Raw genomic sequence first — 228,618 nt, 5'->3', positions numbered from 1 at the left:
AGTGATCCAGCCACAGATCGGCCTGGTCCTGGTCTACGCCGGCAGCTTCGACTACAGGCTGCGCCCCTACACGGGCGGAAGCTCCGCCCAGAGTTTCCTGCCCCGCTACGCGCAGCCTGACCGCTGGGAAAACAGGGTCTGATCCCTAGCCCTGCGCCAGCTGGTTCAGACCGTCCGCCACCTGGGTCAGCCGGCCGAGGACCGCTGTGGCTTGTGCCGGGGTGCGGCCAGCAAGTCCCGACGAGGGTGTGAGCCGGATGGTGCTGATCCCGTCAGGAGACAGACCCAGCTGCCGCCACGGGCGCCACACTGCGTCAACACAGTCGGCCGCCCGGGGCAGGGACTCCCCTGCCACGTTCAGCGCACCGATCCACAGCCGCTTGCCTGCTTCCGCGGCTCCCGCCAGCTGCTCCCACTGGCGGGAAGTCAACGCCCGCAGCGGGACAGCAATACCGTCCGCTCCCGCGGCCAGGATCTGTTCGAACGGCGCCTCGATCTCGTGAACGGAGATCACGATTTCCGCAGCGCCCGCCGCCCGTAAAGCGTCCAGCACCACACGCCAGGAGTCCCGTGCTTCCGAGGACGGGACTGCCCGCAGGGTGCGGTAGCCGCTGGAGGTCGGGATGGTGCCAGCCAGTACGGCCGCGATATCAGGCTCATCGATCTGGACCACCAGCCGGGCTCCGGGAACGGCCGCCGCCACCCGGGAGAGGTACCGGCCCACGCCGGCCGCAAGTGAGGCGGCAATGTCCCGACGGGCACCATAGTCGATCAGGGCGCGCTCGCCGTTATGCAGGTGAAGGCCGGCCGCCAGGCTGAGCGGACCTACCAGCTGCACTTTGATCTCTGCAGCCGGCCTGTCCTCCGTACCAGCCACATCGGCGAGGACGTTGATATCGGTAGCGAGGGCGGAGGCGGCCCGCCGGAAGTCCTTGCCAGGCCGGTCCACGAGGCGCCAACCGTAGGGCTGGACGTCGACGGCGAGTTCTTCCAGCAGCGTGGCTGTCCGTCCCAAGGCGTCTGAACCGACGCCCCGGTCCGGCAGTTCGGCAAGGAACGGCAGGTGCGGGCTGCCCAGCTCCCCGCGGATGATCTTGGCCGCTTCCACCGGGTCCTCCCCGGGCCAGGAGCCGAGGCCGGTGGCAGTTACCTCCCGCGGCGGTGCCGGAACCTCAGCGGGCCTGGAAGCGGCGCCGTGCCGTTGCTCCGTCACGCGAGAGCTGATGTCTGCGGATGCTGTCCGGAGGCGGCTTCGTGGTCTTCGGCGATCGCTTCATGATGCCGGATGACCTCACCGATGATGAAGTTCAGGAACTTTTCCGCGAACGCGGGGTCCAGGTGTGCGTCTTCGGCCAGCCTGCGGAGCCGGGCAATCTGTGCCGCTTCCCGGCCGGGGTCGCCGGCGGGGAGCCGGTGGGCGGCTTTGAGGAAACCCACCTTCTGGGTTGCCTTGAAGCGCTCGGCAAGGAGGTAGACCAGCGTGGCGTCGATGTTGTCGATGCTGGAACGGATGGACAGCAGTTCAGCCATCACCGATTTGTCCACCTGACCGGCCAAAGAGCTGGCTGAGGGATCGTAGTCATCGGAGTCGGGAGCGTGAAGGTTGTGCTGCGTCATGGTCCAAGTCTATGGGCAGCCGAAGGAATCAACCGGGTGTTAAGCGCCGGTGCCGGCATTATGCCGGCACCGGCGCCCAGAGAAAAGAAGCTGTCAGATACCCAACAACGCCCTGTTTTCTTCCCGCCGCCTCGCCTGTTCCTGCGGATCGGGTACCGGCAGGGAAGCGATGAGCCGCCGGGTGTAGTCGTGCTGCGGATTTCCCATCACCTGGCTGCCGATGCCCTGTTCCACCAGCCTGCCCTTGTACAGCACGCCTACCCACTGGGACAGGATGTCCACGACCGCCAGGTCGTGGCTGATGAACAGGCAGGCGAAACCGAACTCCTGCTGGATGTCCCTGAACAGTTCCAGGACCTTCGCCTGCACTGAGACGTCCAGGGCCGACGTCGGCTCGTCCGCTATCAGCAGGCGCGGATTCAAGCTCAGGGCCCGTGCCAGCGAGGCCCGCTGGCGCTGCCCGCCGGAGAGCTCGTGCGGGTAGCGTCCCGCGTACGATGCCGGCAGCTGGACTGACTCGAGCAGCTCACCAACGCGTTTGCGCGCCTGCGCCGGGCTCGGCCTGGTGTGGATCACCATGGGTTCGGCGATGCAGTCCCCGATGGTCAGTTGCGGGTTGAAGGAGGCGGCAGGGTCCTGGAACACAAAGCCGATGTCCTTCCGCAGCGGCTTGAAAGTCCGTTCGCGGAGGTTGAGCATTTCGTAGCCCAGCACTTTGAGGCTGCCGCCGGTGGTCCTGTTCAGCCCCGCGATGGCCCGGCCGATGGTGGTTTTCCCGGAGCCGGATTCCCCCACGAGCCCGAAAACCTCGCCCCGGGACAGGGTGAAACTCACATCGTCCACGGCCTTGAAGGCCGGAGTTCCCAGCCTGCCCGGGTATTCGATGGTCAGGTTGTTGGCTTCGACCAGGACTTCCTCCTCCTGGTGGGCCCGGCGGGTCAGGCCCTCGGAGGCTGAATTGTGCCCCAGGTGCGGCACCGCGGCGAGGAGCTTGCGCGTGTAGTCCTGACGCGGTTCAGCAAACAGCGTCCGGGCCGGCGCTTCCTCAACCACGTCACCCTGGTACATCACCACCACACGGTCGGCGAGGTCCGCCACCACCCCCATGTTGTGCGTGATGAGCACTATGGACGTGCCGTACTTGTCGCGGAGGTCCCGGAGCAGCTCCAGGATCTCGGCCTGGACCGTGACATCCAGGGCGGTGGTGGGTTCGTCCGCCACGATCAGGCCCGGATTCAGTGCCAATGCCGCCGCGATGACCACCCGCTGCTTCTGGCCGCCGGAGAACTGGTGGGGGTAGTAGTTGACGCGGTGTTCGGGATCGGGGATGCCCACTTTGCGCAGGGCTTCAATGGCGCGGGCCTTCGCGTCCTTGGCCGAAACCCTCCTTCCGCCGCCGCCGCTGCCAGCATGGGCCCTGATGCCTTCGGCGATCTGCCACCCCACGGTGAACACCGGATTCAGTGCGGTGGACGGCTCCTGGAACACCATGGCCACGTCGCGCCCGCGGATCTGGCGCAGCCGCGCCGCACTGACGCTAATCACGTTGGCCCCGTTGATCAGCACCGTGCCGGAGCTGATGGCGGTCTCGGGAAGGAGGCCCAGGATGGTTTTGGCGGTGACGGTTTTCCCGGAACCCGATTCCCCCACGATCGCCAGCACTTCGCCCTTCCCCACCTCGAGGCTGACGTCCTTGACCGCATGGACATCGCCGGCATCGGTGGCGAAGGTGACCTTAAGGTGGTCGATGTCGAGGACGGGATGGCCGGCGCCGGCCTGCTGGTCCGGGGACGGGTTGATGTTGACGCTCACGAATTCCTCACTTCTGCTTCGATGGCCGCCGTGCCCAGGGGAGCCGGGGTGCTGCCGCCGCCGGCCCGTTTGCGGCCGCGGAGCCGCGGATCGTTCAGGTCGTTGATGCTCTCGCCCACCAGGGTGAGCCCGAGGACCGTCCACACGATCGCCAGGCCCGGGAACAGTCCTGTCCACCAGATCCCCGAGGTGGTGTCCGCAAGGGCCTTGTTGAGGTCGAAGCCCCATTCGGCGGCCGAGCTCGGTTCGATGCCGAATCCGAGAAAGCCCAGTGCGGCGAGGGTGAGGATGGCCTCGGATGCGTTGAGCGTAAAGATCAGCGGCAACGTCCTGGTGGCGTTCCGGTAGATGTGCCGGGTGATGATGCGGAAGTCGGAGGCACCCACCACCTTTGCCGATTCCACAAAGGGTTCAGCTTTGAGCCGGATGGTTTCGGCCCGGATCACCCGAAAGTACTGCGGGATGAAGACCACGGTGATGGACACGGCCGCCGCCATGATGCCGCCCAGGAGGCTTGATTGCCCACCGCTGATGACAATGGCCATCACGATGGCCACGAGCAAAGAGGGAAACGCATAGATGGCGTCCGCAACCACCACAAGGACCCGGTCCAGCCAGCCGCCGAGGTAACCGCTCACCAGGCCGAGGATAACGCCGGCGAAGATGGACAGGACAACGGCCACCACAATGACCAGCAGGGCCGTCTGCGTCCCCCAGATCACGCGGGACAGAACGTCGTAGCCACCCACGGTGGTACCCAGCAGGTGTTTCCCGCCGGGCGGCTGCTGCGTGGGAAAGCTGCCGTCCGCATCAGAGAGCTGGGCGAAGCCATACGGCGCGATCAACGGGGCAAGGAGGGCAGTCAGCAGGAAAAGGCCGGTAAGGATCAGACCAATGACGAGCATCCCCCGCTGCAGGCCCACGCTTTTGTTGAAATGCGAGACGACCGGCAGGCGGCGCAAGAAGGGGGCGCGCGGATTGGCCACGGGCTCGGGAACGTCAGGAGTGCTCATGGTCAGTACCTCACGCGGGGATCGATCAGCGCGGCAATGATGTCCACGATGAAGTTGGTCATGGCAACGATGACCGCCAGGAGCACCACGATGCCCTGGACAGCCACGAAGTCCCGGGCAGTGAGATATGTGGCCAGCTGGAACCCCAGCCCCTTCCATTCGAAGGTCTTCTCCGTCAGCACCGCACCGCCGAGCATCACGGCGATCTGCAGGCCCATGACGGTGATGATGGGAATCAGCGCCGGCTTATAGGCGTGTTTGGTTACCAGCCGGAATTCACTCACACCGCGGGACCGGCCCGCCTCCACGTAGTCCCTGCCCAGTGTGCCGATGACGTTGGTCCGGACGAGGCGCAGGAAAATGCCTGCCGTCAGGAGCCCCAGGGCAACGGCGGGCAGGACGGCGTGGGCCATGACGTCGCCGAGGGCCGCCATGTTTCCGCTGCGGAGGGCATCCAGCCAGTAGATTCCGGTGGGCGCCTGCAGTGAGGTCAGTGCCAGTTCGCTGGACGTTTTCGCCCTTCCGGCAACGGGCAGCCAGCCGAGCCAGACGGAGAACGTCAGCTTGAGCAGCAGGCCGGCGAAGAACACGGGGGTGGCGTAGCAGAGGATGGCGAAGATCCGCAGGACGGCGTCAGGAAGGTGGTCCCGGCGGTGTGCTGCCAGCATGCCCAGGGGTATCCCCACGAGCAGCGCCACTATCAGGGCGTTGATGCTCAGTTCCAGGGTGGCCGAGCCGTAGGTGGTGAGCATTTCGGTCACCCTGCGGTTATCCGACAGCGTGGTGCCGAAGTTCCCGGTGGCCAGCTGGCCGAGGTATTCGAGGTACTGCACAAAGAGGGGCCGGTCATAGCCGGCGGCGTGGATCCGCTCCTGCAGCTGCTCCGGCGGGAGGCGGCCGCCCATGGCTGCCGTAATCGGATCCCCCGTGATCCGCATCAGGAAAAACACCATGGTGACCAGGATGAAAATCGTGGGAAAGATCAGGAGGAACCGGATAAGGATGTATTGGCCGAGCCCTCCGCCGGAGGATTTCTTTTTGGCCGGCAGCAACCCGTCCGCATCTGCGGGCGGTGTTTCAATCAAAGTGGTCATGGATTACCTAAAATTTTGGTGCCCCAGGCCAGCTGTCCCCCGATGCTGGCCGAAATCCGGCAACGAGGCGGGACGCGCGTGGCGTCCCGCCTCTGCTGCCGGCAGGGCCGGTTGATGTGGGGGCTACTTGGAGATAACACCCAAACGGGTCTTGAAGGACGCGTCCAAGGTTGTCTCCACACCCTTCACGTTTGCCCCGGCTACCAGGACCTGCGCGCCCTGCAGGAGCGGCAGCGTCGAGAGGTCCTTGGCCACGGCTTCCTGCGTCTCGCCCAGGATCTTCACGCGTTCGTCCTTATCCACTGTGGTCAGCTGCTTCTGGATCAGCGATGCCACGTTGGCATTGTCGTAGTGGTTCTTCAGGAAGTTGTTGGGCACGAAGAACGGGGTGAGGTAGTTGTCCGGATCGGAATAGTCCGGGAACCAGCCCAGCTGGTACACCGGGTAGGCGTCAGCGGTGCGGTCCTTGGAGTAGGTCACCCATTCGGTGGACTGCAGGTCCACGGTGAACAGCCCGGATTTCTCCAGCTGTTCCTTGATCATGGCGTATTCGTCGCCGGACGAGCTGCCATAGTGGTCGGGGTTGTACTGGAGCTTGAGGTTGACCGGAGCCGTCACACCGGCGTCGGCAAAGACCTTCTTGGCCTTGTCCAGGCTGGGCTTGCCGCCCTCGCCGTACAGGTCCTTCAGCGGCTGCTCCGCCCCCAGGAAGCCTTCAGGAACGACGGAGTAGGCGGGGAGGTACGTTCCCTTGTAGACCTGGGTGGCGATGGCATCGCGGTCAACAATGTTGGCCATGGCCTGGCGGACGGCCAGGGCCTTGGCGGGATCAGCCTCAGGCGTTTTGGCGCCAAAAGGCATGGTGTCGAAGTTGAAGACGATGTAGCGCAGCTCCCCGCCCGGGCCCTTGTGGACCTTGACCTTGGAGTCCTTCTCCAGGTCCGCCACGTCGGTGGCCGTCAGCGACCGGCCGGCAACATCGATGTTGCCCTGCTGGACATCAAGCTTCAGGTTGTTGGCGTCGGCGTAGTACTTGATGTTGGCACCGTTATTGGCCGGTTTGCCCAGCAGGCCCTGGTAGTCCGGGTTGGGCTTGAGGCTGACGAGTTCGTTCTTTTTGTAGCTTTCAATGCTGTAAGGCCCGGCGAACGGTTTGCCCTTGACGATGTCGTCGTCCGACATGACCTTGTCGGCAGGGAAAACTTCTTCGTCCACAATCGGGCCGCAGTTGGAGGCAAGGACTCCGGGGAAAACCTGGTCGTTGGCGGCCTTGAGGTTGAAGACCACGGTGGAATCGTCCGTTGCCTCCACCGACTCCAGGTTCGCGAACAGCGAGGAGGGACCATTGGGGTCGGCAATTTTGACCACGCGGTCGATCGAAAACTTCACGTCCGAGGACGTGAGGGCGTGGCCGTTGGCGAATTTCAGGCCGGGCTTGAGCTTGACGGTGTACTCGGTGGGGGCCGTGAAGGAAGCGGATTCCGCGATATCCGGTGATGCGTCCGCACTTCCGGGCTTTGCATTGAGCAGGAACGGGTAGATCTGGTTCATCACCAGGAAGGAACCGGCGTCGTAGGAACCGGCCGGATCGAGGGTGACCACTTTGTCAGTCGTTCCGAAGGTGATGGCGGCGCCCGCTGCGTCGCCGGTTGAGGTTCCGCCACCGCCTGAGGGGCCCGTGCAGGCCGTCAGTGCGAGCGCGGAAATGCCTGCCAGCGCGATAGCGCCGTGCAGTGCCTTGATGCTCTTCGTCATCTGTGAACTTTCTGTTCGATGAGTTCGCACCCGCCTGCCTCTGTTTGGATACCTGGGGAAAGGCGGGAACGCTGTGTGCTGATGCCTAGATTCAATCAGAGAGTCAACCCTCAGGGCGGACCATTTTGTGAGTTGAGACACAAAATTTACCTGATTGATCCGGAGCTCTCAGTTGCCGGCCGCACAACGAACAAAACCGCCCCGGCAGGACCGGGGCGGTGATGGAATTTCTGCTGGCTTAGAGGGCTGCGCGCTGCAGGGAGCGGGCGGCGTCGATGGTCGCCTGGCCCAGGACCCTGCTGCCCTGGTAGAGGACAACAGTCTGGCCTGGCGCGACGCCGCGCAGCGGGTTGGTCAAGGTCACCACCAGCTGGCCGGCGCCGTCCGGTCCGCTGGGTTCCATGCGGGCCGTCGCGGGAACGGGGTCACCATGCGCACGGACCTGCGCGTAGCAATCAAATTCCTCACCTGTGTCCACCTCGCCGATGGGCAGCCCGGCCCAGGACACCTTGATTCCGCGGATTTCATCAATCGCGAGCAGCGCCTCCGGTCCCACCACCACTTTGTTTTCCTTGGGCCGGATTTCCAGGACGAAGCGCGGCTTTCCGTCGGCGGCCGGCGTGCCAAGCTTCAGCCCGCGCCGCTGGCCCACGGTGAAGGCGTTGGCGCCGGGGTGCTCCCCCACTTTCGCGCCGGTTTCGTCCACGATGTCACCGGTGGCCATGTCGATTTTCTCGGCAAGCCAGCCGGCGGTGTCGCCGTCGGGGATGAAGCAGATGTCGTGGCTGTCGGGCTTGTTGGCCACAGAGAGGCCGCGCCGCTCGGCCTCTGCCCGCACCTCGGCCTTGGAGGGCGTGTCAGCCAGCGGGAACATGGAGTGCTTGAGCTGTTCGTGCGTCAGCACGCCCAGGACGTAGCTCTGGTCCTTCGCCCAGTCGGCGGCGCGGTGGAGTTCGCGGTTGCCGTCGGCGTCTTCGATGACCTTGGCGTAGTGTCCCGTGCAGACGGCGTCGAAGCCCAGCGCAATGGCCTTTTCCAGCAGCGCGGCGAACTTGATCCGTTCATTGCACCGCATGCAGGGGTTAGGTGTGCGGCCCGCGGCATATTCGTCGATGAAGTCCTGGACGACGTCTTCCTTGAAGCGCTCGGAGAAGTCCCACACGTAGTAAGGAATGCCCAGGACGTCGCAGGCGCGCCAGGCGTCGCGGGAGTCTTCGATGGTGCAGCAGCCGCGGCTTCCGGTGCGTAGCGTGCCGGGCATGCGGGACAGCGCGAGGTGGACGCCGACGACGTCGTGTCCCGCCTCGACGGCGCGGGCGGCGGCAACGGCGGAATCAACGCCGCCGCTCATGGCTGCAAGAACTCGCATGGCTGCTTTCTGTTGGGTGGTTCCGGCTTGTGGCCGGTGCTGGTGCCGTGCTGGCCGAAGGCGCTGCCGCGGATACGGTCAGTCTCCGTCGAAGCGATCTTCGCCTATCTATTCTACGCACCTGCCGCAAGGGCGGTCTCAGCGGCGGCCCAAGCCCTGCCGGGCTACCGTGCCGGCGGTCTGGATGGAGGATTCGTGTCCGGCCATGCCGGCCTGCCGGGCCCTGGCGTAAGCACCCGGAAGGGCGGCCAGCAAAGCGTCGACGTCCTCATCCTTCGAGGAATGGCCCAGGGTGAAGCGCTGGGCGCCGCGCGCTGTTTCCTCGTCCAGCCCCATGGCAAGCAGCACGTGGGAGGGCCGGGGCACCCCTGCGGTACAGGCCGACCCCGTGGAGGATTCCACTCCGGCAAGATCCAGCAGGAAGAGCAGGGAGTCCCCTTCACAGCCCGGGAAGGTGAAGTGTGCATTGCCGGGAAGGCGGCCGTTGCCGGGTGCCCCGCGCAGGACGGCTTCGGGCACCCGCTCCCGTACGCCGTCGATAAGCCGGTCGCGGAGGGTGGCGATCCGGGCCGACTCGGCACCAAGACTGGCAACTGCATTCTCCGCGGCGGCAGCAAAGGCGGCGATCGAGGCGGTGTCCAGGGTGCCCGAGCGGACGTCGCGCTCCTGCCCGCCACCGTGCTGGACCGGGGTGAGTTTCACCGACCTGCCCAGCAGCAGGGCGCCTACTCCCACGGGTCCGCCGATCTTGTGTCCGGAGATGGACATGGCATCCAGTCCGGATGCCTTGAAGTCCACCGGCACCGAACCGAAGGCCTGCACGGCGTCGGAGTGGACAGGAACGCCCGCCGCGTGCGCCAGTTCCACAACTCGGTGGATGGGCTGGATGGTCCCCACCTCGTTGTTGGCCCACATGACGGTGACCAGCGCGATGGAGTCCGGGTCACGGGCAAGTTCAGTTTCCAGGACTCCCAGGTCCACTGCACCGTCGCTGTCCACGGGGAGCCAGGTGACGTCGGCCCCTTCATGCCTTTCAAGCCACTCCACGGTGTCCATCACGGCATGGTGTTCGACGGCGGAACAAAGGATGCGCCGCCGCGCCGGCTTTTCGCCCGCCCGGGACCAGTACAGTCCCTTGACCGCGAGGTTGTCCGACTCGGTGCCGCCGGAGGTGAAGATCACTTCCGAGGGGTGCGCCCCTGCCGCTGCGGCGAGCGCCTCGCGGGCGTCTTCCACCGCCCGCCGGGCCCGCCGGCCCGAACCGTGCAGGGAAGAGGGGTTGCCGGTGCGGGCAAGTTCACGCGTCAGGACAGCCAGCGCCTCCGGGGAAAGAGGCGTGGTGGCAGCATGATCAAGATAAACGGGCACCCTGCAATTCTAGCCGCGATGCTCCTGCCGTTCAGGCGGACGGCAGGATCCTGGCGCAGCAGTGGCCCGGCAGGTCTGCAGGCACCACCCGGCCGCCGGACGCGTCCAGGCGGGCCGCCGCCCCCTGCAGAAACGCCCCGTTCATGGCGCACACCACCCCCGGATGTTTGTCCGACAGCCGATGGAACGGGCAGTTCGGCAGGAGGAAACCGCCGTCTCCGTCCGGTTGGGGCCGGTAGCCCGCCTGGACCAGGAAGTCGTGCAGTGTCTCCGCCGCCTCCGCCATGGCGTTCCCTACCCGCCACGACTCCGACTGCAGCGTGTCCTCGATGGGTTCCCCCGCGCTGGTGGAGTTTTCAATAGCGGCGGCCATCAGCTCCCCGGCGAGGTCGTAGTTCCGGTCCGGCACGGAGGCCCCAATTTCGCCGGCAACGGGACGGTACATCTTGGCGGGGCGGCCCGAGCCCGGACCGGCTTTCCCCGGCGGCTTGTGGAACTCGACCGCGAGCAGGCCGTCCTGCACCAGGCGGTCCAGGTGGAACGAGACCGTACTGCGGGGAAGTCCGGTGCGCTGCGCAACGTCGTCGCGTCCCACCGCCCCGGGCGACGATGCCACGAGCTCAAAGAGCTGGCGGCGCTTTTCATCGCCGAGGGAGGCGAGTGCTGTCATGCGGTTCGCCCAGGGAAGTCTGGCCATTACTCCACCAATCCAAAGTCAAGATGTATTGATTATAGACCTCTTGGATTTCTAAAATAGAAGAACCTACTTTTAGAAGGAGTCAGTTGTGAAAACCACATCAGCACTGCGCGCCAACACCACCACCATGGAACCGGCCAAGCAGGCCTTCCTGTTGTTGCGGACTGTTTTCACGGTCGCGCCCATCATCTTCGGGCTCGATAAGTTCGCAAACATCCTGGCGGACTGGACCATCTACCTTGCCCCGCAGGCAACGGCACTGGTGCCCTTGCCTGCCCAGACGTTGATGTACGTGGTGGGGGTGGTGGAAGTCCTCGCCGGCATCGCTGTTGCCGTCCGGCCCAGGTTCGGCTCGCTCCTCGTGGCAGCATGGCTCGCCGGCATCATCGTCAACCTCCTGCTGCTCGGAAGCTTCTTCGACGTTGCCCTCCGTGACTTCGGACTGCTCGTCGCTGCCCTCGCGCTGAACCGGCTCTCCCAGCGGACCGCCCGGCCGTCCGGGATCTAGGCCGAAGGAGGCAGGACCGGCAGGAACCGGACAGCGTCTGCCCTCGCCGCGGCCAGGGCAGACGCATCCGGGCACGAGACAGAAACGTAGACCGAGGATCCGGACCTGCCAAAGAGCCTTGCCATGACCGCAGTGGCCCGGGCCCCTGGCGCCGCCGCCTCTTCCAGGACCAGCACCTCCAGCGTGTGGCCAGGAGTGGACTCGTCACCACCCCACCGCAGCGTGGCCGGTTTCAGGTACTCGGGCAGGATGGTGGGATCCAGGTATTGGAAGAGCGCTACCGTTGACTCCCGGTCATCAGCGCGCGCCAGCACCGCCTGGTTGGTCCGGACTTTGGCGGCAACGAGGCACCCGTCCGCTTTGAGGTACTGGCTTTCGCCGGCCACATTGTCCTTGACCATCTTCCAGCCTGGAGCGTCCTTCAGCCCGTCCGAGATGCCCACGGGCACTCCCTCGGCGAGGATGCCACCGGACGCGAAAGGCAGGTCCTGAGCGGCCATAGCCTCGGCATCGTGGCCGGGAGTAATGGTGGGGGTGGCAAGTACCGGGGCAGTTTCCGCAGGTTGGGCTGCCGTCGGGTCCGGAACACCAACGCTGCAGCCGGCGGTCATCACGGAGGCGAGAACAGCTGCCGCCAGCGGCAACCGTAGCGGCCCGATCCTGCCGGCCGGTGCCGCCGTCGTCCGCTTTTCCATGTCCGCCCCCACTGTGTTCCCTGGCCTGCCGTTGCTGCCTGCTGCTTTGCGTGCCGCCGCGGCAGCAACCCTTCACGAGTCTAAACTCCGCCGGATCCCGCCGGTGCCGGGAACCCCAAGCCCAGGCACGGACGTTGTCAGATCAAGGGCCGATAAGCTGGCCCCACAGGGCTGCCCGCCGCGGACCGGCCGTTTCAACACGAAGGATGAGTGCTTGACCGAGAGCAGCTCCCACTACCAGGTGCTTCGCGTGGCAGTCACCGCCACCGAAAAGGAAATTAAGGTGGCCTACCGGCGGGCCGCCCGCCTGGCCCACCCCGATCATGGCGGGGATCCTGCCGCTTTCCGCCGCGTCACGAGCGCCTATGAAACCCTGATCGACCCGCAGCGCAGGAAAGCGTACGACCGCTCCTACGCCGCAGGTACAGCCAATGGAACCGACGGCGAGCCGCACTTTGATGCACCGCCGGCGGGCAGCAGGGCTTCGGCCACGGTGCACAAGAGCGCCGGCGCCCGGAACACGGCGGGCGACCCGCCGGTTTACGTCCCGCCCTACACGCCGGGAGCGGACGGCGGCGTGGCCCTGATTCCGTTGGCGCAGGCCAGCCAGCCGGTCCACGGGATGCCGCGGAAGCGCGGCATTTTCGGGGCCGAAGCACGGATCCAGCGGGAAATGCGCACGGTCCAGCTCCTGACCCGGCAGGTGCTGCCGGCCATTCCGGCGGCACGCCTGATCAATGGACTCCAGTCGCCCGCCGACAACAGCCACATCGACCATGCGGTACTGTCCGGATACCGCCTGGCGCTCATCGGCTCCATGCTGCTGCCCAAGGGTGCCTACGCCTGGGACGGCAGGACCCTTAACCACGGCGGGCGCTCGATTGCTCCGCCGCAGCTGGCGCACGTGGTACGTGCCATGCAGGACATCTTCCCCGAGCTGAACGTGACCGGCTGGACGGTGGTGCTGAGTCCGGGCGGGAACCTGCATGAACCGGTGATCGACAACCACCGCCGGTCCTCGGGGGCCCTGGAGAGCGTCCGGATCGTCAACGCGGCAGGATTGGTGCGGGGCGTCAAGGAGTTCCTGGCATCAGGACCGGCCCCCAACACGGTCAACGTCCCGGTGCTGGCCCGGCTGCTGCGCGGCATGCACTGACCCGCGTTGACTAGGATGGGATGGTGTTCCGCATCCTCTTCCATGAACCCGAAATCCCCGGCAATACCGGCAACGCCATCAGGCTGGCAGCCATTACCGGTGCCGAACTGCACCTGGTGGAGCCCCTCGGGTTCGATTTCTCGGACGCGAAGCTTCGCCGCGCCGGCCTGGATTACCACGACCTCGCCGTCGTCACCGTGCACCGCACAATCGAGGACGCCTGGCAGCATCTGCAGCCCGAGCGTGTTTATGCCTTCACCTCCGACGGAGCAGCCAGCTACACGGACATCGCCTACCAGCCCGGCGACGTCCTGATGTTCGGGCGCGAATCAGTGGGCCTGCCGCCGGAGATGAAGACGGACCCCCATGTCACCACAACGGTGCGGCTGCCCATGCTGCCGGCACTGCGCTCGCTGAATCTGGCCAATGCTGCCTCCATCGCCGTTTACGAGGCCTGGCGCCAGCAGGGTTTCGCGGGCGCAAAGCTCTAGCACCCCTGCAGGCCGGAGGGGCGCCGGCGTGTATTCCGGGTATTCCGGCCGGCGCCCCTCCCAAAGCCAGCGCAGCCAGGCTCCGCCGAAACTTTTTTCCGGCCTGGCCCATCCGCACCCCCAACTGTGCCGAATCCCTCCTGAGAACAGTCCATTAGCGATCAAGGAGCGGCAGGTGACACTTCTCCGGGCAGGTTCCAGGACCAGCCGGGGCATCCCCGGCAGCACTGCTGAGGATTCACCTCCGGGAGACTTATGCTTGGTAGTAATGGATACTCCCGATGCTCCCGCTGTCACAGACACGCCGGCTGAGCTCAGTCAACGGCTCGCAGTCCTCTTGGGACAAATTTCCCAGGGTGACCGGACGGCGTTTGCGGAGTTTTACCGGTTGACGTCCCGCCGGGTGTACGGCATGGCCCGCAGGGTCCTGATTGATGCTGAGCTTAGCGAGGACACCACCCAGGAGGTTTTCCTGCAGGTCTGGCAAAACGCGGCCAAGTTCGACCCCGCCGCCGGAAGCCCGCTCTCCTGGCTGATGACCATTTCCCACCGGCGCGCCGTGGACAGGGTCCGGTCAGCGCAGTCCGCCACAGACCGCGAAGCCCGCTACGGGGCCAGCACCCAGGACATCGACCACGACACCGTTTCGGACGAAGTGGGCAGCAGGCTTGAAGCCGAGGCGGTGGTCCGGTGCCTGGCTACCCTGACCGAAACGCAACAGGAATCGGTCCGCCTTGCCTACTACGGCGGGCTCACCTACCGGGAAGTTGCCGAACGGCTGAACGCTGCAGTACCCACCATCAAGTCCCGCATCCGCGACGGACTGATCCGCTTGAAGACCTGCCTGGGGGTGAGTTGAAATGACAGAAATGAACCAGGGACGGGCCGGCCGTTCCGGCGCCTTTGGCGATACCGTCTCCGCTGACCTCGCTTCCGGCCGCGCCATCGACCTGGCCGAGCTGTATGCCCTTGATGCAGTAACGGACGAGGAACGCCGCACCATCGAGGAGTACATTTCAGCGGCTCCGGCAGCGGAGCGGGCTTCCTTCCTGGAACGCGTACGCCAGTCCAGGGAAACGCTCACCCGGACATTCAGGGCGGAGGAGGAGCCGCCGGCCGACCTTTTCGACCGGATCATCGCCCAACTGCCGGCACAACTGCCGGTCCAACCGGAGTCCCCGGGGCCCGCGCAGGAGGTCTCCACCGATGAACTGGCCAAGGCACGGCAACGCCGGGAGGAGCGGCGGCGTCCTGCCGGCACCCGCCGCTGGCTGGCGGGCATTGCGGCCGCAGCAGCGATCGCCCTGGGCGGTGTCGGCGTCGGATCCTACATCGCCGACCAGAATGATCCCCTGAACCAGGTGGTCCGTGCCGATGACGTCCGCGAAGCCTCAGTCCCGGTGGCCGCAGGCGGCACGGCAACGGTCCTGGTCTCTGCGTCAAAGGACGCCCTGGTGGTCAAGATGAACGGTGTCCCTGCCCCGCCCGAAGGCAAGGTCTACCAGATGTGGCTGATCCCGAGGGACGGGTCGGCACCGGTTTCCCAAGGCCTGATGGACGCGGAGGCGTTGTCCAAGCCTGCGGTGGTGGAGGGCATCGCCTCTGCTGCGGCGCTCGGGATCACCGTTGAGCCCGTCGGCGGATCCACCTCGCCTACGCTGCCCACCGTCGCTGCCGCCCCGCTGGGCGCGTAGCAGCACGGCCCCGCTGAGCAAAGCAAACAGCTAACGCCCCGTGATCGTCCTGAAGGACGGTCACGGGGCGTTGTTGCAGTCCGGATCAGAAACCGGCGATAGTTCCCGGCCCGTTGACGGCTACTACGTGGAACGCCTCGGCACTGTGCCCTGCAGGCAAGCCGGCACGTTCGGCGTTGACATGCATGCCCCGGCGCACTGCTGCTTCCATGGCGTCGACGTCGGGATGCTGGCTGACGTGGACGTGGATCGCCTTCAGCTTGGCCTCCACCTGGGGCGTCACGTCAACAAAGTGGTTTTCCCGCTCATCAGGCCCTGCGTACAGCCACAACCAGGGGAGCTTGTACGCGGTCAGACCGGCTTCGGCGAGTTCGGGGTAGGCGAAGGGGTTTTCCAGCGCGGGGTAAACCGCCCGGGTCACGGCCTCCCCCACCGCCAGGTGGTCCGGATGGCTTTTCTGGATGCGCCGCCAGTTCCTTTCCGGATGCATGGCCAGTACGACGTCGGGACGCAGCTCGCGGATAAGCTTCACCACCCCGCGCATCACCTCATGCGAGGCCTCGAGGTAGCCGTCGCGCTGATGGAGGTAGTGGATGTCGGATACGCCCACCAGCTCCGCCGCGCGCCGCTGCTCGGCGTCGCGCATGGCGATGATGTTGGCTCGGTGGGCGGGATCGAAGCCGCCGGCGTCGCCGTCGGTCATGATGCAGTAGCTGACCTGGACGCCGGCCGCTGTCCACGCGGCAATAGTGCCGGCAGCGCCGAAGTCGATGTCGTCCGGGTGGGCCGCAAAACAGAGCACCCGTCCAATCCGGTCCGTGGCCGGATTGAACGGGCTCTGTGCCTGGCTGGCTGAGGCAGTCAATAATCAGCCTTTGCGCTTCTTGATCTCAGCCGTGGCCTGCGGGAGGACGTCGAAGAGGTCGCCGACGATGCCGAAGTCCGCAATCTCGAAGACGGGAGATTCGGCGTCCTTGTTCACGGCCACAATCACCTTTGCAGTCTGCATGCCGGCCTTCTGCTGGATGGCGCCGGAGATGCCTGCGGAAATGTAAAGCTGCGGGGACACGGTCTTGCCTGTCTGGCCCACCTGCGCATCGTGGCTGATCCAGCCGGCGTCGGTAGCTGCACGTGATGCGCCCACTGCCGCTCCGAGGGCGTCGGCGAGTTCCTCCACGGGGCCGAAGTCGCCGTCCAGGCCGCGGCCGCCGGCCACCACGATGCGGGCGTCGGTGAGGTCCGGGCGGCCGCTGGCAACCTTCTGCTCGCGGGCAGTGATCCGGGCAGCTGCTGCTGTGCTGCCGGCCGGTACCTCAACGGTGACGGTTTCCGGTGTGCCGGGCGCGGCAGCCGGCTCGGGGACCACGTTGTTGGCCTTGACCGTCAGCACCGAAACGGGGGTGCTGGCCTTGCAGGCTGTGTTGTAGGAACCGGCGAGGACAGACTTGTGTGCCGTGCCGTCCGCATCCACGCTGACGACGTCGGTGATGACGCCGGCGTTGAGGCGGATGCCGAGCCGGGCGGCGATTTCCTTGCCTTCCGGTGAGTTGTCCAGCAGGACAATGCTGGCCCCGGTCTGCTCTGCCGCGGCTGCGAGGTACGCGGCCTTGGGCGCCACAAGGTAATCGTTGAGGTCCTCGGCGGAGGGGCGCAGGACAGTGCTGACGCCGTATTCCGCGAATGTGGCCGAGACGTCGCTCTGCAGTTCGCCGTTGAGGGCCACGGCGCTCTCGCCGAGGGAACGGGCAAGGGTCAGCAGCTCAAGGCTGCTCTTCTTCAGCGCGTTGCCGGGGTTGTCAATAAATACAAGTACTTTTGCCATGTCGGTGATCCCTCTTAGAGCAGCTTCTGGGCGGCCAGGAAGTCAACCAGCTTGATGCCGGCGTCGCCTTCGTCGGTGATGATGGTGCCGGCGGTGCGGGGCGGCCGCTCCTCCGCATTGATGACGGTGGTCCAGGAGCCTGAGTGTCCCACCTGCGCGGAGTCCAGTCCGATGTCGGCGAGGGACAGGGTGGTGATGCTCTTGCGCTTGGCGGCGATGATGCCCTTGAAGTTGGGGTACCGGGGCTCGTTGATCTGGTCCGTCACGGACACCACTGCGGGCAGGGGGGCTTCGACCGTTTCAGAGGTTGTGTCCGCGTCCCGGCGTGCCACCAGCCGTCCGCCGTCCACGTCCAGCGAGGAGGCGAAGGTGACCTGGGGCAGGCCAAGGCGCTCGGCCAGCTGCGCGGGCACCAGGGAGGTTTCGCCGTCGGTGGAGGCCATGCCGGTGATGATCAGGTCCACGGGTCCGTCCTGGCCCAGGCGCCGGACAGCGGCAGCCAACGCAAGCGACGTGGCTGCGGCGTCGGATCCTGCCAGAGCTTCGTCCGTCAGGTGGACGCCCTCGGTGGCGCCCATCTGCAGGGACTTCTTCACGGCGTTGACGGCACCGGCAGGTCCCATGCTCAGCGCGATGACCTGGTTGCCTGCCTTGCTGCCGCCCCGCGCCTCGGCCAGCTGCAGTGCGGCCTCCAGCGCGTATTCGTCCAGCTCGGACAGGATGCTTTCGTCACGGTCCGTCGTGTAGCGCTCCCCGTTGAGGTGCCGGTCGAACTGGGCGTCCGGTACATGCTTGACCAGGACGATGATCTTCAATGTCTTCTCCACTGTATCGACAGCAGCCTTCCATGCTTGTGGACAGCCAGCCGGGTAGGGTCATGGCCGCGGGATGCCCGGCGTACGGGTAGCTCCTAGCTAACCACATCGACGCTGGGCTCCGCCCGCTTCCATTACGCCAGTGTCAGCACTTTTACGTCGCCGGCAGGAACGCTCGACGGCGGCGCCCCACCTGAAGCGGGGAACACCGCCGTCGAACCTTCCCTGCGCTGCTGCGGCCGCGGGGTGCCGATGCTAGCTTGCGGTGCCGAGCGTAACGTCGAAGGTTTGTTCGGCACCGTTGCGCTGGACCGTGATCTTGACCTTGGAACCGGCGGGCTGCTCCCGCACGGCGGCCGTCAGCTGCTCAGGCTCACCGATGGCAAGATCATTGAATTTCGTGATGACATCACCCACCTTGATCCCTGCCTTCCCTGCTGCGGAGCTCGCCTCCACGGTGGCTACTTCTGCCCCAACCGAGAATTCGGAGGCGGCGCTGGAAGCGGCCTTCTTCTTGACGCTGACGCCGAGTTGGCCGTGCGACGCCTTGCCGGTGTCGATGATTTCCTGGGCCACCCGCTTGGCGTGGTTGATGGGAATGCTGAACCCTACGCCGATGTTGCCGCTGGATGAGGACGATGACCCGGAACCGGCGGAGGCAATGGCCACATTGACGCCGATGATCTCACCGCTGCTGTTCACGAGGGCACCGCCGGAGTTGCCCGGGTTGATGGCGGCGTCCGTCTGGATGACGTTGATGGAAATCTCGCCCTGGCCGGTGGTCTGCTGGCTCTGGCCGCCGCCCGGCGGGGCGAACTGGAAGCCGCCTTCGTCGTCACCCTCCGCGTTGTCGCCCTCTTCAGGGGCGGCGGCGGAGGCCACGCTGATGGTCCTGTTGAGCGTGGAGACGATACCGTCCGTGACGGTGCCGGTAAGGCCCAGTGGCGATCCGATGGCAATCGCGGTGTCCCCTACGTTGAGCTTGCCGGAGTCACCAAGGGTGGCAGGGGTGAGGCCGGAAGTATTGTCCACCTTGATGACTGCGAGGTCGGACAACGGGTCCGTGCCCACCAGCTTGGCGCTCAGCACCTTTCCGTCGCTGGTACGGACTTCGAGGGACGCGTTGGCTGTCTGGCCGTCCAGCGTGACCACGTGGGTGTTGGTGAGGATGTGTCCCTGGTCGTCCAGGACGATGCCTGAACCGGTGCCGCCGGCGCCGCCGCTGGCAGCGCTGATGGTCACCACGCTGGGCGAGGCCTTCACGGCCGCTGCGGTGATGGCGTTGACATTGTCCTTGTTGTTGACGATGACGGTGCCCGGCTGGCTGTTGCTGCTGGTGGTGGCCGTGGAGCCTGCATTATCGAACAGTTCGCCGGAGCCAACGGTGGCTACTCCCCCGCCCACCAGGCCGGCGGCGAGGATGCTGGCCACCAGGGTACCGACGCCGAATGATGCTTTCCTGCGGGGAGCATCCTTGGGGTTTGGGGCCAGGCCCACAGGGGCGCCGGCCGCTGCGTGCTGGCTGTTGTGCTGGCCGTAGTAGCCGTAGTGGGCATGTGGTGCGGGCGCTCCGTCGTTCCCGTGGGACTGTCCGTACCCCGGCCCGCCTGCCCGGTCGCCGTCCTGCCCGCCCGGGGTGCCCTGCCCATAGAACGGCTGGCGCTGCGGATAGGGCTGGCGCTGCGGGTACACCGGACGTGTCCCGGGCAGTTCCTGGGTGGGGTTCGCCGGCTCAAGCCTTTCCGTGGGGTACTGGCGCGGGCCGGCTGCTCCGCTGGCCGCCGCGGCGTCCGAGGCTTCCGGGTCATCCGCACCGTGAACCTCAGGATTGTGCCCGGGCTGGGCGGACTGCTGCTGCCACGGATCCTGCCGGCCCGGACCGCGGTTCTCGGGAGCGGCGCCGGGGGTCTGGTTCTCAGTCATGGGACTTCCTTTCATCCTCGTCTGCATTAACTATGGACTCCCTCCCTGTACCTAGCTCGGATGTTTGCTGAGAGCTTGCTGAATCCCGTTGTTCCGCGGTTTTCCGGCGCCTTGCACCGTTTCGCTGGTGGCATATTCAGCTCAATGGACGGGCTGTGGGGTGCACCATAGAATCAAGATGATTGCCACAGCGACCTGCGGCTTTACACACTGCGTGGGGGCGCTGCTGCATTCTGAGACGACCGGTTCGTCCCGAATCGGTGTCAGGCGTGCTGAAGGGTTGCACATGCGGTCAAAGTTCAAACGTATTCTCGCCGTGATCGGCCTTACCGGGCTGCTGGCGGTACCCGCTGGCGCTGCCTGGGCCGAGGATCCGGTCACCCTGGATCCCACAACAAAGATCGTGGATTCCGCCGGTGTCCTGGGGTCACAAAAAGCCCAGGTGCAGGAAGCCATCAAGAAACTTGGCACCGACCATGCCATGGTGCTTCATGTCGTCACCGTCAAGAAGTTCGAAAACCCGGCCGATCGGGAGGCCTGGACGGACGAGGTCGCCCAAAAGGCCAATCTTGGTTCCAATGCCCTGATCCTCGCCGTTGCCACCGATACCCGGCAGTACATCCTGAACAAGGGCGGCAGCAAGATCACCAACGCCCAAGTCGAAAACATCAAGAGCAAAGCCATCGGTCCGCAGTTGGCGAATGACAACTACGCCCAGGCCGCCATCAATGCTGCAGGCGCTATCGGTGATGCTGCGGGCGGCGGCAGCGGCAACGTCCCCTCTGATGGAAGCGCCGGTGCTGCTGTTCTGGTGGGCACGGGTGTAGTGGCCGCAGGTGGCGCCGGCGCCTACCTGTACTTCCGTAACCGGAGGAAGAAGGCTGCCGAAGCCCAGTCATCCAGCGCCAGCTACGGCCCGCAGGGTGGCGAGGTGGACCCGCTGGCGTCCCTCAGCGTGGAAGAACTGCGCCGCAAGAGCGGTTCGCTGCTCATCGAAGCAGACGACGCCATAAAGTCCAGCGAACAGGAACTGATGTTCGCCCAGGCACAGTACGGTGATTCCGCCGTCGGCAATTTCACCAAGGCCTTGGATGAAGCCAAGGCCCACATGACTGAGTCGTTCAAGCTGCAGCAGCAGCTGGACGACCACATTCCGGATACCGAAGAGCAGCAGCGCTCCTGGCTGGGCGAGATCATCCGCCGCTCCGAGGCCGCGCTGGCCTCGCTCCAGGAGCAGAAGGCGGACTTCGATTCCCTGCGCGAACTGGAGAAAAACGCACCGCAGGCACTGGCGCGCGTCAATGCCGGCGCCCGTGAAGCGGACGCTAAGATCTCCAGCGCAGAGGCGTCCCTCACTGCCCTGCGCGCCAAGTATGCCGAGAGCGCCCTTGCCCAGGTCTCGGACAACATCCTGCAGGCCAAGGAGCGTCTCGCTTTCGTCCAGAACGCCTCAGTCACCGCTGAGCAGAAGCTGGGTGAGGGCGAAGGAAGCATGGCTGCAGTGGCTGTCCGGGCAGCGGAAGAGAGCCTGCACCAGACGAACGTGCTCCTGGACGCCATTTCCAAGGTCTCGTCGAGCCTTGACGAGGCCCGCAACGGCCTTGAGTCCGCGGTGGTGGACACCTCCCAGGACCTTGCCCAGGCGCGTGCCATGATCCAGTCCGGCGCCCATCCCGAGTTGGCGGGCCCGGTGGCCGGCGTGGAAGCGACGCTCGCCCAGGTCAAGTCAGACATCCAGGGCGGGAAGATCGATCCGATCGCAACCCTGCAGCGGGTGGAGACCGCCCACCAGTCCCTGGACCAGGCCCTGAGTGGAATCCGCGACCAGCAGGAGCAGTCACGGCGGGCGCAAGCGTCGCTGCAGCAGACCATCATGTCTGCGCAGGCCCAAATCAGCGCCACCTCCGACTACATCACCGCCCGGCGCGGCGGCGTGGGAACCGAGGCCCGTACCAGGTTGGCGGAGTCCCAGCGGAACCTTGACTACGCGCTGTCCATCGCACGCACCGATCCCGTCACCGCATTGACCTACGCGCAGCAGGCGCACGCCCTCGCTGCCCAGGCAGCCCAGCTGGCGCAAGCTGACGTTGACCACTTCGACGGCTACGCCAACCAGGGCTACGGCCGGGGCGGCATGTTCGGTGGAGGCGGCGGAGGCGGACTCGGTGGCGCCATTCTTGGCGGCATCCTGATCAACTCCATCCTCAACGGCGGTGGTGGCGGAGGTTGGGGCGGCGGCCACAGCGACGGCGGCGGCTGGGGTGGCGGCGACTTCGGCGGCGGCGGCGACATGGGTGGCGGCTGGGGCGGAGACTCCGGCGGCGGCGGAGACTTCTAGGACCCAGGCTCTGCCCGGCCGAACCTCGGCTCCAGAACCATACAAGCAACACACAACTGTTCACTGATTTCAGTGGTCATCACAGAGCAGGACGAAAGGTAGCACCATGGTTAAACAGTCCATTTTCGGCCGTATCGCGCAGCTGGCAAAGGCGAACATCAATACCTTGCTGGACAACGCTGAAGACCCGCAGAAAATGCTGGACCAGATGGTCCGGGACTACACCAACAACATCGCTGAGGCGGAGTCCGCCGTGGCGCAGACCATCGGCAACCTCCGGATGCTTGAGGACGACTACAACGAGGACGTCAAGAACTCCCGCGACTGGGGCAACAAGGCCCTGGCCGCATCCCGCAAGGCAGACGAGTACCGCGCCAACGGCAACGTGTCCGACGCCGAGAAGTTCGACAACCTGGCCAAGGTGGCACTGCAGCGCCAGATGTCGGCTGAGAACGAGGCCAAGGGCGCTGAGCCGGCCATCGCGTCCCAGCGTGAAGTGGTGGACAAGCTCAAGACCGGCCTGGACCAGATGAAGGGCAAGCTCAACCAGCTGACCAGCAAGCGCAACGAACTGGTGGCCCGCTCCAAGACCGCCGCGGCCCAGTCCCAGGTGCACGATGCCATCAAGAGCATCGACATCATGGACCCCACCAGCGAGGTGGGCCGCTTCGAAGAGAAGATCCGCCGCGAAGAAGCCCGGGTCCGCGGACAGCAGGAACTCACCGAGTCCAGCCTGGACGCGCAGTTCAACCAGCTGGAGGACCTCGGCGAGCAGGTGGAGATCGAGGCGCGCCTGGCGGCCCTGAAGTCCGGCGGCAGCGCAAAGCCGGCCATCGGCTCGGGCAACAGTGCAGGCGCTGAGTCCACCGTGAATGAAGCCGATTTCGACAAACTCTGACACCCTCGCAGAACGGCCCCGTCGAGGATACCGGGGACGCTGAGGACTGATGAAAGGCCGGGGCCGGCGCCCCGGCCTTTCTGTTGCCCGTATGTGTAGCGTGGAGTCATGGCATCCTCCCACCCCACGTCCCTCGTCTGGCTGCGCGATGACCTTCGCCTGGACGACAACCCGGCACTGTCCGAGGCGGCAGCCCTTGGCCTGCCCTTGACCGTGGTCTACGTCCTGGACGAAGAGTCCGTCGGCGTGCGGCCGCTGGGCGGAGCAACCCGGTGGTGGCTGCATCATTCCTTGACGGCTCTTGCCTCAGCCCTGGAAGCCGCCGGTTCCCGCCTGCTCCTTCGCCGCGGACCGGCGGCAGGTGTTATCCAGGGCCTTACGGTCGAGACCGGGGCGGCCCATCTGTTCTGGAACCGGCGTTACGGACAGCCGGAGCGGACGGTGGATGCCGAAGTCAAGGAGTGGGCCGGCAAGAACGGCGTCGAGGCTTCGAGCTTCCAGGCGAATCTTCTGTTCGAACCCTGGACGGTCCGCACCGGAGCCGGGGGCCCCTACAAGGTCTTTACGCCTTTCTGGCGCGCATGCCTTGCCGGCGCTGACGTCCGCGAGCCCCTGGAACCGCCCCGGAAGTTTCCGCCGCCCCCCGCCGCGAACGGAGGAGGCCTGCCGCGCGGCGACGAGCTGGACAGCTGGAACCTTCGGCCGCACTCCCCCGACTGGAGCCGAGGCCTGGCCGAAACGTGGGAACCGGGTGAGCAAGGCGCCAGGCACCGCCTCGATGACTTTCTGGACGGGCCGGCCGAGGACTACGGCACCGGCCGCAATGTGCCCGGGGTGGAGGGCACCAGCCGTCTCTCCCCGCACCTGCGCTTCGGCGAAATCAGTCCCTCCCGGGTGTGGCGGGAGATCCGGCGGCACTTCCCGCACAAGGTGCCGGCCGACGTCGGTATCTTCCGTTCCGAACTCGGCTGGCGGGAGTTCTGCTGGCACCTCCTTTACACCAATCCGGAGCTGGCCACCCGCAACTACCGCCCCGAGTTTGACCGGTTCCAGTGGCAGGCGCTGAACACCAATGAGCTGAAGGCCTGGCAGCAGGGCCGGACCGGGTACCCGTTCGTTGATGCCGGCATGCGGCAGCTGTGGCAGACGGGCTGGATGCATAACCGGGTGCGGATGGCGGCTGCGTCATTCCTGGTTAAGAATCTTTTGGCAGACTGGCGCATCGGCGAGGAGTGGTTCTGGGACACGCTGGTTGATGCGGACGCCGCCAGCAACCCGGCGAACTGGCAGTGGGTGGCGGGTTCCGGTGCGGACGCCTCCCCGTACTACCGGATCTTCAATCCCGTGACGCAGAGCAAGAAGTTCGATTCAGCCGGGCGCTACCTGCGGCAGTTCATTCCGGAACTCGCAGGCCTCGACGGCAAGGCCATCCATGAACCGTGGAAAGCCGGAGACGCGCCTGGCTACCCCGAGCCGCTGGTGGGGCTGCCGGAATCCCGGGAGCGGGCCCTGGAAGCGTACGCGAAACTCAAGGACTGACCTGGCGGATAGACCTGGGCGGACGTCCGGCGACCGCCTTAGCGGCTGACCTTGCCCATCAGGGACGCGATGGGGCGCAGGAAAATGGGGCGGGCCAGGAACCATGCCGCCACCATGACCACCACCGAGGCCAGGAAAACCCAGAAGCCGAACCAGCCGTCGCCGTCCTGGGCGCCGTACATGTGGTTGAGATTGCGCAGCGCCCCGGTGGCGAGCACCAGGAAGACGTGGACCACAATAAAGGCGACAAAGTAGATCATCACCGGGAAGTGCACTGCGCGGGCCCATTCAATGGGGAAAGCCTTGTTGAGGCCGGCCGCCTTCTTGGGCCACGCCGAGGACATGCGCAGGCCGGTGATGAAGGACAGCGGCGCGGCGATGAATACCGTCACGAAGTACGCCAGCAGCTGGAGCGCGTTGTAGTTGATCCAGCCATTCTCCGTGGGCCAGTCCAGCGACGCGTACTGGAGCGCCGCCGAGAGCGCGTTGGGGAACACGTCCCAGCTCGTGGGCACGATCCGCATCCACTGACCGGTGGCGAACAGCAGGACGGCAAACACCAGGCCGTTCAGGATCCACAGGGCATCCAGCGTGAGGTGGAACCACAGCTCAAGGCTGATCTTGGTGGGCGGGTTCTTTGTCTTGATGAAGCCCTTGTTGTTCCGGGTCCAGTGGCCGCTGGGACGCGTGGTGGTCCGCACCTGCCAGCCGGTCCGGATGATGAGCAGCAGGAAGAACGCGTTCAGGAAATGCTGCCAGGCCAGCCAGGCGGGAAAGCCTTCGGGCGCCCCTGCAGGAAGCTCCGAGTGCCCCGGGTAGTCGGTGACGAAGGAAGCGACGGCGGGCAGCCCCATCAGCCACTTGGCGACCAGCACCACCAGGACCAGCGCCACGAGGACGGCGGGCACACCCCAATAGAGACGGGACCGCTTGCCCGCAACAGTGCCGGGCTTCTTCGTGGGTGTGGACATCGAGCAACATTCCTCTCGAGAATGACGTGGTGCTCACGATCTGTGAGGCTCTGCGAAAGAGAATACTAGGAACTGCCGGCAATCAAGGAAAAAAGAAGACCCCGTCCGGCTTGTCTGCCGGTCGGGGTCTTCACATAAGTTGCGGGGACAGGATTTGAACCTGTGACCTCTGGGTTATGAGCCCAGCGAGCTACCGAACTGCTCCACCCCGCGTCGCAGAATCAACACTACCCTACTTTTGCGGCGGGTTTTGCCACGCGCCTTTTCTTGGGCCCCCATCCCGAAGCGCCATCGTCTTTGGCGAAGCTTAAAGCAAAAAGTCCGGACACTGTTTCCAGTGTCCGGACCTTTTCTCCAGTTGCGGGGACAGGATTTGAACCTGTGACCTCTGGGTTATGAGCCCAGCGAGCTACCGAACTGCTCCACCCCGCGTCGCAAGAACTACTCTACCGGGAGGTGAACAGCAGGCAAAATCGGGAGGGCGTGATCTCCGTCTCGCCGGCCCGGCACCCGCTCCGGATGAAGCGGGTGCCGGCTGCCGCCGTCGTGATCAATGACAGCCGATCAGCTGCTCGGCGAGGGCGACGGCGTTGCTTCCGGAGTTGCCGTGGACGCCGGCGCCGGGGTGGCCTCGGGGGCCGCCACCGGGATCTTCGCCTCTGCCTGGGTGGCCTTCTCCAGGGCCGCCGAGAGCCGCTTCTGCGCCTCGCCGTAGCCGGCGAAGTCGCCGGCAGCGAGTGCGGCCTGTCCGGCCTTGATGGCATTGTTGGCCTCGTCGAGGGCTGCCTTCAGCTCAGCCTTGGCGTCCGCTCCGGCCGGGGCGGCAGGTGCACCCGGATCAACAGGCGTCTGGCCGTTGTTGTCCGAGTCGCCGGCAGCTGCCCCGGAATCCCCTCCGAAGAGCTGCTTCAGCGCCTCGTCCAGGGTGGGGGCGAAGCCAACCTTGTCGCCGAACGCCACCAGGACGCGCTGCAACGTGGGGTAGGACGTCTCACCGGTGGACTTCAGGTAGACGGGCTGGACGTAGAGGATGCCGCCGCCGACAGGAAGCGTCAGCAGGTTGCCGTTCAACACGTCCGAGGCGCCCTGGCGCAGCAGGTTCAGGGCCTGGGACACCGTGGGATCCGAGTTGAACTTGTTCTGCGCCTGGCCGGGGCCGGGGACCTGGATCTCCGGCGGGATCTGCAGCAGCCGCAGCTTGCCATAACTGTCGGCCTTCACTCCGGCCTGGTTGCCGGCATCCGAGTCGGCGGCCAGGAACCCGTAGAGAACGTTCCGCGCGTTTCCGTTGACGATCTGCGGAATGTACGACGACGTCAGCTGGAAGGCAGGCTTGTCCTGGTCCGGCATCTGCAGCGACATGTAGAACGGCGGCTGCTTGACGTCGGTGTCCACGGTAGGATCCGCCGGTACGCTCCAGGCGTCATTGGTCTTGTAGAAGCTGGAGGGGTCAGTGACGTGGTACTGCCCCAGGAGCTGGCGCTGGACCTTGAACAGGTCCTCGGGGTAGCGGACGTGGCTCATCACATCGCCGGACATTTCAGAGTATGGCTTCAGCGATGTGGGGAAAACCTTCTGCCAGGACTTCAGCAGCGGGTCCTGGTCGTCCCACGCGTAGAGGGTGACCGAACCGTCGTACGCATCCACCGTGGCTTTGACCGAGTTCCGGATGTAGTTCACCGTGCTGTTGGGCAGGGCCACGGCTCGGCCCGAGGTGGTCTGGGTGTCCTCGGTGGCGTTGGACAGCTGTTCCTGCTGAGAGTACGGGTAGTACTGGCTGGTGGTGTAGCCGTCCACGATCCACTTCACGCGCCCGTCCACCACGGCCGGGTACGCGTTGCCGTCCACCGTCAGGTAGGGGGCCACCTTCTCCACGCGCTCACGGGGATTGCGGTCGTACAGGATCTGGGACTCCGGGTTGACGCCGTCCGAAAGCAGCAGGTCCGACGACTGGAACTTGATGGAGTACAGCACCCGGTTGAAGAAAGTCCCGACGTTGGGTCCGCCGTTGCCTTCGAAGGTGTACTGGGTCTCCCCCTCCCCTTCGCGGCCGGAAGGCCTGTCCTGCTCACGGGCAGGGGCACCCTCCGGGGCGCCGACGATGGAGTATTCCGGCGAGGACTCGCCAAAGTAGATCCGGGGCTGGTACTTCGAATCATCGCCCAGCACGCCCGTTGACGGGATGCCTGACTGCAGGAAGTCCGGCTTGCCGTCCACCGTGAACTTGTTGCCCTTGGCTGCCACCACACCATAGCCATGGGTGTACACCACGTGCTGGTTCAGCCAGCCCTGCTGGTTGGTGGCAACGTTGGTGGGGTTCAGCTCACGGACAGCGATCACGGTGTCCTGGATCTTGCCGTCCACTTCGTAGCGGTCCACGTTCAGGGCTTCCGGGAACTGGTAGTACGGCCGGTACTGCTCCAGCTGGGAGAACGCATCCGAGATCAGGTTCGGGTCCAGCAGGCGGATGTTTTCCGTGGTCTGCGCATCCGGGGCAAGCGCGCCGGTGCTCGCAGTGTTGGTTGCGTCATAGCGGCTCACCTGGATGGCATCGAGCCCGTAGGCCTTGCGCGTATTGTCGATGTTGCGCTGGATGAATTCCTTTTCCAGCGTCTCTTCCGAAGGGCGCACCTGGAACTGCTGGATCACCCAGGGGTAGACACCGCCGGCCAGGATTGACGTGATAACCAGCATGGCGGTGCCGATGACGGGCAGGCGCCACCGGCCGATGACTGCGGCCACAATGAAGAGGACGGCAACCAGCACGGCAGCCACCGCCAGGATGGCTTTGGTGGGGATAACGGCGTTGACGTCCGTGTAGAGCGCACCGGCCCAGCGGCCGCCGTTACCCTGCACAGCTGAGAAACGGTCCAGCCAGAAGTTGATGCCCAGGAGCACCAGGAAGGCAGCGCCCGCGACGGCAATGTGGATCTGCGCGGCACGGCTGGTGAACACGCCACGCTCCATCAGCCTGATGCTGCCGTACAGATAGTGGGTGAGGATTCCGGCGATTCCGGCGATAACCACCACGCTGATCAGGAACCCGGTGATAAAACCGAGGAACGGCAGGGTCATCAGGTAGAAGCTGATGTCCATGCGGAATTGCGGATCCTCCTGGCCGAACGGCTCCTGGTTGAAGAACAGCAGGACCTTCTGCCACTGGCTCGCCGCGGCGCTGCCGGCGAACAGGCCAAAGAGGACGGGCAGGCCCACCATCACCACGCGGCGGACAGGTTCCAGCTGCGCCTGGTAACGGTTGAGGTTGTCGCGGATTTCCGAATCCGGTGCATACACCGGGCGGGACTGGTACGCGATGCGGATGGCGAAGAAGACCGCAAGGAACATCACGGCGAATCCGGCCACGAAGATGCCGATCCTGGCCAGGTTCTCGGTGAGGAACACTTCGATGAAACCGAGCTGGCGGTACCAGAGGACATCGGTCCAGACGTTTGCGAAGAAGATGAAGCCCACAACCACTAGGGCAACAACAATCAGGGTGGGCGTCAGCGCGCCGCGTCTTGACGGGGGTCTACCTGTGGACATGGTGCTGGCGGGTCGGGACAAACTCGGTACCTCATAGCTGGTCGGTCAGATGATGCGTAGCGTGCGTGCGAGCGACGTCCTTACCGGTCAAACGCTGGTTCAGCCGTCATAATTGCCACGAGTGGCGGTAGAGCTTAGTTCCTGCCCAGTCTAGTTGTTTGTACACGCCGGGAGGCCGGATGTGTCCTGGCCGGACCCGGCGAGTTCGACGGCGTGCCTCGCCTCTGCGAGGTTCTCCACCTTGACCACCTGCAGCCCGTCCGGAATGTGTCCCACCACTTCCCCGCAGTTGGCAGCGGGCGCGAGGAAGAGTGTGGCTCCCCCCGCGTGGGCCCCCTGCATCTTCTGCCCGATCCCGCCGATGGGCCCCACGGTGCCGTCCGGGGAGATGGTTCCGGTCCCCGCAATGTGCTTGCCGCCGGTCAGGTCGCCCGGCGTGACGGTGTCGATGATGCCCAGCGAGAACATCAGGCCGGCGCTGGGCCCGCCCACTTTGTCCAGCGAGATCTTCACGTCAAAGGGAAAGGTAAACAGGTATTTGAGCATCACGCCGAGGATGAAGCGCCCTTCGCCGTTGTCCTTGGGCGTAATGTCCTGGCTGACCTCCTGGCCGTCCCGTTCCACGACTACAGTGGCGGGCGCGCCTTTTCCTGCCGCCAGTTCCTCCTGGATGACGGCCAAGGAGGTGATCTCCTTGCCGTTGATCGTTTTGAGGATGTCCCCCGGCTCGATTTTCCCGGCCGCGGCGGAACCCTCGGAGAGGCCTGCTGCCTGCAGCTGCTCCCCGAACGGGATGTCCAGCTCGTTGAGGGCCGACGCCACCGCGTTCTCCTGCGAGGTGGTCATGGCCACCGAACTCTGCTCTTCCGCCTCTTCCTTGGTGGTGCCGGTGGGATAGATCATCTCGACGGGATACACCGCCTTGGAACGGTCGAGCCAGGCGGAGAATGCGCCCAGGATGCTCACCGGACCGTTGGGGCCTCCGTCGACATAGACAGTGGTCAGATCAAGGTTGCCCGCTGCCGGATAGGTTTCCCGGCCCGTGACGCTGATGACGGGGCTTCCCTGGCTCTGGCCCAGAGTGTTAAAGGTGGGGCCGGGCGATTCAACAACATACGGCACCGGCAGGGTGCCCACCGCGATGCCCAGGCCCAGCGCGGCCACGCCTGCCACCATCATGGCCGAGACTTTCGGGTTCCGGGGCTCGGGCCCAGTCAGAACCTCTTCGGTTCCCCGGAACGGACCGGCCGGCGCAGCGGCGGGTGCGCTGCCGGCGTCGTACTTATCTTTTTCCGCTTGCCAGGGGCCGGGCTGGAGTTCCTCGGCGTGGTCCTCGGAGGGGTGGCCCCCACGGGTTGTAGTCACTGAACCAACACTACGCGGTGGCCGGCGGCTGCGGTTCTTTGCCTACAGCGAACGGCAACGCAGCGCGGCAGACAGCCGACCGGCACCGGGGTACCGTGAAGGTTGAGCACCAGTCACACCGACGATCGGCGGGATCATGACCTCCAACCCACTTAATCCGTCCAACGGCGACGATACGCCCAAGGACCCGTTGACAGAGATGCTGCAAAACCTCATGGGCGGCAAGGGGATGGAAAATTTCGACCCCGCCGAACTGGCCAAGGCAGCAGGCCTTCCCAACGACCCCAACCTGCTGGCCCAGATGTTCTCGCAGGTCCAGGCCATGATGAGCGCACCGTCCGAGGGGCCCGTGAACTGGCAGCTTGCCCACGAGAACGCCCGGCGGGTGGCAGCGTCAAGCGCCGACCCGTCAGTGACCTCGCAGCAGTCCCGTGAAGTGGACGAGGCCCTGCGGCTCGCTGAACTGTGGCTTGACCCCGTCACCGATCTTCCCGGCACCGGCCTGATCGGCCGGGCCTGGTCCCGCGCCGAGTGGGTGGAGGCCACGCTGGGTACCTGGAAGAGGCTGACCGAACCGGTGGCGAACAGCATTGCCAATGCGCTCTCGTCCGCCATGACGGAGCAGATGCCTGAAGAGATGAAGTCGATGATGGGCGGGGCATCGTCCATGCTCCAGAACATGGGCGGCGCCATCTTCGGCATGCAGCTGGGCCAGGCCATTGGTGCCCTCTCCCAGGACGTGGTCAGTTCCACCGACATCGGTGTGCCCCTTGCCGACCTTGAAATGGCACTGCTGCCCGTGAACATCGCGGCCTTCGGCGAAGGGCTGTCCCTGCCCGAAAACGACATCCGGCTCTTCCTCGCCGTCCGGGAAGCTGCCCACGCAAGGCTCTTCGTCCAGGTCCCGTGGCTCCGGGGCCACCTGTTGGGCGCCATCGAGGCCTACGCCCGCGGCATCCACATCGACACGTCCCGCATCGAAGAACTGGCCAGGGACCTGGACCCCAGCAATCCCGAGGGCATCCAGGAAGCCCTGTCGCAGGGTGTGTTCATGCCCCAGCGGACTCCTGCCCAGGACCAGGCGCTGGAAAAGCTGGAGACGGCGCTTGCCCTCGTGGAAGGCTGGGTGGACGAGCTTACGGCGGCCGCCACCGAGAAGCTGCTGCCCTCCGCCGGAGCGCTGCGGGAAACCGTACGGCGCCGCCGGGCTACCGGCGGGCCGGCAGAGCACGCCTTCGCCGCCCTGGTGGGGCTGGAACTGCGTCCCCGCCGCCTGCGGGAAGCCGCAACACTCTGGGCCACTTTGAAGGAGGAACGCGGCATCGAAGGCCGCGACGCGATCTGGCACCACCCCGACCTCCTGCCCACCGCCGAGGACCTGGACGATCCGAAGGGCTTCAGCGGACGCCGCAAGCTGGCCGAGGCCAGCGACAGTGAAGTGGATGACGCCCTGCAGAAGTTGCTGAGCGGCGGGTTTGACGAGTCCCCGTCGGCCGGGTCGGAAGAGTCCGGCGGCGCGGACGGCGAAGGCGGCAAGGACGGCCAGAATGGCCCGGACGGTGCGCCGAAAAGCTAAGCCGGCCTAGTCGGCGTCGCCGGGCCAGGTTTCATCCGGCCAGGGTGCCTGTCCCGGTGGGACGGCACCCTGGCCGTCCGGCGCTTTGCCGTCCTTGAGGCCGCGGGCCATGGCATAGGACACTCCTTCCAGGAAGGCCCTCGCCCGCGCCGTTTCGGGGTAGGCCTCCAGCAGCTTCCAGAACGCCGCGTTGTGCCCTGCCACCAGGAGGTGGGCCAGCTCATGGAGCAGCACGTAGTCGATGACCCACTGGGGCATGGGACGAAGCTTGTCCGACAGGCGGATGGTGCCTTCCGCCGGCGTGGCTGAACCCCAGCGTGAATTCTGGTTGCTGACCCAGCGAACCGACGCCGGCACGGCCCGGCCGCCGAGGTACCTTTCGGAAAGCTGCGCGGCATGGGCGGCCAGTGCGGCGTCAGAGGCGGGGCGCTTCCGGCCGGAAGCTGTACGCCGTTCCCCCTGCTTGTGCAGCTTCGCCAGCATCCGCTGGACCCATTCCTTTTCCTGGGCAGCCGTGAACCTCGCCGGGATGGCCACCACTGCCGTCCCGTTCTCCCAGAACGCGGCGACGGTCCGGGTGCGGCGGGCGGACCGCCGGACCTCGACGGGTGCGCCGTCCGCTGTGGTGATCACAGCGAGGTGCTTTCGACCAGGACCCGGAGGACGTCTTCGCCGTAGCGTTCCAGCTTGGACGGTCCCACGCCGGCAAGTGCGGCAAGTTCCTCCAGTGAGGAAGGCTTTGCTTCGGCAATCGCCGTGAGCGTGGCATCCGTGAACACCACAAAGGCGGGCACGTCAGCGGACAAGGCGGTATCCCGGCGCCACGTCCTGAGCGCCTCGAACGTCTGTTCCTCATAGCTGGGCGGGCAGGCGTTGCACCGGCCCACCTTGCGTTCGGCTCCCGTGCTCAGCATGCTCCCGCAAACCCTGCAGACCGCCGGGGCAGCAGCCTTGCGCCGCGGCGCCGGCCCCTTTCCGCGAATGGTTGAGCCTGCCACGGAATCCGGCCGCAGCCCGTCCAGGAACCTGGAGGGCTTGCGGTTGGCACGGCCGCCGGGAGTCCGTGCCGTGGACCAGGAGAGGGAAAGGTGTTCCCGGGCACGGGTGATTCCCACATACAGGAGCCGCCGCTCTTCGTCGACGGATTCCGGCGTGTCAGCAAAGGAGATGGGCATCAGCCCTTCGCTGAGGCCCACCAGGAACACCGCGTCCCATTCCAGGCCCTTGGCAGCGTGCAGGGACGCCAGGGTCACCCCCTGCACGGTGGGTGCGTGCTGCGCCAGGGAGCGCTCCTGGAGTTCATTCACGAAGTCGGCCAGGCCGAACTCCGGCCCCCGGGACTGGACCAGTTCGTCGGCCAGGGCCACGAGCGCCGCCAGGGATTCCCACCGTTCGCGCAGTGCCCCGCCGTTGTGGGGCGCTGACTCCGTGTAGCCGAGCGAGGCCACGATATCGCGGACCAGCTGGCCGAGTGGTTCCGGGGATTCCGCCGAGACGGCCCGGGTGGCGGCACGCAGCTGCAGGATGGCGTCGCGGACTTCCTTGCGGGCAAAGAACCGCTCTCCCCCGCGCAGTTGGTAGCCAATGCCGGCGGCGGCAAGGGCCTGTTCGTACGCTTCGGACTGTCCGTTGGTGCGGAAAAGGACTGCCACTTCGCTGGCGGGGGTGCCGGCGTCGAGCAATGCCTTGATCTTTTGCGCCACTGTGGCGGCTTCCGCCTCGTCGTCCGAACACTCGGTGAATTGCGGCACGGGGCCTGCGGGACGCTGGGCCACGAGCTGCAGCGGGGCCGCCCACGCGGCGTCAGCCACGGGGCCGCCGCTGCGCCTGCCGGCGAGGAGGTCGTTGGCGAGCTTCACTACCTGCGGGGTGGAGCGGTAGTCCCGGATCAGCTTCACCACATTGGCCTGCGGATAGCGGGCCTTGAATTCCAGCAGGTGCTTCGGGGAGGCGCCGGTGAACGAGTAGATGGTCTGGCTGGCATCGCCCACCACGCACAGCTCGTCCCGGCCGCCCAGCCAGAGCTCAAGGAGCCGCTGCTGCAGCGGGGAGACGTCCTGGTACTCGTCCACCACAAAATGCCGGTACTGCTCGCGGACGGTGGCAGCCACCTTTTCGTCCTCCTGCAGGATGCCCACGGTGATCAGCAGGACATCCTCGAAGTCGATGACGTTGCGGTCCGTTTTGACGTCCTCGTAGGACTGGAAGACCCTGGCGACGGCGGTGAGGTCGAACCCGCCGGGGGTGCCTCTGTCCTGCGCATTTTCGAGGTAATTGGCGGGCGTCAGCATGGATACTTTGGCCCATTCGATTTCGGAGGCAAGATCGCGGATTGACGCCCTGTCCGTGCTCAACCGCAGCCGCCGGGCAGCTTCGGCGAGCATCTGGGCCTTGTGGTCCAGCAGGTTGGGCAGTGTCCCGCCAACGGCCTGCGGCCAGAAGAACTGCAGCTGGCGCAGTGCCGCGGCGTGGAACGTCCGGGCCTGGACGTTGCCGGCCCCGAGGTCGCGCAGCCGGCTGCGCATTTCCGCCGCCGCACGTGCCGTGAAGGTTACGGCGAGCAGCCGCTGGGGTGTGTAGACCCCGGAGTGGACGCCGTAGGCGATGCGGTGGGTAATGGCACGGGTTTTGCCTGTGCCGGCGCCGGCAAGGACGCACAGCGGTCCGTTGAGGGTGCTGGCTACCTCACGCTGTTCGGCGTCCAGGCCGCCGAGGATACGGTCTTCCAGCGAGGCTGCGCTGTCAAAATTCTGTGTAGTCACTTTGCTGCTTTTTCGTCTCGACTACCGCGTGCTGGAGTCTGATGGGTAGATGTGGCTTCAGGCGCCTGCCCGGTCCTGAATACGGCCGCCGAACCAGTGCTCGATGAGGGAGCGGGCGATCGACAGCCGGCTGGAGATGGTGATTTCGCCGGCGAGCACGGCTTCCTGGAGTTCCTCCCGGCTGAACCAGCGCGCCCTGGTGACCTCCACGCCGTCGGGCGTTGCCTCGGCATCTTCGGTAACGGCGGTAAATCCAAGCATAAGGGAGGCCGGGAACGGCCACGACTGCGAGCCCAGGTACTGGCAGGCCTTAACCCGCACCCCGACTTCCTCGTAGATCTCCCGGACTACGGCTTGTTCCAGGGACTCCCCCGGTTCCACAAACCCGGCGAGCGTGGAGTAGTTCCTTGCATCACGTGCCCCGCCCCCGCCCAGGAGCAGGCGGCCGTCCGGGCCAACCACGGTGACGATGATGGCGGGATCGGTACGGGGGTAGTGCTCGGAGGAATCTGCCGGACAACGCCGTACCCATCCCCCGGCTTCGATGTCCGTGGGCGATCCGCAGCGCGGGCAGTGTGTATGGCTGGCGTGCCAGTTGGCGATGGCACTGGCTTCGACGAAGAGGGCCGTATGGGTGGGGGTGAGTCCGGCAGCAACCTCACGGAACCCCGCCCACAGGGCGTCCCGGGGAATTCCGGCTGTTCCGGGCTCCACTGCTTCCGGCAGGACGAACAGCAGCAATTCGGTTCCAGAGGGTAGGTCCGAAGCCGGCAGTGCGGAGCCCAGGTAGACCGTCAGCTCGGGAGCAGTTTCTGCCGCGGCAAGGTCCGCATACAGTTCGCGGGCGCTGCGCATGTACAGTCCGCCCTCGCGGACCAGGCCCTGCCGGCCGGCCAGCACCACGGCCAGGGTTTCGGTGTTGGCCAGGAGGTCCTCCACCATTCCGGGCCTGGCCCGTGCCACGGATCCCCTGTCCACCAGCGCGGGCGGCACCGGGAGGACCGTGTCCATGAGGTGGTTCGCCGGCAGCCGGGCAGGGCTGCCCTGGTGGACCGGTGTTGCAGACTCCGCGTGGCTCATGTGTCCACCGTACTGACTGGGACCGACAAATGGATATTTGGGATTCCCTTCCGGCGTCCCCGGCTGCCGGGCCTACCCTGATTTGGACTCTATCTGAAGACTCGCCGTCCTTGGACCGGTGTCTTGGACGGCGCGCAATCTACCGTGGAACAGTGAGAAGAAAACCGATTGAACTGGCAGCCGTTGCAACCGCGGCAGTCCCCGGACTGACCCCAACGGCCGTTAGCTCTGCCCCGGATGATCCCGCCGACTTCGACTCCGCCCTGCTGCTCGATTCCGAGGGCAAGCGCTGGCGCGTCCGGTCACCACGGCATGCGGAGGCCAGCGCCAGGCTGGAAACGGAATTTCTTGTGCTGCGGGCCTTCGCTCCCGGCATCCGTGCCGAGCTTCCGTTCCTGATGCCCACTGTGGCCGGGAGTGTGCGGCTGGGACCCCTGAGCACGTTTGTCTATTCGCACTTGGCGGGGAGCACCCGCAGCGTTGAGGAACTCACTGCCGGCCCGGATGTCCTGGCCCGCGAAATCGGCGTGGCCCTTGCCGCCATCCATGACCTTCCGCGTTCGCTGGTCAGCAATGCCGACCTGCCCAGTTACACCCCCAACGAGTTCCGGCAGCGCCGGCTCAATGAACTGGACCAGGCGGCCACCACCGGAAAGATCCCCCCTGCCCTGCTGCTGCGCTGGGAACATGCCCTGGAAGACGTATCGCTGTGGCGCTTCAACCCGAGCGTGGTGCATGGCGACCTGCACGAGGACAACCTCCTTGTGGAGGGCCAGCGCGTCACTGCCGTGACCGGCTGGACCGACTTGAGGATTGGCGATCCGGCTGATGATTTTGCCTGGCTTGTTGCCTCGAATGAGCAGGACTTTGTAGATGCGGTCCTGGGCGCCTACACGGCCAGCCGCCGGGACACTCCTGACACCCACCTGCTGCGGCGTGCAGCGCTGTCCGCCGAGTTCGCACTGGCCCAGTACCTGGTGAAGGGTATCGCCTCGGATGACAGCGGCATGATCGCCGAGGCAGAGGACATGCTGGCAACCCTTGCCCGGGACATCGAGGAGCACGGCGGGCAGCCCATCAGCGTGGAACCGCAGCCGGTGGTGGTTGCCCCCGCCACTGGCGGTACCGCGGCCGTTGCCCCGGCTTCCGGCACGGAGCCTGTGGTCAGGGCGGCCGACGCCGGGGCGGCGGGTTCGGTCCCGTCCGTTACGGTGGTGCCGCTGCCCGTCCCGGCCCCGGTCCAGCCGGCGGTCCAGGTCACCCCTATCCCGGTCGAACCCGCGGCGGCCGCCGGCGGGCCGGACGACACGTCCACCGCCGCCATCAGCATCATCGACGTCCCAAAGGACCAGGCCGTCACGAAGGACTAAGGGCAGCACCCACGATCTCCTCCAGCTCCCGGGCTGATCCGAGATCGTGCGGCCGCACCACCTCGTTGTCCGCGACGTAGAAAAACGCTGCCCGGACCTCCTCCAGGGGGACGTCCTTCAACCGCGCCCATGCCAGCCGGTAGACGGCAAGCTGCACGGCCTTTGTTGTCAGCGCGGCAGCGGAGGGCCGCCGTCCGGTTTTCCAGTCCACCAGGTCCCACCGGCCGTCGGCATCGCGAAAGACGGCGTCTATGCGTCCACGCACCACAACGTCACCCACGCGCGTCTCCACCGGCACTTCGACGAACGCCGGCGATCTGTCTGCCCAGGGGGACGCCTTGAAGGTCGCCACCATGGCGTCCAGGTCATAGGCGGCATCGATGTGGTCGTCCGAGCCGGGAGCTTCATCGAGGTCAAGCATGCCTGCGGCGCCGAAGTACTCTTCCACCCATGCATGGAACGCGGTTCCCTTCCGGGCCGACATGCCTGGTTCCCGGGGTACAGGCCTGCGGAGCCTGCCAAGCACTGCCGCGGCGTCCTCCCGCAGTTCCACCAGCGTGGACGCGGAAATGTGTCCCGGCAGGTGCACATCGCGGCCCGCGGACCTCCGCGAGCGGCGTTCCAGCAGCAGCGCCGCCTCACGCGCCCATCCCCGGGCCACCCCGCTGAGCTGCCTGCCCTCGGGTGTGTCACCGTCCCGGTGTGCCCCGGCGAGAGCTGCAGAAGGTTCCTGTCCATGGTTTTCCAGCTCGGCAAGGACCTTGGCTGCAGCGGCCTCCATGGCGCGGCGCCGCCCGGCAGCCAGGCGCAGGCGGTTCCCGGTGCGCGGATCCACCGGCCCCTCGAGGGGATCATAGGGCCAGTTGGCGACTTCGGATTCCAGGGTGAGCGGGCTCGACTCCGGAAGGGTGTCCTCGTCCTGCGACCCCGGATGGACCACGGCGGCGTGGGGCTTTCCGTCCGCTCCGTGTGCCAGCGGCTCAAGCTCCGCGAGGAACGGCGACATCTCCGCACGTCCCGCCCGGGATCCCACCCATGCTGCGCTCGAGACCCACAGCACATGCTTGGCCCTGGTGTACGCCACGTATGCGAGGCGGCGTTCTTCCGACTCCCCGTGGGCCTGGACTGCGGTTTTGAAGTCCTTCTCGGCATCCAGCCAGCCTTTTTGGTCCGGCTGGTCGAGGTCCCATTGCGGAAGGTCGGCCCGGTCCCCGCGGAGCGGCCAGGGCAGGGCCGCGGACCCGCTGCTCCAGCGGGAGTCCCTGTCGCTGGGAAAGGCCCCGGCGTTGAGCCCGGGAACAAAAACAACATCCCATTCCAGGCCTTTGGACGCGTGAACCGTGAGGAGCTGGACGGCTTCCCGGTTGACGTCGGAAGCCGGCGCTTCCAGGCCGTTTTCCTCGGCGGCCGCGGCCTCGAGCCAGGACAGGAAAGCCATGATATCCACCCGCTGGGACGTCCGCAGGAAACCTGCGGCCGCGTCCTGGAAGGCATCGAGGTTGCGGCGGGCCTGGTGGATGCTGATTCCCGGCCGTGCCGCCACCTCGATGTCCAGCAGCATGGCCCGCTCCACTTCACCCAGAAGGGTTGTGAGGTCATCACCGAGGTAGCTGCGGAGCTGCCGAAGCTCGGCTGACAGGCGGGCAAGCCTGCTGCGGGCCGCTGTGCTGAGTGACCGGCCGTTGGCGGACGTCCAGCCCTCCCGGGGCAGCCAGTCCAGGGCTTCCACCAGGCTGGCACCATCAGTCAGGTCTGCCTCGAGGACGGATTCGCTGTCCTCCTCCGGCTGCTCGTCAACGGACCCGTCACCGGGTCCCTGTGCGGCCTGTCCCCGCCGGCGTGCCAAGTGGCTTGACCAGTCACGCAGGGCCATCAGGTCTGCGGGGCCGATGCGCCAGCGTGCGCCGGCCAGGAGCCGCATCAGGGAATCGGAACGGCCGGGGTCTGCCAGGACCCGCAGGGTGGCCACGAGGTCAACGATCTCCGGGGTGTCCAGGAGTCCGCCGAGCCCCACGATTTCGTAAGGGATGCCCCGGGCCTCGAACTGGCGCCGGACAGTTTCCATCTGGGCGCGGCGCCGGCAAAGGACAGCGAGGGCCGGCGGTACAGGGGTTCCGTCCGGTTTTAGTTCAAAGTCGGTCACCCGGTACTTCAGGACGTCGTCGGCCAGCGCGGCTGCCTCGTCCACATCGGTGCCGAACCGTCCCAGGACCACAGTGCCGTCGACAGCGAACGGGCTGGGCTGCAATGGCGGAACATCCGCTGCCGCAGCCCCGGCCCCGCCGGCGGCGCTGCCTCCGCCTGCCGGCCCGCGGGCAGCGGCTGCGCGGCCCAAGGACTCGGACATCACGTTTGCTGCAGCCAGGATGGACCGCCCGTTCCGCCAGGCTGTGGTGAGGTAGGAGGTAGGTGCCGGAGCCCAGTTGCCGGTTGAGTCTGCGGGACCGGTGCGGACAGGGAACTCCCGGACGAAGTGGAAGAGCTGGCCGGCCGAGGCGCCGCGGAACCCGTAGATGGACTGGTTAGGGTCGCCCACCGCAGTCACTGCATGCCCGCCGCCGAAGAGCCGGGAGAAGAGCACCAGCTGCGCGTAGGACGTGTCCTGGAATTCGTCGAGCAGCACCACTTTGTACCGCTGCCGTTCCATCTGCGCCGCCAGGGGAACATCCTGCGCCACCTTGGCTGCGAGCGCTACCAGGTCTCCGAAGTCGAGGGCACCCCGTGCCCGCTTGGCCGCCGCATACCGGCCCACCATGTCCGCCACGCTGGCGCGGGTGCGCAGCATGCCGGCAAGCTCGGCCGCCGCCTGCGGTGGGTTCTTCTTTTTGCCCGCCATGTATGGCGCGGACTCGAATTCCGAAAGCCGGGCCATCAGCCAGGCTTCCACGTCCTCGGGTTCCTGGAGGTGCTCCGCGCATTCGCCGGCGAGTTGGATCACGGCCTTGACCAGGGTGGATTTTGCGGCACGGAAGTGGGCATATTCGCCGTCGTAGGCTTCCACCACTTCGCTGGCCAGCTGCCAGGCCTGGGCGCCGCCGAGGAGGACCACGTCCCGCTCCACGCCGAGCCGCAGGCCGTAGTCGGACACTATTCCGCTGGCGAAGGAGTGGTAGGTGGAGACCTTGGGCTCAAGGGAATCACTCGGGACCGGGTGCTCGGGGAACAGCTCGCGCCCGCCGTCCTGGCCGGCAAGCCGCTGCAGGGCAGCCAGCTTGGCCCGGATCCGCGACGCCAGTTCACCGGCCGCCTTCCGGGTGAACGTCACACCCAGGACTTCTTCCGGCCGTACCCAGCCGTTGGCCACGAGCCAGACCACACGGTCAGCCATGGTGGCAGTTTTACCCGACCCTGCTCCGGCAATGACCAGCCGCGGCGTGAGCGGCGAGCTGATGATGGCTGACTGCTCGGGAGTGGGGACGTTCTTCTCACCCAGCAGCTGGGAGAGCTCCTCCGGCGTGAACCGGGGTTCGGGCACCGTCTGCCCGTCAAGGCTTGGGTCCATGCTCATTCTGTGACCTGCCTTCCCCGCATACAGAGGGGACACACTTCCGGCAGCCGGCAGCCGTGGGCGCCGTGGCTCCCCTTCGAAGGGTCATGCCTCGCCTCGAATACGCTGCCGCCCATAACGGCGGCAGCCTCCCTCACCATGTCCATGGCCCAGTTCTCCTGCGGATCAAGTGGTTCCTGCTGCTGGATGCCGGGACTCTTGGCCCCCGTCCCCAGCTGGGCGAGGACTGCGCCGCCTGGGATATTGGCGGCACCGTCCTCCCCGTTGAATCCGCCTGCGAGGACTGCGGCCTGGTACGCGCCCAGCTGCGGATGCGCCGATAACTCGGCCTTACCCGGCTGGCGCTTACCTGTTTTGAGGTCGATGATGACCAGCCTGCCCTCGGAGTCGATTTCAAGACGGTCCACCTGCCCGCGGAGGACAGCGGCGCGGGCCGGCCCGTCATCAACTTCAACCTCCGGGAGGGCAACGTCGAAGTCCCGTTCCACACCCAGCAGGCTCCTGCCCTCACTCCGCATCACCAGCACATACTGGGCAAGCTTGCGCACCATCGCCTCAGCGCGCTGGTAGTCCAGCCGGCCCTCCCAGTTGTCCTTCATGCCCAGGGCAGGCCAGCGGCGGACCAGTTCGGCGACGTACTCTGCCCCGGACGCATCCGGAAGTTCCTGGGCGATGGCATGGACCAGCGTGCCCAGGCTCCTGGCGAAATCGGTGGCCGCCTCACCGCCGGCTGCCTGCACGAACCAGTCCAGCGGTGACTTGTGGACCGTCTCCACTTTCGACGGCGACACAAAGACCGTTCCGCCCGGCGGGACCACGGCTGCAGAGGATGTCAACGCCGGCAGCGCCCACCAGCTGTCCGGATGCGCCCCGGCCGCCGGCGGCTCCGCAGCCGCGAGCCCGGCGAGAACCGTCACAGCTTCCTGGGCCTCGGCCTCGTGCTTTCCGTCCAGCTGGGCGTACTGGCGGAGTTCGGCCACAAGCGCCCGCAGCGTCATGGGACGTTCCACCGGTGTGAAGGCTCTTCCCTCCTGGCCCGGATCCAGCGGTGCCACATAGTCCAGGAAGGACGAAGGCTGATCATCCTCCGAGGAGACGGCCGTGCAGATCAGGAGTTCGCGGGCCCGTGATACTGCGGTGGAGAAGCTGCGCAGTTCGTCGTAACGGATGTCCCGCAGCCGGCTGAGCGGATCCCGCCGCAGCGCATACCCGACTCCGTGCTCCACAGCATCGGCGTACAGGGTGCTGCCCAGAAGTTCGCCACGGAGCCTGGTGTTGGGCCACACCCCTTCCTGCAGACCCGCCACCAGGACCACCGGCCATTCCCGGCCGGCCGCACTTGCCGGCGTCATCAGCTCGACGGCGTCATCCACCTGGGCCCTGGCAGCCAGGGTGTCCATTGGCAGCTCCTGGTTCAACAGGTATTCCAGGAACTGCTCCGGCCCGGCACCCGGCACCTGGTCGACGTAGCGCTCCGCCGTGTGGAACAGTGCCATCATGGCGTCAAGGTCGCGGTCGGCCCGGGCTCCGTGCGGTCCGCCCGCAAGGGCTGTCTCTGTCCAGGCGGCAGCGAGCCCGGCGGCATTCCACAATGCCCACAGGACTGTTTCCGCGTTGGCGCCGGGTTCGGCGGCGGCCTTCCGCCCCGCCTGGATCATCCTTGCGGTACGGCGTGCGGCCCGGCCCTCCATGCCAAGTGTGGACAGGGCCCCGGGCTCCAGGAGAGCCTCCACGAGCAGGGTGTCGCTGCTGCGGCCCCCTCCCCCCAGAAGCTCTTCGCGCCGCAGCGATTGCCGCAGCCGGCGCAGCTCGATGGAGGTGGCGCCGCCCACCCGCGAGGTGAGCAGGGATACAGCCGTTTCCGGGGTCAGCAGGCCAGGATCAAGGGCAACGGCGAACGCGTCCAGCAGCGGACGCACTGCCACCTCATCCCGGACGGCAGACTCCGCCACGGGAACCCGCACAGGGATCCCCTGGCCGGACAGATACCGCTGCAGTTCGCTGACCTGTGCCCCGTTCCGCACTATCACTGCCATCTCGGACAGGTCCCGGCCGCGGTTGATGTGCTGGTCAAGGATCCGCTGGGCAACGTACCTGAGCTCGTGCACGGGGGACGGCACAAGGTGGGCTTCCACGGCTCCATGCGGCCGGCCCTCCACCGGGTCGAGCCGCCTGGCCAACTGTCCTCCGGCCCGCTGCGAGATCCGGGCGGCAACCCCCAGCCACGCTTCGGCCAGCTCCGGCGCGTGCCGGTGCGCGTACCGGAGGGGACGTTCGAGGACCGGCGCATCCGGCGAGAGCAGCCGCGGAAGTTCAGCCACCAGATCCGGCCGGGCGCCCCGGAACCCCTGGACCACGGTGTCCGGCGAGGAGGCCACATAGCAGTCCTTCCCGCGGGCGATGTCGGCGAGGAGCTCGAAGACGGCGGGGTTGGCTTCCTGGACGTCATCCACCACGATCAGCTGCAATCGCTCGCGTTCGGCGGCCAGGAAGTCAGGGGCGTCCTGGAAGACGTGGCGGGCGGCGGTGATAATGCCGGCAGGATCAAAAGCCTCAGGCATGCGCAGGTCAAGGACGTCGCGGTACTCCGCGTAGAGCGCGGCGGCAGCCGTCCAGTCCGGCCTGTCGCATTGCCTGCCCAGGTCAGCGAGGTCCGGGGCGGTCAGGCCGGATTCGATGACCCGGTCGAAGAGTTGGCGGACCTCGTGGCGGAAGCCGCGCGTCTCCAGGGCGCCGGCGAGATCGCCCGGCCAGGGCAGCTCCAGTTCCGGCAGGCTGTGGCCTTCGAGGAGTTCCTTGATGATGAGGTCCTGCTCCGGTCCGGAGAGAAGCCGGGGCGGCCGGGCAAGGGGCAGCACTCCTTCGGCTTTGGCACGGCGGATCACGTCAAAGGCGTAGGATGCCCACGTTCTGGCGGGGGTGGTGCTGAGGCTTCTGTCCAGCCGGGCCGTGAACCGGTCGCGCAGGGAATCGGCTGCGAGCCTGCTGGGGGCCAGGATCAGCATGCGTTCAGGATCCACGCCATCACGGAAGACCCTTGCGACGGCAGCTTCAATGAGGACAGTGGTTTTGCCCGTTCCCGGTGCCCCCGGCACCAGGACAGGCCCGGATCCGTGCGCGACGTCCACGGCTGCCTGTTGATCGGACGTCAGTAACGGGGCGTCAGCGCGGAGGTGACGCGGCGGCAGGAGCCGGAGCCCCGCGAAGCCTGGGGCACCCTGGTGCCCGGCGTCCCGAGGCAGGATGCCGTCGTCGTGCACGGCTCCGGGCAGGGCATCAAGGCCGGCGTCAGGCTCTGCCTGTTCGCGGTACTCGTCGCGTGGACCTGTAAAAGGAACTGTTACTGTCACGCCGACATTCCATCATCAGCCACCGACAATTGCCGGAGCCCGCGCTCAAGCTGGGCCGCAATTGCGTCGATGTGCTCAAAGTCTCCATCGGTCGGCGCCCACCGCGCGGCCGCGAGGTCCACGCGCCAGGAGCCCTCCCCTGTCCGCAGGTAGGCCTCATATGCGCCAAGGAGGGCCGTTCCCTCCTGCCGGTAGTGGCGGAGGGCTTCCGCAAGATGGCCTTCGGGAGCGTGTCCGCTGGCCTTGAGAATCCGCCACCATGGGACGCCGCTGCCGTAGTGGCTCATGACCGAGCCAACCTGCCTGGGCCCGCCCGAACCCAGGAGTTCGGCGACGTCGCCGTAGGAGACTGCGGACCCTGGCGGAACCAGCTTCACGATGGCCAGTACCGCCTCAACATACTCAATCCGCATTGATCCAATGTTAGCTGCAGTGGCGCTCCCGGGAATTGTCGGTGGCCCCCGTTAGCGTTGAAATATGAGTACCTGGAACACCCTTCCCCGCGCAGCCTTCGACCTCGAAACCACCGGCCGCAACTCGCGTGCGGCCCGGATCGTCACCGCATCGGTCACGGTGGTGGACCACAAGGGAGACGTCATCACCGAACACGAGTGGCTGGCGGACCCGGGGGTTGAAATTCCCACCGAAGCCAGCGATGTCCACGGCATCACCACCGAACAGGCCAGGCGTGACGGCAGGCCTGCCCACGAGGTGACGCAGGAGCTCGCGGCCGTACTGCAGGGACTGTTCGACGACGACGTACCCGTTATCGCCTTCAACGCCAGCTACGACTTCACAGTGCTCGCAGCCGAATCAGCGCGTTACGGGGTTCCGCAGCTGACCCGGTTTCCGGTCCTGGATCCCTACATCATGAACAAGCAGGTGGACCGCTACCGCAAGGGCAAGCGCACCCTCACGGCGTTGTGCGAGGAGTACGGTGTGGTCCTGGACAATGCCCACACTTCAGCCGCTGATGCACTGGCAACCCTCCGGGTCCTGGACGCCATGGCCGGCAAGTTTCCCAAACTCAGCATGCCGGCCAGCCAGCTGCACCAGCTGCAGGTGGACTGGGCCGGGAGCCAGGCGGCGGATTTCCAGGGCTACCTCCGCAAGACCAAGCCCACTGCCGTCATTGAAGGCGACTGGCCCGTGCTTCCACCCCAGGATGCCAGCACTGGCGGCTTCTAGGAGGGCCGTTTTCTCCGCGAGATATCAGTCACATCGCTTAATAAGTTTGCTGACTTTTGCCTTACCGAATTCGCTGCAGGCCTGCCCTGGCACTGCTCACGAGCGTCGATGCAGGGCTTCTGACGAATTTCCTTCTGTAAAGCAGCAAGAAGTGCGTCAGTTCTTCATCTAACGGGTACAAAACGCCGTAGTGAGACAATAAAGTTTTGCGGTCACCCCTGCCCTGGCCTTGCTTGACCAGCACCGGGCAGGTGCCAGGCGCCACCAGCGCAGCCTTGCGGCCCGGTTGACTTATGACTCAATGAAAGCGACAACCTGATGAAAATCAAAGCGATGAAGTGGCTGACAACCGCTCCCGTGGCAATCGCCCTGGCGGTTTCCCTGGCAGCGTGCGGTTCAGGATCTGCCGAGCCGAGCGGAACGCCCACGGATGCCCTCGCGGGCAGCGACCAGCAGACGCTGGACAAGTACACCACCGCCAGCGTCACCCCGATCGACCAGATCGACAAGACCAAGCTTGGCCTGAACACTGAAGGCAAGCTCGAGGTAGGCACCCTCTCGGATGCCCCGCCGAACATCTTCATTGACCCCTCGGGCAAGTTCACCGGCTACGACAACGAACTGCTGCGCGCCATCGCCGGCAAGCTCGGCCTCGAGGTCGAATTCGTTGCCACGGACTTCTCCGCCCTGCTCTCCCAGGTTTCCACCAAGCAGTTCGACGTCGGGTCCTCCTCCATCTCCACCACGGATGCCCGCCGCCAGAACGTCGGCTTCACCAACGGTTACGACTTCGGCTTTATGGCCGTCGTCGCCAAGACCGACAGCGGCATCAAGGGCTTTGCGGACCTGAAGGGCGATCTGCGCATCGGTGTGGTCCAGGGCACCGTCCAGGATGACTACGTCACCAACACCCTCAAGCTCGAGCCGATCCGTTTCCCGGACTACGCCACTGTTTACGCCAACGTGCGAAACGGCCAGGTTGATGCCTGGGTGGCCCCGTCGCAGCAGGCCACCGGCCAGGTCAAGGAAGGCGACGGCACCGCCATCGTCGAATCCGTCGTCAACACGCAGAACTTCACTGCCTACGCCGTGGCCAAAGACAACCAGCCGCTGATCGACGCGCTGAACTCCGGCCTGGACGCTGTCATCGCCGACGGAACCTGGACCAAACTGACCAAGGAATGGTACCCGGACCGCGAGATGCCGACCGACTGGAAGCCGGGCAGCAAGGCCGCCACGGTTCCCCAGAGCTGATTGAGCCGGGACGTTCATGGATCTCTTGGACCAGCTGGCTGACACCTTCTTCAACTGGGAGGAAATGGCCAAAGTCATTCCCGCCCTGCTTATGGTGGGTTTGCCCAACACCCTGATATTGGCCGTTGCCTCCGGCATCCTCGGCTCCCTGCTGGGACTCGGCCTGGCCATGATGGGGATCTCGCGCAACGCGGGAGCCCGTTGGGTGGCACGCATCTACACCGATATTTTCCGCGGCCTTCCGGCCATCCTGGTGATCCTGGTCATCGGCATCGGGCTCAGCCCTATCGCCCGGGAAATTACCGGATCGAGGAACCCCTACCCGCTGGGCATCCTTGCACTGACGCTGATCGCGGCCGCCTACATCGGTGAGATTTTCCGCTCCGGCATCCAGAGCGTGGAGAAGGGGCAGCTGGAGGCATCGCGGGCGTTGGGATTCAGCTACGGCAGTTCGATGCGCCTCGTGGTGGTGCCGCAGGGCATCCGGCGCGTGCTGCCCGCACTGGTGAACCAGTTCATCTCGCTGCTGAAGGATTCCTCGCTGGTGTTTATGCTCGGCCTCGCTGCTTCCGACCGGGAGATCTTCCGGATCGGCAACGACGCCATGGCGAACACGGGAAACCTCTCACCATTGGTGGCAGCCGGGGTGCTCTACCTGATCCTGACCGTCCCGCTCACCCACTTCGTGAACTTCATCGACCACCGGCTGCGTACCGGCAAGCCGGAAAAGAAGGAACCGGATGAGCTGGCAGCACCTATCGGCAAGGGGGCACAGGCATGACGGAATTCGCTTCCGGAACCCTGACCGGCAAGAACCTGCACCTCTCGTTCGGCCATAACCATGTTCTGCGCGGCATTGACCTGCACGTGGAGAAGGGCACCACGGCTTCGGTGATCGGCCCGTCCGGTTCCGGCAAGTCCACGCTCCTTCGGGTGATGAACCGGCTGATTGAGCCGGACCAGGGCGACATCCTCCTCGATGGCCGCTCAGTCCTGAAGGACAACCCGGACGAGCTCCGGCAGCGGATCGGCATGGTGTTCCAGCAGTTCAACCTGTTCCCGCACAAAACAGTGGTGGAGAACGTGTCCCTGGCGCTGCGCAAGCTGCGCAACCTGCCCAAGGACCAGGCCCGTGCCGAGGCCCTGGAGCAGTTGGACCTGGTGGGCCTGAGGCACAAGGCCGATGCCCGCCCGGCCAACCTCTCCGGCGGCCAGCAGCAGCGCGTTGCGATTGCCCGCGCACTGGCCATGAAGCCGGAAGTGATGTTCTTTGACGAGGCCACCTCCGCGCTGGACCCCGAACTGGTCAAGGGTGTCCTCGCGCTGATGACCGACCTCGCAAAGGGCGGCATGACCATGGTGGTGGTAACCCACGAAATGGGCTTCTCCCGCAACGTGTCGGACATAGTGACGTTTATGGATGCCGGTGTGGTGGTGGAGTCGGGTCCGCCCGAGAAGATCTTCAGCGCCCCGGAAACCGAGCGCCTGAAGGGCTTCCTCTCGGACGTCCTGTAACTCCTGGAGCATCAAAGGAAAATCCCCGGTTGCGGAATGCAACCGGGGATTTCCTTTTGTCCGCGCCTAGATGGCATGTACCGGCAGTTCCACGCTGCGGGATTGCCGTTAACTGCCACCTCGCGGAGTTTAAACGGACGACGGCGGGACGCGCCCTGGTCTCTAGCCTTGGGCGGCTGCGGCAGCCTTCGCGGCGGCGGGCAGGGCGTCGAAGATCCGGTTCATGGCCGCGTCATCGTGCGCGGCGGACAGGAACCAGGCTTCAAAGACGGACGGCGGCAGGTAGACGCCGGATTCCAGCATGGAGTGGAAGAACGGCGCGTACCGGAAGGCTTCCTGTGCCTGGGCGTCGGCGTAGTTGTGGACGCCGCGGGCCGAGGTGCCGAAAGCCACCGAGAACAGGTTCCCGGCGAACTGGATGGAGTGGTCCACTCCCGCGGCGTCCAAGGCATTGGACAGGGCCGAGGACAGTTCCAGCGAACGGACATCGATGAAGGAGTAGACGTCGCGGGTGGCATGGGTCAGGGTAGCGACGCCGGCAGCCATGGCTACCGGGTTTCCGGAAAGGGTGCCCGCCTGGTACACGGGGCCAATGGGGGCGAGGTAGTCCATCACGTCGGCACGCCCGCCAAGGGCCGCCGTCGGCATTCCTCCGCCGATGACCTTGCCGAAGGTGAGCAGGTCCGGTGTCCACGGCTCGGCCGCATCCGCCGCGCCGCCGGTGAGGCCCCAGTAGCCGGAGTAGCCGGTGCGGAAGCCGGTGAGGACCTCGTCCACAATCAGCAGCGCGCCGTGCTCCCGGGTGATGCGGGACAGGCCGAGGTTGAAGCCTTCCTCCGGCGTGACCACACCCATGTTGGCCGGTGCCGCTTCGGTGATGACGGCGGCGATGTTCGGGCCGTGGGTAGCGAAAGCTTCCTTGACGGCGGCGAGATCGTTGTACGGCAGCACCAGGGTTTCGGCGGCGGTGGCTTCGGTGACGCCTGCGGAACCCGGCAGGGCGAGCGTTGCCACGCCCGAGCCCGCGGCGGCGAGAAGGCCGTCCAGGTGGCCGTGGTAGCAGCCGGCGAACTTGATGATCAGGTTGCGGCCGGTGAAGCCGCGGGCCAGCCGGACAGCGGTCATGGTGGCTTCGGTGCCGGTGGAGACCATCCGGAGGCGTTCGACGGCGGGCACGCGTTCCTTGACGATTTCCGCCAGGTTCGCCTCGTCCGGGGTGGATGCGCCGAAGGAGAGGCCGCGGTCCACAGCGGCGTGGACGGCGTCCAGCACGGCGGGGTGTGCGTGGCCGAGCAGCGCCGGGCCCCAGGAACAGACCAGGTCCACGTATTCCTTGCCGTCAGCGTCCGTCAGGTACGGGCCCTTGGCTGAAACCATAAAGCGCGGCGTGCCGCCCACGGACCCGAAGGCGCGGACCGGCGAGTTCACCCCGCCCGGCATCAGCTGGCGGGCGCGGTCGAAGAGTGCCTCGTTGCGAGGATTGCTGGAAGTCATGGATCCTATTCTCTCAGTTAGCCGGCAGCTCAGGTGCCGAGCAGTTCCGCAACGCGGGGCGCCACGGCAGTACCCAGCAGCTCGATGGAGCGCATCATCGCGGAGTGCGGCAGCGGGCCGTTGCTGTACTTGAAGTCGAAGCGGTCCACGCCCAGGTTCTGCTTGAGCTGGACGATTTTTTGCGCCACGGTTTCCGGCGACCCGACATAGAGGGCGCCCTCCGGAGCGCACAGGGCCTCGAACTCGCCCCGCCCGGCTGGTCCCCAGCCGCGTTCTGCTCCGAGTTTGTTCCGCAGCTTCAGCCAGTGCGGGAAGAGTTCCTCGCGGGCCTGTTCGTCGGTGTCGGCCACGTGGCCCGGCGAGTGCGTGGCGACCTGCTGCATCGGGTGGCCGTACTTCGCCATGGCCTCCCGGTACAGGTCCACCAGCGGCCGGAAGCTGCGCGGCTGCCCACCGATGATCGCGAAGATGATGGGGTAGCCGTACTGCGCGCAGCGGAGCACGGATTCAGGCGTGCCGCCCACGCCGATCCAGGTGGGCAGCAGGTGGTGTTCCAGGGGCGGGTACACGCTCAGCCCGGCGAGGGCGGGCCTGGTGCGGCCCTCCCAGTGCACCGGCTTCTGCGCCCGCACCTTGTCGAACAGTTCGAGCTTCTCTTCGAACAGGACCTCGTAGTCGGCCAGGTCCAGTCCGAACAGCGGGAAGGATTCGATGAAGGAGCCCCGTCCCAGCATCACCTCGGCCCGCCCGTTGGAGAGGGCGTCCACGGTGGCAAATCGCTGGAATACCCGGATGGGATCATCGGAGCTCAGGACCGTGACGGCCGAACCGAGGCGGATCCGGGTGGTCCGGGCCGCGGCCGCAGCCAGGAAGACCTCGGGCGCGGACACCGCATAGTCCTTGCGGTGGTGCTCCCCCACCCCAAAGGCGTGAAGTCCGACGGCGTCCGCCAGTTCCGCCTGTTCCAGCAGCTGGCGCAGCACCCGGGCATGCGGCTGAGGGCTGCCGTCGGGGTTCTCGCCAACGTCGCCGAAGGTGTTCAACCCCAACAGGATCCGCTCAGGGCCCACCGGCGCTGTGGGGCTGGCCGGGACTTCGCTCATCAGGACTCCTTCAGCCAGCCGGCCAGTTCGGCGGCCCAGTAGGTCAGGACCATGTGGGCCCCCGCACGCCGGATGCCCAGCACCGATTCCGTGATGGCTGCACGGCGGTCGATCCAGCCGTTGGCGGCGGCAGCCTCGATCATCGCGTACTCCCCCGAAATCTGGTAGGCGGCCACCGGGACCGGGCTCATGGCGGCCACATCGGCAACGATGTCCAGGTAGCTCATGGCCGGCTTCACCATCACCACGTCCGCTCCCTCAGCGAGGTCCAGTTCCACCTCCCGGAGAGCTTCGGTCCGGTTGCCGGCGTCCATCTGGTAGGTCCGCCGGTCACCCTTGAGCTGCGAATCCACCGCTTCCCGGAACGGGCCGTAGAAGGCCGATGCGTACTTAGCGGCATAGGCAACAACCGAGGTGTTGGTGTGCCCGGCCCGGTCCAGTGCCTGCCGGATGGCGGCCACCTGGCCGTCCATCATGCCGGAGGGGCCAAGCATGTGGGCGCCGGCGTCGGCCTGTGCCACAGCCATCCGGGCGTAAATCTCAACAGTGCGGTCGTTGTCCACGTAACCGTCGGCGTCGAGCACCCCGCAGTGGCCGTGGTCCGTGAACTCGTCCAGGCACACGTCGCTCATGATCACCAGGTCGTTGCCGACCTCCGCCCGGACATCCCGGATGGCCTTGTTCAGGACTCCCTCAGGATCGAGGGAGGCGGTCCCCTCCGCGTCGCGGGTTTCGGGGATGCCGAACAGCATGATTCCGCCCAGGCCCAGCTCAACGGCTTCCGCCGCGGCCCTTTTCAGCGTGTCAGTGGTGTGCTGCACAACCCCGGGCATCGACGTGATGGGGTTGGGTTCGGCCAGGCCCTCACGGATGAAGGCGGGAAGGATCAGCTCGGCCGGCGCCAGCCGGGTTTCGGCGGTCAGCCGCCGCATGGCCGGAGTCGTGCGCAGGCGGCGGGGGCGTTGGCTCGGAAATGTCATGTTCGACGTCCTTCACGTTGTCTCTGGAATGTGTTCGTACCCGCCGGCGGCTGTCCGCAACGTGGCGTGCCTCGGCCCGTCAACCCGGGGCGAGCGCCGTTTCGACCGCGGCCACCAGACCCTGCGGCGTTGGCTCTGCGGCGATGGCCGCCACGGGAAGGCCAAGCGCGGCGGCCTGCTCCGCCGTCGACCGTCCAATCGCCACCAGCCGGCAGCCGTGGAGCGGCGAGAGCGCATGGATCCGCCGCACGGCACTGGGCGAGGCGGCCACTACCGCGTGGATGAGTCCGGCAGCGATGTCCGCGGCCGCCGCTTCCGGCGCCAGCAGGGAGTACGACGGCGGCACCTGGCCGGGTCCCGCGTCCTCCGCCGGGATGGCGAGCCTGCGCTCCGCTGCCGCCGGGTACTCGACGGTGCGGTAGGCGGTGACTGCCGTGACGAGGCAGCCTGCCGCCCTCAGCCCTTCGGCGAGGCGCGCCGGCGCGATGTCCGCCTGGGGCAGGAGGACCTTCCCGGCACCGGCCGGCCATACCTCCAGGAGCCCAGCTGCCGACTGTTCGTCCCGGGGCGTCAGTTCCACCGGCAGGCCGGCGGTTTCCAGCAGCCGCCGGGTCGCCGGTCCTACGGCTGCGATCCGGGTGCCGGCGGGGATCCACTGCCGCAGGCTGAGGCCGCGTTCGGCGGCCTTGGCCAGCAGGACATGCACTGTGGTGGCGCTGGTGACCACCAGCCAGTCGAAGGCTCCGGCGCCCAGGGCGTCGCAGGCCACGTCCAGCGAATGCTGGTCCGCGGCGCGTTCAAAGTCGATCAAGGGCAGCAGCACTGCCTGCGCGCCCGCCTCGTGGAGGGCCGCCACCAGCGGCAGCGATCGTTCCGGGCTCCGGGTGATCAGGACACGGACCCCGTCAAGCGGCTTGCCGGGCATGCTCAACAACCCCCGCGGGCTGGGTTCCGGTGGCGTGAAAGCAGTCCCATGGCGGGCTCAGGAAGCCTGCAGGTCTGCGATGTCGGCGGCACCGGCGGCCAGGAGGACCTCGGCGAGTTCGATGCCCAACAGAGTGGCGCCCACTTCCGTCAGGCCGTCGGTTGCCCGCTTGTCCCTGACCGACGCGGTGCCGTCCACCGCGCACACCACGGCTTCAAGGTGGAGCATGCTGCCCTTGCGGTAGGCGTACGCGCCTACCGGGGCGGCGCAGCCTGCTTCGAGGCGGGCGAGCAAGGCACGTTCGGCAGTGACAGCCAGCCGGGTGTCCGGGTCATCAAGGGCGGCCAGCGCCTGGGCCAGGACTTCCTTGGACCCTTCGCTGGAGCCCGGGCGCGGCGGAGCGTCCGCGGTGCGGCATTCGATGGCCAGCGAGCCCTGCCCTGCGGCGGGAAGCATCACGTCCGTTTCGAGGAACTCGCTGACGGCGTCCAGCCGGCCGATCCGTTCCAGCCCGGCCGCGGCCAGGACTACGGCGTCGAGGTCGCAGGACTTGCCCGGAACCACCTGGTCCGCGGTGTTGCCCGGCAGCCCGGGCACCCTGCCAAGCCGGGTGTCCACGTTGCCGCGGATGTCCTTGATGTCCAGGTCCGGGCGGGCGGCGCGGAGCTGGGCGGCGCGCCGGGGTGAACCGGTCCCGACAGTAGCTCCGGACGGGAGATCGGCGAGCTTGAGCCCGTCGCGGGCACACAGGACATCGCGGACGTCCACCCGCTTCGGAGTGGCCGCCAGGCTGAGCCCCACTGCGGCGCCGGTGGGCAGGTCCTTGAGCGAATGGATCGCCACGTCGCACTCGCTGCGCAGCAGCGCATCGCGCAGGGCGGCGACGAAAACGCCCGTGCCGCCCATCTGGGACAGGGAACCGGTGAGGACGTCGCCATCGGTCCTGATGTGGACAAGCTCCACGGGGAAGCCTCCGACGGCGGCGAGCTGGTCCGCCGTCTGCTGCGTCTGGGTGAGCGCGAGCTTGCTGGCGCGGGTTCCGATGCGGACCGTCACGGCTGCGGCGCTCCCCCGGCAGTATGGGACGCGGCCGCGGCCTGGCCTGCAGCTGTTTCGCCCGGGTAGGGATCGTGGCCCGTGCCCACGGTGGTGTCCGCTCCGGCGATGGTGGGCTTTTCCCCGCGGAAGTTCGCGCAGCATCCCGGCCGGCACACGTCGTACCAGGGACCAAGGGCGGTTACGGCGGGACGCTCGCTGATGTTGTTGGCCACGGTCCGCTCGGAAATCAGGTCCACGAGGCCGTTGACGAACTTGCGGTGCGTGCCGGGGGTGGGCACCCGGGTGGCGGCAAGGCCAAGGTTGGCGCAGGTTTCCAGCGCTTCGGTGTCCAGGTCCCAGACGACTTCCATGTGGTCGCTGACGAACCCGAGCGGCACAATAACAATGCCCTTGACGCCCTGGCCGGCCAGTTCCTCGATGGCGTCGTTGATGTCCGGCTCCAGCCACGGCACGTGCGGGGCTCCGGACCGGGACTGGTACACCAGGGACCAGGGGGCGGTCAGGCCCGTTTCCTCTTCGACGCGCTGCATCACTGCGGCGCCGGTGGCAAGGTGCTGGGCGACGTAGGCCGAACCCTCTTCGAATTCGCGCGGTTCACCCTCTGAGCGGCCCGCCGCTTCGGCGTCCCGCGTGGGGATGGAGTGGGTGGCAAACAGGATCTGGACCGGCGCGTCGGGGGTGCCTGCGGCGGCGAGCTCTTCGCGGACGGAAACCAGGCCGGCGGCGGTGCCTTCGATGAAGGGTTCCACGAAACCGGGGTGGTCGAAGTACTGGCGCACCTTGTCCACCTCGAGCCGGCCGTCCAGGCCGGTTTCGGTCAGCGCCATGCCGATGTCCTCGCGGTACTGGCGGCAACTGGAGTAACAGGAGTAGGCACTCGTGGTGACCATCAGGAGGCGGCGGTGGCCGGCGTCGTAAGCGTCCTGCAGGGTCTGCGGGATGTACGGTGCCCAGTTGCGGTTGCCCCACAGCACGGGCAGTTCGATGCCGCGTGCGGCCAGTTCAGCCTCGAGGGCCGCCTTGAGCTCACGGTTCTGCTGGTTGATGGGGCTGATGCCGCCATTGGCCCGGTAGTGGTGTGACACTTCCTCGAGCCGCTCGTCCGGGATGCCGCGGCCGCGGGTGACGTTGCGGAGGAACGGGATCACGTCCTCCTGGCCCTCGGGCCCGCCGAAGGAGGCAAGCAGGACGGCGTCGTAGTTCTTCGGCGCCATCCGTCCCGCCTCCGTGACGGGGTTTACGGCGGTAACTTCGGCCGGATCCCGGGCTTCGAGCGGGCTCATGCGAGCACCTCGGCAACCTCTGCGGCGGAAATGCGGCGGCCGGTGTAGAAGGGGATTTCCTCCCGGACGTGGTTGCGTGCCTCTGTGGCGCGCAGGTGGCGCATGAGGTCCACCAGGTCCACAAGCTCGGGCGCCTCCAGCCCCAGGATCCATTCCCAGTCGCCCAGGGCGAAGGAGGAAACGGTGTTGGAGATGACCTGCGGGAAGTCGCGGCCCAGCAGCCCGTGGTCGCGGAGCATCTTGCCGCGCTCGGCCTCGGGCAGGATGTACCACTCGTAGGAACGGACGAACGGGTAGACGCAGAGCCATTCCGCCGGTGCGACGCCCCGGGAGTACGCGGGTGTGTGGTTCTTGGCGAACTCGGCTTCGCGGTGGACGCCCATGGCGGACCAGACGATCTCGGTTCCGGCGAAGAGAGTGCTGCGGCGGATGTCCCGGATTGCCTGCTGAAGGGCTTCGGGCTTGGGACCGTGGAGCCACACCATCACATCCGCGTCTGCGCGCATTGCGGAGACGTCATAGCTGCCGCGGTGTGTCACGCCGCCCTGGGCCAGCCGTTCGAGCAGCGCTTCGAAGTCGCCGGCAGCGTCAGCGCTGCGGATCAGGGTTTCGGAGCGCTTAAAGACCGTCCAGAGGGTGAAGAACTGCTCGGCTGATTCTTCGGTTTTAGTGACAGATTCGGCAGAAGTGTGGCTCATGGTTACAAGTTTGCCCCTTCGTACCCGCCAAGTCGAAACCAGCGAGTTCTACAACGCGTAGAAGTGGTTAAAGTCACAGCAGCGTTCACTCTGAACCGGCCGCGGCTGGTCCTAGGGGTTCCGCAGCCGGAAAAAGACCAGTCCCGCCGCTCCGGCGACTCCCACGAGTCCCGAGCCGAGCCACACCAGGGCGCTCTTCGGCTCCGGCTGCGCATTCAGCTCTGCGCTGCTCCGCACGCTTTTGCCATGCGCTCCTGCACCATAGGAAGGGGCCCATTCCGAGTTGGCCTGCGGCACTGCATAAACCGGCAGATACGCGGCATTCCCCGCGGCCGCCGCACTGGGCGCAGTTCCTGCAGAGGTTTCAGTTCCGGACGTTTCCTGCCCGCCTGGCAGCTGCCCGGCATTGGATCCGGTCTGGCCGTTCAGAGCAGCCGCACCAGCAGGGGCTTCCTGCGTGCCTGGGACCTGCACGGCAGGGGCACCGGGAGTCGGGGTTCCGGCGGCCGGAGTTCCAGCCGCCGGGCTCGCCGCTTTGGCTGATGCCGGGACCGAAGCCTGGGCCGGGCTGGAGGACGCAGTAGCCGGAGACGTTCCCGGCGATGCCGGGCCCGAGCCCGCAGGGGACGTGGCAGGCCGGGTTGCCGGCGGCGTGGCGACTGGCGCATCAGCAGTCGGAACAGGCGAAGGCGTGGGGGTTGCCGGCCGGGAACCGGGCGACAGCGTGGCGGTGATTGCCGGCAGGAGGGCTGAAGGAACCGCAGATGCCGAAGCGGAAGGACTGACGGCGGGGCGGTCACCGGGTTTGCCGTTACCGCCGGCCTTGGGGTTCTTGTCGCGGTTCTGGCCGGGTGCATCCTCGCGTCCATGTTGGCCTGTCAGCGAGGCCACCACGGGCAGGGACTTGGTGTCCACAGCCGGGGTAGCGGAATCTCCGGGATCCGGTGTTCCTTCCTCGGCTTGGGACGCCGAGGCGCCTGTTGACAGAACCAGTACCGCTCCGATTGCCGCGGCTGCAGCGCCGCGCCGGATTCCCCCATGGATACCAGTCCGGGACATTGAAAACTCGGACTTGTGTTGGACCATAGTTATCGACCCTAACCATGCGGCGAGGCGAAACGAAAGCCGGCGGAAGCCCTCAAAGCCGGCCCGGAAAAGGTCCGTTCACGGGACACGCCGCGCTGACCAGTAACAACGTTCAGGCGCTGAGCTTGCGGATTTGTTTCAGTGTGTCGGACACCACGGCGGCGAGTCCGTTGCCGGCCACCCAGCCGCCCACCACGGCGAGGCCGCCGGCCGCACTGCAGGCTTCCCTGATGGCGGCCACCCGGGCACGGTGTCCCACGGCGGCAAACGGGAGGGATCCGGGCCACCGGACAACATCCCAGTCCACAACGTCCTGCCGGGTGATGGAAACGCCCAGCAGTGCCGAGGCATCGGCCAGTGACGCGGCGAGGAGTTGGTCAGCTGTATCAAGGGCTGTATCAAGGACGGCGGGCTCACTGCCCATACCGTCGACGCGCCCGTAGGAGAGCCGCAGGACGTGCCGCCCGGGACCCGCTGCTTCCGCGAGCCAGTCCCATTTGCCGGTCGCATGGGTGAGGGCCTTGGCCCTGATACCGGGAGTTTGCGGCGCCACGAGGATGCCCGTGCCGCGCGGGCGGCGGTCAAGGTCAGGTTTGTCCAGGCCCAGGGTGACAAGCTGTACGTCCGGCCCCGGAGCAGGCTTCTTGCCGGCGATCGCAGGGACCGCTGCTTCGAGCAGCCCGACGGCGGCCGGACCGTCCACCGCTACTGCCAGCAGGCCGGCGTCGTACGTTTCTGCGGCGGCGCCCACGCGCCATCCTTCAGGTGTCCTGGCCACCGAAACCGCGCGTGTGCCGGACAGGAGTGCGACGCCCCGGGCGCGGAGATCACTGACCAGCGCGCTGACCAGCGTATGCATGCCGCCTTCCAGGCCGGCGACGGCGGAGCCTGCCTTGGCGGGTCCGGCGCTGTTGCGCCGCTGGGCAGCTACGGCGGAGGCCAGCGAGCCGTGCCTGCGGAGTCCTTCGCGGAGTCCCGGTGCGACCATGTCGACGTCGAGCAGGGCCGGGTCAGCGGAGTGGACGCCTCCTACTACCGGCGCCACCAGCCGCTCAAGGACGCGGCCGCCCATCCTTGCCTTGACCAGCGCGGCCACGCTGACAACGTCCGCGGCGGCGCCGATGGAGGCGGGCAGGACCCTGTCCAGCGACGCCCGCAGGGAGCCAACCAGTCCCAGGGAGCGGCGCACTTCGGGATCCCAGGGGTTGGCCGGGATGCCCAGGACACCGGTTTTGGGAAGTTCGCGGGGGCCGTCCGGAAGCTGCACCCAGGCGCCGCCGGGCCGGGGTTGGACAATCTTTCCGGAGAGGCCCAACTCGCCGGCAAGGGCGGCGACGGCGTCGGACCGGGTGGCGAAGGACTCGGCTCCACTGTCCAGGGTGAGGCCGGCCACCACATGGCTGCCCACGCAACCACCCCACTCGTGCCCCGCTTCCAGGACGGTTACCCGGTGTCCGGCAGCGGCAAGTTCCCGGGCGGACAACAGCCCTGAAATCCCCCCGCCCACCACCAGGGCGTCCAGAGCCGCGGCGGAGTTGGCGTCCACGGTTTACTCCGGGGAGATGGAGTGGATGAGCTCTACAACCCGGGTCAGGACGGCGGGATCGGTTTCCGGGGGGACGCCGTGGCCGAGGTTCAGGACGTGGCCCGGTGCCGCTGAGCCGGCCTTGATGACAGCGCGGACGTGGGCCTCGAGGATCTCCCACGGGGCCGACAGCAGGGCGGGATCGATGTTGCCTTGCAGCGGGACGGAGCCGCCGAGCCGCCGGTTGGCTTCGTCCAGCGGAAGCCGGTAGTCAACCCCCACCACGTCAACGCCAACATCGCGCATGGCCACCAGGAGCTCGGAGGTGCCCGTGCCGAAGTGGATCAGCGGCGCACCAAGGTGCCGCACATGGTCAAGGGCGCGCGCGGAGGCAGGGGCCACGTACCTGGTGTAGTCGGCCAGGCCCAGGGAACCCGCCCAGGAATCGAAAAGCTGGCCGGCAGAGGCACCCGCCTCGAGCTGCGCACGAAGGAACATCCCGGAAGCGTCAGCGGCCCAGTTGGCCAGGGCGCTCCACGTCTCGGGGTCCGCGTGCATCATGGTCCGGGGGCCGAGGTGGTCCCGGGAGGGCTTGCCCTCCACCATGTAGGCCGCCAGAGTGAACGGTGCGCCGGCGAAACCGATCAGGGGTGTCTTGCCGAGTTCGGCCACCGTGAGGCGCACAGCCTCGCGGATCGGTTCCAGAGCCTCCCACGTCAGCTGCGGCAGGGCGGCGACGTCGGCCGCTGTCCGGACCGGCTTGTCCAGGACCGGTCCGACGCCGGGAACGATGTCCACGCCGACGCCAGCCAGCTTCAGGGGGATCACGATGTCCGAAAAGAAGATACCGGCATCCACGTCATGGCGGCGGACGGGCTGCAGCGTAATTTCCGAGGCCAGTTCCGGCTGGAGGCAGGAGTCCAGCATGGCGACGCCTTCGCGGACCTTCAGGTATTCCGGAAGGGAGCGCCCTGCCTGCCGCATGAACCAGACGGGGCGCCGGGACGGTTTGCCGCCCCGGTAGGCCGTGATCAGCGGCGAATCAGCGGTGCGGCCGTCCACGAGCGGATGGTCTGCAGCGAGGGCGCCGGCAGCGGACATGGCAGGGCTGGAAGTCATGCCTTCGATTGTGCCCAAAAATGGCAATAAAAGATAACGACAGGCTGTCACGCTGAGGCCCCTTGGGCGCGCAGTGTCAGGAATCACAGGTCCCTGCTGCCGCCCCGGGGCCGGACAGTTGTTCTACCGCGGAACGAAAAAGCTATGATTGACCTGCTGTGGTTCTTTTTTCATTGGTGGCAACACACGCCGACATCGATCTTGAGACCGTTGCTCAGTTGAGCAACGGTGCTTCGGAGATCGCCACATCCGCCCTCTCCGGATCGCCGGCAGTGACGGGTGCGGTTGTCCTTGCCACCTGCAACCGCTACGAAATCTACGGCGAGGCCCCCCATCCGGACGATGTTGAGGCTGCCCGCGCCGCCCTCGTCGCCCAGATCAGCGAAGCCAGCGGTCTGAGCGAGTCGCTCGTGTCCCGCTCCTTCAGCACCCGCACAGGCCCGGAAGTCACCCAGCACCTGTTTGCTGTCAGCGCCGGGCTGGACTCCGCCGTGGTCGGCGAACGTGAGATCGCGGGCCAGGTGCGCCGCGCCCTCATCACAGCCCAGCACGAAGGCACCGCCAGCTCGGGCCTTGTCCGGCTGTTCCAGGCCGCGTCAAAGACAGCCAAGGATGTGGGCGCACAGACTGCCCTCGGATCCAGGGGCCTGTCCATCGTCTCGGTGGCCCTCGACCTCGCCACCGATCTGTCCGAAAACCCTGACTGGACCACCAAGAAGGTGGTGGTCTTCGGGACCGGCGCCTACGCGGGCGCCACCATGGCGCTGCTGCGTGAACGGGGCTGCACGGACATCTCCGTTTTCTCCTCCTCCGGCCGTGCCGAAGGCTTCGTGGCAACCCGCGGCGGCACGGCCCTGGACGCCGAGTCTCTCCGGCCGGCCGTCGCTGCCGCAGACGTGATGATCGGCTGCAGCGGCTCAGACACCCGGGTGGAGGCCGACGAACTGGCCCTGGTCCGCGCGGACTCGCCCCAGCCGCTGATCGCCATCGACCTGGCGCTCACCCACGACTTTGACCCCGGCGTCGGAGAGCTGGACGGCGTTGAGCTGCTGACCCTGGAGTCCGTGCGCCTTGCCGCACCGCAGGAACAGGCCGAATCCCTGACACAGGCAAGCGGCATCGTCAGCGGCGCTGCGAAGGCCTTCGAGCAGGAGCGGGAGGCCCGGTCCGTGGACTCGGCGATTGTTGCCCTGCGCCGGCATACCATGAGCGTGCTGGACGCCGAGATGAAAAAGGTCCGGGCCCGGCACGGCTGCACCGCCGCCGCCGAGGAAGTGGAGTTCGCGCTCCGCCGCATGGTCAAGCAACTGCTGCACGTTCCCACCGTCCGCGCCCGCGAACTGGCGGCGAACGGCCAGCAGGACGAGTACGTGGCGGCCCTGGAGGCTCTCTACGGCATCACCGTGGAGCAACCGGCAGCCCGCGCTGTCCCCCAGGCCGAGTGCCCGGTGGACCGCAGCGACAGCGACCGCGAAACAGCCTGACCGCCCCCGGCAACGCTCTCTCACTTAACGCGTCTTTTCCCCCAACGCTCTCTCACTTAATGCGCCCTTTCCGGCAACCCTCTCTCACTTAACGCGCCCTTTCCGGCAACGCTCTCTCACTCAATGCGTCTTTTCCCCCAACGCTCGCTCGCTTTCTTCAAGAAAGTGAGAGAGCGTCCTTCAAAAAAGCCCGTTAAGTGAGAGAGCGTCCTTCAAAAAAGCGCGTTAAGTGAGAGAGCGTCCTTCGGAAACAGCGCTTTAAGTGAGAGAGCGTCCTTCAAAAAAGCGCTTTAAGTGAGAGAGCGTTGCTGGTTTGGATTAGTAGACCGGCTTGTCGGGTTCCACGTCGCGCACCCAGGCGAGGATTCCGCCGTCGAGATGGCTGACCCGCTGGTATCCTGCCCGCTGCGCCGCGGCCAGCACGTTTGATGAACGGGTGCCCGCCTTGCAAAGGAACACGATCTCTTTGTCCTGCGGAAGCTCACTCCATGCCTCACCGGCCAGGATCCGCCCCTGCGGAATCAGCCTGGCGCCGTCGATCCGGACAATGTCGTACTCCCCGGATTCCCGGACATCCACCAGCTCAAAGTCCTTCAGCCCGGCCTTCCGGGACGCGAGCATGGTGGCCAGCTGGGTTGGCGTGACGGTGTGTTCCGTGTCCGAGGGGGCCTCGGGGGTAATGCCGCAGAACGCGTCGTAGTCCGTGAGCTCCGTGATGGGCGCCGCCGCAGGGTCCTTGGAAACACGGATCTCCCGCCAGCTTCCCCCCAAGGCGTCAAACAGCGCCACACGGCCCAGCAGTGAACGTCCGACGCCGGTGATCAGCTTGACTGCCTCGGTCACCATCAGCGATCCCACGGCGGCGCAGAGCATGCCGAACACACCGCCCTCACCGCAGGAAGGCACAGAACCGGCGGGCGGCGCCTCAGGGTAGAGGTCGCGGTACGTAGGGCCATGCTTCTCCCAGAAGACGCTCACCTGGCCGTCGAAGCGGAAGATGGAGCCCCAGACGTAGGGCTTGCCCAGGATGGCTGCGGCGTCGTTCACCAGGTAGCGGGTGGCGAAATTGTCCGCGCCGTCCAGGATGAGGTCATAGCCGGCGAACAGCTCCAGGGCGTTGGACGCATCCAGCCGGATGTTGTGCAGCCGGACGTCCACTAAGGGGTTGAGCGCGGCAATGGCGTCCCGTGCCGATTCGATCTTCGGCCGGCCCACATCCGCGACGCCGTGGATGACCTGGCGCTGCAGGTTGCTGAGGTCAACGGCGTCGTCGTCGATGATGCCCAGCGTTCCCACGCCGGCGGCGGCGAGGTAAAGCAACGCAGGCGAACCCAGCCCGCCGGCGCCGATCACCAGCACCTTTGCATTTTTGAGCCGCCGCTGTCCCAGCGCGCCGATCTCGGGAATGATGAGGTGGCGCGAGTAGCGTTCCACTTCTGCGGCAGTGAGCTCACCTGCCGGTTCAACCAGCGGAGCCAGTGAAACTGCTGAAACATTTGCGGTGGATGTCGAAGCCATACTTCAATGTATGCCCCGGGATACCGCCCGGTCATATTACCCCGAAGTAGAGTGGGGGTAACTGCAAGCGAAAGAAGGACAACTGTGGTCCATGAAGCACGGGCCGGCCGCCCGTCCGCAGCCGAACCGCAAACCGCCCCGCGCCCCGCCGGGCAACGGTCCGCCCGGCTTCCCAGGGACGAGAGACGGGCACAACTCCTTTCCGCAGCGCAGGAAGTTTTTGTGGCTAACGGGTACCACGGCGCGGCCATGGACGAGATCGCAGAGACCGCCCACGTCAGCAAGCCCGTTCTTTACCAGCACTTCCCCTCAAAGCGGGAGCTGTACCTGGCCCTGCTGGAAAGCCACCTGGCCTCCCTCACCGAGCTGATGCTGGGGGCGCTGAACTCCACCACGGACAACGATGAGCGCGTGCAGGCCGTCATGCGCGCCTATTTCCAGTTCATCGCCAATGACGACCAGGCCCACCGGCTGGTCTTCGAGTCAGACCTCATCAATGATCCCGATGTCAGCTCACGCCTGGAGACATTCAACCGGACGTTTGCGGATGCCATTGCCCGAGTCATCGCAGAGGACACCAAACTCCCGCACCTGGAAGCGGAACTGCTGGGCCGCGGACTTGCCGGCATGGCCCAGGTGAGCGCGCGGTACTGGCTCGAAACGGACGGCAACCTGGACCTCGATGTGGCCAGCGATCTCATTTACCGTTTAGCTTGGCGCGGAATCTCTCGCTTCCCCAAAGAGTCCTAGACTACAAATAAGACATAACCCGAGAAACGTTAACTGGCTGGGAGGCCCCCTGTGGAAGTAAAGATCGGCGTTCAGAACGTTGGCCGCGAAATTGTGCTGGAGTCGAACGAGGACGCAGACTCCGTGGCCAAGGTCGTCGAGGAGGCCATCAGCAACGGCGGTGACCTGCGCCTGAAGGATGACAAGGGACGCCTGATCATTGTTCCCGGCAAGGCCCTGGCATACGTCGAAATCGGCGCCGAAGAACAGCGCCGCGTAGGTTTCGGCCAGTTCTAGCCGCTGCCGTCCGGACAGGGCGGTTATTTCCGAGGAGAGCCATGCTTTCGTTGACCATCGTGGTGCTGGTGACAGCAGCCGCAGGTTTCATCGTCTGGGCAAACGACAAACGCCATACCAAATACGGAGTTGGCGTCCCGGCCGGCGTCGCCGTGGGTGTGGGAGCGTTGAGCTGGGTCATCCTGATGGCCGCAGGTTTCGGGTACCGTCCGGGGCTGACCTGGATGCCGTGGATCCTGCCCATGGTCCTCGGCTCCGCGGCGGCGGTGGCGGCAGTCATCTACCTGGGCCGCACCCGTGCCAAGAAGGATCTGGAACGGCTCACCGCGGCTTTGAAGCTCTAACCAAGAGAACCATCGGACGTGACCACTACCCTCCCGGGGGCAGTGGTCACGTCCGGTTAAAGGGCGGCAGGGTGTTTGCCCGGCTCGGCAACGGCATGGACCGCGGCCGCGGCCTCACTCACTGCCTCTGCCGCCCCCACATCGCGGGCGGTGACCTCTCCCCCGGCGTCATGCGAGGTGTAGCGGAGGAACACCCTGTTGTACCGCCAGTCCAGGTCGGGGTGGTGGTTCTGTTCCTCGGCAAGGCGCCCGACGGCGGCAATCAGCTCCAACGCGGCAGCCGACGTCGGCATCTTGTACACCGTCACCAGGGCCCCCTTGCGGTAGCGCCAGTGGGGCAGGACGGCCAGGGCGTCCTCGAGCCGTTCGGGGGAAAGAACGTCCTTGCTGGACATGGCTGCTCCTCAGTTGCGGTGCGCATGCCCCGGCTGCCGCCGTGCGCCGGAGAGGCTACAGGAACTCGGCCCGGCCTTCCATGGCCGACGACGCCAGTGCATGTTCGCGGCGCGGTATCCTGCCGGCCGTCTTCGCCAGCCTACCGGCGATCACCGCGTGTTTGAAGGCCTCCCCCATCACCGCAGGATTCTGGGCACGGGTCACCGCAGTGGCCAGCAGGACGGCGTCGCAGCCCAGCTCCATGGCGAGGGCCGCGTCCGAGGCGGTCCCGATGCCTGCGTCCAGCACCACAGGAACCGAGGCCCGGGACACAATCAGTTCAATGTTGTGCGGATTCAGGATGCCCAGGCCGGTGCCGATGGGTGATCCGAGCGGCATCACGGCCGTGGCCCCGAGGTTTTCGAGCCGGAGGGCCAGGACAGGATCGTCGTTGGTGTAGGCGAACACCTTGAAGCCCCTGTTGACGAGCTGCTCGGTGGCGTCCACCAGTTCGACGGCGTCCGGCAGGAGGGTCTGTTCGTCGGCGATGACTTCCAGCTTCACCCAGTCCGTTTCCAGCGCCTCACGGGCCAGTTCTGCCGTCAGCACGGCGTCCCGGGCAGTGAAGCAGCCGGCGGTGTTGGGCAGCACCCGGATGCCATGGTCCAGCAGCAGCTGGAACAGCGTGCCTGTTTCCGCCGTCGAGTAGCGGCGCATGGCCACCGTGGTCAGGCTGGTGCCGGAAGCGAGGAGTGCTGCGCCGAGGCCGTCCAGGCTGGGTGCGCCGCCGGTGCCCATAATCAGCCGGGAGGACAGTTCCACGCCGTCGATGACCAGCGGGTCCTGGAGCGCGGAGGAGGACGCAGCGGTGATGGTTTCGCTCATGGGTCAGCCTCCCTGCACAGCCGTGACGAGTTCAACCTCGTCGCCGTCCGCGAGCGCGGTGGCAAACCACTGGCTCCGCGGCACTACCTGCGCGTTGTGTGCCACGGCCACGCCGAGCTTCTGCCCGTCGGTGGCCTGGCCGTCAGCCCCGAGGGGCCTTCCTGTGACCTGGCTGACGAGCTGCGCGATGGAAGCACCGTCCGGCACGGGGTGCCGGGTTCCGTTCAAGGTGATGTTCATGCTGTTTCCTTTGTGGGCGGTAGGTGGCTCAGGCGGCCGGTTGGGTAGGGGTGGTTGCGGCTGGGGCAGGAGTTTCGTTGAATCGGGCGGGGCTAAAGGGCGCCCAGCGGGGATCTTCGCGGCCGTCCAGGAGGTCCCGGCAGATGGCGGCGGCGGCCGGCGTCAGGTGGACGCCGTGCCTGAAGAACCCGGTAGCGATGATGAGCCCGGGAAGGTGTCCGCCGGACTGGCCCGCGCCTTCCGTTGCGGGCACCCGGCCCAGCAGCGGCGCATTGTCCGGCGTTCCGGGCCGGGCCCGGGCGGTGCATTCGAGCAGCTCGAGTTCGGCGACGGCGGGAAGCAGCACCTGCGCGTCGCGGAGCAGCTGGTAGACGCCACCGGCGGAAACGGCGCCGGGGGTAGAGGGCGCGTCTTCGCGCTGCGTTGCCCCGATCACCACCGTCCCGTCCCGGCGGGGAACGATATACACCGGGACCCCGCGCACCAGTCCGCGGACGGTGGAGGTCACCAGCGGTTGCAGATGCCGGGGCACGGCGAGCCGCAGGATGTCCCCGTAAACAGGCCGCAGCGGAAGCTGCAGGCCCTCCGGGAGGAACCCCAGTTCCGCCGCGTGCAGCCCGTTCGCCACTACGGTCTCTGCGGCCTGGACGGTTCCGCCGCCGGCCAACCGGACGCCGGCAACAGCGCCGTCCTGCCACAGCAGCGCTGCCGCTTTGTCCGGCACCGAGTAACCGTCGACGGCGCCGGCTACTCCTGCGTGATCCTGCCGGGACCCGCTGCGGGCACCTTCGCCCCTGGTTCTTCCCACGCCGTGGCCGGCGAGCGCGCGCCGCAGGCAGTCCACCAGCAGCCGCGGATCCACCTGGTGATCGGCCGGGGTGTCCAGCGCACAGGCGATGGCCGGGCTGAGCAGTGGCTCCCGCCGGCGGGCTTCGCGGACGGTGAGCGGTTCCACGGTGAGTCCGTTCGCCTGCTGCACCGCGCGCAGGTCCATCAGCGCGCGGCGGTCGGCGGCGTCGGCACCCACGGCGAGGGTCGGCGTCGTGATGTATCCAGGATCGGCACCGGATGCTGCGCGGAGGCCGGCCACAAAAGCGGGCCACCGGGCCGAGGCGTCCAGCATCAGCTCGAGGAGCTCTTCTTCCTGGTAGTGCAGTTCGCTGACGGGCGCGAGCATTCCGGCGGCGGCCCAGCTGGCGCCGGTACCCGGGGCGTCGTCGATGAGCACCACGGAGCGCCCCGAGCGTTGCGCCTCCCAGGCGATGCCGTGGCCGATCACTCCGCCGCCGATCACGGCGACGTCAGCCCGGATGATGCCCGAAGGTATGGACGGTTTATGCGGTGGGGCCGGGGTCGACGGTGCGCGCATGTGTCTCCTTCCCTACGCCGGTACTAGCCGGATCAGGTCAAGCGGTCGGCTCTGACGCCCTCTCAGCCCGGCGCTTTATGACAGCTGCCGCGGGCTCCCGCAGTACGAGGCAAGTGTAGAGGAACTAGGCTTGCCCCCATGAATGTGTCCCACACTCCTGCCGCCGGCACCGATGTCCTCAGCACCACCAAAATCAGCAATGGCCTCAACTCAGCGCACCTGTACCTCTGCACGGATGCCCGCAAGGACCGCGGCGATTTCGGGCAGTTCGTGGACGCCGCGTTTGCCGGTGGCGTGGACATCATCCAGCTCCGGGACAAGACCATCGAGGCCGCGGAGGAGCTGGAGCTCCTGGCTGTGCTGAAGGAAACCGCGGAGCGGCACGGCCGGCTGTGGGCCGTCAACGACAGGGCCGATATCGCCGTGCTGTCCGGCGCGCCGGTGTTCCATATCGGCCAGAAGGACCTCCCCCTGGCCACCGCGCGCACCCTGCTCAACGGCAATGCGGCCATCGGACTGTCCAGCCATGCACCAGAGCAGGTGGACGCCGCCCTCGCGGCTGCTGCCGGGCCCGCGGGGTTGGACTACTTCTGCGTGGGTCCGGTGTGGGCCACACCCACCAAACCGGGGCGGGCCGCGGTCGGACTTGAGCTGGTGAAGTACGCCGCCGCGGCTGCGGGCCCTGCGGGGCAGAAAGGACAGGCCGACGGCGGTGTCCCCTGGTTTGCCATTGGCGGCATCGACCACAGCAACGTGGAGCAGGTGGTGGAGGCGGGCGCCCGGCGCATTGTGGTGGTCCGGGCCATCACGGAGGCCGACGATCCTGCGGCCGCCGCCGCATCGCTCCTCGCGGCCTTGGATGCGCCCGGTTCCTGAGGCTGCCCCGGCCGCCGGCGGTCCGGCCCGCTGACGCTCGTAACCGTGCTTTTACCCCGCGCCCTTCCCGGCCCGGGTGCCTGCATTATCGCCGGAATTCGAGTTAGGCTGATTTTCGTGTCACACCATCGGCTGGCTCCCAACGTCCACGAGCACAATAACGCGCTCGAGGCGGCGCTCAGTGCGCTGCGGACCGAACTGGAGCTGCCCGGCGCCTACCCTGACGATGCCGTGGCTGATGCCAAAGCAGCCGTGGAATCCCTGCAGCTGCCTGCCTACGACCTGACCGCCGTCGAGTTCGTTACCATTGATCCCGCGTCCTCCACCGACCTGGACCAGGCACTGTTCATCGAGCGCGACGGCGACGGGTACCACGTGCTCTACGCCATCGCCGACGTGCCCGCATTTGTTAGCCCGGGCGGACCATTGGATGCGGAAACACGCCGTCGCGGGCAGACGTTCTACGCCCCCGACGGGCGGATCCCGCTGCATCCGGAAATCATCAGCGAGCAGGCCGGCAGCCTTCTTCCGGACCAGGACTGTTCCGCATTTGTCTGGGATTTCCGCCTGGACAACGCCGCCGAGGTCACCTCCGTCGCTGTCAGGCGGGCGCGTATCCGCAGCCGGGCCAAGCTCAGTTACAAGGGCACGCAGGCCGAACTCGACGCCGGAACGGCCCCGCCGGTGCTGCAGCTCCTCAAAGAGGTGGGGCTCAAGCGTGTGGAGCTGGAGCGGGCCCGCGGCGGCGCCAGCCTGAACATGCCAGACCAGGAGATCGTCCAACTGCCCGACGGCGGCTACCGGATCGCTGCCGCTCCCCAGCTTCCCGTGGAGGACTGGAACGCGCAGATCTCGCTGATGACCGGGATGGCAGCCGCCCGCCTCATGCTGACAGGGAAGGTAGGCATCCTGCGCACCATGCCCTCGCCCGATGAACGCTCCCTGAACCATTTCCGGCTGCAGACCGAAGCCCTGGGCAAGCCCTGGGACGGCGAAGTCAGCTACGGCGAGTACCTGCGGAGCCTGGACCCCACCGATCCCCGACAGCTGGCCATCATGCACTCCGCCGGCATGCTGTTCCGCGGTGCCTCCTACACGGCCTTTGATGGATCCGTGCCCGAAGATGCCATCCAGTCGGCCATCGGCGCAGCCTATGCGCACACCACTGCCCCCTTGCGCCGCCTGGTGGACCGCTTTGTCCTGGTGATCTGCGAGGCCTTGAGCAATGGCGGCAAGGTTCCCGGCTGGGCGCGCGAAGCCCTGCCAACGTTGCCCGACATCATGGCCGGGTCCGACCAGCTCGCGTCGCGGATGGAGAAAATGGCCCTGGACACCGTGGAGGCGGCCCTGCTGGTCAACCACGTGGGCCAGGAGTTCAACGCGATCGTCATTTCCGGGTCGAAGCCGCAAAAGGACAACGGTAAGAACGGGAACGGCAAGAACGGCAACGGCAACGGGAACGGCGGTACGGGCACCATCCAGATCGCGGACCCCGCGGTGACAGCCCGCTGCGCCGGCGAACTGGAGCCCGGAACCAAGGTCCGGGTGCGCTTGGTCTCGTCCAATATCGCAACGCGGGAAGTCCATTTCGAGCTGGTGCAATAGCAGCACCGGGGCGGTGTTGAAGGCCCAAAGCCGGTATTTCAGCTCCCTGCAGCTAGACTGAAGGAGTAGAAATGGATGCCCGGTCGTTGATTTCCTTGATTTGAAACCAACAAGCCCGCCCCTACGCGATCTTGAGATTTACCCGCTGGTCACCAGTGCCAGCATTTAGATAGCCCGCGATCGGCTTCCACTGGAATTGCTTGTGCGCCCGAGCGTGCTCCGGAACAGCCTCACGGCAGGCCCGTTGAGCAGGCAGCGCCATTGCCCAAATGAATAAGGAAACTCCCCAGTGAGTGAATTGCATACCCACCAGCTTCTGACCGACGAGTCCGGCACCGAAACCATCGAGCCGGAAGAGACCATCATCTCGGACGAGAAGCCGCACGAGATCGCGGAAAAATCCTTCGCGGACTACAACGTGCGCGCAGACATCGTCGAATCCCTGGCCGACGCCGGGATCACGCACCCCTTCCCCATCCAGGCCATGACCCTGCCCGTGGCCCTGTCCGGCCACGACATCATCGGCCAGGCCAAGACCGGTACCGGCAAGACCCTTGGTTTCGGCATCCCCGCCCTGCAGCGGGTGGTGGGCCAGGACGATCCCGGCTATGACAAGCTCGCGGTCCCCGGTGCGCCGCAGGCCCTGGTGATCGTTCCCACCCGCGAACTCGCAGTGCAGGTGGCCAATGACCTGCAGACCGCGTCCCGCAAGCGCAACGCACGTATTGCCACCATCTACGGCGGCCGCGCCTATGAGCCCCAGGTGGAAGCCCTGAAGCAGGGCGTGGAGGTTGTGGTGGGCACCCCGGGCCGCCTCATCGACCTCTTCAAGCAGAAGCACCTGAGCCTGAAGAACGTCAAGATCGTCATCCTGGACGAAGCGGACGAAATGCTGGACCTTGGCTTCCTGCCCGACGTCGAAACCCTCATTGCCGCAACGCCGGCCGTGCGCCAGACCCTGCTGTTCTCCGCCACCATGCCCGGCCCCGTCATCGCCATGGCCCGCCGCTACATGACGCAGCCCACCCACATCCGCGCCGCGGACCCGGAGGATGAAGGCCTGACCAAGCGCGACATCCGCCAGCTGATCTACCGCGCGCACAGCATGGACAAGATCGAGGTGGTGGCGCGCATCCTCCAGGCCAAGGGCCGCGGACGCACCATCATCTTCACCAAGACCAAGCGCACCGCCGCCAAGGTGGCCGAAGAACTGGTGGACCGCGGGTTCGCGGCTGCCGCCATCCACGGCGACCTGGGCCAGGGCGCCCGCGAGCAGGCGCTCCGGGCCTTCCGCAACAACAAGGTGGACGTCCTCGTAGCCACCGACGTGGCCGCCCGCGGCATCGACGTTGAGGACGTCACCCACGTCATCAACTACCAGTGCGTTGAAGACGAGAAAATCTACCTGCACCGCGTGGGCCGCACCGGCCGCGCCGGCAACAAGGGCACCGCGGTAACCTTCGTGGACTGGGATGACATGCCGCGCTGGGGCCTGATTAACAAGGCTTTGGGCCTGAGTGTGCCGGAACCGGTGGAAACATACTCGTCTTCGCCGCACCTGTACTCGGACCTCGACATCCCCGAGGGCACCAAGGGCCGCCTGCCGCGCGACAAGCGCACCCTGGCCGGGGTGGACGCCGAGGTCCTGGAGGACCTGGGCGAGACCGGCAAGAAAAACAGCCGCAGCGGCGGACGCGATGGCGGACGCACCCGCGAGCGCGACGGCCGGGACCGGGACAACCGTGTCCGTGAAGGCCGCGGCGGAAACCGCGAAGGCGGACGCACCGGCGGCGACACCGGCCGCTCCGGTGAGCGCCGCCGTCGTACCTCCGACGCAGCCGAAAGCCCTGCCGCTGCCGCCGATGCCCCCGCAGCCGAAACGGAACAGCCCTCCCGTACCCGGCGCCCGCGCACGCGGACCCGCCGCCGCAACGGCGAGGTAGTGGCCGGCGAGAAGGCCGCACAGCCCGGCAGCACCGAGGCCTAAACCCCTTCATGACTGACACTGTCTGGGCGCCGGACGGCAGCAGCCTGGTGGTTCACGCGGACAACGCGGAGTTCCTCCCCTCGCTGCCGGACGGCGCCTTCACACTGATTTATGTGGATCCGCCGTTCAACACCGGCCGGCCCCAGCAGCGCCAGCAGACCACCATGGTGGCCAACGCGGACGGCACCGGCGACCGCCTGGGCTTCAAAGGGCGCTCCTATGACACGATCAAGGGCGCGCTGCACCGCTACGACGACGCGTTCAGCGATTACTGGTCTTTCCTTGAGCCGCGGCTCGTTGAGGCGTGGCGCCTGCTGGCGGAGGACGGCACACTGTATCTGCACCTGGACTACCGCGAAGTGCACTATGCCAAGGTGATGCTGGATGCGATTTTTGGCCGCGAGTGCTTTTTGAACGAGATCATCTGGGCCTACGACTATGGTGCCCGGGCCAAAAACCGCTGGCCCACCAAGCACGACAACATCCTGGTCTACGTCAAGAACCCGGCGAAGTACCACTTCGACAGCGCCGAGGTGGACCGGGAACCCTACATGGCGCCCGGCCTGGTCACCCCCGCCAAGCGGGAACTGGGAAAGCTTCCCACTGACGTCTGGTGGCACACCATCGTCTCCCCCACCGGCAAGGAAAAAACCGGCTACCCCACCCAGAAGCCGGAGGGCCTGGTCCGCCGCGTGGTGGCAGCCTCAAGCCGGCCCGGAGACTGGTGCCTGGACTTCTTCGCAGGCTCGGGAACCCTGGGTGCCGTCTCGGCGAAGCTGGGCCGGAAGTTTGTGTGCGTGGACCAGAACCAACCCGCGATCGACATCATGGCCAAGCGCCTGGGTGCCCACGCCGAGTTCACGTCCTTCCCGCCCAAGTAACTGGATAGGGGGCGGGTCAGGGGCGGACGACCGCGGTCCCGGTCCCCAGTTCCTCGATCCGGGCCAGGACCTCCGGGGCGGTGACGTTCTCGCCGAGCAGGTTCGGTTTGCCCGTCCCGTGGTAGTCCGAGGAGCCGGTGATCAGGAGATCGTGCTTGGCGGCGAGCCGGCGGAGGAACCCGCGGCCCTCCTCCGGGTTGTCGCGGTGGTTGATCTCCAGTCCGGCCAGCCCGGCGTCGATCATCTCCTGGTACACACGCTCGCCCACAATCCGGCCGCGGGACGAAGCCACCGGGTGGGCAAACACCGGGACGCCGCCGGCGGCGCGGACCAGTTCGACGGCGGTAGCAGGGTCCGGCGCGTAATGCTGGATGAAGTAACGGGACCGTGACGTGAGGATGGAGGCGAACGCCTCCGAACGGTCCTCCACCACGCCGGCGGCCACCAGGGCGTCGGCGATGTGCGGACGGCCCAGGGTGGCGCCCGGCGCCACGTGGTGGATGACGTCATCCCAGGTGAGCGGGTAGTCCTCGGCGAGAAGGGTGACCATCCGCTCCGCACGGGTCAGCCGCGCATCCTTGGCTTTGGTGATCTCCTCCAGCAGCCCGGCGTGTTCGGGATCATGCAGGTAGCTCAGGAGATGCACACTGATCCCCTGGTCCGTCCGGCAGGACACCTCCATGCCGGGCACCAGGGCAACACCGTGTTCCACGGCAGCAGCTGACGCCTCTGCCCATCCGGCGGTGGAATCGTGGTCGGTCAACGCCACCACGTCCAGTCCGGCACGGGCAGCGGATGCCATCACGTCGGCCGGTTTTTCCGTGCCGTCGGAAACATTGGAGTGGGCATGCAGGTCAATCCTCACCTGTCCAGCCTAGTTGACCCCGGCTCCCCTGTTCATGCAGGTATTCGCACAAGCCTTCATGCTGGTGAGACGATGGTGCCGTGAACGATGCCGATAACACCCCCGATTCTGCTTCCCAGCCCCTGGACGAGCGCGTCAACAACCGCTCCCAGCGGCCCAGTTCCGACGCTTTCAAAGCCTTTATGGCCAGCAACTGGGCGCCGTCCAGCCAGGAACTCCCGGCCCGCGACGCCGTGGCCAGCTACGCCGCGACCCGGCGCAAGGCCATCTCCAGCCAGTTCAAAGGCGAACGCCTGGTCATCCCGGCAGGCCCCTTGAAGGTCCGCTCCAACGACTGCGACTACCGCTTCCGCCCTCACTCCGGCTTCGCGCACCTCACCGGCCTGGGCCTCGACCATGAGCCGGACGCCGTGCTGATCCTGGAGCCGGTTGAGGAAGGAAAGGGCGACGACGGCGCGAACCATCGTGCCACCCTGTACTTCCGGCCCCTGGCCGGGCGCGATACCGAACAGTTCTATGCCGATTCGAGGTCCGGCGAGTTCTGGATCGGGGCACGCCCCACGCTGGCCGAGTTCGAGGCCCGCCTGGGGCTGGCAACGGCGCACATCGACCAGCTCGAAACCGCCATCACCAAGAACGTGGGTGCCCCGGAGATCGGCGGCATCTCCATCCGCCTGGTACGCAAAGTGGACGAGAACATCGACGCCCTGGTGGACACCGCCCGGTACAACACCGCCAAGGACCCGGACAACCTGGACCTCGGCGTCCTCGATGCACTGGACGAAAAGCTCAGCGAAGCCCTCTCCGAACTTCGGCTGCTCAAGGACGAGTGGGAGATCGAGCAGATGCAGCTCGCCGTGGCTGCCACCGTGGAAGGCTTCGAAGAGGTGGTGAAGGCGCTCCCGCGTGCCCTGACGCATGCCCGCGGCGAACGGGTGGTGGAAGGTGCCTTCTTCGCCCGCGCCCGCGAAGTGGGCAATGAACTTGGCTACGACACCATCGCGGCCTCAGGCAACAACGCCACGGTCCTGCACTGGACCCGCAACACCGGCAGGATCAACGCCGGTGAGCTGCTGCTGCTGGACGCCGGGGTGGAAGCGGACTCGCTCTACACCGCCGACATCACCCGGACCCTGCCTGCTACCGGCGTGTTCAGCGATGTCCAGCGCAAGGTTTACGAGGCCGTCCTGGACGCTGCGGATGCCGGATTCGCTGCAGCGCAGCCCGGCACCAAATTCCGCGACATCCACACCGCTGCCACCACCGTCCTGGCTGAACGGCTCGCAGAGTGGGGCCTGCTGCCGGTCAGCGTGGAAGAGGCCATCAGCCCGGAGGGCCAGCAGCACCGCCGCTGGATGCCCCACGGCACCAGCCACCACCTTGGCCTGGACGTCCACGACTGCGCGCAGGCCAAGCGGGAGCTCTACCTGGACGGCATCCTCACCGAAGGCATGGTGTTCACCATCGAACCTGGTCTGTACTTCAAGGAAGAGGATCTCGCGATCCCGGCCGAGTACCGCGGCATCGGCGTGCGGATCGAGGATGACATCCTGATGACCGCAGAGGGCCCGGTCAACCTCAGTGCAGCGTTGCCGCGGAAGGCGGGCGACGTGGAGGACTGGATGGCCGGCATCTACCGCGACGCCGACCCGACACACTAGGAACGGGCACCACCAGGAACAGCAGAAAAACAAAAGCGGGCCGCCGGAGATCATCCGGCGGCCCGCTTTTTCGCTGCGGGAACGGCTACTGCCGCGGATCGCCCGACGGACGCTGCTCATCCACGCGGCGCTGCTCATCCACAGGACGCTGCTCATCAACGGGCCGCTGCTGGTCGTCCGGCTGCCCGCCGTCGGCGGGACCGGCGGCATGCTGGCCATGAAGGCGCTGCCCCCCGGAAGGCTGCACGGCAGCTTGCTGCGGAGCTGCCTGGGCAGCCTCGTCAGGGCCGTTCTGCGGCAGCCGCACGCCATACTGGGGCCTGCCGTCGGGCAGGTCGGGGTAGCGAACCGCCCGCGACGGCGCCGGGGAAGCCGGCTGCGGCTCCCCCTCATGCTGCTGCCCGGCGGGGGCGCCGTACACAGGGGCCTCCTGCGCGGGCGAACCAGGAGCCTGGCCGTAGGGATCCGTCCAGCCGGACGGACGGGCGGGACCCTGGCCTGGCTGCTGGAAGGGCTGGTTGTGGTAGTCCCGCTGCGTGTAGGGGCCGTTGCCGGCGGCAGCATCCGAGCGCGTCATGGGCAGCTGCTGCAGGAGCCGGCGGGCCTCGTGCGCGGCGTCAGGCGAGACGATGACGTCATAGCTGGTGGCCACCACCTGGCTGGTGGACGTGAAGTCGCGCTTTCCACGCTGCATGGCGTAGGTGACGATGCCGAAGAGCATAAAGAACGCCGCGCCCATCAGCACGGACGTCAGGATGGAGAAGTAGCCGGGCGACGGCGCGAAAAAGGAGAGCATCACGCCAACGAACAGGCCGAACCACATGCCGCTCAGCGCACCGGACAGTGCAACCCGGGGATAGCTCAGGCGTCCCGTTACCCGCTCCACCATCTTCAGTTCATTGCCCACGATGGATACCATCTGTACGGGGAACTGCTGGTCGGCGAGATAGTCCACCGCCTTCTGGGCGTCCAGGTAAGAGGTGTAGGAGCCAACCGTGTCGCCGGTGGGAACGGCCCTGGCTTCGTCCATGCCGTTGGGGCCACCTGCCTTGGGAGCACCAAATATGTTTGCCATAGTCCCATTCTTGCCCATCAGTATGTGTGCTGCCTGTAAATTCAGCTAAAAGAGAGCAGACTCGGTAGCCTGTAGGAGTGAGCACAACACCTACCCGCGTCTTCGTTGCGCGCCTGCTGGGACTCGACGTCTTCGACCCCCTGGGCGACCGGCTGGGCCGGCTGCGCGATGTTGTTGTGCTGTCCCGCGGAAGCCAGGGAGCCCCGCACGTGGTGGGCATCGTGGTGGAAGTTCCCGGGAAAAAGCGCGTCTTTGTACCCATGACGCGGATTACCTCCATCGACCAGACGCAGATCATCTGCACCGGCCTGGTCAACCTGCGCCGCTTCGAACAGCGCGGCGCCGAAACGCTGGTGGTGGCCGAGATGTTCGACCGCCGCGTGACGCTCCGGGACGGCAGCGGCGACGCCACCATCGAGGACATCGCCATGGACCAGAGCCGGTCCCGCGACTGGTTCGTCAGCAAGCTTTTTGTCCGGCGCGGCCATTCCCTCTCCCCGCTCAGCCGGCTGCGCCGCAACGAAACCCTGATCATCGACTGGGCCGACGCACTGCAGGGCCCGCGCACCGAGCCGCAGGCTGCCACCCAGTTCGTGGCAAACCACGAGGACCTCAAGCCCGCCGACTTCGCCGAAGCACTGCAGGAAATGAGCGACAAACGGCGTTTCGAAGTAGCGAGTGAGCTCCAGGACGAACGGCTGGCCGACGTCCTGCAGGAGCTTCCAGAGGACGACCAGGTGGAGATCCTCTCCGCGCTGGACGTCCAGCGTGCCGCCGACGTACTGGAGGAGATGGACCCCGACGACGCCGCCGACCTCCTTGGCGAGCTCCCCTCGGCCCAGGCCGAAGAGCTGCTCCAGCTGATGGAGCCCGAGGGCGCAGAGGACGTCCGGCGCCTCCTGGAATATGACGAGGACACCGCCGGCGGCCTGATGACGCCCGTGCCTGTGATCCTGCCGCCCGAAGCCACGGTTGCCGAGGCCCTGGCGCACGTACGGCGCGAGGAACTCTCCCCCGCCCTGGCCTCCTCCATCTTTATCGCCCGGCCGCCGCTGGAGACGCCCACCGGCCGGTTCCTGGGCGTGGTCCACATCCAGCAGCTCCTCCGCTTCCCGCCGTTCGAATCGCTGGGCAACCTGGTGGACAAGAACCTGGAGCCGCTGTCGGACCAGGCCCACATCAGCGAGGTGGCCCGGACCCTGGCCACCTACAACCTGAACTCCCTTCCGGTGGTCAATGACGCCGGCCGGCTTGTGGGGGCGGTGACTGTCGATGACGTTCTGGATCATCTGTTGCCGGATGACTGGCGCGCCCATGACGGCGAAGCCCCGATAAGAAGGCTTGGTGGCCGCATTGGCTGACAACGGCATTCCAAAGAACCCCGGCCAGCGCCCCGCCTCCAAGCCGGGGGCGGCGGGGAGCCTCGACACCCCGCTGAGCGGCCGCCAGCGGATCCTGCCCAAGTTCTCCCCGGACCCGGACGCGTTTGGCCATGCCACTGAAGGCTTTGCCCGGTTTATGGGTACGCCGCAGTTCCTGGTCTATATGACGGTGTTCGTTGTGATCTGGCTTGCCTGGAACACCTGGGCCCCGCTGGAGTGGCAGTTCGACTCACGCGACCTCGGCTTCACCTTGCTGACCCTGATGCTGTCCCTGCAGGCGTCCTACGCGGCGCCGCTGCTGCTGCTCGCACAAAACCGCCAGGACGACCGCGACCGTGTCTCGCTGCAGCAGGACCGCCAGCGCGCTGAACGCAACCTGTCCGATACCGAGTACCTGACGCGGGAGCTGGCGTCGCTGCGCATTGCCTTGCGCGAGGTGGCAACCCGGGACTATGTCCGCGCCGAACTGCGCTCACTGCTGGAAGACATGCTGGAAGCCCAGGAAGAGCTCCGCACCCATGATTCAACCGGCCAGGGCCAGCACGAGTCCCCGCGGGACAAGGTCCGGGAAAAGCTCAAGGAGCAGCGCGACCGGCAGCGGAACCCGCGCACCCAGCAGATTCCCCGGGTCAAACCCGGCCATTCAACCCAGGACCGTTAAGTGAGCACACCTCCCGCCAGCCCCTCCCCTGAGGCGGTCAACGCCGCCCTGGCAACCGTCATCGATCCCGAACTGCGCCGCCCCATCACCGAGCTGGGCATGGTGGAGTCAGTGGAGATGTCCGACGACGGCCGGGTCACCCTCGCGGTCCTGCTCACCATCGCCGGCTGCCCGCTGCGGGACACCATCACCGCGGACGCCACCAAGGCGCTGCTGGCAGTCCCCGGAGTGACCGCCGTCGACGTTGTCCTGAAGGTGATGACCCAGAAACAGCGCGACGCCCTCAAAGAGCTGCTCCGCGGCGCCGGAGGCCAGCGGGGTATCCCGTTCAACGAGCCGGACTCGCTGACAAAGGTCTACGCTGTGGCCAGCGGCAAGGGCGGCGTGGGAAAGTCCTCCGTAACCGTCAACCTGGCCTGCGCGTTGGCGGCGCAGGGTCTGCGGGTGGGAATCGTTGACGCAGACGTCTACGGTTTCTCGGTTCCGGCGCTGATGGGGATCACCCAGGCCCCCACCCGGGTGGACGACATGATCCTTCCGCCCGTGGCCTACGGCGTGAAGGTCATCTCCATCGGGATGTTCGTCAGCGGCAACCAGCCGGTGGCCTGGCGCGGGCCCATGCTGCACCGCGCCCTGGAGCAGTTCCTGACCGATGTGTACTTCGGCGACCTGGATGCCCTGTTCCTGGACCTGCCGCCCGGCACCGGCGACATCGCCATCTCCGTGGCCCAATTGCTGCCCAAGGCCGAGATCCTGGTGGTCACCACGCCGCAGGCAGCCGCGGCGGACGTCGCCGAGCGCGCAGGAGCCATCGCCACCCAGACGGGTCAGAAGGTCGCGGGCGTCATCGAGAACATGTCGTACCTGGAAATGCCCGACGGCGGCCGGATGGAGTTGTTCGGAAGCGGCGGCGGGACGGTGCTGGCGGAGAGGCTGACGGCGACCGTGGGCGAGGACGTTCCGCTGCTCGGGCAGATTCCGCTCGATATCAAGCTGCGGGAGGGCGGCGATACCGGGCTGCCGATTGTCCTGGGCCAGGCGGGTACACCCGCTGCCGAGGCGCTCTCAGGGATTGCCGGCCGGCTCGCCAGCAGGCCGCGGGGCCTGGCGGGAATGAAGCTGGGGCTGCAGCCGCGCTGACCCTGCCGGGTCTGCAGCTTGGAGGCCTACGTGGCTTCCGTGTCGTAAGGGGCGGCCTCGCCCGGCGGGAGTGACTGAACAACCCGCGCGGGCCGCTGCGGGGCAGCCGTTTCCGCCGCGGCGACGGCAGCGGCGCCGGAGACAGCAGCCACGGCTGCAGGCGCACCGGCGCTGACGGGCTTGGTGTCGTCGTCGAGCAGCGCTTCCTTGATGATGCGCCGGGGATCGTATTGGCGGGGATCGTACTTCTTCCAGTCGACATCATCGATGTCGATCCCCACTTCTTCCTTGATCTGTTCGCGCGCACCGGAGGCCATCCGGCGGACTTCCTTGACCAGGTTGGCCAGTTTCTGCGTGTATTCGGGCAGCCGCTGGGGGCCGATCACGAGGACGCCAATGATCAGCAGAAGAAAGAACTCCGGGCCGTTGATTCCAAACACTTTAGGAAGATTACCCTCTCCGGGCTGCCAGTGACGATTCCCGTCCGCGGGGGGTGGAAACTGCCGGCACTACTGGATAAAAAGGGCCACGATCTTGTTCAGTCCGCGCTGCAGCCGGGTGGCCACTGGCTCCCCGCCATGCGCCGGCGGCTCCTCCGCGGCTTCGGCGGAAACCCCTTCCGCAGCGTGCTCGCTGAGGCGCTCGAGAATGGGCATGGCATCATCCGCCTGGTCCGCCGGCAGGTTGGACTCGTAGGTGAAAGTCCGGCCCGGCGTGCGGTAGGTGGCCGACCAGGGCGAGGCCGCGAGGACCTGCAGCCGTTCTCCGCCTTCATCAGCTTCGAGGTCCGCTTCCGGCCCGGCAGTATGGCGTTCTGTGACGGTGGCGTAATACGTCCCGTCGGACAGCTTCAGCTCGACGGCGGGCCCGCCGTCGAGCACTATGGCCTTGGCAGACTCCACGTGGAACCCCATTGCCTCAAGTTCCGGGCATACCCAGCCATCGGACCGCAGCGCGGACAGCCGCTCGGCGTTCAGTGTCCTGCCGTCGGCCGGTGTCTGCGAGGAAACATGGGCAAGGCTGGCAGCCGCTGCGGAAGCGTCCGCCTGGGCAGGGTCGCCGGCCACGGCAAACGCACCGGCGGCGAGGACACCGGCCGCTGCAACGGTGCCGCCGGCGGACATCGCCAGGATGCGGACCGCTGCCCGGGGCGCCTGCCGGTGGGGTTCGGGAAGCGGCGGACGGGCCGCAAGATCCTGGGTCCTGGCCAGCAGGCGGGCGGTCAGGTCATCGCTGGCCGGCGGGATGGGGGCTTCCCGCAGCCGCTCGAGGTACTGGCGCTCCCGGCGCAGGGCGGAGGCGCAGTCGCGGCATGACGCAAGATGGCTGGCCGTGCGCTGATGCCCGCGGCCGAGCGGAAACTGGGGCCTCATGCGCCGTTCAGAGGATCCCGGCGATGCGCGGCAGCGACAGCTTGGGCCGGGACTGCTGCGGACGCGGGTCGCGGTGGGCCAGTTTTTCGCGGAGCATCGTGCGGCCGCGGTGGATCCGCGAGCGGACCGTACCGAGCTTGACGCCCAGCGCCTCGGCCACTTCGTCGTAGGACAATCCTTCAAGGTCGCACAGGACCACGGCGGCACGGAAGTCCGGCGGCAGTTCTTCGAGGGCCGCCTGGACGTCAAGGTCGAGGTTGTTCAGTTCAAAGCTCTGTTCCGGGCCGGGTTCGCGCCCGGGGATCCTCGACTCGGCATCCTCGGCGAGGGCATCAAAGCGGATACGGGTTTTCCGGCGCGCCTGGTCCAGGAAGAGGTTGGTGGTGATGCGGTGCAGCCAGCCGTCCAGTGTTCCGGGCTTGAAGTTTTCCAGCGACCGGAAGACGCGGACGAACACCTCCTGGGTGAGGTCTTCGGCGTCGAATTTGTTGCCGGTCAGGCGGTAGGCCAGCCGGTACACTTTCGCGGAGTGGTTGGTCACCACTTCTTCCCAAGTGGGACGGACCCACTCGGCCTCGGCATTATGTACTGCAGGGACAGGTGCCACAACTGGTGATGACATCGTCCACTCCCCTCGTGAAATGCTAACGCCCGGATACTGTTGACATCTCTGATTCGGCGCCGACCACCCTATGGATGAGCGGATAATAATCATTTCAAACTTGGCTGGGAATTTCCTGACTGCCGGAGAACTTCAGCCGTAGGCGCAACAGCCCGCCTTCCCGGTTGCCAGCACCGGACACAGTAGGCTGTAGAGGATACTCCCCCCTGCCGCCCAGAAAGCGAATATCCATGAGCGCCGACAAGTCCATCAGCTGGTCCTATGCAGAAGATCTGCCCGCTGAGGATGAGGTCATGCTTCGGGCCCGGGAGCGCTCCTTCGAACTCGGTGTGACTCCCATCGGGCCCGGCGTGGGAGCCGTCCTCACCGTACTGGCAGCGGCTTCCAAAGCCCAGACTGCCGTCGAGATCGGAACCGGAGCCGGGGTGTCCGGCGTCTGCCTGCTGCGGGGCCTCGGTCCGCAGGCTGTCCTCACCACCATCGATGTGGACGTTGAACACCTCAAGGCCGCCCGCGAAGCTTTCTCGGAGGCAGGCAGCCCGGCCAACCGGACGCGCACCATCTCCGGCCGTGCCGGCGACGTCCTGCCGCGGCTCACGGACGGCGCCTACGACCTTGTTTTTATTGATGCAGACAAGCCCGGACTTCCCGGCTACGTGGAGCAGGCCATCCGGCTCCTGAAGCCCGCAGGGCTGCTGGTCATCAACGACGCACTGGACAAGGACAAGGTAGCCAACCCTGCCGGGCGCGAGGCCACCACGGTGGTCCTGCGCCAGGTGGGTAAGAGCATCCGCGACGACGAGCGGCTGGCTTCAGCCATGCTTCCCACCGGCGACGGCCTGCTGGTAGCGGTCAAAAAATAAGACAGGATCCGCAGCCTTTTCGAGGCTGCGGATCCTGTTCCGCACGATTATTCGGTGACGCCGACCAGGCATTCCCGAAGGTTGGCCGCTTCGGCAGCATTCAGTTCGACCACCAGACGCCCGCCGCCTTCGAGCGGGACGCGCATGATCAGGCTGCGGCCCTCCTTGGTGACTTCCATTGGGCCGTCGCCGGTGCGTGGTTTCATAGCCGCCATGAGGAATTCCCCTCCATTTAGTCCCAGGACTGATCAGCCCGGGCGGGCTGTGTCCGCATGTAGATCAAGCCGCCATGACGGAGTGGATGGACACCGCCAGGGCCGCGCGTATTCTGAATGCTTATTGTCCTTGCTTACCTACCATTATCGCGGAATTACCCGCGCGTAGCTAATCGATGGACATTTCCGGCGGGGCACAATTTGCACTCTGACCTGCAATGAAGTCCAAAATTCCTAGGGCGGATAATCGCCACCGCCCGGCAATTGCGCCCAGGCCCACAGCCAGACGATCCAGACGATCTGCAGGAGCAGGAACATCACCACCACCGTGCCCCGGTAAGCCTTGGACCGGGACAGCAGCGCGGCCCCGAGCGCCAGCGGGAAAAGCGGCAGCAGCATCCGGAACGTACTGGTCTGCGGGTGGAGGAACATGACCAGGTACCCCATGTAGCAGGCGCACCACAGGCGAAGTTCGACGCCGAGACGGACCACCGCCGGCAGGTACAGCATCGCCGCGAAGAGTGCCACAAAAACGAACGGCGCCAGCATGCCCAGCACCGGGCCGAAGAGGTCCGCGCCCGTATCGAACCAGGGCTTGAAGGGCACCAGGTCCTCGCCCCGCCAGACGGTTTCGGTCTTGGTGTAGGCCTCGATATCCCCCGTGGCCGCCCATGCGGCGGCAGGCCAAGCCAGCGCGGAAGCGCCAGCCACTGCCGTCAGCGTGGTGAGTGCCATGAGGTCCGGCGTCGAATGTGGTTCCGGCCCACTCCGGCGCAGGCGCTGCACCAGGCGGAAAATCAGGAGGAAACCGAGCGTCGCGGCGAAGGGAACGCCCACCGGCCGCGAAAGGCACAGCAGCACCACCAGCGGCATGGCCCACAAGTACTGCCGGCGGATCACCAGCAGCAGCGCCGCCCCGAGCAGCAGCAATGACAGCGGCTCGCCATAAGGCACCTGGAGCACCGCGGACACGGGGAACGTGGCGAAGAACGCCACGCCCCACAGCGCGGTTCCGTGGGCAGCCTTCTCCCGGAACAACGTGTACACCACCAGGGCGGCGGCCAGGCCGGACAACATTGCGATGATGGTCAACGACGCGGCGGGAGTCCACCCGGTGAGGCCGCTCAGGCCGCCTGCAAGGGAAGGAAACAAGGGATAAAACGCCCAGGTATTCTCCTGCACGTTGCCTGCAGCATCCACCGGCAGGGTGCTGGGATAGCCGCCCTGGATCACCCTGGCATACCACCGGGCATCCCAGATGTTGATGAAGTTCCAGTAGTCAGGCTTTGGGGGAAACCAGGGGTTGGGTCCCTGGTGCAGAGCCGCGGCCATAAAGATGCCGGCGCTGACCAGCCTCGCCAGGACATAGATGGCAGACACCTGCAGCCACCATGGCCAGGCCCGGACAGCCGCGCTGAGGCGCAGCGCCACTGCCTGGACGGAGGCCGCGACGCCTGTTCCCCGCCGGGTGGCAGTACTCAAGCCTGCCCCTCCACCGGTACCGGTTTCTCCGCGCGCTGCTCACCCGCGCTGTATTCATCCGTACTGTTCTCAGCTGTTTCCGGCTCAGGTGTTCCGGGCGCATGGGCTTCCGGACCGGCTTCCCGATGCAGCGCTTCCTGCGCTCCGGGCTCGAGCGCGCGCTGTTCCAGGGCCGCCAGCCGGACCTTCAGCGCCTCCACTTCATGCCGGCTCGCGGCCAGCTGGTCGCGCAGCTCGTCAAGTACCTGGTCCACCTGGTCCATCCGGTAACCCCGCAGGCCCAGCGCAAAGCGGACGCTGTCCACGTCCTGCGGTGCAGCGTTGGCGGGCAGCAGGACCGGCGGCAGGTTCGCCGGCGGTTCCTCCACGCCGGCATCCAGCAGGGCCGGCAAGGGACGGCCGCTCCCCTTTCCGGTACGGGCCCCCACACTTGCCCACAGGACGGCGCCGATCAGCAGCACGGCAAGGAAGACCAGAAAAAAACTCACTATCCCATCGTGCCAGACGCGGCGCCCGTGGCTACTCCGGGCGCTGCTCGCCGTTCAGTGAAGGGGTAATGCCTACGCCCAGCACCCGGTTCACTGCTTCGGCCGGGTCATCCACCACCTGGATCAGGTCCAGGTCCTTGGCGGAAACCATGCCCTCGGCCACCAGCGTCCCCTTGATCCAGTCGATCATGGGACTCCAGAAGTCCACACCGAGCAGCACAATGGGGAACGAGGTCACTTTGCGGGTCTGCACCAGGACCATGGCTTCAAAAAGCTCGTCAAGGGTGCCAAGGCCGCCCGGCAGGACGATGAATCCCTGGGCGTACTTCACGAACATGGTCTTGCGAGCGAAGAAATACCTGAAGTTGATGCCCAGGTCCACCCACTGGTTCAAGCCTTGCTCAAACGGCAGTTCGATGCCCAGCCCTACGGACACGCCGTTGCCTTCAACGGTGCCGCGGTTGGCCGCTTCCATGGAACCGGGTCCGCCTCCGGTGATGACAGCAACCCCCGCTTCGGCCAGTTTCCGGCCCACCTCGACGCCCATCTCGTAATATTGGCTGCCCGGTTTTGTCCGTGCGGAACCGAAGACACTCACGGCCGGGCCCAGGTCCGCAAGCGCCCCGAAGCCCTCCACGAACTCGCTTTGGATCCTCATGACCCGCCACGGATCCGTGTGGACAAACTGGCCAGGCCCTTTGGTATCAAGCAGATGCTGGTCAGACATTTCCACGGCCGCCTGTTTACGGCGAAGCTCAAGGGGCCCCTTACGGCGCGGCTGGGTGTTTTTGGCCGGATCTGCACTGATGCTCATTCCCCTAGGCTAACCTGCCGGTGCGAGGTATCTCTTGAATCACGATCCGCAGGAACCTGGGGTGATTCCCGTCATAACCTGGCGTTGTTCGCTAGATTCTTCCTATGACTACTCATGTGCCCGGCGATGCCCTCGTCTCCCTGGACGCCGTAAACAAGCACTACGGCCAGCTGCACGTTTTGAAGGACATCAATCTTCAGGTCCGAAAGGGCGAGGTTGTTGTGGTCATCGGACCCTCGGGTTCCGGTAAGTCCACCCTGTGCCGCGCCATCAACCGTCTTGAAACCATTGAAGGCGGCACCATCAGCATCGACGGAAAGGTTCTTCCCGAGGAAGGCAAGGAACTCGCCCAGCTCCGTGCCGACGTCGGAATGGTCTTCCAGTCGTTCAATCTCTTCGCACACAAAACCATCCTCGAAAACGTCACCCTGGGCCCCATCAAGGTCAAGGGCGTCGCGAAGGCAACAGCGGACAAGGACGCCATGGCGCTGCTCGAACGCGTAGGCGTCGGACACCAGGCTCCGAAGCTGCCCGCCCAGCTCTCGGGTGGCCAGCAGCAGCGCGTTGCCATCGCCCGGGCCCTGGCGATGAAGCCCAAGGTCATGCTGTTCGACGAACCCACCTCGGCGCTGGACCCCGAAATGATCAACGAGGTCCTGGACGTGATGGTCCAGCTCGCCAAGGAGGGCATGACCATGATCGTGGTCACGCACGAGATGGGCTTCGCCCGGAAGGCTGCGGACCGCGTGGTCTTTATGGCAGACGGCCAGATCGTGGAGGACGCCACGCCCGAAGAGTTCTTCACCAATCCCAAGAGCGACCGTGCCAAGGATTTCCTCTCCAAGCTCCTCACCCACTGAAGCACCTCCGAACAAACACTCCCAGTTCGCACCCAGGCCGTGACCCACGGCCACCAATGAAAGGAATGTCATGAAGGCATTTTTGACCAGGCGGAAGTCATTCTTCGTGGCGGCTACCGCTGCCCTCGCGTTGTCCCTGAGCGCGTGCGGCGGTGGCGGCACCGGTACCACCAGCGACCCCACCGTGGCTGAAAAGCCCACCTTCGCGGCCGGCACCACAATGGAAAAGCTCGCCTCCGCGGGCACCATCAAGATCGGCACCAAGTACGACCAGCCACTCTTCGGCCAGGTTGGCCTGGACGGAAAGCCTGTCGGCTTCGACGTTGAAATCGGCAAGCTGATCGCCGCCAAGCTGGGCATCTCGGCGGACAAGATCGAATGGTCCGAGACCGTATCCGCCAACCGCGAACCGTTCATCGAGCAGGGCAAGGTTGACCTGGTCATCGCCACGTACACCATCAACGACAAGCGCAAGCAGGTTGTCAGCTTCGCCGGACCGTACTACGAGGCCGGCCAGGCACTGATGGTGAACAAGGACAACGACTCCATCAAGAAGCCCGAGGACGTCAAGGGCAAGAAGGTCTGCTCCGTCACGGGTTCCACCCCGGCTGCAACCATCGTGGACAAGTACGGCGCGGAGCTCGTTCCCGCCGCCACTTACTCCGCCTGCCTGGAACCGCTGCGCAACAAGCAGGTTGAAGCCGTCACCACGGACAACGTGATCCTCGCCGGCTTCGTGGACAAGGAACCGGACGCCTTCAAGCTCGCCTCGGAGGAGACCTTCACCAAGGAGCCCTACGGCATCGGCCTGAAGAAGGACGACACCGAGTTCCGCAACTGGATCAACGACCAGCTGGAGGCATTCGAGAAGGACGGCTCCTACAAGAAGGCATGGGAAGCGACCGCGGGTTCAGTCATCAAGACTGCCCCTGAGCTGCCCGAGATTAACCGTTACTAAGTAGCGACTGTGGTTGCCGGGGTGGCTTCGATGCCCCGGCAACCACAGCCTTCATACCCGTCCACGCCCACAGCCAAAGGATCCAATGGACGTCATTCTTGAAAACCTGCCCCTGTACTGGAACGGTTTTCTCCGCACGCTTTTCCTCTCCGTAGTTTCCGGGGTCATCGCGCTGGTGCTCGGGACCCTGCTCGCGGCAGCCAGGGTTTCCCCGGTAGCAGCGCTCCGCGGCTTCAGCACCGTTTACGTGGAAGTTCTCCGCAACACCCCGCTGACCATCGCCTTCTTCTTCGCAGCCATCGTCCTCCCCCGGCTCGGAGTGAAATTCGAGCAGTTCGAAATAGCCGCAATCATCGCCCTCAGCAGTTACACCGCAGCGTTCATCGCCGAAGCTGTCCGCTCAGGTGTCAACAGCGTCCCCGTTGGGCAGGCCGAGGCCGCCCGGAGCATAGGCATGAACTTCGGGCAGGTCCTGAACCTCATCATCCTTCCGCAGGCACTGCGGACGGTGATCCCGCCACTGATCAATATCCTCATCGCCCTGGTGAAGAACTCCTCCGTAGCCGGCGCCTTCTTTGTCCTTGAACTGTTCGGTTACGGCCGGCAGCTGGCCAACGCCAACGGTGACGCCGTAATCCCCGTCCTGCTCGGCGTTGCCTTCTTCTATCTGCTCCTCACCGTTCCCCTGGGCATCCTGGCCAGTACGGTGGAACGAAAGGTGGCGATTGCCCGATGAGCTCGGTACTTTATGACGTTCCCGGCCCCAAGGCCCGCCGGATCTCCCTGATCGGTTCTATTGTCGGTTCGCTGCTGATCCTGGGCCTGCTCGCCTGGATCATCATGACCTTCGCCCAGCAGGGCATCTTTGAGGGCCGCCGGTGGCAGATCTTCACCCGCGGCGACGTCTGGATGCTGCTGGGCAACGGCCTGGGCGCCACGCTCAGCGCCGCCGCGCTGGCCGCCGTGATCGCCTTCCCGCTGGGACTGGCGCTCTGCCTGCTGCGCATCTCGGATGTGGCGTTCATCCGCATTCCCACGCGGGTGGTGCTGGAATTCCTCCGCGGAATGCCCGTGGTCCTGATGATGCTGTTCGTCCTGCTGGGCTTCGGCACCTCGCCGTTCATCGCCGTCGTAACCGGCCTGGTGCTCTACAACTCGGCAGTGTTCGCGGAGATCATCCGGGCCGGCATCCAGTCTCTGCCCAAGGGCCAGCGCGAAGCGGGCCTGGCCATCGGCCTCACCAGCTTCAAGTCCCGGATGCTGATCGAACTGCCGCAGGCAATCCGGCGCATGATGCCCTCGCTGGTGGCGCAGATGGTGGTGCTCCTCAAGGACACCTCGCTGGGCTACATCGTGGCGTACGGCGAGCTCCTGCGCGCGGTGCAGGTGATGGCGGACTTCCTGGGAACACAGTTCCTGTTCCCCATCTTCTTTGTGGCCGCGGCAATCTACATCGCGATCAACATCCTCGTCTCCAGGATTGCGGTCTGGATCGAGCGCCGGGGTTCAAAGAAGGCAGCCGGCGGGGTGGCCAAGGCCGAACCCGAGAAAGCCGAAGCCCCGGTGCCCTGACCGGTCAAACAGCAAATGGCCCGGACCGCGTCCCCTTGGGGTGCAGCGGTCCGGGCCATTGTTGTTAAAGGCGTGGGCCGGCTTCGGCGTTCAGAGTGCCTGGGAGGTTAGCCTGCCAACCAGTCCTGCAGGGCCTGCAGGCACGTCCGGATGGCATCGGCATGCACGTGCTCGTTGTCTTTGTGCGCCAGCAGTGGGTCGCCGGGCCCGAAGTTCACCGCCGGGATCCCCAGCTCGCTGAAACGCGCGACGTCGGTCCAGCCGTATTTGGGCTTCGGCTCGGCTCCCACGGCGGCAACAAAGGAGGCGGCGGCCGGGTGCTGGAGCCCGGGACGCGCCCCGGCTGCGGCATCAGTGCGGACGACGTCAAAACCGTCAAGGAGTTCCCGCACCACCGCTTCGGCCTGGTCCGGCGTTTTGTCCGGCGCAAACCGGTAATTGATCTCCACCACGCACCGGTCCGGAATCACATTGCCCGCGGTGCCGCCGTTGATCCGGACCGCATTCAGGCTCTCACGGTAATCGAGGCCGTCCACGGTGACGGTCAGGGGTTGGTAGGCAGCCAGCCGGGCGAGGATCGGCGCCGCGGCGTGGATGGCGTTGCTGCCCATCCAGGCGCGTGCGGAGTGGGCGGCTTCTCCAACTGTTGACGCTTCGAACCTGCTGGTGCCGTTGCACCCGCCCTCCACCGTGCCGTCGGTGGGTTCGAGGAGGATGGCGAAGTCGCCGTCGAGCAGGTGGCCGTGGTTCCGGACCAGCCGGGCCAGGCCGCTCTTGACGGCTTCCACTTCCTCATGGTCGTAGAACACAAAGGTGACGTCGCGCTTTGGCGCGGTCCCGCCGTCGAACATTGTGGCAGCGAGGGCGAGCTGCACTGCGACGCCGCCCTTCATGTCGGTGGCGCCCCGGCCGTACAGGACGCCCTCCCCGGGGACACCGGACTCCCAGCTGGACGGAACAGTACCCAGGGATCCCTCGGCGAGGGGCAGCGGGACGGTGTCCAGGTGTCCCGCCAGGATGACCCGTTCGGGATTGCCCAGCTCGGTGCGGGCAATGATGGCGTCGCCGTCCCGCACGATGTTAAGTTCCGGGATGGTGCGCAGGGCCGCCTCGACGGCGTCGGCGAGATCCGTTTCATTGCCGGACACACTGTTGATGTCCATGATCGCGGCAGTCAGGAGCGCGACGTCCTGGCGGAGGTCAAGGGGAAGGGTGGAAGATTCCGGAGCGGTTTCGGCAGTCACGAAGCCAGTCTAGTTCGGAGCAGGTCCCCGCCCCTCGATAGACTGGGGCAATGACTGAGACTGCTTCCTCCGCTGTGCCCGAAACCCGGACTGCCCCCACTGAAGAACGTTCCGCCTATGGCTTTGGGGTGGCCACCATTGCCGTCGCCAATGGAGATGCCGCCGTGCTGGACGTCTGGTTCCCCGCACCCTCGCTGGGCATCGCTGCCGAACACCTGCGGGCAGTGGAAAACGCGGACGAAGCACTGACCCGGATCGCCGAAGCCGGCACCGACGAGGACCGCGGAACCGAGCAGAAGGTGGTCTTTGTACAGATCAACCTCGATGAGGCCCCGGCCGATACCGCTGACGCCTACCTGCGCCTGCACCTGCTCTCGCACCGCCTGGTCCGCCCGAACACCATCAACCTGGACGGTATCTTCGGCAAGCTGCCCAACGTCGTCTGGACCAACTTCGGCCCCACCGCCGTAGAAGGCTTCGAACTGACCCGCGCCCGGCTGCGGCGCCGCGGCGCCGTGACTGTCTACGGCATCGACAAGTTCCCGCGCATGGTGGACTACGTTGTGCCCACCGGTGTGAGGATTGCCGACGCCGACCGGGTCCGCCTGGGTGCGCACCTTGCCGAAGGCACCACTGTGATGCACGAGGGCTTCGTGAACTTCAACGCCGGAACCCTGGGCACGTCCATGGTCGAGGGCCGGATTTCCGCCGGTGTGGTCACCGGTGACGGCAGCGACGTGGGCGGCGGCGCCTCCATCATGGGCACCCTGTCCGGCGGAGGCAAGGAAAAGATCACCATCGGCGAGCGGGTCCTGCTAGGCGCCAACTCCGGCGTGGGCATCAGCATCGGCGACGATTCCGTGGTCGAGGCAGGCCTCTACGTGACGGCGGGAACCCGTGTGCGCGTGCCGGGCCCCAAGGACGAGGTGGGCGAGGACACCACCAAGATCGTCAAGGCCGCCGAACTCTCGGGTGTCCCCAACCTGCTGTTCCGCCGGAACTCCACCACGGGCGCCGTGGAGGTACTCCCCCGCGCCGGCCAGACCGTGGAACTGAACGACGCCCTGCACGCCAACTGATCCTGCATGGCACGAAGACGCGGCATGCGCCGCCTACTGGTGCTGTTGCTCACGCTCGCACTTTTGGCCGGCGGCGTCTACGCGGCGGTGTTTTTTGTGCAGCGCTCGGAAACCTTGGTTTCGGAGCGCTGCACCGCCGTCGTTAATGGCAGGACGGCTGAACTGGCTCCGGACCAGGCCGTCTACGCTTCCCTGATCACCGCCGTGGCGGTCCAGCGCGGGCTCCCGCCGAGGGCCGCAACCATAGCCTTGGCCACGGCCATGCAGGAGTCCAAGCTCCGCAACATTGAACATGGGGACCAGGCCGGGCCGGATTCGAGGGGGCTGTTCCAGCAGCGGCCCTCCCAGGGCTGGGGAACCGAAGAGCAAATCATGGACCCCTTCTACGCCACCAACGCCTTTTACGACGCGCTGGTCAAGATCCCCGGCTACGAGTCGATGGAGATCACCGATGCTGCCCAGCGGGTCCAGCGTTCAGCGTTTCCCACCGCCTACGCCCAGCACGAGCAGATGGGACGCTTTTTTGCCTCCGGGCTGACCGGCGAGACGCCCGAAGCCATCCAGTGCACCCTCCGCTCGGCAGGTGCCGCCGGCGACCCCGCCGCCGTTTCGGACCAGCTTGCCCAGGCTTATGGCCTCCCGGTCTCGGGCGTCGAAGGGCAGACACTGGTGGTGGAAGCCGAAGGAAGCCAGGCGTGGTCCGTGGCGCAATGGGCTGTAGCAAACGCCAAGATCCTCGACGTCACACGGGTGGAAGTGGCCGGGCGGACCTGGAACCGCGACGACCGGGACGGCTGGCAGCAATCGACGACCCCGGACGGCCAGGTGCGGATCACTGTAGCAGCGGCCGGCACGGGGGCCTGAGGGCCCTTCCTAGACCAGGATTTCCACGACAGGCTGGACGTAGCTGCGGAACAGCTCCGGCTGGCTCATCAGCTGGTGGCTCATAATGATCTTGTCCGGCTCGAGGTACCAGGCCCGCTGTTCATTCAACGGCAGTTCGATGATGGTCAACTTGAAGTCGCGGGCGTTGCGCCCCACCTCCATCAGCCGGTCATCCACCATGTCCTCCAGGAGCTGGTCCGCACCGTTGGCGGCCCGTTCAGCTTCGAGCTCGGCGTACTCGCTTCTGCGTTCCCGGGCCCAGGTGAGAGCCGAGCCGAAATGCGCCTGAAGCACCCGCTGCAGTGCGGGCGAATTGCCGAAGGCCTCGAACTCGGGCGGGGAAAGCTCCGGGGATGTCTGCGGGTGCGCCTTCAGCAGCTGTTCCCACCACGCCTCCCATTCGGTCTTCAGCACGCCCAGGCCGCCAACATCGGCGGTCAGATGGGAATGGTCGGCGTGACGGATCTTGGGAGCTGCATGGGACAGTGCGGGATGGCCCGCCCCGTCCAGTCCGGCGGCATCGCGGATATACAGGGCGATCATCATCGGTCCGGATGTGTCGGTGGTGATCTGCCACCCGGAACCGGTCTTCTGCTGCATCCGAGGTCCTTCCTGGCGCGCTCCTGCCGGGTCTGGTGATCCGGTGTTGCGCCCCCGGCTATCAGTCTATTCCCCCGCGTTGCCGACGTTAATGAAATTCACCGGGCCAACCCATCGAGGTGCCGCTCCAGGACATCCGTGCACATCCGGGCGGTCATCCATCCCGGCTGCAACAGGGCATGCATGCACAGGCCGTCAAGGGTGGCCAGAAGCCTCTCCGCCTCCACCACCAGCGACTCCTCGGATTCGTGGGCGGGAACCAAAGTGGTGACCACCCGGCCCATGACCGCGGCCACTTCGCGGTGGCTGCGGTCCGCCTCGGCGGCAAGGAACGGTTTGATCCTGGCAGCATTGCGGAAGGCCATCCACACGCAGGATTCCACCGCCCGTTGTTCATCCAGCGGCAGGAGTTCGCCCAGCAGTGTTAAAACGGCGGTGCGCCCTTGGGCACTTGCGGGCGGATGGTCCTGCAACCCTGGCAGCGCTTTCTCCAGCCTGCCCACGATGCTGTCAATTACCGTGGCGAACGAGAAAGCCAGCAGTTCCTCGCTGCCCGCAAAGTAGTGCCTCACTGAGCCGACGGCAAGCCCGGCCTCGTCTGCCACTTCCCGCAGCGACGCTCTTTCCAACCCGTCGACGGCGATGATCCGCCATACTGCTTCGACTACTTCCTGGCGCCGGGCTGCGGCATGAACGATTTTAGGCACTCCTCTTATTTAGCACGGCTGTGCCCAATAGCAGCCGGGCTCGCCGGTTTGCCCGTAAAGCACCGACATCCTGGCCGCAATGTGGCTTCTACCGGCGGGACCGGCAACAGTTGGGATAGCGTTGGGAGCATGAAAATTCTGGTTACAGGGGGCACCGGCTACATCGGTTCCCACACTGTTTTGTCCCTGCAGGAAGCCGGCCATGACGTGCTGGTCATCGACAACCTGGTCAACTCCAGCGAGGAGTCCCTCCGCCGGGTCGCAGAGCTCACCGGCAAAACAGCGCAGTTCCACCACGTGGACCTCGTGGACGAGGCCGCCGTCGAGAAGGTCTTCGCCGAGAACGACGTTGACGCCGTGATCCACTTCGCCGGGCTCAAGGCCGTGGGCGAATCCGTCCGGGAACCGCTGAACTACTACTACAACAACCTCGTGGGCACCCTGAACCTGATCCGCGCCATGGACCGGCATAACGTCCGCTCCATCGTATTCAGCTCCTCCGCCACCGTCTATGGCGAACACAATCCCATCCCGTACGTCGAGAAGATGGAAATCGGCGCCAACAACCCCTACGGCCGCACCAAGGAACAGATCGAGGACATCCTCTCCGACCTCGGCGCCGCCGATCCCCGCTGGCACATCGCCCTGCTGCGCTACTTCAACCCTGTCGGCGCCCACCCCTCCGGCCGGATCGGCGAAGACCCCCAGGGCATCCCCAACAACCTCGTCCCCTTCATCGCCCAGGTCGCCGTGGGCCGACGCGAGAAACTTATGGTCTTCGGCGGTGACTACGACACCCCGGACGGAACCTGCCTGCGCGACTACATCCACGTGGTGGACCTGGCCGAGGGCCACCTCGCCGCCTTGAACCACATCACGGACCGCACCGGGGTGTTCCGCTGGAACCTCGGCTCCGGCACCGGTTCGTCGGTCCTGGAAGTGTTGCGCAGCTTCGAAAAGGCCGTCGGCAAGCCCATCCCCTACGAGATCACCGCACGCCGGGCCGGTGACCTGCCCGCCTTCTGGGCCGACGCCACCTCAGCCCTCGCCGACCTCAGCTGGTCCACCACCAAAACCATCGACCAGATGTGCGAAGACCACTGGCGCTGGCAGAAAAACAACCCGAACGGCTACAACTCCTGAACAACAACGCGGGGTCACTAAATGCCCTTCGGGGCCCCTATATTGGGCGTTTAGTGACCCCGTGTTGCTCTCTTGGTCATTAACAACGAACGGCCACCCACCTCGATGAGGTGGACGGCCGCCGTCGTAATGGCTGGTATCAGCGGGCGGGGTAGTCGCGCTCCGGCTCGCCGATGTAGAGCTGGCGCGGGCGGCCGATCTTGGTGTTCGGGTCGCTGATCATCTCGCGCCACTGGGCAATCCAGCCCGGAAGGCGGCCGATGGCAAAGAGCACGGTGAACATCTTCTCCGGGAAGCCCATGGCCTTGTAGATGAGGCCGGTGTAGAAGTCGACGTTCGGGTAGAGCTTGCGCTGGATGAAGTAATCATCATTGAGCGCCTTCTCTTCCAGGCGCAGGGCGATGTCCAGCAGTTCGTCGTTGCCGCCGAGCTTGGTGAGGATCTCGTGGGCGGTGGCCTTGACGATCTTGGCACGCGGATCGTAGTTCTTGTAGACGCGGTGCCCGAAGCCCATGAGGCGGACGCCGTCTTCCTTGTTCTTGACCTTCTCCATGTAGTCCTCGGGCTTGGTGCCATCGGCCTGGATCTGGCGGAGCATCTTCAGCACGGCCTCGTTGGCGCCGCCGTGGGCCGGGCCGAACAGGGCGTTGATGCCTGCGGAGACGGAGGCGAAGAGGTTGGCGTTGGAAGAGCCCACGAGGCGCACGGTGGACGTGGAGCAGTTCTGCTCGTGGTCCGCGTGCAGGATCAGGAGCAGGTCCAGTGCCTTGGCCACGATCGGGTCCACCTCATACTGCTCAGCCGGAAGCCCGAAGCTGAGGCGCAGGAAGTTCTCGACGAGGTTGTGCGAGTTGTCCGGGTACAGCATGGGCTGGCCGATGGACTTCTTGTGGGCGTAGGCCGCGATAACCGGAAGCTTGGCCATGAGGCGGATGGTGGAAACTTCCACCTGCTCGGCGTTGAACGGGTCCAGCGAGTCTTGGTAGAACGTGGACAGCGCCGAAACGGCCGAGGACAGGACGGGCATGGGGTGCGCGTCACGCGGGAAGCCGCCGAAGAAGCCCTTGAGCTCCTCGTGCAGCAGGGTGTGCCGGCGGATCTTCTGGTCGAATTCGTCCAGCTCCGTGGGAGTGGGCAGGTTGCCGTAGATCAGCAGGTAGGACACCTCGAGGAAGCTGGAGTGCTGTGCCAGCTGTTCGATGGGGTATCCGCGGTAGCGCAGGATGCCAGCATCGCCGTCGATGTAGGTGATAGCCGAGGTTGTGGCTGCTGTGTTCATGAAGCCGGGGTCAAAGGTGACTGCGCCCGTCTGCTTCAGCAGTTTGGAAACGTCGTAGCCTTCGTTCCCTTCAACAACCTGGATGCGCGGCAGCTTGAGCTCGCCTCCTGCATGGAGCAGAGTCGCAGCATTGTTGGTCTCAGTCATGGAGTCCCCTTCATGAGGCGTCTGGGCCTCTGTCGAAAGCTTGATCCAACATCAGGTGAGCCGCGCACGAAGCCTGAGGAGACAGGTTCCAACACCCGGGCTGCCTTCTTGTAGAAAGCCACCATTGATAGTCACTTAAAAAGTACCCGCTCCTTGGCGGGTGCCACTAATCCGCGACGTTCCAAAGTGCCCTAAAATGCGCCGGATGTGTCCGGAGTCACACCATTGTTACGGCGCTGCGCCGGGCGCGGTGCCCGGACAATTACGGTGCCGAAGCCAGCCGGGCCACGGCGGCGTCGATCCTTTCGTCGCTTCCCGTGAGGGCAACCCGGACGTAGCCGTTGCCGGCCTCGCCGTAGAAGACGCCGGGACCCACCACGATGCCGCGCTCCGCGAGCCGGGCCACGGTGTCCCAGGTGCTCTCCCCCGCCGTCGACCAAAGGTAGAGGCCGGCGTCGGATTCCTTGATCTCGAGCCCGAAGTCCAGCAGCGCCGGAACCAGCCGTTCACGGCGGCCGCGGTACAGGTCCTTCTGGGCCTCCACATGCGCGTCATCGCCCAACGCCACACGCATGGCTTCCTGCACGGGGTAGGGAACGATCATGCCGGCGTGCTTGCGGCTGTTGACGAGGTTGGGCATCAGGTCCGGATCGCCGGCCACGAAGGCCGCACGGTAGCCTGCGAGGTTGGACTGTTTGCTTAGCGAGTACACGGCAAGGAGCCCCTGGTGGGACCCTCCGGCCACCCGCGGGTCCAGGATGCTGGGGACTGCCTGGCCGCCGCGCTGGACGTCCCAGTCACCCCAGCCCAGCTCGGCATAGCATTCGTCGGATGCCACCACGGCACCCAGCTGCCGGGCCTGCACCACGAGCGCTTTCAGGGATTCAACGCTGCGGACACTGCCCGTGGGATTTCCCGGGGAATTGACCCAGATGAGACGAACGCGGGAGCGGGTCGCGTCGTCGAGCTCGTCCAGGTTGTCGGTTGCCACGGAGGTGACACCCGCGAGGGTGGCGCCGATATCGTACGTGGGGTAGGCAACCCTGGGGCGTACGACGACGTCACCCGGCTTCAGTCCGAGCAGCAGCGGCAGCCAGGCCACGAGCTCCTTCGAACCGACGGTTGGCATGATGTTCCGGGGGTCCAGCCCCGCCACTCCGCGACGGCGTTCGAACCAGCCCGCGATGGCTTCCCGAAGGGCGGGCGTGCCGTGGACCGTGGGGTATCCGGGGGCATCCGCGGCAGCCTTCAGGGCGTCCTGGATCAGGGCCGGCGTGGGATCCACCGGAGTGCCAATGGACAGGTTGACGGCTCCCCCGGGATGCTCCGAGGCCTTCGCGAGATACGGCGCCATGGCCTCCCACGGGTAGTCGGGCAGGTCAAGGCCGAACGTATTCACTGCTGCGGTCACCGTTCCTGCCTGCGTCAGTGGTCTTGGTTCTGCGGGGGCAGTGCGGCGATCATCGGGTGGTCCTTGCCGGTGTTGCCGATCTTGGCGGCACCACCGGGTGACCCGAGGTCATCGAAGAACTCTACATTGGCCTTGTAGTAGTCGGCCCACTCGTCCGGGGTGTCGTCCTCGTAGTAAATGGCCTCCACCGGGCACACCGGCTCGCAGGCACCGCAGTCGACGCATTCGTCCGGATGGATGTACAGCGAACGCTCACCCTCATAGATGCAGTCGACGGGGCATTCTTCGATACATGCCTTGTCCTTGACATCTACACACGGCTGCGCGATTACGTACGTCACGTCCCTGGCCTCTCCACGTTGGGTCCGGCGTCCCGCCGGTTCTTGCGTCCGGCAGCATTGGCCGGACTCTTGACATCTGAGCCTATTATCTCCCAGCCCGTTACCGCGAACCTAGCCGGGCCCCTAGTATGAACTGGTGAGTCAGCCTTCCACGCCTGCCGGGTTTCTTACAACTGCCGCGCCCGGAACCCGGGTTGTGGTGCGGTACCGCATCGAGGACGGCCTCACTGATGCGCTGGGACACCTGCTGGCGTGCGACGCCGGTGCCTGCACCGTCCGCACGCGGCAGGCCGACGTCGTTATTCCGCTTGAGCGCGTTGTGGCAGCCAAGGAGGTTCCCCCGGCGCCCGAGCGGCGCAGGCCGGCGCGGTAAAGCCTGCTCCCACTGTGCAGGGGCAGGCCCACCAGGCAGGTTAAAAAGAAAAGCCGGGACGACGGCGGTAATTCCGCCTGCCGTCCCGGCAGTTCAGACTTTAGGCCTTGGCACGGGCGCGGTTGGCCTTGGCACGCTCGTTGGTGTCCAGGATGACCTTGCGGATGCGGATGGACTCCGGAGTCACCTCGACGCACTCGTCCTCGCGGGCGAACTCCAGCGACTCTTCAAGGGTGAGGTCGCGCGGCGGGGTCAGGTTCTCGAAGGTGTCCGAGGAAGCGGCACGCATGTTGGTGAGCTTCTTTTCCTTCGTGATGTTGACGTCCATGTCGTCGGCGCGGGAGTTCTCGCCAACGATCATGCCCTCATAGACCTCGGAGGTGGGCTTGACGAAGAAGGATCCACGTTCCTGCAGGTTGATCATGGCGAACGGGGTCACAACGCCGGCGCGGTCAGCAACCATGGAGCCGTTGGTGCGGTACTCGATGGGTCCGGCCCACGGCTCGTAGCCCTCGGAAATGGAGGCCGCGATGCCGGCACCGCGGGTATCCGTGAGGAACTTGGTGCGGAAGCCGATCAGGCCACGGGCCGGAACGATGAATTCCATCCGGCACCAGCCGGTTCCGTGGTTGGCCATGTTGGTCATACGGCCCTTGCGGGCGGCCATCAGCTGCGTCACGGCGCCGAGGTATTCCTCGGGGACGTCGATGGTCATGTGCTCCATCGGCTCGTGGATCTTGCCGTCGATGGTCTTGGTAACAACCTGGGGCTTGCCCACGGTCAGTTCGAAGCCTTCGCGGCGCATTTGCTCCACGAGGATAGCCAGGGCGAGCTCGCCGCGGCCCTGGACTTCCCAGGCGTCAGGACGCTCGGTGGGGAGCACCTTGATGGAGACGTTACCGATCAGTTCCTTGTCCAGGCGGTCCTTGACCTGGCGGGCGGTGACCTTGGCACCCTTGACCTTGCCGGCCAGCGGGGAGGTGTTGATACCGATGGTCATGGAGATCGCGGGATCGTCCACGGTGATCAGCGGCAGGGGCTGCGGGTTCTCAACGTCCGTGAGGGTTTCACCAATGGTGATGTCCTCGATACCTGCGACGGCGACAATCTCGCCCGGGCCGGCGGAGTCGGCCGGAACACGGTCGAGGGCCTTGGTGGCAAGGAGTTCGGTGATCTTTACGGTCTTGAGTTCACCATTGGCACGGGCCCAGGCAACCTGCTGGCCCTTGCGCAGGGTGCCGTTGTAGATGCGGAGCAGTGCAAGGCGGCCCAGGAACGGTGAGGCGTCCAGGTTGGTGACGTGCGCCTGCAGGACACCCTCGGGGTTGTAGGTCGGTGCCGGGATGTGCTCGATGATGGTCTTGAACAGGGGCTCAAGGTCCTCATTGTCAGGAGCAGAGCCGTTGGCCGGCTGTTCCAGGGAGGCGCGGCCAACCTTTGCTGCCGCGTAAACGACAGGCACTTCGAGGACCTTGTCCAGGTCCAGGTCCGGAACCTCGTCCGCGAGGTCGGAGGCAAGGCCCAGGAGCAGGTCCATGGACTCGTGCACGACTTCGTCAATGCGGGCGTCGGGGCGGTCGGTCTTGTTGACCAGGAGGATGACCGGCAGGTGCGCGGCAAGGGCCTTGCGGAGCACGAAACGGGTCTGGGGCAGCGGACCTTCAGACGAGTCCACCAGCAGAACGACGCCGTCAACCATGGACAGGCCGCGCTCCACCTCGCCGCCGAAGTCGGCGTGGCCGGGGGTGTCAATAACGTTGATGGTGATGGTCTCGCCGTTGGACGACGGACCGTTGTAGGCCACCGTGGTGTTCTTGGCGAGGATGGTGATGCCCTTTTCGCGCTCAAGGTCACCGGAGTCCATGACGCGGTCTTCGAGGTGGTTGTGCTCGGCAAAGGAGTTGGTCTGCTTGAGCATGGCGTCGACCAGGGTGGTCTTGCCGTGGTCAACGTGGGCCACAATCGCGACGTTGCGGAGGTCACTGCGTGATGCAGTGGCTACCGCGGTGTTGGTGGTGGTTTCAGACATGCGTAATGGCTCGATTCAGTGGTGAAAGTCAGCTGTTGTATCGCGACATTTCCAACTGGAACGCACGACGGATCATGCCCTTTGCACAGGGCTGCTTCCTCCATTCTAGCCGCAGTGGCATTAATAGGCCTAAATTCTCCAGCGGACCGAAGGGAGCCGGCCGTGATGCGGCCACGGCGCGGGCTAGAATTAGTGAGCAAAATCACTGGCCAATCCTGCATTGATGCCACATGATTGCTCTGACACTCCATGCAAGCTCTGAAAGACACCACATGCGAAAAGCCCTGGCCCGGACCCGCGTTGCCGCATCCGGAGCCGCCGCCGTCATTGCGGTGTCCAGCCTTCTTGCCCTGTCGGGTTGCGGGGTTCCGCCCCAATCTTCCGCCGTTCCCCACCTGCAGGCTGCGGCCGCTGCAGGACAACCGGGCGCTGCCGGCGCGAATCCTGGCACTGCCGCTGCGCGTGTCCTCAATCCAGCCAATGGGCGGCTTGAGGCAGTGGTTACAGATGTCAGCAGAACCGTCCTCCTGATTGGTGATTCGCAGTCAGAACCCTCGGACGGATGGCCCCGCCAGGGCCTCGAGGCTGCCGGGTACAAGGTGTACTACTGTGGGAGGGGCGGCACCGGCTTCGTGTCCGCCAACGGCAAGACCGGCAACTACATTGATGCCCTCCTCCGGGGTGACTGGCTCCTGCCCTCCGGAACCCCGGCGCTTATCGTTATCCAAGGCGGCGGCAACGACGCCGCAACCGGAGCTTCGGACACCCGGATCACCGGCAACGCCGAGCGCCTGATCGCCGAGCTCAAGGCCCGCTACCCGGGAACCCGGATGGCCATGATCGGCACCCTGGCCCGGGGCGAAGGCAATGGGGGCGGCCGGCGCACCGAGGTGGACGCCCTGCTGGGCAAGGTGGCAGCCGCGCACAACCTGCCCTTCGTTTCCGTGGGAGACTGGCTTACCCGGTATGGCCTGGCCAAGGATCTGGCGGACGCAGTACATATGAATCCCCATGGCCGCCGCACCCTGGGGAGTTTGCTGGAACGCCGCCTTAATGACCTCGGGCTGCAGCGGAAGCCGACGGCGGACCAGCCACCCGCCCTTGCCACCGGTGGCGGCAACGACTCCTTCCAGGACTGACACTTATTCAAGCGTTTGAAGCCGGAGCCAACAGGCTCCGGCTTCAAACATTTAGTGGGACAAGGGCGGCTAGGCCACTTCCGGCGGAAGCATAAGCTTGGCGCCCGGGATGGCGTTGAGCAGTGCCTTCGTGTAGTCCTGCCGGGGCGATTCGAAGACGTCGTCCGTGGAACCGGTCTCCACCAGGCGCCCCTTCTCCATCACGCAGACGTGGTCGGCGATCTGCCGGACCACCGCCAGGTCATGGGTGATAAAGAGGTAGGTCAGACCCAGGTTGGACTGGAGGTCTGCCAGCAGGTTCAGCACCTGCGCCTGCACCAGCACATCCAGGGCGGACACGGCTTCGTCGCAGATGATGACTTCCGGATCGAGGGCCAGCGCACGGGCGATGGCCACACGCTGCCGCTGCCCGCCGGAGAGCTCGTTCGGGTACCGCTGCATGGCGGACTGCGGCAGTGCCACCTGGTCCAGCAGTTCCCGGACCTTCTTCTCCCGGCTCTCTTTGTTGCCGATCCTGTGGACCCTCAGCGGTTCCTCGATGGTCCTGAAGATGTTGTACATCGGATCCAGCGAACCGTAGGGATCCTGGAAGATGGGCTGCACACGGCGACGGAACTTGAACAGATCCGACGGCTTCAAAAGGGAAGTGTCCACGCCGTCGAACAGGATCCTGCCTTCGGTGGGCTTCTCCAGCTGGAGCACCATCTTGGCCACGGTGGACTTGCCTGAACCCGACTCCCCCACGATCGCCGTCGTGGTTCCCCGTTTGACGTCGAAGCTGACACCATCAACCGCCGCGAAGTCCGATGCTTTGCCCAGGCCCTGACGGAGCTTGTACACCTTCCGCAGGTCCTGGATCTGAAGGACGTTGTCCGCCGCTGCAGGTTCGGCGGCAGGGGCCAGCAGATCCGCGGCCTCCACTCCTTGCTCCTTGGCGGCCTGGATCCTCCGGCTGGCCAGGGACGGCGCGGACTCCACAAGCCTCCTGGTGTAAGGGTGCCGGGGGTTCCGCAGCAGGTCCAGGGAAGGGCCTGCTTCCACAACCCGGCCCTGGTACATCACTACTACCTTGTCGGCCCGTTCCGCTGCCAGCCCCAGGTCATGGGTGATCAGCAGCACCGAAGTGCCCAGCTCGGTGGTCATGGTGTCCAGGTGGTCCAGGATCTGCCGCTGCACCGTGACGTCCAGGGCGGAGGTTGGCTCGTCCGCGATCAGCAGGCGGGGCTGGCAGGAGAGCCCGATAGCGATCAGGGCGCGCTGCCGCATACCGCCGGAAAACTCGTGCGGATACTGGTTGGCGCGCCGGTGGGCGTCCGGGAGGCCGGCCTCGGCGAGTACCTTGGCAACGTCATCCGGGCCGCTGGGCCGGCCGTTGGCACGCAGTGTTTCCCGTACCTGGTAACCGATCTTCCACACCGGGTTCAGGTTGGACATCGGGTCCTGCGGCACCATGCCGATGGTGTTGCCGCGAAGCTCGATCATGCGCTTTTCCGAGGCATGGGCGATGTCTTCGCCGTCCAGCAGGATCTGCCCGCCGGAAACCCTGCCGTTGCCGGGAAGGAGGCCGATGGCCGCCAGTGCGGTCGTGGACTTGCCCGAGCCCGACTCCCCCACGATCGCGACGGTCTCACCGGGCATGATGGTCAGGTGCGCATCACGGACCGCCTGGACTTCCCCGCCGCTGGTCTTGAAGGTAATGGCGAGGTCGCGGACCTCCAGCAGCGGCGTGATCCCCGTGGTGCCGGCCTCCGCGATGCGTATTTCTGGAGTTGTCATCTCGTCGTCTCTCATCGCTGGCGGCTCTTCGGATCAAGGGCGTCGCGCACCGCGTCGCCCAGCATGATGAAGCTGAGCACCGTGATGGACAGTGCCGCGGCCGGGAACAGCATGATTTCCGGCCTGGTTCGGATGGATGCCTGGGCCCCGGCAATGTCATTGCCCCAGGACATAATGCTCTGCGGCAGGCCGATGCCAAGGAAGGACAGCGTTGCCTCAGCGACAATGAAGACACCCAGTTCCAGGGTTGCCAGGACAATGATCGGCGCAAGCGCGTTCGGCAGCACATGCCGGACCAGCGCGCCGAATTTGGAAACGCCCAGTGCACGGGCAGCGGTGACGAAGTCTGAGTTGCGGACTTCGATGACGGCACCGCGGGTGATGCGGGCCATCTGCGGCCACGCGAGGAGCGAGATCACAAAGACCACGGTCCAGACGCTTTTGTTCTCGCGGAAAAACGGCAACTGGGTGATGACCAGCGCGCCGAGGATCAGCGGCAGGGCAAAGAAGATGTCGCCCAGGCGGGCCAGTACGGCGTCGATCCAGCCACCGTAGTAGCCGGCGAGGGCACCGAAGGTGACCCCGATGACCAGCACGCACAGCACCGAGAGGACACCCACGGACATGGACGCCTGGGTGCCGTGGATGACGCGGGAGTAGATGTCGCAGCCCTGGAACGTGAAGCCGAAGGGGTGCCCGGCCGTGGGGCCGCCCTCTGAATTCGCCAGTTCGCAGCCTTCATTGGGGGCAACGGAGGTGAACAGGCCGGGGAACAGTGCCACCACGGTCAGGGCCAGGATCAGCAGCGCCGAAATGATGAACAGCGGACGACGGCGGAGCTTGCGCCACGCGTCCGACCACAGGCTGAGAGGCGCCTGGTCAGTCTTGACGGCATCTGTTGCCAACAGCGGGGTTTCCTCGATGGGCGCCACGAAGTGGCTGTTATTACTGGTCATAGCGGATCCTCGGGTCAAGCCAGGCATACAGGAGATCAACAAGCAGGTTGGCTACCACGAACACCAGCACCAGCACGCTGACGATGGAGACAATGGTGGGTCCTTCGCTGCGAAGGACTGCCTGGTAGAGCTTGTTGCCCACGCCGGGAACGTTGAAGATGCCTTCGGTGACGATGGCGCCGCCCATAAGGCCACCCAGGTTGGCCCCGAGGTAGGTCACCACGGGGATCAGCGAGTTGCGCAGGATGTGGGCCAGAACCACCCGCGGCCGTGAGAGGCCCTTGGCGGTGGCGGTCCGGACGTAGTCGGCGTTCATGTTTTCGCTGACCGAAGTACGGGTCAGGCGGAGCACGTAGGCAAAGGACACGAGTCCCAAAACCACTGCCGGCAGCAGCAGGCTGCCCCAGTCGGCATTGGCGCCGACCGTCGGTTTTGCCCATCCCAGTTGCACGCCGAAGACGAGCTGGAACACGAAGCCGAGGACGAACGTGGGAACTGCGATGACCACCAGGGACGCCACGAGGACGGTGGAGTCGAACCAACCGCCGCGGCGGAGGCCGGCGAAAACGCCGAAGGCCACGCCGAACACGGCCTGGATGGCCAGCGCTTCAATCGCCAGCATGGCGGTCACAGGGAACACCCGGGCGAGGGCGGCAGCGATGGGCTGGCCGGTGAAGTCGTTGCCCAGGTTGAAGGTGAACAGGTTTTTCAGGAACAGCCCGTACTGGACCCAGAAGGGTTCGTCGAGGTGGTACTGGCTCCGCAGGGTGTCGATAACAGCCTGCGGAGGCTGGCGCTCACCGAACAGCGCGGCGATGGGGTCGCCGGGAAGGGCGAACACCATGTAATAGACCAAAAGGGTGGTGCCGAGGAAAACAGGGATCACCTGTAGGAGCCGGCGCAGAATGAAGCGGACCACGGGATCACCAGCCTTCCGGTTGGGAAGAATGCAGGTTCATTGGTGCCTTCCTGCCGTTGCAAGCCAATGGGGGCCCGGCCGTGACCGGACCCCCAAAGTGCCTGGCGGCAAGTTAGATCTGGGACTACTTGGCAGTGATGTTGTAGTAGAGAATGCCGCCGTTCCAGCCGGTTTCGGCCTTCACAACGTTATTGCTCCATACGATCGGGCGTGCCTGATCCCAGAGCGGCAGGACGGGCAGGTCCTCGAAGAGGACTTCCTGCGCTTCGTTGAACTTGGCGTTGGCTTCCTCGGTGGACTTCGAGGCCAGGCCTTCCTTGAGGAGCTTGTCGAACTCGGGGTTCGAGTACTTCTCGTAGTTTGCCGATGCCCCCGTGGCCAGGATGGGTCCCAGGAAGTTGTAGAGCGACGGGTAGTCGCCCTGCCAGCCGGCGCGGGTCAGGCCGGGCAGTTGCTGGGACTTGCGCAGGTTCAGTACTTCGGCGAACTTGGCGAACGGCTGGATTTCAGCCTGGATGCCGAGGTTGTTCTTGAAGCCGTTGGCAACAGCATCGATCCATTCCTTGTTGCCGCCGTCGGTGTTGGAGGCAATCTGGAGCGGCTTGGAGTTGTCGTAGGGCTGGATCTTCTCAGCCTGGGTCCACAGGTCCTTGGCCTTGGCGGCGTCAAACTTGAGGACTTCGCTGCCCTTGAGGCCTTCTTTGAAGCCGTCAATGACCGGCGGGACGAAGGCCTTGGCCGGGGTGCGGGTTCCGTTGAAGACCACCTTGGCGATCTCCTCGCGGTTGATCGCGTAGGAAAGCGCCTGGCGGCGGAGCTTGCCGGCTTCACCCTGGAAGTTCGGGTTGTAGTCCGGGATGTTCAGGGTGGAGTTGGTGGCAACGGGCTTGGTGGCGTTGCGGTCCGGGAAGTCCGAAACGTAGGTCTTCAGTGCGTTGGACGGAAGAACGTCCGTGATATCAAGGTTGTCGGACTGCAGGTCGGTGTAAGCCGGGCCCGGATCCGTGTAGAACTTGAAGGTCACGCCGCCGTTCTTGGACTCGCGGGGACCGCTGTAGTCAGGGTTCTTGACGAGGGCGATGGACTGGTCGTGTACCCAGGCGCCCTCTTTCTCGAACTTGTACGGGCCGTTGCCCACCGGGTTCTCGCCGAAGGACTTCGGGTCCGCCAGTGCGGCCGAGGGGAGCGGGAAGAACGCGGAGTAACCCAGGCGCAGCGACCAGTCAGCCTCGGGCTGGGCCAGCTTCACCGTGATGGTGGAGTCATCGGTGGCGACCAGGCCGGACATCGTTTCGGCGGTGGGCGCCGGGGTGGTGGTGGTCTTGCCGTCGGCCGACTTCTCGGTGGTTACTGCGGACACTTCCTCGTACCCTGCAATGGATTCGAAGAAGAAGCCGTTGTTCTGCAGGTTCTTCGAGTTGGCCGCGAAGTTCCAGGAATCAACAAACGTCTTGGCGGTGATCGCTTCGCCGTTGGTGAACTTGGCGCCCTGCTTGACCTTGATGGTCCAGTTCTGGGCGTCGGCAGATTCGATGGATTCCGCGAGTGCGTTGACGGGCTTGCCGTCGGCGTCGTAGGTCCGCAGGCCTTCGAAGAGGAGCTCGACCACACGGCCGCCATAAACTTCATTGGTGTTTGCCGGCAGCAACGGGTTTTGTGGTTCGTTGCTGTAAGCGGTGATGACCTTGTTCGGGTCGCCGGCAGATTCGCTGGCACCGTCATTGCTGCCGCCTCCAGCGCCGCAGCCGGTCAGGGCAAGCGCGGCGATTGCCACGATGCCCAGTGCTTTGGAAGTGCGCGTAAAACGCATTCCGCCTCCTATGAGTTGTGGGAGAAAACGAGGGGAATCTTTGTGCTTCCCCGCAGGCGAGACCCAGCGATGGACTGTGACGCAACCTACATATACGAGTAGCCTAACTGCACGAAGTCCAGATACTGGTACTCCGTTGCCAAACCGTGACCGGCCCACTCCGGGGACTTAGCCGGTCAACGGAAGTTGTGCAAGTCACATGCTACTCGCCGGTAGACTTATCGGCGAATCGAAGTGTGAGGCCCGCCACCGCAGCGCGTAAAGCGGTTGCCGCGTCTTTAGGCCAGGCGCCAGTCCCAGACGTTCCACCACACGCCGAGCGGTCCCGGACTTGGCTTCACGCCGGTGACACGGGCGCTGTACGCGGTGGTTCCGACGGTCTGGTAGAGGGGCAGACCGTAGGCGTTCTCCCACACCTGTTTGTCGATGTCAGCCAGGAGTTCGTCCTGTTTGGCCAGGTCTGTGGTGCCAGTGAGCTGTTCCATCACTTTGTCTGCATCGCCATCGGAGAATCCGTTGAAGTTGCTGCCCGCACCGGTGCGGAAAATCTGCGGAACACGGCTGACTCCCACGCCGGTGCCGATCCAGCCGAGTAAAGCTGCGTCATAGCCGCCGCCCCCCAGGGCCTTCGCCCAGTCGGCGTTCCCTTGCCCCGCGTCCACCACTTGGAACCCGGCCAGCGCTGCGGAGTCCCGGATCAGGGCAAAAGCCTTGGCCCGGTTGGGATTGTCGCGGTTGTACAGGATGCGGACGGTGGGAGTTTGGCCGTCCAGGAGCGTTTTCGCACCGTCGATGTCAACCTCTGAGTAATCCCCGGAGCCGTTGTTCTTCACGGTGTCCTCGTACTTGGGCTGTCCCGGGAGGAACACGTGCGAGTCCAGGGGCTTGGCGTCCGGCAGCAGGTCGCCTATAACGGCGTCAACAATGGCCTGCCGCGGCACTGCCTTGAGGAACGCCTTACGGACGTCCTCGTCCGCGAAGGGACCGGAAAAGCTCAGGTCCAGGTGGTCATAGCCGGATTGGCTGTAGCGGTCCACGGTATTGCCCTGCCCGGCCAATCCCGCCAGGAGGCTGTCCGTTTCGGTGGAGGGCTGGGGCGAAATGATGTCGGCCTGCCCGTTCCGAAGGGCATCCACAGCGGCAGGCACACCGCCGGTGAACCGGACGTTGATTTCATCCAGCCAGGGCTCCTGGCCCCAGGTGTAGTCCCGGTTGCGGACGAGCCTCATGGAGGATTCGGGGACGATGTCCCGGACGATATAGGGGCCGCTGGAGAGATAAACCGACGGGTCCGCGGGAAGTGATTTGGTGTCGAACCCGGAGTTCCAGAAGTCACCCACCTGCTTCAGGGCAGTGTTGACAGCGGGCTTCTCCACGTCGCCGCGGGGTGAGTCGTTGATCAGGTCGATGAGGTCTTCCTCATCATTCAAACCGCTTTTTGCCGCCACCACGTGGGCCGGCAGGCCGACGTCGAACGCCACCTCCCAGTCCGCGTACGGCACGGCGTACTCAAGGGTGATCGAGCGCCCGTCCTCCCCCAATTCAGGGAGGACGGTGCCTGCCAGGCCGCTGGTGTCAGAGGCAGTGGAGAAGTACGTGGTTCCTGTTCCGGCCCCTGGTTCGGCGTCGTTGAAATAGCCTGAACCGGCGGCCCAGCTCAACAGGAGGTCGCCGGCGTCGATCGCCTCGCCGTCGGACCATTTCACGCCTTCGTTGACCGTGTACTTCACTTTCAACGGATTGTCGGAGACCTTTTCGAACCGCCCGAACTTTTCGTTCCGCACCACTTTGGAGGCATCGTCAAGATAGTAGAAACCCGAATGGGTGATGGCGCCGATCTTAGAGTTGATGTCGGTGTTGCCGTCAGTGCTGTAGGGATTGAACGACGAGAATGCGTTGACTTCGGCGACGGTGACGCTCCCGCCGCGTTTGGCCTCCCCCACCACAACCGGCGTGGTGCCGCCACCGCCCGAGCAGCCCGAAAGCACCAGGGCAGCAGCTGCCGCCGCGGTGATGAACTGCATCAGACGCCTGACCGGCATGCCGCCTCCTTGTTTTGCTTTGCCCGGGCGGTCCAGCCGGAATCACCGGGAGCCCTTGTAGTCAGGATAAGGTCCCCGGCGAACCCACCAGAAGCTGAAGCGAACGTACCCTATATACGCGCCACCTGCGGTGGCGAAACACTCAAACGTTGAAGCGGAATTCCACCACGTCGCCGTCTGCCATGACGTATTCTTTGCCTTCGATCCTGACCTTGCCCCGCGATTTGGCCTCGGCCATGGACCCGGCTTCGATGAGGTCGTCGAAAGAGACCACTTCGGCCTTGATGAACCCGCGCTGGAAGTCGCTGTGGATGACACCGGCGGCCTGGGGTGCCGTGTCGCCGCGGTGGATGGTCCAGGCGCGTGCTTCCTTGGGACCGGCCGTGAGGTAGGTCTGCAGCCCCAACGTGTGGAAGCCAACCCGCGCCAGCTGATCCAGCCCGGATTCGTCCTGGCCGTTCATCTCCAGCATTTCGCGGGCTTCTTCCTCGTCCAGTTCCACGAGGTCGGCCTCCAGCTTGGCATCCAGGAAGATGCAGTCGGCCGGGGCCACGAGGGCCCGCAGCTCTTCCTGCTTCTCCGGGCTGCCGAGGATTCCTTCATCGGCATTGAAGACGTAGATGAAAGGCTTGGCCGTGAGCAGGCTGAGCTCTTTGAGGTGCTCCATCTCGAGCTTGTCGCTCTTGATGGACGAAAAGATGGTGTCGCCGCGCTCGAGCACTTTCTGCGCTGCCAGGATGGCGTTCAGCTCCGCTGCCTCGCGCTTTTTGATCTTGACTTCTTTTTCGATGCGCGGGATGGCTTTTTCAATGGTCTGCAGGTCCGCGAGGATCAGCTCGGTGTTAATGGTTTCCATGTCCGACCGGGGATCCACCTTCCCGTCAACGTGGATCACGTCGGGGTCGTCGAACACACGCACCACCTGGGCGATGGCTTCCGCTTCGCGGATGTTGGCCAGGAACTGGTTTCCCAGGCCTTCGCCCTCGCTGGCGCCCTTGACGATGCCTGCGATGTCCACAAAGGACACGGCCGCGGGCAGGACGCGCTGGGAACCGAAGAGTTCGCCGAGCTGCTGGAGCCGCGGATCCGGCAGGCTGACAACGCCCACATTGGGCTCGATGGTGGCGAACGGGTAGTTCGCTGCCAGCACCTGGTTGCGGGTCAGTGCGTTGAAGAGGGTTGATTTGCCGACGTTGGGCAGTCCGACGATGCCAATAGTAAGTGCCACGAGCATTGATTCTACCCGCAGCGGGCATCCTGCCGGTTCGCGGCGGCAGCGTGAAATGTCGCTTCCGCAAAATGTCACAGCCCCGTGCGACAGTGGGCACATGGATGCATTCGCGTTGATTCTGGCTTTGTTCATGCTGTTACTGGGCGCCCTCGCGGGCGCTGCGGCCACGTGGTTTGCGCTGCGGAAAAGCAGCCGTGCCGTGGAGGAGGACTTCGATGCCGTCTCGTCCCGGCTTTCGGAGGTCAGTGCACAGTTCGCAGCGGCCGACGCCGAACGGCGGCTTTTGGCGGCACAGAACCGGGAGCTCGGGGAATCACGGTCCCAGGACGGCAGCGTGCTGCGTGCCCTTGCGCCCGTGGCGGAGAAGCTGACTGCAGTGCAGCAGCAGGTGGCCCTGCTGGAACGCGACCGGCTGGAACAGTACGGCCAGCTCGCCCAGCAACTGCAGGAAGCCCGGCTTTCGGACGAGCAGCTGATCCGATCCACCCATGCCCTCGAATCTGCCCTGCGGTCCAACAGTGCCCGCGGCCAGTGGGGCGAGGTCCAGCTGCGGCGCGTGGTGGAGGCCTCCGGAATGCTGCGCCACGTGGACTTCATCGAACAGGTCCACAGCAGCGGCAGCGAGTCGTCGGTACGTCCCGACCTGGTAGTGCAGCTTCCCGGCGACAAGCAGCTGGTGGTCGACGCCAAGGTCCCGCTGTCCTCTTACCTCGAGGCCCAGGAACTGGGGACGCAGGACTCCCGGACAGGCCTGTCCGGAGCAGTTTCCGGCCCCGGGCACCGCTCGCAGCAAACGCTCCTGGCCGCGCACGCGAAGGCGTTGCGGGCCCACGTGGACGCGCTGGGCAATAAGAAGTATTGGGACATTCCGGGCAACTCGCCGGAGCTGGTGATCTGCTTTATCCCGGCCGAGTCCATCCTCGCGGCAGCACTGACGGCCGACGCCGAACTCCTGGACCATGCCCTGTCCCGGAACGTGGTCCTGGCCTCGCCCAGTACCCTGCTTGCTGTGCTGAAGTCCGTTGCCTTCACCTGGCGGCAGGACGTCCTGACGGACAGTGCCCGCGAACTGTTTGAGCTCGCCCGGCAGCTGTACGACCGGATGGGTACCCTGGGCGAGAACGTCAGCAAGCTGGGGTCCTCGCTAAAGACCTCCGTGGACCGCTACAACTCAATGGTGGGCACGCTGGAGGCCCGGATCCTGCCCACGGCACGCAAACTGAACACCCTTGAGGAATCCGGTTTGGCCACACCCCCCGTGGTGGAGGTGACGCCGCGGGCGCTGGCTGCCCCCGAACTGCAAAGCGAGGACGAGGCCGCCTAAAAACGCGCAGTAAAAGGAGCGGGCCCGGCAGCAACAGCTGCCAGGCCCGCTCCTTTTACATGTTCAGCTGCGGTGTCAGCTGCGCGACTTACGGCCGCCCAGGGCGCGGCTGACGTCGCCGGCGTCCTTGAGCGTGGCCCGGAGCTCCTTGGGCAGTGAGAAAAGGAGGTCCTCTTCGGCTGTGACCACTTCCTCCACCGAGCCGTAGCCGTAGTCGGCCAGGAGCCGCAGCACGTCCTGGACCAGCACCTCGGGAACCGAGGCACCGGAGGTAACGCCCACGGTTGCGACGCCCTCAAACCAGGATTCATCGACTTCATTGGCGAAATCGACCCGGTAGGAGGCCTTCGCCCCGTATTCGAGGGCCACCTCCACCAGCCGCACCGAGTTGGAGGAGTTAGCCGAGCCCACCACGATCACCAGGTCCGCCTGCGGCGAGATTTTCTTGATGGCCACCTGTCGGTTGGTGGTGGCATAGCAGATGTCGTCGCTGGGCGGATCCTGCAGCGTGGGGAACCGGTCCTTCAGCAGCCGGACAGTTTCCATGGTCTCGTCAACGCTGAGCGTTGTCTGTGAAAGCCAGATGACCTTCTCCGGGTCCCGCACTGTCACCTTGTCCACTTCGTGCGGACCATTGATGATCTGGATGTGTTCCGGAGCCTCGCCCGAGGTGCCTTCGACTTCCTCGTGGCCGTCGTGGCCGATCAGCAGGATGTCGAAATCGTCCTTGGCGAACCGGACAGCTTCCTTGTGCACCTTCGTAACCAGCGGGCAGGTGGCATCGATGGTGCGCAGGCCGCGGTCTTCGGCTGACTGGACTACGGCTGGCGATACTCCATGGGCTGAAAAAATCACCAGGGCGCCTTCAGGCACTTCGTCCGTTTCGTCGACGAAGATGGCACCCTTTTCCTCGAGCGAGCTCACCACATGGACGTTGTGCACAATCTGCTTGCGCACGTACACCGGCGGGCCGTAGTGTTCCAGGGCCTTCTCGACGGCGATGACGGCGCGGTCCACGCCGGCACAGTATCCACGAGGAGCAGCGAGCAGCACCTTCTTGGTTCCGGATACGGGAGCTGCAGCAGCTACTTCCTCAGGAGAGCGGCGCCTACGCGGAATGGTGGGCATCGAAAGGGAAACAGCTGAGGGGGTCATTACTCCATGCTACCGGTTTGCCCGCGCCCGCCTTTGCGGTATGAGCCCCGCCACAACCCCAACCAGCACCAGTACTCCGCCCGTAATTGCCGTGGCCACTGTCCAGCCCTGGAAGTCGGCGGAGGCAGCGGCAACGAACGCGTCCCTGAACATGTTGGCCACCTCGCTTCCGCTGTCCCTGGCCAGCACCGCGGCCGATGCCAGCTGCGAGCCCACCGCCCAGACGGCGGCCAGCACGAGGGCACCGGCCCCGGCACCCACGAGTACGGTCCAGCGCCGGCGGGCCGCCACCAGGGCCAGAAGCAAGGCCACCGCCGCTCCCCCGGCCAGCAGGTACCCGGCCGGTGCGTAGGTCCGCAAGCGTTCCGTCCATTCCTTCTGCTCCGGCTGCCCGACATTGATCAGGGTCTGGTCCGGAGGGTCTAGGGGGAGCCGGGTGGTGCGCGAGATTTCCTCAGCGCCCAGGGCCACCAGCGGCGCCACGTCCAGGGTCAGGGATGAGGCGGATGCCGTCTCACCGGCTTCTGCTTCCGGCGCCGCGAAACTGAGGCGGTGGCTTCTCCGCAGCGTCTCTTCCCAGGCCGCCGGATAACCTGGAAGACCGGTCATCGAACCGGCGGCGTCCTCCAGCGCCGGCCGCACCAGGTCCTCGAGGAAGCCGGGAACAGCACTGGTATCGATTGTTCCGACCGCCGCCGCGGCGAGGCCCTGCTGGAACCCGGAGTCCGTTCCCAGCGGGGCAGCCAACTCAACAAAACCCTGCTCCTGGACGATGTTGCGGTCCAGCCAGATGGCAGGGACTGCCACGGCGGCAAGCAGTATGGCCAGCAGGGTGGCGAGGGCGGAAACAAAAGTGCGCACAGCAGATCCTTCGGGTCGACGGCGGTCAACCCATCCTAGGCGGGCATGCTGGCCGGATACTGTCAGTCCCGGATGGTAGAGCTTATGGATATGGTTGAATGACCGCCGCACAACAGACGAAGGACCCCATGCCCTCAGCTCCAGCCCCGCAAGGGAGCCCGCATGTCTGAACAGGCTTCGCTTCCCGTGCCCGGCCAGCAACTGGCTGCGCCCACCACCCTTCCGGCGACTGCAGCGGAAACCAGCCCGGACAACCCGTGGCCCCTCCAGCTGCTGTCGCAGAAACTGAAGGCCCACATCGACCGCACGCCGTCAGCCTGGGTGGAAGGGCAGGTTATTGAACTGAACCGGCGCGGCAGCAACGCGTACCTCACCCTGCGCGATGTCGACGCCGAAGTATCCCTCCCCGCTTCCGTCTGGACCAAGGTGCTGGAGCGCCAAGACCTGCCCCTGGAACGCGGGTCCCGGGTAGTGGCCCTGCTGAAGCCTGAGTTCTGGCTGAAGACCGGACGGCTGAACATGCTGGTCCGGGACATCCGTCCGGTTGGCCTGGGTGACCTGCTGGCCAGGATCGAGCGGCTGCGCCAGGCGCTCTCCGCCGAGGGGCTCTTCGCCGACTCACGCAAGAAGCCGCTGCCCCTGCTGCCCCACCGCATCGGCCTCATCACCGGACGGGACTCCGACGCCAAAAAAGACATCCTCCGGAACGCCGCCCTGCGCTGGCCCGCCGTCGAGTTCGAAATCCGGGAAGTGGCCGTCCAGGGGAACACCGCCGTAGCCCAGGTGGTCCGCGCCCTGCGGGAGCTGGACGCCCGCCCGGAAGTGGACGTTATTGTCATCGCCCGCGGCGGGGGCGCACTCGAAGACCTCCTGCCGTTCAACAGCGAGGAACTGGTCCGCGCCGTAGCTGCCGCCGCCACTCCGGTGGTGAGCGCCATCGGCCACGAGGCGGACCGGCCACTGCTCGACGACGTCGCCGACCTTCGCGCGTCCACCCCCACTGACGCGGCCAAGCGGATCGTGCCGGAAGTCTCCGAAGAGCTGGCCGGTGTGCGGCAGGCCAGGGAGCAGCTGCGCCGGTGCATGGAGCGCCTGGTGGACAGGGAAGCCGACCGCCTGGCGTCCCTGCATTCACGGCCGGTACTGGCCGCCCCGGTAGGACTGGTGACTGTCCGTTCCGAAGAGATCGAACGGCTGCTCCGCCGGTCCTCCGCCGCGGTAAGTTCCACGGTGGTCCGTGCCGCAGACCAACTGGAGCACCTCAAAGCCCAGGTCCGCGCCCTCTCACCGCAGAAAACCCTTGACCGGGGATACGCCGTCGTCGAACTTGCCGATCCCCGCGCCGCGGCGCTCAACAGTGCAGGACACGCCGTGGTGCGCCGCCCTGCCGAAGCTCCGGCAGGAACATCCCTGTCCGTCCGCGTGGCCGAAGGCCGCTTCGGCGCAACGTCCACCGGAACGCTCGAACCCGCGGGAACACTTCACCAGCATCAACCCGAAACCGGAGAACCCAATGACTGAGCCAACGCCAGGAAACGACGTCGCAGCGCTGAGCTATGAGGAAGCACGCGAGCAGCTCATCGCTGTGGTGGGCAGGCTCGAAGCGGGAGGTGCGAGCCTGGAGGAATCCCTCGCACTGTGGGAGCGGGGCGAGGCGCTGGCCACGCGCTGCGAGGAATGGCTGGAAGGTGCACGGAAGCGACTGGCCGCGGCCCGTGACCAGCCCATGTAGAAACAGCGTGCCCGAAGCGCCACGCCTGTAAGCCTCAGGACCTAAGGATCAGCTCCCGCTCGGTGTTGACGTCGAACTCGGCCTTGGGCCACTCGAGGTCCAGGCCGGCAAGGGCGCCCAGCAGCAGCTGCTGCACGGCGATCCGCGCGTACCACTTCTTGTTGGCCGGGACCACGTGCCAGGGCGCATCCGGAGTGCTGGTTTCATCAATGGCCGCCTGGTACGCATTCATGTAGTCCTCCCAGAACGCGCGCTCGTCGAGGTCGCCCCGGTTGTATTTCCAGTGCTTCGCCGGGTTGTCGAGCCGGGCCAGCAGCCGGGCTTTTTGCTCCTCCCCGCTGATGTAGAGCATGACCTTCACCAGCTTGGTCCCCGAGTCCATGAGCCGGGTCTCGAACTCGTTGATGGCAACGTACCGGCGTTTGATCTCGTCAGGACTGGCCCAGCCGTGGACGCGGTGGATCAGCACGTCCTCATAGTGGGACCGGTCAAAAACTCCCACCATGCCGGCGGCCGGCACTTCCTTCTCGATCCGCCAGAGGAAATCGTAGGACTTCTCCTCGTCCGTGGGAGCCTTAAACGCCTTGAACTGGACGCCCTGGGGATCCATGGCCGCCATAACGTGCTTGACGATTCCGCCCTTGCCGGCGGTGTCCATGGCCTGGAGGATCAGCAGGATCCGCTTGCGGCCGCCGAACCGGGCTTCGGCGAACAGCTTTTCCTGCAGTTCGGCAAGCTCGTCATCCATGGTGGCGAGCAACGCCTTACCGTCCTCTTTGCCGCCGCTGTAGCCCGGCGTGGAGTCGGGATCCACGCCAGCAAGGGAGAACCCCTCCCCTGCCCGAAGGGTCTCTGAGGGGTGCTTGTCGAACTGGACTGCGCCGGCCATGGGGAATCCTTTCCGCGAAGGTTCACGGGTCCGAAGCGCCCGTGAACCACAGGCTAGTTCCCCTGGTACCTGCTTAGGAAGTCCCCCATCCGTCCCACTGCCTCTTCAATGTCCTTGACGTTGGGCAGCGTGACCATGCGGAAGTGGTCCGGACGCACCCAGTTGAAGGCGCGGCCGTGTGACACCAGGATCTTCTGTTCCCGAAGGAGGTCAAGGACAAACTTTTCGTCGTCCCTGATGTGGTAGACGTCCGGGTCCAGCCGGGGGAAGAGGTACAACGCTCCCCTGGCCTGCTGCGTGCTGACGCCCGGGATGGCGTTGAGCATGTCGTACGCCTTGTTGCGCTGCTCCAGCAACCGGCCGCCCGGCAGGATCAGGTCGTTGATGCTCTGGTAGCCGCCCAGCGCCGTCTGGATGGCGTGCTGGGCCGGGACATTGGCGCACAGGCGCATGTTGGCCAGCAGGCTGATGCCCTCGAGGTAGTCGGCCGCGTCCTTCTTGGGTCCGGAAATAGCCATCCAGCCCGCGCGGTAACCGCACACGCGGTACGCCTTGGACAGGCCGCTGAAGGTGAGGCACAGGACGTGGTCGCCGGTGAGCCCGGCCATGTTCACGTGGACAGCGTCTTCGTAGAGGATCTTTTCGTAGATCTCGTCGGCGAAGATCACCAGCCCGTGCTTCTCGGCAAGGGCCACGATCTTCCGCAGCGTCTCTTCCGGATAAACAGCGCCCGTGGGATTGTTCGGGTTGATGACCACGATCCCCTTGGTGCGCGGAGTGATCTTGGCTTCCATGTCCTCAAGGTCAGGCTGCCAGCCGGATTCCTCGTCGCAGAGATAGTGCACGGGCTTACCGCTGGCAAGCGCCACCGATGCGGTCCACAGCGGGTAGTCCGGGGTGGGAATGAGGACCTCGTCGCCGTCGTCGAGCAGGGCCATCAGGGACATGGTGATGAGTTCGCTGACGCCGTTGCCCAGGTAGATATCGTCCACGTGGATGTTCTGGATGCCGCGGGTCTGGTAGTACTGCGAGACGGCGGTGCGCGCGGAGAAGATGCCCCGTGAGTCGCTGTAGCCCTGGGCGTGCGGGAGGTGGCGGATCATGTCCACCAGGATGGCGTCCGGCGCCTCGAAGCCGAAGGGAGCGGGGTTGCCGATGTTCAGCTTGAGGATCCTATGGCCCTCGGCCTCCATCTGCTGGGCGGCCTGGAGAATCGGTCCACGGATGTCGTAAAGGACGTTGTGAAGCTTCGTGGACTGCTTGAATTCTGCCATTCATCAAATATGCCACAGTAAGGATGTACTTCCGGTGAGACCTCAGCCACACACGCCGGTGCCGCTTCGGGGCCGCGGATCTTCCCGGAAAGCAGTACGACGGCGGCTGCCGGACTTCGCAAGGCCGGCAGCCGCCGTCGTACTGGCACTGCGGGGTATTCCTACTTAACGATGCCCTTGTCCTTGAGCCAGGCCTCGGCCGCTTCCTTGGCGCCCTGTTTCTGGCTGCCGCTGACGGCCCGGTTGAGGTTGATCAGGTCATCGGTGGTGAGGATCCTGGACACCGAATTAAGGGCTTCCTTCGCCTTGTCCGTCATCTTGGCCTCGTTGTAGAGCGGGATGACCTGCTGGGCGATGAAGTTGTTCTTCGGGTCCTCCAGCACCACGAGGTCGTTGTCGGCGATGGAGGGAGTGGTGGTGTAGATATCCGCCACCTGCACCTGGTCCTCGAGCAGGGCCTTGAGCGTCACAGGACCGCCACCGTCGCTGAAGGGTTCGAGCTTCTTGGGCTCGCAGTTGTAGTTCTTTTTCAGGCCCGGCAGGCCGTAGGCGCGCTCGGCGAAGGTTGCCGGTGCGCCCACCACGATCTCGCTGCAGACCTTTGCCAGGTCCTCGATGGACTTCAGCTGGTACTTTTCCGCCGTGGCCTTGGTGACCACCATGGCGTCCTTGTCTTCGGCCTTGGCTGCGTCGAGTACGGCAAGGCCGTCGGGCAGCTTGTCCGGCAGGGCTTTGGCGATCTCGTCCGCCGCGATCTCGGTGGCTTCCTTGTCCACGTGCAGCAGCAGGTTGCCGGTGTAGTCCGGTACCACGTCCACCGAACCGTCCTGGACCGCCTTGAAGTACACCTCGCGCGAGCCGATGTTCGGCTTGGTGGTTGCGGTGACGCCCGCGGCGTTCAGCGCCCCGGCGTACAGTTCGGCGATGATCTGGCTTTCCGGGAAGTCGGCTGACCCGACCACCAGGGAGGTGGCTCCCCCGGATGCGGTGCCGCTGGTGGCGGGGGCGTTGCTCAGTGGATCGGACGATCCACCGCAGGCGGAGAGCACCACGGCAAGGCCCAGTCCAGCGGCCAGCCCGCCGAACGTGCGCCTGCCAAGGCCTTGGGGTCGGCTTTCTTTCATGATTTACCTCCTTGTGCCACAGCCTCCGCCGGGACGGGGTCTGTGCGATCGACCGCGGCCTGCTGGCCGCGGAGGGACTGCTTTGAGGGCCCTGGGGTCAGGAACATCCTCTGGACAACGGACAGGACAAGGTCGACGGCGATGGCCAGCACCGCGATGAGCAGCGAGCCTCCCAGCATCTGCGGGAAGTCGCTGAGGACGAGCCCGTCGAAGAGGTAGCGGCCCAGTCCGCCCAGGTTGATGTAGGCCACCACGGAGACGGTGGCAATCACCTGCAGCACGCCGGTGCGGAACCCGCCGAACATCACCGTCAGCGCATTGGGCAGTTCGGCCCGGAACAGGACCTGCAGCTCGGTCATTCCCACCGCGCGGGCGGCATCCACCACGTTGCGGTCCACGCTCGAGATCCCGGCGTAGGTGCCTGCCAGCAGGGGCGGCACGGTGAGGATCACCAGGGCCCAGACGGGCGGCATCAGCCCGATTCCGGCCAGCAGGACAAACAGCGTGAGCAGGCCAAGCGTGGGCAGGGCCCTCAAGGCACCGGCAATGGCCACCACTGCCACCCTGCCCCTGCCGGTGTGCCCCACGTACAGCCCCACCGGAATGGCGATGGCGGAAGCGATCAGCATCACCAGCCCCGTGTACTGGAGATGTTCGGCCAGCCGTGCGGGAATGCCGGCGCTGCCGGACCAGTGTGCGGGTTCGGCCAGCCAGGCGAAGGTGTCCGTGAAAACATTGCTCACGCGTTTCCGCCTCCGGTCTTTGGCTCGGCCAGCCGCAGGGCCGCGTCAGCTGCGTCTGCTGTGGTGTCGATACCCTGCGTACTACCCCGCCGGCCAGCCCGTTCCCACGGGGTAAGGATCCGCTCGAGCAGGACCAGGATGGCGTCCATTACCAGGGCAAGGACCAGGATGGCCACGATGCCCACCACCACTTCGGTCACAAAGTCCCGCTGCAAGCCGTCGGTGAAGAGCATGCCCAGGTTGCCCACACCCAGCAGTGCGGCCACGCTGACCAACGAGATGTTGCTGACCGATACCACCCGCAGCCCGGCGAACATCACGGGCAGGGACAGCGGCAGGTCCACCTGCAGGAACCGGACCAGTGGTTTGTAGCCCATGGCGACGGCGGCCTGGCTGACGTCCTTGTCCACCGAGTCGAAGGCGTCCAGGGCTGCGCGGACAAGAAGGGCCACCGCATAGACGGTCAGGGCCACCACCACATTGAGCGGATCCAGGATCCGGGTGCCGAGGATGGTGGGCAGGATGATAAAGAGGGCCAGCGAGGGAATGGTGTAGAGCAGCGAGGAGGCCGTGAGCACCACGGAGCGAAGCACCTGGTGGCGGCGGGCCAGCTGGGCCAGCGGGATGGAGATCACCAGCCCCAGGATCATGGGCACCAGTGCGAGTACCAGATGCTGGCCGGCCCGTTCCAGCACCATGCCGCTGTTTGCCAGGAACCAGTCCATCAGAGCGCAGCCTGCCGGACCTGGCGCGCCTCTTCGATGAGGGCGAGGACTTCACCGCCCCTGACGACGCCGAGCACCCGGCCGTCGGCGTCCACGGCAACGCCCAGGCCCGACGGCGAGGACAGGGCCGCGTCCAGTGCGCGGCGAAGGCTCTCCCCCGGCCGGAACAGTGATCCGCCGGGAATGATGCCGGTGCCGTTGCCGGGCCCGGTCCAACCCAGCGGCCGTCCTGCCTCATCCACCACCAGCTGCCAGCCGGCGCCCGGTTCGGACTCGAAGGAACCGCCGGCGGCCCGGACCAGTGTTGGCACCTGGTGGACGGTCACGCCGTCGGACGGTGTGAATCCCAGGTGGCGGAAGCCCCGGTCCCGCCCCACGAAGGAAGCCACAAAGTCGTTCGCCGGCGCCCGCAGGATCTCCTCCGCCGTGGCGTACTGTGCCAGTTTTCCGCCGGTGGCAAAGACGGCCACCTTGTCGCCCAGGACTGTGGCCTCATCGATGTCATGCGTGACAAAAACGATGGTCTTGGCCAGGTCCTTCTGCAGCCGCAGGAGCTCTTGCTGAAGTTCGTCGCGGACCACGGGGTCCACCGCACTGAACGGTTCATCCATCAGCAGAACCGGCGGATCAGCGGCCAGGGCCCGCGCCACGCCCACACGCTGCTGCTGGCCGCCGGAGAGCTGCGAGGGGTAGCGCTTGCCCAGGGCGCTGGCGAGGCCAACGACGTCGAGCAGTTCCTGCGCGCGTTTGCGTGCTTCGGACTTCGGGACTCCGTTGAGCCTGGGCACGGTGGCGATGTTGTCCAGCACCGAGCGGTGCGGCAGGAGGCCGGAGGACTGCATCACGTAGCCCATCGAGCGGCGCAGTTCGGGCGCCGGCACGGACGTGACGTCCTTGCCGTCCACGGTGATGACACCCGAGGTGGGTTCCACCATCCGGTTGATCATGCGCAGTGAGGTGGTTTTTCCGCAGCCGGAGGGCCCCACAAACACCGTGATGGACCCCTGGCTGATGGACATGGTGAGCCGGTCCACGGCCGGCTGCCCGCCCTGGTACTGCTTGGTGACGCTCTGAAACTCGATCATGGCCTGGTCCATGGCGCGGGCTTACCTGTTCTGTTGGACGGCTTCGAAAAGCAACGCAAATTTGTCACAGCACGCTGATAGTTACGGTAGCCCAAACCGGACCGGGCAACACCTGCAGCACACCCCATTTCCGGCAAAGGAATCCCTACTGTAATCATTCGGTGCCGACGCGGGGCTGGATGGGGCCGACATTGGATCACGCGATATTTATGCTGCCCGGCCGCCGTACCGCAGGATGCCAACCCGGCCTAAAGTGGGGAAGTGACCAACTTGGAAGTATCCCCGCAGCAGGAAGTCTGTCCGCCCGCGAGCCCGGAGGGGAATTCCGGCCCCTGCCTGCAGTTGTGGCCGGAACGCGAAGTGCCACTGGGCGGTGTGCGGGCCATGAACGTGCAGCGGACGCTGCCGCAGCGCGGACTGCCCACTATCGGGGCGTGGTGTTTCCTGGACAGCTTCGGTCCGGACCGCACGGCCATGTCAGTGCTTCCGCATCCGCATATCGGGCTCCAGACCGTGACCTGGCCGTTGGCCGGCACCATCCGCCACCGGGACAGCGTGGGAAGCGACGTGGTGGTCCGTCCCGGTGAACTGAACATCATGACGGCCGGGCACGGGGTGTCCCATTCCGAGTTCGCCGTGCTTCCGCCCGACGGCAGCCTGCCGCTGCAACGAGGGCTTCAGTTGTGGGTGGCCCTGCCGGATGGGCAACGGCACCGGCAGCCCGGTTTCGAGCAGCACCGAGACCTGCCCAGGCTGGCCGGCGACGGCTTTACCGCCACCGTGATGGTGGGGGAACTGGGCGGGGTGGTCTCGCCGGCAACGATGTACACGCCCATCGTGGGCGCGGACATCTCCTGCGGGGGCAGTGCAGTGCTCCCGCTGAATGAGCACTTTGAGCATGGCATCCTGGTGCTCGACGGCGGCCTGGCGGTGGACGGGCAGGACATCCCGCCGGGACCGCTGGGCTACCTGGGCATCGGCCGCCGGGAACTGGGGGTTGAGGCATTGCCGGGCACGCGGTTCCTCCTGATCGGCGGCGAGCCCCTCCAGGAGGAACTGCTGATGTGGTGGAACTTCGTGGGCCGCACGCACGAGGAAGTGGAGCAGGCCCGAAACGAGTGGGAAGCCCAGGCCGCCATGTCCAACGGCAAGGCCGCGGCGGCACGCTACGGGCTGGTCCCCGGGCACGGTCCTGACGCCGGTGCTGAGGCCGGCCGGATTCCGGCTCCGCCGTTGCCTGCCGTACGCCTCACTCCGCGAAAGCGGGCCGTGTAGGTCTTCAGGCCTGTTCAGCCAACAGCTGCAGCACGCCGAAGACCGGTTCCCGGTCCAGGACCCGGACGTCAGTCGCCCCGGCTTCCTCCAAATTCCGGCGGAAAGCATCCTGCAGGGGTGACACGTTCATGCCCAGCCCGCCGCCCAGGATCACCGGGCCGGGGATGCCCAGCTGCCGGAGCACCTGCAGGGCCAGCGCGGCGAGGTCCTTGCCTGCCTGTTCCAACAGTTCCTGGCTTTCTGCATGGCCCGCCGCTGCCGCTTCCACCACATGCCGGGCCTGCTGCGCCCAGAAGCGGCGGCCGGTCTGCGGGGAATGGAACAGCGCGATCAGCAGGTTCGGGTGGTCCACTTTGCAGGACTGCAGCAGGGCGGCGCTGAGCCGGTCAACCGGAAGTCCCTGGTTCATCCGCCGCAGGCTGTGCCGCACCGCTTCGCGCCCCAGCCAGTAGCCGCTGCCTTCGTCCCCCAGAAGATAACCCCAGCCGCCTGCACGGGCCTCGCTGCCGTCGGCAGTCCTGCCCCAGGCCGCTGAACCGGTACCGGCAATCACGGCCACGCCGGTGGTGGCATGGCCGGCAGCAAGCAGCAGCCGGGAATCGTGCACCACCGTGATCTGCGCGCCTGGCACATGAGGTTCAATCAGCGCAGCGAGGGCCGCCGCGTCCTCCTCCGTATCGATGCCGCCGGAGCCGGCGTAGACGTGGGACACCCCTGCGCCGCCGATCCGCGCAAACAGGCTGGCGAGGTTGCGCGCTGCCTCATCGCGGGTGACGTTCTGCACGTTCGAACTGCCCGCCGATTCATCCGCCACCGGGATTCCGTCCTCGAACCGGATGCCGTGCGTCTTGGTCCCGCCGATGTCCAGCCCGATGACCACGCCGGCAGGTGCATCCAGGGGCGGTGTCAGCGGGTCGGCGGGCAGGGCGGCGGGCTTCTCGGTGTTCGTCACGTCACAAGATTACTGGTCACGGGCGCCGTGCAGAGTCCGGCGCGGGCAGCCGGGACCGGCGTCGTACCAGCCCGGCCAGGAGTTCCGGCCCCTCGGCAACGACCATTTCGCGGAACAGCCGGACTGCATGGGGTTCCAGGCCGGGGTTGCGCTGCCGCCAGCTGAGGCCCACCTCGCGGAAGGCCAGGGCTGAATCAAGGGGCACCTCTACCCAGCCCAGGTCGCCTGTGTCCGCGCTGAGGTTCCGCCCGGGCGCGTCGTCACCTGGCGGCAGGATGCTGACCCCGAGTCCGGCCGAGACGAGTCCCCTGACCGTATGCGTGTCCTGGCTTTCGAAAGCGATCCGGGGCCGGTAACCCGCTTCCCGGAACAGCGCATTGGTGAGTGAGCGCATCCCGTAGCCGGGACCGAGCGCCACGAACTGTTCGGAACGGATATCGGCCACCGAGGCCAGCTTGCGGCCGGCGAGCGCGTGCGTGTGATGCACCACCAGGCGCAGGGGCTCCCGGTACAGCAGCGCGGACAACAGGTTCCGTCCCTCGGCGGCCACCGGCGCTGTCAGTGCCAGGTCGGATTCACCGGCGGCAAGCTGGGCCAGGCAGGTGTCGCGGGCTCCCTGGGTCAGTGTGAAGACTGCCCCGGGGTGACGGCTGCGGAAGGCGCTGATAAGCAGTGGAAGGGTGGACTCACCAAACGTGTGCTGGAAGGACACCGGGATCCTGCCGCGGACCACATCCGATTCGCTCCGGACCAGGTCCAGCCCGGCCTGGAACTCTGTCAGAGCCCGCTCGATGTAGGGCAAGAGGGAGCGGGCAGCGCGAGTGAGGCGCACTCCCCTGCCGTCCTTGACCAGGAGTTCCGTCCCGACGACGGCGCTGGCACGGGACAGTGCCCTGCTCACCGTGGACTGGGGTACTCCCAGGAGTTCAGCCGTTTCGGTCACGTGCTGTGTCCGCCCCAGCTCGGACAGCAGCGGCAGGAGCGGAAGAAGCTGCACCAGCTGCTTATGGTCAGGCTCCATGGGGCCTCCTGGCTCTGGTCCGGCGCCGGACGGACTGTTCCGTATTTGCTATGAGTATCACACAAAAGATGCATTGGAGGCTTCAGTCCAGCCGGCGCTACGCTTGCCGGATGCAGCGCAGTACCCCCTTCCCCGGCCCCCGGGCCTCCGACGCCGGCTGGCACGGGCACGCGAAGGGGTCCCGGGCGTACGGCCGGATTATCCTCGGCCTCGCCTTCGCCGGGGTGGCGACATTCGCCCAGCTGTATTCCACCCAGGCGGTCCTGCCCATCCTTGCCTCGGACCTGCAGGTCAGCGCAGCCGAGGCCGCGCTCACGATCTCGCTGGCCACCGTCGGGTTGGCCGTCACCGTGATCCCCTGGTCCTTCCTTGCGGACAGGATAGGACGGGTCAAGGCCATGGCCTGGGGCATCTCGGTGGCCACCGTTCTGGGCCTGCTGGTTCCCCTGTCCACCAGCTTTCCCCTGCTCCTGGGCCTGCGGCTCCTCGAAGGCATGGCCCTGGGCGGCATTCCGGCCATCGCCATCGCCTACCTGAACGAGGAGGTCACCAAGGCGCACGCCGCAGTCGCCGCCGGAAGCTACGTTGCCGGCACCACGCTGGGCGGCCTCGCCGGGCGGCTGGTGGCCGGCCCTGCGGGCGAACTGTGGGGATGGCGCGCCGCTGCCCTGGCCGTCTCCATCCTCGCGACCCTCGCCGCCGTCGCCTTCCTGGTGCTTGTTCCCCGTGCCCGCGGTTTTACGGCCGCCAAGGCTCCGGGACTGCGCGGCGCCGCCCGCACCCTCGGCGGACATGTCCGGAATATCCGCCTGCTCGCCCTGTACATCCAGGCTTTCCTGATGATGGGCGGCTTTGTGGCCGTCTACAACTACCTGGGGTTCCGGCTGACCGGCGAACCCTTCGGGCTGCCGGCCACCGTCATCAGCCTCATGTTCCTGGCCTATCTATCAGGAACCATCACGTCCCGCTGGGCCGCAGGGCTGACCATGCGCTTCGGGCGCCGGAATGTGCTGCTCGCCGGGCTTGCCCTCTCGACGGCGGGCCTCGCCCTCACGCTCACCCCGTCGCTGGCGCTGATCCTTGCGGGGCTGGTGGTTTTCACCGGCGGCTTCTTCGCGGCGCACAGCATCGGTGCCGGATGGACGGGCGCCATTGCCAGCACCGGGCGGGCCCAGGCCGCCTCACTCTACAACCTTGCCTACTACCTGGGGTCAAGCATCATCGGCTGGGCCGGCGGCCTGCTCTTCCAGTCCTGCGGCTGGAACGCCCTGGCGGCCGCCGTCATGGCCCTTGCCTGCCTCACCGCGGTGACTGTCGCCGTCGTCCATCCCCGGGAAGGCACCCCGCGCAAGGACACCGGAGCCTGAACGCCGCCGCGGGGCGTCTAGGATAAACGCAGGAACACTGTGAGGAGCCGCCGTGAGCACGAATGCCAGGAACGTCAGGCCGGGAGTGCACCTGGAGCCCCTGGATGCCATTGACGAGCGCCTGTTGGCGGCCCTGGTGGCGGACGCAAGGATCTCCAACAAGCAGCTCGCGGAACTGGTGGGCATAGCGCCCTCCACTGCCCTGATGCGGACCCGGGCCCTCTCGGAGCGGGGCATCGTGCAGGGCTATGAAGCGAAGCTCAACCTGTCCTCCATCGGCCGGTCCGTCCAGGCCCTGGTGGCCGTGCGCCTCCGGGCCCACGACCGGGACCAGATTGACCGTTTCACTTCCAGGGTTCCGCACCTGCCGGCGGTGCTGTCCACGTTCCATACCTCAGGCTCGGTGGACTACCTGCTGCACATCGCCGTCGCCACCACCGAGGACCTGCGCGACTGGGTCCTGGACAATCTCGCCACCGACCCCGTGGTGGGCCATACGGAAACCACGCTGGTCTTCGAACATATCCAGGGCAACCACGGGCCCCTGCCGGAATAGAACGGTTAGTTCCCGCTGCCCGCTGACAGGCTTGGTCTTTGTTTCGCAGCGCGACGTTTTACAGGGCGCGGTTTCGCAGTGCCTGGCGCAGCGTGAGCGCGGCCATGGTGAACGCCGCTGAGCCGCACAGCACCACAAAGCCCGCAACGGACTGCTCCAGGCCGAAGACACCCGAGGCCCAGCCGAGCCCCAGCACCGGGACGGCGCTGCCCAGGTAGGTGATGACGTACAGCGAACTGATGGTCTGGGCCTGCCGGGCGGGCTCCACACGGCCGGCCACATCGTTGAAAACGGTGCGGAATGCCAGTCCTTGTCCCACGCCTGCGGCAAGGCTTGCGGCCACCAGAAGCAGGGCGTTGTTCCATGCCCCTGCCGCGCCGAGCAGCAGTACAGAAGCGCCCAGGACGGCCAGTCCGCCCGGCACCACAAAGCGGCCGCGGACTGTCACCAGCTGCGTCAGCGCCGAAGCCGCCAGCGTCAGGCAGGCCAGGAGCCCGATCAGCGGGCGGCTGTCGGCTGAAAGGATCCGGGCGAAGTAGCCGGGAGCCAGGGAGAGGCAGAAGCCGAAGACGGCAAAGCTGAGGAAGCCGACGCCGGAGGCGACCCAGAAGGCACCCCTTGCCTCCCGTGTCACGGACGGACGGCGCGGTGCCAGCAGCTGCAGCGGCCTGGGTCCTGCCGGCGGCTGGATGGCCGGACGGGCCTGAAGCAGGTAGAGCGGGACCAGGAGCACGGCGAGGACTGCGGAATGGATGTAGTACGGGGCCGAGGTGGGTCCCGGAAGAAGCGACAGCAGCCCGCCGATAACCGGGCCCGCGGCCACTCCCCCGGCGGAGGCCAGCAGGGTGAAGCGCGAGGCCCATTCCGGGCGTGACGGAAGAAGCTCACGCAGGGCCGCGGCGCTGGCGCCGGTGGCGAGGGCAACGGCAGCGCCTTGGAGCGCGCGGGCGGCGCACAGCGCGGCCAGGGTGTGCGCTTCGGCGAACAGCCACCCGCCCGCGAGGCCGGCGACAACAGCCAGGATGAGGGCAGCCCTGCGGCCGATGTGGTCCGACCAGTGGCCGGCCAGCATGAGCACGGCCACCAATGCCAGGACGTAGCTGGTGAACGCGGCCGCAACATCGAGCGGGGAAAGGCCCAGCTGCACCTGCAGCAGCGGATACAGGGGCGTGGCCAGGTTGGCGCCCACCAGGAGCGTAAAAATGACCGCGCCGGCCAGCACCAGGCGTGCCGTCGTGGACGCGTTCCACCCTGTGGTGGTGGCTGGAGCCGGACGCATGCGGAGTTCGCTGAAGACCGTCATTGTGCCGCCTTTGCTGCTGCCGCGGCGGGTGGTCCTTGTGGGAGCCCGGCGCGGATGGATAGTGGATAGCTCCAGCGTGGAGCAAAGCTGCTCTATTGATCGGCGATGACTGTCACAATTGAGCAGGATTATCAAAATATGCTGGCGCGAGTGACGGAGAGTGATCATTTGAACAACCTGGACCCCACTGACCTGAGAATCCTCCTGGAGCTCATCCGGGACCCGAGGATCCAGATCGGCGAGCTGAGTGATTCCCTTGGGGTTGCCCGGAACACTGCCCAGTCGCGCGTCCGGCGCCTGCTCCGGGCAGGGGTGCTGCGGTCCGGGGGCCGGGAGGTGGACCTCGAGGCTGTGGGGTACGACGTGGTGGCCTTTGTGACCATCGAAGTGTCCCACCGCGAGCTGGACGGGGTGGTGGCCGCCCTGCGGTTGATTCCCCAGGTCCTGGAGGTGCACGAAATCTCGGGGCGGGGAGACGTGTGGTGCCGGGTGGTGGCCACAGACACCCACAACCTTCAGGCAGCCCTGCGGCAGGTGCTGAGGATCAAGGGCGTCATCCGGACGGAAACCGTGCTGGCTCTGCACACGCATATCCCCTACCGGACGGAACCGTTGATCAGCGGCCTGGCCAAGGCGTCCACGGCCGGCCACCACGTTCCCGCCAGGTCCCCGCGCGCCGGCGCTGACCGGGCGGACAGCTAGGATTTCGGGCATGACCATCATCGACAACGCCGTTTACGTCAACGGCGTCCGGCACGCCGAACCTGACAGCCTGGAACAGACCTTCGAGACGCTCGCGCACCACGGTGGAATGGCATGGATCGGCCTCTACCGGCCCACGGCCGAAGAGATGACAGCGGTTGCTACGGAATTTGGGTTGCATGCGCTGGCGGTGGAGGACGCCATTTCCGCCCATCAGCGTCCCAAACTCGAGCGCTACGAGAACGCCCTCTTTACGGTGCTTCGGCCGGCGCGGTACCTGGACGGCACCGAAACCGTCGAGTTTGGCGAACTGCATATCTTCACGGGCAAGAATTTCGTGGTTACGGTCCGGCACGCGGAGACGGCGGGGGTGGCGCGGGTACGGGAGCGGCTTGAAAGCAGGCCGGACCTGTTGCGGCACGGCCCCGAGGCCGTCCTGTATGCCTTGCTGGACCGGGTGGTGGACGACTACGGGCCGGTGGTGGCGGGGCTTGAGAACGACATTGATGAAATCGAAGACCAGCTGTTCAGCGGGGACAGCGCGGTGTCGCGGCGGATCTATGAACTGGCGCGTGAGGTGATCCAGTTCCAGCGCGCCATCCACCCGTTGCCGGACATGATGCACCAGCTCAAGCGGGGGTTCGAAAAATACGACGTGGAGACCGAACTGCGTCACAGCCTGCGCGACGTGGAGGACCATGTGGAACGGGTCATTTCACGGGCCGACTCTTTCCGGGACCTCTTGCAGAACGCCCTGACCCTGGACGGCACCCTCACCGCGAACCGGCAGAACGAGGCCAGCGCCGAACAGAACGAGCAGGTGAAGAAGATTTCGTCCTGGGCCGCCATCTTCTTTGCGCCGTCGTTTGTGGCCGGCGTGTACGGCATGAACTTTGACCACATGCCCGAGCTCCACTGGGACCTGGGCTACCCCATGGCGATCGTTCTGATGGCAGCCACGGCCGCGGCAATGTACGCCATTTTCAAGAAAAAGGGCTGGTTATAACGGAATACCCCACCTCCGGACGGGCGTTAGTCCGTGGGAGGCGGGGTATTCCAAGGTTGCCTTACAAGTTTGTCAGGTCAGGCTGTTTTCATTTATAGGTGACCACTGCACCCCCGGAAGCGGTCCAGTTGATGCGGCCGCCTTCGTAGTTCTGGGCCACGCCGGCACCGGAGACGTACTCACCTGAGGTCGGATAACCCAGGCGTCCCCTCTCGTAATCGGTTGCTGCCCACGCCTGCCGGATCGCCCCGAAGGAGTAATGCGCGCCGCTCGCCGGAGACCAGATAATGGCGCCCCCTTGATACATCTGGTAGACACCGCCCCTCACGAGTCCGCCGATTTCATTGGTAGTGGGATACCCAAGGCCGCCCCGCTCATAGCCGGTTCCCGCCCACACCTGCCGGATCGCTCCGAAGGAGTAATGCGCGCCGCTGGCCGGAGACCAGATAATGGCACCACCTTCATACATCTGGTAAACACCGCCCCTCACGAGTCCGCCGATTTCGTCCGTGGTGGGATACCCAAGGCCGCCCCGCTCATAGCCGGTTCCCGCCCACACCTGCCGGATGGCACCTACGGAGTAATGCGCGCCGCTGGCCGGAGACCAGATAATGGCACCCCCTTGGTAGGACTGGTACAGACCGCCCCTGACAAGTCCGCCGATGTGATCGGTGGTCGGGTACCCGAGGAGTCCCCGCTCGTAATCCGTCCTGGCCCAGGCCTGGCGGATGGGCTGCACGGAATAGTGGGCGCCGGTGGCGGGAGACCAAATGACGGCACCGCCTGTGTAGTTCCGGTAGCAGCCCCCGCTGAGCAGGCCGCAGACGATATCGCCCGTGGGAGTCCCCACGAGTGTGGGGTTGGCTGCCGCTACCGCGTTGATGGCAGCCGTGGCGCCAGCAGGGTTGGGGTCCGTCGGCGGCGGAGGGGTAGACCCACTAAGCGCCTGCCTGACAGTGACCAGGGGCAGGCCGCTGTTCTTGACCGCCGCCATGTGGGCGTCGAATACGGCTGTGTCTGTGTGGTAAACGTCGCCGTCGCCCCCAAGATTCGCTCCCACCTCGTGGTATACCAAGACAAGCCAGGTGTTGGAGTTTTTGGCGGTATTTATCCAGCCCTGCACATCGAGTGCAGTAGTGGTTTCAACAACGTTCTGCACCAGGATATTGTCAGTGTCCGGGGCGCTCGGGGAGTTGTACCCCTCGTCGGTGTTGCGCTGGGAGGCGTAGTACTTTTTAACTGCCGCCGTAGTGGTCGGGTTGTACGCACCGAAGGGGCTGGCGAAGTCCATTGCGGCGGTGGGGCCGAACATCTCCTTGAGTGTGGCCTGACTCTGCGCCAGCTCGCTGTCGAGCTGAGCAGGGGTGAGGGTGGTCAGGTCAAGGTGGCTGATGGTGTGGGACGCAATTTGATCGCCCCGGCTTGCAAAGGCCCGGATCTGGTCCTGGGTCATGTACGCCGGGGTGGCATCGATAGCCTGGGTATGGATGTACATCGTGGCCGGTATCCCATACTTATTCAGGATGGGCAGTGCATTGGTGTGCTGGCTGGCCCACCCGTCGTCAAGGGTCACGCTGATCATGGGGCCGTCGGCGGCATTAGCTGCCGGAACAGCGGCAAGCGCAGCACCGCCGAGTACCAACGTGAAGGCCACCGGAACCGCCGCCAGACGTTTGATTGGTACCGGTTCAATGCCGTTGCCGCGCCTTCCCCGGAACGGCGGTCCCTGGAAGGGTCCGGAAGCACCAGGCCTACGCCAGGAAGCGGCCCCCATAACTTTAAGTCTGCTCAAAATATTCATCTGCTCGTCGCCCCTGTCATCGTCGTTCAGTGCAGCGGACGGCGGCGCCCTTCCCCGCATGGGCACTAGTTCCCCCGGCGATATTCAGGCTCGATGGTCCGCGCTTGTACGGTAGGCCCCGCCCGAGCCGGCCGGAAACAGTAGCCGGTACTTGTCTTATCGCTTTGCCGCTACTTGCCGGCGGATACTTACTCAGGTGGGAACCGGTTCCGGGCATGGAAGAATGCGCTTCAGCGGGACTTATGCGCTTTTTGGAGACGCACGCTCGGCGTGGAAGGGGCAATGTGCCAGGCAGCTTTTTGACGTGAGTTACGGACCAGGCAGGCTCTTTGACGTGCGTCACGGAACGGCGCAGAGCCATTGTTTTTGTGGAGCTAAGGGGATTCGAACCCCTGACCTCTTCGATGCGAACGAAGCGCTCTACCAACTGAGCTATAACCCCGGGACGAGCCGCCCTGCAGCTGCTGTGCGGCGCCGGTGACCTTAGGCTACAAATTTTCCGCGCCCAATGCCAACTGGCACGCAAAAGGCGGCCGGAATACCCGGCCGCCTTCACAAAGCGTCAGGCGCGGCGGCGCTGCAGGACGTCGTCGAGATTGCTGAGCGCGCTCTGCGCCTTGGTGAGCTGCTGGGTCTCGGCGGCCGGTGCGGCGGGGACACCGGCGGCACCCTGCTTGAGGGACGGCTTGCCCGTTGCCTTGGGCGCCTCGGGCAGCTCAAGGGGTTCGGGTGCCGGACGTTCGGCTTTGGCCGCCTCAACATAGACCGGCTTGGGGACCTCCACGGGATCCCAGGTGGTGCTCGGCGCAGCCTGCATGGCACTGGTGTCGCCCGCGGCCACTGCCACGGCGAGCGCCGCCTCACGAAGCTCCACGGCCGTGAGGGGCTTGACCTTGGGCCTGCCTGCCTCCGCATCAAAAAGGGGGCTCTCGGGGCGCACCGGGGCAGCCTGGGGCTTCGGCGGGATCTGGGCCGGTGCGGGCCTGGTTGCGGGCGCGTCCATGGCGGAGCGGAAAGCGGCGTTGACCTTGGCCTTCCGGTCGCGGACAGCGAGCCTGCGGAGCAGGACTACGGAGGCCACGCTCAGACCGGCGCAGGCCAGCGGAAGCGCAGGACTCCCCAGCCCGAAGGCCAGCAGCACCGCAGAGACGAACGCGGTAAGCAGGGAAAGCAGTCCTGCCAGGGCAATCGCCGTGCGGCCGTACCGGATCTTGAAATGGCCCGTTGTGGCTGTGCTGCCTGCTGCCGTAGCGGATCCGGTGCTCTTCCTGGTGTCCATGGCTTTCTCCTGCTGGGCGGCTACCTTCAAGACCAGCCCCGCTCGCGGGTCCGGCACATCCTCGGCGGGTGTGTCTGCCAGGAAGTCGCCGGCGGTCTGGAACTGGTGCCGGCGGTTCCGGAGGACGTAGGGGGCAACCCATACAATCCAGAGCACAACGGCAACCACAAGGATCACTGAGCTGCTAAGGGGGAAGTCCACACACAAAACCGTATGAGCAACTCGACGGCTGCAGCCGCATTAGCCACGGTGTGTCGTGGCGCGGCTGGCAAATGATTGGATTTATGACGCCCGGGAACCCAGCCAGCGGTTAAGCAACCCCTCCGGAACCTCTTCGGAGGTCAGCGCAAACGAGCGGTGGTCAGCCCATTGTCCGTTGATGTGCAGGTAGCGGGGCCGGTAGCCCTCGTCCCGGAACCCAAGCTTCTCCACCACCCGAAGGCTGGGCCCGTTCTCAGGCCGGATGTTGATCTCCATCCGGTGCAGGCCAAGGTTCCTGAAGCAGTGATCGGTTACCAGTGCCACGGCAGTGGGGGCGATCCCGTGCCCCGCCCGCGTCTGGTCCACCCAGTACCCCAGCGTGGCCATCATGGCTGACCCCCAGACGATCGACGAAACCGTCAGCTGGCCTACGATCACGGGATTCCGTACTGCCGGGATCCTCTCGGTGATCACAAAAGGAAGCGCGGTGGCCTGGGCGGCCTGGGCGTTGAGGGAACGGACCATCTGACGGTAGTCGGGCAGTCCCCCGGCGGGGTCCGGGTTTGAGGCCTCCCAAGGGGCCAGCCATTCGCTGTTCCGGGCCCGCACTTCCGTCCACTCTTTTTTGTCCCGGTACCTGATGGGCCGCAGGACCAGATCGCCGCACTCCAGGGTGACGGGCCAGATGGGGCCGGCGCGCACTTGGGCTACTTGGAGAGGCCGGCGGTGAACCCCGGCAGCCATTCCCGGAGGCCGGGGCCAAGGTCCTCGCTGTCAATGGCCAGCTGGACACAGGCCTTCAGGTAGCTCAACTTGTCGCCGGTGTCGTAGCGGCGTCCCCGGAAGACCACACCGTAGACGCCACCGCCCTCGCCCTCTTCGGATGCGAGTTCCTGCAGGGCGTCGGTGAGCTGGATTTCGCCGCCGCGGCCCGGACCGGTCCGTTCCAGGACATCGAAAACGGCCGGGTGGAGCACGTACCGGCCGATGATGGCCAGGTTGGATGGAGCTTCCCCTGCCGCCGGCTTTTCCACCAGCCGGTTGATGCGGACGTAGCCCTCGCCGTCGATTTCCTCGATGTCGGCACAGCCATAGGCACTGATCTGCGACGGCTCCACTTCAATGAGGGCGACGACGGAGCCCCCGGTTTTGGCCTGCACGTCGATCATGGTGCTGAGCAGTTCGTCGCGGGCATCAATGAGGTCGTCCCCGAGGAGGACGGCGAAGGCTTCGTTGCCGACGTGCTGCCTGGCGCGCAGGACCGCGTGGCCCAGCCCGTTCGGGTCGCCCTGGCGGACGTAGTGGATGTCGCCGAGGTTGCTGGCCGCCTGGACGGATGCGAGTTTTTCCGCGTCCCCTTTGTCCTCGAGGGTGGACTCCAGTGACGGAACACGGTCGAAGTGGTCCTCCAGGGCGCGCTTGTTCCGGCCGGTGATCATCAGGACGTCATTGAGGCCCACGTGCACGGCTTCCTCCACCACATACTGGATGGCAGGTTTGTCCACGACGGGAAGCATTTCCTTGGGCATGGCCTTGGTGGCAGGCAGGAACCTTGTGCCGAGTCCGGCAGCGGGTATGACGGCTTTGCGAACTCTCGGGTTACTGGTAATCACCCGACTAATCTAACGTCAGCGTCAAGCAATCAGTAATTATTGAAGGGTTGCCGGCCGCACGGCCGGCATCGAAGCCGCCGCAGGGCGAGTGATGGAGGAGCAGACGTGCTGGAGGACGCCAAGGCTGTCAAGGACAAAATCCGCAGGGCGCACCGCCAACGGCGCGCCGCACTCACTCCGCAGCAGCTTGAGGCGGCAGGGGCTGCCCTGGCACGTCACGGCGCAGCCTGGGCCCACACACTGACCGCCGGGGCCCCGGCAACGGTGTGCGTGTACTTCGGCGTGGGCGTGGAACCTCCCACCCTCCCGCTGATCAAGGCACTCCACAACAACGGTCACCGCGTCCTGCTGCCGGTCTGCGAGCCGGGGCGGGAACTGGCATGGGTCTTTTGGGACCCTGAGGCAGGCTTCGAGCGGAGCCGGTTCGCTCCTATCCTCGAGCCGGCGGGTGAGCGGCACGGGCCGGACGTGGCCGGAACGGCTGCCGCTCTTTTTATCCCCGCCACAGCAGTGGATGTGAGGGGCAACAGGGTCGGCCAGGGCGGCGGCTACTACGACAAGTTCCTGGGCCACCTGGCCACGGCAGGGAAGAATATCCCGCTGGCCGCGGTTATCTACGACGAGGAATTGCTCCCCGCGGGGCAGATTCCCGAGGAGGACTTCGACCGTCCCGTTCCGGCCATCCTGGCCCCGTCAGGGTTCCGGGCCCTGGCGGACGCGTAAGTCCACCTCACCAGGTCCTGCGGGGATGATAGAATTAGCACTCAGGCCCTGCGACTGCTAACGGACGGACCCTCCGGCCGGGCAGCACGGGACCTCTCGTTTTGCCCAAGAGGAGGAGCACCAGTGCCAACGTATGCGTACGCCTGCAAGGATTGCGGCCATGCCTTCGACATCGTCCAGTCGTTTTCGGACAGCACTTTGACCTCGTGCCCCGAATGCCAGGGGACACTGCGCAAGAAGTTCAACAGCGTGGGTGTCGTCTTCAAGGGATCAGGCTTCTACCGCACCGATTCCCGCGACGCCAAGGGGAGCACGGTCTCGGCCACCACACCGGCCGCGTCTTCGACGCCGGCTCCGGCTGCTGCACCTGCCGCGTCCGCCCCGGCTGCCGCAGCCAGCTAAAGCCGCTCCGCAGTACCGCCCGACGCCGGCCGGCCGGCTTGTCCACATAGGGCGCCTTGCGCCTGTTGCGGGCATTCCGGCCGGCTTTAGCGTTGGAGCATGCCTTTAAACCTCCACCGTACCGGCAGGGTCGCGTCCCGCTATCCGCGCAGCACCCGCAGTCCCCGCGGCTCCGGCCGCCGGCCTGCCGCTCTCCGCCTTTCGGGCTGGCTCAGCCGGAACCGACGGCTGGCCATCGCCCTGCTGTTGTGCGTGGCGGCGGCAATCAGCGTGCATCAGCTCACTCCGGCACCGGTTCATACCGTCACGGGGCTTGCTGCCGCAAGGGACCTCGCCGCGGGCTCTGCGCTTGCGCCCGCAGACCTCGCGCGCGTGCAGGTTCCGCCGGACATGATGGCTGCCGGTTTCCTGGAGCAGGAAAGTGAATTGGCAGGCAAGCAGCTGGCGGCTCCGCTGCGCAAGGGCCAGCTGCTCACGGACGCCCAGCTTCTCGGTCCAGGGCTGCTGGCCGGAACACCCCCGGGTTCAGCCGCAGTGCCGCTTCGGATGGCGGACCCGTCATCCATCCAGCTCGTCTCCCCCGGGCAGCTTGTGAATGTGGTGCTGACGGCGGCGAACGGCTTTGACCAGCAGGCGCCGTCCGAGGTGCTGGCAACAGCAGTACCTGTACTGTGGACCGCCGCCAAGGGCGGCCAGAGCGGCCAATGGCTGGGCACTGCCGAGACGGACGGCCTCATTGTGGTGGCCGCAAGTGCGGAGCAGGCTGCGCGGCTGGCCGGAGCCTCAACGCAGGGAAAACTCTTTTTCGTGCTGGTGGGCCCGTAAACCGGGCGCCACTCTCCCGCCGGGGGCGCAGGGAAGTGGTTAGACGGTCCTGCTACGGAAGCCCGGCCAGGTGGCCCCTGCTCTCAGCCCCAGTGCGGCGGCTTCTGTTCCTTCAGCCAGGCGTCGTGGTCATCGTCCGCGTCGCCCCAGCGCCGGGGGTCGTCTTCGGCCGCCTTGGTGGGCAGGATGCCGGCGGTGCCGGCCTGGTCCCCGTCCTTCACCCGGCTGCGCAACCGGTCCTGGTCCTGGCCTTCTTCTTCAGCTGCAGGCCCGGCCGGGGCGGACGGCTCCTGCAAAGAGTCCTCGTTCTTGTCTTCGGTGGCCACGCGGACCCCCTCCTTGCTGTCCTGGTAATGTCCCTGCAGGTGGCCCTGGTCCACGCCGGATGTGTACCGGTCCGGGCTGTTGCTGCGCCGGGACCGCTGTTCGCCGGCATGGATGCCGTTGAGCGCCTGGTCCACGTCATCGTCCAGGAACCCGGTTGAGGTATCTGCCCGGCCCGGAAGGACAACCCGCTCCAGGCCGAGGTATCCGGCAATACGGTCCGCACAGGCGGACGGATCGGTGAACACCTCGATGGTCCAGAGCGGCATGTAGCGCCAGCCCAGCCGCTCCAACAGCTGCGGCCGCAGCCGGCTCCGTTCACGCACGCTCATGGTGCGGTACTGTTCGGTGCCGTCTGATTCGATGGCCACGGGCCACGGGAGGTCTGCGTCCTCCTGGCCCATGGTTCCCAGCGGATCGGCGGCAGCCACCACATCGATTGCGCCGTCGTACTGGTGCCATACCCGCGCACCGCGTGCCCGCAGCCTGTCTCCGAGGTCGGCCACCAATGGATCCGCGCCCAGGGCCTGCTCGCTGGCGGCAGCGCGCGATGCGGGAGTGCCGAGGTCGGTGTTGCCGGAGATCTCACGGTCCAGCAGCGAGTACAGGTCCACCGCGCCGTGCGTCAGCCGGGTGTGGTCCAGGTCCTCGGGCCGGAAGCACGTCAGCACGTGCATGGACCGGCGGGCACGGGTCATGGCGAGGGCGAACTTCTCCCGGCCGCCTTCTGCGGAGAGCGGACCGAAGTTGTGCAGCGCCCGCCCGTGCGGGGTGCGGCCGAAGCCCGGGGAGAAAATGACGTGGTCGCGCACCAGGCCCTGGGCGCGTTCCAGGTCCACCACCCGGAAGGACTCAGGACCGGCGCCGAAGAATCCCGCGAGCCCCGGATGGTTGGGCAACTGCAGCCGGATGGATTCGCCGATCCTGGCGGCATGGCGCAAGCTGGCGGTGACCACTGCCAGCGACGTCCGGGGGCGGGTCCGTGCGTGTTCAAAGACAAGCTGGACCACGCGGTTGACCTCGGCCACCACAGACTCCACGCCTTCATGGTCCGCGCTGGGAAGTCCGGTGCCATCGGGCAGGTACTCCACCAGGAGCGCCCGGTCCAGGCCGGTGGCGGACTGGCCCTCGGGCAGCCGGCGGAGCCCGCCGTCGTAAAAGTTCTTGCTGAGCTGCAGGACCAGGTCCTCGTCCACCGCGCGGTACACGAAGTTGAGCCGCCACACGGGAAGCACTGCGGACAGTGCCTTGAAGGCGCTCTCCACCCGCTGGTGGGCGGTCTCCCCCGCGGCCAGCCGCTCCACGCCCACGGTAAAAGTCCGCGGGCTGGCGATCATGGCGTCACCGAAGGCAATCACCTGGCGGGCCCGGGCTATGGACGGGAGTACGGCCTGGAGCGAGGTTGCCTCGGAATCAAGGATGACCACCGCATCAAAATGCTGCTCGGCGGGCAGGAGGCCGGTCATCAGGTAGGGGCTGACGGACCAGACGGGGACCAGGGTGCCGATCAAGTCCGGTGCCTGCGCCGTCAGTGCCGGCAGTGACACCCTGCCGTCCTTGAGCAGGCTCCGCAGCAGGTCCGCCTGGCGGGGGTGGGCGGCGATGGCGGACCGCCACCGTTCGGCCAGGTCCCAGCGGAGGCGGGCGGCGCCGCTGGCAATGTGGGCGTTGTCTGCCAACCGATATTCGGCTTCGAGCTGCCGCAGGGCGTCGCCGTCGGACATGGCCAGGTAGTCGTCGCCGCTGATCATGGCTTCGAGCGCCGACTGCCACCAGGCGAGGTCGAGCTCTGCAGCCACCGAATGGGCCGGCACTTCCCGCTCCGCGAGGTCGGCCAGGAGCTCGCCGAGCCCGTGCTCGCGCATGTTCTCGATCAGGAGGGTACGCTCCGGCAGGGTTTTGAGCGTATCGGTGTCCGCCACCAGCCGCTCCAGCCGCTCCATGAGTTCCTCGTACCGGGAACTGGACAATTCACCGCCGGCCGCGGTGTGCCGGAGCGCTTCGCCCAACTGGGCCAACTCACTGTCCAGGGCGCGGTACAGGGCGCTTATTTCGGCGAGCCCGGAGGGGACAGCAGGGTGCCGTTGCGTGGTGGCGTAGCCTGCCCACAGCGCGCGCTGCTCCTGCACCAGGACCAGGGAACTGTGGAGATCGGCAATGTGCACGCCCGGGCGGACGTATTCCTTGGCAACCCTGCGCAGGCGGGAACGCTGCATGGAGGTCATTTCGATGCCCCGCTCGCGGCGCCAAACTGACGGCGCGGTAGCGGAGATCAGGTCGGTGACGGGCCGGTCGAAGATGTCCGGGGTGAACTTGTCCAGGCTTCCGCGCACAGCCATCAGGAGCTCGAGCTGTTCGCCCCATTCGGCAAAGGATTCCCCGAGCCGGATTTCGGCGTGCTCGGCCACCGCGTTCATCCGTTCACGCAGCGCGGGCAGGCTCTTTTCAACGGACCGCACCAGGTCCTGCGCCTCTTCCGTTTCCTTGCGGGTGAGGAGCCGCGCGCCGTGCCAGGGGCTGGTGGTGGACGCCTTGCTGAAGCTTCCCAGCTCAGCCGCCCGGCGGAGCCTTTCGGCCAGCTCGTCGCGGTCCCGGATGTTGTCCAGCACGCTTCGCTTCAGCCGTACCGTGGTGGCGGGCGCCGGGTGGATCGATGTGAGCTCGGCCAGTGACTGCATGGCCTGGTAGGGCGAGCAGCCCCAGCGCTGGCGGACGTTGTGCAGTGACGCCACGTGGTCCATCAGGGCGTGCCGGTGCTCTGTCAGCGTGGTGTGCAGGTTCCCCAGCTGGGGCTCCAGGGATTTCTCGTTCCGGACGATCGCCCGGACCAGCTGTCCCTTGAGCTGCTGCGGGGTAACGTTCCCGGACAGCTGGAACAGGATGGATTCCAGGCCCAGGGTTTCCAGCTGGCCGGAGACCTCGTTGAGGCTGGCCCGCCGGTCGCCTACCACCAGGACGGTCTTTCCGGCGTCCACCAGGGCGCCGATGGTGTTGATGGCGGTCTGGGTCTGGCCCGTCCCGGGAGGGCTGCTGACCACCAGGGAATCGCCGGCACGGGCGGCGTCGATCACGTACTGCTGGTCCACGTCGGCATCAAGCAGGAGCATTTCGTCCTGCGGGTGCCGGCTGTCCAGCGGCGGGAACCGCGACGGATCCGGCTCCTCAACGTCCACCACCTCGCCGCCCGCCGCAGTGGCAAGGGCGGACACGATAGGGCTGGAATCGTTGATCCACGGATCGTCCAGGTTCCCGGAGAGGTCCGCGAACGTGGAGACGAGCAGGTTGTGCTGGGCCTCGGCCCCGTGGATGGGCCTGATCAGAGTGGCCAGCCGGTCCAGGACGGGCTGCGGATCGAACCGGGCGGTGCTGTACGCAAGCCGGGTGACGGCGTTGACGTCGAAGACGATGCCGTGGATGGTCTTCAGGTGCCGGACCAGCGCGGGGTTGATGTGCGCCTGCTCCGTGAGCTGCAGTTCGTAGTCGTCCTCGCCGGGACGCACGGTCAGGGAAATCGCGGTGAGCATCACCGGCGCGGAAATGCGCTGTGGTTTGCCGCCCACAGCGGACGTCCAGACCACAGTGCCTGCCGAGAGGTACCCGGCGTCGATGCCGCGGTCGTTGGCGAGCTCAAAGATCTTGGACCGGATGTTCCGGGAGGCGCGGGCCGCCACCACGTACTGCTGACGGTCGCGGATGAGGGTGGAGAGCCTGGTGCGGCGCCCCGCCATCAGCTGCGCCAGCCCCGACGGGTGCGCGTGGGTCAGGTCGATGGAACCTTCGGGCGTCTTGGTGAAGCGCAGCATCGTGTCCGCCCCGGTGACGGGTTTAAGCCCGGACAGCCATTTACGGAGCTCCTCGGAGCCTTCCGGGTGGCCTTGACCAACTGACACTTCTGCCTTCTTTTCTGCGCTTGCACGTGACGACCTGGACCAAACCGGCATAGATTCGAGAGTAGCCGCTCCGGCGCCGGACTGAGAGACCGCAACACTGGGGCAGGCTAAATTGCCAAGGATTTCGGGGAAGAAACAGCAGTGGCCGGCCTCTTCACCAGAGGCCGGCCACTTATGCTGCTACTCCCACTCGATGGTTCCCGGCGGCTTGCTGGTGACATCGAGCACCACGCGGTTGACGCCTTCCACCTCGTTGGTGATGCGGTTCGAGATCCTCGCGAGCAGTTCGTACGGCAGGCGTGACCAGTCCGCCGTCATGGCGTCCTCGGAGGAGACCGGACGGAGCACGATGGGGTGGCCGTACGTACGTCCGTCGCCCATGACACCAACGCTGCGGACGTCAGCCAGCAGGACCACCGGCATCTGCCATACTTCGTTGTCCAGTCCGGCTGCGGTGAGCTCGGCACGGGCAATCGCGTCGGCCTTGCGGAGCAGGTCCAGCCGCTCCTTGGTGACCTCGCCGACGATGCGGATACCGAGTCCGGGGCCCGGGAAGGGCTGCCGGCCGACGATCTCCTGCGGCAGGCCCAGCTGGGCGCCGACCGCGCGGACCTCATCCTTGAAGAGGGCGCGCAGCGGCTCCACAAGCTCGAACTGGAGGTCCTCCGGGAGGCCGCCCACGTTGTGGTGGCTCTTGATGTTCGCCGCGCCTTCGCCGCCGCCGGATTCGACGACGTCCGGGTACAGGGTGCCCTGGACGAGGAACTTGATCTTCTCGCCATGAGCGGCAGCCTCGGCGATGATGGCCCGTTCCGCTTCTTCGAAGGCCCGGATGAATTCGCGGCCGATGATCTTGCGCTTGGTTTCGGGATCGCTGACCCCAGCCAGGGCTGAAAGGAAGCGTTCCTGCTCGTTGGCCACGTAGAGGTTGACGCCGGTGGCGGCAACGAAGTCGCGCTCCACCTGCTCGGCTTCGCCTTCGCGCAGCAGCCCGTGGTCCACGAACACACAGGTCAGCTGGTCGCCGACGGCGCGCTGGACGAGGGCGGCGGCCACGGCGGAGTCGACCCCGCCGGAGAGGCCGCAGATGACCCGGGCATCGCCGATCTGCTGGCGGATGCGCTCCACCTGCTCCTCGAGGATGTTGCCGGTGGTCCAGTTGGGCTCGATCCTGGCGCCCTTGAACAGGAAGTTTTCAAGGACCTGCTGGCCGTAGGCAGAGTGCTTGACCTCGGGGTGCCACTGGACACCGAAGAGGCCCTTCTCCTCGTTGGCGAAGGCAGCCACTTCAGCACCCGCCGTCGTCGCCAGCACTTCAAAGCCGTCCGGCGCCTCGTGGACCGAGTCACCGTGGCTCATCCACGTCTTCTGGTGCTGGGGCATACCCTCGAGGACGGAACGTCCCTCGCCGAGGATGGTGGTCTCGGTGGAGCCGTACTCCCGCAGCCCGGTCTTGTCCACCTTGCCGCCCAGGGCGTTTGCCATGGCCTGGAAGCCGTAGCAGATGCCAAAGACGGGAACGCCGGCTTCGAACAGGTCCGCTCCGACGCTCGGGGCGCCGTCAGCGTAAACGCTGGACGGGCCGCCCGAAAGGATGATGGCGGCGGGGTTCTTGGCCAGGAGCTGCTCGGTTGTATACGTATGCGGAACCACTTCCGAATACACATTTGCTTCCCGGACGCGGCGGGCAATCAGCTGCGCGTACTGGGCACCGTAGTCAACAACCAGCACCGGCTTCTGGGAAGTCTGGGATGCAGTGGGAGTAGTCACCGTACTAGCCTACTTGGCGCCGTTGCACCGGCGCACCTTGAGAAGCCGCGCTGTGACGCAGCGAACTCCCCCGCCGGCAACCAACCGGCTGTGCCGGCCGGAAGGTCAGTACCGCTGGGGTGCCTGCGGGTTGGCCGCGAGCTCGGCCTCCACCTCGGCGTGGAACTTCTTCTCAACAATGAAGGACAGGAACGGGATAACGCCGCCCAGTGCCAGCAGGATCAGTTTCAGGAACGGCCAGCGCATCAGCGACCACAGCCGGAAGTTGGAGATCAGGTACACCACGTACATCCAGCCGTGGACAATCAGGACGGTCACGGACAGGTTGACGCCGCCCAGCACGCCCTGGGGTTCCGCGTCAGCGAACCCGAAGCCGAAGGGCTGTCCCGTCACAGCGTTGGTGCCGCCGGCGAAGAGGTACTGCCCGAACCCGTACCTGGCGATCAGTTCGGCGCAGAGCAGCAGCAGCATGGTGCCCGTGACGTAGGCCAGCACCTTGTAGAACTTCAGGGCGGACCGGATCTGCGCCTCTGTGCCGCCGAAGCGGCGCTTCCTGCCGGCCGCCTTGCCGCTGGCGCCTGTTGTGTTGCCGGTGTTGATGCCGCTGGCAGAGGCGGGGTTGGCCGGTTTCGGATCAATCATGGCTGTACCTTTTGCTGGTTCTGTTCAGGTTGCTGGTGCTGGTTGGGCTCAACGGGCGGATATCCGTCCTCGTCGTAGAGGGCATCTTCGAGGTCCCGGTGGTAGTCGTCCTTGACCAGCCGCCACCAGATGAAGAGGGCGAATCCGGCGAAGACAACCCATTCAAGGGAGTAGAAGAGGTTGAGCCAGTTGATTTTCTGCGCGGGCGGCTGGGGCCCGATCTCGAGGGGAAGGAGGTCTCCCCGCACGGCTGCAGCGCTGGCGTCCACGCCGTTGGCCACCTCGGCGGTCGCAGCCACGAAGCCGGGATAGCTGCTCACTTCCCAGTAGTTGATCAACTCCGCCACGGACACCGCCGTCGCCTGCCCGGGAGCGGCCGCCGTTCCGGCGACAGGTGCCTCGGACGGCAGGAGCCGCCCGGTGAGTTCAACAGTGCCCGACGGCGGCGTCCCGGCGTCGGCGGGATCAGCCACCCATCCCCGGGCCACCGGGATCCAGGTCTGGGGCGAAGCGGCCACGCCGCTGAGGGTGGGGGCGCCGGAGACGGCGAAGGCGGAAACCACCCAGTAGCCGGTCTTGCCGTCATGCAGCCTGCCGGGCACCAGAACCTGTTTGGCGGGGTCGTAGGTGCCCTGCGCACTGACCATCTGGTCGGCGTCGGTCCCGTGGAAAAAGTCCCCCGGCTCCAGCGTCCCGGTCAGGGGCTGTACCTGCTCGGTGGCCGGGTTGACCGGCGCTTCCGGCTGGGTGGAGCGTCCGAACTGCCATTGGCTGAGCAGCACGAAGACCCCGGAGATGACGATCGCAAACACAAAGCCTGCGATCCATCGGGGTTTGAGGGCTGTTTTCCACACGTCTTAACCGTACTTCGTCCCGCTGTAGAACAACTAAACGCCCAAGGCTGGCCGCTCCTGGGCACCGGCCGCGCCGGCACCAGGGAAGGTGCAGCGGCACGGCCGTCAATGGTCGAAAAACACCAGGCTGGAGTTGATGAGCTCAGAGATGACTTCGGCGTCGTAGGCACGCCGGAGCGATTCGCGGAAGGACTCCTTGGACAGCGAACGGGCCAAGGTGGCCAGGACTTCCAGATGGTCGCTGAACGAGCTTGCGGGGGTGGCGATGAGCAGGATCACCGTGGCCGGACCGTCGGCGGCACCGAAGTCCAGGGCGTGGCCGTACTTGGTTATGCCGACGGCAATCGAAGTGCGGGACACGTATTCACTGCGCGCATGGGGCAGGCCGATGCCGCCCGGAAGCCCGGTGGCCAGCTGGTGTTCCCGGGCGTTCACGTGCTCCAGGAACCCGGGCAGGTCCGAGACCCGGCCGGCGGCGAAGAGCCGTTCCGCGAGCTGGGTGGCGGCGTCCGCCTTGTCCTTTGCCTCCAGCTCCAGGATCACCATGTCGGGGGTGGTGAGTTCGGCATCGTACCGGTCAAGTGGTTCCGCCAAGGCGTATCCCTTCAGTGAGGAGCTGGTGCCGCGGGCCCTCAGCGCAAGGGCACGATGTCTTCCACGCCCAGGCGGGCGGCGTCCGCGGATTCGTCGTCCGGCTGTTGCTGGCTCAGGCGTTCCGCCTCCACCCGTGCAATGTAGTGCCTGATCTCGTTTTCGCGCTGGGCATCGCTCCAGCCAAGGACGTCACCCATCAGTTTAGCGACTACCGGAACGGCTGACACACCGCGGTCCCACGCCTCAATTGAAATCCGGGTCCGCCGGGTCAGGACGTCATTGACGTGGCGGGCGCCCTCATGCGTGGCGGCGTAGACCGCCTCCGCCTTCAGGTAGTCGTCCGCGCCGGGGATCGGTTCGGCGAGGGCGGGGTTTTCCTTGATGATGGCCAGCACCTCGGGGGTCATGGAACCGTAGCGGTTGAGCAGGTGTTCGATCCGCGCCACGTGCACGCCGGATTCCTCCGCGGTCCGGTTCCGCCGGTTCCAGGCCGCCTTGAAGCCGCTTGCGCCCAGCAGCGGGATGGTTTCCGTGCAGCTCGGCGGGACCCGCTCGTCCATGGTCCGGGTGGCCTCGTCCACTGCGTCCTTGGCCATAACGCGGTACGTGGTCCATTTGCCGCCTGCCACCACCACCAGTCCGGGAACAGGGTGCGCCACCACATGCTCGCGGGAGAGCTTGGCAGTGGAGTCGTTTTCCCCGGCGAGCAGCGGGCGCAGGCCGGCGTAGACCCCTTCAACGTCTTCCCTGGTGAGCGGCCGCTTGAGGACCTTGTTGACGTGCTCGAGGATGTAGTCGATGTCCTTGCTGGATGCCGCGGGATGGGCTTTGTCCAGGTGCCAGTCCGTGTCCGTGGTGCCGATGATCCAGTGCCGGCCCCAGGGGATAACGAACAGCACGGACTTCTCCGTGCGCAGGATCAGGCCCACGGTGGACTGGAACCGGTCGCGGGGCACCACCAGGTGGATTCCCTTGGAGGCACGGACCTTCAGCTGTCCGCGCTCTGTCACCATGGCCTGGGTTTCGTCGGTCCAGACGCCGGTGGCGTTGATGACCTGCTTGGCGCGGATGTTGAACGTCGTCCCGTCCTCGTGGTTGACCACCTTGGCGCCCACCACCCGTTCGCCTTCGCGCAGGAAGTCCACCACGGCCATCTGGTTCACTGCATGGGCGCCGTAGTAGGCGGCCGTCCGAACCAGGTTGGCCACGTACTTGGCGTCGTCCACCTGGCCGTCATAGTACCGGATGGACCCCACAAAGGCGTCGTCCTTCAGGCTCGGCGCCGCGCGCAGGGTTCCCCGTTTGGTGAGGTGCTTGTGGAACGGCACTCCCCTGCTGTGGCCGCTGGAGACGGACATGGCGTCGTACAGGGCAATTCCGGCGCCGACATAGGGCCGTTCAAGGAAGGGTCTGGTCAGCGGATACAGGAAGGGAACGGGCCTGGCCAGGTGCGGCGCAAGTTCGGACAGCAGCAGCCCGCGCTCCTGCAGCGCCTCTTTGACGAGCGCGAAGTCGAGCATTTCCAGGTAGCGCAGTCCGCCGTGGATGAGCTTGGAGGACCGTGAGGAGGTACCCGCCGCCCAGTCGCTGGCCTCGACGATGCCCACGTCCAGTCCGCGGGTGACGGCATCCAGGGCGGCTCCAGTACCCACGATGCCGCCGCCGACAATCAGGATGTCCAGCTCCCGGCCGGGGTCCGCGGTTGCCCGCAGCCGCTCGATGGCCGCCTCCCTGGCTGCCGGGCCCAGGGCTCCGCCGTTGTCAGGAAAACTCTTCATTGAACGCCTCCAGTGCCGCTAGTCCCGGTCGTGGAACCACACTACTTCGTTGCGGCACGCTTGGGCAGGGCAGCGAGGACCGGGCTGCCCTGCGCGTCAGTTTCCTGAGTAGGGGGAAACGACGACGTCGACGCGCTGGAATTCCTTCAGGTCCGAGTAGCCGGTGGTCGCCATGGAGCGGCGCAACGCACCGATGAGGTTGGCCGTTCCGTTGGTGTGGTGGCCCGGTCCGAAGAGGACCTCTTCCAGGGGCCCAACGGTGCCGACGTTGACGCGGTCGCCGCGCGGCAGTTCCAGGTGGTGTGCCTCCTGGCCCCAGTGCCAGCCCTTGCCCGGCGCCTCTTCCGCACGGGCCAGCGCGCTGCCCAGCATCACGGCGTCGGCGCCCATGGCAATCGCCTTGACGATATCGCCGGAGGTGCCCATGCCGCCGTCGGCAATCACGTGGACGTAACGGCCGCCGGACTCATCCATGTAGTCGCGGCGGGCCGCGGCGACGTCGGAAATGGCTGATGCCATGGGCGAGTGGATGCCCAGCGCACGGCGGGTGGTGGTGGTGGCGCCGCCGCCGAAGCCCACCAGGACACCGGCCGCGCCGGTGCGCATGAGGTGCAGGGCAGGGGTGTAGCCGGCCGCGCCGCCCACGATGACGGGGACGTCCAGCTCGTAGATGAACTGCTTGAGGTTCAGCGGTTCGTGGTCTTTGGACACGTGCTCGGCGGAAACGGTGGTGCCGCGGATCACAAAAATGTCGACGCCGGCGGCCACCACTGTCTTGTAGTGCTCCTGGGTGCGCTGCGGGGTGAGCGAACCGGCCACTGTGACGCCGGCGGCGCGCATCTCTGCCAGCCGGGAGGTAATCAGGTCAGGCTGGATGGGCGCCTTGTACAGCTCCTGCATCCGGCCGGTCACGGCGGGGCTGTTGACCTCGTCCTGGAGCGCGCCGATCTCCTCGAGGATGGGCTGCGGGTCCTCGTACCGGGTCCAGAGCCCTTCGAGGTCCAGCACACCCAGGCCGCCGAGCTTGCCCAGGGCAATGGCTGTGGCCGGGGACATCGCCGAGTCCATGGGCGCCGCGATGACCGGCATGTCGAACTGGTAGGCGTCGATCTGCCATGAGACGGAGACGTCCTTGGGGTCGCGCGTACGACGGTTAGGGACAATTGCAATGTCATCCAGGGAGTAGGCACGACGCCCACGCTTGCCACGGCCGATCTCGATCTCGTAAGTCACTGCTCTAGGTTATCCCAGCCGGACTGGTGTCCCTGGCTAGAGTGGCGGGATGGGCGCGCGCTGGATCTTCGATGGCCACATTGCCGGCATTGGCACCGGGTCGGGCCTGCGGGCAGTGGCGGGAATCTGGGACTCCTCTCCGTTTGGTCCGTTTGCCGACGTGATGGTGCAGGAGCCTTCCGGGCACCGGCTGCTGCTCGCGCCCACGGAGGACGTGGCCGACTTCATCTCCAGCACCTACAGCTTTGACGAAGTCCGGGTGGTTGATGTGTCCGCCCGGCTAGAACACCGGGTTTTGACGGTCGACGCCAGTCCGCTGGCTATCCGCGCACGCCTCGGCAGGCGGACTCTCCTTGGCAGGACCTTGCGGGCAGTCCCCCGCCCCCTTGCCGTCCATCCCCGCTGGCTGGGGACGATCAGCCCGATAGCAGGTTTGCTTAGCGGAGGCTCCCGGACAGCCGGCACTGCGGGAAGCGGCCGGCGGGAGTTTTACGGGGTGAGCGACCTCCACGCCATTGCGTCCGCCGTCGTCCGCTGGAACGGCACTGACGCGGGGGCGCTGGCGCCGATTGCACCGGCAGTAACCTTCGGCTTCAGCAGCGTCCCGCCGCGGCCCAGCCTGGCCCGGGTCCGCACCACCGTAGAGGAGGCTAAACCCCCTCGGCGCCAGGGCCCACGCCTTCGGCCTCCTCAACACTGAGCTGGGATTCGAACATCCGGAAGTAGCGGCCGCGCAGGGACACCAGCTCCTTGTGCGTGCCCTGTTCCACGATCCGGCCGTCCTCCAGCATGTACACAATGTCCGCCTTCTCGATGGTGGCCAGGCGGTGGCTGATGGCGATGATGGTGCTGCTCCGGTCCGCGAAGAGGCGCGTGAAGATGCGGTGCTCGGCCAGGGCATCGATGGCGGACGTCGGCTCGTCCATCACCATAAAGGACGCGTCCCGGTAAAAGTTCCGGGCCATCGCCAGCCGCTGCCACTGGCCGCCGGACAATCCGCTGCCCTTGCGGCCCCGGGGGTCCTCCATCCAGTTGCTGACGTGGTTGTCCAGCCCGTTGGGGAGCTTGTTGATGAAGTCCAATGCCTCGGCGTCCGCTGCGGCCCTGCGGATGCGGACCTCGTCGCGGGGCGAGTCGACGTCCCCGAAGTAGATGTTTTCGGCGGCGGTGGCGAACTCGTACTTAAGGAACTCCTGGCTCAGCACGGCCAGGTGCCGGTGCCAGGATGTGACGTCGACGGCGGCCAGGTCCACGCCGTCGAGCATTACCTGACCGGAGTCCGGGCGGTAGAGGCCGGCGAGGATGCGGATCAGGGTGGACTTCCCGGCGCCGTTCTCGCCCACAATAGCGATGTGCTGGCCTTCCCGGATGGTCATGCTGATGCCGCGGATCACCTCAATGTCGCTGCCGGTATAGGTGAAGCGGATGTCCTTCAGCTCAACGGTTTTCGGCGCTTCCAGCAGCGGCGGGGCGTGCTCCGAGTGCACCGGCAGGGCCATGAACAGTTCGTAGTCCTTGAGGTTGGCCAGGTCCTCGTCAATGGAACTGAGGGAGGAGACCAGGTTGTTGGCCGTGGACAGTGCCCGGCTGACGATCTGCTGCACGTAAAGGAATTGGCCCACCGGTTGCGCACGGGTGATGATCTGCCCCACTACCCAGATCAGCGAGACAACTTCGGCGCCGTACTGGAGGGCGTCCGCGGCAAGCTGCTTGGGGATGTAGCGGCGCTGGAAATCAAGACGGCGGCGCTCGTCGGCGTCGCGCAGCCGGGAGCGGAGGTCCATCAGGAAGGCAACGATGCCGTAGAGACGCATCTCGGCGATGTGCTGCGGCCGGAGCAGGTTCTGTTCGATCATCCGGCGCTGCCGCCGGGAGTCCACCTGCGTGTTCCAGTGCGCGATCTGCTCCCGGGACAGCTTGAACTGCAGGTACACGCTGGGCACAATCGCCACAAGGACAATCACGGCAATCCACCAGCTGACCAGCAGCAGGGCTCCCACGGCCAGGACCACGGAGACGAGCTGCGTGAAGATGGCGGCGATCCGGTCCAGCACGCGGGCGTAGGAATCGGAGAACCGCTTGGCGCGGTCGTACAGGTCAACGGTTTCTTTGTCGTCGTAGCGCCAGAATTCGAGGGCGAGGAACCGCTCGTACATCTGGTCACCCACGATGGCGCCCACCTTGAAGCTCATCAGCTGCTGGATGTAGCGGTCCACGCTGCTGAACGCACCCCAGAACAGGCCCAGGGCGGCGGTGATGATGACGTAGACAATTGCCAGCTGCCCGGCGCCGGCGTCACCGGCATAGGCCGCTGCCAGGGCCGTGGTGGTGAGCGCGGCGAAGTACGTGGTCACCAGGGGCAGCACGGCCGAGATCAACGAGCCGAGCACCTTCATGATGACGGCGCCCGGGGAGGCGCGGAAACTGACCCGCAGGACCTGGGCTACCGCCCTGGCGTAGGGGCGGAGGGCCAGGCGCCGCGAGGGTTCCCGTTTGGGACTTAGTTCGGCCGGATGGCCTGATGGAGGCATGGAATCAGCCTAGTGCCGCTCCCGGGGAGGGCGGTGTCAGTACTCCTCGCCATACTCGTACTCGGGGAAGTCGAAGCAGGCACTGTAGCCGGACACCCTGAGGGTCTCGGGTGCATCCCGGAAGGACACCATCAGGTGCGTGCCGTCACTGTGCAACAGGTCGACTCTCCGCTTTCCACCGGCGGTTTTGCCGTCATCCACCGTCCAGCCGTCCTTGGCGGAAATCGACTCCACTACCTCGTCCATGAACGAATCACGGTCGACATCCGGGGCAAGCTCAGCCTCAGCGTCGCCGGTCCACTTCCGTTGCTCCCCGGAACAAGGCATCAGCGGCGAGGTGTCGTGGGCGAACGTCGACAGCACCTTGCCCTGGGGCAGCAAACCAATAATCTCCTGCTCAGTGGACATGACTTTGTCCTTGGCTGATTCCAGGCTGATGTCCATGTTCTTTCCATTTCCGGCCTGCCCGCAGGAGGCCACCATTGCCAGCAGTACTGTTGCTCCGGCAAGTCGCCAGGCGGAAGCGTGCCCGGACCTACCGGCCACTGATTTCCTCTTCGATGTCATCAAGGGCTTTCTCGTTTTCGGGAACGGTCCTGGCAATCAGGGAGTGATTGTCGATGTTATACATCTCAGCGGGCCTGAGACCGCCGGGCGGAGCATAGAAGTGCTTTTCGAAAGCGGGTTCCTTCATGGGGTAGTTCTCCCCCACCAGCCCGCTGGCCTCGGCCGTGAGCAGGATATCGGGGTAGGTGTAGCTGGTGTAGTCGGTTCCGGGGTTGGGCGTCCAGCCTGGCGGCATCGCGGCGCCCGAGAGCGCGATCACCTTGCTGTAGGACGCCCCTTCCAATTCGGAACCCGTCACGTTCCGCAATCCCCAGCTGTGGCCCATGCCCACGGTCTGGGCCTGGGATGGCAACTCGAGGGCCACCGCCTCCTGGAAGGCCGCAAGGACCGGCGCCGACGCTGCCACGAATTCATCACTCTTGGCTTCCACCAGGAACGCCTCCACTGGATCGCCGTCGGGGAACTCGGAGCCCTTGTAGACGAAGGCCGCCGTACCTCCGGACGTGTCGGCCTGGACCAGGCGGCCGGGTATCGCCTGTGGGCCGTTCCCGTCGTAAAAAGAAGCCTCGTTGGTCAAGGTACCGGGGACATAGGTGATGACCGTCGTCGTGTTTTCGTCATAGGTACCCTTGAGCTCCACGATCGAGTTTGCGCCGGGTTCATAGGCCGCCAGCTTCACCTTGCCGTCGACCACCTTCTGGAGGTAGCCAATACCCTCCTGGCGTTTGCGCCAGGACTCAAGCTCGGCGGCAAAGCGTCCTGGATAGCCAGAATCGAGGATCCAGGGATTCAGTTTGGGTTCAGGATCGTTGTTCCGCAGCCAGTCGATCCGTTCCTGGGCGTTGTGCCGGTTGGCCTCGATACGCGCAACGAACGGGATCCCGTTGGTGTTTCCTGCCAGTTGCGGGTGGTTCCGCATAAACGCCTCCTGCTGGCCGCCGGACAGCCCGAGCCACCAGGTTCTTACCTCGGCCGCGGATTTGCCCTCCAGGTCCTCCGGCCGCGGGTCCGGCAACCGCTCGACGCCGGAGAGGAACGAGATTGCGGAAGCACCACCTGCCACACTTGCCAACTGCTGTTCATCGGCCTGCCGCAGCAGGTCCTCCGCGGCCCTATGCAGGAGCGTAACGACCGCCCCGAGTGACCGGCTGTGGCCGGTACGCCATTCCTGGCGGAAGGCCTCAGCGTCCGGTCCCGGCCAGGGCGTGCCCGCCACGCCTGCGTTCAGGGCCAGGCGTTGCCCCTCCAGCTTCCGGCCGGCCGCACGCATCGTGGATGCGAGCTGGCGCAGCTGCTCAACATCGGCTCCGTGAAATCCGCCGCTCAACCGTCCCCCAATTGCCGGATGTATCTCCATCGAATGTACTTTATGGCTGAAAAAGAAGGGATGGGCAGTAGTGCCCATCCCTTCTAAACGATCAGCGGGATCCGTAGTTTGGCGCCTCGACGGTCATCTGGATGTCGTGCGGGTGCGATTCCTTCAGCCCGGCCGGGGTGATCCGGACGAACTTGCCGCGCGCCTTCAGCTCGGCGACGGTGGGCGCACCGGTGTAGAACATGGTCTGGCGCAGGCCGCCCACCAGCTGGTAGGCCACCGAAGCCAGCGGGCCGCGGTAGGCCACCCGGCCTTCGATGCCTTCGGGAATGAGCTTGTCATCGCCGGAAACGTCGGCCTGGAAGTAGCGGTCCTTGGAGTAGGACGTGTTCTTGCCCCGGGACTGCATGGCGCCCAGGGAGCCCATGCCGCGGTAGGACTTGAACTGCTTGCCGTTGACGAAGATCAGCTCGCCCGGTGACTCGTCGCATCCTGCCAGCAGGGATCCGAGCATCACGGTGTCGGCGCCGGCCACCAGGGCCTTGCCGATGTCGCCCGAGTACTGCAGGCCGCCGTCGGCAATGAGGGGAACGCCGGCCGGGATGGCTGCCTTGGCGGATTCGTAAATAGCGGTGATCTGCGGCACGCCCACACCGGCCACCACGCGGGTGGTGCAGATGGAGCCCGGTCCCACGCCCACCTTAATGCCGTCAGCGCCGGCGTCGATCAGGGCCTGGGCACCTTCACGTGTGGCGGCCTGGCCGCCGATGACGTCCACATGCGCTGCCACGGGATCGGACTTGAGGCGGCGGATCATGTCCAGCACGCCCTGGGAATGGCCGTTGGCCGTGTCCACGAACAGGGCGTCGACGCCGGCATCAACCAATGCCATGGCCCGCTCCCAGCCGTCCCCGAAGAAGCCGATGGCGGCACCCACACGCAGGCGGCCTTCGTCGTCCTTGGTGGCCAGCGGGTACTGCTCCGCCTTGGTGAAGTCCTTGGTGGTGATCAGGCCCTTCAGCCGGCCCTGCTCATCCACCAGGGGCAGCTTTTCGATCTTGTTGGTGGCCAGCTTGTGCGAGGCCTCTTCACGGCTGATGCCCACGTGCCCGGTGACGAGGGGCATCTTGGTCATGACGTCGCTGACTAGCCGCAGCGGGAAGTCGGACTCCGGCACAAAGCGGGTGTCGCGGTTGGTGACGATGCCCAGCAGGCGGTTGTCCTCGTCAACAACGGGCAGGCCGGACACGCGGTACTGGGCGCACAGGTCGTCGAGTTCGCGCAGCGTTGCCTCGGGCCGGATGGTCAGCGGGTTGGTGATCATGCCCGACTCGCTGCGCTTGACCCGGTCCACCTGGTCCGCCTGGTCAGCGATGGACAGGTTGCGGTGCACCACGCCCAGGCCGCCCTGGCGCGCCATGGCGATAGCCATCCGGGACTCGGTCACAGTGTCCATGGCCGCGGACAGCAGCGGCGTCTGCACGGTGATCCGCTTGGAAATCCGGGAGGACGTGTCCGCTTCGGAGGGGATGACCTCCGTGTGGCCCGGAAGGAGCAGGACGTCGTCGTAGGTCAGGCCGATGAAGCCAAAGGGGTTGTGTTCGGGCTCGGTCATGAGTGCGCCTCTTACCTTGGTTGCGTGCGGGTAGGGGTTGCAGCCGATGACCAGCCCGTCATTACGGGACTGGCCTGTGCAGGAAGTTGTGCAGACCACCGCGCGAAGCGGCGGTCCGGAGGTCAGAAAGTGTTGAGTAAATATTAGAACCTTGGCGCCGATCCCCCTATTCCATGCCGCAAATGTGAGCAACCGCACCTCCGCACCCGCTCCCTGACCTCCCGTGACCGGCCAGGGGACCCTGCGGGCGTGGGCGCCCGCCGCAGCCAGCCAGGGACTTAGTTCCAGCCTGTGGCGGCGAGGAGGCGCTGCTCGAACATGGGGATCATGGTCTGCACGTAGGTGCGGGTGAGGTGGTTGTCATCCTTATAGACGTACACATTTCCCACCACGCCGGGGCAAATGCCGCGGGCGCAGATGAAGTCGCTCAGGTCCATCAGGTGGAGCCCCTCGACTTTGCCCCGGTAGGCCTCCAGTGGAGACGGGTCTGCCAGCGACTCCTCCACAGGGACGCTGCACTCATGGGCGTCTGCACCGTTGCGCTGGACGCACTCGGGCATGTTGAAAGTGAATCGCGGATTGTCCCGGATCCCTACGATCTCGATGCCCGCGTCCGCGAACGGCCGGACCCCGTCCAGGTAGCCCGGCACCTCGGTCTCGAACGGCGCTTCCTCATGCGTCAGCGATGCCACGGTGAACACTGCGTCCGGCCGGTGTTCCAGGACGTAGGCGGCGCTGGCCTGGTTGTAGGCGTTGCACTCCGCGTTCCGGGTCTCCGATTCGGTGCCGAAGCGGCAGGCCGGCATCAGCAGAGTCACCAGTTCCCACCCGCGCTCGGCCGCGATGGGCGCGAGTGCACCCAGGTACTGCTGCGAGTGCGAGTCCCCAAGGACCACAATGCGCTTGGTGACCTCCCCTTCGGGCACTGCCTGCCGGCAGCCTTCAAGGATGGGGTTGCTGGTCGCGTTGGCACCGACGCACGGGTCCTGGATGCCGGCCCAGTCATTGTCCAACGCGGCGGGGCCCGGAATGATCCTGGCGTCAGGGGCGGGTACGGCAGCGTTCCCGGGACTGAGCGCCGCGGCCCCGGGCGTGAGCTCCCGCGGCTGTGCCGCCGTCGCGCTTTCCTCAGCGGTGAGCGTGGTCTGCCAAATGGCCACCGGGCCTGCCAGCAGCGCACCGCAGGCAACAATGACGACGGCGGTGCGCCAGGCCCGCAGTTTGGGCCAGTGCCAGTCCCGCAGCGGCTTTTCCACGAAGCGGGTGGTGAGGACGGCCAGGACCACGGAGGCCCCGACGATGGCCAGGCCCTGGATCAGGTTGGGGGCCTCCACGCCGGTAGCGGCGAGCGCCAGGACAAGGACGGGCCAGTGCCACAGGTACAAGGCGTAGGAGTTGTCGCCCAGTGCCACCAGCGGCCTGCTGCTGAGGATCCTGTCCACGCCGAAGCGGCTGCCGGTTTGCCCGGCGGTGATGGTGGCGGCACCGGCCAGCGTGGGCCACAGCGCGATGAATCCGGGGAAGGAGCGGTCCACGGTCAGCAGCAGGCCGCACGAGACCATGGCAGCCAGCCCGGCCCAGCCCAGCACTACCCTCAGCGCCCGCGCCGGTTTGAGGTAGGGCAGCGCGAGGGCCAGCAGGGACCCCAGGGCGAACTCCCAAAGACGGGCCCGGGTGTCGAAGTAGGCGTAGGCCTGGTTGGTGGCGGTCTGCTCCACCGAGTAGGCAAGGGACCAGGCGAAGATGCCGCCGAAGACCACTGCCAGCAGGCCGCGGTAGGTCACGCCGGCACAGGCAGGAACCCGGCGCAGGAGCACCAGCAGCCCCGCGGCGCCGGCGAAGACCAGCGGCCAGAGGATGAACACCTGGCCCTGGATGGAGAGCGACCAGAAGTGCTGGAGGGGGCTGGCCCCGGCGTGGTCCTGGGCGTAGTAGTCAACTGCGGTGTCGGCGAGCAGCCAGTTCTGGCTGTACAGCAGCGACGCCCAGGCCTGGTCCAGCACCTGCGGCCAGCGGCTTTGCGGCAGGATCAGCCATGTGCCGGCGAGGACTCCCAGGATCACCACGACGGCGGCGGGCAGCAGACGCTTGAACAGGTGCAGCCAGTGCGCCAGGAGTCCGAAGGGGCGCCCCGCTTCGGCTTTCCGGACGAACGAGAGTGTGAGCAGGAAGGCGGAGATCAGCAGGAAAATGTCCACGCCGCCGGATACCCGCCCCAACCACACATGGTAGGCAACCACCATCAGCACGGCGAGCGCCCGGAGCCCCTGCACCTCGGGCCGGAAGGTTGGTTTCCGGCCTTTGGTGGTGGCTCCGGGCAGCGGTTTGGCTGCAGTCTCTGTTCTCGCTACCGACACAAATAGACCTCACTGGCGCATAGGCAAAACATCAATTCTACCCAATTGGGGTATTTTCCCTGCCAGGTACCGCGCGTCGCGGCCCGCCCCGGGCAGTGTTGCCGACGCCGCAGCGTACAAAAACTCCTGCCCCAGGAAGAACAATCCCGGGGTATCAAGTGCCACGCCGCGGTGCTGTGGCGGCAGCGCTCCGCCGTCGAGCAGTTCCGGATCGATCCAGCTGAAGTCTTCCCGGAATCCGGTGCACCAGATCACGTTGTTGGCGTCCACCAGGGTTCCGTCGGCCAGGACGGGCTTGCCGTCCTCCACGCCGGTGACCCGGGGCGCCAGTGACACGCCGGCCGCGGCCAGGTCCTTGGTCTTGGTCCTGATGAGGGGCGCTGCGTGTGCTTTGAAGGCGGGCGCCGCTTTGCGTCCCACCGGTGTGCCGAGGTTGAGGACGTGCAGGCCCAGGAAGCGCACCACCGGCAGCACGAAGCGGGCGGCGGTCCTGCCGTGCTTCACGGGCAGTTCCCCGCCCGGTTTCCCTGCCACGGTGGTGGGATGCGTCCGGCTGACTTCGAGGGCGATCTCCGCGCCGGAGTTGCCCAGCCCCACCACCAGGACCGGGCCGTCCTGCAGTTGGCCGGGATTCCGGTATTCCGCCGAGTGGAGCTGGGTGGTGGAGGGGGCCAGCTGCGCTGCAAAGCCCGGAATTCTGGGAGCGTGGCTGACGCCGGTGGCAACGACGGCGTTGCGTGCCTCCCAGCGGCGACCGTCGCTGGAGGCCGCGACGAAGTGGCCGCCTTCCCGCCACAGGCGTTCCACCCGGGTGCTGTGCAGCACAGGAAGGGCGTTCCGTTCGGCGTAGCCCTCCAGGTATCCGGCCACCTCATCCTTGGTGGGGAAGGACAGTGCGTCTGCCGGGAACGGCTCGCCGGGCAGACCGTCGTACTTCGCGGGAGTGAACAGGCGGAGGGAGTCCCAGCGCTGGCGCCAGGCGTCGCCGGTGCGCGGGTTCGCGTCCAGGATGAGGAAGTTCCGCTGTTGCTTCTTCAGGTGATGGCCCAAGGTGAGGCCTGCCTGGCCGCCGCCGATGATGATCGTGTCCAGCATGCCGGTCACGTTGTTGTTGTTCATGGCTTTGCTCCTGCTTCATTGAGGGGGATGCCTGCTGTTGAACGTTCCTGGTGTCCTGCTGCCCGGGTGCCCCTGCCGTCAGTGCCCGTTTCCCGGTAGCGCAGCCACCATGCCAGCATCAGCGCGGACGCCATGACGTAGGCCAGGTGGAGGACCCAGATGGGCCCGGCCGGGAGGTTGAAAACGTAGACGCAGTGCACGGCGTTGGCTACGTTGCTCAGGACCAGGTTCCCCAGGCTGTAGGAAGCGAGGTCCCGCGTGCGTGCGGCTTTCACCAGCATTGGCAGCATTCCTGCGGCAAACAGCACCGTGGAAAGTGTGCCGGCGAGGACTGGAAGGTTCATGCTTTGAGGCTATGGGCGGAGGCCGGCGGCGCGCGTCGGACAAATCCTGCAAGTTTCCGGCCGGGTCCGGATGGGTAATTCTGTGTAGGGCCGGTCAGCCGGCGAGCCCGTGCTCGAAGGCGTACCTGGTGGCTGCAGCCCTGGAGGAGAGGCCCAGCTTCAGGAAGATGTTGCTGATGTGCCTGGCAACGGTTTTCTCGCTCAGGAAGAGGCTCGCGGCAATGGCCCGGTTGCCCTGGCCCGAGGCCACGAGCCGAAGCACCTCCGCTTCCCGGGGGGTCAGCGGCCCTGTGGTCCCGCCGTCGTTCTTTGGCATGAGTGACGCCGCCCAGGCAGCGGCCGGAGCCGCCCCCAGCTCCAGGAATTCGGCGTGGGCCGCTTCGAACTCCATCCGGGCTGACGTTTCATCGCCCAGGTCCCGGCACGCCCGCCCGATCAATACCCGGCAGCGCGCCGCCTCGTAGGGCACCTCAAGTTCAAGCCAGAGATGCCAGGCCTGCCGGAGGGATTGCGACGCGGCGCCGGGCTCCCCTTCCTCGAGCAGGACGGCCCCGTCAGCCTGGTGTGAGACAGCCCGCACCAGGGGCAAGGGGCACTCCTGTGCGAAGCCGGCCAGTTCCTCGGCTCCCTGCCGCGCCGCGGGCAGGTCAGGCACAGCCAGTTCGATGTCCACCAGCGCGGGCAGCAGATGCCGGCGGGTAGCAGTATCAGCCAGCCCTGCGGCCCGGCGGATCATCGTTTGGGCCTGCTGCGCATCACCACGAGCCAGGCACACGAGGGCAAGTCCGGGCTGTGGCTCGTAGCCGCTGCGCGCCGCCCGGGCAAAAGATGCTTCTGCCAGTTCCAGTTTCCCAGTGAGCCGCTCTACTTCGCCCTGCTGGTAATGGCCCCCGTACATCGCCTGGGGATCACCCCGGCCGGACCGCTCCTGGGCCGCGGCGGCTGCCTCGAGCGCTTCCGCCCACGCGCCGTGCAGCCGGAAGAGCTCGGCCCTGTGGGCCTGGCATTGTCCGCTGAAGGCCACCATGTCGGGGCGGTCCCGGCACCAGCGGTCGAGGGCGGCCGTCCATTGCAGGGCCCGCTCCAGGTCGAAGGCAATGTGGCAGTTTCCGATCACGGCGCAGTAGGCAATTCCTGACGGCACCGCTGAGAGTTCCCCCGCCGTGACAGCTACCATCACTTCATCGAAGATCCGCAGGCCCTCCTCGGGGCGGCCCAGTTCCAGGGTGGCCTGGCCGGTGCCGAGCAGCGCGAGCGCGGACAGGTCCCGGTCCTGGAACCGTTGGCCGATCTCCGCAGCCTCGGAAAACAGCTTGAGCGCTCCCGCGGGGTCGCCGCCGTACAGCATCCCCAGGCACTGCGGAATGAGCAGGAAACCCTGCACCGCGACAGGTTCGCCAAGTTCATCCACCAGCCTCCGGCCGCGGGCCAGCCACCCTCCGGCGCGGGCCCCCTCCCCCAGGTGCGTCAAGTGCATCGCCATCCAGGCAGCGCAACGGGCAGCACCGGGGATATCACCCATCACCAGATATTCCTCGTGGGCGCGGGTGAGCGATTCAAGGCCAGTGGCAGCGTTACCGGTCAGGATCTCCGCCGTGGCCAGCCGTTCGAGGTCCGCAGCCGGCAGGCCCCCGCGCTGGTCGGCATCCCGGAAATTCTCGAAAGCATCGGTCCAGCGGTGCTCGCGGAAGGCTGACCGGCCCTGGTCCAGGCCCGTTTCTGCTGTCACGTGGCCTCCTTTCGGGTACCACCCCGCCGTCGCGCATTCAGGCGTCCCGCACGGAAGCGCCGGACGGACTTAAGCGCCACGGTACGCCCGCGCCGCAGCTGAGACAACAGCCCGCCCGGCTAGGAGCGGAGCAGCCCGCGGAGCGTTTGGATAGTGTCCGCCTCCGCCGCTGTTTTGTCGTCGCGGTAGCGCTTGACGCGCGCGAAGCGAAGCGCGATTCCGCCCGGATAGCGCGGGGACTGCTGCACCCCGTCGATCGCGATCTCGACGACCGTGACAGGCTCTACCCAGACGGTCCCGGCGGTGTGGCGCACCTCGAGCTCCTGGAACCGCTTCGTCTGCCATTGCAGCAGCGCGTCCGTGAGGCCCTTGAAGGTCTTGCCCACCATCACATAACCGCCGGGTTCGCCGAACTCGCCGGCGGGGTCCAGCGCGCCCAGATGCAGGTTGGAAAGCAAACCGGTGCGCCGTCCCGACCCCCACTCACAGGCGAGCACCACCAAGTCGTAGGTGAGCACCGGCTTCACCTTGATCCAGTTGGAACCACGCCTGCCGGCCGCGTAGGCCGACCCCACCGCCTTCACCATCACACCCTCGTGGCCAGCCGCGAGCGCATCACGGGAGACCTGCCCGGCAACAGCGGCATCGGCGGTGATCTCGCCCGGGATCCGGTGCCCGGGGGCGATGCGTTCGAGCAGTCCAATGCGCGTGGACAGCGGCTCGTCCAGCAGGTCGCGCCCGTCAAGGTGCAGCACGTCGAAGAACCACGGGTGCAACAGGGTGGTGCGCGCCGCATCGGCCCCGAAACGGGACATGGTCTCCTGGAATGGCCGCGGCCCGCCGTCCTCGTCCAGGGCGAGGGTCTCGCCGTCGAGGATCACGTCGCGCACCGGCAGGCCGCGCACCACCTGCACTACCTCGGGCAGGCGGTGGGTCACGTCGGCGAGGGTGCGGGTGAAGATGCGGACATCGTCCCCGACGCGGTGCACCTGGATGCGGGCGCCGTCGAGCTTGTATTCCACGGAGGCTTCGCCCGTGACCTCCAGCGCCGCGTCCACGCTGGCCGCGGTGGCGGCGAGCATGGGCTGTACGGGACGGCCCACAACGAGGCCGACGGCGTCGAGTTGCTCCGCGGTGCCGGTGAGCGCCAGCTGGGCGGTCCCGCCAAGGTCGCCGGAGAGCATGGCCGCGCGGCGTACCGCGCCGGCAGGCCGGTCGGCAGCTTTGGCCACCGCGTCGGTGAGTACGCCCTCCAGCGCACCGGTCCGCAGTTCTCCCAGCAGCACGCCGGCGATAAATGCCTGCTCACGCTCTGTGGCCGCCGCGGTCAACGCGCGAAGGGTGGCGGCACGTTCAGCGGCGGAACCGGCGCCGGCAGCGGCGAGCAGCCGGTCCAGCGCAGCGTCCACGTCGGCCACCGTGAGGCTCGGCTCAGCAGCGGGCTCCCCCATCGCCGCGGACATGCCGCGCCACCCGATCCCCACCCGGCCCTGGCGCGGCCGGGCCACCAGCAAGCCCACCGCCGTCGCTATGTCCGCGGGGTCCAGCCGGCGCAGCAGGTCCGCCAGGGCCGCCACCTTGGCCAGCCGGGAGCGGGTGGATGCGACGGCATCCGTGGTCTTCACAAGCTCGTCGAGCAGCATGGGATCAGTCTGCCACGGGCGCTGGACAGGGCCCGGACCCTGCTCCAGACTGGACGCGTGGGAATCATCGTCGCGAACTTGTTCCTTACCCTTGACGGCGTCTACCAGGCGCCCGGCGGCCGGGAAGAGGACACTGAGGGCAACTTCGCCTTCGGCGGCTGGCAGGCGCCGGTGTCCGATGACGAGGCCGGAGCCGCCATCGGCGAGGAGATCGCCAAGATTGACGCCCTGCTCCTGGGCCGGAAGACCTACGACATCTTCGCCGCCTACTGGCCCCACCAGTCCGATGAAATCGGTGGCACGCTCAACCGCGTGCCGAAGTTCGTTGTGTCCAAGAGCCTGACCGCTCCGGGCTGGGCGGGCACTACGGTGCTGCCGGACGCCACGGCTGCAGGAAGGCTTCGCGACGAGTACGGCGAGGTGCACATGTTCGGCAGCGGCGTCCTCATCCGTTCCCTGCTGGCGGCTGACGTTCTCGACCGCCTCCACATCTGGCTCTATCCGGTGACCTTGGGGCAGGGAAAACGCCTCTTCGATGCCGGAACCATCCCCGCTTCCTTCCGCCTCGCCGAGCCGGCACGAAGCTTCCCGAAAGGGGCGGTGTCACTGGTGTACGAGCGCGCGGGCGACGTTGAGACCCGGGAGATGGGCTAGCGCCTTGGCCAAGGTCATCGCGGCCATCACCACCTCGGTGGACGGTTTTATTACCGGCCCCGACGACGGGCCGGCTTACGGCCTGGGCAAGGGCGGGGAGCGGCTGCACTACTGGGTGATGGGCGGCCCCTGGACCTACGACGGCGGACACGACTTCGCGATGCAGGGCCCCGGGCACAAAAAACCGGCCCAGCTGATGCTGGACCGGTTTCTTGTGACTGCTGGACAGGGCAACGCTAGTGGCTGTGGCCTGCGTGCTCGTCTTCCTCGGCAGGCTTCTCTGCAACAAGGGTCTCGGTGGTGAGAACCAGGGCAGCGATGGAAGCTGCGTTGCGGAGGGCTGCGCGGGTGACCTTGACGGGGTCAATCACGCCGGCGGCGATCAGGTCCTCGTACTCGCCCGACTTGGCGTTGAAGCCGTTGTTGATGTCGAGGTCTGCAACCTTGGCGGTGATGACGTAGCCGTCGAAGCCGGCGTTCTGGGCGATCCAGCGCAGCGGCTGGACCAGGGCGCGGCGGACAATGCCCACAGCAGCGGCGGCGTCGCCTTCCAGTGCCTTGACGGCAGGGTCCTCATCCAGTGCCTTGAGGGCGTGGATCAGGGCAGAGCCGCCGCCGGCCACGATGCCTTCTTCGAGGGCAGCGCGGGTGGAGGACACAGCGTCCTCGATGCGGTGCTTCTTTTCCTTCAGCTCAACCTCGGTGGCTGCGCCGACCTTGATCACGCCGATGCCGCCGGCCAGCTTGGCCAGGCGTTCCTGGAGCTTTTCCTTGTCCCAGTCGGAGTCGGTGCGGGTCAGCTCGGCACGCAGCTGTGCCACGCGGGCTGCCACATCCTCGGCCGTACCGGCGCCGTCAACGATGGTGGTGTTGTCCTTGGTGACCGTGATGCGGCGGGCGGTACCCAGCACCTCGAGGCCAACGGTGTCCAGGCTCAGGCCCAGCTCCGGGGACACAACCTGCGCGCCGGTGAGGGTGGCGATGTCCTGCAGCATGGCCTTGCGGCGGTCGCCGAAGCCCGGAGCCTTGACGGCAACCACGTTCAGGGTGCCGCGGATGCGGTTGACGATCAGCGTGGACAGGGCCTCGCCGTCAACGTCTTCGGCAATGATGAACAGCGGCTTGCCGGCCTGAAGGGCCTTCTCCAGCAGCGGCAGGAATTCCTGCAGCGAGGAGATCTTGCCCTGGTTGATCAGGATGAGGGCGTCCTCGAGGACTGCTTCCTGGCGGTCCGCATCCGTGATGAAGTACGGGGACAGGTAGCCCTTGTCGAACTGCATGCCCTCGGTGAGGACCAGTTCGGTCTGGGTGGTGGAGGATTCCTCGATGGTGATCACACCATCCTTGCCAACCTTGCCGAAGGCCTCGGCCAGGAGCTCGCCAACCTCGTCGCTCTGGGCGGAGATGGCTGCAACGCTGGCCACCTGGGTGCCTTCAACGGGGCGGGCGTTCTCCAGCAGGCGGGCGGCCACGGCTTCCACGGAAACCTCGATGCCGCGCTTGATCTGGCCGGGGGCGGCGCCTGCCGCTACGTTGCGCAGGCCTTCCTTGACCAGGGCCTGGGCCAGGACCGTTGCGGTGGTGGTGCCGTCGCCGGCAACATCGTTGGTCTTGGTGGCAACTTCCTTGGCCAGCTGGGCACCAAGGTTCTCGTACGGGTCGTCCAGCTCAACTTCGCGGGCGATGGTGACGCCGTCATTCGTGATGGTGGGCGCGCCCCACTTCTTGTCCAGGACAACGTTGCGGCCGCGCGGGCCCAGCGTTACCTTGACGGTGTTGGCGAGCTTATCGATGCCGGCTTCAAGAGACCGGCGTGCAGCGTCGTTAAACGCAAGCTGCTTTGCCATGGTTCAGTCCTTTCAAGACAGAACCCCGCACAGCTGACCAGCAGAAGGCATGACCAGCGGCGCGGGGATCCGAAAGAGTTACTTTACGACGATCGCCAGGACGTCGCGGGCGGACAGCACGAGGTATTCGGTGCCGCTGTGCTTGACTTCGGTTCCGCCGTACTTGGAGTAGATAACAACGTCGCCTTCGGCAACGTCGAGCGGGACGCGGTTGCCGTTGTCGTCAAAGCGGCCGGGGCCTACTGCAACAACTTCGCCTTCCTGGGGCTTCTCCTGCGCGGAGTCCGGGATAACCAGGCCGGAAGCCGTGGTCTGCTCGGCTTCGAGCGGGCGGACAACAATACGATCCTCAAGAGGCTTAATAGAGACCGACACTCGGACCTCTCCTTTTCGTCAGCAAATTCGTGGACTGGAAAGCTTTCCCGACCTGGCTGGCAAACCGTCGTCGCGGTGCCGGCAGCAGCCTGGCTGGCAGCTCTTCATGTATTAGCACCCTCCTAGGGAGAGTGCTAATGAAGACTCTATGTAAGGGTTAGCACTCGGTCAAGGCGAGTGCCAGAGTTTTCGTCATCTGCGAACCCCGGCTGTGTACATTTGACCGGTGCGTGCTGCTGTATATCTGATCCTTGCCACCCTCTTCTGGGCCGGAAACTTCGTTGTGGGCCATGCCGCCATGGAGACCATGCAGCCGCTGCAGCTGACCTACTGGCGTTGGGCCCTGGCAGCGGTGCCGCTGCTGGTCCTCGCGCAGTTGGTGGAACGTCCGGACTGGCGGAGCATCCTTCGCCGCTGGCCCGTCCTGCTGCTCCTGAGTTGCCTGGGAATGAGTGCCTACACGCTGCTGCTCTACAGCGCGCTGGGCCACACCTCGGCCTTGAACGCGTCGCTGGTGACGGCAGCCAACCCCGCATTGATCGTGGTGCTGGCCGTGGTCCTGCTGCGGGACAGGCCCCGGCCGCTTGGCTGGGCGGGAATCGGGCTGGGCCTGGCCGGGGTCCTGCTGGTCCTTACCGGCGGCGACTTCCACCGGCTGCTGACCTTTTCCATCAACACAGGTGAACTGCTGATCCTCGCCGCCATTACCGTGTGGGGCCTCTACACCATCATCGGGCGGAGGGTGGATGTCCCGGCGATCACGTCCACGGCAGTCCAGGTGGCGATGGCCGCCGTCGTTCTGACCCCTGTTGCCCTCATCACCGGGGCCGGCCTGCCGGCGACCACTGCGGAGGGCTGGTCCCTGGCGTTCATCGCCTTGTTTCCGTCGCTGGGTTCCTACCTGCTGTGGAACCTTGCCCTGAAGCGCACCACGGCAGCCAATGCGGGCAACTACCTGAACCTGATCGCCGTGTTCACCGCGATCATCACTGTTGCCATGGGCCAGCCCATCACCCTGCCGCAGATCCTCGGCGGCGTCCTGGTGATTTCGGGAGTCCTGCTGACGAGTGCCGGCGGGCCTCAGCGTCCGAGGTCGTCGAAGTCGACGTCCTCCCCGCCGTCGCCCTCGCCCGATCCGGAGTTCCGGGCACGGTAAAGCACCACTCCTGCCCCTGCCGTCACCAGGAGCGCGGCAACCAGCACGGCGATGCTTCCGGCGCGGGCGCCGTCGTACAGTCCGCGGATGTCCTGCGCTTCCTGTGTGTCATCCGCGATGTTGTTGCCGCCCACGGAGTAGACGGTGGCATTGAAGGTATCCAGGAAGAAGATCACCACCAGGAGTCCGATGCACACCACGGCCACCAGGGCCCCGGTGATCAGCGCCGTCCGGGCGAATCTGGCGGGGCCCCTGTCCTTGGCTGGTTCTTCGGACTGCCGGGGGCCTGCGCTCTCTTCCATGGTTTCAACACTATCCCGCATCCCCCGCCGGCCTCCTCCACTAGGCTGGAACGCATGCCTCACGCTCCCCAGGACCACATAGCGCCCCTGCTCACTCCCGAAGGCTGGGACCTGCTGGCGTCCCTGGGCCCCTACCGGGAGGACACCTCCTTCGAGCTCAACTCGGCGCTGCGCAAGGCCGGGCACTCCCCCGACCTCGTCTCAGCTGTCCTGACCCAGTCCAGGCTCCGCACCAGAGCCGAAGCGAAGTTCGGCGAGTTTGCGCGCCGGATGCTGTTCACCCAAGCCGGCCTGGAGCAGGCCACGCGACTCAGTGTCGCCGCACGCCACGCCCAGCGGTTCGCCGAGGCAGGGATCAGCCACGTGGCGGACCTGGGCTGCGGCCTCGCCGCCGACTCCCTGGCCCTGGCGTCGCTGGACATCAACGTCACGGCAGTGGAAATGGACGAGACGACGGCGGCCTGCGCCACAGTGAACCTGATCCCCTTCCCCAATGCCACCGTGGTCCACGCCGACGCCACGTCCGTTCCGCTCGACGGGATCGACGGCGTCTGGCTGGATCCCGCCCGCCGGGTCACCTCCACCTCCGGTACCAAACGCATCTGGGACCCCGAGGCGTTTTCGCCGCCGTTGTCCTTTGCTGAATCCCTGGCCGCGTCAGGCAAGGCGGTGGGGGTCAAGATGGGCCCGGGCATGCCGCACGACTCCGTACCCGCGGACTGTGAGGCCCAATGGGTTTCCGTGGCCGGCGACGTGACCGAGGTGGCACTGTGGTTCAACGCCGTCCGCCGGCCCGGAATCCGCAGGGCCGCCCTGGTCCTGGGCGCCGCCGGTGCGGCCGAACTGACCAGCGGCGAGGACTTCGCTGCCGGTCCTGCCGCTCCTGTTGGTCCCGCAGAGGGCTACCTGTATGAGCCTGACGGTGCGGTAATCCGCGCAGGGCTGGTGGCCGACGTCGCACTTCAACTGGGCGGGCACCTGGTGGACGAGCACATCGCCTACATCTGCGCCCCGCAACTCGTGGACACACCCTTCGCGCGGGCCTATAAGGTCCTCGAAGTGATGCCTTACAACGTCAAGGCGCTCAAGGCGTGGGTGAAGGCGGAGGGGATCGGTGTGCTGGACATCAAGAAGCGCGGCACTGCGGTCACCCCTGAGGAACTGCGCAAGCAGCTGCTTCCCGGTGGAAAGGCGGGCGGGAAAAAGGCCGGCAGCAAAACGGCCACCCTGGTCCTGACCCGCATCGGGGAGGACCGGGTGGCCATTGTGGTGGAGCCTGTATAGGGCAGCAAGGCCCGCCGCTACTGGGCGCGCATGAACTCCTCGGCCGCGCGGACCTGTTCGGGAGTGGGCCGGACGCCGGTGTAGAGCACAAACTGTTCCAGCGCCTGGATGGTGGCCACCTCCGCTCCGGTGATCACCGGCTTTCCGGCAGCGCGTCCGGCCTTGATCAGCGGGGTTTCGGCGGGCAGGGCCACCACGTCGAACACTACGCGGGCGGCGTCGATGGTTTCCTGCGGGAAGGCGAGGGTGTCCACGTCAGGTCCGCCGGCCATTCCCAGGGGTGTCACGTTGATGATCAGGTCTGCCGTCCCGCCGTCGAGCTCCGGCCGCCATTTGAAGCCGTACTGTTCGGCGAGGGCCCGGCCGGTGGTTTCGTTCCGGGCGAGGACCGTGACGTCGGTGAACCCTGCGTCCCGCAGCGCGGCCACGGTGGCCTTGGCCATGCCGCCCGCGCCCTGGACGAGCACTGAGTAGCTGGTGGGGACCTCGTTAGAGGCCAGCAGCTGTTCGATCGCGGTGTAGTCGGTGTTGTAGGCCTTGAGGTGCCCGTCCGTGTTCACAATGGTGTTGACGGAATCGATGGCCTTGGCCGACGGGTCCATTTCGTCAACGAGGGCGATCACGTCCTCCTTGTACGGCATGGAGACGGCGCACCCCCGGATGCCCAGCCCGCGCACCCCGGCAATGGCCTGCTCCAGGTTGGTGGGGGCGAACGCCTTGTAGATCCAGTTCAAGTCCAGCTGCTCATAGAGGTGATTATGGAACCGGGTCCCGTTGTTGCTGGGCCGGGCCGAGAGCGAGATGCAGAGGGTCATGTCTTTATTCAGAATGGGCACCTGACCATTAAACGCGTTCTTACGGGCAGCCGGTGCCTGCCGGGAAGCTTCCGACGGCGGCAGGCAGCTTCCCGGGGGCGGCAGCTTTCCCGGCGAGGACGGCAGCAAGGGCGTCGAACGCTGCCTGGCTGCGGCCATAGAGGGCCATCTTGACCGGCGCGGCAGCGTCCTGCAGCGGCCACGGCGCGTCGAGGGCGACAGCGATGTCCCCTCCGGCAGGACGTCCGCCATAACCGATCAGGCTCACTACGGGCCCGGACCCGACAGCCAAGCCAGCACCGGCAGCAGCAGCCGCGAACCGTTCCCTGTCCGCCGGGCTGCCCCCTGCCACCTGCACAGCACCGGGAACCAACGCGCCGGAGCATTGGCCGGTAAGCACTGTCACCGCTGCCGCCGAAACTTTGGCAGACAGCGGAGTTCCACTCCCGGCCGGCAGGCCCGCTGACGCACCTGTCGCGGACACCGTCCGGGCATGCCACGTCATCATTGTTGCCACCCGCAGGGCTGCTTCATCGAGCCGGGCGGCGGGGAGGGCACCGGAGGCCACGGCACCAACAATTGCAGCGTGCGCCTGCTGGACATCCGCAGGCATCAGCAGGAGGTCAGCGCCCCCGGCCAGGGCCTTCACGGCGGCTGACCCTGCCGGGTACTGCTTGCTCACTGCTCCCATGTTCAGCGCATCAGTCACGGCCACGCCCTTGAAACCAAGCCCCCGCAGTGCAGCATACGTTGGGGCGGAGAGCGACGCCGGCACCCCGGGTTCCAGGGCAGGCACGGCGATGTGGCCGGTCATCACCATGGGCGCCTCCGCCGCGATGGCGGCCTGGAAGGGCTTCCAGTCCCGCTCCTGGAGTTCGGCCACGGTGGCCGGCTGCGAGGGAAGGTTCAGGTGCGAATCAGCCATGACAGATCCGTGCCCGGGGAAATGCTTGATGGTGGGCAGGACACCGGCGGCCAGCATGCCCTGGGAAAAGGCCACACTCAGGCCGGCGGTTGTGCCCGGATCGCCGGACATGGAGCGGGCGCCGATAGTGGGGTCCTTCGGGCCGATGGTCACGTCGGCGTCTGGCGCGAAATCCGTGTTGAAGCCCAGCGGCACCAGCTCGCCGGCCAGTCCCTGTCCCGCTTCCCGCGCAAGGGGGCCGCTGCCGGCAGCGCCGTAGCTCATGGGAGCGGGCCATTCCGTCAGCGGGGCGCCCAAGCGGGCCACGATCCCGCCTTCCTGGTCCACGCCGATGATACCGGGCCACGGCCTGCCGTCCGCCCTCGTGGCTTGGGCCAGCCGCTGGTTGATCGCGGTCATGGCGGCGAGGTCCACCTTTCCCTGCGGGTCCAGGGGGACGTTGTCGCCCATGATGATGGACCCGGCCAGGTGAAGGCGTTCGACGGCGGCGGCATGCACCGTGGCGTCCGTCCCGGTAAAGAAGGGAAGCAGGACCTGGCCGGCCTTCTGTTCGGGCGACATCGCGGCAACTGCCGCGGCAGCGGCGTCCTGGTCCCGCTGTTGGGGGCCCCACCCCAAGGGCCTCGCGGCGGGGTCCGCCGTGGCAGTAGGTGACGGGGGCGCCGTGCGGGGTGCCGGCGTCGTGCGCGGTGTAACGGAAGGGGCCGCCGACCTGGACGGCGGCGCTGAAGACGGTGCCGGCGAAGCGGCGGGTGGCGGGGCGGCCGTACAGGAGGCGAGCGCCACCGCAGTGGACGCTGCAGCCAGAACGGGGAAGGATTTGTGAAAACTGTCACGCAGGAGTTGGAACGGGGCCATCAATACGATGCTACCCCTGCACTAGACTTGAAACACCCGTGCGCCCGCCAGCAACAGCCTGTCAGCGGCGTGCCCAGCGGCAACCCGGACAGTGAGGATAGGCGTGAAGATTGACTTCGCTTCATCGAGGCAATCGACCCTCGGTGTGGAATGGGAGCTCGCACTGGTGGACGGCAGGACCGGCGAACTCGCCTCCGTGGCCAACGAGGTGCTCCGCGGAGTTGCCTCCCGGCACCCCGAGCTGAACGAGGACGACGAGCACCCGCACATCAAGCAGGAACTGCTGCTGAACACGGTTGAGCTGGTCACCGGCATCTGCGAAACGGCCGCCGATGCCAAGGAGGACCTCAGCCGGTCCCTCGCGGCCGTCCGTGAAATCACCGATCCCATGGGCGTGGAAGTGTTCTGCGCCGGCAGCCACCCCTTCAGCCCGCCGCAGCTGCAGCCGGTGACGGACAAAGCCCGGTACGCCAAACTCATCGACCGCACGCAGTGGTGGGGCCGCCAGATGGTGATCTACGGCGTGCACGTTCACGTAGGGCTGGACCGCCGCGAGAAGGCACTTCCCGTGCTGGACGGACTGGTCAACTACTTCCCGCACTTCCAGGCGCTCTCGGCGTCGAGCCCGTTCTGGGGCGGCGAAGACACCGGCTACGCTTCCCAGCGTGCCCTGATGTTCCAGCAGCTGCCCACCGCCGGCCTGCCCTTCCAGTTCCGCTCCTGGGAAGAATACGAGTCCTACGTGCAGGACATGTTCACCACCGGGGTGATCGATACCCTCTCGGAAATCCGCTGGGACATCCGGCCCGTGCCGAACCTGGGCACCATCGAAATGCGCATCTGCGACGGCCTGGCCACGCTCGAGGAAGTGGGCGCCATCGCGGCCCTCACCCAGTGCCTGGTGGACGAGTTCTCCACCACCCTGGACAACGGCGGGACCATTCCCACCATGCCGCCGTGGCACGTCCAGGAGAACAAGTGGCGCGCTGCGCGGTACGGCATGGACGCCATCATCATCCTCGACGCCGCCGGCAAGGAACAGCTGGTCACGGACCACCTGCTGGAAACCTTGAACCGACTGGAGCCCGTTGCGGCCAAGCTACGCTGCCAGGATGAGCTGGCCGACGTCGAGAAGATCATCCGCCGCGGCGCCGGGTATCAGCGGCAGCGCCGGGTGGCCGAAGAACACGGCGGCGATCTCCAGGCCGTGGTCCTGGACCTGGTCAAGCAGATGCGGAACGGCCCCACGGCCTGAACTTAGGGGGTTTAGGCGGGGAGGGACACCGCTGTGACCGGCATGGACGAGTCCGGGGCGAAACCGATTCCGCTCGGTGCCACTCCCGCCATCACCAGCTGCGCGCCCAGTGCGGCCACCATGGCGCCGTTGTCCGTGCAGAGATCCAGCGGCGGCACGTGCAGCCTGATCCCGGCCGAGGCGCAGCGCTGTCCGGTCAGCTCGCGGAGCCTCGAGTTCGCCGCGACGCCCCCGCCGAGCAGCACGTCCTTGATGCCGTGTTCCCTGCAGGCCAGCACGGCCTTGGAGGAAATGATGTCCACCACCGCTTCCTGGAAAGCCGCTGCGATGTCCGCGACCGGAACTTCCTGGCCGCGCGCTTCGAACTGCTCAACGCATCTGGCCACCGCCGTCTTGAGTCCGCTGAAGGACCAGTCGTAACGGTGCGGGCCGGGTTCCTCGGCGGTGCCCATGTACTTGGGTTGGCTGAGGCCGCGGGGGAAGCGGATGGACCTGGGGTTTCCGGTGCGGGCCATCTTGTCGATGGCCGGGCCGCCCGGGTAGCCGAGGCCGAGGATCCGGGCCACCTTGTCGTAGGCCTCGCCGGCGGCGTCGTCAATGGTGGAGCCGAGGAGGGCAACGTCGTCCGTGATGCTGTTGATCTTCAGGATTTCGGTGTGGCCGCCGGAGACCAGCAGGGCGCCGAGGTTTTCGGGCAGCTCCGGCGCCTGCCCGTCCTTGCCGTCCAACAGGCCCACGCCGACGTGCGCCACGAGGTGGTTGATGGCGTAGAGGGGCTTCCCCGTGGCCACCGCGAGCGCCTTCGCGGCACATACCCCCACCATGAGGGCGCCGGCCAGGCCGGGGCCGGACGTCACGGCGATGGCATCCACCTCGTGCAGGGTGACGCCGGCGTCGGACAAGGCCTGCTCAAGGGTGGGGACGAAGGCATCGAGGTGGGCGCGCGAGGCGATCTCCGGAATCACCCCGCCGAACCGGACATGCTCGTCCATCGAGGAAGAGACGGTGTTGGTCAACAGGGTGGTCCCCCGGACAATGCCCACGCCGGTTTCGTCACAGGACGATTCGATGCCGAGCACCAAAGGCTGCGCGGTGTTCATGGCTGGCCTGCTTCCGTTGATGTGCCGTCTCGATTGTCGTTGCTTGCTTCCTGGCTGGGCTCCTGGACGCCGGCGAGCTGCAGCCGCATGATGAGGGCGTCCACGCCGTCCCGGTAGTAGCGGGGGCGGACGTGGATCTGTTCGAAGCCGAAGCGCAGGTAAAGCTGCTGGGCACGGGGGTTGTCGGCGCGGACCTCCAGCAGGAGGTCCGCCGCGTGCCTGCGGCGTGCCTCCTCGATGAGCCGGGTGAGCAGCGTGGTGCCGATGCCGCGCCCTTCGTATTCGGGCACGACGGCGATGGTCTGGACGTCCGCGATGGGTTCGATGCACATCAGCCCGGCGTAGCCCACGATCCCTTCGCTGCCCTCGGCCACCAGGTACCACCGGGTGTCCGGCTGGGCCAGCTCGTCGTAGAACATGTGCAGGGGCCAGGCGTCCACCGGGAAAAGCCGCTGCTCCAGGACGCTGACGGCAACGACGTCGTCCGGGGTCATCCCGCGGACGGAGACACCATGGTTGCTGATATCCGGGGCGGCGCTCATAGGGCCCGCTTTCGGGGTCCGGGGATCTGGGCATCCGATTCGCGCAGGTAGAGCGGTGTGGAGTCCAGGAGTTCACCGCCGGCGGCGAGCCGGGCCAGCGCGAACTGGCCCAGGTACAGGGCGTCCGGCTGTTCACGGGCGAATTCCGGGTCCGCTTTCAAGGCATCTGCGTAAAGCCCGGCGCCGGCACCGTAAGCGGGAAGATCCGGCAGGTCCGCGGCGAAACTGACGTGCGGCCCATCTTCCAATACTGGCAACTGGCCTTCCATGAGGCTGTAACGCGCCCAGTACACTTCCTTGCGCCGCGCATCCGTGACCACCAGGAATTCCGGCGCCGCGGTGGTGGATTCGGCAACCTCAAGGGCCACGGCATCCAGGCTCATCATCCCGTACAGGGGTTTGCCCCAGACGAACGACAGGGTCCGCGCAGTAGCGATCCCTGAGCGCAGCCCGGTGAACGGTCCCGGCCCCACACCCACTACGAGGGCATCGATATCGGATCCGCTGACGCCGGTTTCAAGCAGCAGCTGCTGGATTTCCGGGGCCAGGACTTCTGCATGGCTCCGGGTATCCTCCGTGGAGAAACTGGCCACCACGCCTTCCAGGGCGTCGTCCGAAACCAGCGCGGCGCTGGCCACGGCTGAGGTATCGATGGCGAGGATCAGCATCAGGACTTCCCTTCAAAGGCGGCTACCGGTTCGGGAACAGCGGGCCAGCGCGGACCGTAGCCGCGCATCACAATGGTCCGGGGCTCGTCCGTGTCCTCGTTTTCGAAATCAAGCGTTCCGGTTGGTTCGCTTCCGGCCCCAAGGGCGCCACCCGTACCCAGGCCGATGGCGCGGTGCAGGTCGATTTCCAGCCGGCTCTCGCTCAGGTGCTCCACCCGGTCGTGGCCCCATTCGACCACCGTCACGGAGGAGTCAAGCGTGTTCTCGAGGTCGATGTCGTCGATTTCGGCGGCCGATCCCAGCCGGTACGCATCCACGTGCACCAGGTCCGGTCCGCCCGGGCGCGGCCCGTCGGCCAGATTGGGGTGGATGCGGACCAGGACGAACGTCGGAGAGATCACGCCGGAACGGACACCCAGCCCCTCCCCCAGGCCCTGCGTGAAGGTGGTTTTCCCGGCACCCAACTCGCCGGATAGCACCAGCAGGTCCCCGGCTGCCAGGATCCCCGCGAGGCGCACACCGAGGTTATGGGTCTGTTCCGCCGTCGTCGCCGTTAGGGTCATTTCCCAGTTGGGCCGGACCTCGGCACTGTCTTCTGCCGGCTGGCCGGACGGGCTCATGCGGCCCCCTCCGCATCACGACTGTCAAGGGGTTGCTCATTGATGAAGCGGCGCGGAACCCGGGGGCTGATCCGGGTCACGATCTCGTAATTGATGGTCCCGGCGGCGCGGGCCCAATCATCAGCCGTGGGGCCGCCGTCGGCTCCGTCGCCAAAGAGCTGCGCTTCTGCACCCAGCAGGCCTGCACCTGCGGGGCCGACGTCGCCAAGGTCGATCACCATCTGGTCCATGGCGATCCGTCCCACCACGGGGTAGGTCCTGCCGGCCACCCGGACCGGACCGCCGGTGGCGACGCGGGGAATCCCGTCGGCGTAACCCATCGGAATCAGGCCCAGCGTGCTGGCGCCGCTCGTGTGGTACCGGAGGCCGTAGGACACACCTTGCCCGTCAGGGACTTCCTTGCACTGGGACACCACGGTCCGCAGCGTCATGGCGGGGCGTAGTCCCAGCTCGGCCGAGGTCTGGCCGGCAAAGGGCGACAGGCCGTAGATACCCAGGCCCACCCGCACCAGGTCAAAGTGGGTGTCCGGACGGGAGAGCGTGGCCGGGGTGTTAGCAAGGTGCCGCACCTCGGGATCCACCCCGGCGTCCTCGGCGACCGCCAGGACTTCCCGGAACGCGGCGAGCTGCTGGTCAGTCTCGGGCCGCTCCGGCTCATCGGCCACGGCGAGGTGCGAGAAGATACCCACCACGCGCAGCAGCCCCTGGTCCTGGTATTCCAGGGCTTCGCCCACCAGATGGTCCCACGTCTCCAGGGTGGCGCCATTGCGGCCCAGGCCGGTATCCACTTTCAGGTGGATCCGCGCCGGCCGCTCCTGCTCCCGGGCCGCCGCTACAATCCGCTCAAGCTCCCAGCCCGAGCAGCCAATGTCGACGCCGGCAGCCACCGCCGCCCCGAAGTTGCTTTCCGTGGTGTGCAGCCAGGCGAGCAGCGGCGCGTCGATGCCCGCGGCCCGCAGCGCGAGGGCCTCCGAGATGTGCGCAACGCCGAGCCACGCGGCGCCTGCTTCGAGGGCAGCCCGGGCCACCGGAACCGCGCCATGGCCGTAGGCGTCAGCCTTCACCACGGCCATCACCTTCGCCGGCGACGCTGCAGCGGCCAGCCGGCGGACGTTGTGCCGGATGGCCTCAAGGTCGATGACGGCGGACCGTTCGTAGCGGGGGTCCTGTGCCAGGGCAGCGTCGAAATCACCGGTTGCAGCGGGGTAAGTCACCTTAGTGATTCTAGTGCTGGCGCTTCGGGCCGAATAATCAGGCGTCCGAAAGGTGCGCGATGGTCGCTGCGGCCCTGCGCTGGGCAGCCAGCGGGACGTCGTGGACGATCTCGGCCAGGAAGGAGAAGCGCCGCAGCCATTGGCTGGTCTGCCGTTCCGGCCTGGCGTTGGCGCGTTTCCACCAGTCGGCGATGTCGCCCCAGCCCGGCGCGGCCAGCGAGCCGCCCACTTCCTGCACCGCCAGGGAGGCGCAGAGGTTTGCGAAACGCAGCCTGTTCCCCAGCGGCCAGCCGGCCAGGCTCCCCACAATGAACGCGGCGTCGAAACAGTCTCCGGCGCCGGTGGGATCAAATGCCTTGACGGGCAGGGAGGGCACCCACTCTTCCTCCCCTGTTTCCGAATCCACCGCCATGGCCCCTTGCGGCCCGAGTGTCACCACGGCCACCGGGACACGGTCCGCCAGCGCGTAGAGGGCGGTCCAGGGATCATCCTTGCCTGTGAACGCCATGGCCTCGCGCTGGTTGGGCAGGAACGCGTGGAAGTACTGCAGGTTATCCAGCCTGACCGGTGCCCACACCCCGCTGGGATCCCACCCGACATCGCCGAACAGCTTCACCCCTGCCTGGTGCGCGGCCTTGGCCCACGGCTCCACTTCAAGCCCCACTTCCGCGATCCCGGCGAGCGCTGGCGGCGGGTCTCCGATGAGCTCCGATGCCGTCACAGGGGCGGCGTGGCCGTGGGTCACCAGCGAGCGGTCCTTGTCCACGCACAGCGAGACGGTGACCGGCGAGTGCCAGCCGGGCACCTTCCGGGACAGGCTCAGGTCAACGTGCTCCTGGCCGGACAGGATCTTCCAGTTGAAGTCCCCGTAGCCGTCGTCGCCGAAGGCCGCCGCAAGGCCGGTGCGCAAGCCAAGCCGCGCCGCCGCGATGGCCTGGTTGGCCACCCCGCCCGGGCAGCTGCCCATGCCGTCGCTCCAGATTTCCGTCCCGGGTTCCGGCCCGTGGGGCAGGCCGGTGAAGATGATGTCCTGGAACACCGTCCCGGCGAGCAGCACGTCGAATCCGGGGTCCGAGGGCGACCGGACGGCAGCCAGGGGATCGAACGGGCGTGCTGGAATCGCGTCCATGACCGCACACTACGCCCTGCTTTGGACAGGCGGTAGGGGCGGGCATAGGTACTGTGGACAGCCACACCTAGACTGCTGGTTATGCGGCTTCTGATAGTGGGTGGCGGGGGTTTCCGGGTTCCGTTGATCTACCGTGCGCTGGCCTCAGGCCCCTTCTCCGGCATGGTGAGCGAACTGGTGCTGTACGACGTGGATCTTTCCCGGCTGGCCGCGGTCACGGCGGTCCTGCGCAGTATGCCGGGCCCTTCCGTCCCGCTGCCCATTCTTCCCACCATGAGCCTTCCCCAGGCGCTGACGGGTACGCAGATGGTGTTTGCTGCCATCCGCCCCGGCGGCACCGCCGGCCGGGTGGCGGACGAAAAAGTGGCACAGGACCTGGGCGTTCTGGGCCAGGAAACCACCGGAGCGGGCGGCATTTCATACGCCCTGCGGACCATCCCGCACATGCTGGACCTGGCGCGCCGGATGAAGGAGCACTGCCCGGATGCGTGGCTCATCAACTTCACCAACCCTGCCGGGATGGTCACCGAGGCGCTCCTGCCGGTGCTCGGCCGGCGCGTCATCGGCATCTGCGATTCAGCGGGCGGCCTGGTGCACCGTGCCGCACGGGCGGCCGGTGTCAGGCTGCCCGAGGGAAGGCTCGACGGCGTGGGCTACTACGGGCTGAACCACTTGGGCTGGCTCTACCGTCTGGAGTCCGGAGGGCAGGACGTGCTGCCTGCGCTGCTGTCAGACCCGGGTGCCCTTCAATCCTTTGAAGAGGGCAGGCTGTTTCCGCAGCCATTCCTGGCCAGCCTCGGCGCGCTCCCCAACGAGTACCTCTATTACTACTACGAGCAGGACAAGGCCCGGGACGCGATGCGGGCCATGGCGCAAACCCGCGGTGAGAGCATCCACAGCCAGCAGCGGGAGCTTTACCCGCGGCTGGCGGCAGCAGATTCCGGTGCCTTCGGTTTGTGGGAGGAGGCCCGGCGCTCCCGAGAGGAAGGCTACCTCGCCGAAGCCCGCGGAAAGGACGAACACCGGAACGAGGATGACCTGGCAGGCGGCGGCTACGAGCGGGTGGCGTTGGCGGCCATGCGGGCGCTGTCCGGTTCCGGGGAGGCTCAACTGATCCTCAATACCCGCAACACCGTGCCGTCAACTGCGTCAAGCCCCGCTCCCCGGCCCGCCACAGCTGCGCCTTCCACCGCTGAAGCGGCGATTCCGGGGCTGCCACCTGACGCCGTCGTCGAAGCTCCCTGCACGGTGACGGCCGACGGCGCGCTGCCGCTGCCCCAGCAGGCTCCCCCCGCGGAGCGGCTCACCCTGCTGCAGCAGGTCAAGGAGGTGGAGCGGCTGACGGTGCGGGCGGCAGCGGAGGGCGACCGGGACGCGGCGGTCCACGCCTTCGCCCGGCACCCCCTGGTGGGGTCCGAGGAACTTGGCGCGGCCCTGTTGGCAGGCTACGAGGAGGCGTTTCCGGCACTCGGGAAGATGTGGCGCGGCAGTAGGCGTTGACACAGGAGTAGTGTTTTATCGAATGCCAGCATTGATCCGGCGCGCCACATCTGCGCCGGCCGGAAGGAGGTCCCGTGGCGCCTGTCCGCAGGGTGGCGTTACTGTCCCTCCACACCTCCCCCATGGAGCAGCCCGGTTCCGGCGATGCCGGCGGTATGAACGTCTATATCCGTGAACTGGCCTCCGCCCTGGCCGAAGCCGGCATCGAAGTGGAAATCTTCACGCGTTCCACATCCGCCAGCCAGCCCGCCGTCGAGCATCCGGATCCCGGCGTCTGTGTCCACAACGTCCTGGCCGGGCCGCCGACGAAGATCCCCAAGGAAGAACTGCCGGGCCTCCTGCACCACATGGTGGAGGAGATCGAACAGATCCGGGGCCGCCAGCCGCACGGGCATTACGACGTGATCCACTCGCACTACTGGGTATCCGGGATTGCCGGCCTGGAGCTTTCCGAACTGTGGGGCGTGCCGCTGGTGCACACCATGCACACTATGGCCAAGGTCAAGAACCTCCTGCTCCAGTCCGGTGAGCAGCCGGAGCCGCGCCGCCGCGAACTGGGTGAGCACCGGATTGTTGACGGGGCCGCGCGGCTTATCGCCAACACCAGCGCAGAGGCCGCTGAGCTCGTGTCCCATTACGGGGCATCGTACGAACGGATCGATATTGCCCCGCCCGGGGTGGACCTGAGCACCTTCACTCCTGCCTTCCGGGCCCGGTCCAGGACTGAGCGCCGTATCGGCCCGGACACGTTCCACCTGGTTTTCGCAGGGCGGATCCAGCGGCTGAAAGGGCCGCAGGTCCTGGTGAAGGCGGCGGCGCTGCTTCGGGACCGCCGCCCGGACATCGACCTTCGGCTCACCATCCTGGGCTCGCTGAGCGGGAACAAGGAATTCAACCTGCGGCGCCTGGTCGCGGAGGCTGGAATGGACGACGTCGTCACGCAGCTTCCGCCGGTCAAGGCACCTGAGCTGGCGGCCTGGTTCCGTTCGGCGGACGTGGTGGTGATGCCCTCCTACAGCGAGTCCTTCGGTTTGGTAGCGCTTGAGGCGCAGGCCTGCGGCACGCCCGTGGTGGCCACCCGCGTGGGCGGGCTGTCCCGGGCCATCTTCCACGGCCGGACCGGGCTGCTGGTGGACGGCCACCACGCCGCAGACTGGGCGGATGCGCTGGAGGCGTTGTACGACGATCCCGTGACCCGCGAGGACATGGGCAGGGCCGCGGCCATCCGAGCCCAGAACTCCGGGTGGCAGCGCACGGCCGCCATTACGCTCGAAAGCTACCATGACGCCGTCGACAATTTTGTGCGGCCGCATCTGGCAACTGCCCTTCCCGCCTCCTGAATCCGGCCTCCTGGATCTGCCGTTCATCCCGTCCGCAGCTGTTAGCTTAGGGGCAGGTGTCCGGCGCCGGCCGGTGCAGGAAAGGACAAAGATGTCTGGTCTTCCAACTGATCTTGAGATAGCCAGGGCTGCCCGGATCCGGCCCATCGACGAGATTGCCGCTGCCGCAGGGATCAATCCGGAAGCCCTGGAGCGTTACGGGCGGTACAAGGCCAAGATCGACCCGGCCGCCCTGTTGGCACCCGCGCCGCACGGGAAGGTGGTGCTGGTCTCGGCCATGTCCCCCACCCCGGCCGGCGAAGGAAAGTCCACCACCACCGTGGGGCTCGGCGATTCCCTGGCCAGGGCGGGGCACCGGGTGATGATCGCCCTCCGGGAGCCGTCGCTGGGCCCGGTCCTCGGGATGAAGGGCGGCGCCACGGGCGGCGGCTACTCCCAGGTGCTGCCGATGGATGAAATCAACCTGCACTTCACCGGCGACTTTCATGCCATTACGTCGGCCAACAACGCCCTGATGGCGCTGGTGGACAACCATATCTTCCAGGGCAACGAACTGAACATCGATCCCCGGCGGATGACCTTCAAACGGGTCCTGGACATGAACGACAGGGCCTTGCGGGAAGTGGTGATTGGCTTGGGCGGACCGGCGCAGGGGGTCCCCCGCCAGGACGGTTTCGACATCACGGTGGCGTCCGAGATCATGGCCGTTTTTTGCCTCTCGACGGACCTGGCCGATCTCCGCGGGCGCCTGGGCCGGATCACGTTCGGCTACACGTATGACCGCTCCCCCGTCACCGTGGCCGACCTCGGAGTGCAGGGTGCGCTGACGCTGCTCCTCAAGGAGGCCATCAAACCCAACCTGGTGCAGACCATCGCCGGGACGCCGGCTTTGGTCCACGGCGGGCCCTTCGCCAATATCGCCCACGGCTGCAACTCGCTGATCGCCACCCAGACGGCCCGGCGGTTGGCGGACTTCGTTGTGACGGAAGCCGGATTTGGAGCCGACCTGGGCGCCGAGAAGTTTATGGACATCAAGGCGCGGTTCGGCGGCTTGGCCCCGTCAGCAGTGGTGGTAGTAGCGACCGTGCGTGCCCTGAAGATGCAGGGCGGGGTGGCCAAGGACCAGCTCACGCTTCCGGACCTGGCAGCACTGGAGGCCGGGGTGGAAAACCTGCGCCGGCATGTGCGGAACGTGGAAAAGTTCGGCGTGACGCCGGTAGTGGCCATCAACAGGTTCTCTTCCGACTCTGCCGACGAGCTCGAGTGGTTGCTGGCGTGGTGTGCTGCCGAGGGGGTACAGGCCGCCGTCGCTGATGTCTGGGGGCGCGGCGGCGGGGGCGATGGCGGTGACGAACTCGCGGCCCTCGTGGCCAAGGTGGTGGCCGGAACGAACAGCTTCCGGCACCTGTACCCTCTGGAGCTGCCTGTGGAGGAAAAGATCCGGACCATCGCGCAGGAGATCTATGGGGCGGACGGGGTGGAGTTTTCCGTGCCCGCCCTGAAGCGGCTGGCCGATATCGAGCGGAATGGCTGGTCCAATATGCCGGTGTGCATGGCCAAGACCCAGTACTCCTTCACCGACGACGCCTCACGCCTGGGCGCGCCCAAGGGCTTCACCATCCACGTACGCGACCTCCTGCCCAAGACCGGAGCAGGGTTCATCGTTGCGTTGACCGGAGCCGTGATGACCATGCCCGGGCTGCCGCCCGACCCCGCCGCGATGCGCATGGACGTGGACGTGGCGGGCAACCCGGTGGGCCTTACCTGACCCACCCCCAGACCCGCGCTCACATACGGCCGCCTTCTCCCCCACCCGCGCTCACATATGGCCGCCTTCTCCCCCACCCGCGCTCACATATGGCCGCCTTCTCCCACACCCGCGCTCACATATGGCCGCCTTCTCCCCCACCCGCGCTCACATATGGCCGCCTTCTCCCCCACCCGCGCTCACCTGATTTCTGTCCTGTCCCACGGTGCTAAACAAAGGGATCAGCAGCTTGTGGATAACTCGGAGGCCATGTCCGTTGCATGGATAAGAATGCAGTATGCAATCCCTCCATCCCCTACCGATCCAGCTGGCCGCCAAACCGTTCACTGTCGAGAAAGCGCGGAGCGCAGGCCTTAACCGCGGCCGTCTCCGTCGCGCCGATGTGGCTCATGTTGGCCGAGGCCTCTACCGCCCGTCCACATGGGACTTTGACCTTGAGGATGCCGCCCGCGCGTTGTCAGAGGCAACGCCAGGGGCTTGGATTTCCCATGTCACGGCAGCACGGTTGCGGAATGCGTGCCTGCCGGCGTGGCTTTCCGACTCCACGGAACTCCATCTCAGCAAGCCCAAGGCTCTTCCCGGGGCACGCCGGAAAGGCATCCGTGGGCACAGGGTCCTCGTTGGCCCTGGTGAAGTGGAGTTTGTGGATGGCATTTGGCTGAGCACCCGGGAGCGTACCTGGCTGGACATGGCGAGGCTGCTGCCCTTGAAAGATCTGGTGGCCATGGGCGACGAACTTATCAGGTTTCCCCGGCCCGGCCTGGAAGGGAGGGAACACCCGTACGCGAGCGTGGACCGCCTGCGCACCATGATCTCCCGGCACCCAAACTTCCAAGGCGTGGTCCGCGCCAGGCAAGCGCTGGGCCTGATGCGCGTCGGTGCGGACTCCGCTCCCGAAACCTTCCTCCGCCTCGCCATGCTGGACGCCGGCCTTCCAGAGCCAGAGCTTCAACTGAGCCTTCGTCCTGGTGACGCGCGGTCGCCGTCGGCGGATCTCGGCTTCCGCCTGCGGCGGGTTGCCATTCAGTACGACGGCGGGCATCACCTTCAGGAGCCCCAACAGCTAAGCGATCGGCGCCGGGACAAAGCGTTCGAAGCGGCGGGATGGTCCGTCATCATCCTCGACAAGGCGGACCTGGACGACGATTTCGCGAGGGCCCTCAGAAGAATAAAGCGAGCACTAAGGGGCTCTGCCGTGGACCCTGCTGCTGCATCAGGTTTCGTGACGGCCTAAGTCTGCGAGGCGCTTGCCGGAACTTCGGCACCGCGCCGCCCGCCGCCGTCGTGCTTGCTGCTGGCAGGATGCGTTCCGACGCTGGGCCCCTTCCCACCACGAAGCATTGAGAGGTAGACAACCGCGACGCCTAGCACCACGAGCAGGGCAACGTACACTGCGGTGGCAGGGTCAGCCGCGAGAAGCCGTGGAATGCTGCGGCCGGGGACGCCAACAGCGAAACCGAACGCGATGGCAATGCCGATATAGCTTCCAATCATGTTTCCTTGATGTGCAGGAATATTGCGCCGGATTGCACTCACGAGACCAAGGGTCACCGTCACGATGGTAAAGGCGGACAATCCATGCAGCCAACTGAAGTGCCCTTCGGAGACGATGCCAAAGCTGCTCAAGCACACGTAGTACATGGCGGCAACCCAGAGATACCCCACTGTGCGGTGGACGCGGTCGCGCCGCCTTCGCAAAATCTGGACGGGCCCGACGGCCAGTACGAAAAGAGCGGCCACCACGTGGCTGACAAGCAGTACAGTCCAGTGCTCCATACGAATAAGATAGAGCCACTATCCAGTAAAGTACGTCAAGATAGCTGTCGCTTAGGCAGCTATCCCGTCGCCGGAGGACCGGGATGCAGCTAAGGGAGCTGAGCGAGGCCGCCGGCACCACGCCAGCGACCATCAAGTTCTATCTTCGTGAGGGCCTCCTGCCGCCTGGTGACACGGTTCATGCGACGCGTGCCAGCTACTCGCCAAAACACATCAAGCGACTGCAGCTTATCCATGCTTTGCGAAGGATCGTGGGCCTCAGCATTGAACAGGTGCACGGCATTTTGACATTGGCGGACGACGGCGTCCCGCAACTTGCCCTGCTTGCCCACGTCCAACGGGTGGTGTTGGGGCTCGGCTCCGACACCGGTAACGTCGCCCGCACCGCGGCGGCAGACGCCGTCGTAAGGATGCGGGATTGGCCCGACGGGCAAAGCGATGCGCGCGACGCCCTGGACCGGCACATCGCCTTGATGGAGGGGCTGGGCATTACTCTCCCGCTGGAACTTCTGAACCAATACAGCCGCGCCGTTGACGCGATCGCCGGACTTGATCTTGAGCTGACGACGGCCGGGAACGACACGGACGACGTCATCCTGACGGCTGCAATCGGCATGCATATGCATTCCCAACTGATACTCAAGCTGCTGGCCTTGGCCCAAGCCAGCCATGCCATCCGGCGGCTGCACCCCCGGGAATAGGCCCTTAAACGCCGAACGCCTCCCCGCATGAAACGGAGAAGCGCTCGGGGGAACCCGGCCACAAGTGAGCGGGCGTCCCCGGGAACCCGGTCACAACTGAGCGCGCGTCCCCGGGAACCCGGCCACGAGTGAGCGCGCGTCCTTAGGAACCCGGCCACAACTGAGCGCGCGTCCCCGGGAACCCGGCCACAAGTGAGCGGGCGTCGGCAGGGGGTTAGCGCTCCAGGTCGCCGCGGATGAAGGCTTCCACCTTGTCGCGGGCGAGGTCGTCGTTGAACTGCTCCGGCGGGGACTTCATGAAGTAGCTCGATGCGGAGAGCAGCGGGCCGCCGATGCCGCGGTCCAGGCCGATCTTGGCGGCGCGGATGGCGTCGATGATCACGCCGGCCGAGTTGGGCGAGTCCCAGACCTCGAGCTTGTACTCGAGCGAAACAGGGGCGTCGCCGAAGTTGCGGCCCTCGAGGCGGACGAAGGCCCACTTGCGGTCATCGAGCCACTGGACGTAATCGGACGGGCCGATGTGGACGTCCTTGGCAGCCAGTTCGGCTTCGACGTTGGAGGTGACGGCCTGGGTCTTGGAGATCTTCTTGGACTCCAGGCGGTCGCGCTCCAGCATGTTCTTGAAGTCCATGTTGCCGCCGACGTTCAGCTGGTACGTCCGGTCCAGGGTGACACCGCGGTCTTCGAACAGCTTGGCCATGACACGGTGGGTGATGGTGGCGCCGATCTGGCTCTTGATGTCGTCGCCCACGATCGGCACGCCTGCGGCGGTGAACTTGTCCGCCCATTCCTTGGTGCCGGCGATGAAAACGGGCAGGGCATTGACGAACGCAACGCCGGCGTCGATGGCGCACTGTGCGTAGAACTCGGCGGCTTCCTGCGAACCAACCGGCAGGTAGCAGACCATTACGTCAACGGCGGCGTCCTTGAGTGCCTGGACCACGTCCACGGGCTCTTCGGTGGACTGCTCGATGGTCTCGAGGTAGTACTTGCCGAGGCCGTCGAGGGTGTGGCCGCGCTGGACGGTGACACCGGTGGGCGGCACGTCGGCGATCTTGATGGTGTTGTTTTCGCTGGCCAGGATGGCATCGGCAAGGTCAACGCCAACCTTCTTGCCGTCAACATCAAACGCGGCGACGAATTCAACATCACCCACGTGGTACTGGCCGAACTCAACGTGCATCAGGCCCGGAATCGTGGCCTTGGGGTCAGCGTCCTTGTAGTAGTGGACGCCCTGGACCAGCGAAGCGGCGCAGTTTCCTACGCCGACGATTGCAACACGAATCGGATGTGAAGACACGGAACTCCTTTAGGACAAACGTCAGCCGGCCGGTTTCGGCTTCGAGGGAAGTACGACGTCGGCCGGCAGGCTCGGCGCCGCGCGGCGCCTTTCCATAGTACCCAACAGAGCGGGACGGGGACTTGTTCCCCCGTCCCGCCTATTGGAATGACAGGGTGGATATCAGACGGGCTGTTTCCAGAGGTTGATGTCCGATTCCACGGCAAACTCGTCGATGGCAGTCAACTCGTCTGCAGTGAATTCAAGGTTGTTGATGGCGGACAGAGTGTCCTCCAGTTGTGCGACGCTGGACGCGCCCACCAGGGCCGAGGTCACCGGCGAACCCTTCGGCTGGTCCCGCAGGATCCAGGCGATGGCCATCTGCGCCAGCGTCTGGCCGCGGCCCTCGGCAATGGCGTGCAGGCCGCGGATCCGCTCCAGCTTCTCGTCCGTGATGGCGTCCTCGGACAGGAACCGGGCCTTGGCGGCGCGCGAGTCGGCAGGAATGCCGTTGAGGTAGCGGTTGGTGAGCATGCCCTGGGCCAGCGGCGAGAAGGCGATGGACCCCGCCCCCACCTGGTCCAGTGCCTCGTACAGGTTGGGGCTGCCGTTCTCGGTCCACCGGTTGAGCATGGAGTAGCTGGGCTGGTGGATCAGCAGCGGCGTCCCGAGTTCCTTCAGGATATGGGCTGCTTCGAGGGTCTGCTCCGGGGTGTAGGAGGAGATGCCCGCGTAGAGCGCCTTGCCGGACCGCACGGCGTAATCCAGGGCACCCATGGTTTCTTCCAGCGGGGTTTCGGGATCCGGCCGGTGGCTGTAAAAGATGTCCACATAGTCCAGGCCCATGCGCTGCAGCGACTGGTCCAGGCTGGAGATCAAGTACTTGCGGGAGCCCCATTCGCCGTAGGGGCCGGGCCACATGTAGTAGCCGGCCTTGGTGGAGATGACCAGCTCGTCACGGTACGGCTTGAAGTCATCCCGAAGGTGCCGGCCGAAGTTGGTTTCGGCGGAGCCGTCCGGCGGGCCGTAGTTGTTGGCCAGGTCGAAGTGGTTGACGCCCAGGTCGAAGGCGCGCCGCAGGATGGCCCGCTGTTCGTCGAAGCGCTTGTCGTCGCCGAAGTTGTGCCAGAGTCCCAGGGAGATCGCCGGAAGTTTCAGGCCGCTGCGGCCCACCCGGCGGTAGGGCATGGATTCGTAGCGGTTTTCCGCCGCGGAATAAGTCATACGTTCCATCCTGCCAGTTGTGACCGGCGCTACAGAGGGTGGTGGGGAAAGTTACGCCGCGGGCTGACAGAGCGCAGCCCGCGGCGTAACTTCCGGCAGGAATCAGGATTCCAGGATTGCTGCGCTCCACGGAGCCAGGGCGAGGGCGTCGCCGTCAAGGCCTGTTCCCTCGTCGGTGGCCAGAAGGACTGTCCCCGAAACGTCGTCCAGCCGCTGCTTGGCGTCGGAGAAGTTCAGCAGTACCTCCACGCTGCCCCGCCGGAACCGCAGCCAGCCCTCGTCGTCGTCGAACGTCACGTCCGTCTCTCCGAAGCCAAGGCCGGCAAGTTCCGGATGCTCCCGGCGCAGTGCCGTAAGTGAGCGGTAAAGCTCCAGGAGCCGCGCGTGGTCCCCGACCGTGGCTTCGTTCCAGTCCAGCTTGGACCGGCGGAAGGTTTCCGGATCCTGGGGATCGGGCACGACGGCGGGATCCCACCCCATGCGCTCGAACTCCTTGATGCGGCCTTCCGCGGTGGCCTTGCCCAGCTCCGGTTCCGGGTGCGAGGTGAAGAACTGCCAGGGCGTGCTCGCGGCGAACTCCTCGCCCATAAACAGCATGGGCGTGAACGGCGACGTCAGCGTGAGCACGGCGGCCACGGCCAGCTGCCCGTAGGACAGCGACTGCGAGAGCCGGTCCCCGGTTGCCCGGTTGCCGATCTGGTCGTGGTTCTGGTTGCAGACCACCAATGCAGCGGGCTGGGCCAGGGCCGCATTGATGGGCCTGCCGTGGTGCCGGCCGCGGAAGCTTGAGTAGCTGCCGTCATGCAGGAACCCGTCCTTCAAAACCTTCGCCAGGACCGACAGGGACTGGAAATCCGCGTAGTACCCGGTGGTCTCGCCGCTGACATTGACGTGCACGGCGTGGTGGAAGTCGTCGCTCCACTGCCCGTCCAGGCCGTAGCCGTTGGCGTCGCGCGGGTAGATCAGGCGCGGGTTGTTCAGGTCCGACTCCGCGATCAGGGTCTTGGGCAGCCCGGTTTCGGCCGAGATGGCGTCGCCCAGGGCACCGAATTCCTCCAGGATGTGTACGGCCCGCTCATCGGGCAGGGCGTGCACTGCATCCAGCCGGAGCCCGTCCACGTGGTAGTCCCGGAGCCACAGCGCCAGGTTGTCCAGGATGTACTCCCGCACCACGTCCGAGCCGGGGCCGTCCAGGTTCACGGAGTCGCCCCAGGTGTTGGCGTCTCCTTGCTTCAGGTACGGGCCGAACTTAGGCAGGTAGTTTCCGCTGGGGCCGAGGTGGTTGTACACCACGTCCTGGATGACGCCGAGCCCCGCTGCGTGGGCTGCATCCACAAACCGCTGGTAGGCCTCCGGCCCGCCGTACCCCTCGTGGACCGCGTACCACTGCACGCCGTCGTAACCCCAGTTGTGGGTTCCGTTGAAGCCGTTGACGGGCAGCAGCTCCACGAAGTCGACGCCCAGGTCCGCCAGGTAGCCGAGCTTTCCGGCGGCGGCGTCCAACGTGCCCTCGGGCGTGAACGTGCCCACATGCAGTTCGTAGATGACGGAGCCCTGCAGGTCCTTGCCGTTCCAGCCCGCGTCCTGCCAGCTGTAGGCGGCCGGGTCAAAGGTGCGGGACAGCTCGTGGACGCCGGCGGGCAGCCGCCGTGACCGTGGATCGGGCAGCGGGTGGCCGTCCCCGTCCAGCAGGTAGCCGTAGTCCACCTCGCCCTCACCCGGGGCGTCCGGCGCGGTCCACCACCCCTCCTGGCCGGGCGCTGTCTCCTTCTTCAGCATCGGATACTGCCGGCCGTTCGCCTGCAGGATCACCGATTGCGCCTCCGGGGCCCAGACGTCGAAACGTCCGGGCCCGCTGTTGACGAGGGTCATGCCTGTTCTCCATCCGCCGGTACCAGCAAAGCCACGGGGTAGGTACCCAGGACCTCTGCCACTGAAACGCTCCCGGGACCGTATGCAGCGCCGGTGAGCTCGTCACGCATGGCAGTGGAAAGTTCGACGGCGGTGTCCCGCCAGCCGCCGCCGGCCGCCAGTCCTGCGGGCAGCCGGGTGGCCAGCGTCAGCGCAGCGGGAGCGCCTGCTGAGCCGCGGTGGAACGCGAGCAGGTGCCCGGCCGCCGCGCCGGAGGCCGTCCCGGGGCTGTAGTCCCGGAACAGTTCCGGCCGGTCGCGGCGCAATCGGAGTGCGCGCGAGGTGACCAGAAGCTTGCTCGCTTCCGTTCCCGCCTTAGGCAACTGGCCGCCGTCGAGCTTTGCCAGCTCCTGCTGCCGGACCTCGAAGTCCACCGGCCGCCGGTTGTCCGGGTCAGTCAGCGAGCGTTCCCAGAACTCGCTGCCCTGGTAAACGTCCGGGACGCCGGGCATGGTCAGCTGGACCAGCTTGGCGGATACGGAGTTGGACGCGGCGTAGGCATCGATCCGTGCAACAAAGTCCTCCACCACCTGGGTGACGCGGGGCTCGTCGAACACCGCATCTACCGCAACCTTGACGCTCGACTCGAACTCCTCGTTGGGGTCCGTCCACTTTGTGGAATTGCCTGCTTCCCGGGCAGCTTTTTCGGCATAGCCCTGGAGCCGCTCTCTGCTTGCCGGCCAGGCTCCCACGATGGCCTGCCACAGCAGGTTTTCGTACGGGCCATCCGGAATCGGCGCCAGCTCGCGGAGCGTGTTCAGGGTGGCCGCCCACTCCCGGGGCAGTTCGGCAATGACCGAAATCCGCGCCCTGGCATCCTCACTGCGCTTGGTGTCGTGCGTGGACAGCGTGGTCATGGAGAGCGGAAGCTGTTCCTGCCGGCGAATCATCCGCTGGTGGAACTCCTCGGTGGACACGGAGAATTCGGTAGGTTCAGCGCCCACCTCTGTCAGCGTGCCCAGCCGGGTGTAGCGGTAGAAAGCGGTGTCTTCCACGCCCTTGGCCATGACCATTCCCGAGGTCTGCTGGAACCGGACCGCGATGGGATTGGCCGGGTCCAGGAGCAGCGGCAGCAGCGTTCCCACCGCAACCTCCAGCTCGGGCCGGCGGGCCGCGGCCGACTCGCAGGCTTCCTTGAGGATTTCCGCCCCGGTGGGCAGGTAGCTGCGGTACACCGGGAAGGCGGCGATGATTTCGGCCAGGGCGTCAGCAGCCTGTTCCACTGAAAGCCCGTGGTGCTCCGGCACCAGGCGCGCCAGCCGCAGCACCTCGGACCGGAGGATGCCGTCGGCGATCATCCGCTTGGTGCCACGGATCATCTCGGCGTAGTCCGCGGGGGCTGCAGCCTCCCGGAGCTTCGCATCAAGCTCATTGAGCGGCTGTTCGCCGGCCGGATCAACAAATACCCGGTCCACGTCAGCCAGTGCGTCGTACCCGGTGGTTCCTTCGGTGGCGAAGTCCTGCGGCAGGGTCTCTCCCGGCTCCAGGATCTTCTCCACCAGGATGTAGGCCCCGCCGCTGAGGTCCTTCAGCCAGCGCAGGTAGCCGCCGGGATCGGCCAGGCCGTCCGGGTGGTCCACGCGCAGACCGTCCACCAGCCCCTCGCGGAACCAGCGGCCCACCTCGGCATGGGCTTCCTCAAACACGCGCGGGGTCTCCACCCGGATCCCGGCCAGCGTGGTGACCGCGAAGAAGCGCCGGTAGTTCAGCTCGGCGTCCGCCCGGCGCCAGCCGATCAGCTCGTAGTGCTGGCGGCTGTGCACCTCCTGGGGAGTGTCGCCGTCGGCATAGGTGCCTTCGGCGATCGGGAAGCGGTGGTCGTAGTAGCGGAGCTCGCCGTCCTTGATCTCCAGCTTGTCCAGGTCTTCGTCCGAACCCAGCATGGGCAGCCGGATTTTTCCGCCGGCGAGGTCCCACTCGACGTCGAACGCCTCCGCGTAGGGTGAGCCCTGCCCTTCCTTCAGGAGGGACCACCACCAGGGGTTCTGCACCGGAGTCGCGACGCCCACATGGTTGGGCACGATATCCACCAGGACACCCATGCCGTGCTCGCGGGCAGCTTTGGACAGGGCGAGCAGCCCTTCGGGGCCCCCGCGCTCAGGATCCACGGCGGAAGGATCGGTCACGTCATAGCCGTGGTCCGAGCCCTGCTCCGCAGTAAGGATGGGCGAAAGGTAGACCCAGTCCACACCCAGCGATTTCAGGTAGGGAACTTTGTCCGCAGCATCAAACAGGGTGAAGCTGCGGCGGATCTGCAGGCGGTAGGTCGAGGCCGGGACTCTCACTTGTCCTTTACCTTCCGCGCTCCAATCTTGGTGGTCTTTCCCGGCTCTGCCACCATGGGGTTGCTGAGGGATTCGGTCTCGCTGGTGGAGGTCTGGGTCAGGGCGGCCAGGGATGCCGCGACCGAGTGGTCGGGCTCGACTTCCTCAACGGTGTGGGCGCGCAGGACCACCAGTGACTTGGCCTCCACGGGCAGCGGCTGCCCGGCGTTGACCGGCTCGGTGTCAGCGTTTTGCCCGGCGGTGTCGATAATGATGTCCCAGGCCGGCGCGTACTCGTCTGAGGGCAGAGTGAACTTGACGGTGTCGTCATGCGCGTTGAAGTACAGCAGGAAGTTGACGTCGGTAATCCGCCGTCCGCGCGCGTCCTTGCCCTGGATGCCGTCTCCGTTCAGGAAGACGCCCACCGAACGGCCGAAACCGGCTTCCCAGGCCTCCGGCTTCATGGTTTCACCGTCGGGATCCAGCCATACGATGTCCGGCAGCCGCTCGCCCTCGCCCCGCAGGACTGGCCGGCCGTCAAAGAACCGGCTGCGGCGGAAGGTGGGGTGCTTGGCGCGGAGGGCGTTGACGGCAGCGGTGAATTCCACCAGCGGCTGGTCGATGCTGTCCCAGTTGATCCAGGTCAGCTCGGAGTCCTGGCAGTAGCCGTTGTTGTTGCCCTGCTGGGTGCGTCCCAGCTCGTCGCCGTGCAGGAGCATGGGGACGCCCTGGGAGAGCAGCAGCGAGGCGATGAAGTTCCGCTGCTGGCGGGCCCGCAGTGACAGGACTTCGGGATCTTCAGTGGGGCCCTCAACGCCGCAGTTCCAGGACCGGTTGTGGGACTCGCCGTCGTTGTTGCCCTCGCCGTTGGCGTCGTTGTGCTTCTCGTTGTAGGACACCAGGTCCGCCAGGGTGAAGCCGTCGTGGGCGGTGACGAAGTTGATGGACGCCACGGGGCGGCGGCCGGAGTGCTCGTAGAGGTCCGCTGAACCGGTGATGCGGGAGGCAAACTCGCCCAGGGTGGCGGGCTCGCCGCGCCAGAAGTCCCGGACGGTGTCGCGGTACTTGCCGTTCCATTCCGTCCACTGCGGCGGGAAGTTGCCCACCTGGTAGCCGCCGGGGCCGACGTCCCAGGGCTCGGCGATGAGCTTGACCTGGGAGACCACCGGGTCCTGCTGGATGAGTTCGAAGAAGGTGGAGAGCTTGTCCACGTCGTAGAACTCGCGGGCCAGGGTGGAGGCGAGGTCGAAGCGGAAGCCGTCCACGTGCATCTCGGTCACCCAGTAGCGCAGCGAGTCCATCAGCAGCTGCAGGGAGTGCGGCTGGCGGACGTTCAGCGAGTTGCCGGTACCGGTGTAGTCCATGTAGTGCTTCTCGTCGCCCTCCATCAACCGGTAGTAGGCGGCGTTGTCGATGCCCTTGAAGGACAGCGTGGGGCCCAGGTGGTTGCCTTCGGCTGTGTGGTTGTACACCACGTCCAGGATGACCTCGATGCCGGCCTTGTGCAGCGAACGGACCATCGCCTTGAAGTCCTGGACCTGCTGGCCGGTGTCGCCGGTGGAGCTGTAGGTGTTCTGCGGGGCGAAGAAGCCGATGGTGTTGTAGCCCCAGTAGTTGTTCAGGCCCTTGTCCTGCAGGGTGCCGTCATTGACGAACTGGTGCACGGGCATGAGTTCGATGGCGGTGACGCCCAGCTTCTGCAGGTGGGAAATGACGGCGGGGTGGGCCACGCCGGCGTACGTGCCGCGCTGTTCCTCGGGAATTTCCGGGTGCAGCTGGGTGAGGCCCTTGACGTGCGCTTCGTAGATGACCGACTGGTGGTAGGGAATCCGCAGGTTCTGGTCCCCGTCCCAGTCGAAGAACGGGTTGATGACCACGCCCATCATCATGTGGCTGGCGGAGTCCTCGTTGTTGATCGAGTCCGGCTCGCCCAGGTTGTAGGTGAACAGCGACGGGTCCCAGTCCACCTGGCCGTGGACCGCCTTGGCGTAGGGGTCCAACAGGAGCTTGTTGGGGTTGAAGCGGTTGCCGGACGCGGGGTCGTACGGGCCGTGGACCCGGTAGCCGTACTTCTGGCCGGGCTGGATCTGCGGGATGTAGCAGTGCCAGACGTACCCGTCCACCTCGTCCAGGGGAATGCGGGTTTCCTTGCCGTCCTCATCGAAGAGGCAGAGCTCGACTTTTTCTGCTCGTTCGCTGAACAGGGCAAAGTTGGTGCCGGTTCCGTTGTACGTGGCGCCAAGGGGGTAAGCCGATCCAGGCCAGACTTCCATAATGCTCCTCTTTGTAATTCCGCAGTAAAAGAAAAGGGCCCCTACTGCAGGTGCGAACTAATGCCTACCGTAATGGCAAGGTGTGACTATTACGTTTCCGGACCCCGGAGTTACTAAGCGTGCTTACTTTACCCCATACGCCGGGTAAGGCAGCCGCGATTCCGCCAGCAGCGATCGGACCGCCACTGACAGCATCCGACGCCGCCCTCCCTGCCTTGCCGTGCAGTGCCGCTCCCAGCGCGGCCACTGCTGCCCAGCGCTGCTCGGGTTCCACGCCCATCTCCCGGAGGCGGCCGACGTCGGAATCCGCCTGGGCGAGCAGCGCGCCGATGACGCCGGCCAGGACGTCACCGCTGCCGGCCGTGGCGAGCCACGGCGTACCGTCCGCCTGGCTGAACACGTCCCCGGCCGGTGCTGCCACCAGCGTGGTGGCGCCTTTGAGCAGGACGGTGGCACCGGTCAGCGCCGCTGCCCGGCGGACGGCGGCAAAGGTGCCGGCTTCCACGGCGGCACGGTCCTCGTCGCCGCCCAGCCTCTTCAGCAGTGCGGCGAGCTCGCCGGCGTGCGGGGTCAGGACCACATTCGGGGCCAGGACGTCGGGAAGGGCGGGCAGGGCACCGGCGTCGGCCACCACGGGCAGGCCGGAGGTGACGGCGTCCCGGGCGCGCTGCAGCTGGTCGTGGTCGTCCGGCCCCATGCCGGAGCCCACCAGCCAGGCCTGGACCCTGTTGTCGGCGACAGCACCTGTACTGCAGACGACCTCGGGGCAGGATCGGCGGACCAGATCCGCAACCTCGGGCGGCCCCAGGTACCGAACCATCCCTGCACCGGCGGCAAGGGCGCCCCGGCAGGCGAGCACAGCTGCGCCGGGATAGTCCCCCGAGCCGGCCACCACTCCCAGGACTCCGCGTGAGTATTTATGGGCCCGCCGGGCCGGGTGCGGCAGGAGGCGGGCAACGTCAGCGTCCTCGAGCCTGCGCAGTCCGGGCCGGTCGAGGTGCTCCTCGATGCCGATGGGCACCACTTCTACCCGGCCGGCGTAGTCGGCGCCGGGATCGGCCAGCAGGCCCGTTTTGGCTGCGCCGAAGGTCACCGTCAGGTCCGCGGCGAGCACGGGAGCCGACACCGCGCCGGAATCGGCGTCAACGCCGCTGGGCAGATCGCACGCGACCACAAGGACTTCGGCGCGGGCTTCCGCGATGGCACCGACCAGATCCGCGGTGCTCCCCCGCAGGCCGCCTTCCGCACCCGTTCCCAGCACTGCATCGATCACGACGTCGGCGCCCGCGGCCTCTGCGGCCAGGCCACCAAGTGTGGCGTCACTCAGGTGCCGGACACGGCCGCCGGCCCGCTCAAAAGCAGCCAAAGCCTGGGGATGGGCGGAGTCTGAGGTGAGTATCGCCGTCGTACGCATCCCGCGGGCGGCAAGGAAAGCGGCGGCGTAGAGACCGTCCCCGCCGTTGTTGCCTTTGCCGGTGAGCACGGCAACGCTGGCGCCGTACGTCCGCCGCCCGCAGGATCTAAGTTCCCGTACAACTGCGTTGGCCAAGCCGTGGGCGGCGCGCTGCATGAGGACATCACCAAGTCCGGCAGCGAGGAGGGGTTCCTCGGCTTGCCGGACCTGTTTTCCGGTGTAGGCGCTGATCACGGTGTCAGTGGCGGTGGCCCGCCGGTTCAGCCTTCGGCCAGGACCGTGGCCGTGGCGATGCCGCCGTCATGGCTGATGGAGAGGTGCCACCGCTTGACGCCCTTGGCCTCGGCGACGGCCAGTACGGTGCCCTTGACCTGGACGGTGGGGCCGTTGTGGTCCAGCCCGATCCAGCAGTCCTGCCAGTTCATGCCGGCCGGCGCACCGAGGACCTTGGCCACAGCTTCCTTCGCGGCAAAGCGCGCGGCGAGGGACCGGGTGTTCAGCTCGCGCTCGGCGGGAACGAACAAACGGTCCCGGAGGCCGGGGGTGCGCTCAAGCTGGCGGCCGAACCGCTCGATGTCTACAACGTCTACGCCAATGCCAACAATCATGCGGCTTATTCTACGGTGACGCACGTTACTGGCCGGACCACCGGGCAGCGCAGGAGCCGCTAAAAGCGGAAACCCCGGGGCTGGTGGACCCGGGGTTTCCGCTATGAGTGAAGAGGAGTTACTCGACCGTCACGCTCTTGGCGAGGTTGCGGGGCTGGTCCACGTCGTAGCCCTTGGCTGCGGCGAGTTCCGCGGCGAAAATCTGCAGCGGGACTGTGGTCAGCAGCGGCATGAGCAAGGTGGGGGTCTCGGGGACGTAGAAGACGTGTTCGGCGTAGGCCTTCACGGCTTCGTCGCCTTCCTCGGCGATGACCAGGGTGCGGGCGCCGCGGGCACGGACTTCCTGGATGTTGCTGATCACCTTGGCGTGCAGCGATTCGCGGCCGCGCGGGGACGGGACAATCACGAACACCGGCTTGCCTTCATCGATCAGGGCGATGGGGCCGTGCTTGAGCTCTCCGGCGGCGAAGCCTTCGGCGTGGATGTACGCGATTTCCTTCAGCTTGAGCGCGCCTTCGAGGGCCACGGGGTAGCCCACGTGCCGGCCCAGGAACAGTACGGAGTTCTCGTTGGCCATGCTGCGGGCGAGTTCGCGGAGCGGGCCGGCGTTGTCCAGGATGGTCTGGATCTTGTCCGGGATCTTGGCCAGGTCCGCCAGGACGTCCTTGATTTGGCCGGAGAAGATGTTCCCCCGCAGCTGTGCCAGGTACAGGCCCAGCAGGTATGCGGCAGTGATCTGGGCCAGGAACGCCTTGGTCGAGGCGACAGCGATTTCCGGGCCGGCGTGCGTGTACAGCACGGCGTCGGATTCGCGCGGGATGGTGGAGCCGTTGGTGTTGCAGATCGAGATGGTCTTCGCGCCCTGTTCCCGGGCGTAGCGGACGGCCATCAGGGTGTCCATCGTTTCGCCCGACTGGCTGATGGACACCACTAGGGTGTTCTCGTCCAGGATCGGGTCCCGGTAGCGGAACTCGTGGGCGAGCTCCACCTCGGTGGGGATCCGGCACCAGTTCTCAATGGCGTACTTCGCCACCGTGCCGGCGTACGCGGCGGTGCCACAGGCCAGGACCACAATCTTGTTGACCTGCTTGAGCAGTTCCGGATCGATCCGGAGCTCGTTCAGGGTCAGCTTGCCGTCCAGGTCCGAACGTCCCAGCAGGGTCTGCGCCACGGCGTCGGGCTGGTCATGGATTTCCTTTTCCATGAAGGAGCTGAAGCCGCCCTTCTTGGCAGAGGCCGGGTCCCAGTCCACGTGGTATTCCTTGCCGGCGGCCGGGTTGCCGAAGAAATCGGTGATGTCCACGGTGTCCGCGGTGATGGTGACAATCTGGTCCTGGCCCAGTTCCACCGCCCGGCGGGTGTAATCGATGAAGCCGGACACGTCCGAGCCCAGGAAGTTCTCCCCATCGCCCAGGCCCACCACCAGGGGTGAGTTGCGGCGGGCCGCCACAACGACGTTGGGCTGGTCAGCGTGGACCGCAAGGAGGGTGAAGGCGCCCTCGAGCCGCTGGCAGGCCAGCTCCATGGCGCGGGTCAGACCGCCGTCGGACACGTCGCCGCCAAGCTTGTTCCGGAAGATGTCCGCGAGCAGCGCCGCGGCCACCTCGGTGTCCGTCTCGGAGAGGAAGGTGACGCCCTTTTCGAGCAGCTCGAGCTTGAGCTCGGCGAAGTTTTCGATGATGCCGTTGTGGATCACGGCAAGCTTGCCGTTATCGGCCAGGTGCGGGTGCGCGTTCCGGTCCGTCGGCCCGCCGTGCGTGGCCCAGCGGGTATGCCCGATTCCGGTCACCGTCTCCGGGAGCGGGTGTTCCTCCAGCTCAGCAATCAGGTTGCTCAGCTTGCCCGACTTCTTCCGGGACTCGATGGAGCCTTCCGAAACTACAGCAACTCCCGCGGAGTCGTAGCCCCGGTACTCCAGGCGGCGCAGTCCCTCAAGGACCACATCCAGCGCACTGTGGCTTCCGCCGTTAACAGAACTTCCGCCGTTAACAGAACGGCCCACGTATCCTACGATTCCACACATACGCTAAAGACTATCGGCAGGGGCCGTCAGATCTAAACCAGGCGGCCGCCCGTGTAGCCGGTTTCGTTGCGCCAGCCAGTGTGCTCCAGCTCACCCGCATTTCGCTCTCGGCCGGGCTGGGGGCAGAATCTCTAAAGTGACTGTGCAACGCAACGACGCGAACGGCGAAGGTGTCTCCCCGTTCGTTGAGCTGGACCGGCAGACCTGGTCCCGGCTCGCAGATGAGATGGAACAGCCCCTCAACGAGGAGGATATTTTCCGTCTCCGCGGCCTTGGCGATCCCCTGGACCTGAAGGAAGTCCGGGAGGTCTACCTTCCGCTTTCCCGGCTCCTGCACCTCTATGTTGAAGCCGCCGGCCAGCTGCATGCCGCCACCACCACGTTCCTGGGCGAGCAGACCCAGCGCACCCCCTTTGTGATCGGCGTGGCTGGCTCGGTGGCCGTGGGCAAGTCGACCATCGCCCGCGTGCTTCGTGAAATGCTCCGCCGCTGGCCCGGCACCCCCAATGTGGAACTTATCACCACGGACGGTTTCCTGTACCCTCTGGCCGAGTTGAAGCGGCGGCAGCTGCTGGAGCGCAAGGGCTTCCCGGAGTCCTACGACCGTCGTGCACTGCTGCGGTTTGTGAGCGAAATCAAGAGCGGCGCCGAGGAAGTGCGGGCGCCCTGGTACTCGCACGTCACCTACGACATCGTCCCCGGCAAGGAAGTGGTGGTCCGCCGCCCCGACGTGCTGATCGTGGAAGGGCTCAACGTCCTGGCCCCGGCCCGGCCGAGGCATGACGGCAAGCAGGGGCTGGCGCTGAGCGATTTCTTCGACTTCTCCATCTATGTGGACGCCAAGACTTCATTTATTGAAGAGTGGTACGTGGACAGGTTCCGCAAGCTGCGCAGCACGGCCTTCGCCCAGCCGGAGTCCTACTTCCACCGGTATGCGAGCCTGTCCGATGATGAGGCTGAGAGCACCGCGCGCGACATCTGGAAGCGCATCAATGAACCCAACCTGGAGGAGAACGTCCTCCCCACGCGCGGCCGGGCCCAGCTGGTGCTGACCAAGGACATGGACCATTCCATCCGCCGCATGCTGCTCCGGAAGGTCTAGCACAGGTGTGCTACGACTGCGCCCCTGACGGACCGGCTGAGACGGCGACCAGCCGGCGCAGCTTCGCCCGCTTCCTCGCGGCGGGAGCAGGGCTTACTGTCCTGGCTGCCTGCACGTCTGCGGCACCCAAGGGGGCAGCGCCGTCGTCGGCCTCCCCTGCTGCATCAGCGTCACCATCCGCCTCGGAGGCACGCACGACGGCGGAGGGCACCACGGCGGCTCCCCCGCCTCCTGAACCGTCCCCCACGCCGTCGCCCTCCTCTGCGCTGCCGCGCCAGTTCTCCCTCACTGACCCCGCGAGTCCGTGGCTGGTGGTCAACAAGCACCGGCCACTGGTGCCAGCGGACTACGTGCCCGCTGACTTGGTCCAGCCCGCCGTGGCGACCACCGCGTCCGGTGAAGCGGCGCTGCTGAACAGGACGACGGCGGCCGCGGCCGAAGCGATGTTCGCGGCAGCCGCGCAGGAAGGGGTGGCCATGGTCCTGGCGAGCGGCTACCGCTCCTATACGACGCAGGTGGCCACCTACAACGGGTACGTCGCCTCACGGGGCCAGGCCGATGCCGACACGGCCAGCGCCCGGCCCGGCTACTCCGAGCACCAGACGGGCTGGGCGTTCGACATTGCGGACGGCGGCGGCGCATGCAGCTTCCAGCCGTGCTTCGCAGACCAGCCCGCGGCCGTGTGGGCGAAGGCGAACGGGCACCGGTTCGGCTTTGTAGTGCGGTATCCGTGGATGTTCCACCCGATCACGGGGTATTACTACGAGCCCTGGCACCTGCGGTACATCGGGGTGGAGGCGGCCACGGACATGGTGAACCGCGGGATCAACACGCTGGAGGAGTACTTCGGCGTGGAGGCGGCGCCGGGGTACCCCTAAGGCTGTGCGCTAGGTTGGTTTCCATGCTGACTGGATTCAAAAACTTCATTATGAAGGGCAACGTTGTTGACCTTGCCGTTGCCGTCGTGATCGGAACTGCCTTTGGCGCGGTGGTGACGGCGCTCGTGAATAAGGTGCTGATGCCCTTCGTGGCCGCGATCGTGGGCTCTCCCAACTTCGACAGCTTCGCCAAGGTTGAGCTCAACGGCAACGCCATCGAGTTCGGCGTCCTGCTGACGGCCATCGTTAACTTCCTGCTGATCTCCGCGGCCATCTACTTCGTGGTGGTGATGCCGATGAACCTGATGATCGAGCGCCGGAACCGGCGGCTGGGGATCAACCAGGACGTGAAGAAGGAGTCGGCCGAGGACCCGCAGATCGCGCTGCTGACGGAGATCCGGGATGCGCTGAAGGAGCGCACGCGCTAACCGTTTACTGGCACAAAGCAGTGGCCCGCTTCCTTTCGGAGGCGGGCCACTTTGCTGTGGTTATTCGCTGATGAGTTCGAGGGCCAGTTCGGACCGGACCACCTGGGCCAGGTGCTCGGCGATGGACTGCGCGGTTTCTTCGTCTGCTGCTTCCACCATTACGCGGACCACGGGTTCAGTGCCGGACGGGCGGAGCAGGACGCGGCCGGTGTCACCCAGTGCGGCTTCCGCGGATGCTACGGCCTGGGCCAGGACGTCGTTGCTGCGCACCTTGGTGCGGTCCACACCCTTGACGTTGATCAGAACCTGCGGGAGCTTGGTCATCACCGTTGCGAGTTCCTTCAGCGGCTTCCCGGTCAGGGCGATCTGGGCGGCAAGCTGAAGACCGGTGAGGACGCCGTCGCCGGTGGTGGCGTAGTCTGCGAAAATGACGTGGCCGGACTGTTCGCCACCGAGGTTGAAGCCGCCGTCGCGCATTTCCTCGAGGACGTAACGGTCCCCCACGGCCGTTTCCCGGATGCTGATGCCGGCTTCCCGGAGGGCGATCTTCAGGCCGAGGTTGCTCATCACCGTGGCCACGAGAACGTCGTCCCTGAGTTTGCCCGACTCTTTGAGGGCCAGGGCGAGGATGGCCATGATCTGGTCGCCGTCCACTTCGTTGCCCTCGTGGTCCACGGCGAGGCAGCGGTCAGCGTCGCCGTCGTGGGCGATTCCCAGGTCAGCATGGTACTTGACCACTGCTTCCTTGAGGGGACCGAGGTGGGTGGAGCCGACGCCGTCATTGATGTTGTGGCCGTCGGGGTCAGCACCGATAACAATAACGTTGGCGCCGGCGTCCTTGAATACCTGGGGCGAGCAACCGCTCGCGGCGCCATGCGCGCAGTCGAGGACCACAGTGAGTCCCTCGAGGTTGTGCGGCAGTGTCTGGAGGAGGTGAACGATGTAGCGGTCCTCGGCGTCGGAGAAGCGCTGGATCCGGCCGACGTCGGCGCCCACGGGGCGGACGGCTTCCTTGGACATCTGGGCCTCGATGGCGTCTTCCACCTCGTCGGGGAGCTTCTGGCCGCCGCGGGCGAAGAACTTGATGCCGTTGTCCGGCGCCGGGTTGTGCGAGGCGGAGATCATCACGCCAAAGTCTGCGTCCAGATCCGCTACCAGATAAGCCGCCGCGGGGGTAGGGAGGACACCGGCGTCGTAGACGTCAACACCCGAGCTGGAGAGCCCTGCCTCCACCGCAGCGGCGATGAACTCGCCGCTGGCGCGGGGGTCGCGGGCCACCACGGCGCGTGGCCGGGAGCCGTTGGAGTTGCGGTCATGGCCGAGCACGACGGCGGCCGCCTGGGCCAGCTGCATGGCAAGCTCCGCAGTCAACAGACCGTTCGCCAGCCCCCGGACACCATCAGTTCCAAATAATCTAGACACCGGTCAAGTCTAGAGGATGGGGCAAAGCAGTCTGATCTAGGAGTCACACCCGACAAACCTGTACAGTGCGGCATCGCCCTCCTGGTCAACCTTGATGAAGGCGGATGAGCTGTCTGCGGCTTTCAGGCCTGGAAAGTCATTGACTTCCTTCCGCTTTGGATCAATGTAATGCCCCCCGAAGTCGAGGAGGAATTGCACGTTCTGTCGTTTTGCTGCCTCGCAGACCTCCGAGTTGGGACGGGCTTGGTTCAGTTCCTTCGCTGCAAGGAGCCGATCGGCATTGGATCCCGTATAGGCATGGGCAAAAAGCACCCGACGATCGGCAATGGCGTAGGCGGTGGAACTACCGTCCCAAGGGTTGTTGGCGATTACTGCATCCTCTGGCACATGCGCACTCAGGCGGTTCAGCAATTCGAGTTCATTGGGTCTCAGTAATGGAGAGGCGTCCGCCAAGGCATAGGTGCGTTCCCGCCCGGGAGTGGTTTCTGAGTTCGTTGGCCAGATGACCACAGAGACAGCCAGTGCTGCGATGCCAACCGGGACCACCCACCTTGCCCGGTACCGTGACAGGCCCTCATAGATCCAAGCACCAGCCGCACCTACAAATACGGACCAGAACATGGGTAGGAGTGCAGCAAGCCGGGGCGGATCTCCGTACCAGGCCCCAATAATAATCTCCCGCGCCACTGGGATTGGAACCACGGCCGCTACGAGGTACAGGACAACGGCGCCAGCATATGAAGCGAGAAACCATCGCTCTGTGGGCCTGGAGATGAGCAGGACTGTGCCCGCCAGAGTCAGTGCTGCGAGGCCCCATGCCACCCCTCCATGGGTGGGTGCTACTAAAAGCACGCTGCCGGCCGCGCCGGGAAGAGAGTCGATCGGATCCCAAGTGGTAGTCCAGGGACGGACTGTAGCCCAAATCAGGAGGCCAGCTGCGAACACGCTAATCCAAAGCGCCGCCCACTGCAGGTAACCAAAGGGATCTGACCGGCGTCGCCGGAGGTCGGTGAACGAGCGTATAGCGGCCAGGGCTGCAAAGAAGGAGGAAAGTCCGACGAGAGCCACCAGGCCTGACATATGTGTGCAGACCAGCCCGGGAAGTCCGATGGCGAGCGTAAGTGTGGCCAACGGCCATGGCATCGGTGTTACCCTGCCAAACTTCAATACCGCCGCCAACGCGGAAATCAGCGGCGGCAAGAAAGTCACCGCCAGCATATAGGGGAAGAGCGGCCCAAAATCACTCTTCTGGCTTTGCATCACTGTGAACGGGAAGGCGAAGAATCCGGCGCTGGCAACCGCAGCCCCCAGCAGGGCAACGAGCTTAGGCCCAACAACTACATGGACAAAAAGAAGTACACCCAGTGGCCAGGCGACGGCAACGATGGCGAAGTTGAGGGCGTTCGCGGCCGGAACGACGGGCAACCATGTAGCCTGCGCAGTCAACGCCGCCATTGCATGCCAGATCTGGGGATAGAACCCGGATGATTCCCCCATCAATCCCTGCACTGAAAACGGCGATCCATCACCGGAATCAAGAATCTGCTGAACAAAGTTCACATGAAACGGTGTATCGATGCCCTGATTGATGTTCGTTGGGCGCTCGACAATCTGGGCATAGCGTACGGCGAGGACCAGCCCGCCCGTCAAGAGAGCGATCCAGTATCCGGTGCCTGCGGTTCGCCGCTCCAGCGTCCACACAAAACCCGCCGCCCACGGCTTTCTCATCGAATGGACCAACGCTAGGAGGACCCCGGCTATCAAGACGGTGGCGATGCTGAATGTGCCGATATCCCATCGGACTTTCAACCACCAACAGACGAGAGTGGATACCGCCACAAGCGAAGCTGTCAGGACAGGTGCGAACGAAACCAACCACACCTGCCGTAGGCCCACTGCCCATCCCAAAAGTAGCCCCGGAATAATGACTACGCCGACCGCGCCTGCAAGGCTTGGCAGTGCAAAAAACCACTCCATCAAGGATTCCCCAAGTTTTCCATCAGTAATTGCCCAAGATCCCGTTTAACGCTGGCGGGCCGCCCGCACGCGTCTATAGCATACACAGCATGAAACCTAGCCATGGGGGCCTGGCGCTTGAAATTGTTGTACCGGTTTTCAATGAGGAATCAGTACTCGAAAAGAGCATCGTAGAGCTCGCGAATTACCTGAAATTGGAAATGCCAGCGTCGTGGCAGATTACCATCGCCGACAACGCCAGCACGGACAGCACACGTCTGATTGCCACTCGTCTGGCTGAGACCATACCTAACGTTCAGTACCGGCGGTTGGAGATCAAGGGGCGCGGGCATGCTCTCCGGGATGCATGGGGCGCGTCAGAGGCCGAAGTCCTGGCATATTTGGATGTAGACCTCTCGACTGATCTGGCAGCCCTGCTGCCATTGGTGGCTCCGCTGTTGTCAGGCCACTCGGATATCTCCATCGGCACCAGGCTGGGACAAAGTTCGCGCGTCAGCCGCGGGCCAAAGCGAGAGTTTATTTCGCGGTCGTACAACTTCTTACTGAAGCGCACCATGCAGGTGCGTTTCTCAGACGCACAGTGCGGATTCAAGGCCATCCGCGCGGACGTAGCCAGAACTTTGCTCCCCCATGTCGAAGACAATGGCTGGTTCTTTGACACCGAACTACTGATCATCGCGGAACGTTCAGGCCTGCGGATTCACGAGATACCGGTGGATTGGGTGGATGACCCTGACAGCAGGGTGGACATCCGGCAGACAGCCATCGACGACATTCGCGGATTAGTTCGTGTCGCCGGATCCTTGGTTAAGGGTTCTATCCCCGTTCAGGCCATTTATGCAGAGCTTGGCCGACGGCCAATAGTTACTCCCTCCCGGCCCAGTTTCTTTGGCCAGGTCGTTCGGTTCGGCATGGTCGGCGGCATATCGACTATGGCCTTCGCTTTGCTTTTTCTACTGTTTCAAGGGCCGTTCGGGGCTCAGCAGGCCAACTTTCTAGCCCTTCTTTTGACGGCTGTCGGCAACACAGCTGCCAACCGGCGTTTTACGTTTGGTATTAACGGCCCGGAAAAGCTCTTCACACAGCAATTTCAAGGCCTTATTGTGTTTGCGCTGGCTTGGTCGATCACATCATCCTCGCTTTTGGTGTTACATACGCTGACACCTGATTCTTCTTCCACGATGGAGCTCATGACCCTCACCGGTGCCAATATTCTTGCGACTCTCATGCGGTTTGTACTGTTGCGCATCTGGGTCTTCCGTGTTAGCGGTTCGGAGAGCGGGGCACAAACCCTTCATTCCGCCGTCAAACTGGCCAGGGTCGCTTGAAGGCTGCGACCGGCGGCCAGATGGACTTTCCCGAGGCTTCAGCAGAAGTAATACCCGCGCCGCAGCCCCAGGCAGAGCGGCGCGGGGTTTTTCGTGGACAGCGGGCGGAACGCTGGGCCCTTTGTGCACTCTTAGCCCTAACAAGCCTTCTGTACGCGTGGGGACTGGACCGCAACGGATGGGCGAATTCGTACTACTCTGCTGCGGCAATGGCCGGCTCGCAAGATTGGACGGCGTTCTTCTTCGCGTCTTCCGACCCCGGAAACGCAATCAGCGTGGACAAGCCTCCACTCAGCATTTGGGTGATGTCTGCGTCTGTTTGGGCCTTTGGCCTTAGCCCTTGGAGCATCCTGGTCCCCCAGGCACTGATGGGTGTAGCCAGCGTGTATCTGCTCTTCCGGATGGTTCGACGCTACGTCAGCCTCACTGTTGGCTTCCTTGCCGCGGCAGCTCTGGCCGTAACCCCTGTAGCCACGGTGATGTTCCGTTACAACAATCCCGACGCTCTGTTGACTTTGCTGATGATCGGCGCTGCCTACGGGGCGTTGGAGTCAATCCGCCGGGGCCGGATGCGATGGCTGATGCTGTCCGGTCTGCTCACGGGTGCAGCCCTCCTGACGAAGCAGCTTCAAATAGCCCTGCTACTGCCAGCGATCGCTTCCGCTTATCTGATGTTTGCCACTGTCCCGATAGTTAAGCGCCTGCTGCACCTCCTGGGTGCGCTGTTGGCAGCAGCTGTTGCGGGAGGTTGGTGGTTCATCTTGGTGCAGATGACGCTCCCCTCCAACCGGCCTTTTGTAGGAGGTTCCCGCTTCAACAGCGCAGTGGAGCTGACACTCGGATACAACGGCCTGGATCGACTCACCGGTGAGGACGCGAGCCGCACCATGTCTCCCAGCGCGACCGATCTCGCCGAAAAACTTGATCCGGGATTCCAGCGCTTCCTCCAGCCACAATTCTCGGGCCAATTCGGGTGGTTTCTGCCCCTGGCTATCGCAGGGCTTGTGCTTGCGGTATGGCACCTGAAGCGCCGCAGCGGCAGCAGGCAGTACCGGGCGTTCCTCATTCTTTCTGGAGTCTGGTTCCTTACCTCGGCCACAGTGCTCGCCTTCATGTCGGGGATCGTCCACCCTTACTACTCGTTGACGCTTGTCCCGCCGCTGAGCTGCCTCGCCGCGATAGCACTCGTTCACTTTTACCGGCTCCGTGATCGCCGCTCTATCCGTTGGGCGCTGGCTGGCACTTTGCTGGTGACGATGGTCCTCGGCTTTATCACCGCGGCTCGGTCAACTGCCGATTTCCCTGCAGGCCCGCTCGTTGCACTGGGGTTATGGTCAGTTGCAATAGCATTGCAGCTTCTTCCTCCACCCACGCAGATATTGCGGTCCGTCTCTACAGGAATCCTTGCTGTGGCGCTCATGGTCGGCCCGATAATTTGGTCTGTGAACACAGTACTGAGCCCGCATATCGGCGCGGGCGTTGTGGCTGGGCCCAGCATTCTGGGCATTAGGACAGACCATCCTGACCGCCAGCAAGTGGGCTCTGACGTGCCGCCAAGCTTCATAGCGGTAATGTTCGGCGATATCCCGGAGGATGAGGTTGTTTCCCGGCTGCGTGCTGCTCCAGCTTCGGCGGAGTGGTCAGCCGCGATGGTGGGATCTGAGACTGCTGCAAACTATCAGCTGGAGAACCGGCGATCCGTGCTGCCTGTGGGCGGTTTTGATGGCACAGACCCTTTCCCGACGCTGCAAGAGTTCCAGGCCATGGTGGACGAGGGCAAGGTGGCATCGTTCGTGATTCAGGAGCTACCGCCGCTCACGCTGGAAGGCCGTGGCGAGTCAGCGCAAATTGTCGATTGGGTTAGGAGTAATTGTCCGGTCGAGCAGATCGGCAGCGCGGAGTACTACACACTGCTCCCGTAGGAATCGAAGTTAGCGCGCTGCTGATCTCGCTTCCCTCAACGGCTTGTCGCTTGATCACAGGGCCTCCCGGTGGTCAGGCAATAGCCTGTAATCAAAGCCAAGCGACGCAAACAGAAAAGCCCGCCCCGCCAATGGCGGGACGGGCTTCTGTGCAAGCGGATTTAGCGCTTGGAGTACTGCTGAGCCTTGCGGGCCTTCTTGAGACCGGCCTTCTTACGCTCGATGACACGGGCGTCGCGGGACAGGTAACCGGCCTTCTTCAGCGTGGCGCGGTTGTTCTCGACGTCGATCTCGTTCAGCGAACGGGCGATGCCGAGGCGCAGGGCGCCGGCCTGGCCGGAGATGCCGCCGCCGTGGATACGGGCGATGACGTCGTAGGCGCCTTCGAGATCAAGGATCTTGAAGGGCTCGTTGACGTCCTGCTGGTGCAGCTTGTTTGGGAAGTAGTTGTCCAGCGCGCGGCCGTTGATGGTCCACTTGCCGGAGCCCGGGACAACGCGAACGCGTGCAACGGCTTCCTTGCGACGGCCAACTGCTGCGCCGGCCACGGTCAGTGCCGGGCGCTCCTTCTTCGGCGCAGCTTCGGCAGCTGAGCTTTCAGAGGTGTAGCTGGTCAGGGTTTCCTCGGCCTCGACGGCCTCGGTGGTCTCTTCGTTCTGAGCCACGATTCTCCTTGTATAGATAAGTTGTTTGGTGGCCAGGACTACTGGGCGACCTGGGTGATTTCGAAAGTCTTGGGCTGCTGGGCGGCGTGCGGGTGCTCAGCACCGCGGTACACCTTCAGCTTGCCCAGCTGCTGTGCAGCGAGGGAGTTCTTCGGGAGCATGCCCTTGATGGCCTTCTCCACGGCGCGGACCGGGTTGGATTCCAGCAGCTCCGCGTAGTTGACGGAGGTCAGGCCGCCCGGGTAGCCGGAGTGGCGGTATGCACGCTTCTGCTCCAGTTTGGCGCCGGTCAGGGCTACCTTTTCAGCGTTGATGATGATGACGAAGTCGCCCATGTCCATGTGGGATGCAAAGGTGGCCTTGTGCTTGCCGCGCAGCAGGATTGCGGTCTGGCTTGCAAGACGACCAAGGACAACGTCTGTGGCGTCAATGACGTGCCACTGGCGGTTGATATCGCCGGGCTTCGGGGTGTACGTACGCACGGTGTTTGCCTCGTTCTTGTTCTGGCGTTCTTGTTTAGGTGTCACTAGCTCGTGCACCTACTGTCTGCGCGCTACCGGAACAGAGGTGAGGGCTCTATGTAACCAGTCATCCTGAGGTTCCGAATGTGCACGTTGAGTAGTTATCCTGCAACCGGATTCTCAAGCGGGCACGCACCATCGGAATAGGACACGCACAACGACTACCAAGATTAGCGCGTTAAGGGGTTCAGGGTCAAAATGGGGTAGCCGGACGGCGTCTCAGCTCCCGCCGGCCCGAGGGACACAGGGGGTCGCGGTGTTTGCAATGGGTGATGACAGCCATGCCGACTGGCTTTTGGTCCTTGCCGCCGGACTCACAGGATTGACCCTCTCCCCCATCACCGAACTCCTCATCGCAAGGTTCATTCCCAGGCTGGGTGGCCTTCCCGCTTTCCCTCAAAGGGTTACGACGGCGGGACTTAGCGCTTTCCTTTGTGCAGCTTTTAGTCTTCGGTTTGGAACGACATTCGCGCTGCCGGCGTTCCTATTTTTGGCCGTGCTGGGAGTGCAACTCGCGAGGATTGATATTACGCTGCATCTGCTGCCCAATCCCCTTGTCTTAGCCCTCCTGGCAGGGGGGCTTGTGTTGCTTTTACCCCCGGGACTGCTTGATAACCAGGCTGACGCTTTACTGCGCGCCGCCCTGGGAGCCCTCATGTTGTTTGCCGGCTACCTTATCTTGGGACTAATTTCCCCAGGAGGCATCGGAATGGGCGATGTGAAGCTTGCTGCGCCTGTCGGCCTCTATCTGGGGTACCTAGGCTGGAGCCAACTGCTCTACGGCGGGCTCCTCGGTTTCATCCTCAACGGCCTCTTCACAATGGTGATTCTCAGCCGAAAAGGCCGGGATAAAGCGACAGAGGTGCCCCACGGCCCTTCGATGCTGCTCGCAACTTCGGCTGTGGCCCTCTTCCTCCTGTAGCTTCCTCAGCCGGGCTTTGGACCGTTGTCCCTGTCCGTGCTGTGCCCAGTCCAAGTAGTGCGGCCACGTACTGCTCACCTTTTCTGAGTACTGCCCCTGCCCCTCAAGTACGTACCTTTTTCTCCTTCTGAAAAAGTCGAGTACCACTACGCATTGTTGCGTTTGAGGGGAAATGACAATCTCTTCTTAGCGAAGTCCAGCCGCTAATGAATTATGGGGGCAGCTGGAAATTCGTTGAAATCAAAGAAACCAATTTCACCGAATTAAGGAAAATACAATGACTTCTCTCATGGTCTCAATGACTGCTTTCATCGCCGGCGTCAAGGATCGCTTCACCCGCGAGGAAAAGGGCGCCACGATGGTTGAATACGGCATCATGGTCGCCTTTATCGCCGTGGTTGTCATGGGTGCCGTACTCCTCCTCGGCCCGCAGATCAAGGGCATGTTCACGAGCGTGTCTGCCGCTCTCTAAGCTCCGGACGGAGGCGAGGGCGCGCACGAGCCACATTCGGCTCGCCCTTCGCCTCCCTTCTCCACGGCAACTTGTTCGTTAGGAACGAAAATGAACGCTCTAACCGCTACGCTCACAGCCGTTTTTCACACTGTCCAGGCGCGCATCACTTCGAATGAGAAGGGCGCAACCATGGTCGAATACGGCATCATGGTGGCCTTTATCGCAGTCCTTGTTATGGCTGCTGTCCTCATTCTCGGCCCGCAAATCGCCGGACTCTTTACCTCTGTTTCGGCCGCTCTCTGAAGCGGCCACGCTGTGGCGGTGGCCCCTCGGGCCGCCGCCACAGCCACTAAACATACGCGAATTTTCGATGGGACACTCTGGGAGAGGCCATGAAGAAAAAAGGGAAGGAAAGAGGCGCCGTAGCGGTCGAGATGGCCATTGTCCTCCCGCTGCTGCTGCTGATCCTCCTGGGAATCATAGAGTTCGGCAGGGCTCTCAACGTCCAGGTGTCCCTCACTCAAGCCGCACGCGAGGGCGCACGCTACGCCGCTATACATCACGGTGAACCTGGCTTCGACGTCCAGGCCGCCACTCTCGCAGCAGCGCCATCACTGTCAGGACTGGGCGTGACTGTAACCGACAACGCCAGCAGTTGCACGTCCACTACCAACGTTCAAGTCCAGACCAGGGTGGCCTTGCCCTCGTTGACAGGCTTTCTCAATGCCGGCTTCTTCGGCGCATCCGGCATCTTCCCGTTGTCGATGACAGGAGTGGGGGTAATGAGATGCGGCGGTTAGAAAGGTTTGCCCATTTCACGTCAATAGGGTCAGCAAAAGGACCCGGTTCAGAAAAGGGCGCGGCGGCTATCCTTGTGGCGATACTCATGGTGGCTGTACTTGGATGCGCAGCCATAGCCGTGGACGTCGGGGCGATGTATGCGGAAAAAGCCCAAATCCAAAACGGGGCCGATGCGACCGCCCTGGCCATTGCTGGCGATTGTGCCAAGGGCCTGAATTGCACCACGGCTATGGCAGCCCCCGGTAACCGACTCGCCGACGCCAACGCCAATGACAGCTCGACCGGCGTCTTTTCAGTCACGCAGCCCAATGCCAATACAGTCAGGGTCGAAACAAACGCCCGTGAAGCAAACACCGGCAACAATCACTTCTCCCTGTTCTTCGCAAGAGTCATGGGTATTGACACGGCCGCGATCACGGCTGCAGCTGAAGCTTCCTGGGGCTCGCCGTCGGCGGCGACAACGCTTCCCTGGACCGTCAGCATGTGCGTCTTCAAAAGTTATCTGACTTCAAGCCAGCTAACCGAGCTGCAGTCAACGGGGACATTCACAGGAAATCCATTACCTACGCGCATTCTCTTGCGCTACGACCAAAACGTCCCAACGTTTCCGGGGTGTGCAGCTCAAAACGGTTACGCACCAGGCGGGTTTGGCTGGTTGGACACCGACACTGGCTGCTCGACAAACATCAACATCGCGAATAGCGAAGTTGGCAGCAATCCTGGCAACGACATCCCGAACGTCTGCCGGGATATGCCGGCAACGATCAAGGACTCGCCGATTCTGATTCCGATCTTTACCAACGCGGTCCAAAACGGGCAGAAGACCAAATACACACTCGCAGGATTCCTGGCTTTCCAGGTCACTGGGTTCAAGTTTGGCGGTGGACCAGGACTGACTGACCTGGACCCGTCCGCACCGGACTGCACGGGAGGTAACTGCCGTGGCATACAGGGATACTTCACCCGCTTTGTCTCTCTGGAAGAGGGACTGTCAACAACTGGCGGGCTGCCCAACTACGGGGGAACCGTGGTTGCACTCTCGGAGTAGCTGAGCGCTCTCTGCCAGCAAGTCGACACATCCATCAAAAGGAGCAATTGAAGTGAAATCACGCCTACTGGGAGGCTTAGCTGCATTACTGCTGGCAGTAGTTGGAGCCATTCTCCTCTTTGTTTATGTACAGGGCGCGTCAGCGCGCGCCCAAGCAGGCCTTGAACCTGTGAACGTCCTGGTCGTCACGGAACAGGTGCCGGCGGGAACCAAGTCAGCAGATCTTGCCGGCAAAATTCGAGTTGAGTCGATCCCCAAGTCCGCGGTTCCTGAAGGGGCCTTGGCGACATTGGATCAGCAGGACGGAAAGGTCACTGCCGTCGGCCTGGAGCCCGGAGAGCAACTGCTCGCCGCCCGGTTGGTAGATCCCCGCGATCTGGCTCCCGGCACTGTTCCAGTCCCGGAGGGACTCGAAGAGGTCACTCTCCTGCTATCCCCCGAACGCATCCTTGGCGGCCGGCTTGAAGCCGGAGACACCGTAACTATTTACACTTCCTTTGAAACCCCCGATGGCCCTGCGGATGCAATACCCGCCGAAATCCGCGGCTGGAACAAGTCCACGGGTTTGCTGTTCCACGACGTCCTGATAACCGCCGTTCAAAAGGCACCATCTGAAGGCAGCAACAGCTCGGGTACAGGCTCTTCCGAACCTGCGGTTGAGATGCCCAGTGGGTCCGCCTTTATCACTTTCGCCAGAAGCGACGCCGACGCATCGAAGCTGATTTACAGCGCTGAGTTTGGGAAGCTCTGGCTGGCCAAGCAAACCGATGCCACAACAAAAACCGATCCTCCCGCCACGACCTTCGGAGGGCTGTACTGATGAGCCGCTTCGTAGCCATTACCGCTGTACGGGACTTTGAAGGGCGCATCCGGCAGGCCATCAGCGGCGCCCTCCACGGTGAGCTGCAAACCCTTTCACCCGGAGTGCTTGCAGGTGGACCTGACGACGTCTTCAAGCAGCTCAATGGGGCGCCACCGGAAGTTCTCATTCTCGGTCCGGGTGTTGCCCCCGACGACGCACTCAAGCTGGCTACCGTCTTCGACCTGCAGTACCCGGAGATCAGTCTCCTCCTCATTGCAGAGCCAGACCCTGAACTTGTACTACGGGCAATGCATTCCGGTATTCGGGACGTCGTTTCCTCGGAAATCGGATCGAGTGAACTCCGGGTACTTCTGGAACGCGCCTGCCTGGCTTCCGCAAGTCGTCGTCGCGGCATGGCTCCTGCCGCCGAAGGACATCAGGATCGCGGAAGGGTCATTGCGGTCATGTCGCCCAAAGGAGGTGTCGGCAAGACCACTGTGGCGACGAATCTGGCAATCGGGCTAGGAAAAGTTGCACCCATGAGCGTGGTGCTTGTTGACCTTGACCTGCAGTTTGGGGATGTTGCTTCCGGGCTCTTGCTTGAGCCGGAACATTCGATCACCGATGCAGTCCATGGAGCGGCTTCCCAGGACTCAATGGTGCTGAAGGCCTTTCTTACAGTTCATCCCGCGGGAATCTATGCGCTGTGCGGACCAAAGACTCCAGCCGAATCGGATTCAATAACGGCGGAACACGTCACCAGGCTCATCAATCAGCTGGCAAGCGAATTCAAGTATGTAGTCGTCGACACCGCACCCGGGCTCGGCGAGCATGTGCTTGCGACCCTGGAACAGGCGACCGACGGCGTCTGGGTTTGCGGCATGGACGTACCGAGCATTCGCGGGCTGCATAAGTGCTTTGCAGTGCTCCGGGAACTCCAGCTGCTGCCCCAAGGCCGGCACACCGTCTTGAATTTCGCCGACCGCAAGAGCGGAATTTCAGTCCAGGATGTTGAAGCAACCATCGGAGTTCCCGTGGATACAGTCGTTCCGCGCTCCAAGACCCTTCCATATTCCACAAATCGGGGCATACCCATCCTGCAGAGCAACGCCAGGGACTCCGCGTCCAAGGGTCTTAAGAAGCTGGTGGACCGCTTTGATCCGCAATGGGTAGCCGCCCCGCAGACCAAGCTTCACCGACGGGTGGTTGTCTCATGAAACTTTCAGACCGGCTTTCCAGGACCAACGCCGATCAAAATGCCACGTCGCCGGCACCTGCACCGGACATCCACGTTCCGGTTTCGCCGGCACCGCCATCGCTCCTGTCTTTGCCAGGGGCGGCGCCGGCGCCCACGCCGGTCCCGCCCGTCGACGCGCTGGCCAATCTGAAACAGAGAGCCGCCCAGGCGCTCTTCGAACGGATGGGCACCCGGTTTGGTGACACCAGTTCCTCGGAAGAAGCCCTTCGCGCCTCTGCTGTGGAGGAACTGTCAACTGTCATTGACCAAGAACAGGTTCCGCTTTCTCCAGAGGAACGTCGCAGGCTGATTCGTGAAATCGCGGATGAGGTGATGGGTTACGGCCCGCTGCAGCGGTTGTTGGAGGACCCCTCCGTTACGGAGATCATGGTCAACCGCTTTGACCAGATCTACATCGAACGCCACGGACATTTGACGCTGACTGGGACACGCTTCAGCTCGGATGAGCACCTCCGGACTGTCATCGAACGCATCGTGTCCAAGGTTGGCCGCCGGATCGACGAGTCCTCGCCGCTGGTGGATGCGCGTCTGGAGGATGGTTCCAGGGTTAATGCCATCATTCCGCCACTGGCAGTCAACGGGCCCTCACTAACTATACGAAAGTTCAGCCACGTGCCTCTGACGGTACAGAACCTGATTGATTGGGGTTCATTGACTCCTGAGATGGCTGAGTTGCTGAGCGCTTGCGTTCGTGCCCGCTTGAACATCATCGTTTCGGGTGGCACGGGCACCGGCAAAACCACCTTGCTCAATGTCCTTTCCTCGTTCATTCCACCTGACGACCGCATCGTCACCATCGAGGATGCCGTCGAGTTGCAACTGCAGCAAGAACATGTTGTCCGGTTGGAGAGCCGGCCGCCGAACATTGAAGGTAAGGGGGCAGTGACGATTCGTGAGCTTGTCCGGAATTCCCTTCGCATGAGGCCCGACCGGATCATTGTGGGTGAGGTTCGAAGCGGGGAGTCCCTGGACATGCTGCAAGCAATGAACACGGGCCACGATGGTTCGCTGTCTACAGTGCACGCAAACTCCCCGAGGGACGCAGTGGCCCGTCTGGAAACCTTGGTGCTCATGGCCGGTATGGACCTTCCTTTGCGGGCCATTCGAGAGCAAGTCTCGTCGGCGGTGGACCTGATCATCCAGGTAACCCGCCTTCGTGACGGCAGCCGGCGCGTAACCCATGTGACAGAGGTCCAAGGTATGGAAGGCGACATCGTTACCCTCCAGGATGCATTCCTCTTCGACTACTCAGCCGGCATGGACGCCCAGGGACGGTTCCTCGGCAAGCCAATAGCAACTGGCATTCGTCCGCGTTTTCTGGACCGGTTTGCGGAACTGGGCATTTCCGTATCACCCGCAGTCTTTGGGGCCGGAGTGGCCCCAATAGGAAGGCGGTAGCCGTGGAGTCCCCCATGGTGTTCGTGCTTGCGGTGGCACTCTGCCTGTCAGCCATAATTTTGCTGATTTTCGTGGTCTTCAAACCGAAGTTCGGATTGATATCCCTGGAACGGCGGCGGATCGGCACCCAGCATGACAAGTCAGTGGTGGCCCGGGTATCGCAAACGGCCGTTAACGCGGTCGAGACCGTCATCGGTGAGTCCGGAGGACCATACAACCGTGAGGTGCTCTACAACGCAGGACTCAAAATGGCTCCCGCAGACTTCACAGTTGGCGTAGCCCTCGCATCAGTGCTGATCGCGGCGTTTGCAGCGCTGCTCACCCACCCCTTCCTCGGTCTTCTGGCCGGAGCAGCGACACCATTTCTGGCCAAGGTTGTCCTGATCATTCTCCGCGACAAGCGTCGGGCAAGGTTCGAGGAACAGCTGACGGACACGATACAGATGCTCATCGGCGGGCTCAGAGTAGGGCACAGTGTTCTGCGATCCGTTGAAGCTGCCGCACAAGAGGCTGATGCGCCCACCTCCGAGGAACTCCTCCGTATCGTCAACGAAACCCGGATCGGCAAGGACGCACGAATTGCCCTCGACGACGTTGCCGACCGCATGGACAGCGAGGATTTCCGGTGGATATCCCAGGCGATCCAGATCAATCGTGAAGTGGGCGGTGACCTGGCAGAAGTACTAGAGCAGGTGGCAGGAACCATACGTGAGCGGAGCGAAATCAAGGGCCAGATCAGGTCGCTTAGCGCGGAGGGAAAGATGTCGGCCTATGTGCTGATGGCAATGCCAGTGGGCGTCGCATTCATTCTCGCATTCATCAACCCCGGCTATCTCAATGTGTTCGTTGAGAAGCCGCTCGGCCTGCTGATGCTCGTCATGGCCGTGCTTATGTTCAGCGTCGGCGGCTTCTGGATGAGCCGCGTCGTGAAGATCAAGTTCTAGGGGGACTCCGTGACACCTTTAGCATGGCTTTTTATCGCACTCATTGTGTTTCCGCTTGCCTACCTCGTCTGGGGACTGGCAACAACTGACCGCAAGGCAGCAATCGCAGTTCAAACGAATCTGACTCAGGGCTTCACGCAGGAGGGAGGCCTGGCGATCCAACGGCCGCCTGCGCTGCTGGACCTGTCCAGGCGCCTGACTCCGACAGGTTATGAGGCCAAGTTGGACCGCTGGCTGTCTCTCGCGGGGCGACCGGCATCACTGCCTTTGGACAAACTCATTATCGGGAAGCCTTTGCTCGCGCTGACAGGCGCTGTGCTGGGTTTGCTGATGTACGCGAATTCCCCGTCAGCACAGGTGATCGCGCTGGGGCTGTTCCTGACGGCTTTTCTCTACTTCGTCCCCGACCTGCTGATTTACAACAAGGGCATCAAGCGCCAGCAGGAAATCGAGCTCGAACTGCCGAACACCCTGGATCAGTTGCTCATTTCAGTGGAGGCCGGGCTCGGGTTTGAAGCTGCCATGGCCAGAGCCGGAAATTACGGCGGAGGGGCCCTCGCCCAGGAACTGATGCGCACCCTCCAGGACATCCAAGTAGGGCGCCCCCGGCAGGATGCTTATCAGGCATTGGCGGACCGCTCATCTGTCCAAGACCTGCGGAGCTTCGTTCGGGCAGTGGTGCAAGCAGACAAGTACGGCATTGGCATTGCCAAGGTTCTTCGGACCCAAGCCAAACAGGCCAGGGTGAAGCGACGTCAACGGGCCGAAGAGAAGGCGATGAAGTTGCCTGTGAAGGTGCTCTTCCCGCTCCTGCTCTGCATCTTCCCGGTCCTGTTCATCGTTCTCCTCGGGCCGGCAGCCATCAAGATCGTCGAGGCATTTACCTAGGCCCCCACCCCCGCGCCAATCGGCGCCCCCAGACCGGACCCCCTCGGCACCCAGAACCGAGGGGGTCCGTTTGTGCGCCCGGCTCTTGCGCTTCGCAGCGTTGGCGCAGCGTAAGCCAAGCAAAAGCGCAAGGAAAGTACAGGCAGAAAAGCCTTCGCGCAGGATGTCCCAAGATCCGGTCGTGAGCCTTCAAAGCGTTGCTAACTTCGTTTTAGAGCTGGTGCAGGGCCAGCCATCCGACTCGCTCAGGAGTACAAAATGCTTTCCCTTATCGCTACCCTTCAGACCCTCGGTTTCAACCTCAAGACCCGTCTCCAGAACGAAAAGGGCGCAACCGCTGTCGAATACGGCATCATGGTTGGCCTCATCGCCGTCGTCATCATCGTGGCTGTCAACCTGCTGGGCACCAAGCTGGACGGTCTCTTCGACTCCGTAAACAACCAGCTCTAGCCTGCGGCGTTCGCCCACCAGTCGGTTCCGGACCCCATATCGGAACCGCACCGCCTCCAGCAGCAGGGGCAAAACGAGACATTGGAGAGGAGGTGCAGCAGGTGTCACACGAATCGGAGCGCGGTGCAGCCGCCGTCGAATTCGCGATCCTGCTGCCCCTCCTCTTAATGCTGGTCCTGGGCACCATCGAATTTGGCCGAGCCTACAACGCCCAGATCACCCTGACCAATGCGGCGCGTGATGGGGTCCGGGTTATGGCGATTGGCAACGACCCAACTGGCGCGAAAACTGCGGCGAAGAATGCGGCCGCGTCGATCAGCGCGACGATACCGACTTCGGATGTCACGTTGAGCACCGACGTTTGCAGCACCGGCGCACAGGTCACGCTCACCATCAAGTACAATCTGTCCACCATCACCGGCATCGCGGGCCCCTTCCCGATGACGGGCAAGGGGGTCATGCTGTGCGGCGGCTGACCAACGGCCAAGCAACCAACGAGCGTGGTGCCATCAGCGTCATCGTGGCCATCCTCCTCGTAACCCTCCTCGGCTTCGCGGCGATCGCCGTGGACGTCGGAGTCATCTACTCGGAACGCGCCCAGTTGCAGAACGGGGCGGACGCCTCGGCTATCGCACTCGCCCAAAAGTGCGCCAAAGATGCCGCAGACACCAACTGCTCTGCGACATCGACACTCGCCGGCAGCCTCGCCAACCAGAACGCGCTGGACGGCTTGAGCAAGGTCTATAGCATCGACCTGGACAAGACCAACCGGAAGGTCAGCGTCACCACGTCGGCCAAGGAAGCCGGCGGAGCAGACAACTCTGTCTCCCTCTTTTTCGCGGATGTCCTCGGCATTCCCGTCAAGGAGGTGGGGGCGCGCGCGTCCGCGATATGGGGAAGTCCCAAGGCCGGCCGGACCGCTTTTCCCTTGGCATTCTCTGTCTGCCAGGTCAAGGACAACATCGGCGGCTCGCTGCAGCTCCTTCAGGAACACGGCAAGAACCAAAACGCAGACTGCAACTACGGCCCGTCCGGGGCAGCAGTCGAGGGCGGTTACGGCTGGCTGGTCCAGGATCCCGGGGCATGCGGCGGAACCATTGACCTTGCGGTGAGCGAAGGCGGCAGCGACCCCGGCAACAACGCCCCGGGAAACTGCTCAACCGAGCTCAGCCGCTGGGCCAGCGAAATGGCTGCAGGAAGAAAAATCGTCGTCCTGCTGCCGGTCTTCAACAAAGTCACCGGAACCGGCTCCGGCGCCATCTACGGACTGGTGTCCTTTGCCGCATTCGAAGTCACCGGCTGGAAATTCAGCGGCGGAACCGGCCTGCCCTACGAGCATCAGGCTGAAAAGTCGACGACGACCGGCGTCACCACCGCGACCGAATGCAAAGGTGAATGCCGCGGCGTCATCGGCAAATTCATCAAATACGTTTCCCTGGCCGACGGCTACACCCTCGGCCCCGTCGACGCTTACGGCGCCACGATCGCGCGCCCCGTCCTCTAAGACCAGTAAGCCCTTACCCAGGAGTTGAAAGTGAAGTCTCGCATGCTCGCCGGAACGGCTGCGGTCGCTTTGGCGATCGTAGGGGCCCTCCTCATCGTCTTTTATGCCCAAGGCGCAGACCAGCGGGCGCTGGCTTCCACACAGCCCAAGGACGTACTGGTCGTCAAGGCCGCAATCCCCGCCGGCACCCCAGTGAATGACATGGCGGCCTCGCTGGCCGTGGAAAAAATGCCGGCCGCCGGCGTCTCAGACACCGCCCTCAGCACCATCGACGACAAAGCCGGCACCGTCAGCGCCGTGGACCTGGTACCCGGCGAACAGCTCCTCGCCGAGCGACTTGTCGCCCCCGAGGACGTCAAAGCCCAAGGCGCCGTCGAGGTGCCCGCAGGCCTGCAGGAAGTTTCCTTCGAGGTGGAACCCAAACGAGTCGTGGGCGGCCGCATCAACGTCGGCGACCACGTGGGCATCTCACTCAACTTCGAAAACGGCGCCGTCAAGGCCGCCGCCGCCGACGCCACCACCCAACTCACCCTCCGCAAAGTACTCGTCACCGCCGTGCAGCGGGCACCCCAGGCCGCGAGCGCCGAAAAGGCCGAGGACGGAACCAACCCCGCGGACACCACCCTCCCGGAAGGCTCCCTCATGCTGACCGTGGCAGTGAACGATGTGGATGCCAGCAAGATCATCTTCACCTCCATCAACGGCAGCCTTTGGCTCACCAAGGAACCCCTGGATGCCCAGGACAACGGCCCTCGGATCGAGCGCAAGGAAGTGGTGTACAAGTGAGCCGCTTCGTCCTGCTCTCCCCCAACGGCGACTTCGACCAGAAGCTGCGCACCGCCGTCGCCAACGGCCTGCGGGGCTCCGTCCAGACCATCGCCTCGGACATCCTCCCGGCCGGCCCGCAGGAACTGTTCGCCCTCCTCAACCAGGAACAGCCGGAAGTCCTCATCATCGGACCCGACGTCCCCTACGAGGAAGCGCTGCGCTTCGCGAAGGTCTTCGACGTCCAGCTCCCCGGCCTCAGCCTGGTGCTGGTCAGCGACGTGGACCCGGCCCTCCTGCTGCACGCCATGCGCGCCGGCATCCGGGACATCCTCAGCCCGCAGGCGGACGCCGCGGAAATCCGCGTACTGCTCGAACGCGCCTGCCAGTCCTTCGCCACCCGCCACCGCAGCCCTGAAGCTCAACAAACAGAGAACGGCAAGGGCCTGGTGATCGGCGTCTTCTCCCCCAAGGGCGGCGTCGGCAAAACCACGCTCGCCACCAACATCGCCATCGGCCTGGGCCAGATCGCGCCCATGAGCGTGGTCATCGTGGACCTGGACCTGCAGTTCGGGGACGTCGCGTCCGGCCTCTACCTCAACCCGCAGCACACCGTCACCGATGCCGTCACGCCCGCAGCCGCCCAGGACACCCTGGTCCTCAAGGCCTTCCTCACCGTGCACCCGGCCGGTATCTACGCGCTCTGCGCCCCGCCCAACCCGGTGGACGCGGACCACATCACCCCGGAACAGGTCAGCCGCCTGGTGGAACAGCTGTCCCACGAATTCCAGTACGTGGTCCTGGACACCGCCCCCGGCATGCCCGAAATCGGTCTCGCCGCCATGGAACAGTGCACGGACGTGGTGTGGGTCAGCGCCATGGACATCCCCAGCCTGCGAGGCCTCCGCTCCGGCCTCGAGGTGCTCCGCCAGCTCGACATCATGCCCGAATCGCGCCACGTTGTCCTCAACATGGCCGATCCCAAGGCAGGCCTGAACGTCCGCGACGTCGAATCCACTATCGGCGCACCGGTAGACATCAGCGTCCCCCGGTCCCGCGCGGTGGCACTGTCCACCAACCGCGGCATCCCCGTCCTCCAGGAATCCAAGAAGGACCCGGCCGTGAAAAGCCTCCGCCACCTGGTGGAAAGGTTCAACCCCGCATGGCGCGCCCAGGCCCAGCGCAAGCTTCACCGAAGGGTGGTCATCTAATGAAGCTCTCCGAACGGATCAGCGCCGTCCAGGACCGCGCCCAGGCGACCGGCAGCAGTGTTGCCGTTCTCGAACCGCCACGCCCCGCCGTCGTGCCCCCCTCCCAGGACGGCGGGGTGCGGCACGCTCCGGCCCAGCAGGTTCCTTTAACGCCAGCGTACGACGCCGGCACCCCCTCAGTGCCCACCTCACCCAAGGTTGATGTCTTCGCAGCCATGAAGGACAGGGCGGCCACCGCACTTTTCGAGCGGATGGGCACACGGTTCAACGACGCGGCCGTCACCGAGCAGGAACTTCGGGCCACCGCCAAGGAGGAACTGACCCGGATCATCGACGCCGAACAGGTACCGCTCAGCCCCGAGGAACGCACCCGGCTGGTCCGGGATGTGGCGGATGACGTGCTGGGCTATGGCCCCCTCCAACGCCTGCTGGACGATCCCGCCGTCACGGAAATCATGGTCAACCGCATGGACCAGATCTATGTGGAGCGCAAAGGCAAGCTGACACTCACCGAATTCCGGTTCAGCTCCGAGGAGCACCTGCGCAAGGTCATCGAGCGCATCGTCTCCAAGGTTGGCCGCCGCATCGACGAGTCCTCCCCGTTGGTGGACGCCCGCCTCGAGGACGGCTCCCGTGTTAACGCAGTGATCCCGCCCCTCGCCGTCGGCGGCTCCTCGCTGACCATCCGAAAGTTCAGCAAGACACCGCTGACGGTCCAGAACCTGATCGACTTCGGAACCCTGACCCCGGAGATGGCAGAGCTTCTCAACGCCTGCGTCAAGGCCAAGCTCAACATCATCGTCTCCGGCGGTACCGGTACCGGCAAGACCACGCTGCTCAACGTGCTGTCCTCCTTCCTCCCGTCCGACGAACGGATCGTCACCATCGAGGACGCGGTGGAACTCCAGATCCAGCAGCAGCACGTGGTCCGGCTCGAAAGCAGGCCGCCGAACACCGAAGGCAAGGGCGAAGTGACCATCCGCGAGCTGCTCCGCAACTCCCTGCGTATGCGGCCGGACCGGATTGTGGTGGGTGAGGTCCGTGGCGGGGAATCGCTGGACATGCTCCAGGCCATGAATACCGGCCACGACGGCTCCCTCTCCACCGTGCACTCCAACTCGCCCCGCGATGCCGTTGCCCGACTTGAGACGCTGGTGCTGATGGCCGGCATGGACCTGCCGCTGCGCGCCATCCGCGAGCAGATTGCCTCCGCCGTCAACCTCATTGTCCAGATTTCCAGGCTGCGCGACGGCTCCCGCCGGATCACCCACGTCACCGAAGTCCAGGGCATGGAAGGGGACATCGTGACCCTCCAGGACGCGTTCGTCTTCGATTACTCCGCCGGCGTGGACGCCCACGGCCGTTTCCTGGGCAAACCCGTAGCCACAGGAATCAGGCCCCGGTTCATCGACCGGTTCGAGGACCTGGGCATCCACGTCTCCCCCAGCGTCTTCGCCGGTCCGCAGAACCCCGCACACCAAACACCCGGAAGATAGGCACAGCCGTGATCCTCGCTGCCGGAGCAGTCATCCTGCTGCTCGCCGTCACCCTCCTGGGGGTAGCCGTGCTGCTGCCCAGCACTCCGGAAGTGCCACTGGACCGCCGCCGCCCCTTCGAGGCCGAGCCGCCGTCGTCGATCTCCCGACTGGCGCTCTCCGGCGTACGGTCCTTCGAACGGCTACTCGAAGGACGGAACGTCCGGCTCTTCTCCAGGGCGGAACTCGAAGACGCCGGGCTCCGGCTAAGCCAGGCCGAGTTTTTCCTGCTGGTGGGCATCGGTGCGTGCGTGGGAATGCTGGTCGGCGCTGTCACTGTGGGACCGCTGGTGGGAATCCTGCTGGCCCTGCTCGCACCCTTCGTGGGGAAGCTGGTCCTGGGATTCCTCGCCGGGAAACGCCGCGCCGCGTTCGACAGCCAGCTCGGCGACACCCTCCAGCTCCTCTCCGGCGGCCTCCGCGCCGGACACAGCATCCTGCGCGCCATCGATGCAGCCGCCGCCGAATCCCAGAAACCGACCTCGGAGGAGATGCGGCGGGTGATCACCGAGACCAGCCTGGGCCGCGACCTGCTCGCAGCACTCAACGACACCGCTGACCGGATGAAGAACGAGGACTTTGTCTGGATTTCCCAGGCCATCCAGATCAACCGCGAAGTAGGCGGCAACCTGGCGGACGTCCTGGACCAGGTCAACGAAACCATCCGCGAGCGCGCCGAGATCAAGGGACACATCAAGGCTTTGGCGGCCGAGGGGAAGTTCTCCGCCTACATCCTTATCGCCATGCCCTTCGGCATCGTGGCCATGCTCCTGTCCGTAAGCCCGAACTACATGAATTCGATGTTCACCCACCCCCTGGGCTGGGTGATGATCGGCGCATCGTTCGTTCTCATGACCATCGGCGCACTCTGGATGCGCAAGATCATCGACCTGAAGTTCTGAGGATGCCATGAACCTGATAGTTCTCCTCTCCGTCCTGCTGGTCTGTGTCCCCGTCGGCGCCTTGGCATGGTCAATCCTGACCGTGGACAAGCAGGGCCGCGTGGCGGTCAACGACCTGCTGTCCCGCGGGGCCCCTCCTCTGGCTGCCGTTCCCGCCGCCAAACCCGGCCTGCTCGAAGGCATCGGCCGGCGGCTTACTCCTCCTGCCTATGTCGCGTTCCTTGACCGGTTGTTGGCCCTGGCCGGCAGGCCCGTGTCCATGCCCCTGGGCAAAGTGCTGGGGTCCAAACTCGGCATAGGCGTGGCGGGCGTTACCGCCGGCGTCTACCTGAGTTCGGTGGGCAGCACGCCCATTATGAAACTGGCAGGGCTGTTCCTGCTGTTCCTGGGCTACTTCATCCCGGACCTCCTGCTCTACAGCAAAGGGCTGGAGCGACAGAAGGTCATCCAGCTGGAACTCGCCAACACCCTGGACCAGATGCTGATCTCCGTTGAGGCCGGCCTGGGTTTCGAGGGCGCGATGGCGCGCGCCGGGGACAACGGCAAAGGACCGCTGGCGGAGGAACTCGTGCGGACCCTGCAAGACATGCAGGTGGGCCGCAGCCGCCGGGAGTCCTACCTCGCCCTGGCTGAGAGGACCAACATTCCGGAGCTGCGCAGCTTTGTCCAGGCAGTGGTGCAGGCGGACACCTACGGCATCGCGATCAGCCGGGTCCTCCGGGTCCAGGCAAAAGTAATGCGGGTGAAGCGCAGGCAGCGCGCTGAAGAAAAGGCCATGAAACTGCCGGTGATGATCCTGTTTCCGCTGTTGTTCTTCATATTCCCGGTGCTGTTCATCGCAATTCTCGGACCCGCCGTCATCAACACCATCGTCACCTTCAGCAGCCAATAGGACCCCATAGCCGGACCCTAAAAGATCCCTCAAGGTTTACACAGGATCACCCGAAATAGGACAACCATCGAATTCCAGGAAGTAGCCTTGAAGAATGCAAAGTCCAGATCCCGGCTCCAGCGACAGGGGCCCAGCTGCGGACCCGCCGCGGCCCGGGATCTCAGCAACCACCGGTTCCGCTGTCTCACAGGAAGCCGCCGGGCTCTTGCCGCTCGTTGACGCCGCCGTGCTGGAGGAGCTGGAAGACGAACTGGCCGGCTCCGGCCTCGCGCAGCGGTTCGCCCGTGACTATGCGGCCATGTGGGACCAGCGCTGCGCCCGGCTGGCCGAAGCCGTGAACAGCCGCGACATTGAGTCCGCCCTGGATGCCGCCATCAGCCTCAAGATCAGCTCCGCCATGGTGGGCGGGGTGCGCCTGGCGAAACTGGCAGAACTCCTGGAGACCCTGATCCGGCAGGGCGAATTCGGCCAGGGGCAGGTCCTGATGGAGCGGGTTGCCCAGGACGGCGGCCAGACCGTATCCGAGCTGCAGTCCACATACATCCTGAAGAACGGCTGAACCGCGCGCCCCTCGCTGTCCAGCTGTCCGCAGTCAGCCCTTCCCTGCGTCCTGCCGGCTGGGCGGCAGGCGGTATCCCACGCCCCGAACGGTCTGCAGCCAGCGGGGCGAGACGGGATCCTCTTTCAGCTTGCGCCGAAGATTGCCGATGTGGACCTCGACAGCACGTTCGTCTGCCTCACTGATGTAGGTGTCCTCGTCGTAGAACTCGCCCCGGACTGCCCGCACCAGATCCGCCCGGGTACACACCGCCCCGCCGCCCCTCAGGAGCACGTGCAGCAGATCAAACTCGCTGCGCGTGAGGGTCAACGGTTCCCCATTGACCTCCACGGTGCGCGTGCGGTGGTTCAGCTCCAGGCCGTTATGCTGCAGGACCGCGGTGTCCTCGGGACGGGCTGCCGCTGCGGGCGCCGCTCCCCACCCCGCCAACGCCGGCTTTGGTCCGGTGATCTCGTGCCGCGGCCTGCGCATCATCGCAGCCACCCGGGCCCGCAGCTCGCGGGGCCGGAAGGGCTTGGCAATGTAGTCATCGGCGCCTGCGTTGAGCGCGGACAACAGGTCCGGCTCCTCCGTCCGGCCGGTGAGCATCACAATGTAGGCGTTGCTGAAGTTGCGGATCCGCCGCAGGACTTCGAGACCGTCGATGTCCGGCAGCCCGATGTCCAGCGTCACCACGTTGGCCTGCTTGCTGCGGACCACTTCCACGCCGGCCCGCCCGTCAACGGCTGTATGCACCTCAAAACCCGCCTGGCTCAACACTCCCTCAAGGAGGTTCCGCACATCGGCGTCGTCTTCAATTACTACAGCCACACCAAGATCGTCCATTGATATCCCTGCGCCAGGCGGTCATGGCCCCCCATTGGCCCAGCGCCAATGCCATTCCCACTCCAACCCTTTATACGCTACAAGTAAGTGAGGCTGATGACACCTGTTTCAACATAGCATTTGAAAAGTCAATTATTATGACAGAACATGTGGACTACGAGCCGGGAGAGGATGTGTCAGCGTGCCTTACAGGAATTTGGATGCACCTGTGCCTGGCGTCAGGTTAACTGCCCTGTCCGGGCGGGGCAGGGTCCGTGGCTGACCGCCTCTTTCCGCGCAGGTCCGCGCGGTTCTTCCAGGCGCTCGGCCCGCGCTCCCAGGTGGCACTGTGCCAGTTGCCGCTGACCCTGATCGTGGCGGCCCTCGCTGTAGCAACGCCCTTCGCCTGGCCCACGCTCCTGCACAGTCCCTTGTACCTGGCGGGGATCATCCTCTCTGGCGCGCTCTTCCTGGGCTGCCTCCTTGTTCCCTGGGAGCGCCTGGCACACCGCCCCTACCTCCTGATTCCCATCCTGGACTTTGTGGCCATCGGGCTGCTCCGGAACGGCGCCGCTCCCCTGCTCCCCGGACTGGCGGTCCTGGCAGTCTTCCCGGTGATCTGGCTTTCCGCCTCGGGGATGCTCACGCGCAGCAGCCTGGTCCTGAGCTTCTTCGGACCTATGTTCATCATGGTCCCCACGCTCGCCGGACGGTTCCCCAACCTGACCGCCTCGGATATCACCAGTACATTCCTCTTTCCCCTGATGACATTCGCGGTGTCCCTCGCCATCAGGTTCGCCAGCATCCACGTGAGGCTGCAACAGCGTGAGCTGGCGGAGAAGGACACGGAACTCCGGGCGCTGCTGCGCGAAAGCAGGGAACGGGAAAAGCTGCTGGAGACGGTCCTGGACGCAACGGACGTGGGAATCGCCGCCGTCGACCCCTCCGGCCACTTCCTGGTGTCCAACAGCCGGCAGCGAAGCTTCCGCCAAGCCACCCACGCGGACGACGTTGTGCCCGGGCAGGGCCACCAGCTGATCTTCGGCCAGGACAGGCGGACCCTGCTGCCCCCGGAGAAGCGCCCCATCAGCCGCGCCATCGCCGGCGAATCCTTCGCCGACTACCTGGTGTGGGCCGGGGAGGGAGCGGACCAGCGGGCGGTGTCCACCGCCGCCCGGCCCTTGGTGAGCGAGGCCGGCCAGCTGACCGGTGCCGTGGTTGTCTACAGCGATGTGACTGGCTGGGTGGAGGCGCTGGCGGCCAACCAGGAGCTGGTGTCCAACGTGACCCACGAGTTCAAGACGCCGCTGAACTCCATCATCGGCAACGTGGACCTGGTGCTCGACGACGTTGCCGCCTTGCCGCCGCAGGTGGCCCAGCGCCTGGTGGTGGTGCAGAGGAACGCCGAACGGCTGCTGGCCCTGGTTGCTGATCTGTCGGCATCGGCGTCGGCGGCGCTCAATGTCCATCCCAAGCGGACGGACCTGGCGAGTCTGGTGGAAACCACTATCGGCTCAGCCCAGGCCCAGGCCGAGCTTGCCAACATCCGCCTTTCAGCGGACGTTCCCTCGCCCCTGTGGGCGTACGCGGACCCGCTCCGGATCGGTCAGGCGCTGGACAACCTCGTGTCGAATGCCATCAAGTACTCCCCCGGCGGAGGCACCGTCAGCATCAGCGCCCGCAGCAGCCGGGAGTGGGTGCAGCTCAGCGTCACCGACACCGGGATGGGCATCAGCAGTGAGGACAGGGACAGGGTTTTCAAGCGCTTCTTCCGCACTGAGTCCGCCAGGGAGGCGGCCATCGCCGGCGCCGGGCTCGGCTTGTCGATCACCAAGATGATCGTGGAGCGCCACGGCGGGCAGATCTCCTGCGTCAGCGGCGAGGGCAAGGGCAGCACGTTCACCCTGACCCTGCCGGCCGAAGGCCCGCCGCCGGCGTTCTAGTACTCCCGCAGCGCCCTGGTGAGTTCCGCGCGTGCCAGCAGCTCGTCGTCGGACGGGTAAGCCACTTCCTCCAGCACCAGCGGGTGCGGCGCCGCCAGCACGGACTTGGCGTCACGCTTCCGGGCGAGCAGCCGCTCGTACAGCCACCCCGGCTCCTCAACGCCCTCCCCCACGTACAGGGCGGAACCGATCAGGGCCCGCACCATGTTGTGGCAGAAGGCGTCGGCCTGGACAGTGGCCACAATGACGCCGTCCTCCGCGCGCGCGAACTCGAAACGCTGCAGTTCACGGATGGTGGTGGCACCTTCGCGCGGCTTGCAGAAGGACAGGAAGTTCTGCAGCCCCAGCAGCTTCGAGGCGCCCTCGTTCAGCAGGGACACGTCCAGCGGGTTTTTGTGCCACAGGGTGGAGTACCGGCCCAGCGGATCCCAGAGCGCGGGTCCGTCTGCGATGCGGTAGCTGTAGCGCCGCCAGAGGGCCGAGAACCGGGCATCAAACCCTTCCGGCGCCAGTGAGATCCGGTGGACCTCCACAGCCCCGGTCAGGTCACCGAGCACGCGGCTCAGGGCACCGCGGATCCTTCGCAGCATGGCGACGGCGGGATCGAGTTCGTGCCCGCGGGGCAGTCCCAGCCACTCGGCCTCGTTGAGGTCCAGGTGCACCACCTGGCCGCGTGCGTGCACGCCGGCGTCTGTGCGGCCGGCCACGGTCACGCGGACCGGGCGCCGGACCAGCAGCTGCAGGGCCTCTTCGAGGGCGCCCTGGACGGTCCGCAGGCCCGGCTGCAGGGCCCACCCGCTGAAGGGGCCGCCGTCGTACGACAAATCCAGCCGGACACGCAAAAACCCGCCGCCCCCCAAAACGGGGGCCGCGGGTTTTTGGTCGTTCATAGACTTAAGTCTATGCGAAGAAAATCAGCGAATTACTTCGCGTCCTTCTCTTCAGCGGCCGGAGCCTCGGGAGCTTCCTCAGCGGCCGGAGCCTCTTCGGCTGCAGCCTCTTCAGCGGCAGGAGCCTCGGCGGTTTCCTCGGCGGGAGCCTCAGCAGCTTCGGTCTCGGCGACCTCAGCCTCGGGAGCCTCCTCGGCAGCGGGAGCAGCCTTGGCGGCAGCCTGTGTAGCCTCGGCCACTACGGCCTGCTTGGCGGAAACGGGCTCAAGAACGAGCTCGATGACAGCCATGGGAGCGTTGTCGCCCTTACGGTTGCCGATCTTGGTGATGCGGGTGTAGCCGCCGTCGCGGTTCTCCACTGCCTGGGCAATGTCGGTGAACAGCTCGTGGACGACGCCCTTGTTGCTGATCAGGCCGAGCACGCGGCGGCGGGAAGCGAGGTCGCCGCGCTTGGCGAAGGTGACCAGGCGTTCTGCGTACGGCTTCAGGCGCTTGGCCTTGGTCACCGTGGTGGTGATCCGCTTGTGCTCGAACAGGGATGCTGCCAGGTTCGCGAGCATGAGGCGCTCGTGAGCCGGGCCGCCTCCGAGGCGCGGACCCTTAGTGGGGGTAGGCATAATTGTTTCTCCTCATGTGGAAGCCGTGAGCCGCACACCATGGTGCGGCCCGCCGGCCAAGGTCTGGTTTAGAGTTCGTCGTCGCCGAAGGCGGCGTCGTCCTCTTCGATTGCTGCGGCGCGTGCTGCGAGGTCAAAACCGGGAGGCGAGTCCTTGAGGGACAGGCCCAGTTCAACCAGCTTTGCCTTGACCTCGTCAATGGACTTGGCACCGAAGTTGCGGATGTCCATCAGGTCAGCCTCGGAGCGGGCAACGAGTTCACCCACGGTGTGGATGCCCTCACGCTTGAGGCAGTTGTAGGAACGGACGGTGAGGTCCAGATCCTCGATCGGCAGTGCCATGTCGGCTGCCAGGGCAGCGTCGGTGGGCGACGGGCCGATCTCGATACCTTCAGCTGCGGTGTTCAGCTCACGTGCCAGACCGAAGAGCTCCACCAGGGTGGTGCCTGCGGAAGCAACAGCATCGCGCGGGGCGATAGCCTGCTTGGTCTCGACGTCGACAATCAGCTTGTCGAAGTCGGTGCGCTGCTCAACACGGGTTGCTTCCACGCGGAAAGTAACCTTCAGCACCGGCGAGTAGATGGAGTCGACCGGGATACGGCCGATCTCCGCGTCGCCGGACTTGTTCTGAGCTGCCGAAACGTAGCCGCGGCCGCGCTCGATGGTCAGTTCGAGTTCGAACTTGCCCTTCGAGTTCAGCGTGGCGATGTGCAGATCCGGGTTGTGGAATTCGACGCCGGCCGGCGGAGCGATGTCCGCGGCGGTGACGACTCCGGGGCCCTGCTTGCGCAGGTAAGCAACAACCGGCTCATCGTGCTCGGAGGAAACCGAGAGGCTCTTGATGTTCAGGATGATCTCAGTGACATCTTCCTTGACACCCGGAACCGTGGTGAACTCGTGCAGCACGCCATCGATCCGGATGCTGGTTACAGCAGCACCGGGGATGGAGGAGAGCAGGGTACGGCGGAGGGAGTTTCCGAGGGTGTAGCCGAAGCCCGGTTCCAGCGGTTCAATGATGAAACGCGAACGGTTTTCGGAGACTACCTCTTCGGAGAGGGTGGGGCGCTGTGCAATGAGCACTTAGGTTTCCTTTCGGCGAGCATCCGCTATATGACGCAACACAGGTGGTGGAAATTCGGTCTGAAGACTTAACGCGCTGGGCTTGCCCGGACCATCAACGGTCCGGGCAAGCTCCTAGGCGGGTAAGCCTTAGACGCGGCGGCGCTTCGGCGGACGGCAGCCGTTGTGGGCGGCGGGGGTCACGTCCTGGATGGAGCCAACCTCAAGGCCGGCAGCCTGCAGCGAACGGATCGCGGTTTCGCGTCCCGAGCCCGGGCCCTTCACGAAAACGTCAACCTTGCGCATGCCGTGCTCCTGGGCGCGCTTTGCAGCAGCTTCAGCAGCCATCTGGGCAGCGAACGGGGTGGACTTACGCGAGCCCTTGAAGCCAACCTCACCTGAGGAAGCCCAAGAGATAACAGCGCCGCTCGGATCCGTGATGGAAACGATGGTGTTGTTGAACGTGCTCTTGATGTGCGCCTGGCCAAGCGCGATATTCTTTTTGTCCTTCTTACGCGGCTTGCGAACCGCGCCACGAGTCTTCGGGGGCATTATTTCTCCTACAGAAAGTTTATTGGGGGAAGGCCGTTAACCTGGGCCCACACTTGCAGGGTTCCTTGAAATCGCGCCGGCGATTTCAGGGAGCAAGTGGGGAGGTTTAGCGTGCCTTCTTCTTGCCGGCGACGGTGCGCTTCGGGCCCTTGCGGGTACGGGCGTTGGTCTTCGTACGCTGTCCGCGTACGGGCAGGCCCTTGCGGTGGCGCAGGCCTTCGTAGCTGCCGATTTCAACCTTGCGGCGGATATCTGCTGCTACTTCGCGGCGAAGGTCACCCTCAACCTTGTAGTTGCCTTCAATGTAGTCACGCAGCTCAACCAGCTGGGCATCAGTCAGGTCCTTGACGCGAACGTCAGCGCTGATGCCAGTGGCAGCCAGGGTTTCGTGTGCACGGGTCTTGCCCACGCCGTAGATGTAAGTAAGCGCAATTTCCAGCCGCTTTTCGCGGGGAATGTCTACGCCAGCGAGACGAGCCATAGTGGCAGTACTCCTTGATAAACCGGAGGTCGTAGGCAGTACACCCGCATGTTCCATGCGGCCCCAGCCTCCGACCGGGGGTTAGCTGTCCGGGCTCCATACGTCCCAGATCAGCTTGTGCTGCCTTTATTTACTTGCGTGGGTTAGCAACCCAGGAATTCCCGAGGAAGGGAATTAGCCCTGGCGCTGCTTGTGGCGCGGGTTCTCGCAGATCACCATGACCCGGCCATTACGGCGGATCACTTTGCACTTTTCGCAGATCTGCTTGACGCTCGGCTTGACCTTCATGGCATTCCTTTGCGTGTAACAGTTGGTCAACTGGAGCGGCGTTCAGTTCACACTGAGGCCGCCCAGCAATTTACTTGTAGCGGTAGACGATACGACCACGGGTGAGGTCGTACGGGCTCAGCTCCACCACTACGCGGTCCTCAGGGAGAATCCTGATGTAGTGCTGACGCATCTTTCCAGAGATGTGTGCCAGTACGATGTGCTTGTTGGTGAGCTCAACGCGAAACATCGCGTTAGGCAGCGCCTCGGTCACAACGCCTTCGATCTCAATGACCCCGTCCTTCTTGGCCATACCCTCCGCTAACTGTTGTTGCCGCAGTCCCGCCGGATTGCACCGGGCATGACCACGAACGTTTTTGTTGGATCGATTGTCAGTTCCAGGCCCCAAAAGGGCGTGGCAGTCCAGACAACCAACAAACAACACTACTCTGTCTGGCCGCAAAAGTTAAATCGGCAATAGTAACCTACTCGGCACCGTACACACCATAATCACCGGCTGAAGTGCTCACGGCCGCGGCGCTGGCCACCCCATCCAGGATGGCCAGGCGTACGACGGCGGCTGCCGCACTCTGCAATGTAATGAGGCTGACCTGCCGGGCAGCTTCGTTACTGCGGTCAAGTGCCACAGCCTGGGTGGACAGGCAGAAGACCGTGTCCCCATCCGCCAACGTGTGGGAAGGATTCAGTGCCCGCGCAATCCCGGCATGCGAGGCAGAAGCAGTCCGCTTGCACTCGGCAGCATCAAGAACGGCATTGGTAGCGACGACGACAAGGGTCGTATTAAAAGGCGGCGCTTGGGCCGCCGCCGGCTTTGCGGCCGCGTCACCGCCGACGTGGGTCGTCCCAAAGGGCAATCCCAGCGCGTTGACTACCACCAGGGCACCGACAACGACACCGTTCTCAAGGGTGACCGAGGCGGTACCCACGCCGCCTTTATACCTCCGGGCGATGACTGCTCCGGTGCCGGCGCCTACGTTGCCGCGTCCGACGCCGTGCCCGTCCTTCTCAGCGGCAGCGGCGGCGGTTGCAGCGTAGCCCATGTCCGGCGTCGGACGCGCTGAAAAGTCACCGCCGCGGCCGAGGTCGAAGATGGCGGCTGCCGGGACGATCGGTACCACTCCCCCGGGAACAGCGAAGCCCCGGTTGTTCTCCTCGCACCAGCGCTGGGCGCCGGCAGCCGAGGCGAGGCCGTACGCGCTGCCGCCGGTGAGGACCACGGCGTCCACGACGCTGACCAGGGTAGTGGGATCC

General features: G+C 65.6%; 208 protein-coding genes, 3 tRNA genes and 1 riboswitch (2 of these 212 cut by a window edge). Of the genes, 84 read left to right on the top strand and 127 right to left on the bottom strand.

The window, feature by feature from the left end:
• Positions 1–142: the 3' portion of a DUF4166 domain-containing protein gene (locus tag AC3A4Z_RS05745; RefSeq protein WP_498710663.1), read on the top strand. It extends 572 nt beyond the left edge of the window; the window shows 142 of its 714 coding nt (coding positions 573–714); its start codon lies beyond the left edge, outside the window; it ends in the stop codon at positions 140–142.
• Between the two features lie 3 nt (positions 143–145).
• On the opposite strand, the gene AC3A4Z_RS05740 is transcribed toward AC3A4Z_RS05745, so the two are convergent.
• The 9 genes from AC3A4Z_RS05740 to AC3A4Z_RS05700 all read right to left on the bottom strand — a co-directional run bounded on the left by AC3A4Z_RS05740 (position 146) and on the right by AC3A4Z_RS05700 (position 10,698).
• A complete protein-coding gene (locus AC3A4Z_RS05740) occupies positions 146–1,213 on the bottom strand; it encodes a uroporphyrinogen decarboxylase/cobalamine-independent methonine synthase family protein (RefSeq protein WP_498710662.1) in 1,068 nt (355 codons plus the stop codon).
• On the bottom strand, positions 1,210–1,617 hold the full coding sequence (locus tag AC3A4Z_RS05735) for a chorismate mutase (protein WP_498710660.1): 408 nt from the start codon (positions 1,615–1,617) through the stop codon (positions 1,210–1,212). The genes AC3A4Z_RS05740 and AC3A4Z_RS05735 overlap by 4 nt, the downstream gene beginning before the upstream one ends.
• A gap of 93 nt (positions 1,618–1,710) precedes the next feature.
• On the bottom strand, positions 1,711–3,429 hold the full coding sequence (locus AC3A4Z_RS05730) for an ABC transporter ATP-binding protein (protein WP_498710658.1): 1,719 nt from the start codon (positions 3,427–3,429) through the stop codon (positions 1,711–1,713).
• Positions 3,426–4,442, bottom strand: coding sequence for an ABC transporter permease (locus tag AC3A4Z_RS05725; protein WP_498710656.1), 1,017 nt, complete (start codon positions 4,440–4,442; stop codon positions 3,426–3,428). Before AC3A4Z_RS05725 ends, AC3A4Z_RS05730 begins: the two co-directional genes overlap by 4 nt.
• Positions 4,443–4,444: 2 nt before the next feature.
• The gene (locus tag AC3A4Z_RS05720; RefSeq protein WP_050054516.1) at positions 4,445–5,536 is read right to left on the bottom strand and encodes an ABC transporter permease; all 1,092 of its coding nucleotides are present in this window, start codon (positions 5,534–5,536) and stop codon (positions 4,445–4,447) included.
• A 123-nt stretch (positions 5,537–5,659) separates the two neighbouring features.
• Positions 5,660–7,291 (bottom strand): ABC transporter substrate-binding protein, encoded by a 1,632-nt coding sequence (locus AC3A4Z_RS05715; RefSeq protein ID WP_498710655.1) that lies wholly within the window; start codon positions 7,289–7,291, stop codon positions 5,660–5,662.
• Positions 7,292–7,529: 238 nt separating this feature from the next.
• Positions 7,530–8,660 (bottom strand): tRNA 2-thiouridine(34) synthase MnmA, encoded by a 1,131-nt coding sequence (gene mnmA, locus AC3A4Z_RS05710; protein ID WP_498710654.1) that lies wholly within the window; start codon positions 8,658–8,660, stop codon positions 7,530–7,532.
• Positions 8,661–8,798: 138 nt separating this feature from the next.
• Positions 8,799–10,028, bottom strand: coding sequence for a cysteine desulfurase family protein (locus AC3A4Z_RS05705; protein WP_498710652.1), 1,230 nt, complete (start codon positions 10,026–10,028; stop codon positions 8,799–8,801).
• Positions 10,029–10,059: 31 nt separating this feature from the next.
• Positions 10,060–10,698, bottom strand: a complete 639-nt coding sequence (locus AC3A4Z_RS05700; protein WP_498710650.1) for a helix-turn-helix transcriptional regulator — start codon at positions 10,696–10,698, stop codon at positions 10,060–10,062.
• Between the two features lie 115 nt (positions 10,699–10,813).
• Between AC3A4Z_RS05700 and AC3A4Z_RS05695 the strand changes: the two genes are divergently transcribed.
• On the top strand, positions 10,814–11,233 hold the full coding sequence (locus tag AC3A4Z_RS05695; protein ID WP_498710649.1) for a hypothetical protein: 420 nt from the start codon (positions 10,814–10,816) through the stop codon (positions 11,231–11,233).
• On the opposite strand, the gene AC3A4Z_RS05690 is transcribed toward AC3A4Z_RS05695, so the two are convergent.
• Entirely contained in the window at positions 11,230–11,928 is a 699-nt protein-coding gene (locus AC3A4Z_RS05690; RefSeq protein WP_498710648.1) for a hypothetical protein, read from the bottom strand. The genes AC3A4Z_RS05695 and AC3A4Z_RS05690 overlap by 4 nt on opposite strands.
• Positions 11,929–12,142: 214 nt before the next feature.
• Here AC3A4Z_RS05690 and AC3A4Z_RS05685 point away from each other — a divergent pair, with 214 nt between their 5' ends.
• The 4 genes from AC3A4Z_RS05685 to AC3A4Z_RS05670 all read left to right on the top strand — a co-directional run bounded on the left by AC3A4Z_RS05685 (position 12,143) and on the right by AC3A4Z_RS05670 (position 15,269).
• Complete coding sequence (locus AC3A4Z_RS05685) at positions 12,143–13,084, top strand: J domain-containing protein (RefSeq protein ID WP_498710646.1); 942 nt, start codon at positions 12,143–12,145, stop codon at positions 13,082–13,084.
• Positions 13,085–13,107: 23 nt separating this feature from the next.
• Positions 13,108–13,575, top strand: coding sequence for a TrmH family RNA methyltransferase (locus AC3A4Z_RS05680; protein ID WP_493970211.1), 468 nt, complete (start codon positions 13,108–13,110; stop codon positions 13,573–13,575).
• Positions 13,576–13,843: 268 nt separating this feature from the next.
• Positions 13,844–14,434 carry an ECF RNA polymerase sigma factor SigK gene (gene sigK / locus AC3A4Z_RS05675; protein ID WP_050054509.1) on the top strand — a complete coding sequence of 197 codons (591 nt, stop codon included), beginning with the start codon at positions 13,844–13,846 and terminating at the stop codon, positions 14,432–14,434.
• A gap of 1 nt (position 14,435) precedes the next feature.
• The gene (locus tag AC3A4Z_RS05670; protein ID WP_498710645.1) at positions 14,436–15,269 is read left to right on the top strand and encodes an anti-sigma factor; all 834 of its coding nucleotides are present in this window, start codon (positions 14,436–14,438) and stop codon (positions 15,267–15,269) included.
• Positions 15,270–15,354: 85 nt separating this feature from the next.
• On the opposite strand, the gene AC3A4Z_RS05665 is transcribed toward AC3A4Z_RS05670, so the two are convergent.
• The 4 genes from AC3A4Z_RS05665 to AC3A4Z_RS05650 form a co-directional block, all read right to left on the bottom strand.
• Positions 15,355–16,134 (bottom strand): PIG-L deacetylase family protein, encoded by a 780-nt coding sequence (locus AC3A4Z_RS05665; RefSeq protein WP_498710644.1) that lies wholly within the window; start codon positions 16,132–16,134, stop codon positions 15,355–15,357.
• Positions 16,135–16,137: 3 nt separating this feature from the next.
• A complete protein-coding gene (locus AC3A4Z_RS05660) occupies positions 16,138–17,091 on the bottom strand; it encodes an electron transfer flavoprotein subunit alpha/FixB family protein (protein ID WP_498710643.1) in 954 nt (317 codons plus the stop codon).
• A gap of 14 nt (positions 17,092–17,105) precedes the next feature.
• Positions 17,106–17,906, bottom strand: coding sequence for an electron transfer flavoprotein subunit beta/FixA family protein (locus tag AC3A4Z_RS05655; RefSeq protein ID WP_498710783.1), 801 nt, complete (start codon positions 17,904–17,906; stop codon positions 17,106–17,108).
• A 255-nt stretch (positions 17,907–18,161) separates the two neighbouring features.
• Entirely contained in the window at positions 18,162–19,829 is a 1,668-nt protein-coding gene (locus AC3A4Z_RS05650) for a S1C family serine protease (RefSeq protein ID WP_498710642.1), read from the bottom strand.
• Positions 19,830–20,115: 286 nt separating this feature from the next.
• Here AC3A4Z_RS05650 and AC3A4Z_RS05645 point away from each other — a divergent pair, with 286 nt between their 5' ends.
• The 3 genes from AC3A4Z_RS05645 to AC3A4Z_RS05635 all read left to right on the top strand — a co-directional run bounded on the left by AC3A4Z_RS05645 (position 20,116) and on the right by AC3A4Z_RS05635 (position 24,604).
• Positions 20,116–22,167, top strand: a complete 2,052-nt coding sequence (locus AC3A4Z_RS05645) for a TPM domain-containing protein (protein ID WP_498710640.1) — start codon at positions 20,116–20,118, stop codon at positions 22,165–22,167.
• A gap of 106 nt (positions 22,168–22,273) precedes the next feature.
• Positions 22,274–23,065: a PspA/IM30 family protein gene (locus AC3A4Z_RS05640; protein ID WP_493969990.1), complete on the top strand. Its 792-nt coding sequence runs from the start codon at positions 22,274–22,276 to the stop codon at positions 23,063–23,065.
• Positions 23,066–23,173: 108 nt separating this feature from the next.
• A complete protein-coding gene (locus tag AC3A4Z_RS05635; protein ID WP_498710639.1) occupies positions 23,174–24,604 on the top strand; it encodes a cryptochrome/photolyase family protein in 1,431 nt (476 codons plus the stop codon).
• Positions 24,605–24,642: 38 nt separating this feature from the next.
• On the opposite strand, the gene AC3A4Z_RS05630 is transcribed toward AC3A4Z_RS05635, so the two are convergent.
• The 5 genes from AC3A4Z_RS05630 to AC3A4Z_RS05610 form a co-directional block, all read right to left on the bottom strand.
• Complete coding sequence (locus AC3A4Z_RS05630; protein WP_498710637.1) at positions 24,643–25,575, bottom strand: cytochrome b/b6 domain-containing protein; 933 nt, start codon at positions 25,573–25,575, stop codon at positions 24,643–24,645.
• A 139-nt stretch (positions 25,576–25,714) separates the two neighbouring features.
• Positions 25,715–25,788: transfer RNA gene (locus AC3A4Z_RS05625), tRNA-Met, on the bottom strand.
• A gap of 145 nt (positions 25,789–25,933) precedes the next feature.
• Positions 25,934–26,007: transfer RNA gene (locus AC3A4Z_RS05620), tRNA-Met, on the bottom strand.
• A gap of 132 nt (positions 26,008–26,139) precedes the next feature.
• Positions 26,140–29,118: a UPF0182 family membrane protein gene (locus AC3A4Z_RS05615; RefSeq protein ID WP_498710635.1), complete on the bottom strand. Its 2,979-nt coding sequence runs from the start codon at positions 29,116–29,118 to the stop codon at positions 26,140–26,142.
• Positions 29,119–29,268: 150 nt separating this feature from the next.
• A complete protein-coding gene (locus AC3A4Z_RS05610) occupies positions 29,269–30,297 on the bottom strand; it encodes a YlbL family protein (protein ID WP_498710782.1) in 1,029 nt (342 codons plus the stop codon).
• Between the two features lie 322 nt (positions 30,298–30,619).
• Here AC3A4Z_RS05610 and AC3A4Z_RS05605 point away from each other — a divergent pair, with 322 nt between their 5' ends.
• Positions 30,620–32,059, top strand: coding sequence for a zinc-dependent metalloprotease (locus tag AC3A4Z_RS05605; protein WP_498710634.1), 1,440 nt, complete (start codon positions 30,620–30,622; stop codon positions 32,057–32,059).
• A gap of 6 nt (positions 32,060–32,065) precedes the next feature.
• Here the strand turns inward: AC3A4Z_RS05605 and AC3A4Z_RS05600 are convergent, their stop codons facing one another.
• The 3 genes from AC3A4Z_RS05600 to nudC are packed head-to-tail and all read right to left on the bottom strand — an operon-like array spanning position 32,066 to position 35,901.
• On the bottom strand, positions 32,066–32,692 hold the full coding sequence (locus AC3A4Z_RS05600) for a M48 family metallopeptidase (RefSeq protein ID WP_498710633.1): 627 nt from the start codon (positions 32,690–32,692) through the stop codon (positions 32,066–32,068).
• Positions 32,689–34,821, bottom strand: a complete 2,133-nt coding sequence (locus tag AC3A4Z_RS05595; protein WP_498710632.1) for an ATP-dependent DNA helicase UvrD2 — start codon at positions 34,819–34,821, stop codon at positions 32,689–32,691. The genes AC3A4Z_RS05600 and AC3A4Z_RS05595 overlap by 4 nt, the downstream gene beginning before the upstream one ends.
• Positions 34,822–34,878: 57 nt before the next feature.
• Positions 34,879–35,901, bottom strand: a complete 1,023-nt coding sequence (nudC, locus tag AC3A4Z_RS05590; protein ID WP_498710630.1) for an NAD(+) diphosphatase — start codon at positions 35,899–35,901, stop codon at positions 34,879–34,881.
• A 152-nt stretch (positions 35,902–36,053) separates the two neighbouring features.
• Between nudC and AC3A4Z_RS05585 the strand changes: the two genes are divergently transcribed.
• A complete protein-coding gene (locus AC3A4Z_RS05585) occupies positions 36,054–37,271 on the top strand; it encodes a macrolide 2'-phosphotransferase (protein ID WP_498710628.1) in 1,218 nt (405 codons plus the stop codon).
• Here AC3A4Z_RS05585 and AC3A4Z_RS05580 read toward each other — a convergent pair.
• From AC3A4Z_RS05580 to AC3A4Z_RS05570, 3 genes are read right to left on the bottom strand one after another with little or no spacing between them, the layout of a single operon-like run.
• A complete protein-coding gene (locus tag AC3A4Z_RS05580; protein ID WP_498710625.1) occupies positions 37,258–40,779 on the bottom strand; it encodes an ATP-dependent helicase in 3,522 nt (1,173 codons plus the stop codon). The two genes, AC3A4Z_RS05585 and AC3A4Z_RS05580, sit on opposite strands and share 14 nt — an antisense overlap.
• Entirely contained in the window at positions 40,776–44,129 is a 3,354-nt protein-coding gene (locus tag AC3A4Z_RS05575; protein WP_498710624.1) for an ATP-dependent helicase, read from the bottom strand. The genes AC3A4Z_RS05580 and AC3A4Z_RS05575 overlap by 4 nt, the downstream gene beginning before the upstream one ends.
• Entirely contained in the window at positions 44,126–44,542 is a 417-nt protein-coding gene (locus AC3A4Z_RS05570; protein ID WP_498710622.1) for an MGMT family protein, read from the bottom strand. Before AC3A4Z_RS05570 ends, AC3A4Z_RS05575 begins: the two co-directional genes overlap by 4 nt.
• 64 nt (positions 44,543–44,606) lie before the next feature.
• Between AC3A4Z_RS05570 and AC3A4Z_RS05565 the strand changes: the two genes are divergently transcribed.
• The 4 genes from AC3A4Z_RS05565 to AC3A4Z_RS05550 all read left to right on the top strand — a co-directional run bounded on the left by AC3A4Z_RS05565 (position 44,607) and on the right by AC3A4Z_RS05550 (position 48,086).
• A complete protein-coding gene (locus tag AC3A4Z_RS05565; protein WP_498710621.1) occupies positions 44,607–45,317 on the top strand; it encodes a 3'-5' exonuclease in 711 nt (236 codons plus the stop codon).
• Positions 45,318–45,635: 318 nt separating this feature from the next.
• Positions 45,636–46,571, top strand: a complete 936-nt coding sequence (locus AC3A4Z_RS05560) for a substrate-binding periplasmic protein (RefSeq protein WP_498710619.1) — start codon at positions 45,636–45,638, stop codon at positions 46,569–46,571.
• A gap of 16 nt (positions 46,572–46,587) precedes the next feature.
• The gene (locus AC3A4Z_RS05555) at positions 46,588–47,352 is read left to right on the top strand and encodes an amino acid ABC transporter permease (protein ID WP_142038344.1); all 765 of its coding nucleotides are present in this window, start codon (positions 46,588–46,590) and stop codon (positions 47,350–47,352) included.
• Positions 47,349–48,086, top strand: a complete 738-nt coding sequence (locus AC3A4Z_RS05550) for an amino acid ABC transporter ATP-binding protein (RefSeq protein ID WP_498710617.1) — start codon at positions 47,349–47,351, stop codon at positions 48,084–48,086. Before AC3A4Z_RS05555 ends, AC3A4Z_RS05550 begins: the two co-directional genes overlap by 4 nt.
• Positions 48,087–48,248: 162 nt before the next feature.
• On the opposite strand, the gene hemL is transcribed toward AC3A4Z_RS05550, so the two are convergent.
• The 10 genes from hemL to hemE form a co-directional block, all read right to left on the bottom strand.
• Positions 48,249–49,580, bottom strand: coding sequence for a glutamate-1-semialdehyde 2,1-aminomutase (gene hemL, locus AC3A4Z_RS05545; RefSeq protein ID WP_498710616.1), 1,332 nt, complete (start codon positions 49,578–49,580; stop codon positions 48,249–48,251).
• A 29-nt stretch (positions 49,581–49,609) separates the two neighbouring features.
• On the bottom strand, positions 49,610–50,683 hold the full coding sequence (locus tag AC3A4Z_RS05540; protein WP_498710614.1) for an LLM class flavin-dependent oxidoreductase: 1,074 nt from the start codon (positions 50,681–50,683) through the stop codon (positions 49,610–49,612).
• The gene (gene hemB, locus AC3A4Z_RS05535; RefSeq protein ID WP_498710612.1) at positions 50,683–51,663 is read right to left on the bottom strand and encodes a porphobilinogen synthase; all 981 of its coding nucleotides are present in this window, start codon (positions 51,661–51,663) and stop codon (positions 50,683–50,685) included. The genes AC3A4Z_RS05540 and hemB overlap by 1 nt, the downstream gene beginning before the upstream one ends.
• A gap of 79 nt (positions 51,664–51,742) precedes the next feature.
• Positions 51,743–52,588, bottom strand: coding sequence for a uroporphyrinogen-III synthase (locus AC3A4Z_RS05530; protein WP_498710611.1), 846 nt, complete (start codon positions 52,586–52,588; stop codon positions 51,743–51,745).
• A 57-nt stretch (positions 52,589–52,645) separates the two neighbouring features.
• Positions 52,646–53,644 carry a hydroxymethylbilane synthase gene (gene hemC / locus AC3A4Z_RS05525; RefSeq protein WP_498710610.1) on the bottom strand — a complete coding sequence of 333 codons (999 nt, stop codon included), beginning with the start codon at positions 53,642–53,644 and terminating at the stop codon, positions 52,646–52,648.
• Positions 53,641–54,930 (bottom strand): ferrochelatase, encoded by a 1,290-nt coding sequence (locus AC3A4Z_RS05520; protein ID WP_498710609.1) that lies wholly within the window; start codon positions 54,928–54,930, stop codon positions 53,641–53,643. Before AC3A4Z_RS05520 ends, hemC begins: the two co-directional genes overlap by 4 nt.
• A complete protein-coding gene (gene hemQ, locus AC3A4Z_RS05515) occupies positions 54,927–55,628 on the bottom strand; it encodes a hydrogen peroxide-dependent heme synthase (protein ID WP_498710608.1) in 702 nt (233 codons plus the stop codon). Before hemQ ends, AC3A4Z_RS05520 begins: the two co-directional genes overlap by 4 nt.
• Positions 55,629–55,739: 111 nt before the next feature.
• Complete coding sequence (locus AC3A4Z_RS05510) at positions 55,740–56,714, bottom strand: hypothetical protein (protein WP_498710606.1); 975 nt, start codon at positions 56,712–56,714, stop codon at positions 55,740–55,742.
• A 112-nt stretch (positions 56,715–56,826) separates the two neighbouring features.
• A complete protein-coding gene (gene hemG / locus AC3A4Z_RS05505) occupies positions 56,827–58,260 on the bottom strand; it encodes a protoporphyrinogen oxidase (RefSeq protein WP_498710605.1) in 1,434 nt (477 codons plus the stop codon).
• A gap of 3 nt (positions 58,261–58,263) precedes the next feature.
• On the bottom strand, positions 58,264–59,358 hold the full coding sequence (gene hemE, locus AC3A4Z_RS05500; RefSeq protein WP_498710603.1) for a uroporphyrinogen decarboxylase: 1,095 nt from the start codon (positions 59,356–59,358) through the stop codon (positions 58,264–58,266).
• A 158-nt stretch (positions 59,359–59,516) separates the two neighbouring features.
• Here hemE and AC3A4Z_RS05495 point away from each other — a divergent pair, with 158 nt between their 5' ends.
• Positions 59,517–60,842, top strand: a complete 1,326-nt coding sequence (locus tag AC3A4Z_RS05495) for a glutamyl-tRNA reductase (protein ID WP_498710602.1) — start codon at positions 59,517–59,519, stop codon at positions 60,840–60,842.
• A 318-nt stretch (positions 60,843–61,160) separates the two neighbouring features.
• On the opposite strand, the gene moeB is transcribed toward AC3A4Z_RS05495, so the two are convergent.
• Positions 61,161–62,360 carry a molybdopterin-synthase adenylyltransferase MoeB gene (gene moeB / locus AC3A4Z_RS05490; protein ID WP_498710601.1) on the bottom strand — a complete coding sequence of 400 codons (1,200 nt, stop codon included), beginning with the start codon at positions 62,358–62,360 and terminating at the stop codon, positions 61,161–61,163.
• An 84-nt stretch (positions 62,361–62,444) separates the two neighbouring features.
• Between moeB and AC3A4Z_RS05485 the strand changes: the two genes are divergently transcribed.
• The 3 genes from AC3A4Z_RS05485 to AC3A4Z_RS05475 are packed head-to-tail and all read left to right on the top strand — an operon-like array spanning position 62,445 to position 63,730.
• The gene (locus AC3A4Z_RS05485) at positions 62,445–63,110 is read left to right on the top strand and encodes a TetR/AcrR family transcriptional regulator (RefSeq protein WP_050054471.1); all 666 of its coding nucleotides are present in this window, start codon (positions 62,445–62,447) and stop codon (positions 63,108–63,110) included.
• Between the two features lie 51 nt (positions 63,111–63,161).
• Positions 63,162–63,386 carry a DUF3107 domain-containing protein gene (locus tag AC3A4Z_RS05480; protein WP_091415405.1) on the top strand — a complete coding sequence of 75 codons (225 nt, stop codon included), beginning with the start codon at positions 63,162–63,164 and terminating at the stop codon, positions 63,384–63,386.
• 41 nt (positions 63,387–63,427) lie between these two features.
• Positions 63,428–63,730, top strand: coding sequence for a hypothetical protein (locus AC3A4Z_RS05475; protein WP_498710600.1), 303 nt, complete (start codon positions 63,428–63,430; stop codon positions 63,728–63,730).
• Positions 63,731–63,786: 56 nt separating this feature from the next.
• Here AC3A4Z_RS05475 and AC3A4Z_RS05470 read toward each other — a convergent pair whose 3' ends face one another.
• The 4 genes from AC3A4Z_RS05470 to AC3A4Z_RS05455 form a co-directional block, all read right to left on the bottom strand.
• Positions 63,787–64,125: a 4a-hydroxytetrahydrobiopterin dehydratase gene (locus AC3A4Z_RS05470; protein WP_498710599.1), complete on the bottom strand. Its 339-nt coding sequence runs from the start codon at positions 64,123–64,125 to the stop codon at positions 63,787–63,789.
• A 55-nt stretch (positions 64,126–64,180) separates the two neighbouring features.
• Entirely contained in the window at positions 64,181–64,990 is an 810-nt protein-coding gene (locus tag AC3A4Z_RS05465; RefSeq protein ID WP_498710598.1) for a thiazole synthase, read from the bottom strand.
• Between the two features lie 3 nt (positions 64,991–64,993).
• On the bottom strand, positions 64,994–65,230 hold the full coding sequence (gene thiS / locus AC3A4Z_RS05460; RefSeq protein ID WP_498710597.1) for a sulfur carrier protein ThiS: 237 nt from the start codon (positions 65,228–65,230) through the stop codon (positions 64,994–64,996).
• 28 nt (positions 65,231–65,258) lie between these two features.
• Positions 65,259–66,599 (bottom strand): FAD-dependent oxidoreductase, encoded by a 1,341-nt coding sequence (locus tag AC3A4Z_RS05455; RefSeq protein WP_498710596.1) that lies wholly within the window; start codon positions 66,597–66,599, stop codon positions 65,259–65,261.
• Positions 66,592–66,710, bottom strand: a riboswitch (TPP riboswitch). It overlaps the preceding gene by 8 nt.
• 27 nt (positions 66,711–66,737) lie before the next feature.
• Here AC3A4Z_RS05455 and thiE point away from each other — a divergent pair.
• From thiE to AC3A4Z_RS05435, 4 genes are all read left to right on the top strand, one after another.
• A complete protein-coding gene (gene thiE, locus AC3A4Z_RS05450) occupies positions 66,738–67,475 on the top strand; it encodes a thiamine phosphate synthase (RefSeq protein ID WP_498710595.1) in 738 nt (245 codons plus the stop codon).
• Positions 67,476–67,592: 117 nt separating this feature from the next.
• Positions 67,593–69,080 (top strand): RNB domain-containing ribonuclease, encoded by a 1,488-nt coding sequence (locus AC3A4Z_RS05445; protein ID WP_498710594.1) that lies wholly within the window; start codon positions 67,593–67,595, stop codon positions 69,078–69,080.
• 289 nt (positions 69,081–69,369) lie between these two features.
• Positions 69,370–71,067, top strand: coding sequence for a DEAD/DEAH box helicase (locus AC3A4Z_RS05440; RefSeq protein ID WP_498710593.1), 1,698 nt, complete (start codon positions 69,370–69,372; stop codon positions 71,065–71,067).
• Between the two features lie 8 nt (positions 71,068–71,075).
• Positions 71,076–71,948 (top strand): DNA methyltransferase, encoded by an 873-nt coding sequence (locus tag AC3A4Z_RS05435; protein ID WP_493969958.1) that lies wholly within the window; start codon positions 71,076–71,078, stop codon positions 71,946–71,948.
• Positions 71,949–71,964: 16 nt separating this feature from the next.
• On the opposite strand, the gene AC3A4Z_RS05430 is transcribed toward AC3A4Z_RS05435, so the two are convergent.
• Positions 71,965–72,813 carry a PHP domain-containing protein gene (locus tag AC3A4Z_RS05430; RefSeq protein ID WP_498710592.1) on the bottom strand — a complete coding sequence of 283 codons (849 nt, stop codon included), beginning with the start codon at positions 72,811–72,813 and terminating at the stop codon, positions 71,965–71,967.
• Positions 72,814–72,893: 80 nt separating this feature from the next.
• Here AC3A4Z_RS05430 and AC3A4Z_RS05425 point away from each other — a divergent pair, with 80 nt between their 5' ends.
• The gene (locus tag AC3A4Z_RS05425) at positions 72,894–74,474 is read left to right on the top strand and encodes an aminopeptidase P family protein (RefSeq protein ID WP_498710590.1); all 1,581 of its coding nucleotides are present in this window, start codon (positions 72,894–72,896) and stop codon (positions 74,472–74,474) included.
• An 85-nt stretch (positions 74,475–74,559) separates the two neighbouring features.
• Here AC3A4Z_RS05425 and AC3A4Z_RS05420 read toward each other — a convergent pair whose 3' ends face one another.
• Entirely contained in the window at positions 74,560–75,549 is a 990-nt protein-coding gene (locus AC3A4Z_RS05420; RefSeq protein ID WP_498710588.1) for a YflT domain-containing protein, read from the bottom strand.
• A gap of 77 nt (positions 75,550–75,626) precedes the next feature.
• Between AC3A4Z_RS05420 and AC3A4Z_RS05415 the strand changes: the two genes are divergently transcribed.
• Genes AC3A4Z_RS05415 through AC3A4Z_RS05405 form a run of 3 tightly spaced genes read left to right on the top strand, consistent with a single transcriptional unit; the run spans position 75,627 to position 78,732 of the window.
• A complete protein-coding gene (locus AC3A4Z_RS05415) occupies positions 75,627–76,910 on the top strand; it encodes a magnesium transporter MgtE N-terminal domain-containing protein (protein WP_498710586.1) in 1,284 nt (427 codons plus the stop codon).
• The gene (locus tag AC3A4Z_RS05410) at positions 76,894–77,592 is read left to right on the top strand and encodes a DUF1003 domain-containing protein (RefSeq protein ID WP_498710584.1); all 699 of its coding nucleotides are present in this window, start codon (positions 76,894–76,896) and stop codon (positions 77,590–77,592) included. The genes AC3A4Z_RS05415 and AC3A4Z_RS05410 overlap by 17 nt, the downstream gene beginning before the upstream one ends.
• Positions 77,593–78,732, top strand: coding sequence for an Mrp/NBP35 family ATP-binding protein (locus tag AC3A4Z_RS05405; RefSeq protein WP_498710583.1), 1,140 nt, complete (start codon positions 77,593–77,595; stop codon positions 78,730–78,732).
• A 26-nt stretch (positions 78,733–78,758) separates the two neighbouring features.
• Here AC3A4Z_RS05405 and AC3A4Z_RS05400 read toward each other — a convergent pair whose 3' ends face one another.
• The 3 genes from AC3A4Z_RS05400 to sigE form a co-directional block, all read right to left on the bottom strand.
• Complete coding sequence (locus AC3A4Z_RS05400) at positions 78,759–79,172, bottom strand: twin-arginine translocase TatA/TatE family subunit (protein ID WP_493969952.1); 414 nt, start codon at positions 79,170–79,172, stop codon at positions 78,759–78,761.
• Positions 79,173–79,241: 69 nt separating this feature from the next.
• Complete coding sequence (locus AC3A4Z_RS05395; RefSeq protein ID WP_498710581.1) at positions 79,242–80,105, bottom strand: anti-sigma factor; 864 nt, start codon at positions 80,103–80,105, stop codon at positions 79,242–79,244.
• 7 nt (positions 80,106–80,112) lie between these two features.
• Positions 80,113–80,727 (bottom strand): RNA polymerase sigma factor SigE, encoded by a 615-nt coding sequence (gene sigE / locus AC3A4Z_RS05390; protein ID WP_498710579.1) that lies wholly within the window; start codon positions 80,725–80,727, stop codon positions 80,113–80,115.
• A 230-nt stretch (positions 80,728–80,957) separates the two neighbouring features.
• Between sigE and AC3A4Z_RS05385 the strand changes: the two genes are divergently transcribed.
• Positions 80,958–81,590 (top strand): class I SAM-dependent methyltransferase, encoded by a 633-nt coding sequence (locus AC3A4Z_RS05385; RefSeq protein WP_493959257.1) that lies wholly within the window; start codon positions 80,958–80,960, stop codon positions 81,588–81,590.
• Positions 81,591–81,637: 47 nt separating this feature from the next.
• On the opposite strand, the gene AC3A4Z_RS05380 is transcribed toward AC3A4Z_RS05385, so the two are convergent.
• The 4 genes from AC3A4Z_RS05380 to AC3A4Z_RS05365 form a co-directional block, all read right to left on the bottom strand.
• Positions 81,638–81,805 (bottom strand): DUF3117 domain-containing protein, encoded by a 168-nt coding sequence (locus AC3A4Z_RS05380; RefSeq protein WP_083435355.1) that lies wholly within the window; start codon positions 81,803–81,805, stop codon positions 81,638–81,640.
• A gap of 234 nt (positions 81,806–82,039) precedes the next feature.
• Positions 82,040–83,287, bottom strand: coding sequence for a putative hexosyltransferase (locus tag AC3A4Z_RS05375; RefSeq protein WP_498710578.1), 1,248 nt, complete (start codon positions 83,285–83,287; stop codon positions 82,040–82,042).
• A complete protein-coding gene (locus tag AC3A4Z_RS05370; RefSeq protein ID WP_498710576.1) occupies positions 83,284–83,775 on the bottom strand; it encodes a DivIVA domain-containing protein in 492 nt (163 codons plus the stop codon). The genes AC3A4Z_RS05375 and AC3A4Z_RS05370 overlap by 4 nt, the downstream gene beginning before the upstream one ends.
• A 31-nt stretch (positions 83,776–83,806) precedes the next feature.
• Positions 83,807–84,589, bottom strand: a complete 783-nt coding sequence (locus tag AC3A4Z_RS05365; RefSeq protein WP_498710575.1) for an LOG family protein — start codon at positions 84,587–84,589, stop codon at positions 83,807–83,809.
• 104 nt (positions 84,590–84,693) lie between these two features.
• Between AC3A4Z_RS05365 and AC3A4Z_RS05360 the strand changes: the two genes are divergently transcribed.
• The 4 genes from AC3A4Z_RS05360 to AC3A4Z_RS05345 all read left to right on the top strand — a co-directional run bounded on the left by AC3A4Z_RS05360 (position 84,694) and on the right by AC3A4Z_RS05345 (position 87,979).
• A complete protein-coding gene (locus AC3A4Z_RS05360) occupies positions 84,694–85,449 on the top strand; it encodes an amino acid ABC transporter ATP-binding protein (RefSeq protein WP_498710574.1) in 756 nt (251 codons plus the stop codon).
• A gap of 70 nt (positions 85,450–85,519) precedes the next feature.
• Positions 85,520–86,407, top strand: a complete 888-nt coding sequence (locus AC3A4Z_RS05355) for a glutamate ABC transporter substrate-binding protein (protein WP_498710572.1) — start codon at positions 85,520–85,522, stop codon at positions 86,405–86,407.
• Between the two features lie 85 nt (positions 86,408–86,492).
• Positions 86,493–87,143 carry an ABC transporter permease subunit gene (locus AC3A4Z_RS05350; protein ID WP_493959251.1) on the top strand — a complete coding sequence of 217 codons (651 nt, stop codon included), beginning with the start codon at positions 86,493–86,495 and terminating at the stop codon, positions 87,141–87,143.
• Positions 87,140–87,979 (top strand): ABC transporter permease subunit, encoded by an 840-nt coding sequence (locus tag AC3A4Z_RS05345; protein ID WP_493969943.1) that lies wholly within the window; start codon positions 87,140–87,142, stop codon positions 87,977–87,979. Before AC3A4Z_RS05350 ends, AC3A4Z_RS05345 begins: the two co-directional genes overlap by 4 nt.
• A 107-nt stretch (positions 87,980–88,086) precedes the next feature.
• On the opposite strand, the gene dapE is transcribed toward AC3A4Z_RS05345, so the two are convergent.
• Positions 88,087–89,223: a succinyl-diaminopimelate desuccinylase gene (dapE, locus tag AC3A4Z_RS05340; RefSeq protein ID WP_498710570.1), complete on the bottom strand. Its 1,137-nt coding sequence runs from the start codon at positions 89,221–89,223 to the stop codon at positions 88,087–88,089.
• Positions 89,224–89,273: 50 nt separating this feature from the next.
• Here dapE and dapD point away from each other — a divergent pair, with 50 nt between their 5' ends.
• Positions 89,274–90,302 carry a 2,3,4,5-tetrahydropyridine-2,6-dicarboxylate N-succinyltransferase gene (gene dapD / locus AC3A4Z_RS05335; RefSeq protein WP_498710568.1) on the top strand — a complete coding sequence of 343 codons (1,029 nt, stop codon included), beginning with the start codon at positions 89,274–89,276 and terminating at the stop codon, positions 90,300–90,302.
• Positions 90,303–90,308: 6 nt separating this feature from the next.
• Positions 90,309–91,166: a transglycosylase SLT domain-containing protein gene (locus AC3A4Z_RS05330; RefSeq protein ID WP_498710566.1), complete on the top strand. Its 858-nt coding sequence runs from the start codon at positions 90,309–90,311 to the stop codon at positions 91,164–91,166.
• A 9-nt stretch (positions 91,167–91,175) separates the two neighbouring features.
• Here AC3A4Z_RS05330 and AC3A4Z_RS05325 read toward each other — a convergent pair whose 3' ends face one another.
• Together AC3A4Z_RS05325 and AC3A4Z_RS05320 are read right to left on the bottom strand one after the other, a co-directional pair.
• Entirely contained in the window at positions 91,176–91,787 is a 612-nt protein-coding gene (locus tag AC3A4Z_RS05325) for a hypothetical protein (RefSeq protein ID WP_498710564.1), read from the bottom strand.
• A gap of 98 nt (positions 91,788–91,885) precedes the next feature.
• On the bottom strand, positions 91,886–92,494 hold the full coding sequence (locus AC3A4Z_RS05320; RefSeq protein WP_498710563.1) for a TetR/AcrR family transcriptional regulator: 609 nt from the start codon (positions 92,492–92,494) through the stop codon (positions 91,886–91,888).
• Positions 92,495–92,623: 129 nt separating this feature from the next.
• Between AC3A4Z_RS05320 and galE the strand changes: the two genes are divergently transcribed.
• Positions 92,624–93,637: a UDP-glucose 4-epimerase GalE gene (gene galE / locus AC3A4Z_RS05315; protein ID WP_493969937.1), complete on the top strand. Its 1,014-nt coding sequence runs from the start codon at positions 92,624–92,626 to the stop codon at positions 93,635–93,637.
• Between the two features lie 139 nt (positions 93,638–93,776).
• Here galE and AC3A4Z_RS05310 read toward each other — a convergent pair whose 3' ends face one another.
• From AC3A4Z_RS05310 to fdxA, 3 genes are all read right to left on the bottom strand, one after another.
• Positions 93,777–95,063, bottom strand: a complete 1,287-nt coding sequence (locus tag AC3A4Z_RS05310; RefSeq protein ID WP_498710562.1) for a citrate synthase — start codon at positions 95,061–95,063, stop codon at positions 93,777–93,779.
• Positions 95,064–95,325: 262 nt separating this feature from the next.
• Entirely contained in the window at positions 95,326–96,474 is a 1,149-nt protein-coding gene (gene dapC / locus AC3A4Z_RS05305) for a succinyldiaminopimelate transaminase (RefSeq protein WP_498710560.1), read from the bottom strand.
• A gap of 14 nt (positions 96,475–96,488) precedes the next feature.
• Entirely contained in the window at positions 96,489–96,815 is a 327-nt protein-coding gene (gene fdxA, locus AC3A4Z_RS05300; RefSeq protein WP_009356972.1) for a ferredoxin, read from the bottom strand.
• Positions 96,816–96,951: 136 nt separating this feature from the next.
• Between fdxA and AC3A4Z_RS05295 the strand changes: the two genes are divergently transcribed.
• Complete coding sequence (locus tag AC3A4Z_RS05295) at positions 96,952–97,188, top strand: putative acetyltransferase (protein WP_498710559.1); 237 nt, start codon at positions 96,952–96,954, stop codon at positions 97,186–97,188.
• Between the two features lie 100 nt (positions 97,189–97,288).
• On the opposite strand, the gene typA is transcribed toward AC3A4Z_RS05295, so the two are convergent.
• The gene (gene typA / locus AC3A4Z_RS05290; protein WP_493969933.1) at positions 97,289–99,217 is read right to left on the bottom strand and encodes a translational GTPase TypA; all 1,929 of its coding nucleotides are present in this window, start codon (positions 99,215–99,217) and stop codon (positions 97,289–97,291) included.
• A gap of 272 nt (positions 99,218–99,489) precedes the next feature.
• Between typA and AC3A4Z_RS05285 the strand changes: the two genes are divergently transcribed.
• Positions 99,490–100,356 carry an SGNH/GDSL hydrolase family protein gene (locus AC3A4Z_RS05285; RefSeq protein ID WP_498710557.1) on the top strand — a complete coding sequence of 289 codons (867 nt, stop codon included), beginning with the start codon at positions 99,490–99,492 and terminating at the stop codon, positions 100,354–100,356.
• A 69-nt stretch (positions 100,357–100,425) separates the two neighbouring features.
• Here AC3A4Z_RS05285 and AC3A4Z_RS05280 read toward each other — a convergent pair whose 3' ends face one another.
• The 6 genes from AC3A4Z_RS05280 to ychF all read right to left on the bottom strand — a co-directional run bounded on the left by AC3A4Z_RS05280 (position 100,426) and on the right by ychF (position 109,087).
• Entirely contained in the window at positions 100,426–102,132 is a 1,707-nt protein-coding gene (locus tag AC3A4Z_RS05280) for a dipeptide ABC transporter ATP-binding protein (RefSeq protein ID WP_498710556.1), read from the bottom strand.
• 11 nt (positions 102,133–102,143) lie between these two features.
• A complete protein-coding gene (locus tag AC3A4Z_RS05275) occupies positions 102,144–103,088 on the bottom strand; it encodes an ABC transporter permease subunit (protein WP_493969930.1) in 945 nt (314 codons plus the stop codon).
• Complete coding sequence (locus AC3A4Z_RS05270) at positions 103,078–104,007, bottom strand: ABC transporter permease (RefSeq protein ID WP_455834912.1); 930 nt, start codon at positions 104,005–104,007, stop codon at positions 103,078–103,080. Before AC3A4Z_RS05270 ends, AC3A4Z_RS05275 begins: the two co-directional genes overlap by 11 nt.
• A gap of 124 nt (positions 104,008–104,131) precedes the next feature.
• Positions 104,132–105,817 carry a peptide ABC transporter substrate-binding protein gene (locus tag AC3A4Z_RS05265; RefSeq protein ID WP_498710554.1) on the bottom strand — a complete coding sequence of 562 codons (1,686 nt, stop codon included), beginning with the start codon at positions 105,815–105,817 and terminating at the stop codon, positions 104,132–104,134.
• Positions 105,818–106,095: 278 nt separating this feature from the next.
• Positions 106,096–107,859 carry an ABC transporter family substrate-binding protein gene (locus AC3A4Z_RS05260; protein WP_498710552.1) on the bottom strand — a complete coding sequence of 588 codons (1,764 nt, stop codon included), beginning with the start codon at positions 107,857–107,859 and terminating at the stop codon, positions 106,096–106,098.
• A gap of 142 nt (positions 107,860–108,001) precedes the next feature.
• Entirely contained in the window at positions 108,002–109,087 is a 1,086-nt protein-coding gene (ychF, locus tag AC3A4Z_RS05255) for a redox-regulated ATPase YchF (RefSeq protein ID WP_307609344.1), read from the bottom strand.
• A gap of 100 nt (positions 109,088–109,187) precedes the next feature.
• Between ychF and AC3A4Z_RS05250 the strand changes: the two genes are divergently transcribed.
• Positions 109,188–110,414 carry a DNA recombination protein RmuC gene (locus AC3A4Z_RS05250; RefSeq protein ID WP_498710549.1) on the top strand — a complete coding sequence of 409 codons (1,227 nt, stop codon included), beginning with the start codon at positions 109,188–109,190 and terminating at the stop codon, positions 110,412–110,414.
• 75 nt (positions 110,415–110,489) lie between these two features.
• On the opposite strand, the gene AC3A4Z_RS05245 is transcribed toward AC3A4Z_RS05250, so the two are convergent.
• Together AC3A4Z_RS05245 and AC3A4Z_RS05240 are read right to left on the bottom strand one after the other, a co-directional pair.
• Positions 110,490–111,569, bottom strand: coding sequence for a 4-hydroxy-3-methylbut-2-enyl diphosphate reductase (locus AC3A4Z_RS05245; protein ID WP_498710548.1), 1,080 nt, complete (start codon positions 111,567–111,569; stop codon positions 110,490–110,492).
• A 9-nt stretch (positions 111,570–111,578) separates the two neighbouring features.
• Positions 111,579–112,430 carry a hypothetical protein gene (locus AC3A4Z_RS05240; RefSeq protein WP_498710546.1) on the bottom strand — a complete coding sequence of 284 codons (852 nt, stop codon included), beginning with the start codon at positions 112,428–112,430 and terminating at the stop codon, positions 111,579–111,581.
• Positions 112,431–112,592: 162 nt separating this feature from the next.
• On the opposite strand from AC3A4Z_RS05240, the gene xseA reads away from it, so the two are divergent.
• Together xseA and AC3A4Z_RS05230 are read left to right on the top strand one after the other, a co-directional pair.
• The gene (gene xseA / locus AC3A4Z_RS05235) at positions 112,593–113,951 is read left to right on the top strand and encodes an exodeoxyribonuclease VII large subunit (protein WP_498710544.1); all 1,359 of its coding nucleotides are present in this window, start codon (positions 112,593–112,595) and stop codon (positions 113,949–113,951) included.
• Positions 113,944–114,162, top strand: coding sequence for an exodeoxyribonuclease VII small subunit (locus AC3A4Z_RS05230; protein ID WP_493969922.1), 219 nt, complete (start codon positions 113,944–113,946; stop codon positions 114,160–114,162). The genes xseA and AC3A4Z_RS05230 overlap by 8 nt, the downstream gene beginning before the upstream one ends.
• 34 nt (positions 114,163–114,196) lie before the next feature.
• Here the strand turns inward: AC3A4Z_RS05230 and AC3A4Z_RS05225 are convergent, their stop codons facing one another.
• From AC3A4Z_RS05225 to AC3A4Z_RS05200, 6 genes are all read right to left on the bottom strand, one after another.
• On the bottom strand, positions 114,197–115,051 hold the full coding sequence (locus AC3A4Z_RS05225; RefSeq protein ID WP_498710541.1) for a PPK2 family polyphosphate kinase: 855 nt from the start codon (positions 115,049–115,051) through the stop codon (positions 114,197–114,199).
• Positions 115,052–115,104: 53 nt separating this feature from the next.
• Entirely contained in the window at positions 115,105–116,325 is a 1,221-nt protein-coding gene (locus tag AC3A4Z_RS05220) for a pyridoxal phosphate-dependent aminotransferase (RefSeq protein ID WP_498710539.1), read from the bottom strand.
• Between the two features lie 161 nt (positions 116,326–116,486).
• Positions 116,487–117,449, bottom strand: a complete 963-nt coding sequence (locus AC3A4Z_RS05215; RefSeq protein ID WP_498710537.1) for an ABC transporter substrate-binding protein — start codon at positions 117,447–117,449, stop codon at positions 116,487–116,489.
• Positions 117,446–118,192 carry an ABC transporter permease gene (locus tag AC3A4Z_RS05210; protein ID WP_498710536.1) on the bottom strand — a complete coding sequence of 249 codons (747 nt, stop codon included), beginning with the start codon at positions 118,190–118,192 and terminating at the stop codon, positions 117,446–117,448. The genes AC3A4Z_RS05215 and AC3A4Z_RS05210 overlap by 4 nt, the downstream gene beginning before the upstream one ends.
• Positions 118,189–118,917 carry an ABC transporter permease gene (locus AC3A4Z_RS05205; RefSeq protein ID WP_498710535.1) on the bottom strand — a complete coding sequence of 243 codons (729 nt, stop codon included), beginning with the start codon at positions 118,915–118,917 and terminating at the stop codon, positions 118,189–118,191. The genes AC3A4Z_RS05210 and AC3A4Z_RS05205 overlap by 4 nt, the downstream gene beginning before the upstream one ends.
• The gene (locus AC3A4Z_RS05200; protein WP_498710534.1) at positions 118,917–120,014 is read right to left on the bottom strand and encodes an ABC transporter ATP-binding protein; all 1,098 of its coding nucleotides are present in this window, start codon (positions 120,012–120,014) and stop codon (positions 118,917–118,919) included. Before AC3A4Z_RS05200 ends, AC3A4Z_RS05205 begins: the two co-directional genes overlap by 1 nt.
• Before the next feature lie 249 nt (positions 120,015–120,263).
• Here AC3A4Z_RS05200 and AC3A4Z_RS05195 point away from each other — a divergent pair, with 249 nt between their 5' ends.
• Positions 120,264–121,277 carry a pirin family protein gene (locus tag AC3A4Z_RS05195; protein ID WP_498710533.1) on the top strand — a complete coding sequence of 338 codons (1,014 nt, stop codon included), beginning with the start codon at positions 120,264–120,266 and terminating at the stop codon, positions 121,275–121,277.
• Positions 121,278–121,281: 4 nt separating this feature from the next.
• Here AC3A4Z_RS05195 and AC3A4Z_RS05190 read toward each other — a convergent pair whose 3' ends face one another.
• Positions 121,282–122,229, bottom strand: coding sequence for an N-acetylglucosamine kinase (locus tag AC3A4Z_RS05190; protein WP_498710531.1), 948 nt, complete (start codon positions 122,227–122,229; stop codon positions 121,282–121,284).
• Between the two features lie 16 nt (positions 122,230–122,245).
• Entirely contained in the window at positions 122,246–123,250 is a 1,005-nt protein-coding gene (locus AC3A4Z_RS05185; protein ID WP_498710528.1) for a LysR substrate-binding domain-containing protein, read from the bottom strand.
• Positions 123,251–123,360: 110 nt separating this feature from the next.
• Here AC3A4Z_RS05185 and AC3A4Z_RS05180 point away from each other — a divergent pair, with 110 nt between their 5' ends.
• Both AC3A4Z_RS05180 and AC3A4Z_RS05175 read left to right on the top strand, forming a co-directional pair.
• Entirely contained in the window at positions 123,361–124,617 is a 1,257-nt protein-coding gene (locus AC3A4Z_RS05180) for an MFS transporter (RefSeq protein ID WP_498710526.1), read from the top strand.
• A gap of 52 nt (positions 124,618–124,669) precedes the next feature.
• Positions 124,670–125,173: an Lrp/AsnC ligand binding domain-containing protein gene (locus AC3A4Z_RS05175; RefSeq protein ID WP_493969912.1), complete on the top strand. Its 504-nt coding sequence runs from the start codon at positions 124,670–124,672 to the stop codon at positions 125,171–125,173.
• A gap of 58 nt (positions 125,174–125,231) precedes the next feature.
• On the opposite strand, the gene AC3A4Z_RS05170 is transcribed toward AC3A4Z_RS05175, so the two are convergent.
• Entirely contained in the window at positions 125,232–126,476 is a 1,245-nt protein-coding gene (locus tag AC3A4Z_RS05170) for an MFS transporter (protein ID WP_498710524.1), read from the bottom strand.
• A gap of 168 nt (positions 126,477–126,644) precedes the next feature.
• Here AC3A4Z_RS05170 and AC3A4Z_RS05165 point away from each other — a divergent pair, with 168 nt between their 5' ends.
• Both AC3A4Z_RS05165 and corA read left to right on the top strand, forming a co-directional pair.
• Positions 126,645–127,178 (top strand): Lrp/AsnC family transcriptional regulator, encoded by a 534-nt coding sequence (locus AC3A4Z_RS05165; protein ID WP_498710781.1) that lies wholly within the window; start codon positions 126,645–126,647, stop codon positions 127,176–127,178.
• Positions 127,179–127,188: 10 nt separating this feature from the next.
• Positions 127,189–128,184, top strand: a complete 996-nt coding sequence (gene corA / locus AC3A4Z_RS05160) for a magnesium/cobalt transporter CorA (RefSeq protein WP_498710522.1) — start codon at positions 127,189–127,191, stop codon at positions 128,182–128,184.
• A gap of 88 nt (positions 128,185–128,272) precedes the next feature.
• Here the strand turns inward: corA and AC3A4Z_RS05155 are convergent, their stop codons facing one another.
• From AC3A4Z_RS05155 to galU, 5 genes are all read right to left on the bottom strand, one after another.
• Positions 128,273–129,838 (bottom strand): polysaccharide deacetylase family protein, encoded by a 1,566-nt coding sequence (locus AC3A4Z_RS05155; RefSeq protein WP_498710521.1) that lies wholly within the window; start codon positions 129,836–129,838, stop codon positions 128,273–128,275.
• A 516-nt stretch (positions 129,839–130,354) separates the two neighbouring features.
• Positions 130,355–130,427, bottom strand: a tRNA-Ala gene (locus AC3A4Z_RS05150).
• 120 nt (positions 130,428–130,547) lie between these two features.
• Positions 130,548–131,465, bottom strand: coding sequence for a hypothetical protein (locus AC3A4Z_RS05145; protein ID WP_498710520.1), 918 nt, complete (start codon positions 131,463–131,465; stop codon positions 130,548–130,550).
• An 81-nt stretch (positions 131,466–131,546) separates the two neighbouring features.
• Positions 131,547–132,167 (bottom strand): GNAT family N-acetyltransferase, encoded by a 621-nt coding sequence (locus AC3A4Z_RS05140; RefSeq protein ID WP_498710519.1) that lies wholly within the window; start codon positions 132,165–132,167, stop codon positions 131,547–131,549.
• A 5-nt stretch (positions 132,168–132,172) separates the two neighbouring features.
• Positions 132,173–133,078 carry a UTP--glucose-1-phosphate uridylyltransferase GalU gene (galU, locus tag AC3A4Z_RS05135; RefSeq protein ID WP_498710517.1) on the bottom strand — a complete coding sequence of 302 codons (906 nt, stop codon included), beginning with the start codon at positions 133,076–133,078 and terminating at the stop codon, positions 132,173–132,175.
• A gap of 105 nt (positions 133,079–133,183) precedes the next feature.
• On the opposite strand from galU, the gene AC3A4Z_RS05130 reads away from it, so the two are divergent.
• The 3 genes from AC3A4Z_RS05130 to cpaB (AC3A4Z_RS05120) all read left to right on the top strand — a co-directional run bounded on the left by AC3A4Z_RS05130 (position 133,184) and on the right by cpaB (AC3A4Z_RS05120) (position 135,028).
• A complete protein-coding gene (locus AC3A4Z_RS05130) occupies positions 133,184–133,801 on the top strand; it encodes a 5-formyltetrahydrofolate cyclo-ligase (protein WP_498710515.1) in 618 nt (205 codons plus the stop codon).
• A gap of 123 nt (positions 133,802–133,924) precedes the next feature.
• On the top strand, positions 133,925–134,203 hold the full coding sequence (locus tag AC3A4Z_RS05125; protein ID WP_498710513.1) for an FmdB family zinc ribbon protein: 279 nt from the start codon (positions 133,925–133,927) through the stop codon (positions 134,201–134,203).
• 99 nt (positions 134,204–134,302) lie between these two features.
• A complete protein-coding gene (gene cpaB / locus AC3A4Z_RS05120) occupies positions 134,303–135,028 on the top strand; it encodes a Flp pilus assembly protein CpaB (protein WP_498710511.1) in 726 nt (241 codons plus the stop codon).
• An 83-nt stretch (positions 135,029–135,111) separates the two neighbouring features.
• Here cpaB (AC3A4Z_RS05120) and AC3A4Z_RS05115 read toward each other — a convergent pair whose 3' ends face one another.
• From AC3A4Z_RS05115 to AC3A4Z_RS05085, 7 genes are all read right to left on the bottom strand, one after another.
• Positions 135,112–139,293: an AAA family ATPase gene (locus AC3A4Z_RS05115; RefSeq protein WP_498710508.1), complete on the bottom strand. Its 4,182-nt coding sequence runs from the start codon at positions 139,291–139,293 to the stop codon at positions 135,112–135,114.
• 129 nt (positions 139,294–139,422) lie between these two features.
• Complete coding sequence (guaA, locus tag AC3A4Z_RS05110) at positions 139,423–141,012, bottom strand: glutamine-hydrolyzing GMP synthase (RefSeq protein ID WP_498710506.1); 1,590 nt, start codon at positions 141,010–141,012, stop codon at positions 139,423–139,425.
• 105 nt (positions 141,013–141,117) lie between these two features.
• Positions 141,118–141,654 (bottom strand): DUF3817 domain-containing protein, encoded by a 537-nt coding sequence (locus AC3A4Z_RS05105; RefSeq protein ID WP_498710505.1) that lies wholly within the window; start codon positions 141,652–141,654, stop codon positions 141,118–141,120.
• Complete coding sequence (locus tag AC3A4Z_RS05100) at positions 141,651–142,508, bottom strand: SURF1 family protein (RefSeq protein WP_498710501.1); 858 nt, start codon at positions 142,506–142,508, stop codon at positions 141,651–141,653. The genes AC3A4Z_RS05105 and AC3A4Z_RS05100 overlap by 4 nt, the downstream gene beginning before the upstream one ends.
• Positions 142,509–142,613: 105 nt before the next feature.
• Complete coding sequence (locus AC3A4Z_RS05095) at positions 142,614–143,102, bottom strand: PTS sugar transporter subunit IIA (protein ID WP_498710500.1); 489 nt, start codon at positions 143,100–143,102, stop codon at positions 142,614–142,616.
• A 38-nt stretch (positions 143,103–143,140) separates the two neighbouring features.
• A complete protein-coding gene (locus tag AC3A4Z_RS05090; protein WP_498710498.1) occupies positions 143,141–144,880 on the bottom strand; it encodes a glycerol-3-phosphate dehydrogenase/oxidase in 1,740 nt (579 codons plus the stop codon).
• A 96-nt stretch (positions 144,881–144,976) separates the two neighbouring features.
• Positions 144,977–146,113: a GuaB3 family IMP dehydrogenase-related protein gene (locus AC3A4Z_RS05085; protein ID WP_498710495.1), complete on the bottom strand. Its 1,137-nt coding sequence runs from the start codon at positions 146,111–146,113 to the stop codon at positions 144,977–144,979.
• Between the two features lie 49 nt (positions 146,114–146,162).
• On the opposite strand from AC3A4Z_RS05085, the gene AC3A4Z_RS05080 reads away from it, so the two are divergent.
• Positions 146,163–146,813: a hypothetical protein gene (locus AC3A4Z_RS05080; RefSeq protein WP_498710494.1), complete on the top strand. Its 651-nt coding sequence runs from the start codon at positions 146,163–146,165 to the stop codon at positions 146,811–146,813.
• Here AC3A4Z_RS05080 and AC3A4Z_RS05075 read toward each other — a convergent pair.
• From AC3A4Z_RS05075 to AC3A4Z_RS05035, 9 genes are all read right to left on the bottom strand, one after another.
• Positions 146,764–148,644, bottom strand: a complete 1,881-nt coding sequence (locus AC3A4Z_RS05075; protein WP_498710493.1) for an ABC transporter ATP-binding protein — start codon at positions 148,642–148,644, stop codon at positions 146,764–146,766. The two genes, AC3A4Z_RS05080 and AC3A4Z_RS05075, sit on opposite strands and share 50 nt — an antisense overlap.
• Positions 148,645–148,680: 36 nt before the next feature.
• Entirely contained in the window at positions 148,681–149,088 is a 408-nt protein-coding gene (locus tag AC3A4Z_RS05070) for a hypothetical protein (protein WP_498710491.1), read from the bottom strand.
• 91 nt (positions 149,089–149,179) lie between these two features.
• The gene (locus AC3A4Z_RS05065; RefSeq protein ID WP_498710490.1) at positions 149,180–150,568 is read right to left on the bottom strand and encodes a WXG100 family type VII secretion target; all 1,389 of its coding nucleotides are present in this window, start codon (positions 150,566–150,568) and stop codon (positions 149,180–149,182) included.
• A 61-nt stretch (positions 150,569–150,629) separates the two neighbouring features.
• Positions 150,630–152,141 (bottom strand): IMP dehydrogenase, encoded by a 1,512-nt coding sequence (guaB, locus tag AC3A4Z_RS05060; RefSeq protein WP_493969892.1) that lies wholly within the window; start codon positions 152,139–152,141, stop codon positions 150,630–150,632.
• A 278-nt stretch (positions 152,142–152,419) separates the two neighbouring features.
• Positions 152,420–154,498, bottom strand: a complete 2,079-nt coding sequence (locus AC3A4Z_RS05055; protein ID WP_498710488.1) for an acyltransferase family protein — start codon at positions 154,496–154,498, stop codon at positions 152,420–152,422.
• Positions 154,499–154,507: 9 nt separating this feature from the next.
• Complete coding sequence (locus AC3A4Z_RS05050; protein WP_498710486.1) at positions 154,508–155,617, bottom strand: flavin-containing monooxygenase; 1,110 nt, start codon at positions 155,615–155,617, stop codon at positions 154,508–154,510.
• Positions 155,614–155,961, bottom strand: a complete 348-nt coding sequence (locus AC3A4Z_RS05045) for a hypothetical protein (protein ID WP_498710484.1) — start codon at positions 155,959–155,961, stop codon at positions 155,614–155,616. Before AC3A4Z_RS05045 ends, AC3A4Z_RS05050 begins: the two co-directional genes overlap by 4 nt.
• Before the next feature lie 94 nt (positions 155,962–156,055).
• Positions 156,056–157,690: a LuxR C-terminal-related transcriptional regulator gene (locus tag AC3A4Z_RS05040; RefSeq protein WP_498710481.1), complete on the bottom strand. Its 1,635-nt coding sequence runs from the start codon at positions 157,688–157,690 to the stop codon at positions 156,056–156,058.
• Positions 157,691–157,809: 119 nt separating this feature from the next.
• Positions 157,810–159,333 (bottom strand): ATP-dependent DNA ligase, encoded by a 1,524-nt coding sequence (locus tag AC3A4Z_RS05035; RefSeq protein WP_498710479.1) that lies wholly within the window; start codon positions 159,331–159,333, stop codon positions 157,810–157,812.
• Positions 159,334–159,390: 57 nt separating this feature from the next.
• Here AC3A4Z_RS05035 and AC3A4Z_RS05030 point away from each other — a divergent pair, with 57 nt between their 5' ends.
• The gene (locus AC3A4Z_RS05030) at positions 159,391–159,987 is read left to right on the top strand and encodes a dihydrofolate reductase family protein (RefSeq protein WP_493969886.1); all 597 of its coding nucleotides are present in this window, start codon (positions 159,391–159,393) and stop codon (positions 159,985–159,987) included.
• A gap of 236 nt (positions 159,988–160,223) precedes the next feature.
• Here AC3A4Z_RS05030 and groL read toward each other — a convergent pair whose 3' ends face one another.
• Both groL and groES read right to left on the bottom strand, forming a co-directional pair.
• Complete coding sequence (groL, locus tag AC3A4Z_RS05025) at positions 160,224–161,834, bottom strand: chaperonin GroEL (RefSeq protein WP_493969884.1); 1,611 nt, start codon at positions 161,832–161,834, stop codon at positions 160,224–160,226.
• 78 nt (positions 161,835–161,912) lie between these two features.
• Positions 161,913–162,209: a co-chaperone GroES gene (gene groES, locus AC3A4Z_RS05020; protein ID WP_050054380.1), complete on the bottom strand. Its 297-nt coding sequence runs from the start codon at positions 162,207–162,209 to the stop codon at positions 161,913–161,915.
• 226 nt (positions 162,210–162,435) lie between these two features.
• Here groES and AC3A4Z_RS05015 point away from each other — a divergent pair, with 226 nt between their 5' ends.
• Complete coding sequence (locus AC3A4Z_RS05015; RefSeq protein WP_498710475.1) at positions 162,436–163,365, top strand: DMT family transporter; 930 nt, start codon at positions 162,436–162,438, stop codon at positions 163,363–163,365.
• Here AC3A4Z_RS05015 and AC3A4Z_RS05010 read toward each other — a convergent pair.
• Positions 163,290–163,667 (bottom strand): hypothetical protein, encoded by a 378-nt coding sequence (locus tag AC3A4Z_RS05010; RefSeq protein ID WP_498710474.1) that lies wholly within the window; start codon positions 163,665–163,667, stop codon positions 163,290–163,292. The genes AC3A4Z_RS05015 and AC3A4Z_RS05010 overlap by 76 nt on opposite strands.
• Before the next feature lie 54 nt (positions 163,668–163,721).
• Here AC3A4Z_RS05010 and AC3A4Z_RS05005 point away from each other — a divergent pair, with 54 nt between their 5' ends.
• Positions 163,722–164,951 (top strand): THUMP-like domain-containing protein, encoded by a 1,230-nt coding sequence (locus tag AC3A4Z_RS05005; RefSeq protein WP_498710472.1) that lies wholly within the window; start codon positions 163,722–163,724, stop codon positions 164,949–164,951.
• 17 nt (positions 164,952–164,968) lie between these two features.
• Here the strand turns inward: AC3A4Z_RS05005 and AC3A4Z_RS05000 are convergent, their stop codons facing one another.
• Entirely contained in the window at positions 164,969–165,787 is an 819-nt protein-coding gene (locus tag AC3A4Z_RS05000) for a shikimate 5-dehydrogenase (RefSeq protein WP_498710471.1), read from the bottom strand.
• 19 nt (positions 165,788–165,806) lie between these two features.
• Entirely contained in the window at positions 165,807–167,252 is a 1,446-nt protein-coding gene (locus AC3A4Z_RS04995) for a glycoside hydrolase family 3 protein (RefSeq protein ID WP_498710470.1), read from the bottom strand.
• Positions 167,253–167,331: 79 nt separating this feature from the next.
• Here AC3A4Z_RS04995 and AC3A4Z_RS04990 point away from each other — a divergent pair, with 79 nt between their 5' ends.
• Positions 167,332–167,517 carry a hypothetical protein gene (locus AC3A4Z_RS04990; RefSeq protein ID WP_498710469.1) on the top strand — a complete coding sequence of 62 codons (186 nt, stop codon included), beginning with the start codon at positions 167,332–167,334 and terminating at the stop codon, positions 167,515–167,517.
• 135 nt (positions 167,518–167,652) lie between these two features.
• A complete protein-coding gene (locus AC3A4Z_RS04985) occupies positions 167,653–168,804 on the top strand; it encodes a glutamate--cysteine ligase (protein ID WP_498710467.1) in 1,152 nt (383 codons plus the stop codon).
• A gap of 11 nt (positions 168,805–168,815) precedes the next feature.
• Here the strand turns inward: AC3A4Z_RS04985 and tsaD are convergent, their stop codons facing one another.
• From tsaD to AC3A4Z_RS04955, 6 genes are read right to left on the bottom strand one after another with little or no spacing between them, the layout of a single operon-like run.
• Positions 168,816–169,904 (bottom strand): tRNA (adenosine(37)-N6)-threonylcarbamoyltransferase complex transferase subunit TsaD, encoded by a 1,089-nt coding sequence (gene tsaD, locus AC3A4Z_RS04980; RefSeq protein WP_498710466.1) that lies wholly within the window; start codon positions 169,902–169,904, stop codon positions 168,816–168,818.
• Entirely contained in the window at positions 169,901–170,446 is a 546-nt protein-coding gene (rimI, locus tag AC3A4Z_RS04975; RefSeq protein ID WP_498710465.1) for a ribosomal protein S18-alanine N-acetyltransferase, read from the bottom strand. The genes tsaD and rimI overlap by 4 nt, the downstream gene beginning before the upstream one ends.
• Positions 170,443–171,114, bottom strand: coding sequence for a tRNA (adenosine(37)-N6)-threonylcarbamoyltransferase complex dimerization subunit type 1 TsaB (gene tsaB, locus AC3A4Z_RS04970; protein ID WP_498710464.1), 672 nt, complete (start codon positions 171,112–171,114; stop codon positions 170,443–170,445). The genes rimI and tsaB overlap by 4 nt, the downstream gene beginning before the upstream one ends.
• Positions 171,114–171,734, bottom strand: coding sequence for a tRNA (adenosine(37)-N6)-threonylcarbamoyltransferase complex ATPase subunit type 1 TsaE (tsaE, locus tag AC3A4Z_RS04965; RefSeq protein ID WP_498710462.1), 621 nt, complete (start codon positions 171,732–171,734; stop codon positions 171,114–171,116). The genes tsaB and tsaE overlap by 1 nt, the downstream gene beginning before the upstream one ends.
• Positions 171,731–172,948, bottom strand: a complete 1,218-nt coding sequence (gene alr / locus AC3A4Z_RS04960) for an alanine racemase (RefSeq protein WP_498710461.1) — start codon at positions 172,946–172,948, stop codon at positions 171,731–171,733. The genes tsaE and alr overlap by 4 nt, the downstream gene beginning before the upstream one ends.
• Positions 172,949–172,985: 37 nt before the next feature.
• Positions 172,986–174,077, bottom strand: a complete 1,092-nt coding sequence (locus AC3A4Z_RS04955) for a carbohydrate kinase family protein (protein ID WP_498710459.1) — start codon at positions 174,075–174,077, stop codon at positions 172,986–172,988.
• An 81-nt stretch (positions 174,078–174,158) separates the two neighbouring features.
• Here AC3A4Z_RS04955 and AC3A4Z_RS04950 point away from each other — a divergent pair, with 81 nt between their 5' ends.
• From AC3A4Z_RS04950 to AC3A4Z_RS04935, 4 genes are all read left to right on the top strand, one after another.
• Entirely contained in the window at positions 174,159–175,577 is a 1,419-nt protein-coding gene (locus AC3A4Z_RS04950; RefSeq protein ID WP_498710458.1) for a 6-phospho-beta-glucosidase, read from the top strand.
• 74 nt (positions 175,578–175,651) lie between these two features.
• A complete protein-coding gene (gene mshA, locus AC3A4Z_RS04945) occupies positions 175,652–176,917 on the top strand; it encodes a D-inositol-3-phosphate glycosyltransferase (protein WP_498710457.1) in 1,266 nt (421 codons plus the stop codon).
• Between the two features lie 91 nt (positions 176,918–177,008).
• Positions 177,009–178,685, top strand: coding sequence for a formate--tetrahydrofolate ligase (locus AC3A4Z_RS04940; protein WP_498710456.1), 1,677 nt, complete (start codon positions 177,009–177,011; stop codon positions 178,683–178,685).
• 277 nt (positions 178,686–178,962) lie between these two features.
• The gene (locus tag AC3A4Z_RS04935) at positions 178,963–179,919 is read left to right on the top strand and encodes a hypothetical protein (RefSeq protein ID WP_498710455.1); all 957 of its coding nucleotides are present in this window, start codon (positions 178,963–178,965) and stop codon (positions 179,917–179,919) included.
• Here the strand turns inward: AC3A4Z_RS04935 and AC3A4Z_RS04930 are convergent.
• Positions 179,916–180,461 carry a DUF2306 domain-containing protein gene (locus AC3A4Z_RS04930; RefSeq protein ID WP_498710454.1) on the bottom strand — a complete coding sequence of 182 codons (546 nt, stop codon included), beginning with the start codon at positions 180,459–180,461 and terminating at the stop codon, positions 179,916–179,918. The two genes, AC3A4Z_RS04935 and AC3A4Z_RS04930, sit on opposite strands and share 4 nt — an antisense overlap.
• An 83-nt stretch (positions 180,462–180,544) precedes the next feature.
• Between AC3A4Z_RS04930 and AC3A4Z_RS04925 the strand changes: the two genes are divergently transcribed.
• The gene (locus tag AC3A4Z_RS04925) at positions 180,545–181,162 is read left to right on the top strand and encodes a MerR family transcriptional regulator (RefSeq protein WP_498710453.1); all 618 of its coding nucleotides are present in this window, start codon (positions 180,545–180,547) and stop codon (positions 181,160–181,162) included.
• A 214-nt stretch (positions 181,163–181,376) separates the two neighbouring features.
• Here AC3A4Z_RS04925 and AC3A4Z_RS04920 read toward each other — a convergent pair whose 3' ends face one another.
• The 8 genes from AC3A4Z_RS04920 to glmS form a co-directional block, all read right to left on the bottom strand.
• Entirely contained in the window at positions 181,377–182,462 is a 1,086-nt protein-coding gene (locus AC3A4Z_RS04920; RefSeq protein ID WP_498710452.1) for an inositol-3-phosphate synthase, read from the bottom strand.
• 162 nt (positions 182,463–182,624) lie between these two features.
• A complete protein-coding gene (gene mgrA, locus AC3A4Z_RS04915; protein WP_498710451.1) occupies positions 182,625–183,665 on the bottom strand; it encodes an L-glyceraldehyde 3-phosphate reductase in 1,041 nt (346 codons plus the stop codon).
• A 102-nt stretch (positions 183,666–183,767) separates the two neighbouring features.
• Complete coding sequence (gene treZ / locus AC3A4Z_RS04910) at positions 183,768–185,537, bottom strand: malto-oligosyltrehalose trehalohydrolase (protein ID WP_498710450.1); 1,770 nt, start codon at positions 185,535–185,537, stop codon at positions 183,768–183,770.
• Entirely contained in the window at positions 185,534–187,861 is a 2,328-nt protein-coding gene (treY, locus tag AC3A4Z_RS04905) for a malto-oligosyltrehalose synthase (protein WP_498710449.1), read from the bottom strand. The genes treZ and treY overlap by 4 nt, the downstream gene beginning before the upstream one ends.
• Entirely contained in the window at positions 187,858–190,113 is a 2,256-nt protein-coding gene (gene glgX / locus AC3A4Z_RS04900) for a glycogen debranching protein GlgX (protein ID WP_498710448.1), read from the bottom strand. The genes treY and glgX overlap by 4 nt, the downstream gene beginning before the upstream one ends.
• Positions 190,114–190,177: 64 nt before the next feature.
• The gene (locus AC3A4Z_RS04895) at positions 190,178–191,761 is read right to left on the bottom strand and encodes an NAD(P)H-hydrate dehydratase (RefSeq protein WP_498710446.1); all 1,584 of its coding nucleotides are present in this window, start codon (positions 191,759–191,761) and stop codon (positions 190,178–190,180) included.
• A gap of 26 nt (positions 191,762–191,787) precedes the next feature.
• Positions 191,788–192,135 carry a holo-ACP synthase gene (locus AC3A4Z_RS04890; protein WP_013601780.1) on the bottom strand — a complete coding sequence of 116 codons (348 nt, stop codon included), beginning with the start codon at positions 192,133–192,135 and terminating at the stop codon, positions 191,788–191,790.
• Positions 192,136–192,253: 118 nt separating this feature from the next.
• Positions 192,254–194,158, bottom strand: coding sequence for a glutamine--fructose-6-phosphate transaminase (isomerizing) (gene glmS, locus AC3A4Z_RS04885; protein WP_498710444.1), 1,905 nt, complete (start codon positions 194,156–194,158; stop codon positions 192,254–192,256).
• A 136-nt stretch (positions 194,159–194,294) separates the two neighbouring features.
• Here glmS and coaA point away from each other — a divergent pair, with 136 nt between their 5' ends.
• Genes coaA through mscL form a run of 3 tightly spaced genes read left to right on the top strand, consistent with a single transcriptional unit; the run spans position 194,295 to position 196,566 of the window.
• Positions 194,295–195,260 (top strand): type I pantothenate kinase, encoded by a 966-nt coding sequence (gene coaA / locus AC3A4Z_RS04880; RefSeq protein WP_493969857.1) that lies wholly within the window; start codon positions 194,295–194,297, stop codon positions 195,258–195,260.
• Positions 195,261–195,265: 5 nt separating this feature from the next.
• Entirely contained in the window at positions 195,266–196,138 is an 873-nt protein-coding gene (locus AC3A4Z_RS04875) for a M15 family metallopeptidase (RefSeq protein WP_498710442.1), read from the top strand.
• A 23-nt stretch (positions 196,139–196,161) separates the two neighbouring features.
• Complete coding sequence (gene mscL / locus AC3A4Z_RS04870; RefSeq protein ID WP_050054353.1) at positions 196,162–196,566, top strand: large conductance mechanosensitive channel protein MscL; 405 nt, start codon at positions 196,162–196,164, stop codon at positions 196,564–196,566.
• 60 nt (positions 196,567–196,626) lie between these two features.
• Here the strand turns inward: mscL and glmM are convergent, their stop codons facing one another.
• Entirely contained in the window at positions 196,627–197,988 is a 1,362-nt protein-coding gene (gene glmM / locus AC3A4Z_RS04865) for a phosphoglucosamine mutase (RefSeq protein WP_498710440.1), read from the bottom strand.
• A 36-nt stretch (positions 197,989–198,024) separates the two neighbouring features.
• A complete protein-coding gene (locus AC3A4Z_RS04860) occupies positions 198,025–199,965 on the bottom strand; it encodes a DUF6541 family protein (RefSeq protein ID WP_498710439.1) in 1,941 nt (646 codons plus the stop codon).
• Between the two features lie 89 nt (positions 199,966–200,054).
• On the opposite strand from AC3A4Z_RS04860, the gene AC3A4Z_RS04855 reads away from it, so the two are divergent.
• Positions 200,055–201,293 (top strand): glycosyltransferase, encoded by a 1,239-nt coding sequence (locus AC3A4Z_RS04855; RefSeq protein ID WP_498710438.1) that lies wholly within the window; start codon positions 200,055–200,057, stop codon positions 201,291–201,293.
• Entirely contained in the window at positions 201,290–203,215 is a 1,926-nt protein-coding gene (locus AC3A4Z_RS04850) for a glycosyltransferase family 39 protein (RefSeq protein ID WP_498710436.1), read from the top strand. The genes AC3A4Z_RS04855 and AC3A4Z_RS04850 overlap by 4 nt, the downstream gene beginning before the upstream one ends.
• A gap of 161 nt (positions 203,216–203,376) precedes the next feature.
• Here the strand turns inward: AC3A4Z_RS04850 and rpsI are convergent, their stop codons facing one another.
• Both rpsI and rplM read right to left on the bottom strand, forming a co-directional pair.
• Entirely contained in the window at positions 203,377–203,880 is a 504-nt protein-coding gene (rpsI, locus tag AC3A4Z_RS04845) for a 30S ribosomal protein S9 (protein ID WP_050054349.1), read from the bottom strand.
• A 38-nt stretch (positions 203,881–203,918) separates the two neighbouring features.
• Positions 203,919–204,362, bottom strand: coding sequence for a 50S ribosomal protein L13 (rplM, locus tag AC3A4Z_RS04840; protein ID WP_015937805.1), 444 nt, complete (start codon positions 204,360–204,362; stop codon positions 203,919–203,921).
• 304 nt (positions 204,363–204,666) lie between these two features.
• Here rplM and AC3A4Z_RS04835 point away from each other — a divergent pair, with 304 nt between their 5' ends.
• The 19 genes from AC3A4Z_RS04835 (at position 204,667) to AC3A4Z_RS04745 (ending at position 220,734) form a co-directional block, all read left to right on the top strand.
• The gene (locus tag AC3A4Z_RS04835; RefSeq protein ID WP_498710435.1) at positions 204,667–205,323 is read left to right on the top strand and encodes a prepilin peptidase; all 657 of its coding nucleotides are present in this window, start codon (positions 204,667–204,669) and stop codon (positions 205,321–205,323) included.
• 277 nt (positions 205,324–205,600) lie between these two features.
• Entirely contained in the window at positions 205,601–205,795 is a 195-nt protein-coding gene (locus tag AC3A4Z_RS04830) for a Flp family type IVb pilin (protein WP_493969849.1), read from the top strand.
• A 90-nt stretch (positions 205,796–205,885) separates the two neighbouring features.
• Positions 205,886–206,080: a Flp family type IVb pilin gene (locus tag AC3A4Z_RS04825; protein WP_498710433.1), complete on the top strand. Its 195-nt coding sequence runs from the start codon at positions 205,886–205,888 to the stop codon at positions 206,078–206,080.
• Positions 206,081–206,169: 89 nt separating this feature from the next.
• A complete protein-coding gene (locus AC3A4Z_RS04820) occupies positions 206,170–206,577 on the top strand; it encodes a TadE/TadG family type IV pilus assembly protein (RefSeq protein WP_498710432.1) in 408 nt (135 codons plus the stop codon).
• Positions 206,565–207,626: a pilus assembly protein TadG-related protein gene (locus AC3A4Z_RS04815; protein WP_498710430.1), complete on the top strand. Its 1,062-nt coding sequence runs from the start codon at positions 206,565–206,567 to the stop codon at positions 207,624–207,626. Before AC3A4Z_RS04820 ends, AC3A4Z_RS04815 begins: the two co-directional genes overlap by 13 nt.
• A gap of 52 nt (positions 207,627–207,678) precedes the next feature.
• On the top strand, positions 207,679–208,446 hold the full coding sequence (gene cpaB, locus AC3A4Z_RS04810; RefSeq protein WP_498710428.1) for a Flp pilus assembly protein CpaB: 768 nt from the start codon (positions 207,679–207,681) through the stop codon (positions 208,444–208,446).
• Positions 208,446–209,645, top strand: coding sequence for a CpaE/TadZ family protein (locus AC3A4Z_RS04805; protein WP_498710427.1), 1,200 nt, complete (start codon positions 208,446–208,448; stop codon positions 209,643–209,645). Before cpaB (AC3A4Z_RS04810) ends, AC3A4Z_RS04805 begins: the two co-directional genes overlap by 1 nt.
• Positions 209,642–211,084: a TadA family conjugal transfer-associated ATPase gene (locus tag AC3A4Z_RS04800; RefSeq protein ID WP_498710425.1), complete on the top strand. Its 1,443-nt coding sequence runs from the start codon at positions 209,642–209,644 to the stop codon at positions 211,082–211,084. The genes AC3A4Z_RS04805 and AC3A4Z_RS04800 overlap by 4 nt, the downstream gene beginning before the upstream one ends.
• Positions 211,085–211,098: 14 nt before the next feature.
• Positions 211,099–212,028: a type II secretion system F family protein gene (locus tag AC3A4Z_RS04795; protein WP_498710423.1), complete on the top strand. Its 930-nt coding sequence runs from the start codon at positions 211,099–211,101 to the stop codon at positions 212,026–212,028.
• A 9-nt stretch (positions 212,029–212,037) separates the two neighbouring features.
• Positions 212,038–212,916, top strand: a complete 879-nt coding sequence (locus AC3A4Z_RS04790) for a type II secretion system F family protein (RefSeq protein WP_498710422.1) — start codon at positions 212,038–212,040, stop codon at positions 212,914–212,916.
• 258 nt (positions 212,917–213,174) lie between these two features.
• The gene (locus AC3A4Z_RS04785; protein ID WP_498710421.1) at positions 213,175–213,366 is read left to right on the top strand and encodes a Flp family type IVb pilin; all 192 of its coding nucleotides are present in this window, start codon (positions 213,175–213,177) and stop codon (positions 213,364–213,366) included.
• Positions 213,367–213,467: 101 nt separating this feature from the next.
• On the top strand, positions 213,468–213,842 hold the full coding sequence (locus AC3A4Z_RS04780; RefSeq protein ID WP_498710420.1) for a TadE/TadG family type IV pilus assembly protein: 375 nt from the start codon (positions 213,468–213,470) through the stop codon (positions 213,840–213,842).
• Entirely contained in the window at positions 213,830–214,870 is a 1,041-nt protein-coding gene (locus AC3A4Z_RS04775; protein ID WP_498710418.1) for a pilus assembly protein TadG-related protein, read from the top strand. Before AC3A4Z_RS04780 ends, AC3A4Z_RS04775 begins: the two co-directional genes overlap by 13 nt.
• A gap of 30 nt (positions 214,871–214,900) precedes the next feature.
• A complete protein-coding gene (gene cpaB, locus AC3A4Z_RS04770) occupies positions 214,901–215,656 on the top strand; it encodes a Flp pilus assembly protein CpaB (protein WP_498710417.1) in 756 nt (251 codons plus the stop codon).
• Positions 215,653–216,846, top strand: a complete 1,194-nt coding sequence (locus tag AC3A4Z_RS04765; RefSeq protein WP_498710415.1) for a CpaE/TadZ family protein — start codon at positions 215,653–215,655, stop codon at positions 216,844–216,846. Before cpaB (AC3A4Z_RS04770) ends, AC3A4Z_RS04765 begins: the two co-directional genes overlap by 4 nt.
• Positions 216,846–218,342 carry a TadA family conjugal transfer-associated ATPase gene (locus AC3A4Z_RS04760; RefSeq protein ID WP_498710413.1) on the top strand — a complete coding sequence of 499 codons (1,497 nt, stop codon included), beginning with the start codon at positions 216,846–216,848 and terminating at the stop codon, positions 218,340–218,342. The genes AC3A4Z_RS04765 and AC3A4Z_RS04760 overlap by 1 nt, the downstream gene beginning before the upstream one ends.
• Before the next feature lie 8 nt (positions 218,343–218,350).
• Positions 218,351–219,283, top strand: coding sequence for a type II secretion system F family protein (locus tag AC3A4Z_RS04755; protein WP_498710411.1), 933 nt, complete (start codon positions 218,351–218,353; stop codon positions 219,281–219,283).
• A 7-nt stretch (positions 219,284–219,290) separates the two neighbouring features.
• Positions 219,291–220,175 carry a type II secretion system F family protein gene (locus AC3A4Z_RS04750; RefSeq protein ID WP_498710410.1) on the top strand — a complete coding sequence of 295 codons (885 nt, stop codon included), beginning with the start codon at positions 219,291–219,293 and terminating at the stop codon, positions 220,173–220,175.
• A gap of 94 nt (positions 220,176–220,269) precedes the next feature.
• A complete protein-coding gene (locus tag AC3A4Z_RS04745) occupies positions 220,270–220,734 on the top strand; it encodes an Hpt domain-containing protein (protein WP_498710408.1) in 465 nt (154 codons plus the stop codon).
• Between the two features lie 33 nt (positions 220,735–220,767).
• Here the strand turns inward: AC3A4Z_RS04745 and AC3A4Z_RS04740 are convergent, their stop codons facing one another.
• Complete coding sequence (locus AC3A4Z_RS04740) at positions 220,768–221,559, bottom strand: response regulator transcription factor (RefSeq protein ID WP_498710406.1); 792 nt, start codon at positions 221,557–221,559, stop codon at positions 220,768–220,770.
• Positions 221,560–221,813: 254 nt separating this feature from the next.
• On the opposite strand from AC3A4Z_RS04740, the gene AC3A4Z_RS04735 reads away from it, so the two are divergent.
• Positions 221,814–223,481: a sensor histidine kinase gene (locus tag AC3A4Z_RS04735; protein WP_498710405.1), complete on the top strand. Its 1,668-nt coding sequence runs from the start codon at positions 221,814–221,816 to the stop codon at positions 223,479–223,481.
• Here the strand turns inward: AC3A4Z_RS04735 and AC3A4Z_RS04730 are convergent.
• From AC3A4Z_RS04730 to AC3A4Z_RS04695, 8 genes are all read right to left on the bottom strand, one after another.
• A complete protein-coding gene (locus tag AC3A4Z_RS04730; protein ID WP_498710403.1) occupies positions 223,478–224,371 on the bottom strand; it encodes a tRNA pseudouridine synthase A in 894 nt (297 codons plus the stop codon). The two genes, AC3A4Z_RS04735 and AC3A4Z_RS04730, sit on opposite strands and share 4 nt — an antisense overlap.
• A gap of 32 nt (positions 224,372–224,403) precedes the next feature.
• The gene (gene rplQ, locus AC3A4Z_RS04725) at positions 224,404–224,988 is read right to left on the bottom strand and encodes a 50S ribosomal protein L17 (RefSeq protein WP_498710402.1); all 585 of its coding nucleotides are present in this window, start codon (positions 224,986–224,988) and stop codon (positions 224,404–224,406) included.
• A gap of 68 nt (positions 224,989–225,056) precedes the next feature.
• Positions 225,057–226,067: a DNA-directed RNA polymerase subunit alpha gene (locus AC3A4Z_RS04720; protein ID WP_013601812.1), complete on the bottom strand. Its 1,011-nt coding sequence runs from the start codon at positions 226,065–226,067 to the stop codon at positions 225,057–225,059.
• Between the two features lie 129 nt (positions 226,068–226,196).
• Positions 226,197–226,598: a 30S ribosomal protein S11 gene (gene rpsK, locus AC3A4Z_RS04715; protein ID WP_018760435.1), complete on the bottom strand. Its 402-nt coding sequence runs from the start codon at positions 226,596–226,598 to the stop codon at positions 226,197–226,199.
• A gap of 106 nt (positions 226,599–226,704) precedes the next feature.
• Entirely contained in the window at positions 226,705–227,079 is a 375-nt protein-coding gene (gene rpsM, locus AC3A4Z_RS04710) for a 30S ribosomal protein S13 (protein WP_003803743.1), read from the bottom strand.
• Between the two features lie 174 nt (positions 227,080–227,253).
• Positions 227,254–227,367 (bottom strand): 50S ribosomal protein L36, encoded by a 114-nt coding sequence (rpmJ, locus tag AC3A4Z_RS04705; RefSeq protein ID WP_009358722.1) that lies wholly within the window; start codon positions 227,365–227,367, stop codon positions 227,254–227,256.
• 70 nt (positions 227,368–227,437) lie between these two features.
• Entirely contained in the window at positions 227,438–227,659 is a 222-nt protein-coding gene (infA, locus tag AC3A4Z_RS04700; protein ID WP_009358723.1) for a translation initiation factor IF-1, read from the bottom strand.
• 172 nt (positions 227,660–227,831) lie between these two features.
• Positions 227,832–228,618: the 3' portion of a P1 family peptidase gene (locus AC3A4Z_RS04695; protein ID WP_498710401.1), read on the bottom strand. The gene runs 161 nt beyond the window's last position; the window shows 787 of its 948 coding nt (coding positions 162–948); its start codon lies beyond the right edge, outside the window; the stop codon is at positions 227,832–227,834.

Source organism: Arthrobacter sp. Soil_C_49, assembly GCF_057656635.1.
Note: the sequence above shows the minus strand (reverse complement) of the source record. Positions and strands in the feature narration are given on the sequence as shown.

Coding starts and splice junctions, on each gene's coding strand:
- AC3A4Z_RS05735 (WP_498710660.1), bottom strand. CDS start 1,617: ATGACGCAGCACAACCTTCACGCTCCCGACTCCGATGACTACGATCCC.
- AC3A4Z_RS05725 (WP_498710656.1), bottom strand. CDS start 4,442: ATGAGCACTCCTGACGTTCCCGAGCCCGTGGCCAATCCGCGCGCCCCC.
- AC3A4Z_RS05720 (WP_050054516.1), bottom strand. CDS start 5,536: ATGACCACTTTGATTGAAACACCGCCCGCAGATGCGGACGGGTTGCTG.
- AC3A4Z_RS05715 (WP_498710655.1), bottom strand. CDS start 7,291: ATGACGAAGAGCATCAAGGCACTGCACGGCGCTATCGCGCTGGCAGGC.
- mnmA (WP_498710654.1), bottom strand. CDS start 8,660: ATGCGAGTTCTTGCAGCCATGAGCGGCGGCGTTGATTCCGCCGTTGCC.
- AC3A4Z_RS05700 (WP_498710650.1), bottom strand. CDS start 10,698: ATGACAGCACTCGCCTCCCTCGGCGATGAAAAGCGCCGCCAGCTCTTT.
- AC3A4Z_RS05690 (WP_498710648.1), bottom strand. CDS start 11,928: ATGGAAAAGCGGACGACGGCGGCACCGGCCGGCAGGATCGGGCCGCTA.
- sigK (WP_050054509.1), top strand. CDS start 13,844: ATGGATACTCCCGATGCTCCCGCTGTCACAGACACGCCGGCTGAGCTC.
- AC3A4Z_RS05670 (WP_498710645.1), top strand. CDS start 14,436: ATGACAGAAATGAACCAGGGACGGGCCGGCCGTTCCGGCGCCTTTGGC.
- AC3A4Z_RS05660 (WP_498710643.1), bottom strand. CDS start 17,091: ATGGCAAAAGTACTTGTATTTATTGACAACCCCGGCAACGCGCTGAAG.
- AC3A4Z_RS05650 (WP_498710642.1), bottom strand. CDS start 19,829: ATGACTGAGAACCAGACCCCCGGCGCCGCTCCCGAGAACCGCGGTCCG.
- AC3A4Z_RS05645 (WP_498710640.1), top strand. CDS start 20,116: ATGCGGTCAAAGTTCAAACGTATTCTCGCCGTGATCGGCCTTACCGGG.
- AC3A4Z_RS05640 (WP_493969990.1), top strand. CDS start 22,274: ATGGTTAAACAGTCCATTTTCGGCCGTATCGCGCAGCTGGCAAAGGCG.
- AC3A4Z_RS05635 (WP_498710639.1), top strand. CDS start 23,174: ATGGCATCCTCCCACCCCACGTCCCTCGTCTGGCTGCGCGATGACCTT.
- AC3A4Z_RS05630 (WP_498710637.1), bottom strand. CDS start 25,575: ATGTCCACACCCACGAAGAAGCCCGGCACTGTTGCGGGCAAGCGGTCC.
- AC3A4Z_RS05615 (WP_498710635.1), bottom strand. CDS start 29,118: ATGTCCACAGGTAGACCCCCGTCAAGACGCGGCGCGCTGACGCCCACC.
- AC3A4Z_RS05610 (WP_498710782.1), bottom strand. CDS start 30,297: ATGATGGTGGCAGGCGTGGCCGCGCTGGGCCTGGGCATCGCGGTGGGC.
- AC3A4Z_RS05605 (WP_498710634.1), top strand. CDS start 30,620: ATGACCTCCAACCCACTTAATCCGTCCAACGGCGACGATACGCCCAAG.
- nudC (WP_498710630.1), bottom strand. CDS start 35,901: ATGAGCCACGCGGAGTCTGCAACACCGGTCCACCAGGGCAGCCCTGCC.
- AC3A4Z_RS05580 (WP_498710625.1), bottom strand. CDS start 40,779: ATGAGCATGGACCCAAGCCTTGACGGGCAGACGGTGCCCGAACCCCGG.
- AC3A4Z_RS05570 (WP_498710622.1), bottom strand. CDS start 44,542: ATGCGGATTGAGTATGTTGAGGCGGTACTGGCCATCGTGAAGCTGGTT.
- AC3A4Z_RS05565 (WP_498710621.1), top strand. CDS start 44,607: ATGAGTACCTGGAACACCCTTCCCCGCGCAGCCTTCGACCTCGAAACC.
- AC3A4Z_RS05560 (WP_498710619.1), top strand. CDS start 45,636: ATGAAAATCAAAGCGATGAAGTGGCTGACAACCGCTCCCGTGGCAATC.
- AC3A4Z_RS05555 (WP_142038344.1), top strand. CDS start 46,588: ATGGATCTCTTGGACCAGCTGGCTGACACCTTCTTCAACTGGGAGGAA.
- AC3A4Z_RS05550 (WP_498710617.1), top strand. CDS start 47,349: ATGACGGAATTCGCTTCCGGAACCCTGACCGGCAAGAACCTGCACCTC.
- hemL (WP_498710616.1), bottom strand. CDS start 49,580: ATGACTTCCAGCAATCCTCGCAACGAGGCACTCTTCGACCGCGCCCGC.
- AC3A4Z_RS05540 (WP_498710614.1), bottom strand. CDS start 50,683: ATGAGCGAAGTCCCGGCCAGCCCCACAGCGCCGGTGGGCCCTGAGCGG.
- hemB (WP_498710612.1), bottom strand. CDS start 51,663: ATGACATTTCCGAGCCAACGCCCCCGCCGCCTGCGCACGACTCCGGCC.
- AC3A4Z_RS05530 (WP_498710611.1), bottom strand. CDS start 52,588: ATGCCCGGCAAGCCGCTTGACGGGGTCCGTGTCCTGATCACCCGGAGC.
- AC3A4Z_RS05520 (WP_498710609.1), bottom strand. CDS start 54,930: ATGAGCCCGCTCGAAGCCCGGGATCCGGCCGAAGTTACCGCCGTAAAC.
- hemQ (WP_498710608.1), bottom strand. CDS start 55,628: ATGAGCCACACTTCTGCCGAATCTGTCACTAAAACCGAAGAATCAGCC.
- AC3A4Z_RS05510 (WP_498710606.1), bottom strand. CDS start 56,714: ATGGTCCAACACAAGTCCGAGTTTTCAATGTCCCGGACTGGTATCCAT.
- hemE (WP_498710603.1), bottom strand. CDS start 59,358: ATGACTTCCAGCCCTGCCATGTCCGCTGCCGGCGCCCTCGCTGCAGAC.
- moeB (WP_498710601.1), bottom strand. CDS start 62,360: ATGGCTTCGACATCCACCGCAAATGTTTCAGCAGTTTCACTGGCTCCG.
- AC3A4Z_RS05475 (WP_498710600.1), top strand. CDS start 63,428: ATGCTTTCGTTGACCATCGTGGTGCTGGTGACAGCAGCCGCAGGTTTC.
- AC3A4Z_RS05470 (WP_498710599.1), bottom strand. CDS start 64,125: ATGTCCAGCAAGGACGTTCTTTCCCCCGAACGGCTCGAGGACGCCCTG.
- AC3A4Z_RS05465 (WP_498710598.1), bottom strand. CDS start 64,990: ATGAGCGAAACCATCACCGCTGCGTCCTCCTCCGCGCTCCAGGACCCG.
- thiS (WP_498710597.1), bottom strand. CDS start 65,230: ATGAACATCACCTTGAACGGAACCCGGCACCCCGTGCCGGACGGTGCT.
- AC3A4Z_RS05455 (WP_498710596.1), bottom strand. CDS start 66,599: ATGCGCGCACCGTCGACCCCGGCCCCACCGCATAAACCGTCCATACCT.
- thiE (WP_498710595.1), top strand. CDS start 66,738: ATGAATGTGTCCCACACTCCTGCCGCCGGCACCGATGTCCTCAGCACC.
- AC3A4Z_RS05435 (WP_493969958.1), top strand. CDS start 71,076: ATGACTGACACTGTCTGGGCGCCGGACGGCAGCAGCCTGGTGGTTCAC.
- AC3A4Z_RS05420 (WP_498710588.1), bottom strand. CDS start 75,549: ATGGCAAACATATTTGGTGCTCCCAAGGCAGGTGGCCCCAACGGCATG.
- AC3A4Z_RS05395 (WP_498710581.1), bottom strand. CDS start 80,105: ATGAGGCCCCAGTTTCCGCTCGGCCGCGGGCATCAGCGCACGGCCAGC.
- sigE (WP_498710579.1), bottom strand. CDS start 80,727: ATGTCATCACCAGTTGTGGCACCTGTCCCTGCAGTACATAATGCCGAG.
- AC3A4Z_RS05385 (WP_493959257.1), top strand. CDS start 80,958: ATGAGCGCCGACAAGTCCATCAGCTGGTCCTATGCAGAAGATCTGCCC.
- AC3A4Z_RS05380 (WP_083435355.1), bottom strand. CDS start 81,805: ATGGCGGCTATGAAACCACGCACCGGCGACGGCCCAATGGAAGTCACC.
- AC3A4Z_RS05365 (WP_498710575.1), bottom strand. CDS start 84,589: ATGAGCATCAGTGCAGATCCGGCCAAAAACACCCAGCCGCGCCGTAAG.
- AC3A4Z_RS05360 (WP_498710574.1), top strand. CDS start 84,694: ATGACTACTCATGTGCCCGGCGATGCCCTCGTCTCCCTGGACGCCGTA.
- AC3A4Z_RS05355 (WP_498710572.1), top strand. CDS start 85,520: ATGAAGGCATTTTTGACCAGGCGGAAGTCATTCTTCGTGGCGGCTACC.
- AC3A4Z_RS05350 (WP_493959251.1), top strand. CDS start 86,493: ATGGACGTCATTCTTGAAAACCTGCCCCTGTACTGGAACGGTTTTCTC.
- AC3A4Z_RS05345 (WP_493969943.1), top strand. CDS start 87,140: ATGAGCTCGGTACTTTATGACGTTCCCGGCCCCAAGGCCCGCCGGATC.
- dapD (WP_498710568.1), top strand. CDS start 89,274: ATGACTGAGACTGCTTCCTCCGCTGTGCCCGAAACCCGGACTGCCCCC.
- AC3A4Z_RS05330 (WP_498710566.1), top strand. CDS start 90,309: ATGGCACGAAGACGCGGCATGCGCCGCCTACTGGTGCTGTTGCTCACG.
- AC3A4Z_RS05325 (WP_498710564.1), bottom strand. CDS start 91,787: ATGCAGCAGAAGACCGGTTCCGGGTGGCAGATCACCACCGACACATCC.
- galE (WP_493969937.1), top strand. CDS start 92,624: ATGAAAATTCTGGTTACAGGGGGCACCGGCTACATCGGTTCCCACACT.
- AC3A4Z_RS05310 (WP_498710562.1), bottom strand. CDS start 95,063: ATGACTGAGACCAACAATGCTGCGACTCTGCTCCATGCAGGAGGCGAG.
- typA (WP_493969933.1), bottom strand. CDS start 99,217: ATGTCTGAAACCACCACCAACACCGCGGTAGCCACTGCATCACGCAGT.
- AC3A4Z_RS05285 (WP_498710557.1), top strand. CDS start 99,490: ATGCGAAAAGCCCTGGCCCGGACCCGCGTTGCCGCATCCGGAGCCGCC.
- AC3A4Z_RS05280 (WP_498710556.1), bottom strand. CDS start 102,132: ATGACAACTCCAGAAATACGCATCGCGGAGGCCGGCACCACGGGGATC.
- AC3A4Z_RS05275 (WP_493969930.1), bottom strand. CDS start 103,088: ATGACCAGTAATAACAGCCACTTCGTGGCGCCCATCGAGGAAACCCCG.
- AC3A4Z_RS05265 (WP_498710554.1), bottom strand. CDS start 105,817: ATGCGTTTTACGCGCACTTCCAAAGCACTGGGCATCGTGGCAATCGCC.
- AC3A4Z_RS05260 (WP_498710552.1), bottom strand. CDS start 107,859: ATGCCGGTCAGGCGTCTGATGCAGTTCATCACCGCGGCGGCAGCTGCT.
- AC3A4Z_RS05250 (WP_498710549.1), top strand. CDS start 109,188: ATGGATGCATTCGCGTTGATTCTGGCTTTGTTCATGCTGTTACTGGGC.
- AC3A4Z_RS05245 (WP_498710548.1), bottom strand. CDS start 111,569: ATGACCCCCTCAGCTGTTTCCCTTTCGATGCCCACCATTCCGCGTAGG.
- xseA (WP_498710544.1), top strand. CDS start 112,593: ATGTCTGAACAGGCTTCGCTTCCCGTGCCCGGCCAGCAACTGGCTGCG.
- AC3A4Z_RS05230 (WP_493969922.1), top strand. CDS start 113,944: ATGACTGAGCCAACGCCAGGAAACGACGTCGCAGCGCTGAGCTATGAG.
- AC3A4Z_RS05225 (WP_498710541.1), bottom strand. CDS start 115,051: ATGGCCGGCGCAGTCCAGTTCGACAAGCACCCCTCAGAGACCCTTCGG.
- AC3A4Z_RS05220 (WP_498710539.1), bottom strand. CDS start 116,325: ATGGCAGAATTCAAGCAGTCCACGAAGCTTCACAACGTCCTTTACGAC.
- AC3A4Z_RS05215 (WP_498710537.1), bottom strand. CDS start 117,449: ATGAAAGAAAGCCGACCCCAAGGCCTTGGCAGGCGCACGTTCGGCGGG.
- AC3A4Z_RS05205 (WP_498710535.1), bottom strand. CDS start 118,917: ATGGACTGGTTCCTGGCAAACAGCGGCATGGTGCTGGAACGGGCCGGC.
- AC3A4Z_RS05200 (WP_498710534.1), bottom strand. CDS start 120,014: ATGGACCAGGCCATGATCGAGTTTCAGAGCGTCACCAAGCAGTACCAG.
- AC3A4Z_RS05185 (WP_498710528.1), bottom strand. CDS start 123,250: ATGGAGCCTGACCATAAGCAGCTGGTGCAGCTTCTTCCGCTCCTGCCG.
- AC3A4Z_RS05180 (WP_498710526.1), top strand. CDS start 123,361: ATGCAGCGCAGTACCCCCTTCCCCGGCCCCCGGGCCTCCGACGCCGGC.
- AC3A4Z_RS05170 (WP_498710524.1), bottom strand. CDS start 126,476: ATGACGGTCTTCAGCGAACTCCGCATGCGTCCGGCTCCAGCCACCACC.
- corA (WP_498710522.1), top strand. CDS start 127,189: ATGACCATCATCGACAACGCCGTTTACGTCAACGGCGTCCGGCACGCC.
- cpaB (WP_498710511.1), top strand. CDS start 134,303: ATGCCTTTAAACCTCCACCGTACCGGCAGGGTCGCGTCCCGCTATCCG.
- AC3A4Z_RS05115 (WP_498710508.1), bottom strand. CDS start 139,293: ATGCCGGTTTGGTCCAGGTCGTCACGTGCAAGCGCAGAAAAGAAGGCA.
- AC3A4Z_RS05105 (WP_498710505.1), bottom strand. CDS start 141,654: ATGATTGATCCGAAACCGGCCAACCCCGCCTCTGCCAGCGGCATCAAC.
- AC3A4Z_RS05090 (WP_498710498.1), bottom strand. CDS start 144,880: ATGAAGAGTTTTCCTGACAACGGCGGAGCCCTGGGCCCGGCAGCCAGG.
- AC3A4Z_RS05080 (WP_498710494.1), top strand. CDS start 146,163: ATGGGCGCGCGCTGGATCTTCGATGGCCACATTGCCGGCATTGGCACC.
- AC3A4Z_RS05075 (WP_498710493.1), bottom strand. CDS start 148,644: ATGCCTCCATCAGGCCATCCGGCCGAACTAAGTCCCAAACGGGAACCC.
- AC3A4Z_RS05070 (WP_498710491.1), bottom strand. CDS start 149,088: ATGGACATCAGCCTGGAATCAGCCAAGGACAAAGTCATGTCCACTGAG.
- AC3A4Z_RS05065 (WP_498710490.1), bottom strand. CDS start 150,568: ATGGAGATACATCCGGCAATTGGGGGACGGTTGAGCGGCGGATTTCAC.
- guaB (WP_493969892.1), bottom strand. CDS start 152,141: ATGACCGAGCCCGAACACAACCCCTTTGGCTTCATCGGCCTGACCTAC.
- AC3A4Z_RS05050 (WP_498710486.1), bottom strand. CDS start 155,617: ATGAACAACAACAACGTGACCGGCATGCTGGACACGATCATCATCGGC.
- AC3A4Z_RS05045 (WP_498710484.1), bottom strand. CDS start 155,961: ATGAACCTTCCAGTCCTCGCCGGCACACTTTCCACGGTGCTGTTTGCC.
- AC3A4Z_RS05035 (WP_498710479.1), bottom strand. CDS start 159,333: ATGCTGCTCGACGAGCTTGTGAAGACCACGGATGCCGTCGCATCCACC.
- groL (WP_493969884.1), bottom strand. CDS start 161,834: ATGGCAAAGCAGCTTGCGTTTAACGACGCTGCACGCCGGTCTCTTGAA.
- AC3A4Z_RS05010 (WP_498710474.1), bottom strand. CDS start 163,667: ATGGAAGAGAGCGCAGGCCCCCGGCAGTCCGAAGAACCAGCCAAGGAC.
- AC3A4Z_RS05005 (WP_498710472.1), top strand. CDS start 163,722: ATGCCTCACGCTCCCCAGGACCACATAGCGCCCCTGCTCACTCCCGAA.
- AC3A4Z_RS04995 (WP_498710470.1), bottom strand. CDS start 167,252: ATGTCGCCCGAACAGAAGGCCGGCCAGGTCCTGCTTCCCTTCTTTACC.
- tsaD (WP_498710466.1), bottom strand. CDS start 169,904: ATGAACACCGCGCAGCCTTTGGTGCTCGGCATCGAATCGTCCTGTGAC.
- rimI (WP_498710465.1), bottom strand. CDS start 170,446: ATGAGCGCCGCCCCGGATATCAGCAACCATGGTGTCTCCGTCCGCGGG.
- tsaB (WP_498710464.1), bottom strand. CDS start 171,114: ATGCTGATCCTCGCCATCGATACCTCAGCCGTGGCCAGCGCCGCGCTG.
- tsaE (WP_498710462.1), bottom strand. CDS start 171,734: ATGAGCCCGTCCGGCCAGCCGGCAGAAGACAGTGCCGAGGTCCGGCCC.
- AC3A4Z_RS04955 (WP_498710459.1), bottom strand. CDS start 174,077: ATGGACGCGATTCCAGCACGCCCGTTCGATCCCCTGGCTGCCGTCCGG.
- AC3A4Z_RS04950 (WP_498710458.1), top strand. CDS start 174,159: ATGCGGCTTCTGATAGTGGGTGGCGGGGGTTTCCGGGTTCCGTTGATC.
- AC3A4Z_RS04940 (WP_498710456.1), top strand. CDS start 177,009: ATGTCTGGTCTTCCAACTGATCTTGAGATAGCCAGGGCTGCCCGGATC.
- AC3A4Z_RS04935 (WP_498710455.1), top strand. CDS start 178,963: ATGCAATCCCTCCATCCCCTACCGATCCAGCTGGCCGCCAAACCGTTC.
- AC3A4Z_RS04930 (WP_498710454.1), bottom strand. CDS start 180,461: ATGGAGCACTGGACTGTACTGCTTGTCAGCCACGTGGTGGCCGCTCTT.
- AC3A4Z_RS04925 (WP_498710453.1), top strand. CDS start 180,545: ATGCAGCTAAGGGAGCTGAGCGAGGCCGCCGGCACCACGCCAGCGACC.
- mgrA (WP_498710451.1), bottom strand. CDS start 183,665: ATGACTTATTCCGCGGCGGAAAACCGCTACGAATCCATGCCCTACCGC.
- treZ (WP_498710450.1), bottom strand. CDS start 185,537: ATGACCCTCGTCAACAGCGGGCCCGGACGTTTCGACGTCTGGGCCCCG.
- glgX (WP_498710448.1), bottom strand. CDS start 190,113: ATGGAAGTCTGGCCTGGATCGGCTTACCCCCTTGGCGCCACGTACAAC.
- AC3A4Z_RS04890 (WP_013601780.1), bottom strand. CDS start 192,135: ATGATTGTTGGCATTGGCGTAGACGTTGTAGACATCGAGCGGTTCGGC.
- glmS (WP_498710444.1), bottom strand. CDS start 194,158: ATGTGTGGAATCGTAGGATACGTGGGCCGTTCTGTTAACGGCGGAAGT.
- mscL (WP_050054353.1), top strand. CDS start 196,162: ATGCTGACTGGATTCAAAAACTTCATTATGAAGGGCAACGTTGTTGAC.
- AC3A4Z_RS04860 (WP_498710439.1), bottom strand. CDS start 199,965: ATGGAGTGGTTTTTTGCACTGCCAAGCCTTGCAGGCGCGGTCGGCGTA.
- AC3A4Z_RS04855 (WP_498710438.1), top strand. CDS start 200,055: ATGAAACCTAGCCATGGGGGCCTGGCGCTTGAAATTGTTGTACCGGTT.
- AC3A4Z_RS04835 (WP_498710435.1), top strand. CDS start 204,667: ATGGGTGATGACAGCCATGCCGACTGGCTTTTGGTCCTTGCCGCCGGA.
- AC3A4Z_RS04830 (WP_493969849.1), top strand. CDS start 205,601: ATGACTTCTCTCATGGTCTCAATGACTGCTTTCATCGCCGGCGTCAAG.
- AC3A4Z_RS04825 (WP_498710433.1), top strand. CDS start 205,886: ATGAACGCTCTAACCGCTACGCTCACAGCCGTTTTTCACACTGTCCAG.
- AC3A4Z_RS04820 (WP_498710432.1), top strand. CDS start 206,170: ATGAAGAAAAAAGGGAAGGAAAGAGGCGCCGTAGCGGTCGAGATGGCC.
- AC3A4Z_RS04815 (WP_498710430.1), top strand. CDS start 206,565: ATGCGGCGGTTAGAAAGGTTTGCCCATTTCACGTCAATAGGGTCAGCA.
- AC3A4Z_RS04805 (WP_498710427.1), top strand. CDS start 208,446: ATGAGCCGCTTCGTAGCCATTACCGCTGTACGGGACTTTGAAGGGCGC.
- AC3A4Z_RS04800 (WP_498710425.1), top strand. CDS start 209,642: ATGAAACTTTCAGACCGGCTTTCCAGGACCAACGCCGATCAAAATGCC.
- AC3A4Z_RS04795 (WP_498710423.1), top strand. CDS start 211,099: ATGGTGTTCGTGCTTGCGGTGGCACTCTGCCTGTCAGCCATAATTTTG.
- AC3A4Z_RS04785 (WP_498710421.1), top strand. CDS start 213,175: ATGCTTTCCCTTATCGCTACCCTTCAGACCCTCGGTTTCAACCTCAAG.
- AC3A4Z_RS04760 (WP_498710413.1), top strand. CDS start 216,846: ATGAAGCTCTCCGAACGGATCAGCGCCGTCCAGGACCGCGCCCAGGCG.
- AC3A4Z_RS04750 (WP_498710410.1), top strand. CDS start 219,291: ATGAACCTGATAGTTCTCCTCTCCGTCCTGCTGGTCTGTGTCCCCGTC.
- AC3A4Z_RS04745 (WP_498710408.1), top strand. CDS start 220,270: ATGCAAAGTCCAGATCCCGGCTCCAGCGACAGGGGCCCAGCTGCGGAC.
- AC3A4Z_RS04740 (WP_498710406.1), bottom strand. CDS start 221,559: ATGGACGATCTTGGTGTGGCTGTAGTAATTGAAGACGACGCCGATGTG.
- AC3A4Z_RS04730 (WP_498710403.1), bottom strand. CDS start 224,371: ATGAACGACCAAAAACCCGCGGCCCCCGTTTTGGGGGGCGGCGGGTTT.
- rplQ (WP_498710402.1), bottom strand. CDS start 224,988: ATGCCTACCCCCACTAAGGGTCCGCGCCTCGGAGGCGGCCCGGCTCAC.
- rpsK (WP_018760435.1), bottom strand. CDS start 226,598: ATGCCCCCGAAGACTCGTGGCGCGGTTCGCAAGCCGCGTAAGAAGGAC.
- rpsM (WP_003803743.1), bottom strand. CDS start 227,079: ATGGCTCGTCTCGCTGGCGTAGACATTCCCCGCGAAAAGCGGCTGGAA.
- rpmJ (WP_009358722.1), bottom strand. CDS start 227,367: ATGAAGGTCAAGCCGAGCGTCAAGCAGATCTGCGAAAAGTGCAAAGTG.
- infA (WP_009358723.1), bottom strand. CDS start 227,659: ATGGCCAAGAAGGACGGGGTCATTGAGATCGAAGGCGTTGTGACCGAG.